Origin of the sequence: Vibrio kasasachensis (genome assembly GCF_050337565.1) — a bacterium.
In the GTDB taxonomy this organism is placed as follows: Bacteria; Pseudomonadota; Gammaproteobacteria; order Enterobacterales; family Vibrionaceae; genus Vibrio; species Vibrio kasasachensis.
In genome coordinates, this window is record NZ_JAKJTB010000010.1 from 230,686 (window position 1) to 432,069 (window position 201,384).

Annotated in this window: 170 protein-coding genes, 10 tRNA genes, 1 rRNA gene and 1 riboswitch (1 of these 182 only partly in view); of the genes, 90 read left to right on the forward strand and 91 right to left on the reverse strand. The window is 43.8% G+C overall.

Going from position 1 to position 201,384, the window contains the following annotated elements; all coding sequences use genetic code 11:
• Positions 1 to 270 carry the start of a 23S rRNA (uridine(2552)-2'-O)-methyltransferase RlmE gene (gene rlmE / locus L4C38_RS05940; RefSeq protein ID WP_428796616.1) on the reverse strand. The gene continues 360 nt to the left of window position 1, outside the view, so 270 of the gene's 630 nt are visible here — the first part of the coding sequence; it begins with the start codon at positions 268 to 270; the stop codon falls past the left edge of the window.
• 139 nt (positions 271 to 409) lie between these two features.
• Between rlmE and yhbY the strand changes: the two genes are divergently transcribed.
• On the forward strand, positions 410 to 706 hold the full coding sequence (gene yhbY / locus L4C38_RS05945; protein WP_428796617.1) for a ribosome assembly RNA-binding protein YhbY: 297 nt from the start codon (positions 410 to 412) through the stop codon (positions 704 to 706).
• 65 nt (positions 707 to 771) lie between these two features.
• Here yhbY and greA read toward each other — a convergent pair whose 3' ends face one another.
• Positions 772 to 1,245 (reverse strand): transcription elongation factor GreA, encoded by a 474-nt coding sequence (gene greA / locus L4C38_RS05950; RefSeq protein ID WP_428796785.1) that lies wholly within the window; start codon positions 1,243 to 1,245, stop codon positions 772 to 774.
• Between the two features lie 526 nt (positions 1,246 to 1,771).
• Between greA and L4C38_RS05955 the strand changes: the two genes are divergently transcribed.
• Positions 1,772 to 2,839 (forward strand): porin, encoded by a 1,068-nt coding sequence (locus L4C38_RS05955; RefSeq protein WP_428796618.1) that lies wholly within the window; start codon positions 1,772 to 1,774, stop codon positions 2,837 to 2,839.
• Positions 2,840 to 2,940: 101 nt separating this feature from the next.
• On the forward strand, positions 2,941 to 4,368 hold the full coding sequence (gene dacB / locus L4C38_RS05960) for a serine-type D-Ala-D-Ala carboxypeptidase (protein ID WP_428796619.1): 1,428 nt from the start codon (positions 2,941 to 2,943) through the stop codon (positions 4,366 to 4,368).
• Here the strand turns inward: dacB and L4C38_RS05965 are convergent.
• Positions 4,347 to 5,192, reverse strand: a complete 846-nt coding sequence (locus tag L4C38_RS05965; protein WP_428796620.1) for a magnesium transporter — start codon at positions 5,190 to 5,192, stop codon at positions 4,347 to 4,349. The genes dacB and L4C38_RS05965 overlap by 22 nt on opposite strands.
• Before the next feature lie 407 nt (positions 5,193 to 5,599).
• The gene (tyrS, locus tag L4C38_RS05970; RefSeq protein WP_428796621.1) at positions 5,600 to 6,787 is read right to left on the reverse strand and encodes a tyrosine--tRNA ligase; all 1,188 of its coding nucleotides are present in this window, start codon (positions 6,785 to 6,787) and stop codon (positions 5,600 to 5,602) included.
• A gap of 128 nt (positions 6,788 to 6,915) precedes the next feature.
• Between tyrS and shyC the strand changes: the two genes are divergently transcribed.
• Positions 6,916 to 8,202, forward strand: a complete 1,287-nt coding sequence (shyC, locus tag L4C38_RS05975; protein WP_428796622.1) for a peptidoglycan DD-endopeptidase ShyC — start codon at positions 6,916 to 6,918, stop codon at positions 8,200 to 8,202.
• Positions 8,203 to 8,253: 51 nt separating this feature from the next.
• Here shyC and L4C38_RS05980 read toward each other — a convergent pair whose 3' ends face one another.
• The 3 genes from L4C38_RS05980 to erpA form a co-directional block, all read right to left on the reverse strand.
• Positions 8,254 to 11,373, reverse strand: a complete 3,120-nt coding sequence (locus L4C38_RS05980; protein ID WP_428796623.1) for an efflux RND transporter permease subunit — start codon at positions 11,371 to 11,373, stop codon at positions 8,254 to 8,256.
• An 11-nt stretch (positions 11,374 to 11,384) separates the two neighbouring features.
• Positions 11,385 to 12,473 carry an efflux RND transporter periplasmic adaptor subunit gene (locus L4C38_RS05985; RefSeq protein ID WP_428796624.1) on the reverse strand — a complete coding sequence of 363 codons (1,089 nt, stop codon included), beginning with the start codon at positions 12,471 to 12,473 and terminating at the stop codon, positions 11,385 to 11,387.
• 268 nt (positions 12,474 to 12,741) lie between these two features.
• A complete protein-coding gene (gene erpA, locus L4C38_RS05990; RefSeq protein WP_428796625.1) occupies positions 12,742 to 13,083 on the reverse strand; it encodes an iron-sulfur cluster insertion protein ErpA in 342 nt (113 codons plus the stop codon).
• 285 nt (positions 13,084 to 13,368) lie between these two features.
• Here erpA and hemL point away from each other — a divergent pair, with 285 nt between their 5' ends.
• From hemL to L4C38_RS06060, 14 genes are all read left to right on the forward strand, one after another.
• Positions 13,369 to 14,661, forward strand: coding sequence for a glutamate-1-semialdehyde 2,1-aminomutase (gene hemL, locus L4C38_RS05995; protein WP_428796626.1), 1,293 nt, complete (start codon positions 13,369 to 13,371; stop codon positions 14,659 to 14,661).
• Positions 14,662 to 15,007: 346 nt separating this feature from the next.
• Positions 15,008 to 16,093, forward strand: coding sequence for an AI-2E family transporter (locus L4C38_RS06000; RefSeq protein ID WP_428796627.1), 1,086 nt, complete (start codon positions 15,008 to 15,010; stop codon positions 16,091 to 16,093).
• A 58-nt stretch (positions 16,094 to 16,151) separates the two neighbouring features.
• A complete protein-coding gene (rsmC, locus tag L4C38_RS06005) occupies positions 16,152 to 17,174 on the forward strand; it encodes a 16S rRNA (guanine(1207)-N(2))-methyltransferase RsmC (protein WP_428796628.1) in 1,023 nt (340 codons plus the stop codon).
• A 196-nt stretch (positions 17,175 to 17,370) separates the two neighbouring features.
• The gene (locus L4C38_RS06010) at positions 17,371 to 20,754 is read left to right on the forward strand and encodes a hybrid sensor histidine kinase/response regulator (RefSeq protein ID WP_428796629.1); all 3,384 of its coding nucleotides are present in this window, start codon (positions 17,371 to 17,373) and stop codon (positions 20,752 to 20,754) included.
• Positions 20,755 to 21,392: 638 nt separating this feature from the next.
• On the forward strand, positions 21,393 to 23,075 hold the full coding sequence (locus L4C38_RS06015; RefSeq protein WP_428796630.1) for an ABC transporter substrate-binding protein: 1,683 nt from the start codon (positions 21,393 to 21,395) through the stop codon (positions 23,073 to 23,075).
• 171 nt (positions 23,076 to 23,246) lie between these two features.
• Positions 23,247 to 24,233: an ABC transporter permease gene (locus L4C38_RS06020; RefSeq protein ID WP_428796631.1), complete on the forward strand. Its 987-nt coding sequence runs from the start codon at positions 23,247 to 23,249 to the stop codon at positions 24,231 to 24,233.
• A gap of 2 nt (positions 24,234 to 24,235) precedes the next feature.
• Positions 24,236 to 25,261: an ABC transporter permease gene (locus L4C38_RS06025; protein ID WP_428796632.1), complete on the forward strand. Its 1,026-nt coding sequence runs from the start codon at positions 24,236 to 24,238 to the stop codon at positions 25,259 to 25,261.
• A 2-nt stretch (positions 25,262 to 25,263) separates the two neighbouring features.
• On the forward strand, positions 25,264 to 26,247 hold the full coding sequence (locus L4C38_RS06030; RefSeq protein ID WP_428796633.1) for an ABC transporter ATP-binding protein: 984 nt from the start codon (positions 25,264 to 25,266) through the stop codon (positions 26,245 to 26,247).
• A gap of 39 nt (positions 26,248 to 26,286) precedes the next feature.
• Positions 26,287 to 27,282: an ABC transporter ATP-binding protein gene (locus L4C38_RS06035; RefSeq protein WP_428796634.1), complete on the forward strand. Its 996-nt coding sequence runs from the start codon at positions 26,287 to 26,289 to the stop codon at positions 27,280 to 27,282.
• Between the two features lie 77 nt (positions 27,283 to 27,359).
• Positions 27,360 to 29,078 carry a glycoside hydrolase family 9 protein gene (locus tag L4C38_RS06040; RefSeq protein ID WP_428796635.1) on the forward strand — a complete coding sequence of 573 codons (1,719 nt, stop codon included), beginning with the start codon at positions 27,360 to 27,362 and terminating at the stop codon, positions 29,076 to 29,078.
• Positions 29,079 to 29,082: 4 nt separating this feature from the next.
• The gene (locus tag L4C38_RS06045) at positions 29,083 to 29,958 is read left to right on the forward strand and encodes a glucosamine kinase nucleotide-binding domain-containing protein (protein ID WP_428796636.1); all 876 of its coding nucleotides are present in this window, start codon (positions 29,083 to 29,085) and stop codon (positions 29,956 to 29,958) included.
• Positions 29,959 to 29,970: 12 nt separating this feature from the next.
• On the forward strand, positions 29,971 to 31,890 hold the full coding sequence (locus L4C38_RS06050; RefSeq protein WP_428796637.1) for a beta-N-acetylhexosaminidase: 1,920 nt from the start codon (positions 29,971 to 29,973) through the stop codon (positions 31,888 to 31,890).
• 85 nt (positions 31,891 to 31,975) lie between these two features.
• Complete coding sequence (locus tag L4C38_RS06055; RefSeq protein ID WP_428796638.1) at positions 31,976 to 34,384, forward strand: glycoside hydrolase family 94 protein; 2,409 nt, start codon at positions 31,976 to 31,978, stop codon at positions 34,382 to 34,384.
• Between the two features lie 48 nt (positions 34,385 to 34,432).
• Positions 34,433 to 35,845 (forward strand): phosphoglucomutase/phosphomannomutase family protein, encoded by a 1,413-nt coding sequence (locus L4C38_RS06060; protein WP_428796639.1) that lies wholly within the window; start codon positions 34,433 to 34,435, stop codon positions 35,843 to 35,845.
• Positions 35,846 to 35,948: 103 nt separating this feature from the next.
• On the opposite strand, the gene L4C38_RS06065 is transcribed toward L4C38_RS06060, so the two are convergent.
• The 6 genes from L4C38_RS06065 to L4C38_RS06090 form a co-directional block, all read right to left on the reverse strand.
• A complete protein-coding gene (locus L4C38_RS06065) occupies positions 35,949 to 36,980 on the reverse strand; it encodes an ABC transporter ATP-binding protein (RefSeq protein WP_428796640.1) in 1,032 nt (343 codons plus the stop codon).
• Positions 36,980 to 38,605, reverse strand: a complete 1,626-nt coding sequence (locus L4C38_RS06070; protein WP_428796641.1) for an ABC transporter permease — start codon at positions 38,603 to 38,605, stop codon at positions 36,980 to 36,982. Before L4C38_RS06070 ends, L4C38_RS06065 begins: the two co-directional genes overlap by 1 nt.
• A 99-nt stretch (positions 38,606 to 38,704) precedes the next feature.
• The gene (locus tag L4C38_RS06075) at positions 38,705 to 39,718 is read right to left on the reverse strand and encodes a Fe(3+) ABC transporter substrate-binding protein (protein WP_428796642.1); all 1,014 of its coding nucleotides are present in this window, start codon (positions 39,716 to 39,718) and stop codon (positions 38,705 to 38,707) included.
• Positions 39,719 to 39,857: 139 nt separating this feature from the next.
• Positions 39,858 to 41,087 carry an ammonium transporter gene (locus tag L4C38_RS06080; protein ID WP_428796643.1) on the reverse strand — a complete coding sequence of 410 codons (1,230 nt, stop codon included), beginning with the start codon at positions 41,085 to 41,087 and terminating at the stop codon, positions 39,858 to 39,860.
• A 23-nt stretch (positions 41,088 to 41,110) separates the two neighbouring features.
• Entirely contained in the window at positions 41,111 to 41,449 is a 339-nt protein-coding gene (locus L4C38_RS06085) for a P-II family nitrogen regulator (protein ID WP_428796644.1), read from the reverse strand.
• A 185-nt stretch (positions 41,450 to 41,634) separates the two neighbouring features.
• Positions 41,635 to 42,006, reverse strand: a complete 372-nt coding sequence (locus L4C38_RS06090) for a YacL family protein (RefSeq protein WP_428796645.1) — start codon at positions 42,004 to 42,006, stop codon at positions 41,635 to 41,637.
• Between the two features lie 614 nt (positions 42,007 to 42,620).
• Between L4C38_RS06090 and L4C38_RS06095 the strand changes: the two genes are divergently transcribed.
• Positions 42,621 to 43,754: a glycerate kinase gene (locus L4C38_RS06095; protein WP_428796646.1), complete on the forward strand. Its 1,134-nt coding sequence runs from the start codon at positions 42,621 to 42,623 to the stop codon at positions 43,752 to 43,754.
• A gap of 126 nt (positions 43,755 to 43,880) precedes the next feature.
• Here L4C38_RS06095 and acnB read toward each other — a convergent pair whose 3' ends face one another.
• From acnB to hrpB, 4 genes are all read right to left on the reverse strand, one after another.
• Complete coding sequence (acnB, locus tag L4C38_RS06100) at positions 43,881 to 46,469, reverse strand: bifunctional aconitate hydratase 2/2-methylisocitrate dehydratase (protein ID WP_428796647.1); 2,589 nt, start codon at positions 46,467 to 46,469, stop codon at positions 43,881 to 43,883.
• Positions 46,470 to 46,757: 288 nt separating this feature from the next.
• Positions 46,758 to 49,052, reverse strand: a complete 2,295-nt coding sequence (locus L4C38_RS06105) for a patatin-like phospholipase family protein (protein ID WP_428796648.1) — start codon at positions 49,050 to 49,052, stop codon at positions 46,758 to 46,760.
• Positions 49,053 to 49,094: 42 nt separating this feature from the next.
• Positions 49,095 to 51,455, reverse strand: a complete 2,361-nt coding sequence (gene mrcB / locus L4C38_RS06110; protein WP_428796649.1) for a penicillin-binding protein 1B — start codon at positions 51,453 to 51,455, stop codon at positions 49,095 to 49,097.
• Positions 51,456 to 51,457: 2 nt separating this feature from the next.
• Complete coding sequence (gene hrpB / locus L4C38_RS06115) at positions 51,458 to 53,950, reverse strand: ATP-dependent helicase HrpB (RefSeq protein WP_428796650.1); 2,493 nt, start codon at positions 53,948 to 53,950, stop codon at positions 51,458 to 51,460.
• 27 nt (positions 53,951 to 53,977) lie between these two features.
• Here hrpB and sfsA point away from each other — a divergent pair, with 27 nt between their 5' ends.
• From sfsA to panC, 7 genes are all read left to right on the forward strand, one after another.
• Positions 53,978 to 54,697, forward strand: a complete 720-nt coding sequence (gene sfsA / locus L4C38_RS06120) for a DNA/RNA nuclease SfsA (protein ID WP_428796651.1) — start codon at positions 53,978 to 53,980, stop codon at positions 54,695 to 54,697.
• Between the two features lie 132 nt (positions 54,698 to 54,829).
• A complete protein-coding gene (gene dksA, locus L4C38_RS06125) occupies positions 54,830 to 55,276 on the forward strand; it encodes an RNA polymerase-binding protein DksA (RefSeq protein WP_428796652.1) in 447 nt (148 codons plus the stop codon).
• Between the two features lie 84 nt (positions 55,277 to 55,360).
• The gene (gluQRS, locus tag L4C38_RS06130) at positions 55,361 to 56,251 is read left to right on the forward strand and encodes a tRNA glutamyl-Q(34) synthetase GluQRS (RefSeq protein WP_428796653.1); all 891 of its coding nucleotides are present in this window, start codon (positions 55,361 to 55,363) and stop codon (positions 56,249 to 56,251) included.
• Between the two features lie 87 nt (positions 56,252 to 56,338).
• A complete protein-coding gene (gene pcnB, locus L4C38_RS06135; RefSeq protein ID WP_428796654.1) occupies positions 56,339 to 57,715 on the forward strand; it encodes a polynucleotide adenylyltransferase PcnB in 1,377 nt (458 codons plus the stop codon).
• Positions 57,712 to 58,197, forward strand: a complete 486-nt coding sequence (gene folK, locus L4C38_RS06140; RefSeq protein ID WP_428796655.1) for a 2-amino-4-hydroxy-6-hydroxymethyldihydropteridine diphosphokinase — start codon at positions 57,712 to 57,714, stop codon at positions 58,195 to 58,197. Before pcnB ends, folK begins: the two co-directional genes overlap by 4 nt.
• Before the next feature lie 23 nt (positions 58,198 to 58,220).
• Positions 58,221 to 59,015 carry a 3-methyl-2-oxobutanoate hydroxymethyltransferase gene (gene panB, locus L4C38_RS06145; protein WP_428796656.1) on the forward strand — a complete coding sequence of 265 codons (795 nt, stop codon included), beginning with the start codon at positions 58,221 to 58,223 and terminating at the stop codon, positions 59,013 to 59,015.
• A gap of 11 nt (positions 59,016 to 59,026) precedes the next feature.
• Positions 59,027 to 59,902: a pantoate--beta-alanine ligase gene (panC, locus tag L4C38_RS06150; protein ID WP_428796657.1), complete on the forward strand. Its 876-nt coding sequence runs from the start codon at positions 59,027 to 59,029 to the stop codon at positions 59,900 to 59,902.
• Positions 59,903 to 59,996: 94 nt separating this feature from the next.
• Here panC and L4C38_RS06155 read toward each other — a convergent pair whose 3' ends face one another.
• The 3 genes from L4C38_RS06155 to L4C38_RS06165 form a co-directional block, all read right to left on the reverse strand.
• Positions 59,997 to 60,767 (reverse strand): ABC transporter permease, encoded by a 771-nt coding sequence (locus tag L4C38_RS06155; RefSeq protein ID WP_428796658.1) that lies wholly within the window; start codon positions 60,765 to 60,767, stop codon positions 59,997 to 59,999.
• Positions 60,767 to 61,693 carry an ABC transporter ATP-binding protein gene (locus tag L4C38_RS06160; protein ID WP_428796659.1) on the reverse strand — a complete coding sequence of 309 codons (927 nt, stop codon included), beginning with the start codon at positions 61,691 to 61,693 and terminating at the stop codon, positions 60,767 to 60,769. Before L4C38_RS06160 ends, L4C38_RS06155 begins: the two co-directional genes overlap by 1 nt.
• A gap of 208 nt (positions 61,694 to 61,901) precedes the next feature.
• Complete coding sequence (locus L4C38_RS06165) at positions 61,902 to 63,575, reverse strand: SulP family inorganic anion transporter (RefSeq protein ID WP_428796786.1); 1,674 nt, start codon at positions 63,573 to 63,575, stop codon at positions 61,902 to 61,904.
• A gap of 243 nt (positions 63,576 to 63,818) precedes the next feature.
• On the opposite strand from L4C38_RS06165, the gene can reads away from it, so the two are divergent.
• Positions 63,819 to 64,487 carry a carbonate dehydratase gene (gene can, locus L4C38_RS06170; RefSeq protein WP_428796660.1) on the forward strand — a complete coding sequence of 223 codons (669 nt, stop codon included), beginning with the start codon at positions 63,819 to 63,821 and terminating at the stop codon, positions 64,485 to 64,487.
• A 63-nt stretch (positions 64,488 to 64,550) separates the two neighbouring features.
• Here can and hpt read toward each other — a convergent pair whose 3' ends face one another.
• Positions 64,551 to 65,081, reverse strand: coding sequence for a hypoxanthine phosphoribosyltransferase (gene hpt, locus L4C38_RS06175; protein WP_428796661.1), 531 nt, complete (start codon positions 65,079 to 65,081; stop codon positions 64,551 to 64,553).
• A 399-nt stretch (positions 65,082 to 65,480) separates the two neighbouring features.
• Between hpt and L4C38_RS06180 the strand changes: the two genes are divergently transcribed.
• Entirely contained in the window at positions 65,481 to 66,098 is a 618-nt protein-coding gene (locus L4C38_RS06180) for a LuxR/HapR/OpaR family quorum-sensing transcriptional regulator (RefSeq protein ID WP_428796662.1), read from the forward strand.
• 110 nt (positions 66,099 to 66,208) lie between these two features.
• Here the strand turns inward: L4C38_RS06180 and lpdA are convergent, their stop codons facing one another.
• The 7 genes from lpdA to xerD form a co-directional block, all read right to left on the reverse strand.
• On the reverse strand, positions 66,209 to 67,639 hold the full coding sequence (gene lpdA / locus L4C38_RS06185; RefSeq protein WP_428796663.1) for a dihydrolipoyl dehydrogenase: 1,431 nt from the start codon (positions 67,637 to 67,639) through the stop codon (positions 66,209 to 66,211).
• Between the two features lie 264 nt (positions 67,640 to 67,903).
• Positions 67,904 to 69,790 (reverse strand): pyruvate dehydrogenase complex dihydrolipoyllysine-residue acetyltransferase, encoded by a 1,887-nt coding sequence (gene aceF / locus L4C38_RS06190; protein ID WP_428796664.1) that lies wholly within the window; start codon positions 69,788 to 69,790, stop codon positions 67,904 to 67,906.
• Between the two features lie 29 nt (positions 69,791 to 69,819).
• Positions 69,820 to 72,483, reverse strand: coding sequence for a pyruvate dehydrogenase (acetyl-transferring), homodimeric type (gene aceE, locus L4C38_RS06195; protein WP_428796665.1), 2,664 nt, complete (start codon positions 72,481 to 72,483; stop codon positions 69,820 to 69,822).
• A gap of 31 nt (positions 72,484 to 72,514) precedes the next feature.
• Positions 72,515 to 73,279, reverse strand: a complete 765-nt coding sequence (gene pdhR / locus L4C38_RS06200; protein WP_428796666.1) for a pyruvate dehydrogenase complex transcriptional repressor PdhR — start codon at positions 73,277 to 73,279, stop codon at positions 72,515 to 72,517.
• A gap of 396 nt (positions 73,280 to 73,675) precedes the next feature.
• Entirely contained in the window at positions 73,676 to 75,415 is a 1,740-nt protein-coding gene (gene recJ / locus L4C38_RS06205; RefSeq protein ID WP_428796667.1) for a single-stranded-DNA-specific exonuclease RecJ, read from the reverse strand.
• 41 nt (positions 75,416 to 75,456) lie between these two features.
• Positions 75,457 to 76,203, reverse strand: a complete 747-nt coding sequence (dsbC, locus tag L4C38_RS06210; protein WP_428796668.1) for a bifunctional protein-disulfide isomerase/oxidoreductase DsbC — start codon at positions 76,201 to 76,203, stop codon at positions 75,457 to 75,459.
• A 34-nt stretch (positions 76,204 to 76,237) separates the two neighbouring features.
• Positions 76,238 to 77,134: a site-specific tyrosine recombinase XerD gene (xerD, locus tag L4C38_RS06215; RefSeq protein ID WP_428796787.1), complete on the reverse strand. Its 897-nt coding sequence runs from the start codon at positions 77,132 to 77,134 to the stop codon at positions 76,238 to 76,240.
• Between the two features lie 167 nt (positions 77,135 to 77,301).
• Between xerD and fldB the strand changes: the two genes are divergently transcribed.
• Positions 77,302 to 77,823 carry a flavodoxin FldB gene (gene fldB, locus L4C38_RS06220; RefSeq protein ID WP_428796788.1) on the forward strand — a complete coding sequence of 174 codons (522 nt, stop codon included), beginning with the start codon at positions 77,302 to 77,304 and terminating at the stop codon, positions 77,821 to 77,823.
• Positions 77,824 to 77,879: 56 nt separating this feature from the next.
• Here fldB and ampD read toward each other — a convergent pair whose 3' ends face one another.
• Complete coding sequence (ampD, locus tag L4C38_RS06225) at positions 77,880 to 78,422, reverse strand: 1,6-anhydro-N-acetylmuramyl-L-alanine amidase AmpD (RefSeq protein ID WP_428796669.1); 543 nt, start codon at positions 78,420 to 78,422, stop codon at positions 77,880 to 77,882.
• Between the two features lie 133 nt (positions 78,423 to 78,555).
• Here ampD and nadC point away from each other — a divergent pair, with 133 nt between their 5' ends.
• Positions 78,556 to 79,443, forward strand: coding sequence for a carboxylating nicotinate-nucleotide diphosphorylase (nadC, locus tag L4C38_RS06230; protein ID WP_428796670.1), 888 nt, complete (start codon positions 78,556 to 78,558; stop codon positions 79,441 to 79,443).
• A 146-nt stretch (positions 79,444 to 79,589) separates the two neighbouring features.
• The gene (locus L4C38_RS06235) at positions 79,590 to 79,712 is read left to right on the forward strand and encodes a hypothetical protein (protein WP_428796671.1); all 123 of its coding nucleotides are present in this window, start codon (positions 79,590 to 79,592) and stop codon (positions 79,710 to 79,712) included.
• Positions 79,713 to 79,770: 58 nt separating this feature from the next.
• Here the strand turns inward: L4C38_RS06235 and lptG are convergent, their stop codons facing one another.
• Complete coding sequence (gene lptG / locus L4C38_RS06240; RefSeq protein WP_428796672.1) at positions 79,771 to 80,841, reverse strand: LPS export ABC transporter permease LptG; 1,071 nt, start codon at positions 80,839 to 80,841, stop codon at positions 79,771 to 79,773.
• Between the two features lie 3 nt (positions 80,842 to 80,844).
• On the reverse strand, positions 80,845 to 81,948 hold the full coding sequence (gene lptF / locus L4C38_RS06245) for an LPS export ABC transporter permease LptF (RefSeq protein ID WP_428796673.1): 1,104 nt from the start codon (positions 81,946 to 81,948) through the stop codon (positions 80,845 to 80,847).
• 194 nt (positions 81,949 to 82,142) lie between these two features.
• Between lptF and pepA the strand changes: the two genes are divergently transcribed.
• The 3 genes from pepA (at position 82,143) to L4C38_RS06260 (ending at position 87,394) form a co-directional block, all read left to right on the forward strand.
• Positions 82,143 to 83,651 (forward strand): leucyl aminopeptidase, encoded by a 1,509-nt coding sequence (gene pepA / locus L4C38_RS06250; RefSeq protein ID WP_428796674.1) that lies wholly within the window; start codon positions 82,143 to 82,145, stop codon positions 83,649 to 83,651.
• Between the two features lie 219 nt (positions 83,652 to 83,870).
• The gene (locus L4C38_RS06255) at positions 83,871 to 84,320 is read left to right on the forward strand and encodes a DNA polymerase III subunit chi (RefSeq protein WP_428796675.1); all 450 of its coding nucleotides are present in this window, start codon (positions 83,871 to 83,873) and stop codon (positions 84,318 to 84,320) included.
• Positions 84,321 to 84,538: 218 nt separating this feature from the next.
• Positions 84,539 to 87,394, forward strand: coding sequence for a valine--tRNA ligase (locus tag L4C38_RS06260; RefSeq protein WP_428796676.1), 2,856 nt, complete (start codon positions 84,539 to 84,541; stop codon positions 87,392 to 87,394).
• A gap of 72 nt (positions 87,395 to 87,466) precedes the next feature.
• Here the strand turns inward: L4C38_RS06260 and L4C38_RS06265 are convergent, their stop codons facing one another.
• From L4C38_RS06265 to rapA, 5 genes are all read right to left on the reverse strand, one after another.
• Positions 87,467 to 88,459, reverse strand: coding sequence for a M48 family metallopeptidase (locus L4C38_RS06265; protein WP_428796677.1), 993 nt, complete (start codon positions 88,457 to 88,459; stop codon positions 87,467 to 87,469).
• On the reverse strand, positions 88,459 to 89,634 hold the full coding sequence (locus L4C38_RS06270) for a YjgN family protein (protein WP_428796678.1): 1,176 nt from the start codon (positions 89,632 to 89,634) through the stop codon (positions 88,459 to 88,461). The genes L4C38_RS06265 and L4C38_RS06270 overlap by 1 nt, the downstream gene beginning before the upstream one ends.
• 167 nt (positions 89,635 to 89,801) lie before the next feature.
• Positions 89,802 to 90,764, reverse strand: a complete 963-nt coding sequence (locus L4C38_RS06275; RefSeq protein ID WP_428796679.1) for a D-2-hydroxyacid dehydrogenase — start codon at positions 90,762 to 90,764, stop codon at positions 89,802 to 89,804.
• A 66-nt stretch (positions 90,765 to 90,830) separates the two neighbouring features.
• Positions 90,831 to 91,568, reverse strand: coding sequence for a bifunctional tRNA pseudouridine(32) synthase/23S rRNA pseudouridine(746) synthase RluA (rluA, locus tag L4C38_RS06280; RefSeq protein ID WP_428796680.1), 738 nt, complete (start codon positions 91,566 to 91,568; stop codon positions 90,831 to 90,833).
• Between the two features lie 60 nt (positions 91,569 to 91,628).
• Positions 91,629 to 94,538, reverse strand: a complete 2,910-nt coding sequence (gene rapA, locus L4C38_RS06285) for an RNA polymerase-associated protein RapA (RefSeq protein WP_428796681.1) — start codon at positions 94,536 to 94,538, stop codon at positions 91,629 to 91,631.
• A gap of 610 nt (positions 94,539 to 95,148) precedes the next feature.
• Here rapA and L4C38_RS06290 point away from each other — a divergent pair.
• The 5 genes from L4C38_RS06290 (at position 95,149) to L4C38_RS06310 (ending at position 99,841) form a co-directional block, all read left to right on the forward strand.
• Positions 95,149 to 96,525: a PhoH family protein gene (locus tag L4C38_RS06290; protein ID WP_428796682.1), complete on the forward strand. Its 1,377-nt coding sequence runs from the start codon at positions 95,149 to 95,151 to the stop codon at positions 96,523 to 96,525.
• A 127-nt stretch (positions 96,526 to 96,652) separates the two neighbouring features.
• Positions 96,653 to 97,657, forward strand: coding sequence for an ornithine carbamoyltransferase (gene argF, locus L4C38_RS06295; protein ID WP_428796683.1), 1,005 nt, complete (start codon positions 96,653 to 96,655; stop codon positions 97,655 to 97,657).
• A gap of 259 nt (positions 97,658 to 97,916) precedes the next feature.
• Positions 97,917 to 98,846 carry an aspartate carbamoyltransferase gene (gene pyrB, locus L4C38_RS06300; protein WP_428796684.1) on the forward strand — a complete coding sequence of 310 codons (930 nt, stop codon included), beginning with the start codon at positions 97,917 to 97,919 and terminating at the stop codon, positions 98,844 to 98,846.
• A 16-nt stretch (positions 98,847 to 98,862) separates the two neighbouring features.
• Positions 98,863 to 99,324, forward strand: coding sequence for an aspartate carbamoyltransferase regulatory subunit (gene pyrI / locus L4C38_RS06305; protein ID WP_428796685.1), 462 nt, complete (start codon positions 98,863 to 98,865; stop codon positions 99,322 to 99,324).
• Positions 99,325 to 99,451: 127 nt separating this feature from the next.
• Positions 99,452 to 99,841, forward strand: coding sequence for a RidA family protein (locus L4C38_RS06310; RefSeq protein ID WP_428796686.1), 390 nt, complete (start codon positions 99,452 to 99,454; stop codon positions 99,839 to 99,841).
• A gap of 75 nt (positions 99,842 to 99,916) precedes the next feature.
• On the opposite strand, the gene djlA is transcribed toward L4C38_RS06310, so the two are convergent.
• Complete coding sequence (gene djlA, locus L4C38_RS06315) at positions 99,917 to 100,759, reverse strand: co-chaperone DjlA (RefSeq protein WP_428796687.1); 843 nt, start codon at positions 100,757 to 100,759, stop codon at positions 99,917 to 99,919.
• Positions 100,760 to 100,907: 148 nt separating this feature from the next.
• Here djlA and lptD point away from each other — a divergent pair, with 148 nt between their 5' ends.
• Genes lptD through apaH form a run of 6 tightly spaced genes read left to right on the forward strand, consistent with a single transcriptional unit; the run spans position 100,908 to position 107,658 of the window.
• Entirely contained in the window at positions 100,908 to 103,283 is a 2,376-nt protein-coding gene (gene lptD, locus L4C38_RS06320) for an LPS assembly protein LptD (protein WP_428796688.1), read from the forward strand.
• Between the two features lie 47 nt (positions 103,284 to 103,330).
• On the forward strand, positions 103,331 to 104,626 hold the full coding sequence (gene surA / locus L4C38_RS06325) for a peptidylprolyl isomerase SurA (RefSeq protein WP_428796689.1): 1,296 nt from the start codon (positions 103,331 to 103,333) through the stop codon (positions 104,624 to 104,626).
• Positions 104,616 to 105,605: a 4-hydroxythreonine-4-phosphate dehydrogenase PdxA gene (gene pdxA, locus L4C38_RS06330; protein ID WP_428796690.1), complete on the forward strand. Its 990-nt coding sequence runs from the start codon at positions 104,616 to 104,618 to the stop codon at positions 105,603 to 105,605. Before surA ends, pdxA begins: the two co-directional genes overlap by 11 nt.
• The gene (gene rsmA / locus L4C38_RS06335) at positions 105,602 to 106,408 is read left to right on the forward strand and encodes a 16S rRNA (adenine(1518)-N(6)/adenine(1519)-N(6))-dimethyltransferase RsmA (RefSeq protein WP_428796691.1); all 807 of its coding nucleotides are present in this window, start codon (positions 105,602 to 105,604) and stop codon (positions 106,406 to 106,408) included. Before pdxA ends, rsmA begins: the two co-directional genes overlap by 4 nt.
• A gap of 56 nt (positions 106,409 to 106,464) precedes the next feature.
• Positions 106,465 to 106,845, forward strand: coding sequence for a Co2+/Mg2+ efflux protein ApaG (gene apaG / locus L4C38_RS06340; RefSeq protein WP_428796692.1), 381 nt, complete (start codon positions 106,465 to 106,467; stop codon positions 106,843 to 106,845).
• Between the two features lie 9 nt (positions 106,846 to 106,854).
• Positions 106,855 to 107,658: a bis(5'-nucleosyl)-tetraphosphatase (symmetrical) ApaH gene (apaH, locus tag L4C38_RS06345; RefSeq protein ID WP_428796693.1), complete on the forward strand. Its 804-nt coding sequence runs from the start codon at positions 106,855 to 106,857 to the stop codon at positions 107,656 to 107,658.
• Between the two features lie 34 nt (positions 107,659 to 107,692).
• Here apaH and folA read toward each other — a convergent pair whose 3' ends face one another.
• From folA to rplU, 6 genes are all read right to left on the reverse strand, one after another.
• Positions 107,693 to 108,178, reverse strand: coding sequence for a type 3 dihydrofolate reductase (gene folA / locus L4C38_RS06350; protein WP_428796694.1), 486 nt, complete (start codon positions 108,176 to 108,178; stop codon positions 107,693 to 107,695).
• Between the two features lie 33 nt (positions 108,179 to 108,211).
• Entirely contained in the window at positions 108,212 to 108,685 is a 474-nt protein-coding gene (locus L4C38_RS06355; protein WP_428796695.1) for a threonine/serine exporter family protein, read from the reverse strand.
• Positions 108,682 to 109,449 (reverse strand): threonine/serine exporter family protein, encoded by a 768-nt coding sequence (locus L4C38_RS06360; protein WP_428796696.1) that lies wholly within the window; start codon positions 109,447 to 109,449, stop codon positions 108,682 to 108,684. Before L4C38_RS06360 ends, L4C38_RS06355 begins: the two co-directional genes overlap by 4 nt.
• A gap of 151 nt (positions 109,450 to 109,600) precedes the next feature.
• Positions 109,601 to 110,776, reverse strand: coding sequence for an Obg family GTPase CgtA (cgtA, locus tag L4C38_RS06365; RefSeq protein ID WP_428796697.1), 1,176 nt, complete (start codon positions 110,774 to 110,776; stop codon positions 109,601 to 109,603).
• A gap of 275 nt (positions 110,777 to 111,051) precedes the next feature.
• Complete coding sequence (gene rpmA, locus L4C38_RS06370) at positions 111,052 to 111,312, reverse strand: 50S ribosomal protein L27 (protein WP_005593148.1); 261 nt, start codon at positions 111,310 to 111,312, stop codon at positions 111,052 to 111,054.
• Between the two features lie 21 nt (positions 111,313 to 111,333).
• Positions 111,334 to 111,645 carry a 50S ribosomal protein L21 gene (rplU, locus tag L4C38_RS06375; RefSeq protein ID WP_428796698.1) on the reverse strand — a complete coding sequence of 104 codons (312 nt, stop codon included), beginning with the start codon at positions 111,643 to 111,645 and terminating at the stop codon, positions 111,334 to 111,336.
• A gap of 267 nt (positions 111,646 to 111,912) precedes the next feature.
• Here rplU and ispB point away from each other — a divergent pair, with 267 nt between their 5' ends.
• Positions 111,913 to 112,884, forward strand: a complete 972-nt coding sequence (gene ispB / locus L4C38_RS06380; RefSeq protein ID WP_428796699.1) for an octaprenyl diphosphate synthase — start codon at positions 111,913 to 111,915, stop codon at positions 112,882 to 112,884.
• 53 nt (positions 112,885 to 112,937) lie between these two features.
• On the opposite strand, the gene L4C38_RS06385 is transcribed toward ispB, so the two are convergent.
• Both L4C38_RS06385 and mdh read right to left on the reverse strand, forming a co-directional pair.
• Complete coding sequence (locus L4C38_RS06385) at positions 112,938 to 113,129, reverse strand: hypothetical protein (protein WP_428796700.1); 192 nt, start codon at positions 113,127 to 113,129, stop codon at positions 112,938 to 112,940.
• A 114-nt stretch (positions 113,130 to 113,243) separates the two neighbouring features.
• On the reverse strand, positions 113,244 to 114,179 hold the full coding sequence (mdh, locus tag L4C38_RS06390; protein ID WP_428796701.1) for a malate dehydrogenase: 936 nt from the start codon (positions 114,177 to 114,179) through the stop codon (positions 113,244 to 113,246).
• A 329-nt stretch (positions 114,180 to 114,508) separates the two neighbouring features.
• On the opposite strand from mdh, the gene argR reads away from it, so the two are divergent.
• The 5 genes from argR to L4C38_RS06415 all read left to right on the forward strand — a co-directional run bounded on the left by argR (position 114,509) and on the right by L4C38_RS06415 (position 120,071).
• Positions 114,509 to 114,979, forward strand: a complete 471-nt coding sequence (gene argR, locus L4C38_RS06395; RefSeq protein ID WP_428796702.1) for a transcriptional regulator ArgR — start codon at positions 114,509 to 114,511, stop codon at positions 114,977 to 114,979.
• A 334-nt stretch (positions 114,980 to 115,313) separates the two neighbouring features.
• On the forward strand, positions 115,314 to 116,282 hold the full coding sequence (locus L4C38_RS06400) for a TAXI family TRAP transporter solute-binding subunit (protein ID WP_428796703.1): 969 nt from the start codon (positions 115,314 to 115,316) through the stop codon (positions 116,280 to 116,282).
• A 200-nt stretch (positions 116,283 to 116,482) separates the two neighbouring features.
• Positions 116,483 to 119,062, forward strand: a complete 2,580-nt coding sequence (locus tag L4C38_RS06405; protein WP_428796704.1) for a TRAP transporter permease — start codon at positions 116,483 to 116,485, stop codon at positions 119,060 to 119,062.
• A 43-nt stretch (positions 119,063 to 119,105) separates the two neighbouring features.
• Positions 119,106 to 119,543 (forward strand): universal stress protein, encoded by a 438-nt coding sequence (locus L4C38_RS06410; RefSeq protein WP_428796705.1) that lies wholly within the window; start codon positions 119,106 to 119,108, stop codon positions 119,541 to 119,543.
• A gap of 144 nt (positions 119,544 to 119,687) precedes the next feature.
• Positions 119,688 to 120,071 (forward strand): DUF2061 domain-containing protein, encoded by a 384-nt coding sequence (locus L4C38_RS06415; protein ID WP_428796706.1) that lies wholly within the window; start codon positions 119,688 to 119,690, stop codon positions 120,069 to 120,071.
• Here L4C38_RS06415 and L4C38_RS06420 read toward each other — a convergent pair.
• Both L4C38_RS06420 and rraB read right to left on the reverse strand, forming a co-directional pair.
• On the reverse strand, positions 120,068 to 120,865 hold the full coding sequence (locus L4C38_RS06420) for a glycosyl hydrolase 2 galactose-binding domain-containing protein (protein WP_428796707.1): 798 nt from the start codon (positions 120,863 to 120,865) through the stop codon (positions 120,068 to 120,070). The genes L4C38_RS06415 and L4C38_RS06420 overlap by 4 nt on opposite strands.
• Positions 120,866 to 120,967: 102 nt before the next feature.
• On the reverse strand, positions 120,968 to 121,387 hold the full coding sequence (rraB, locus tag L4C38_RS06425; RefSeq protein WP_428796708.1) for a ribonuclease E inhibitor RraB: 420 nt from the start codon (positions 121,385 to 121,387) through the stop codon (positions 120,968 to 120,970).
• A 683-nt stretch (positions 121,388 to 122,070) separates the two neighbouring features.
• Here rraB and arcA point away from each other — a divergent pair.
• Positions 122,071 to 123,291, forward strand: coding sequence for an arginine deiminase (gene arcA, locus L4C38_RS06430; protein WP_428796709.1), 1,221 nt, complete (start codon positions 122,071 to 122,073; stop codon positions 123,289 to 123,291).
• Between the two features lie 199 nt (positions 123,292 to 123,490).
• On the opposite strand, the gene tldD is transcribed toward arcA, so the two are convergent.
• The 26 genes from tldD to L4C38_RS06560 all read right to left on the reverse strand — a co-directional run bounded on the left by tldD (position 123,491) and on the right by L4C38_RS06560 (position 153,473).
• A complete protein-coding gene (gene tldD, locus L4C38_RS06435) occupies positions 123,491 to 124,936 on the reverse strand; it encodes a metalloprotease TldD (RefSeq protein WP_428796710.1) in 1,446 nt (481 codons plus the stop codon).
• 9 nt (positions 124,937 to 124,945) lie between these two features.
• Positions 124,946 to 125,764 (reverse strand): carbon-nitrogen hydrolase family protein, encoded by an 819-nt coding sequence (locus L4C38_RS06440; protein WP_428796711.1) that lies wholly within the window; start codon positions 125,762 to 125,764, stop codon positions 124,946 to 124,948.
• A 12-nt stretch (positions 125,765 to 125,776) separates the two neighbouring features.
• Positions 125,777 to 129,649, reverse strand: a complete 3,873-nt coding sequence (locus tag L4C38_RS06445) for a YhdP family protein (RefSeq protein WP_428796712.1) — start codon at positions 129,647 to 129,649, stop codon at positions 125,777 to 125,779.
• Between the two features lie 10 nt (positions 129,650 to 129,659).
• Positions 129,660 to 131,129: a ribonuclease G gene (gene rng, locus L4C38_RS06450; RefSeq protein WP_428796713.1), complete on the reverse strand. Its 1,470-nt coding sequence runs from the start codon at positions 131,127 to 131,129 to the stop codon at positions 129,660 to 129,662.
• Between the two features lie 20 nt (positions 131,130 to 131,149).
• Entirely contained in the window at positions 131,150 to 131,710 is a 561-nt protein-coding gene (locus tag L4C38_RS06455; RefSeq protein ID WP_428796714.1) for a Maf family protein, read from the reverse strand.
• A gap of 2 nt (positions 131,711 to 131,712) precedes the next feature.
• Positions 131,713 to 132,201 carry a rod shape-determining protein MreD gene (gene mreD / locus L4C38_RS06460; protein ID WP_428796715.1) on the reverse strand — a complete coding sequence of 163 codons (489 nt, stop codon included), beginning with the start codon at positions 132,199 to 132,201 and terminating at the stop codon, positions 131,713 to 131,715.
• A complete protein-coding gene (gene mreC / locus L4C38_RS06465) occupies positions 132,191 to 133,078 on the reverse strand; it encodes a rod shape-determining protein MreC (protein WP_428796716.1) in 888 nt (295 codons plus the stop codon). The genes mreD and mreC overlap by 11 nt, the downstream gene beginning before the upstream one ends.
• A 59-nt stretch (positions 133,079 to 133,137) precedes the next feature.
• Entirely contained in the window at positions 133,138 to 134,181 is a 1,044-nt protein-coding gene (locus tag L4C38_RS06470) for a rod shape-determining protein (RefSeq protein WP_428796717.1), read from the reverse strand.
• A 152-nt stretch (positions 134,182 to 134,333) separates the two neighbouring features.
• A complete protein-coding gene (locus L4C38_RS06475) occupies positions 134,334 to 137,819 on the reverse strand; it encodes a DUF6701 domain-containing protein (RefSeq protein ID WP_428796718.1) in 3,486 nt (1,161 codons plus the stop codon).
• Positions 137,816 to 138,259 (reverse strand): MSHA biogenesis protein MshP, encoded by a 444-nt coding sequence (locus tag L4C38_RS06480; protein ID WP_428796719.1) that lies wholly within the window; start codon positions 138,257 to 138,259, stop codon positions 137,816 to 137,818. Before L4C38_RS06480 ends, L4C38_RS06475 begins: the two co-directional genes overlap by 4 nt.
• Entirely contained in the window at positions 138,249 to 139,001 is a 753-nt protein-coding gene (locus L4C38_RS06485; protein WP_428796720.1) for a PilW family protein, read from the reverse strand. The genes L4C38_RS06480 and L4C38_RS06485 overlap by 11 nt, the downstream gene beginning before the upstream one ends.
• On the reverse strand, positions 139,001 to 139,540 hold the full coding sequence (locus L4C38_RS06490; protein ID WP_428796721.1) for a prepilin-type N-terminal cleavage/methylation domain-containing protein: 540 nt from the start codon (positions 139,538 to 139,540) through the stop codon (positions 139,001 to 139,003). The genes L4C38_RS06485 and L4C38_RS06490 overlap by 1 nt, the downstream gene beginning before the upstream one ends.
• Positions 139,540 to 140,019 carry a prepilin-type N-terminal cleavage/methylation domain-containing protein gene (locus L4C38_RS06495; RefSeq protein WP_428796789.1) on the reverse strand — a complete coding sequence of 160 codons (480 nt, stop codon included), beginning with the start codon at positions 140,017 to 140,019 and terminating at the stop codon, positions 139,540 to 139,542. The genes L4C38_RS06490 and L4C38_RS06495 overlap by 1 nt, the downstream gene beginning before the upstream one ends.
• A gap of 120 nt (positions 140,020 to 140,139) precedes the next feature.
• Positions 140,140 to 140,595: a type II secretion system protein gene (locus L4C38_RS06500; RefSeq protein WP_428796722.1), complete on the reverse strand. Its 456-nt coding sequence runs from the start codon at positions 140,593 to 140,595 to the stop codon at positions 140,140 to 140,142.
• A gap of 36 nt (positions 140,596 to 140,631) precedes the next feature.
• Complete coding sequence (locus L4C38_RS06505) at positions 140,632 to 141,207, reverse strand: prepilin-type N-terminal cleavage/methylation domain-containing protein (RefSeq protein WP_428796723.1); 576 nt, start codon at positions 141,205 to 141,207, stop codon at positions 140,632 to 140,634.
• A gap of 75 nt (positions 141,208 to 141,282) precedes the next feature.
• Positions 141,283 to 141,747: an MSHA biogenesis protein MshF gene (locus L4C38_RS06510; RefSeq protein WP_428796724.1), complete on the reverse strand. Its 465-nt coding sequence runs from the start codon at positions 141,745 to 141,747 to the stop codon at positions 141,283 to 141,285.
• A 1-nt stretch (position 141,748) separates the two neighbouring features.
• Positions 141,749 to 142,969 (reverse strand): type II secretion system F family protein, encoded by a 1,221-nt coding sequence (locus L4C38_RS06515; RefSeq protein WP_428796725.1) that lies wholly within the window; start codon positions 142,967 to 142,969, stop codon positions 141,749 to 141,751.
• A gap of 8 nt (positions 142,970 to 142,977) precedes the next feature.
• Positions 142,978 to 144,702 (reverse strand): MSHA fimbrial ATPase MshE, encoded by a 1,725-nt coding sequence (gene mshE / locus L4C38_RS06520; RefSeq protein ID WP_428796726.1) that lies wholly within the window; start codon positions 144,700 to 144,702, stop codon positions 142,978 to 142,980.
• Complete coding sequence (locus L4C38_RS06525; protein WP_428796727.1) at positions 144,692 to 145,840, reverse strand: tetratricopeptide repeat protein; 1,149 nt, start codon at positions 145,838 to 145,840, stop codon at positions 144,692 to 144,694. Before L4C38_RS06525 ends, mshE begins: the two co-directional genes overlap by 11 nt.
• Positions 145,827 to 146,684, reverse strand: coding sequence for an ExeA family protein (locus L4C38_RS06530; protein ID WP_428796728.1), 858 nt, complete (start codon positions 146,682 to 146,684; stop codon positions 145,827 to 145,829). The genes L4C38_RS06525 and L4C38_RS06530 overlap by 14 nt, the downstream gene beginning before the upstream one ends.
• Before the next feature lie 5 nt (positions 146,685 to 146,689).
• Entirely contained in the window at positions 146,690 to 148,321 is a 1,632-nt protein-coding gene (gene mshL, locus L4C38_RS06535; protein ID WP_428796729.1) for a pilus (MSHA type) biogenesis protein MshL, read from the reverse strand.
• Positions 148,322 to 148,336: 15 nt separating this feature from the next.
• Entirely contained in the window at positions 148,337 to 148,660 is a 324-nt protein-coding gene (locus tag L4C38_RS06540) for an MSHA biogenesis protein MshK (RefSeq protein WP_428796730.1), read from the reverse strand.
• Positions 148,653 to 149,303, reverse strand: a complete 651-nt coding sequence (locus tag L4C38_RS06545) for an MSHA biogenesis protein MshJ (protein WP_428796731.1) — start codon at positions 149,301 to 149,303, stop codon at positions 148,653 to 148,655. The genes L4C38_RS06540 and L4C38_RS06545 overlap by 8 nt, the downstream gene beginning before the upstream one ends.
• A complete protein-coding gene (locus L4C38_RS06550; protein ID WP_428796732.1) occupies positions 149,303 to 150,745 on the reverse strand; it encodes an MSHA biogenesis protein MshI in 1,443 nt (480 codons plus the stop codon). Before L4C38_RS06550 ends, L4C38_RS06545 begins: the two co-directional genes overlap by 1 nt.
• Before the next feature lie 6 nt (positions 150,746 to 150,751).
• A complete protein-coding gene (gene csrD, locus L4C38_RS06555; protein ID WP_428796733.1) occupies positions 150,752 to 152,755 on the reverse strand; it encodes an RNase E specificity factor CsrD in 2,004 nt (667 codons plus the stop codon).
• Positions 152,756 to 152,921: 166 nt separating this feature from the next.
• On the reverse strand, positions 152,922 to 153,473 hold the full coding sequence (locus L4C38_RS06560) for a single-stranded DNA-binding protein (RefSeq protein WP_428796734.1): 552 nt from the start codon (positions 153,471 to 153,473) through the stop codon (positions 152,922 to 152,924).
• 298 nt (positions 153,474 to 153,771) lie between these two features.
• Between L4C38_RS06560 and L4C38_RS06565 the strand changes: the two genes are divergently transcribed.
• The 4 genes from L4C38_RS06565 to L4C38_RS06580 all read left to right on the forward strand — a co-directional run bounded on the left by L4C38_RS06565 (position 153,772) and on the right by L4C38_RS06580 (position 160,199).
• A complete protein-coding gene (locus tag L4C38_RS06565) occupies positions 153,772 to 154,419 on the forward strand; it encodes a LuxR C-terminal-related transcriptional regulator (protein ID WP_428796735.1) in 648 nt (215 codons plus the stop codon).
• Between the two features lie 116 nt (positions 154,420 to 154,535).
• The gene (galU, locus tag L4C38_RS06570) at positions 154,536 to 155,408 is read left to right on the forward strand and encodes a UTP--glucose-1-phosphate uridylyltransferase GalU (protein WP_428796736.1); all 873 of its coding nucleotides are present in this window, start codon (positions 154,536 to 154,538) and stop codon (positions 155,406 to 155,408) included.
• A gap of 125 nt (positions 155,409 to 155,533) precedes the next feature.
• The gene (gene uvrA, locus L4C38_RS06575) at positions 155,534 to 158,356 is read left to right on the forward strand and encodes an excinuclease ABC subunit UvrA (protein ID WP_428796737.1); all 2,823 of its coding nucleotides are present in this window, start codon (positions 155,534 to 155,536) and stop codon (positions 158,354 to 158,356) included.
• A 70-nt stretch (positions 158,357 to 158,426) separates the two neighbouring features.
• Positions 158,427 to 160,199, forward strand: coding sequence for a PglL family O-oligosaccharyltransferase (locus tag L4C38_RS06580; RefSeq protein ID WP_428796738.1), 1,773 nt, complete (start codon positions 158,427 to 158,429; stop codon positions 160,197 to 160,199).
• A 28-nt stretch (positions 160,200 to 160,227) separates the two neighbouring features.
• On the opposite strand, the gene L4C38_RS06585 is transcribed toward L4C38_RS06580, so the two are convergent.
• On the reverse strand, positions 160,228 to 161,349 hold the full coding sequence (locus tag L4C38_RS06585) for a pyridoxal-phosphate-dependent aminotransferase family protein (RefSeq protein ID WP_428796739.1): 1,122 nt from the start codon (positions 161,347 to 161,349) through the stop codon (positions 160,228 to 160,230).
• Positions 161,350 to 161,519: 170 nt separating this feature from the next.
• Positions 161,520 to 161,698, forward strand: a riboswitch (Lysine riboswitch).
• Between the two features lie 165 nt (positions 161,699 to 161,863).
• On the opposite strand from L4C38_RS06585, the gene lysC reads away from it, so the two are divergent.
• Positions 161,864 to 163,216 (forward strand): lysine-sensitive aspartokinase 3, encoded by a 1,353-nt coding sequence (gene lysC / locus L4C38_RS06590; RefSeq protein ID WP_428796740.1) that lies wholly within the window; start codon positions 161,864 to 161,866, stop codon positions 163,214 to 163,216.
• Positions 163,217 to 163,291: 75 nt separating this feature from the next.
• Here lysC and L4C38_RS06595 read toward each other — a convergent pair whose 3' ends face one another.
• The gene (locus L4C38_RS06595; protein ID WP_428796741.1) at positions 163,292 to 164,398 is read right to left on the reverse strand and encodes a PilT/PilU family type 4a pilus ATPase; all 1,107 of its coding nucleotides are present in this window, start codon (positions 164,396 to 164,398) and stop codon (positions 163,292 to 163,294) included.
• A gap of 10 nt (positions 164,399 to 164,408) precedes the next feature.
• The gene (locus L4C38_RS06600; RefSeq protein WP_428796742.1) at positions 164,409 to 165,440 is read right to left on the reverse strand and encodes a type IV pilus twitching motility protein PilT; all 1,032 of its coding nucleotides are present in this window, start codon (positions 165,438 to 165,440) and stop codon (positions 164,409 to 164,411) included.
• A 24-nt stretch (positions 165,441 to 165,464) separates the two neighbouring features.
• Here L4C38_RS06600 and L4C38_RS06605 point away from each other — a divergent pair, with 24 nt between their 5' ends.
• Genes L4C38_RS06605 through hemW form a run of 7 tightly spaced genes read left to right on the forward strand, consistent with a single transcriptional unit; the run spans position 165,465 to position 170,181 of the window.
• Positions 165,465 to 166,175 carry a YggS family pyridoxal phosphate-dependent enzyme gene (locus tag L4C38_RS06605; protein ID WP_428796743.1) on the forward strand — a complete coding sequence of 237 codons (711 nt, stop codon included), beginning with the start codon at positions 165,465 to 165,467 and terminating at the stop codon, positions 166,173 to 166,175.
• Positions 166,176 to 166,200: 25 nt separating this feature from the next.
• The gene (gene proC, locus L4C38_RS06610) at positions 166,201 to 167,019 is read left to right on the forward strand and encodes a pyrroline-5-carboxylate reductase (RefSeq protein ID WP_428796744.1); all 819 of its coding nucleotides are present in this window, start codon (positions 166,201 to 166,203) and stop codon (positions 167,017 to 167,019) included.
• Positions 167,020 to 167,063: 44 nt separating this feature from the next.
• On the forward strand, positions 167,064 to 167,621 hold the full coding sequence (locus L4C38_RS06615) for a YggT family protein (protein WP_428796745.1): 558 nt from the start codon (positions 167,064 to 167,066) through the stop codon (positions 167,619 to 167,621).
• Complete coding sequence (gene yggU / locus L4C38_RS06620) at positions 167,621 to 167,911, forward strand: DUF167 family protein YggU (protein ID WP_428796746.1); 291 nt, start codon at positions 167,621 to 167,623, stop codon at positions 167,909 to 167,911. Before L4C38_RS06615 ends, yggU begins: the two co-directional genes overlap by 1 nt.
• 51 nt (positions 167,912 to 167,962) lie before the next feature.
• Entirely contained in the window at positions 167,963 to 168,394 is a 432-nt protein-coding gene (locus L4C38_RS06625) for a DUF4426 domain-containing protein (protein ID WP_428796747.1), read from the forward strand.
• Between the two features lie 11 nt (positions 168,395 to 168,405).
• The gene (locus tag L4C38_RS06630) at positions 168,406 to 169,002 is read left to right on the forward strand and encodes an XTP/dITP diphosphatase (protein ID WP_428796748.1); all 597 of its coding nucleotides are present in this window, start codon (positions 168,406 to 168,408) and stop codon (positions 169,000 to 169,002) included.
• A 3-nt stretch (positions 169,003 to 169,005) separates the two neighbouring features.
• Positions 169,006 to 170,181, forward strand: a complete 1,176-nt coding sequence (gene hemW, locus L4C38_RS06635) for a radical SAM family heme chaperone HemW (protein WP_428796749.1) — start codon at positions 169,006 to 169,008, stop codon at positions 170,179 to 170,181.
• Positions 170,182 to 170,254: 73 nt separating this feature from the next.
• Here the strand turns inward: hemW and glsB are convergent, their stop codons facing one another.
• On the reverse strand, positions 170,255 to 171,175 hold the full coding sequence (gene glsB / locus L4C38_RS06640) for a glutaminase B (RefSeq protein ID WP_428796750.1): 921 nt from the start codon (positions 171,173 to 171,175) through the stop codon (positions 170,255 to 170,257).
• Positions 171,176 to 171,312: 137 nt separating this feature from the next.
• A complete protein-coding gene (gene trmB, locus L4C38_RS06645) occupies positions 171,313 to 172,032 on the reverse strand; it encodes a tRNA (guanosine(46)-N7)-methyltransferase TrmB (protein ID WP_428796751.1) in 720 nt (239 codons plus the stop codon).
• A gap of 173 nt (positions 172,033 to 172,205) precedes the next feature.
• On the opposite strand from trmB, the gene mutY reads away from it, so the two are divergent.
• From mutY to L4C38_RS06710, 13 genes are all read left to right on the forward strand, one after another.
• Positions 172,206 to 173,258, forward strand: a complete 1,053-nt coding sequence (gene mutY, locus L4C38_RS06650; protein WP_428796752.1) for an A/G-specific adenine glycosylase — start codon at positions 172,206 to 172,208, stop codon at positions 173,256 to 173,258.
• A 16-nt stretch (positions 173,259 to 173,274) separates the two neighbouring features.
• Entirely contained in the window at positions 173,275 to 173,547 is a 273-nt protein-coding gene (locus tag L4C38_RS06655) for an oxidative damage protection protein (protein ID WP_428796753.1), read from the forward strand.
• Between the two features lie 71 nt (positions 173,548 to 173,618).
• Positions 173,619 to 174,755, forward strand: a complete 1,137-nt coding sequence (gene mltC / locus L4C38_RS06660) for a membrane-bound lytic murein transglycosylase MltC (protein WP_428796754.1) — start codon at positions 173,619 to 173,621, stop codon at positions 174,753 to 174,755.
• 102 nt (positions 174,756 to 174,857) lie between these two features.
• Positions 174,858 to 174,933: transfer RNA gene (locus L4C38_RS06665), tRNA-Phe, on the forward strand.
• A gap of 54 nt (positions 174,934 to 174,987) precedes the next feature.
• Positions 174,988 to 175,063: transfer RNA gene (locus L4C38_RS06670), tRNA-Thr, on the forward strand.
• 7 nt (positions 175,064 to 175,070) lie between these two features.
• Positions 175,071 to 175,146, forward strand: a tRNA-Phe gene (locus tag L4C38_RS06675).
• A 39-nt stretch (positions 175,147 to 175,185) separates the two neighbouring features.
• Positions 175,186 to 175,261: transfer RNA gene (locus L4C38_RS06680), tRNA-Asn, on the forward strand.
• Between the two features lie 374 nt (positions 175,262 to 175,635).
• Entirely contained in the window at positions 175,636 to 177,261 is a 1,626-nt protein-coding gene (locus L4C38_RS06685) for a methyl-accepting chemotaxis protein (protein WP_428796755.1), read from the forward strand.
• A gap of 221 nt (positions 177,262 to 177,482) precedes the next feature.
• Positions 177,483 to 177,558 (forward strand) — tRNA-Phe (locus L4C38_RS06690).
• A 52-nt stretch (positions 177,559 to 177,610) separates the two neighbouring features.
• Positions 177,611 to 177,686 (forward strand) — tRNA-Thr (locus L4C38_RS06695).
• Between the two features lie 14 nt (positions 177,687 to 177,700).
• A tRNA-Asn gene (locus L4C38_RS06700) sits at positions 177,701 to 177,776 on the forward strand.
• 36 nt (positions 177,777 to 177,812) lie between these two features.
• A tRNA-Thr gene (locus tag L4C38_RS06705) sits at positions 177,813 to 177,888 on the forward strand.
• Between the two features lie 12 nt (positions 177,889 to 177,900).
• Positions 177,901 to 177,976, forward strand: a tRNA-Asn gene (locus tag L4C38_RS06710).
• A 68-nt stretch (positions 177,977 to 178,044) separates the two neighbouring features.
• Here L4C38_RS06710 and L4C38_RS06715 read toward each other — a convergent pair.
• The 9 genes from L4C38_RS06715 to mlaF all read right to left on the reverse strand — a co-directional run bounded on the left by L4C38_RS06715 (position 178,045) and on the right by mlaF (position 184,756).
• Positions 178,045 to 179,097, reverse strand: coding sequence for a serine hydrolase domain-containing protein (locus L4C38_RS06715; RefSeq protein ID WP_428796756.1), 1,053 nt, complete (start codon positions 179,095 to 179,097; stop codon positions 178,045 to 178,047).
• Positions 179,098 to 179,343: 246 nt separating this feature from the next.
• A complete protein-coding gene (locus L4C38_RS06720) occupies positions 179,344 to 180,072 on the reverse strand; it encodes a 1-acylglycerol-3-phosphate O-acyltransferase (protein ID WP_428796757.1) in 729 nt (242 codons plus the stop codon).
• Positions 180,073 to 180,191: 119 nt separating this feature from the next.
• Positions 180,192 to 181,457 (reverse strand): UDP-N-acetylglucosamine 1-carboxyvinyltransferase, encoded by a 1,266-nt coding sequence (gene murA / locus L4C38_RS06725; protein ID WP_428796758.1) that lies wholly within the window; start codon positions 181,455 to 181,457, stop codon positions 180,192 to 180,194.
• A 9-nt stretch (positions 181,458 to 181,466) separates the two neighbouring features.
• Entirely contained in the window at positions 181,467 to 181,721 is a 255-nt protein-coding gene (ibaG, locus tag L4C38_RS06730; RefSeq protein ID WP_428796759.1) for a BolA family iron metabolism protein IbaG, read from the reverse strand.
• A 9-nt stretch (positions 181,722 to 181,730) separates the two neighbouring features.
• The gene (locus L4C38_RS06735; RefSeq protein ID WP_428796790.1) at positions 181,731 to 182,042 is read right to left on the reverse strand and encodes an STAS domain-containing protein; all 312 of its coding nucleotides are present in this window, start codon (positions 182,040 to 182,042) and stop codon (positions 181,731 to 181,733) included.
• A gap of 2 nt (positions 182,043 to 182,044) precedes the next feature.
• A complete protein-coding gene (locus L4C38_RS06740) occupies positions 182,045 to 182,680 on the reverse strand; it encodes an ABC transporter substrate-binding protein (protein WP_428796760.1) in 636 nt (211 codons plus the stop codon).
• A 2-nt stretch (positions 182,681 to 182,682) separates the two neighbouring features.
• Positions 182,683 to 183,168, reverse strand: a complete 486-nt coding sequence (mlaD, locus tag L4C38_RS06745) for an outer membrane lipid asymmetry maintenance protein MlaD (RefSeq protein ID WP_428796761.1) — start codon at positions 183,166 to 183,168, stop codon at positions 182,683 to 182,685.
• Between the two features lie 2 nt (positions 183,169 to 183,170).
• The gene (gene mlaE, locus L4C38_RS06750) at positions 183,171 to 183,962 is read right to left on the reverse strand and encodes a lipid asymmetry maintenance ABC transporter permease subunit MlaE (protein ID WP_428796762.1); all 792 of its coding nucleotides are present in this window, start codon (positions 183,960 to 183,962) and stop codon (positions 183,171 to 183,173) included.
• The gene (gene mlaF, locus L4C38_RS06755) at positions 183,959 to 184,756 is read right to left on the reverse strand and encodes a phospholipid ABC transporter ATP-binding protein MlaF (protein WP_428796763.1); all 798 of its coding nucleotides are present in this window, start codon (positions 184,754 to 184,756) and stop codon (positions 183,959 to 183,961) included. The genes mlaE and mlaF overlap by 4 nt, the downstream gene beginning before the upstream one ends.
• A 235-nt stretch (positions 184,757 to 184,991) precedes the next feature.
• Here mlaF and L4C38_RS06760 point away from each other — a divergent pair, with 235 nt between their 5' ends.
• From L4C38_RS06760 to mgtE, 12 genes are all read left to right on the forward strand, one after another.
• Complete coding sequence (locus L4C38_RS06760; protein ID WP_428796764.1) at positions 184,992 to 185,957, forward strand: calcium/sodium antiporter; 966 nt, start codon at positions 184,992 to 184,994, stop codon at positions 185,955 to 185,957.
• A 19-nt stretch (positions 185,958 to 185,976) separates the two neighbouring features.
• A complete protein-coding gene (locus L4C38_RS06765; protein WP_428796765.1) occupies positions 185,977 to 186,942 on the forward strand; it encodes a KpsF/GutQ family sugar-phosphate isomerase in 966 nt (321 codons plus the stop codon).
• The gene (gene kdsC / locus L4C38_RS06770; protein ID WP_428796766.1) at positions 186,942 to 187,499 is read left to right on the forward strand and encodes a 3-deoxy-manno-octulosonate-8-phosphatase KdsC; all 558 of its coding nucleotides are present in this window, start codon (positions 186,942 to 186,944) and stop codon (positions 187,497 to 187,499) included. The genes L4C38_RS06765 and kdsC overlap by 1 nt, the downstream gene beginning before the upstream one ends.
• A complete protein-coding gene (gene lptC, locus L4C38_RS06775) occupies positions 187,496 to 188,059 on the forward strand; it encodes an LPS export ABC transporter periplasmic protein LptC (RefSeq protein ID WP_428796767.1) in 564 nt (187 codons plus the stop codon). The genes kdsC and lptC overlap by 4 nt, the downstream gene beginning before the upstream one ends.
• Positions 188,040 to 188,537 (forward strand): lipopolysaccharide transport periplasmic protein LptA, encoded by a 498-nt coding sequence (gene lptA / locus L4C38_RS06780; RefSeq protein ID WP_428796768.1) that lies wholly within the window; start codon positions 188,040 to 188,042, stop codon positions 188,535 to 188,537. The genes lptC and lptA overlap by 20 nt, the downstream gene beginning before the upstream one ends.
• A gap of 2 nt (positions 188,538 to 188,539) precedes the next feature.
• Entirely contained in the window at positions 188,540 to 189,265 is a 726-nt protein-coding gene (gene lptB, locus L4C38_RS06785; protein WP_428796769.1) for an LPS export ABC transporter ATP-binding protein, read from the forward strand.
• 43 nt (positions 189,266 to 189,308) lie between these two features.
• Complete coding sequence (locus tag L4C38_RS06790) at positions 189,309 to 190,769, forward strand: RNA polymerase factor sigma-54 (protein WP_428796770.1); 1,461 nt, start codon at positions 189,309 to 189,311, stop codon at positions 190,767 to 190,769.
• A 23-nt stretch (positions 190,770 to 190,792) separates the two neighbouring features.
• Entirely contained in the window at positions 190,793 to 191,080 is a 288-nt protein-coding gene (hpf, locus tag L4C38_RS06795; RefSeq protein WP_428796771.1) for a ribosome hibernation promoting factor, read from the forward strand.
• 2 nt (positions 191,081 to 191,082) lie between these two features.
• On the forward strand, positions 191,083 to 191,529 hold the full coding sequence (ptsN, locus tag L4C38_RS06800; RefSeq protein ID WP_428796772.1) for a PTS IIA-like nitrogen regulatory protein PtsN: 447 nt from the start codon (positions 191,083 to 191,085) through the stop codon (positions 191,527 to 191,529).
• Between the two features lie 8 nt (positions 191,530 to 191,537).
• Complete coding sequence (gene rapZ / locus L4C38_RS06805) at positions 191,538 to 192,401, forward strand: RNase adapter RapZ (protein ID WP_428796773.1); 864 nt, start codon at positions 191,538 to 191,540, stop codon at positions 192,399 to 192,401.
• 3 nt (positions 192,402 to 192,404) lie between these two features.
• Positions 192,405 to 192,683 carry an HPr family phosphocarrier protein gene (locus L4C38_RS06810; protein WP_428796774.1) on the forward strand — a complete coding sequence of 93 codons (279 nt, stop codon included), beginning with the start codon at positions 192,405 to 192,407 and terminating at the stop codon, positions 192,681 to 192,683.
• 207 nt (positions 192,684 to 192,890) lie between these two features.
• Positions 192,891 to 194,246, forward strand: a complete 1,356-nt coding sequence (mgtE, locus tag L4C38_RS06815; RefSeq protein ID WP_428796775.1) for a magnesium transporter — start codon at positions 192,891 to 192,893, stop codon at positions 194,244 to 194,246.
• A gap of 73 nt (positions 194,247 to 194,319) precedes the next feature.
• Here the strand turns inward: mgtE and metH are convergent, their stop codons facing one another.
• Complete coding sequence (gene metH, locus L4C38_RS06820; protein WP_428796776.1) at positions 194,320 to 198,000, reverse strand: methionine synthase; 3,681 nt, start codon at positions 197,998 to 198,000, stop codon at positions 194,320 to 194,322.
• Positions 198,001 to 198,171: 171 nt separating this feature from the next.
• Between metH and L4C38_RS06825 the strand changes: the two genes are divergently transcribed.
• Positions 198,172 to 199,455 (forward strand): cation:proton antiporter, encoded by a 1,284-nt coding sequence (locus L4C38_RS06825; RefSeq protein WP_428796777.1) that lies wholly within the window; start codon positions 198,172 to 198,174, stop codon positions 199,453 to 199,455.
• A gap of 87 nt (positions 199,456 to 199,542) precedes the next feature.
• On the opposite strand, the gene L4C38_RS06830 is transcribed toward L4C38_RS06825, so the two are convergent.
• The 3 genes from L4C38_RS06830 to rrf form a co-directional block, all read right to left on the reverse strand.
• On the reverse strand, positions 199,543 to 200,241 hold the full coding sequence (locus L4C38_RS06830) for a DedA family protein (RefSeq protein WP_428796778.1): 699 nt from the start codon (positions 200,239 to 200,241) through the stop codon (positions 199,543 to 199,545).
• Between the two features lie 675 nt (positions 200,242 to 200,916).
• Positions 200,917 to 200,993: transfer RNA gene (locus L4C38_RS06835), tRNA-Asp, on the reverse strand.
• Positions 200,994 to 201,087: 94 nt separating this feature from the next.
• A 5S ribosomal RNA gene (rrf, locus tag L4C38_RS06840) occupies positions 201,088 to 201,203 on the reverse strand.
• Positions 201,204 to 201,384 lie beyond the last annotated feature (181 nt).

Genomic DNA, 201,384 nt, shown 5'->3' on the forward strand with positions numbered 1-201,384 from the left:
TATTGGATCCATAGGAAGCAAGTCACATGCAATAATTTGACCTTCCTCCCCTACAATCTTAGCAGCATATTGAGACCAACCACCTGGAGCGGCACCTAAATCGACGACCGTCATCCCAAGTTTAAACAATTTATCTTTTGTATGGATCTCTTCGATTTTGAAGTAAGCACGTGAACGGTAGCCCTTTTTACGCGCTTCATTCGCATACTTATCGTCAAAGTGTTCCTTCAACCAACGACCCGAACTGGCCGAATGTTTTTGTTTACTCATTTTAATCTCAACAAGGCACAAATTAGGAGCTATTGTTGCAATAGACCAAGCCTATTACTCAATAAATTATAGTCTTCCGCAATAGATGGCGTTAAAATAGCTTTTTTCAACCCTTATTCTATAGAAAATTGGCCGCGTAATGAACCTAAGCACCAAACAAAAGCAGCACCTAAAAGGCCTAGCACACAGCTTAAAACCTGTTGTACAACTAGGCTCAAATGGACTAACGGAAGCTGTTCTGGCGGAAATTGAAATCGCACTGAAACACCACGAACTGATCAAAGTTAAGATTGCCTCTGAAGATCGAGAAACGAAAGTCCTTATCGCAGACGCTATTATTCGTGAGACTGGTGCTGAGAAAGTACAAGTGATCGGTAAGACACTTATCCTTTTCCGCCAAACTGAAGAGCGAAAAATCGAACTACCACGCAAATAGTAGTTTGTTTTTATCGCAATAAAAAAGGTCGCCTAGGCGACCTTTTTGCATTCTACAATGGGCATTTATAAATACGCGACTCGATCGATTTCGAAATCGCGCTCACCACCAGGTGTCGAGATGACAACTTCATCTCCTTCCATTTTACCAATCAAACCACGAGCAATTGGTGAACTTACAGAAATACGACCACTCTTAATGTCAGCCTCATCCTCACCAACGATTTGATAGGTCTTTTCTTCTTCAGTGTCACAATCAATTAGAGTGACTGTTGTACCGAAGATAACTTTGCCTATGTTTTCAATCTGGGTTACATCGATAACCTGTGCAACAGACAATTTATATTCGATATCGCGAATTTGAGCTTCACAGATGCCCTGCTCTTCACGAGCGGCATGATATTCTGCATTCTCTTTCAAATCGCCCAATTCGCGAGCTTCCGCGATTGCTGCAGAAATTTTCGGACGAAGCTTTAATAGTCTGTCGAGTTCTAGGCGAAGCTGCTGTTCGCCATTTGCCGTCATTGGAACCTTTTCCATCATATACCTCTATGCCAAAGGATGCTTTGGACAAAATAAAACTACCCAGCTCCAAGGAACTAGGTAGTGGATACACTCATCAATTTATTCTAGTGTAAACAAACTTGCCGGCTAAATCATCTTAATTCCATTTGCGTCTGTGCTGTTCTTACTTCCCGTCACATTTCTCCCTTCGAACAATGCAATAACTTGCCTTTCCCCAGCTCAAAAAGACTAAAAAAAGACAAAAAAAACCACAATGCCCCAATGCTAGGGTGTATATAAAAAACCACTTAAAAACAATGGATTATATAAAACCTAAAACAAATAAAACACTGTTCAAAATCCAAATTTATATCGTTTTACTAACCCCAATGGGAACTTTGACGGTAAAACTTGACTCACGAAATGCCTCGCTTTCAACGTATTGATTTATAGAAGACCAAACGTATGCGTGGCACAAAGTAAAGAAATTGAAGCTTAAACGGACAATGCGACTTCATTTCTCAATTACATGATTTATGGACAATAAATTAGGACTTATAAGATGAACAAAACTCTGATTGCCCTAGCAGTATCTACAGCTGCTCTTGCTACCGGTGCAAACGCTGCCGAACTCTACAACCAAGATGGTAACTCTATCGAAATGGGCGGTCGTGCAGAAGCGCGTCTTTCTCTTAAAGATGGTAAAGCTGAAGATAAAACACGTGTACGTCTAAACTTCCTAGGTAAAGCACAAATCACTGACAGCCTTTACGGTGTTGGTTTCTACGAAGGTGAGTTCAACACCGCTGATGAAGGCGGTCCAACAGACAGCAACAGCGACGACCTAACTAACCGTTACGCGTATGCTGGTATTGGCGGTACATTTGGTGAAATCACTTACGGTAAAAACGATGGTGCACTAGGCGTTATCACCGATTTTACTGATATCATGGCATACCACGGTAACTCTGCTGCATACAAAATTGCTGTCGCGGATCGTACTGACAACATGATTTCTTACAAAGGTCAATTTGCCGACTTAGGTGTAAAAGCGAGCTACCGTTTCTCAGACATCGATGAAGACGCAACTAACGCGAGTGGCAACATTGAAGACAACGATGCAGATGGTTACTCTCTATCAGCTATCTACGCACTCGGTGACAGTGGTGTAAAACTAGGTGCTGGTTACGCTGATGGCAACCAATACCTTGAAGGTAGCACCGCTAATGTTTACGACCAGCTAACTGATCGCAGCCAATACATGCTTGCTGCGTCATACTCAATCAACGATCTATACTTCGCAGGTACTTTTGTTGACGGTCAAGACAAAGACAAAGATTCTGGTGAAAAAATTGACCTAACTGGTTACGAATTCGCAGCAGCGTACACAATGAACCAAGCTGTGTTCTCAACCACTTACAACTACCTTGAAGAGAAAGAAAAATCTACTGGCGACAAATATGACGCAGTAGACAACATCGCAATCGATGCGACTTACTACTTCAAACCAAACTTCCGCGGTTACGTATCATACAACTTCAACCTGCTATCAGCAGGTGACAACAACGGTGACGTAACAAAAGCAGATGCAGAAGACGAACTAGCACTAGGTCTACGTTACGACTTCTAATTGCTGACTATAAGTCACAAACATTAAACGCCTGCTCGCTTGCAGGCGTTTTTTTTATATACTCAAAGCATAATTCGTCAAATTGGCTAATCAGATACACTATGTTTCCACCTCTTCACCTGCTTTTCGCCTGTGTCACAGGTCTTCTTTCATTCAATAGCTTCGCTTACGCGCCACTCGATCATTTACCGCAAGGTAGCCGAGTATCAATTACGATTGAACCGTTAAACAGTGAAACACCGTATTTAACCACCTCAAATCGAGCACAATTTTTTCCACCAGCCAGCACACTTAAAATAGTGACAGCACTGGCGAGTAAACTCGCCTTGGGTGACGATTTTCAATTCAAGACGCAACTTCAAACTAATTCACATGATTTAGTGATTAAATTTAGCGGTGATCCTACTCTCAGCAGAGATAATCTAAAACAACTACTGCAACAGGCAAAACAACAAGGTATTCGTCATATTAAAGGCGACATTTGGTTGGATAATAGTGCTTTTACTGGCTATGAAAGAGCCATCGGCTGGCCATGGGACATTATTGGGGTATGTTATAGCGCGCCTTCATCTGCAATTACTCTAGACGAAAACTGTGTCCAAGCTTCAATCTATAGCAACGACAACGGCACAACCCGTGTTTATGCACCTGAGCATTTTCCAATTTATGTTAGTAGCACAGCGAAAACCGTTTCCAAACAGCAACAAAAAGCCACTCGCTGTGATCTAGAATTGCAGGTATCACCAGATAACCACTACCAACTGCAAGGTTGCTTAGTAGAGCGCAGCAAACCTTTACCTCTCAAGTTCGCCGTACAAGATCCCTCTTTATACACGCAACGTACGATGCATGGTTTACTTGCGCAGCTAGATATAAAACTCAATGGCAACATTCGCGTTGGTTCGCCAACACAAAATAACTTCCAGCCTGTCGCAACTCATTATTCCGCCAAATTGCCAGATCTACTGAGAACAATGTTGAGAAAATCTGACAACCTCATTGCAGATAACCTAACCAAAGCACTAGGTGCACAACACTTCTCTTTACCAGGAAGTTACAGTAACGGCACGCAAGCGATTAAAGAGGTGATTTTGCAACACACAAACATCGACCTAGCGCGAAACAAGATCACTGATGGTTCCGGTTTGTCACGCAATAACCGCTTTACCAGTGAGGATATGGCTGCGGTATTACGCTATATCTGGCAACACGACAAGCAACTCGATTTAATCGCACTGATGCCGACATCAGGTGAGAATGGCACATTAAAATATCGCTCTAGTATGCGCAATGCCCCCATCAAAGGGCAGTTGATCGCTAAAAGTGGTTCGGTTTATGGCAGCTACAATATGGCGGGGTTCGGTTTAGATAAAACAGGCAAGCTCTCGACGCTGTTTGTGCAATTTGTTGCCGATTACCTACCCACTAAAAAAGGCGATGATAAACCTACCATCGCCCCTATCAGTCAATTTGAAAAACTGTTTTATCAAGATGTGGTCAAGTTCAGTCAGCTTAAACCTAAAAAGTAGTTCACCACACTGAAGTAAACCCACATACCGGAGATATCAACTATCGATGCAAGTACTGGACTCACTAAAACCGCAGGGTCCAGCTTGCAGACTCTCGCAAGGATCGGTAATACGCCCCCCAGCGTGGTCGATAGAGTCACTTGAACAAACAGAGCAATGGCAATTGCCAACGCAATCCGATTAAGATCAAATCCCCCCGCACTGCTTGAATCACTAAAAAGCAGCACCCTTGCCACCATCACGAGTGCAATTGCCAACCCTAAACAAATTGCTACTCTACTCTCTTTCCAAGCGACTGATAACCATTGGCGTTTCCGCAACTCTCCCGTCGCAAGCGCTCGTATCACCAAAGTTGCCGCCTGCGTGCCGGTATTTCCCCCTGCAGCCGCGATTACTGGCATGTACACGGCCAACAAAACTAATTGACTCAACATATCTTCATACTGCGCGATGATCAGCCCTGAAACGATTCCCATCAATGCCAGCCCAATAATCCAACCGATCCGTTGCCTTACATGGTCCAACACGGAAGTCGCCATATAACTCTGGCTGGGCATCACTTCAGAATAAATTAAACCTAATTGATGCGCATAATGACGCGCGAGTTTATCTTTACCTTGTATTTCAAGTTGTGAGATCAGCTGTTGTACGTAGCCAAGTGAGCAATGTTGTAAAATCGCCACCGCTTCTTCTATCGGCATAACCGTTAAAAGGTGGACTTGCTGATTTGGCTCGTATTTTAAAAAGGCATTCCGTGCCGCGCCGATTTCTTCCACTGAGAAATTTGGCGAATTTTCCATATAGATGCCATTCATTACCGTCATGGCGAATCTCCCGATTAGCTTAAGGTAACGACCATCAAATATAGCGTTAAATAGGTTCTCGCTATCACGCGCTATTGCTTAGTTCAAGGCACGCAAAGAGCCCCGCTTACAAAAGTGCAAACGCTATATTGGAATCTAGAGAGAGTGGAGAAAAACAAAAGAGGGATCAATAAGAAGCTCTACCCGAAGGGCAGAGACGAAGAAATGCCAATACCAAGCGGGTTTATTTTTCTCCCTTCATACTAGGAGGATGGTCGGTATTGTTCATAAAAATCTCCAATGCACCGCGTTTTTCGCAGCGCGCGAATAATAACAAAACTTTTCTGTAAATACAGGCAAATTTAAACTAAAAGGTATAAAAAAAGCGCCTATAAAAGGCGCTCAATATTTAGCTGAGTAACGATTGGCTATTTAATCGTGATACGAGCAAATTTACGTTTACCCACTTGGAATACATAGGTTCCTGAGGCTAAAGTCAATTTAGCATCGGCTACCTTCTCACCATCCATCTTAGCCGCGCCTTGTTTAACCATACGCATTGCGTCAGATGTTGATGCACATAAACCAGCTTCTTTTAGAAGATTCGCTATTGGCGTTGCAGCGTCAAATTCAAACTCAGGCATTTCGTCAGGGATTTGATTCTTCGCGAAACGGTTGATGAACTCTTGCTCAGCCGCATCAGCGTCCGCTTCCGTATGGAAACGAGCAATGATCTCTTTCGCTAGCAAAATCTTAATATCGCGTGGATTTTTACCTTCAGCAACACCCGCTTTGAATTGCTCAATTTCGCCTAATGGACGGAAAGATAGCAATTCATAGTAGCTCCACATTAGATCGTCTGAAATCGACATGATCTTACCAAACATTTCGCTTGGTGCTTCGCTAATACCGATGTAGTTATTTGCCGACTTAGACATTTTCTTCTCGCCATCTAAGCCAACCAGAAGAGGCATCATCAGTACTGCTTGAGGTTTTTGACCGCTTGATTTTTGCAGTTCACGTCCCATCAGAAGATTGAACTTCTGGTCAGTACCGCCAAGCTCTACGTCGGTCTCCATTGCTACTGAGTCATAACCTTGAAGTAACGGGTACATAAACTCATGGATTGCAATTGGTTGACCGCCAGCGTAACGTTTTTTAAAGTCATCACGCTCAAGCATACGAGCAACGGTCAAATTAGATGCCAAGCGAATCATACCCTCAGCGCCTAATTCAGATAGCCACTCAGAGTTAAATGAAATAGTCGTTTTAGCAGGGTCTAGGATCTTAAACACTTGCTCTTTATATGTCTCTGCATTTTGCAGAACTTGCTCACGACTTAGTGGTGGACGAGTGGTATTTTTACCAGACGGGTCACCAACCATGGCAGTAAAGTCACCAATCAGGAAAGTAACTTCGTGTCCAAGCTCTTGGAACGTACGCAGTTTGTTAAAAATCACTGTATGACCCAGATGAATATCTGGCGCTGTTGGATCAGCACCAAGTTTGATGCGTAGAGGGCGACCCTCCTTCAGCTTTGCAATCAGTTCATCTTCAGGGATCAGTTCTTCGACACCGCGCTTAATCTCGGCCAGTGCAGCTTCAATACTCGCCATTCTTGTTCACTCCCACAGATTTGGCAAAAATTTGATAATTTTACATCTTACTTGAATAGCGATGCTTTTTGAAACCAGTTAAACTAGTCAGCTAGCTTTTTTTGTCGAATTTTTAATACGGACATACGATGTTGTCTTTTTTTGCTCGCTTACCAAGGGTTCATCGAGCTTTAATTATCCTATTTGTAGTTTTGATTGGCGTTGCATTAGCTCTACCAGAGCCACAGTCTTTGCGCGAAGAAAAAGGTTTTTTTGAATTGGGTAAAGCCTACCCTGTTGAAATCAATCCAACCAACCTTGTAATCAAAGCAAGTACCACATCCCTTTCGCAACTACGCTGGGAAAAATTTACTGTTGGCTCGGGTGAAAGCGCGGCGATTGTCTTTCAGCGTGCCGCTCTCTCTTCACGTTTGCTTTATAACCTCACCACCGCCAGTAAAGAGATCAAACAGCAATTAACTAAACTTCGTCCAGGCGACGTACTTAAATTTGGTTTTAACGCTGACGACGAACTGATTCAAATAAAACGACCAATCAATGCTTATGAAGTGTATGTGATAACCAAAACAGCTAACAGCTATAAAGGTGAGGTCGAAAGTAAAGAGGTTAACTACCAATATAACTATGCAGAAGCCTCTATTACTTCCAATTTCTGGAATGCCGCTATTAGTGCGGGGTTAACAGCAAACCAAATAATGGAACTAGCCGGTATCTTCGGCTGGGATATCGACTTTGCGCTTGATATTCGCTCTGGCGATAGCTTTAAAATTCTCTATCAAGAGAAAATAGTGGAAGGCGAAGTGGTTGATCGCGGTCAGATCATTGCCGCTATATTTACTAACCAAAACGATACCTTCAAAGCTATCTTGGATGATAAAACTGGCAACTACTTCGATGAGAATGGTCGAGCTATGAAGAAAGCATTCTTACGGTCACCACTCGATTTCCGCCGGGTTACCTCAAATTTCAACCCGAACCGCCGCCACCCAGTAACGGGAAAAGTGCGTTCTCACCGAGGAACAGACTACGCTGCACCAGTAGGAACTCCTATTTGGGCTGCTGGTGATGGTATTGTGCAAAAGTCGAGCTACAACCAATTCAATGGCAATTATGTGTTTATTAAACACAGCAATACTTACATAACCAAATATCTGCATTTAACTCGTCGAATGGTCAAGACTGGTCAACGAGTTAAGCAAGGACAAACTATTGGTACCTTAGGTGGTACGGGACGAGTTACTGGTCCTCATTTGCATTATGAATTCTTAGTTAATGGCGTGCATAAAAACGCAAGAACAGTGAAGCTGCCACAGTCAAAATCCCTCACAGGAAAAACAAGGCAAACCTTTATGGCAAATGCAGATATCAGATTGAAAAAGCTCGAACGCTATCGTGAACTACTTGCCTACAATTAAATTAAAACAAACACTTAAAAAAAAGCGCTGATAAATCAGCGCTTTTTTATATCAACCCCCTGAAAGTTCAGGCTCTGCTACCTCTTCTTCAGGGATTTTATTACGCCCAAGCATTAACAAACAGGGCGTCAGCACCAACGTCAGTACGGTCGCAAATGCCAAGCCACCCGATATTGCCGTTGCCAATTGTGACCACCACTGAGTACTTGGCGCACCAAATTCAATCTTCTGATTAATCAGATCGACGTTCATTTCAAGTACCATTGGTAGTAACCCTAAAATAGTGGTTACCGTGGTCAATAATACAGGTCTCAAACGCTGCACACCGGTTCGCAAAATTGCTTCTCTTTTTTCCAAACCACGACGGCGTAATTGATTATAGGTATCAATCAATACGATATTGTTGTTAACCACAATCCCCGCCAAAGCAATCACACCGATCCCTGACATAACCACGCCAAATGGGCGTTGGAAGATCAAGAGACCTGCAAATACCCCGACGGTTGAGAACAATACCGCACTCAAAATCAAGAACGCTTGATAAAAACTGTTGAACTGCGTGATCAGAATAAGCGCCATCACCACCAGAGCAACTAAGAAAGCATTCTGCAAAAATGCAGACGAATTTTGTTGCTCTTCATTTTGCCCACGCAGCTTAAATTCCACTCCGCTCGCGAAATCAATGTCACTTAATGCCTGCTCAATCTTTGGTAACTCCAACGCTAAGTTATAGCCCTCTTTCATATCGGCCTTAATGCTGATAATCCGGTGACCATCGACACGGTGAATGGTGTCTTGTTTATGATCTGGCACGATGCTAGCGAAGTTAGTTATGGGAATCATACCCAATGCGGTTTTCACTCTCAGCTCATCAAACTTACCAATATCGCGCTTATTTTCTGGGTAGCGAACAATAATATCGACTTCCTCTGTCGAGTCGTCAGGCAAATAGTCACCAATAGTCAAGCCATTAGTAACAAACTGCACGGTATTGCCAACCAAAGTAGCATCAGCAGCAAAACGAGAGGCATCATCACGACGAATATCTATTTGCCAATCAATTCCTTCCTTGCTGGAGTTATCGCTGATATTAGTCAATGCGGCATTATTGTCTGCCCACTCACGAACTTGCTTAGCAGCAGCATCAAGGTCATTAAGATTAAGTGATGACATTTCAATGACCAAATCGCTTTCCACCGGAGGTCCTGCATCGGGGAATTTGTATTCTATTTCAACCCCAGCGTATTGATCGGTTTGCTGTTTGAGATCTTCAATAATCGCTTTAACCTTACGACGATATTGCCAATCTACTGGTGTAATTTGAATTTGCCCGATTTCATCATCACCACCAGTTCGAGTATAAACACTTTCGAATTCGTCATGCCCAAGCATCACCTGCTCAATATCCCGCATAATGTTGTCTTTCTCATTAATCGAAAGGTCACCATAAGAGCGCACTTTTACGGTAAAGAAAGGGGGATCAACTTCGGGGAAAAATTCAGCGCCAAGGCCGGCTTTGTTATATGCGGCACCAACACCAAATGCTAATACAATGGCTAACAATAAGATCTTAATTGGGTGTCTGAGTGAAACACTAAGAGTATGAAAATAAAACTTAGTGATACCTGTTGCCTGAGAAAAGTCACCATCATGTAGGGCAATCATACGATTTCGGCTCTCAGAGGTAACATTTTGAGGTTTACCAAATAAGCCACCTAACACAGGTACAAACAGCATTGCCATAACCAGCGACGCCGCTAAAGTGGCAATCAAGGTCAATGGCAAAAATTTCATGAATTCGCCGGTAATATCAGGCCAAAATAATAGTGGCGCAAATGCGGCTAGAGTTGTTGCTGTTGAAGCGGTAATCGGCCATGCCATTCGCTTGGCTGCATCTCTGTATGCTTGCTTTCTTGGCGTACCTTCTTGCATACGCCGATCGGCGAACTCAGTCACGACAATAGCGCCATCAACCAACATTCCCACCGCCATAATAAAGGAGAACAACACGATAATATTAATCGTGATGCCGAATACAGACAGTGCTAGTAGCCCAGCCAAGAATGAGCCGGGAATAGAAATACCCACCAACATCGCCGTTCGCATTCCCAATATGGCAATGATGACAATCACCACCAATATGATCGCAGACAATATGTTGTTTTGCAGATCATTGAGCATCATTTTAACGTCGTCGGATTGATCCCAAGTGTATTTCACCAACAGGTTATTTGGCCATTCTGGACTTTTTTGTGCTTCATTAAGTACTGTTTTAACTAGCTCAACGGTTTCAATGATGTTTTCGCCAGCCCGTTTACTAACATCTAGTACTACAGCTGATTCACCATCAAGACGAGCGTAACTCTCCGGATCGCGGAATGCGCGACGCACGGTGGCAACATCAGCAAACGTGATCACTTGCTTACCATCGACTTTGATCGGCAGTTCAAGTACATCTTTAATCGAATCAAATACCGAAGGAACTTTGACAGAAAAACGACCATAGCCAGTATCAACAAAACCGGCAGCGACCACTCGGTTATTTAGGGCTACCAAATTGTAGATATCAGCTTGATCAAGACCATAGCTTTCCATTAGCAACGGATCGACGATAATTTCAACAATGTCTTCACGGTCACCGGCAATCTTCACTTCTAACACTTGGCGGTAACTTTCTAGCTTGTCTTGTAAACGACGGGCAATTTGTACAATAGTGCGTTCCGGCACGGTACCATAGAGGACCAGTGACAATACTGGTTCTTCTGATGCCAACGTCACTTCATTGACAGTAGGCTCATCACTGTCTTCCGGCAGCTTAGGTTTGGCTAGATCTACCGCTTCGCGGACATCAGCCATCGCTTTATCGAGATCCATGCCAACCGAAAATTCCAACATTACCGAGGCATGCCCCTCTGAGGCAGTAGACGTCATTTCCTTAACGCCTTCAATTGAACGTAACTCTTGCTCTATTGGGCGCACCAACAAACGCTCTGCATCCACAGGCGAAATACCTTGGTGTCCAACAGAGACATAAATGATAGGAATGGTGATATCGGGGCTAGATTCTTTAGGAATAGTAATATAGGTAATCACGCCGGCGATTATAATAAACACCAGTAATACCAGCATGGTACGTGTGCGAGACAAAGCTGCATCAATTAAGGTAAACATGTCAGCTCCTACTACTTAGACTGCTCAACAGCGATCACTCGATCACCGTCACGAACAAAACCTTGACCGGTAGTAATGATACTCACTTGCTCGCCAAGCCCCGTAAGCCAAACACCATCTTGCTCTGCTTTGACCAGTTGAATCGGTACAAATTTAACTATGTCATCATTAATAAGGGTTTTGACCCCCAAATTACCAACTTCATCCAGAGCTAACATAGCAGGAGTAATTTTTATCGCTAACTGATCTTTAAGGTTAAGTTCAACTTCGGTGCTCACCCCCGCAGGGATTCGTTGCTGTGGGTTATCGACTTCAATTTCAATCGGGAAGGTATTGGTAGAAGAGGAAGAGACTCGAGAAATATAACGAACGCTTCCTTCTGTTACTTGACCATTAATAAAGCGAACAATTGCTGATTGGTTAAGTTTTAAGTCTTGAATATGACGCTCGCTAACATCCGCCTCAATGACCACTTTTCCCAGGTCAATCAAGGTTGAAACTGGGTCTCCAACTCCGACAAAATCACCTTTTTCAACAAACAGATAATCAACAACACCATCAAACGGGGCTGTGACGTTGGTATTGCGCAGTGCTAGTCTCGCATTACTCACCATCGCTTTAGCTTCCACTAAAGTCGCCTGTGCGTTGGCAAAAGCGACTTCACCTTGTAGGCCCTTACGCTTTAATGATTGAGCCGCTTTAAACTCTTTTTCTCTCACAGCCAACATTGCTTGCGCTCGCTGTAGTTGAATATCAAAATCACCTTTATCTATTCGTGCAATCACCTGATTACGCTCAACCATGTCGCCTTTTTTAACCTGTAATGACACAATTTTACCCGCAATTTCAGCACCAAGCTTTGCCTCACGGTCTGGCGCAGTTCTTCCATATAGGTCGATAGTCTTATGAGTCGATTGGGCAACAAACGTTTTAAAGGCGACTTTAGCAAGTGGTATATCGACATCTTTATTAGTAGAAGGCGCAACCTCCTCTGAGTTTGATGAGCCCATCGTCAACCAAACACCTAATAGCAACACCAAAATTAACGAAATAAAATAAGGTTTTACTGATAAAAAACGAAATATAGACAACTTAGCCATAACAATCCTTAAACTTCATAAGCAAACATCCAGTACGCTTGAGATTCCTTTCTACTGTTTTTTTTTATGGTTTTTTGTTCAAAAAGAACAAAGTTAATCTGCAAGTCGCAGGTAGCATAACAACGCTGAGCAAGATAACAAGGTTACAAAAAGAACCATTATTATTAACAGACATAAACATGACACTGGTCATTAATTAAACTACCTTTGGGTCGTAACACAAAAAAAGCTGCCCAAGGCAGCTTTTTCTAGTCGATTTCATTCAGTCTTAAACGCTAAATGATGCACCACAACCACACGTCGTCGTTGCGTTAGGGTTGCTAACGAAAAATCGAGAGCCTTCCAAACCTTCTGTATAATCAACTTGACCACCAATCAAGTATTGAAGGCTCATAGGGTCAACCACTAAAGTAACACCACTATTGATAATAGTCGTGTCACCGTCATTAACGCTTTCATCAAACGTAAAGCCGTATTGGAAACCACTACAGCCACCACCCGTGATGTACACTCTCAACTTCAAATTTGGATTTTCTTCTTCCGCAATCAAAGTCTTTACTCGCATTGCTGCCGAATCAGAAAAAGTTAGGGGGATATTGGCTTCGCTCACAATGACCTCTCTCACTTGTCTCTGCCGCTTATTATCACCAAATTTGGTCATATTTTCGCAGCAGTTATGTTTTATTGATTTGATGATTATCTAATACCTGAGTGCAGCGTTCAAGTATTCACCACTCAATGAGTGATTTCATATTATTACTCTTCGTTTTCAAAGCCACAATTCATAACAATTGGTCTTAATTTCCTCAGAATGTGTTGGAAAACATTTTTCATGCCTTCTTTGGCAGGTACAATGCCCAGCTAATTGGTCCGAGCAATCAAAGAGGATATATCAATGACCAAATCAGCAGACCTGTATGAAAAAGCGCAAAAAACTATTCCTGGGGGCGTCAACTCTCCCGTTCGCGCTTTTAACGGTGTTGGTGGCGCTCCAATTTTTGTTGAGCGCGCAGATGGCCCTCTTATTTTTGATGCCGATGGCAAAGCTTACATCGACTACGTGGGGTCTTGGGGACCGATGATCCTAGGGCACAACCATGCACTCATCCGTCAAGCTGTAATAGATGCGGCACAACGTGGTCTAAGCTTTGGCGCGCCAACTGAATTAGAAATCAACATGGCAGAGCTTGTAAGTGAACTGGTTCCTTCAATGGAACAAGTTCGCATGGTGAGCTCTGGCACTGAAGCAACCATGAGTGCTATTCGCTTAGCGCGCGGCTTCACTGGTCGTGACAAAATTATGAAATTCGAGGGATGCTACCATGGTCATGCAGACAGTTTGCTAGTTAAAGCTGGCTCTGGCGCGTTGACATTAGGACAACCTAGCTCTCCAGGCGTACCCGCAGACTTTGCCAAATATACCCTAACAGCAACTTTTAACGATCTCGACTCAGTTCGTGAATTGTTTGCTGCCAACAAAGGCGAAATCGCATGTATTATCGTTGAGCCTGTAGCAGGCAACATGAACTGTATCCCGCCAGTTGAAGGCTTCCATGAAGGTCTACGTGAAATCTGCGATCAAGAAGGCGCACTGCTCATTTTTGATGAAGTAATGACTGGTTTTCGCGTGGCATTAGGTGGCGCTCAAGCTCACTACAACATTAAACCGGATCTAACCACACTAGGTAAAGTGATTGGCGGTGGCATGCCTGTAGGGGCATTTGGTGGTCGTAAAGACGTAATGCAATACATCGCACCTACCGGTCCGGTTTACCAAGCGGGAACACTTTCTGGCAACCCAGTTGCAATGGCGGCAGGTAACGCATGTTTGAATGCTCTTCGTGCAGAAGGCAATGAAGAGCGTTTAGCGTTTATTACTAAGCAGCTAGCGAAAGGCTTTAAACAGTTAGCCGACAAGCACGGTATTCCACTGGCTGTAAACTACGTTGGTGGCATGTTTGGTTTCTTCTTTACTGAACAAGAAACGGTGACTTGTTACGATGACGTCACTAAGTGCGATGTTGAACGCTTTAAGCGCTTCTTCCACTTGATGCTAAAGAACGGTGTTTACCTTGCTCCATCGGCATTTGAAGCTAGCTTTACTTCTCTTGCCCACGGCAGCAAAGAAATAGAAGCGACACTAAATGCCGCTGATCGCTGTTTTGAGATTTTAGCTAAAGAAGCTTAATCACACGAAATATAAACATGAAAAGGCTGCTGAGGCAGCCTTTTTTATTGCCAGTTAATTACCACTAATAGCCCGATACCAACCAATAGCAGCACAAACCATGGAATACGTGTTTGTGCTGCTATTGGTTGGTTTTTCACTGCATTTATCATCACTGCAACACCCCATGATATTAACTCTCCCTTAATAAGACTCTCGTATACAACGACTCGGAAATAGATAGCTATTACACATCATCGTTTACCTGAAACTGAAATGAGTGACAAAACTCTGAATTCAACATCTTGAAGTCACTTGGGTATCAAGCCATTATACTCTATATCTTGGTTACCTACTGGACGACATTGTGTCAGATAAAATCAAAATCACCTCAGGACATTGGGTCTTGATCGCTGCACTACTTGCGGCTGGCTTTGCCTGTTTTTTATTAGTTGAACCTTACGTTAACTCGATTGTAATGGCGTTTATACTGTCATTGCTTATGTTCCCTATCCACGAATGGATTGAGAGCAAACTACCCGATCACAAAAACATCGTTTCGCTGCTTTCTTGCGTCGTGCTCACTTTCATTATTGTGATCCCTTTGCTGTTTGTTTTCGCCGCTATCGTTCAGCAAGGCACCTTGTTTTCACAAAATGTCTATGCGTGGGTAACACATGGCGGTATTCAAGAGGCGTTTGCTCACCCTTGGGTGGTTAAAGGTCTCTCGGTCGTCAATACCTACCTACCTTTTGAAGAGATAAAACCACAAGAAATCGCACAGCGAGTGGCTCAATTTGCCACCACTTTTGGTAGCAACATTGTCGGATTTAGCGCCAAAATTCTAGGTGATGCCACCAGCTTTTTGATGTCGTTCTTCTTGATGTTATTTGTATTGTTCTTCTTATTACGCGACCACGATAAAATTATCTCTGCAATGCGTCATATCTTACCGCTATCACGAAGCCAAGAAGACAAACTACTAAATGAAGTTGAGAAAGTTGCAAAATCAGCTGTCATGGGATCTTTCCTCACAGCCATTGCTCAAGGTCTTGCTGGTGGTTTTGGTATGTGGCTAGCCGGATTCCCGGGACTATTTTGGGGAACCATGATGGGCTTTGCTTCATTCATTCCTGTGGTAGGTACCGCGATGATTTGGGTCCCTGCTACTATCTACTTATTTATTGTCGGGGACACCAATTGGGCAATATTCCTATTAATTTGGAGTATCGCCATTGTCGGCTCAATCGATAATCTACTGCGACCACTGCTAATGCAAGGCAGCGCGGGCATGAATACCTTGATGATTTTCTTTTCATTATTAGGTGGTTTACATCTATTTGGCTTAATTGGTTTGATTTACGGTCCAATCATTTTTGCCGTCACCATGGTGCTATTTTATATCTATGAAGAAGAGTTCTCCGACTTCTTAGATCAACAAGATAAGAATTAGCGCGCGCGGGAGGATTATGAGAGAATCCTCCCTCTTTTTTATTCACTCGAGCAACACCATGTCTGCCTATATTACACCGAGTCAGATTGCACAGAGACAGCTTGCTTACTTCGAAGGTAAGCATGTACTTGTCGCTGGCGAAGCCGAAGATCTCTTTCCAGTTGAGCTTTCCAATCATTGCGCATCTGTAACCGTTTTTACCACTAACTATGGTTACTATCGCCAATTGGACGCTTGTAAAAGCATCACATCCGTATTTGGTGCGGAATTTGATCAAGCAACTGAAGCCGATCTTGTACTTTTATACTGGCCGAAAGCAAAAGCGGAAGCAGAGTATTTACTAGCAATGCTGATGGCAAAGTTAGGTAAGGGTGCGGAAATTGTGGTCGTTGGTGAAAACCGCTCTGGTGTGAAAAGTATTGAAAAGATGTTCCAGCCTTACGGTCTGATCAAAAAATATGATTCAGCTCGTCGCTGCTCATTTTATTGGGGTCAATGCACGCAAGACGTCAAACCTTTCAACATGCAAGATTGGTTTAAAACTTATAGCGTAAACTACCAAGAGCACAGTTTAATAATCAAAAGCTTACCCGGTGTATTTAGCCACGGTGAATTTGATATCGGTAGTGCTCTCCTACTGGATAGCTTACCTTACTTAAAAGGCAAAGTACTCGACTTCGGCTGTGGCGCTGGTGTTATTGGTAGTGTGATGGGCATTCTCTACCCAAGTATTGAACTAGAGATGTGTGACATCAGTGCACTAGCCATCGAATCATCAAAAGCAACCTTAGTGGCAAACAACCTGCACGGTCGTGTGTTTGCTTCTGATGTTTACTCTGATTGCGCGGCTGATTACCAGTTTATTATTAGTAACCCCCCCTTTCATTCGGGCTTAGATACCAGCTACAGTGCCACTGAAATGTTGCTTAGCGATGCACCAAAGCAACTAAATAAATCAGGAGAGCTACTGATTGTTGCTAATAGTTTTCTTAAATACCCACCAATAATAGAGCAAGCATTTGGAAATTGTGACACGCTAAACAAGACAAATAAATTCACAATTTACTACGCTCAAAAATAACCTAAATACCCAGAAAATAAAATTTTCTGGGTATTTAGGTTCTATCGTGCAAATTTCTGCGCGGCTTACCACGCTTTAAGTCCCACTTACTTGTCAAAGTAAAAAAACTCGTTAATTTTGTCATTCTAGGAATATCTACAATTTTAACGCCGAGCATTTATCTGCTGCGGTTTTCACGGAAAGTCATACTCTTATTATGTTTAAGTTGTATCGAAAGCAGAGATTTAAACGTCTTCAAAACACGTTAATGGCAGCGTTTCTAGCGTTAAGTATTACCCCATTAACGCTGACCGCGCTATTCTTCTTACACTCCCATAGTCAAGATCTGCAAGAACAAAGCACATCTTATCTAATATCTGTGCGAGACAGTAAGCACCGACAAATCATGGACTATCTAAATGCCCGTGAATCTGAAGTAATGGGATTTGTACGTTCAGAACTAGCGTATGCCAGTGGCGGTCGATTCTATGGGCTTGTGAGTGCATTCCAAAATCTTGGGGTCGATAGTGATCAGGCAAGGGAGTTCGCACAGAAACGCTATATCCAAGGTTCAGGCGATCAGATAAAAACGTCAATTTTGCCTGAGTCACCAGTATTTAATGGTACCGAACGTTATCGCTTGCTTCATACTCGTTACCATCGCTCATTTTTAGAGCTTCTCAAACGTTCGGATTTTGACGACATATTACTGGTCGATATAAACGGCAATGTGACTTACTCAATTTTTAAGCATGACTATTTTGGTACTAACTTAATTGATGGCAAATACCGACAAAACAATCTTGGACATGCTTTTCAGCAACTTCGCGATGAAGTAGCCAAAACTCACAAATCAAATCAGGACTACACACCTGTGGTTTTTTCTGATTTCTCAGCTCACCAAGATAAAAACTATGCTTGGATCGGAGCGCCTATTACTCAACAGGGCTATTTACACAGCTATGCTATGTTTAGATTGCCTAATAACAGTTTAACTAAACTCATTGCTGACAAAAGCAACGTTTGGTCGATAAAAACCTTATTAGTAGGTGAAGACCAAACACTACGTACCTTATCCTATGAGCAAGAGGACGTTGATAACAGTCAATCGATCATTGATCTGGCATTCAGCCAACCTCCCGCTGTCGGCACGTTCATCAACTCATTGGGTGAAGAGATTATCGCGGCACACAGCCATATACAAACCAAGGGGTTAGATTGGGCTTTGGTCGTCGAGGTGTCTGAAAAAGAGGCATTCGCACGCATTAGACAATTAGAAACACTGTTTGTTTTTGCTATGCTTTTCGCCATCATATTAGTTGTGATCGCTTCTCACTATCTGTCTAATTTTATTACTTCTCCGCTGCTCAAACTGACATGGTCAGCAGAAAAAGCCTCTGCCGGCGACCTAAGCGCAGAGATCAATACCACTCGAAAAGATGAAATTGGTCGGCTTGCTATTGCCTTCGAGCGAATGCAGCGTTCAATTCGTGAAAAAATGCAGCTGATCAAAGAGCAAAACGACGAACTTGAAAATAACATAAAACTCATCCAGAAAAAGAACGAGGAATTGCTGCTTGCCAATAAGCTTAAAGACGAATTTCTCGCCACCACATCGCATGAACTTCGCACACCGCTGCACGGCATGGTTGGAATTGCGGAAACACTGGTTTCCGGCGCAAATGGTCCTATTCGCTCTGAGCACAAATATCAATTGGACATCATTATCAGCAGCGGTCGGCGCTTAGCTACACTGGTTGATGACCTACTTGATTACCACAAAATGCGTTATGGCAATATGGATATTGATACCTGTGCAGTCGATTTATCAGGTGCAACGCGTTTAGTACTCGAGCTCTCTTCTCATTTGCTCGGCAATAAGCAAGTTCGAATAATCAACCAAGTGCCCACAGAGCCTGTGTGGGTTGCAGCGGATCCTCAACGCCTTGAACAAGTACTGTATAATTTGGTCGGTAATGCAATAAAATACACACGCGAAGGTAAGATCGTTATCTCAGCGAACGTCGTTGATGCCAAGATGCGAGTTCAAGTAGTAGATACTGGGCAAGGTATCCCTGCCGATCATCTTGAGCATATTTTTGAGCCTCTTATTCAAGCCGGCAATGATACCAGCCGGTACCGCCAAGGGGCTGGTCTCGGTCTTTCGATTAGTCGACAACTGGTGGAACTGATGGGCGGTTCACTCTACGTCAGTAGCCAACCGATGGTAGGCACTACCTTTAGCTTTACATTGCCACTCGCGAATGAAGATCAAGTAGCTCAAGCCAGTCACAGTGACAGCATTCATTTTAGAGCGCCAGAAAACTACGAAATAGAAGAAGCTGAAGTGACCAGTTTATCGGAAAATCCCGATGGTGAGCTTCTGTTAGTCGTCGATGATGAACCCGTCAATTTAAGGGTTCTTGATAGCTTCTTAAAGCTTTCGGGCTATCGTGTTCGTACCGCTAAAGATGGCTACGAAGCGCTGCAATTTATCGAACAAGAGAAACCTGAACTGGTACTTCTTGATGTAATGATGCCCGGATTAAGCGGCTATCAAGTCTGTGAGACCATCCGTGAGAACTATGACAACATTGAGCTACCAGTGATTATGCTAACCGCGCTAAATCAAGCGGATGATCGCATTCGAGGCTTTAATTCAGGGGCGAATGATTATCTATCTAAACCATTTAATAAGCAGGAACTTGCTGCGAGAATTTTAGTCCACCTTTCCGCCAGCCAAGCTGAGAATCGCCGACTGGAAAACCAAGTACTACAAGATGAATTGCGCCAACGTGCAGCAGTCGAAGCTAGCCTCATAGAGACTCAAGGACGCTTACTCGAACAATTAGAGTCTGCACCAGAGGCTATCGTATGTACTCGAGAAGACAGTCGAATACGCTTCGCCAATGAGGCTGCAGCTCGGTTATTTAAGCGCTCGGTAGAGCAGTTAAAACGCTCTTCTGCAGATGAAATCCTAGCTCCGCGCTTTATTGACATTGGGCAAGAGCACTACTGCGGTAAAGTGGACATCTACATAGAAGATACTCGTCAACATATTGATGCTGATATTCTCCGTCTACCTGACGCATCAGGCTTAAAGTCGATGTATATCTTTGATAATGGTGGTGGCGTAAACGCTTTGAGGATGGGCAATCTAGAAACCGCAATTGAAGCCTTATCAAGCTACGCCTTCGATGGTGATAGAGCCAAACTGCAACAACTTAAAGAACTGGGTGGCGAGTTCACTCGACTTGTTGACCGAGTCACTGGTGAGCAAAAATCAAAGCAAGATTTAATGCGCGAAGTCCTAGTGGATGCCATGACAACTGCGATCGACTATTGGGAAAGCTCAACGGGGCATAGCAAATTTGCTTTTGCTGAACAAAGCGGCTTGTGGCGTGTATACCTCGATCGTAGTACCTTGCAGACGCGAACGCTGGACAAATACCTACGGATAGAAACACTACCAAAGACCCCTCGCTGGCGAACAGTGCTCAACTCACTCGAATACATCTTAGCCAATTGCTCAGTAATGAACAAAGAACGCGGCACTATCGAGGAGCTACGCGACAAATTACAGCATCTACTGACGACTTAGAAATCGATGCCGATTAAAGCTCACCTTTATCGGTGAGCTTTTTTTTGTCACAAACAATCTCTAACAACAGTTTTTACACGCTAAAAAACAACTCTATATCTACCGTCAAAATCCGCACAAATAATTCAAAATTGAGCGTTAAAAGTGTAAGTCAACGTAGGTAAAAGCAACTATACACAGTATTTGAGATACCAATCACAACAATTCGGCAGTTTTAAATTAGCGAGTGAAATTAACCTTTGAGAAAGGGGGTGATAGAGATCTCAAAGAATACCCATCCTCACAACAATCAATTAAACAAAAGGATTAAAGGTAAGTAACAACTAACATACTGGAAATCTCAAAAAAAAAATTGCGAGTGAACTCATGGTTAAAAAAACATCGACATTTACTCGTATTTACCAGCATTAACGTTATTGACGTAACTATGAGTGTTTTTAACGTTTTTAACGGGAATCTAAATTGCTAAACAATCAAATTCGGTGTTTTCTTAACCCTGCCTAAGGTCTACAGGCCACTCAGGATGATTGACACCCTCCGACGTCGACCATCTAAAAGAGGTGGACCTTAGTGAGTGTTCATCAATTGATAACATTCCTATCCATTAGTGAAATGAAAGCAAATAGTAAGGAACAGCTATGCTTGCCAACATAAAAAAAACTGCACTAGCAACAGCGATTATCGCAACTGCAACTACTGGTTTTGCATCAGTAGCTACAGCAGCTGAGCGCAGCGAATTAACTGTACACCCTAAAGAATATACAACCTTTGTTCGTAACTTTAACCCATACCTTGGGGCAACAAACATTCATACCACTCGTGACTTCATGTACGAGCCGCTAGTGGTATTTAACGAGATGCACGGTAACACACCAGTATTTCGTCTAGCAGAGAACTATACCATTGCTGATGACTTATTAAGTGTAGTCTTTGACATCCGTAAAGGCGTGAAATGGTCTGACGGTGAAACATTCAACGCTGATGACGTTATTTACTCTTTCAATCTAGTTAAGGAAAAACCTGAACTAGACCAAGCAGGTACTAACTCTTGGGTAGCAAGTGTTGAGAAACTGAACGATTACCAAGTTAAGTTCAACATCTCAGAAGCAAACTCAAATGCTGCTTATGAGATTGTTAAACTACCAATCGTAGCTGAACATATTTGGAGTAAAGTTAAAGATCCTTCAACTTTCATGAATGAAAAACCTGTAGGCACAGGACCATTTACTGAAATCGCGACTTTCACACCACAGCTTTACATTCAGTGTGAAAACCCTAACTACTGGGATGCAGATAACCTAGATGTAGACTGTCTACGTGTTCCTCAAATTGCGAACAATGATCAGTTCTTAGGTAAAGTAATTAACAGCGAAATGGACTGGACTTCTTCATTCATTCCAGACATCGACCGCACCTACGCTGCAGCAAGTCCTAAACACCATTACTGGTATCCGCCAGCAGGCACTAGTGCATTCTTAGTTAACTACAAGCATCCTGATGCTGTTAAAAAAGAAGCACTAACTAACATTGACTTCCGTCGCGCATTCTCTATGGCGATTGACCGTCAAACTGTTATCGACATTGCTTTCTACGGTGGCGGTACAGTGAATGATTTCGCATCAGGTCTAGGTTACGCATTTAAAACTTGGTCTGACGAAGAAACTCATAATAAGTACAAAGGTTTTAACACCTACAATGTTGACGGTGCTAAAGAGCTTCTAGCGAAAGCAGGCTTTAAAGATGTAAACAAAGATGGTTTCGTTGACACTCCATCAGGTGAATCTTTTGAGTTGATGATTCAATCTCCAAACGGTTGGACTGACTTCAACAACACGGTTCAACTTGCCGTTGAGCAGCTAGCTGAAGTTGGCATCAAAGCAAAAGCTCGTACACCAGATTTCTCTGTGTACAACCAAGCAATGCTTGAAGCAACCTATGATGTAGCATTCACTAACTACTTCCACGGTGCAGATCCACACTTGTACTGGAATAGCGGTTTCAACTCGACGCTACAATCTGGCGATGGTATGCCTCGTTTCGCAATGCACCACTACCAAAACGCAGAGCTAGATAAGCTGCTAAACAGCTTCTACAAAACAGCTGATAAAAATGAGCAGCTAGCTATCGCACACGGTATCCAAAAAATCATTGCAGCTGACCAAGTCACTATCCCTGTAATGTCTGGTGCATACATGTTCCAGTACAATACAACTCGATTCACTGGTTGGTGGAATGAAGAAAATCCTCAAGGTCGTCCAAATATTTGGGACGGTATCCCTGAGCGTCTACTACACGTTCTGGATTTAAAACCAGTTAAGTAATAGACAAGCAATAAAGCGGCGTACATTCCGTGCGCCGCACATCCCCCCTCCTGTTAGTCATTTAAGGTATGACGCTTAGCGTCAGGGGATTTTTACGCTCAAATTTGTAGTTTCGCTATGAGCGACCTGACACCAGGAACAGGGAAAATCTGGGTGAGTAAGGTGTAAGTTATGGGTTATTTTTTAAGACGTTTGTCATTTTATTTTGTCGCTCTTTTGGTTGCGGCTACTTTGAACTTTATTATTCCACGAGCAATGCCTGGTGACCCAGTTACCATGATGTTTGCTAACGCTTCCGTTCAGGTAACACCGGAACGTATTGAAGCAATGAAACAACTTCTCGGGTTTGTCGACGGTCCTATTTGGATGCAGTACTTTGCCTACATGAAGAATATTCTTAGCTGGGAGTTGGGTACTTCAATTCAATTTTACCCACTGTCTGTAAATGAACTACTAGGTGGCGCTTTTGGTTGGTCATTGTTCCTTGCAGGTACTGCAGTAATTCTTTCTTTCTCTCTCGGTTCAATTTTAGGTATTTATGCAGCGTGGAAACGCGGTAGCAAATACGATGCATTTATCACTCCTGGTATGTTGGTTATCCAAGCAGTACCACAAGTTGTTATTGCAATGATTGCACTATTTACCTTTGCAATTGGTCTTAAATGGTTCCCTACCGGGTATGCCTACACTGCCGGAACATTACCTGATTGGACTAGCTGGGCGTTCATTAAGGACGTTGCTTACCACGCAGTGCTTCCGCTTGTTTGTGCAACTATCGTCCAAATTGGTGGCTTCTTAGTTAACATGCGTAACAACATGATTAACTTGCTAGCAGAAGACTACATTACGATGGCAAAAGGCAAGGGACTGAACGAAAAGCGTATTGTTTTCAACTACGCTGCACGTAACGCAATGCTACCTAGTGTAACCGCTCTATCAATGGCTCTCGGTATGGCTATCGGTGGTCAGCTCATTATCGAAATCATCTTCAACTACCCTGGTCTCGGTTCAGTATTATTCAACGCCATCAAAGCGCGTGATTACCAAGTTCTTCAAGGTCAACTATTGATTATGACTCTGTTCATGCTGTTCTTTAACTTACTGGCTGACATGCTTTACGTTGTTCTTGATCCTCGCCTACGTAAGGGAGGCAATTAATTATGAAAGGTTTCCTAAAACTCGTTGTCGGTAATCCGATGGCTCTTGTTGGTAGCATCATACTATCCGCCTTTGTCTTTATTGCTATATTTGCTCCATTATTGGCAAAGCACGCTCCTGACAAACGTTCAGGTAATCCACACGAATACCCGTCAATTGTGGTGAAAGCGGCACAAGCAAATCCTGATGGCTGGGTTGCCATCAACTTAGCTGATGATCGCCGCACAATGGCCATGTCTAAGAAAGCCGATCACGTTATGGGGACAAGCCGTATGGGGCGTGATGTTTGGTCACAGTTCGTACATGGCGCTCGCGTATCACTAGCGGTAGGTTTTGGCGCAGGTATCACGGTTTGTTTCCTTGCGACCGTAATCGGCATATCAGCAGGGTATTTTGGGGGGCGTGTCGATGACATTCTCACCGCCGCGATGAATATTATGTTAGTTATACCGCAGTACCCCTTGTTGTTCGTACTCGCGGCATTTATCGGCGAAGCCGGTCCTCTCACCATTGCCTTAATCATTGGCTTCACCGCCTGGGCATGGGGTGCTCGTGTAATACGATCCCAAACCATGGCTTTGCGAGAAAAAGAGTTTGTTAAAGCCGCTGAAGTATTGGGAGAGTCTTCATGGCGCATTATCTTTGTCGAAATTCTGCCTAACCTAATGCCGATTGTTGGCGCAAGTTTCATCGGTTCAGTTATGTACGCCATCATGATGGAAGCCACTATCTCGTTCCTAGGTCTAGGAGATCCGAACACAGTAAGCTGGGGCATCATGCTCTATAACGTACAAACATCATCATCAATGCTGATTGGCGCATGGTGGGAATTACTGGCTCCTTGTATTGCCCTAATCCTATTGATGACAGGTCTTGCACTGCTTAACTTTGCGGTAGATGAAATTGCTAACCCGCAACTTCGCTCACACAAAGGCATGAAACGCTGGAAGAAACTTGCTGAGCAGGAAAAGAAAGAGCGTGAGCCTGAACTAGCACCACAAAATGCACTTTGGAGCGGAGATAAATAATCATGACAGCACCACTAATTTCTATCCGCAACCTTTGCGTTGACTACATTACAGCCTCGGGCGATGTCCGTGCTTGTAATAACGTCAGTTTCGATATAGCTCCTGGCGAGGTATTTGGTCTTGCTGGTGAGTCAGGCTGTGGTAAATCAACGGTAGCCTTCTCACTGATGCGTCTTCATAAGCCGCCTGCATTCATCTCTCATGGTGAGGTGATCTTCAACGGCGAAAATATCTTAGATTATACCGATGAACGTATGCAGTCGTTTCGCTGGAGCGAAATGTCGATGGTTTTCCAAAGCGCAATGAACGCCCTAAACCCTGTTATTCCAATGGAAGAGCAGTTCTGTGACGTCATTATGCGCCATACCAACATGACTCGTGAACAAGCGCGCAGGCGTGCTGAAGGTCTACTTGAAATCGTTGATATTCACCCTAGCCGATTGAGCGATTATCCACACCAATTTTCAGGAGGTATGCGTCAACGCCTAGTTATCGCAATTGCGTTAGCGCTCAACCCGAAAATGATCATTATGGATGAGCCAACCACTGCACTAGATGTTGTGGTTCAGCGCGAAATCCTACAGAAAATTTACGCACTTAAAGAAGAGTTTGGTTTCTCGATTCTATTCATTACTCACGACTTATCGTTGATGGTCGAGTTCTCAGACCGAATCGGCATTATGTACTCTGGTGAACTGATCGAAGTTGCTCCATCGAAGGAAATTTTAACCAGCCCATACCACCCTTACACCAAAGGGTTGGGTAGTTCATTCCCTCCACTCACAGGGCCAAAAACAAAGCTACAAGGTATTCCAGGTAACCCTTTAAACCTACTTGAAGTACCAGAAGGCTGTCGTTTTCAAGCTCGTTGTGACCGCGTACATGACAAATGTACTCAGGTCGCAACTAAGTTGAGGGAGATTGAACCGAATCGCTTATCTAACTGCCACCTTTACGGTGAGCCAATTGCCCAGACCAAAATCTAGCAATGTAAAAAGCAAAACAAAAAATTTCTGGAGACAATTATGAGCAAAGAGTACGGCGAACTACTGATAGAGGGAAAAAACCTAATTAAGGATTTCCCTATCAGCAGCAATGCCCTTAAACAACCCATGATGCGTGCGATCAACGACGTATCATTCAAAATGTACAAAGGTCGTGGCTTAGCGGTGGTTGGTGAATCCGGTTCGGGTAAATCAACAACGGCGAAAATGATCGCAAAAATGTACGCCCCGACTTCCGGTACTATCGAGTACAAAGGTCGCGACATTCTTGATATCTACTCCAAAGCTGATTTGATGAGTTATCGTGAAGGTGTGCAAATGGTATGGCAAGACCCATTCGGCTCGCTAAACCCGACACACAATATCTTCCACCATATTGCTCGTCCGCTACTGATCCATAAGAAAATCAAGCCCGGTAACAAAAAAGAGCTTGAAGAGCGTGTATACGATCTACTTGAGCAAGTCGGACTTATTCCACCAAAAGAGACGGCTGAGAAGTTTCCTCATCAGTTGTCTGGTGGTCAACGTCAGCGTATTAACTTAGCACGCAATATTGCAGTAGGCGCCGAAGTCGTACTGGCTGACGAACCAACCTCGATGCTTGATGTATCTATTCGTGCTGGCGTTCTTAACCTAATGGAAGAGATGAAGTTCGAAAAGCAAATGTCTTTGCTTTACATCACGCACGATATCGCGACGGCACGTTATATCGCAGAAGATATTTCAGTGATGTACGTGGGGCACATGGTCGAATGGGGGGATACAGAAGAGATCATCCACGATCCTCAGCACCCATACACACAGCTATTAGTTTCTGCTGTGCCCGACCCAAGCAAGTCTATTCACGAAAAGCTCAAAGGGAACAAAGGCGATATCCCTCTTTGGACGCCAGCCTCAGTTGGTTGTCCATTCGCGGGGCGTTGTACCCATGTGATGGATAAATGTCGCGAGCACCTTCCAAGCGTGACACAACTGTCAGATAACCATTTTGTTCGTTGTTATCTCTACGAGGACTAAGCCCCATAGAGCCAAGAGATATTTCTCTTGGCTCTGACTAATTTATTGATGCTATACAATCATTTGCGGAGACAACAATGCTGCTAGTTACTAACCACGTTGGTTATGAATCCCTTGGGCCTAAACAGGCTGTATTGATGACGAGAAAGCCTCGCCTGTCCACTACCACTGCCTTACTGGTGAGTGCTGACAGTCATCAAACTGTTGCGTCTATGGAAGTCGAAAAGGGCGGAAGCGTCGCACATTGGCACCAAGGGAGTTTTTTTCGCATTGATTTCTCTGAGTTTCAAAATCCGGGTAGCTACTATCTTCGCTTTGATAATATTCGCTCAGAAGTATTTGAAATAGGTCATGGTGTTTTATTCCACAACACATTTTCAGATGTTCTGCACTACTTTAAGTCGCAACGCTGCGGCGGTATTTTTGACAAGCAGGATCAACAAGCGCCTATTTTAGGCAGCAACAAGACTATTGATGCCCGTGGTGGGTGGTATGACGCTTCGGGTGACGTGAGTAAATATCTTAGTCACCTTTCTTATGCCAACTACTTTAACCCACAACAAACCCCAATGGTGGTTTGGAACATGCTCAAAGGGTTGGAGTTAGTCACTGGAAATGAGCAATTCGCCAAATTCTCTAGCGTTCGCTTAATCGAAGAAGCCCTTTTTGGTGCCGACTTCTTAATGCGTATGCAAAACCCTGATGGCTTCTTCTATATGACAGTGTTTGATAAGTGGTCAAAAGATATCAAACAACGTGAAATATGCGCTTACGCAACCCAGCAAGGTCACAAATCTGACGATTATCACGCAGGATTTAGACAAGGCGGCGGGGTCGCAATTGCAGCACTAGCTAAAGCCGCTACTGTCGGTGAAGACGGAGAGTTTAGCTCCATTGACTACTTACAAGCGGCAGAAAAAGGTTATTGGCACTTAAAAGAAATGAACACCCAATACATCAATGATGGCGAAGAAAACATTATTGATGAATATTGTGCATTACTCGCAACCGTCGAGCTCTACAAAGCAAGTAAGAAAGAAGAGTATCTCGCTGAAAGCCGTATATGGGCTAAGCGCTTATCCGCTCGTCAAGTTTCTGACAATACAATCAACCACTATTGGTCGGCAAACCAAGATGGCTCTCGCCCATATTTCCATGCAGCTGAAGCTGGCTTACCCGTTATCGCACTGTGTGAATATCTCGCAATAGAGCAAGACAGCGATGTCGTTGTGGCTGTCACTCAAATTGTTACACAGGCGGTTGATTTTGAATTAACGATTACTCGGCAGGTTGCCAATCCATTCGGCTACCCACGCCAATATGTTAAGCCAATCAATGGCGATAAACGCAGCGCTTTCTTTGTCGCTCACGAGAATGAAACCGGCTATTGGTGGCAGGGTGAAAATGCTCGCTTAGGCTCACTCGCGACCATGGCTTTATTGGCTCAACGCTATGTACTGGATGCTGATAAACAAAAACAACTAACGGAATTTGCGCAAAATGCCCTGAATTGGATCGTCGGACACAACCCATACGACATGTGCATGTTGGATGGTTTTGGTCACAACAATCCAGATTACCTGCCTCATTTAGGTTTCTTTAATGCCAAAGGTGGTGTTTGCAACGGCATTACAGGCGGTTTTGAGGACGAGGAGGACATCGCCTTTAATCCAGTCAAACAAAAAGATGATATGTTGCAAAACTGGCGATGGGGTGAGCAATGGATTCCTCACGGAGCGTGGTATTTGCTTGCCATCATCTGTCAATTTAATCATTTTGACAGCATAAGGGACTAAATATATGACTCTATACCATGTCGGTATTGATGGCGGTGGTACTTCTTGCCGCGCGCGTATCCGTGATGAACAACATAAATTGATTGGCGAAGCTAAAAGTGGCAGTGCCAATATTATGTTGGGTGCCGATATCGCGATGGCATCCATTATTGAAGCCGTAACCCAAGCGGCTCAGCAAGGTGGGTTAACTGAGCAAGACTTTGCAAAAATGCACCTTGGTCTCGCTCTTGCTGGCGCTGAACACCAAAACTCATGGCATGCCTTTATGGCACAACCCCACCCATTCGCATCACTGGCTCTCAATACCGATGCCTACGGTGCTTGTCTTGGCGCACACAATGGCGATGATGGTGCGATCATGATTGGAGGCACAGGTTCATGTGGAATCTTTCTGCAATCTGGTCAGCAGCATGTGGTCGGGGGGCGTGAGTTTCCAATTTCAGACCAAGGTGGCGGCGCAGTAATGGGTTTGCGCCTTATTCAACAGGTATTGCTTGCCTACGATGGCATCATCGAAAAAACACCGCTAGCTGAGCATGTATTAAATCATTTTGACAATGACGTAGACGCCATTGTGGAGTGGTCTAAAGGCGCTATTCCTAAAGACTATGGTCAATTTTCTCCAGCCATATTCGAACATGCCTTCCAAGGGGATGCTCTCGCGATTTCCATGCTCAAACAGACCGCTGCCGATATCGAAATGTTCCTCATCGCATTAAACAAAAACGGCGCTACGCGTATTTGTTTAATGGGCAGCATCGCAGAACGCATTCAAAATTGGCTCTCGCCACCCGTTCAACAATGGATTGTAAAACCTCAATTCGATGCAATTGAAGGCGCGATCATGATGGCCGGTAAACCAGAGCACAATCTGTATTAAGGATTTATAGATATGAGCTATCGCGTTGATCTCACCGTCTTATCAGAACAGAAGCAGTTCTGTCGATTTGGCATGACATTACACAACCTATCAGACCAAGACCTCATCGATTGGAAGCTGCAATTCATCATCGACCGCTACATTCTCCCTGACAGCTTTACCTATGGAGAATTAACGCAAATTGGTAGTTTTTGCACTGTTATACCTGAAGTATCGCTATTGAAGGCCAATGAGTATTACTACTGTGAGTTTACGATCAGTACTGCACCACTGCGCTATTATACCGATGGTTTTAAAGACGCACTTATCGTTGAATGTAATGGTGCAATAAAGCACTCCGTTGCGGTCACTCCTATCTCTTTGGCGTCACCGTACCGAGAACGTAGTGAATTACCTGATGTTGAGATCAATCGCTTAGCTCTCATTCCAAAACCAAATAAAATTGACTTTCAAGATGGTCACTATCTACTTTCACCTAATAGCCAAATCACCTTGCAATCTGTCCGTGCTGAAAAAGCGGCGACCTGGCTGCAAGTGGAATTACAATCGCTGTATGACTTCAAAACCAATCCTATTGGTCACAGTGACATACTGTTTCGTGATAACCCAACATTAGATGAAGGGGAATATATTCTAACGGTGAGTGCCCATGGCATTCGTCTTGAAGCAGGCTCGGCAACTGGATTTGTCCACGCCAGTGCAACGTTATTGCAGTTAGTTGAAGTGAGCGAACAGAAAAATACCCTGAGAGTACCTTCTATCCGTATTACTGATACACCACGCTTTCGCTATCGCGGCATGATGTTAGATTGCGCTCGCCATTTTCATCCCGTTGAGCGCGTAAAACGACTGATCAATCATTTGGCTCATTACAAGTTCAACCATTTTCATTGGCACCTGACAGACGATGAGGGGTGGCGCATTGAGATCAAAGCCTATCCTGAGCTAACCGACATTGGTGCTAAGCGCGGGCCAGGCACATTGTTGGAGCCACAATTTAGTTCTCTTAATGAAGTACATGAGGGCTACTACACTCAAGATGATATTCGCGAGGTGATTAGCTTTGCCGCCGAACGGGGTATTACTGTCATCCCCGAGATTGATATCCCGGGTCATTGCCGTGCCGCCTTAAAATCACTACCGCATTTACTACTCGATGAACAAGACGAGTCTCAGTATCGCAGTATCCAACACTATAATGACAACGTACTATCTCCAGCTCTTAAAGGTACTTACCAGTTTCTCGATACCGTATTGACTGAAGTTGCAGAGCTGTTTCCTTCCCCTTGGATTCATATTGGTGCCGATGAAGTGCCTGATGGCGTATGGGTTAACAGCCCAAGCTGTAAAGCCTTGATGCAACAACATGGTTATCACAGCAGCAAAGATCTACAAGGTCATCTGTTACGCCACGTAGAAAAACACTTACAAACACTTGGCAAACGTATGGTTGGCTGGGAAGAAGCCCAACATGGCAACAAAGTGAGTAAAGACACTATCATTTACTCATGGTTAAGTGAGGATGCTGCGCTTAACTGTGCTAGCCAAGGTTTCGATGTCATTTTGCAACCAGCGCAACACACCTATTTAGATATGACTCAGGACTACTCGCCAGATGAACCAGGGGTAGACTGGGCAAGCACTATCCCATTAGAAAATGCTTATCGCTACGAACCGCTTCAAGAGGTCCCCGATAGCGACCCAATCCGCAAGCGTATTTTGGGTATTCAATGCGCCTTATGGTGCGAAATTATCACTCATCAACAACGCATGGACTACATGGTTTTTCCTCGTTTAACTGCGATGGCGGAAGCCTGTTGGACCAATAAGCCCCAGCGTAATTGGACAGATTACTTATCACGATTGAAAGGTCATTTGCCGCTCTTAGACAGACAAGACGTCAAATATCGTCAACCGTGGAAACATAAATAACCAGCTAACAAGTAAAACTGTTAGTCGTTTTTTCTAGCTTAAATTTTTTCCACCTAAGAGTGGCTTGGTATAAAAGGATATTAAAATGAAATACGGCTATTTCGATAATGACAATCGCGAATATGTCATCACACGCCCAGATGTGCCTGCACCTTGGACGAACTATCTAGGCACAGAAAAATTCTGTACCGTGATTTCGCACAATGCTGGCGGCTACTCTTTCTACAACTCACCAGAGCATAATCGCGTAACGAAATTTCGTCCCAACGCGACGTTCGATCGCCCGGGGCACTATGTGTACTTGCGCGATGATGAAACGGGTGACTACTGGTCAATCTCATGGCAACCAGTAGCAAAAAGCTTAGATGAAGCTAGCTACGAGGTTCGCCACGGTCTGTCTTACTCTAAATTTAAGTGTGATTACAACGGTATTGAAGCAACCAAAACACTGTTTGTACCGAAAGGTGAAGATGCCGAAGTTTGGGATGTTGTGATCAAAAACACATCTGATAAACCACGTACCATTAGTGCATTCTCATTTGTTGAGTTCTCATTTAGTCATATTCAATCTGATAACCAAAACCATCAGATGTCTCTGTACTCAGCTGGAACCTCATACAAAGATGGCGTGATTGAGTACGACTTATACTACAACACTGACGATTTCGAAGGTTTCTACTACCTTGCATCAACGTTTGAACCTGATTCATACGACGGTCAACGAGATAGCTTCTTAGGTTTGTACCGAGATGAAGCTAATCCACTCGCAGTGGAACAAGGGCAATGTTTTAACAGCGCACAAACTTGTTACAACCACTGTGGCTCACTGCACAAGCAGTTCACCATCCAACCTGGCGAGGAAGTTCGATTCGCTTACATTCTAGGTATTGGTAAAGGTAATGGTGAACGTCTACGTGAAAAGTACCAAGATCTTGCTCAAGTTGACGCGGCATTTGCTGGTATCAAATCTCACTGGGATGAGCGTTGTGCTAAGTTCCAAGTAAAATCACCAAACGAAGGTTTGGATACAATGATCAACACTTGGACACTATACCAAGCAGAGACATGTGTGGTTTGGTCTCGCTTCGCATCGTTTATCGAAGTTGGTGGCCGTACAGGCTTGGGTTACCGCGATACAGCGCAAGACGCACTTTCTGTACCACATTCCAACGCGAAAATGACTCGTAAGCGTATTGTTGACCTACTTCGTGGACAAGTAAAAGCGGGTTACGGTCTGCACTTGTTCGATCCAGATTGGTTCGATCCAGAGAAAGCGGATGTTGTACCATCGAAGTCTCCAACCGTCGTTCCAACCCCATCGGATGAAGATAAAATCCACGGGATCGAAGATACCTGTTCTGATGACCACTTATGGTTAGTACCAACCATCTGCAAATATGTAATGGAAACGGGTGAGCACAACTTCTTTGATGAAGTGATTCCTTACGCTGATGGCGGCAACGCTACCGTTTACGAGCACATGAAGGTCGCGTTGAATTTCTCTGCAGAATACGTTGGTCAAACCGGGATCTGTAAAGGTCTGCGCGCAGACTGGAACGACTGTTTAAACCTTGGTGGTGGTGAGTCTTCAATGGTGTCCTTCTTACACTTCTGGGCATTGCAAGAATTTATCGACCTTGCCAAACATCTTGGTAAACACGCTGACGTTGAAAAATACACCGAAATGGCAGCCAATGTACGCGAAGCATGTGAAACACACCTTTGGGATGATGAAGGTGGCTGGTATATCCGTGGTCTAACTAAGAATGGCGACAAAATCGGTACGGCGCAGCAAGCAGAAGGCCGCGTTCACCTTGAGTCAAATACACTGGCTGTTTTATCTGGAGCGGTATCTCAAGAGCGCGGCGAGCGCGCCATGGATTCTGTTGATGAAAACCTCTTCTCTGAATATGGTCTACACCTAAACTCACCATCATTTGCGACACCCAATGATGACATCGGCTTTGTTACTCGAGTTTACCAAGGCGTAAAAGAAAATGGGGCTATCTTCTCGCATCCAAACCCATGGGCATGGGTAGCTGAAGCGAAACTTGGCCGTGGTGATCGTGCAATGAAGTTCTACGATGCACTGAATCCATACAACCAAAATGACATGATCGAAAAACGCGTTGCTGAACCTTATTCATACGTTCAGTTTATTATGGGGCGTGACCATCAAGATCACGGTCGAGCAAACCACCCTTGGCTAACAGGTACGTCTGGTTGGGCATATTTTGCCGTAACCAACTTCATCTTAGGGGTGCGAACTGGCTTTGATGGTCTAACGATTGATCCTTGTATTCCAACGAACTGGCCTGGATTTGAAGTCACTCGCCAATGGCTAGGGGCAACTTACAACATTAGCGTAGTCAACCCTGATTCAGTCAGTAAAGGCGTGAAATCTATTACGCTAAACGGTGAACGAATTAATGGTAGCGCTGTTCCTGTGCAAGCAGAAGGCAGTGTAAACGAAGTTATCGTTACGCTAGGCTAACCCGATGGGCAACCGACCGAGGTTGCCCTATTTTCTAAGGAATACCCCATGATCCAATTTGGTACAGGCGGCTGGCGCGCTTTTATTGGTGAAGAGTTTACCAAGGACAATGTTCGCCTAGTTGCCCAAGCTTTAGCCAACATAATCAACACTGAAAAAGTAGCCGACCGAGGCTTTGTCATAGGCTATGATCGCCGATTTCTATCCGATAAAGCTGGTTGCTGGTTTGCTGAAGTTTTAGCTGCAAATGGTGTAAAAGTCAGCTTTATTGATAAATTCGTTCCAACGCCTATCGTTATGTTTCAAGCGAAAGAAATGAATTGTGCTTACTCAGCATGCATCACCGCGTCGCATAACCCAGCAGACTACAACGGCATCAAAGTCTTTATTGAAGGTGGTCGTGATGCTGATGAAATCATCACGCAAAAAATCGAACAACAAATCGCAACGTTAACTATCGAACAGATAAAAAGCGTCGACTTTGAACAAGCGGTTGACGATAAGCTCATTGAAGTCATCAATCCAATGAACGATTTTGTTGATTCAATCATTAACTTTATTGATATCGAATCAATTAAAAAAGCCAACCTGCGCGTTTTGATTGACCCAATGTTTGGTGTGGCAAAAAACGCACTACAGACAGTGCTAATTAATGGTCGCTGTGAAGTTGATGTTATTCATGATGAAAAAAATCCCGATTTTGGTGGCTTGATGCCATCGCCAAATGCAGCAACTCTTTACCGCTTGATGCACCTTGTCGCCCACGAAGGGTATGACATTGGTATTGGTACTGATGGTGATGCGGATCGACTCGGTATTATTGATGAAAAAGGTCACTTCATTCACCCTAATGAGGTTTTGATCCTTCTTTACTACTACCTACTTGAATACAAAGGTTGGAAAGGTTCGGTTGTACGCAATATTGCTACGACGCATCTGCTCGATAAAATCGCCGCGGATCATGGTGAAAAAAGCTTTGAGGTTCCGGTAGGCTTTAAGCATATAAGCTCCCAAATGGAAGCGGATGACTCGCTGATTGGTGGTGAAAGTTCTGGTGGTCTAACGATTCGTGGTCATATCAAAGGAAAAGATGGCGTATTCGCCTCTAGTCTATTGGTTGAAATGATCTCGGTTACGGGTAGAAAACTCTCTGAACTGCTCGATGAAATCTACGCGAAGTACGGTTATGCCTATACAGCGGAAGGAGATTGCACATTCAAACCGGCAGCTAAGCAAGCGTTATACAATAAAGTTTATGTAGAAAAACAACTGCCTGAATTTGAATACGCGATCGAGAAGGTCAGCTATGAAGACGGTGCCAAAGTTTACTTTAAAAACGGTGGTTGGGTGATAGCACGATTCTCCGGTACAGAACCTCTGTTGCGTATTTTTGCTGAAATGGCAGATAAAGAAACCGCTGAGCACGTGGTAAAGCAGATGAAAGACTTCTTGCAGCTATAGTTTACCAAGCTCCTCGTTCACTTTATAGGTGAAGAGATCTTGCCCGGCAATTTGCCGGGCTTTTTTCATTTATTTGATTTGCAAAGGTCCGTTTAGATCACGGCTAGAAAGCGAGTATACCTTGCGTTTCAACCCTAACAGAAACCATCTGTCCGATCTCTAGAGGCTCTGAGGAGCTAGCAAACAACTTGTTGCCATGAGCGTTAATGACATAGCGACAATGATCACCCATAAATTGCTGCTCAGTCACCACCACACCGCTCTCTTCAGCGGTACTTATCTGAACGTGTTGTGGGCGAAGCAGTAACTCGCAATGCGCGTCAATCTCTATAGATTTCTGTGCGACTGCCTCAACTATTCCAAGAGCAGTCTCGAAGTCGGTTTCAGAGACACGTTTAGCACTCATATAACTACCGCCGCCTAAAAAATCTGCGACAAATTTACTTGAAGGCTGATAGTACAACTCACTTGCTGACCCGTATTGCTCAATCACACCGTGATTCATTACGGCCATTTTATCAGAGAAGGCAAACGCTTCTTCTCGGCTATGTGTAACAAAGATCGCCGTGACGCCTTGCTGTTTGAATAGTTTGCGTATCTCGCCAATCAACTCATGACGTACTTGGGTATCAATATTTGAAAACGGCTCATCCAGCAATAGTAAATCTGGTTTGTATGCCAATGATCGAGCAATAGCGACACGCTGCTGTTGTCCACCCGAGAGTTGATGTGGGTAGCGCTCACCGTATTGCTCTAGATGAACCAACTCAAGCATTTCACGTACTTTTGTTTTTTGTTCAGCAGCATTCAAATCCCTCAAACCAAACGCAACATTTTGTTCCACCGTTAAGTGGGGAAACAATGCGTAATCTTGAAAAATCATGCCTATATTACGGTGCTCTGGTGGCATCCAATTCTCACCATCATCAATCGTCATGCAATTGAGCGTCATAGACCCAGAGCTTAAAGGTAGCAACCCCGCAATAGCCTTTAGCAACGTAGTTTTTCCACAACCACTCGCACCCAAGAGGCAAACAATCTCTCCTTGCTCAACTTGCAAAGATAGCTCTTTTAAGATGGTGGTTTGTTCATCATATTTACAGGTAAGATTATTTATAGAAAGTGCACAGCTCATCAATGTACCTGCTCTAAAGAACGGTTAACTAAGACTAACGGAATCAACCCAACAAGCACTAACAGAACCGCAGGCATTGCCGCCAATTCAAGATGCTCATCGGAAGCAAAATTAAAGACGTAAGTTGCCAGTGTCTCAAAGTTAAATGGACGCAGCAGCAACGAGGCATTGAGTTCCTTCATTGATTCAATAAAAACCAGCAACCCCGCGATCAGCGCACCACGTCGAATCAGCGGTAAATGTACTCTTCGAAGCATTTGATTTGAATTGCACCCCATGGTGCGAGATGCCATATCCAATGAAGGCGATACCTTACTTAAACCACTTTCAATACTGCCAATCGCAACCGCCGAAAAACGTACAACCAAGGCAAAGATAATCGCAAACATTGAACCTGAAAAAATCAATCCTGGTCGCCCCCACTCCATCGCTTTAGCGATGTCATTAACCAGATGGTCCATGAAGAGTACCGGCACCATAACACCTATCGCCAGCACCGTTCCCGGCACGGCATAACCGAGCGAAGATAAGCGCATAAAGGCAACCGCTGTGCGTTTCGATGATAAACGTTGATAGAAATTTACGACTAAAGCGATAGCAACTGCAATCACTGCTGCTGATAACGATACGTACAAACTATTTAGCGCGTATTGTTGGAATTCTGCGGTCCAGCTTTGAGCAAAATACTTGTAAGCGTAAATGACCAATTGCCCTAGAGGGAAAATAAACGCGATCGAAACCAGCCCCCAGCACCAAATCAGTGCGATCCACTTTTTCCAACCATGTAATTCATAGCGGAAATCTTCTCGGCTACTAAACTGATTCTGGAACAGCTTCTGCTTACGACGGCTATAACGCTCACTCGAAAGTAATAAAATGACAAATATCAGCATGATACTCGAGATCTTAGCCGCAGCAGTTAAGCTCGAATAGCCAAGCCAAGTATCGTATACCGCTGTGGTTAAAGTATTGACGGCAAAGTAGCTGACCGTACCAAAATCACCAATGGTCTCCATTGCGACTAAAGAGAGCCCAACCGCAATAGCAGGGCGTACCAATGGCAACGAAATACGATAGAAACTTTCCCAAGGTGAACACTTCAACAATCGTGCGGATTGCAATAAAGAAACGTTTTGTTCCATAAACGCTGCGCGGCAAAGTAGATAGACGTATGGATACAGCACCAAGGCTAGAACCACTATTGCCCCACCAAGTGTACGGATATCAGGAAACCAATAATCTCCCGCTTGCCAGCCCATCAAATCACGCAAAGCAATTTGTATTGGTCCAGCAAAATCAAACCAATCGGTAAATATATAGCCGACGATATAACCAGGCATCGCTAACGGTAGTACTAAAGCCCACTGGAGTATTCTTTCACTCGGCAGTCGACACATTGCCATCAACCAAGCGGAGGGGATACCAAATAGAAGAGACAACAACATAACGCCTACTGCCAATGCCACCGTATTAAAGGTGTAAGTGGGCATTACTGTTGATAGTAAATGAGAAAACAGCTCATTGGTTTCACCAACAGCTGTAAAGAAGATAGCAAAAATAGGCAAAACCAGCAGCAGGGCCAACATCCCGCTACTGGTTTTCCATAAGTGATTTTTTTCTTTCATCGCCTAATCATTTCAGGCGGAATGAGATGTCAGTACTTCCATGACTCCATCTCAAATCCCTTAAATTAAAATAGGGTACTCTTATACCCTTATCAGCGATTAAAGGTCAAATTTCACTTCATCTAACAGTTTGATTGCCGCTTCATGATGATCAGCAATTTCTTCTAGCGAAATTGGGTCTGCCTTGAACTCACCCCAAGAGGCGACAAGTTCCGATGGCTTCACATCAACTTTTACTGGGTATTCATAGTTCACTTCCGCGTACATGCTTTGTGCTTTGTCGCCCGCAAGGAACTCCATTAGCTTCACTGCATTCTCTTTGTTTGGCGAGTGCTTAGCCAGTGCCATACCAGAGATGTTTACGTGTGTACCAGTTGTGTTCTGATTAGGGAAATTAATATAAACCGCATCAGCCCAAGCTTTTTGCTCTTTATCGTTAACCATTTTACCTAGGTAGTAACTGTTACCCAGAGCAACGTCACATAGACCTTCTTTAATAGCTTTTACTTGAGCACGGTCGTTACCTTGAGGCTTACGCGCAAGGTTTTCTTTCACGCCTTCCAACCACTCTTTGGTTGCTGCTTCACCATTTTCTGCAATCATTGCTGATACTAAAGAAACGTTGTATGGGTGCTTACCGCTACGCGTACAAATTTTTCCCTTGAACTCAGGATTAACAAGATCTGCATAGGTGAAGTCATCACCTAGCTTACCAACACGGTCACGTGAAGAATATACACTACGAGTACGTGTAGTTAGTGCAAACCACTCGTTGTCTGAATCTTGATATTGCGCTGGAATATTTTTTTCTAGAATTTCGCTGTTAACCGATTGAACAAGACCTTTCTCTGTAAGGTTAGACAGTCGGCTGATATCGACAGTTAAAATAACGTCTGCTGGGCTGTACTCTCCCTCTTGCGCTAATTTCTCTGCTAAACCTTTTTTAGCAAACTTAACGTTTACATTAATGCCGGTTTCTTTTGTGAACTCGTTGAACATTGGTTCAACTAGGAAAGGTTGACGGTAAGAGTATACGTTCACTTCATCAGCAGCCATTGCTGTTGGGGCTATAGTTGCACAAGCGAGTGCAGAAAGAGTTAACAGCTTTTTCATTATCGAAATCCTTCACTTAATTTTAATGATAATGTTTATCAGTTGCGTTATTATATTCATCTTCTTTTAGAATACAATTGCTAAAAGCAAAAAACCTGCTAACTAAAGCAGGTTTTTTCGTTAATGATTTTGTAACCTTTTATTTCACCGAAACAAATTCCGGATAAGCACCAATACCACAGTCATGCATATCCATTCCTTCCATCTCTTCATCTTCCGTCACTCTAATGCCCATGGTGGCTTTAATGATTCCCCATACCACAAGACTTGCACCAAATACCCAAGCAAAGATGACAAATGCACCTAGTAGCTGTGCACCAAATGTTGCATCAACGTTACTAAGAGGTACTACCATCAGCCCAAACAACCCACATACACCATGTACTGAAATCGCACCGACTGGATCATCAATTTTCAGCTTGTCTAACGCTACGATACTAAATACCACCAACGCCCCAGATACTGCACCAATAGCTAACGAATACATTGGTAATGGCGATAGCGGATCGGCCGTAATAGCCACCAAACCAGCTAATGCTCCATTGAGGATCATTGTTAGATCAGCTTTGCCCCACATAGTTTTGCACACTAAAAGTGCTGCTATCGCACCCGCCGCCGCAGCAGCGTTGGTGTTTAGAAAGATTTGACCGACCGCCGTTGCGTTCTCGAAATCAGAAATCATTAATTGAGAACCACCGTTAAAACCAAACCAACCAAACCAAAGGATAAATGTACCGAGTGTTGCCAAAGGCATGTTTGATCCTGGTATTGGGTAGATTTCACCATTTTTGCCGTATTTACCTTTGCGCGCTCCCAACAGCAATACCCCAGCAAGAGCAGCTGAAGCACCAGCCATGTGTACGATACCTGAACCAGCAAAATCACTGAAACCGGCTTCTGATAGGAAACCACCACCCCAAGTCCAATAACCTTCCATTGGGTATATGAATGCAGTTAGCACGACTGAAAAAATAAGGAACGACCAAAGCTTCATCCGTTCAGCTACCGCACCAGAAACCACTGACATAGCTGTCGCCACAAACACTACTTGGAAAAAGAAATCTGATTCGAGCGAATGATCTGCCCCTTCACCTTGCGTACCAATCAAAGCGCCAAATGACGGTAGCCAGCCACCTTCGCCATTATTGACATACATAATATTGTAACCAACGACCAAATACGTAGTGCAGGCAATCGCGTACAAGCATACGTTCTTAGTGAGTATTTCTGTGGTGTTTTTTGAACGAACTAAACCCGCCTCTAGCATGGCAAATCCTGCCGCCATCCACATTACGAGCGCACCAGAAATTAGAAAGAAAAAGGTGTCGAGTGCGTAGCGTAATTCACTTACTGTCAGTGATAATTCCATGAGTATTCTCCAATCCTTGAGTGTTACAGTGCTTCTGCGTCCATTTCACCAGTACGAATACGAACGGCTTGGCTGAGGTCATAAACAAAAATTTTACCGTCACCAATCTTGCCGGTATGAGCCGCATTGGTAACAGCTTCAATCACTCGGTCAACATTTTCTGCCTGAGTGGCGATTTCTAGTTTTACTTTAGGCAGGAAGTCCACTTGATATTCCGCGCCGCGATAGAGCTCGGTATGCCCTTTTTGTCGACCAAAACCTTTTACTTCTGAAACGGTCATCCCTTCGATACCAACATCGGCGAGGGCTTCCCTCACATCGTCCAACTTAAACGGTTTGATTATTGCGTTGATTAGTTTCATGCATCCTCTCTCAGATCGGTTGTCCTTTTATTTTTACAATCCAAGTGGCGTGCCAATTTTTTAACCAACTGTTTTTTAAGGAAATGATACGTAATTAATACTATAGGCATAAAAAAAGCGCACCACGTTGGTGCGCTTTTTCACGAATATAAAGCATTCATTGATGAGATCACTCATCGTGGGCATTATCGAGTGGTTAGGAAGCTTTTCCACTGTTCTATCGCGATTGAAAAGTCCTCAATGCCACAGCTGGCGGTACTTTCACAATCGTAAAAGTCAAATTCGCTGCCTTCGTCCATCTCTTCACCATGCCCTAAGACATTTTCCTGAACAATCACTTCATCGCCCTGAATCGATAAGCTAATTTCAGAACCAATCAGGCAGTGCTCTTGCTGTGGATTGGCGAATGCCTGATCGATCAACTGCTCTACTTGCTCGATCTTTTGCCAATCTTTACCAATCTCATCTTGCAGCCAGCGCCCTACTATTTCATGCCCCATACTGCATTTTACATAGTACTCACCAATTAGAGTATTTCTAATAAATTCAAATTCCATCGTATTGCTCTTTACTAAGGTTACGCGTTAAGTCGCCTAACCAAGATCATTCACTTTGATGCGCATTTGGTTCAGCGTATCCCAACCATATCACGATCAGCATGCAGCCAATAATCGTCAAAATGTCTCCGATCCAATCACGGTAGCTTTGTGGGTTCATTCAATCAGAACGGCTTCATTGTCCCAAATTACGTTAACTTTGTTGGATCATTGGCCGAGAATGTCACACAGCCACTAATGACTAATAGCATGCCCACGCACAATATACGGAATAAACCGCTCACCAAAATCCACCATAAAAATTGTTGGCGGAGTTTACCGAGCCTCAGCTCAAACGCAAGCACTCTCTCAAAAAGGAAATGCGTTTCCTTTACGATCTTAGCGATACAAACCTGGTTGATACACCAAAATTGTTGCTACTATATGCCAGTGGTATCGCGCACCTTTTGCTACTAACAGCATTTATGCAATTGAACGAATTCATTGTGTAGATATTGACTCTGCAACAGTCAGCATCTTGAACGCATCCCTTACAAGTCGGCGGTTAGTTTAATGATCACATTCCTCTCGATCATGATGCTTGGTGTATTTGTTTAAAGCGTTTAGGTATTACTATGAAAATTGTTATTGCTCCTGATTCTTACAAAGAAAGTCTAAGCGCGATGGACGTCGCTATTGCCATTGAGCAAGGATTTAAACAAATCTTACCTGACGCTGAATACATTAAATTGCCAATGGCTGACGGCGGTGAAGGTACGGTTCAATCTCTCGTGGATGCGACAGATGGTGACATTATCGAGCACACAGTTACAGGTCCACTCGGTGAAAAGGTCACCGGTTTCTATGGTTTACTTGGTGGTGGTAAAACGGCGATCATTGAAATGGCAGCAGCGTCAGGTTTGCATTTAGTGGAACCTGCAAAACGTAATCCTTTGATCACAACCACACTTGGCACAGGCGAACTGATCAATGCAGTACTTGATAAAGGTGTTGAACACATCATTGTTGGGATCGGAGGCAGCGCAACTAATGATGGCGGTCTCGGTATGGCTCAAGCTCTGGGTATTCGTCTATTAGATAAAGCAGGTGAACCACTAGATTTCGGCGGCGGTGAACTTGCCAAGCTACACACGATTGATATGAGCAGTCTTGACCCTCGCCTTGCACAAGTACGTTTAGAAGTCGCTTGTGATGTTGATAACCCGCTTTGTGGTCCAAAAGGCGCTTCGCAAGTGTTTGCGCCACAAAAAGGCGCAACGCCAGAGATGGTAGAGCAACTCGATAGCAATTTGGCGCATTATGCTGCGATTATCTATGCACAACTAGGCCAAGATGTTCTGGATCGCGCTGGCGCTGGCGCGGCTGGTGGTTTAGGTGCAGCGCTGATCGGTCTACTCAATGCAGAGCTTCGCCCGGGGATCGACATCGTAATGGACGCAGTAAATCTGACTGATGTCGTTGCGGATGCTGATTTGGTCATTACTGGTGAAGGTCGTATTGATAGCCAAACCATTCATGGTAAAACGCCAATCGGTGTTGCACGAGCGGCGAAAAAACACTTTGTACCCGTTATCGCTATTTCTGGTTGCCTGAGTCAAGATTGTGCTGTGGTACATGAACACGGTATCGATGCTGTATTTGCCGTAGTAAACCGCGCCGTCGACTTACCAACGGCAATGACGGAAGCTGCCGAGAACATCGAGCTAACCGCACGTAACGTGGCTGCGATGTTCACACTAAAAATCTAGTCTATCCAATATCCTCACAACTCAATGTTGTAGCGAGGTGGTAAGAAAAACAAGCTTAGGTCTCAAGTTAGATGGACGAAAAAAACCGCAGGATATACCTGCGGTTTTCACATCTATTTCTAACGTTTATGCCGGCTCTTGAAAGATCACGTCATCCGCTTTGTTGGTGTATTCTTCCATCTTATGGAAGTTCAAATAACGGTATGTATCCGCAGCTGTTGCATCAATTTGCTTGGCATACTCTAAATATTCTTCCTTATTTGGAATCCTACCCAGAATTGCGCCTACCGCAGCAAGCTCAGCGGAAGCAAGATAAACGTTCGCGCCGTTACCTAAACGGTTGGGGAAGTTACGCGTAGACGTGGACATTACTGTTGCTTTGTCTGCTACACGAGCTTGGTTACCCATACACAGTGAACACCCTGGCGTTTCAATACGAACCCCAGCGCGACCAAAGATACCGTAATAGCCTTCTTCTGTTAGTTGATCTCGATCCATCTTGGTTGGTGGTGCAACCCATAAACGAGTATCGAGTTGACCATTGAACTTCTCAAGCAATTTACCTGCCGCGCGGAAGTGACCGATATTGGTCATACAAGAACCAATAAACACCTCATCAATCTGAGTGCCTTGAACTTCAGAAAGTAAGCGAGCATCATCAGGATCGTTAGGCGCACATAGAATTGGCTCATGGATGTCAGCAAGATCTATTTCAATTACGTGTGAGTATTCCGCATCCGCATCCGCTTCCATTAGCTCAGGATTTGCTACCCACTCTTCCATCGCAATAATACGACGCTCGATAGTACGACGGTCTCCGTAACCTTCAGAAATCATCCACTTAAGCATGATGATGTTCGAATTCAAGTATTCTTCAATCGACTCTTGAGACAGCTTAACGGTACAACCCGCCGCAGAACGCTCGGCAGACGCATCAGACAATTCAAATGCTTGCTCTACGCTTAAGTGCTCAACACCTTCAATTTCAAGTACTCGACCCGAAAATTCATTGATCTTACCTGCTTTTTCAACCGTCAATAAACCTTGTTTAATTCCGTAGTAAGGAATGGCATGGACAAGATCGCGCAGAGTAATCCCCGGCTGCATTTCGCCTTTGAAACGCACCAAGATAGACTCTGGCATATCCAAAGGCATAACACCGGTTGCCGCAGCAAATGCAACTAAACCAGAACCCGCTGGGAATGAAATACCAAGTGGGAAACGAGTATGCGAATCACCACCAGTACCGACAGTATCTGGCAGCAACATACGGTTTAGCCAAGAGTGGATAACACCATCACCCGGACGAAGAGAAACGCCCGCTCGGTTCATAATGAAATCAGGCAATGTGTGGTGCGTATTTACATCAATTGGTTTTGGATACGCAGATGTATGACAAAAAGACTGCATCACAAGGTCAGCAGAGAAGCCTAGACAAGCTAAATCTTTCAGCTCGTCACGCGTCATAGGGCCAGTGGTATCTTGCGAGCCTACTGTGGTCATTTTTGGCTCACAGTATTGTCCGGCACGAACACCTTCTACGCCACACGCCTTACCTACCATTTTTTGCGCTAAAGTATAGCCTTTGTCAGATGCTAAAGGATCAACTGGTTTAGCAAATAGATCGGTCTCTTCTAGATCTAGAGATACACGAGCACGGCTTGTTAGACCACGTCCAATGATCAGTGGAATACGACCACCAGCTCGAACTTCATCTAGAAGCACTTTACCGAGTTCAAAATTTGAAATCACAGAACCGTTTTTATGAACAACACCTTCATATGGGTAGATATCGATAACATCACCCATATTCATTTCTTGTACATTTAGTTCAATCGGTAGAGCACCTGAGTCTTCCATTGTGTTGTAGAAGATTGGCGCAATCTTACCGCCTAAACAGATACCACCAGTGCGTTTATTCGGTACATTCGGGATATCATCTCCCATAAACCACAGCACTGAGTTTGTTGCTGATTTACGTGAAGAACCAGTACCAACAACATCACCAACGTAAGCCAGTGGGATGCCATCTTTTTGTAGCTCTTCGATTTGGTTGATTGGACCAATGCTACCCGGTTGATCTGGGTTAATACCTTCACGTTCCATTTTAAGCATTGCTTTCGCGTGAACTGGGATATCAGGACGTGACCAAGCATCAGGCGCTGGAGATAAATCGTCAGTGTTCGTTTCACCAGTTACTTTAAACACTTTAACGGTGATTTTTTCAGCCACTTTCTCTTTAGAGGTGAACCACTCTGCATCAGCCCATGATTGAAGCACTTGTTGAGCATGAGGATTACCCGCTTTTGCCTTCTCTTCAACATCGTAGAAAGCATCAAACATGAGTAGTGTATGAGACAGTGCTTTAACTGAGATAGGTGCGAGCAACTCATCGTCAAGGAATTCAACGAGAGGCGCGATGTTGTAACCGCCCTGCATTGTACCAAGCAACTGAGCTGCTTTCTCACGACTCACTAATGGAGAAGTGACTTCACCTTTAGCGACAGCGGTAAGGAAACCTGCTTTAACGTAAGCAGCTTCATCAACACCTGGAGGAATACGGTTTTCTAGTAGGTCAAGAATAAATGCTTCTTCACCTTGTTGTGGGGTCTTTAACAGCTCAACAAGTCCAGCAACTTGTTCTGCGTCTAAAGGCTTCGGGACAACTCCTTCAGCGGCACGCTCTGCGACGTGTTTACGGTAGGCTTCAAGCACGACTTTTTCCTCTCATTGCGGTTTCTCCCCGATTTATGTTTATTGTAAAACATGAGGAGTAAACATCCTTGGAAACTTGGCTCTCCATTGCCATATTGTCATTGTTTTTCGACTGATAAACAGCGCCAGAGAGGCCAAACTGTGGGCGGTATAGTACCAAATTTAACGATAAATTAAAAACTCGTCATTTTGACCAACATAGCAACTTAAGACTAAAGTTCTATGGTTAGCGTACTAATTTTGCCAAGTACAAACGATTATTTGGGTAAAAACCAAATTTATATTCACTTATTTGAACGACGTACCCACTATCAAATACACCGAATCAAAATTATTTTCAGTACGCCCATAAGCAAAGGTGATTGGTCCAATAGGCGAATCAATCCCAGCAAATACTGAGCCAGCGGTATAGAGCGGCGCATCTGAAAGCCCGATATCAGGATCAGACCATACGCCACCGTACTCTATGGAAGCACCTAAGTAGAATGGTGAAGTAAATAGACCAAAATCATTGTCAAACCAACGATAACGGTAGACCAAACTGCCAAACACTTTATTTTTACCGATCAGGCTATTTCGGGGGATACCAGATAGCTGCAAAAAACCACCGATCTCTTGTGGATCGATAGGTAGAGTTGAGTTTTGGCTTTCAACCAACCCAGCTTCAATATTTGCGACCAAAGTATGGCGAGAAAAACTGGTTGCTGCAGTAAAAATACCACCAAGCTCATAAGAAACATCGGTTTCACTGCCCGCAAAAATGGAGGACTCATCACCTTCAGTTTTGTCTCGCGACACTAAATAGTTGAGATCAAGATAAATGCCTCGAGTTGGCAGATTGTAATTGTCTAACGTATCAATACGGTAGTTAGCAAAAATACCGTGGCGTTTGAAAGATACATCACCCAAAGAAGGAAGGGTTGAAAATAACCCATCACCATTGGTGTAACGCAAACCAATTTTAAACTCGCGCCATAACGTTTCTTGGTAGCCTAATGTCCATTCCGCGACCCACTCATTATAACTAACAGGGAGAAAGTCCTTAGTTGCCTCAAGACTGGTATCTTCAAAACCAGACAGTGGTGCATTTCGTTTTTGTTTACTGTATTCAAGACCAACGGTAGTAAACAGCTTTTGGTTAAATAAGAACGGGCTGTAAAACTCTGCTTCAACTAATTTATCGGTACCCACTTCAAGGTTAGTACGCAGCTCACCGCCATTTTGATTAATGTCTGTAAAGTTGGTTGAGACACCAATGGAGTATTGGCTATCCGTATTAAAATCATCTTCTAAAAAGAAACGAAAGTTCATGTAGTTTGGTCCCCATGACTTTTCATTCACATCGACGACAAGTACATCTTCTCCATCTTGTTCAGCATAGCGATAATTGATGAGTTCAAAACGATCTAATGCGTAAAGATCTTGTATGCTCTGCTCAAGCTCTTTAGTGGTCAAAGCTCGTCCAGGTTCTAAATTCAGACGATTCTCTAATAAGGCATCACTGTAGTGAGTCATATTATTGATCACTACATCATTGATAACCGTCTCATCACCATACTTTAGCTGCTTACGCGCGGCTTGTTTCGTATCAACATAGCGTTGATAGTCGGCACTGCTTAATGCCAGTGACTGGAGGCGAGATTGCTGATCCATGGCGATACGCAAACCTTCACGATACGCCTCAGGCATTCGATCAAATTCTGTGGTTTCCATATCACCAACTTGTGGTCGCAACAGGAGATCTTTCTCAGTCAAAGTATCAGCTTGTAGATTGGTGCTGCGACGAACTAAGTAGTTAGATAACTGATCAGCTATCGTTAGCAGATCGGTGAATTCTTCTTCTTGCTTGTAATCAGTACTGATATCAACTGCAATAACCACATCAGCGCCAAGTGTACGCGCGACATCAACAGGCATATTATTAGTGACACCGCCATCAACCAATAATCGCTCACCAATACGATAAGGAGGGAGAACTCCCGGCACAGACATGCTTGCCATCATGGCATCAACCAGATAACCATGGTCGATGACAACAGGCTCTAGTTCAATAATATCCGTTGCAACAGAACGATAAGGAATAGCTAAATCATTAAATGAAGCAAAAGCCGGAAGGTTGCCAGTGGTTTCACGCAAAATACGCAGCATACCTTGTCCTTGTACTACCCCTCGCGTGCCCTTAATGCCGCCCCAATCAATACCAATGTCGGTGGTTAATTGATAACGATCTTCATACTCTTTGTCACGCACTCGACGCTGGCTACGATCCACACGATCTCGATAGCCGTTATTCCAATCGACACTGATAATAAACGCTTCAATTTCATCGGCACTCATGCCCGTCGCATACAAACCACCGACATAGGCGCCCATGCTGGTTCCGGTAATGAAATCTACCGGAATATGCATTTTCTCCAAGGCTTTCAGCACACCAATATGAGCTGCGCCTTTCGCACCACCACCAGCGAGTACCAGAGCGACTTTAGGTCGTTCAATTTCGGACGGCTGCTGTGCAGCTACTACGCCAGTTGCAACAAACGAAACTATCGTCAATAACAGGCCAAGCTTTTTCAACGGTGACATTTCCTTGTTCATTCGCCCGTCATCTTAGGGCTTATTGGTAACCTACCAGGTAAAAATTTTCTTCAGCCAATCAGCGGGTTGGTTACTACACTCTTTCTGCAACTTACCATGTTCATCCCAAACTGGCAGCTTAAAATTATTATCGCAATCAAGTGCTAAGCCACCATCAGACATTTTAGAAAATCCGATCGTAGAGATACCTTTTGGCCAAGGTAAAAGCAGCTTGCTTGGAATACGATGCTGCAAGTACTCTGCATAAACGCGTAACGCTCCACTTGAACCAGTTAATTTAGTGGTTTTATTGTCATCTCGTCCTAGCCAAATCGTGGTAACTTCTCTGCCATCAATACCAACAAACCAACTGTCTTTGGTGTCATTACTGGTGCCCGTTTTACCGGCCAACGCCGCAGAGGCGAACTGATTGTTTAGATATCGTCCGGTACCTTCAGCCACGCCACGCTTCATCGCATAAGTAGTTAACCAAGCGGCCCGTTGGTCAACTGTTTGCTTGGCAACTGGCAACGATTGGTAAAGTACGTTGCCTTCCATATCCACAACAGATCGCAATGAAGAAAGCTTCGCTTGTTTACCCGAGTTGGTCAAAGTCTGATACATCTGAGCCACTTGAAAGGGCGTCAAGCTGAATGAGCCAAGGAACATCGACGGTACTGGGCGGATCTCTTGCTTATCAACACCCAACTTCTCAAACGTATCCATCACATTAGGAATACCAAGCTGCATGCCAAGCTGAACGGTAGGCACGTTGAGAGATTTAGCCAATGCGATATAAAGAGGTACATCTCCACGATACTTTCGGTCATAGTTACGTGGCGACCAAACATTACCTTTCGAACCTTTCAGGCTAATAGGCTTATCGTGTAGCGTCGTAGCTAGATTGTAACGCTCTGGTTGTTGCAGTGCGGTTAGATACACGGCCGGTTTGGCTAATGAACCTATCTGACGACTGGCATTGAGCGCTCGGTTAAAGCCATCATAGCCAGTGCGTTTACCACCGACCATGGCGCGGATTTCGCCACTATGACGATCAACAGCGATAGCCGCACCTTCCAACTCTTTACCTGCAACCTTAGCCAACTGTGGGATCTTCTTCTCTATCGCTTTTTCCAATTGATGCTGAGAAACTGGATCGAGTGAAGTAAAGACTTTAAGCCCTTTATCCACTTCAAATGCACTGCCCACTTTTTCTTTCAGCTCAATATTAAGCTGCTGAAAGTATGCAGGCTGACGGCTCGCAATGCGCGGATTATCTTGGATATCTAAAGGACGGCTCGCAGCATGATCAAATTCGCTCGAGGTTAAATAACCTTGTTGCATCATCAAGCGTAGCACTAAGTCGCGACGTTTTTTCGCACGTTCAGGATAGCGGACTGGATTGTAGTAAGACGGACCTTTCACCATCCCCACTAGCAATGCCAATTGATCAATTCGCAGCTCTTGAATTGGCTGACCAAAGTAAAGACGCGCAGCTAAGCCAAACCCGTGCACGGCTTCACCGCCACTTTGCCCGAGGTACACTTCGTTGAGGTACGCTTCTAAGATACGATCTTTGTCATAACGGTAATCTAAGATAATCGCGATATAAGCTTCTCGAATTTTCCGCCATAAGGTGCGATCACTGGTCAAAAACAAGTTTTTAGCTAATTGCTGAGTTAAGGTGCTCCCCCCTTGCACTGTGCGACCCGCTTTGATGTTCACAACCATGGCACGAGCAATCGCGAGCGGCGAGACACCATCATGTTTATAAAAGTCGCGATCTTCGGTAACCAGTAGAGCATCAACCATCAACTCTGGGAACTGTTCACGACGCAAGAACAAGCGTTGCTCATCACGATTTTTCTCCAGCATACCGAGCATCTTAGGCTCTATTCTCAAGTATCCAAGATCGCCAGTTCTTTCCAAAGATTGGATTCGATTTAAGCCGGAACGATCAAAATGCAGCATCACATGACGATCAGGTTCAGGTCCATCAGTGAACTCAAAAGGACGCCGAATTAGTTCAATTCTAGTCGAGGAAGATGAGTATTCCCCCGGATATTTTGGCTGGTTAACTTTACGATAATTAAGTACATCCAGCTCATTCCGCACCTCTTTAATGTTAATTTCATCACCGGGTGCAAGGTTTAAAATTCGCGCATAGACCACCGTAGGCAACTCGAATAACTGCCCTTCAAATTTCTGTTCTACTAGGCTGTTGAGATAGATGCCAATAAATGACATGACCGAAAACCCGATCAATGCAAGCTTCCAACTAATTCCCCATAGCGTTTTCAACCAAGACTTGCTGCCTTTAACCGGCGGCTTTTTTCTTGGGTTTGATTTACTGCGCTTAGCCGTTTTTTTGGCTGCGGGTTTACGTGGTGTTTTACTGGTTTTATTCGTCATGGCTATTGATTGAGCTGCCTCTTGGTTTTGGTGGTAGCAGTATGATTAGCCGGATCGTCCGGCCAAACGTGCTTAGGATAACGACCTTTCATTTCTTTTTTAACTTCTTGGTACGATCCTGACCAAAAACTTGCAAGATTACTGGTACGTTGCAGTGGGCGATGAGCAGGTGAAAGCAACTCTAACACTACGGTTTTTTGTCCTAGTGCAACAGTCGGTGAACTGTGTTCACCAAACACTTCTTGCATGCGAACAGACAACACTGGCTCATGCCCAACTTGATACACAATTTTCTTCTGTGTTCCTGTTGGTAATTGGAAATGCGTTGGCAACCACAGATCAATCTCTTGATTGAGTGGCCAGCCTAAATACGCCAATAACGCTTCACGAACATTAACCTGCTTAAGTGATTTGGCGGTGGTTATGCCAACCAAATAAGGCCCCAGCCATTGTTCCAAATTCTCCAATAATGCAGCTTCATCAAACTGTGGCCATGTCTGCTCAGGCATCCATTGACAACCACAGCGAATACGGTCCAATAGCTCTTTGGTTGCATTACTCCAATTTAGGCACGCTAATCCTTGTCGGCGCACGTAGTTTAACAGTGCTTCGGTTATCTTTTCTGCTGGCGGTTGTGCAAGAGCACGGGTCTCTACCACCAAACGCCCCCAATATACGCGTTCTTCAGCAACTAATCGCCCACGCTTATCATCCCAATCCGCGATTTCTGAGTGAATAAATTTATCACTCAATTGATGTCTCAGTTGATTGATGTCCACTTCCGCCGCGAGATGAATGAAAGCCGAATCGCCATGGCTGCGTATCAAATCAATCGCGACAACGTAATCGCAATCAGCCAATGGTTCATTAGCTCTCATTTTTGCGCCATGACTATTAGCAAGTAAAAAGCTTTCCCCCTGAGAACGACGTTGAGCAACCCGATCAGGAAACGCCAGAGCTAGCAATATAGCGACTAAACGTTCATCAACATCAGACAATACAAATTTACTCTTTAGCTTGCTCGCTAAACTTTGTGCTCTTTGTTGTACTAGCTTCTGCTTGCTGTGTTTATTGGCTATAAAACGCTGCACGCTGTGAGAAAAGTCCAACACATTGCGCTCTGGCTCTTCAATCAGTGCAGCAATAACAATCGCGGTATTGACCCAATCCTTATTATTGCTCGCTTGTACTAGCATCGAACTGATGCGTGGCTCCAACCCCAACTGCTGCGCTCTCTGTCCCATTGCGGTTAACTGAAACATCTCGTCCATTAATCCTAAAGAGAGCAACAACGCCCGAGCCTGAGCCAAAGAACTCCTTGCTGGTACATCTAACCATTTTAAATCGTTTGCATCACTGCACCCCCATTGTGCAAGTTCCATTGCCAATGGAGCTAAATCAGAATGCAATATTTCTGCGCTTGGTACGTAAGGCTGCTGGTTTAACTGGCTTTCACTATACAGACGCACACAGATACCAGGCTCTACCCGCCCCGCTCGTCCGGCTCTTTGCTCTGCCGATGATTGTGCAATACGCACTTGTTCCAATTTAGTAATACCTGTTTTTAGATCAAACTTCGCCACACGCTCTAAACCAGAATCCACCACTAATCGAATCCCCTCAATCGTCAAAGAAGTTTCAGCAATATTGGTGGCGAGTACAATTTTGCGCTTGTTCTTCGCAGCCGGTTGGATGGCAGCTTGTTGCTGATTAAAGTTCAACTGCCCATATAAAGGACAAACCTCAATGTCAGCCGCAAGATCGGTTAAACGTTCTTGAACTTGATGGATACTGGCAACTCCGGGTAAAAAAGCCAACAACGACCCCGATTCACTCTGCATCAAATTCTGAATTTGTTTTGCCATCGCATCAACAAAACGTTCGTTCGCTTTTAAGGCTTGATAACGAAATGCCACCGGAAAACTACGCCCATGGGATTCAATATAATGTGCATCGGGCATTAATCGTGCGAGCGCTTGCTGCTCCAGCGTGGCGGACATCACCACTAGCTTTAAATCCTCTCGCAACGCTTCTTGAATCTCTAAACAAAGCGCTAATCCCATATCGGCATGAATGCTGCGCTCATGAAATTCATCAAAAATGATCAAATCAACACCATTAAGCTCTGGATCGCTCTGGAGCATTCGCGTCATGATACCTTCAGTAACGATCTCTAATTGCGTCACTGAGCTGACTTGACTCTCACCTCTAATCCGATAGCCAACCCGCTCCCCCACAGACTCGCCCAATTGCTCAGCCAAATAGCGAGCTATATTGCGCGCCGCCAATCGACGCGGCTCTAGCATCACTATTTTCCCTTTAACCACACCTTGCTTAATTAATTGCAGAGGGAAATAGGTTGACTTACCGGCTCCGGGCGCGGCTTTAAGTATTAATTGACAATAGTCGCGCACGCCTGAGATGAGCTCAGACATCACGCCTTCAATGGGCAATTGTGACAATGGGAAAGCCTTATGATGTAATGTTGGCAACATTGTACATAAAACCAGTCCTAGTCCTAAATGAAGTTTGAACCTAGCCTACAATCAGCTACTTTAATTAAACGCTATAAACGATTTTTAGCCGACATTACGTTTGAAGATGGAAGCGAGCGTACTATTCATTGTGCCAACACTGGCGCAATGACTGGTTGTGCTGACTCCGGTAATCGAGTGTGGTTTTCAACGTCTGACAATCCCAAGCGTAAATATCCAAATAGCTGGGAGTTAAGCGAAACCAAAGCCGGGCACCGGATATGTATCAACACCGCCCGAGCTAACCAGTTAGCGGTAGAAGGCATTGAACAAGGTGTTATTCGTGAGCTTCAAGGCTATAACCAATTACGCACTGAAGTAAAATACGGTAGTGAAAATAGTCGGATAGATATCTTGCTTGAAGATCAGACTCGCTCAACCTGTTATGTCGAGGTCAAAAGTGTAACGCTGTTGGATCAACAACATAATGGGCAGGGTTATTTTCCAGATGCAGTCACGACAAGAGGTCAAAAGCATCTACGCGAACTAACCGAGATGGTAAAAAATGGTAGTCGATCAATACTTTTATTTATTGTTTTGCATTCAGGTATTGAAAAAGTATCGCCGGCACACCATATAGACGCCAACTATTCACAATTACTGAAAATAGCGACTGAACAAGGGGTGGAAATTTTGTGCTACAAAGCGAAAATTTCCGAAAGTGGGATTGAGCTCGTAAAGGCTGTCGATTTCAGTTATCGCAGCTAAAAAATGATGCAGTCTTCACATAGGCGTTAACTTTACTCAACAGTATTTGCCTCCCAAAGTTCTTTTTGCTATAGATACCCGCCTTAAATTAGCTGCTCAAGCAGTTGACTAGGTGTTAGTAGGAGATGCGGCATGCCAGAATTGAAAAAAAAAGCGATAGGCATCCTAGCCATTGCTGGTGTTGAACCATATCAAGAAAAGCCAGGTGAAGAATATATGTCACCTGAGCAAATGGCTCACTTTAGAAAGATTTTACAAGCTTGGCGCAACCAGCTCAGAGAAGAAGTTGAGCGTACTGTGCACCATATGCAAGATGAAGCGGCAAACTTTCCAGATCCAGTGGACCGTGCTTCTCAGGAAGAAGAATTCAGCCTAGAACTACGCAACCGAGATCGTGAACGTCGCTTGATCAAGAAGATTGAAAAAACGTTAAGCAAGTTAGAAGACGAAGATTTCGGCTTTTGTGAATCTTGTGGTGTTGAAATCGGTATCCGACGTCTAGAAGCTCGTCCTACAGCTGATCTTTGTATCGACTGTAAAACTCTTGCCGAGATGAAAGAGAGACAGATGCAAGGTTAATTCATTGCAGATGACTATTTAAAAGGGAGCCTTAAAGCTCCCTTTTTGGTTTTTCACTAGTTTCAACCGCAATTTGGTGCATCTATGACATACATTGGTCGCTTTGCTCCGTCACCTTCTGGACCACTCCATTTCGGCTCTTTAGTTGCAGCCTTGGGCAGTTATTTTCAAGCCAAAGCCAACCAAGGAACATGGCTTGTTCGTATTGAAGACCTTGACCCACCAAGGGAAATGCTTGGTGCATCCGAACTGATTCTACACACTTTAGAGGCTTTTCAATTAAAGTGGGATGGCGAAGTTATTTATCAAAGCCAGCGCCATCACTTATATCAGCAGCAGATCGATGCTTGGATTGCTTCGGGTCAGGCCTATTTCTGCCAATGCACCCGCAAAGAAATTAAGCAAAGTGGCGGTCACTACCTTGGTACATGCCGCGATAAAAAACTAACTAATGATAATTCGATGGCAACGCGCTTACGTATGACAGAATCAATCTATGAATTTGTCGACCAAAAGCATGGCTTATTGAACATTCCCAAAACACTGGCAGATGAAGATTTTATTATCAAACGTCGTGATGGCTTATTTGCTTATAACCTTGCCGTCGTATTGGACGATATTGCTCAAGGTGTCACGGAAGTAGTTCGTGGGGCCGATTTAATTGAACCAACAGGTCGCCAAATAAGCTTATATAAAATGTTAGGAAAACAACCTATTAGCTATTTGCACCTACCACTAGTACTGGGTGATAATGGTCAAAAGTTGTCAAAGCAAAATCATGCCCCTGCGATTGATAATCTCAACCCCAAACCAGCTTTATTAGCAGCCATGCAGTTTTTAGGTTTTGAGTTGGATCACGATGTTGCTAGCGCCTCCCTTGCCGAAATCATCGCTTGGGGAGTAAAAAATTGGCATATTTGTCAGCTACCAAATACTACCGAGATCACACCAAGATTCTCAAATCGTCCTTGGTAAGCTATCATTAGCCGAAAATTCGCCCTATGGCCTCAGAATTCAGATGGAAGCAGAGCCGGTTTAAAGACCGTGTTTTGCCAAAAGCACATGAATAGAAACGATTATGCACCAAGCGAGACAATCAGCTTTCCTGAACTCGCTCTAAATATACTAACTCGTCAAGAGCACAATATTTCGCGCAAGCAAATCAGTGATAATGCACTGAAGGTGCTTTATCGACTTAATGGCGCTGGCTTTGAAGCTTATCTTGTAGGAGGCGGTGTTCGCGATCTATTGCTTAGCCAAATCCCAAAAGATTTTGACATTGCGACTAACGCAACCCCTGAGCAAATTCGCCAATTATTCAAAAACTGCCGCCTTATCGGTCGCCGTTTTCGTTTGGCCCATATTATGTTTGGGCGAGATGTTATTGAAGTTGCGACCTTCCGTGGTCATCATCAAGAACCAAGCAAAAATGTAGCGATGCAATCGAAAGAAGGCATGTTGCTGCGTGATAATGTTTACGGCTCTATTGACGAAGATGCTGAGCGCCGAGACTTCACGATTAACGCGATGTATTACAACATCGCCAACTATGCGATCCACGATTACGCTGGCGGCATTGAAGATCTCGAAGATAAGCTAATTCGATTGATTGGCGACCCTGATACTCGCTACCGCGAAGATCCTGTTCGCATGCTGCGAGCGATCCGCTTTGCCGTCAAACTCGACTTCGATATCGAAGAAGACACAGCAGCGCCGATCGAAGAACTCTCGCACCTACTTAAAGAGATCCCTGCGGCTCGACTTTACGAAGAGTCGCTGAAAATGCTGCAGACAGGTCATGGTCTGGAAACCTATCATCTCATGCGTGAATACAATCTGTTCCAGCAATTATTCCCTGCTGTATCAGAATTTTTCACCGAAGGTTACGCATCAAAAGCCGAGCAAATGCTGGACTTAGTCCTCGATTCTACAGACATCCGAGTAGAAGAAGGCAAGCGCATCAACCCTGCATTCATGTTTGCGGCGATGTTGTGGTACCCACTACTCGCCAAAGCGGACGAGTTGATGGAATCTCGTAACCTATGTGATTACGACGCCGTAATGGAAGCAAGCAACTACATTCTTGATGAACAAGTGCGTAGCATTGCTATCCCTCGTCGCCACACGGCAACAATTCGTGAAATTTGGCAGCTACAGATGCGTTTACCGCGTCGCAGTGGTAAACGTGCATTTCGCCTTATGGAACTCAATAAGTTCCGCGCGGGTTTCGACTTCCTTGAAATGCGTGGCGAAATTGAAGGGGGTGAAACTCAGCTGTTGGCTAAATGGTGGAATACCTTCCAAAATGCAGGTCGCAATATGCGCCAAGCGATGGTTGCCGATCTTGATGATAGCTCGTCAGACAAGCCGAATACGCGCCGTCGTAAAAACAACAATAGAAATAAACGAAACTTCCGTAAGAGTAAAAGTGAATCATGATCACCGTTTACATCGCGGTTGGTAGCAATTTAGCAGACCCAGTCACGCAAGCTAATGCGGCCATTGATGCTTTGAAATTGCTACCAAAATCTAAATTTATAAAGGCTTCAAAGCTGTACAGTAGTACACCTATGGGGCCTCAAAATCAGCCCGACTACATCAATGCAGTCGTGGCGATTGAAACTGAATTAACGCCCCTAGAATTGCTCGATTGCACACAAACTATCGAGCTTGAGCAGGGTCGTGTGCGTAAAGAAGAGCGCTGGGGCCCAAGAACCTTAGATCTAGATATCCTACTTTACGGCAATAAACAGATCGATTCTGAACGATTGGTTGTTCCACATTATGGGATGCGCGAAAGAGAATTCGTCCTCTACCCGCTTACGGAAATCGCACCAGATTTAATCCTCCCTGATGGAACTGCGTTATTACAGTTACTTGAAAAAGTCGACCGTAATGGGCTAAGCGTTTGGCAATCATAGCCAGATCCTCGTAAGGAAATAAAATGAAAAAAATCACTATCAACGACCTAATGAAATGGAAACAAGAAGGTCGTAAATTTGCTTCTTCTACTGCATATGATGCAAGTTTTGCTCAACTATTTGAACAGCAAGAAATGCCGGTTCTTTTAGTGGGTGACTCCTTAGGCATGGTATTGCAAGGCGAATCAAGCACATTACCAGTAACGGTTGACGACATTGCTTACCATACGCGCTGTGTACGCGTTGGTAGCCCAAATTGCTTATTGATGGCTGATATGCCATTTATGAGCTACGCCACCCCTGAGCAAGCTTGTGAGAGCGCAGGCAAGCTAATGCGTGCTGGTGCCAACATGGTTAAGATTGAAGGTGGCGACTGGTTAGTTGATACCGTAAGAATGCTGACAGAACGAGCTGTACCTGTGTGTGCTCATCTAGGTTTAACACCACAATCAGTCAACATTTTTGGTGGTTTTAAGGTACAGGGTCGCGAACAGGACAAAGCAGATCGCATGGTACGTGATGCATTAGCTCTACAAGAAGCTGGCGCGCAAATCGTACTGCTCGAGTGTGTACCACAAGAGCTTGCCGCTCGCATTACTGAGGTACTCGATGTCCCTGTCATTGGTATTGGCACTGGTAATGTGACCGATGGGCAGATTCTAGTTATGCACGATATGTTCGGAGTTGCAGCAAACTACATGCCTAAGTTTTCTAAAAACTTCCTTGCTGAGACTGGTGACATGCGCACAGCAGTAACTAAATACATTCAAGACGTGGAAACTGGCGCTTTCCCTGGCGAAGCTCATACGATTGCCTAAAGGAGCACATCATGCATACATTTGCTGAGGTTTCGGCTCTTCGCGAGCAGATCAAACAGTATAAGCGTGAAGGTCGCAAAATCGCTTTTGTACCGACGATGGGTAATTTACACGAAGGTCATCTCACTCTAGTACGTAAAGCACGCGAACAAGCGGATGTTGTTGTGGTGAGCATCTTTGTTAACCCAATGCAGTTTGAGCGCGTTGACGATCTTAATAGCTACCCTCGTACACTTGATGACGACTTAAGCAAGCTCAACGGTGAAGGGGTTGAACTAGTATTCACACCAACACCTGAGACTATCTACCCAGAAGGATTAGATAAGCAAACATGTGTTGAAGTTCCGGGGTTATCCAGCATGCTTGAAGGTGCTTCACGTCCTGGTCATTTCCGTGGTGTGTCGACTATCGTCACTAAGCTGTTCAATATTGTTCAACCTGACGTTGCCTGCTTTGGCGAGAAAGATTTTCAACAGCTCGCTATCATTCGAAAAATGGTAGATGACTTAGCTATGGACATCGAGATCGTCGGTGTCGCTACCGTTCGTGAAATGGACAGCTTGGCCATGAGTTCTCGTAACGGTCTACTCACTATTGATGAACGTCAGCGAGCCCCAGTTTTGGCTCGTACTATGCGTTGGATTAGCAGTGCTATACGTGGTGGTCGTGATGATTACGCATCAATCATTGAAGATGCGAGTGATCAGTTACGCGCAGCTGGTTTACAGCCAGATGAAATCTTTATTCGCGATGCTCGAACACTACTGCCTGTTAGCACTGAAACTATCCAAGCGGTGATTTTGATGTCAGCCTTCTTAGGCAAAGCACGCCTTATAGACAACCAAACTGTTGATATGAATGCGGACGGCGAAGATAGCTCAGATTAGAGCTGGTTGTTGTTATGTTGTACTAAGCAATATAGCAAAATAGCGATGTAGTAAAATAGAAAAAAGGGTTGGCACAGTGCCAACCCTTTTCGTTTTATGAACGTAAACCAATGCCTTTGGTCACCAGATAATGGGCAACGCTATACAGCGCAATCACAAACACCGTCAATACCGCAAACGAGGTACCAATTCCCACGTCTGACACTCCCAAGAAACCATAGCGGAATGCGTTAACCATATAGACAATCGGGTTGATTTTCGATACACCTTGCCAAAACTCAGGCAGCAAGCTGATTGAATAAAATACCCCACCAAGGTAGGTCAATGGCGTAAGTATGAAGGTTGGGATAATCGAAATATCATCGAAAGTTCTCGCATAGACAGCATTGATTAACCCTCCGAGCGAGAAAACCACAGAAGTCATAAATACCGTGGCGATGATAATGCCCCAATGCTCAACTTGAAGATCAACAAATAGCAACGAAACGAACGTCACAATGGTACCGACCAAAAGACCACGTACCACCCCGCCCATCACAAAACCTAAGATGATGACGTAGTTTGGTACGGGCGCAACCAGCAATTCTTCAATATTACGCTGGAACTTGGCGCTAAAAAACGACGATGCAACATTGGAATATGAATTGGTGATCACCGACATCATAATCAAACCCGGCACTATGTATTCCATGTAACTAAATCCGCCCATCTCACCGATTCGAGAACCAATTAAGTTACCGAAAATGATGAAGTAGAGTGTCATAGTGATCGCTGGTGGCACTAAAGTTTGTACCCAAATACGGGTAAATCGATTAATTTCTTTGGTTAACAAGCTAACGAAAGCCGTCCAATACAGTTGATACATTAGCCCTCACCCCGCGTCTGCTGTTGAACAATACTGACAAAAAGCTCTTCTAAACGGTTGGCTTTATTGCGCATCGACATGACTTGAATGCCTTTTTCCGTCAACTGGTTAAATACATGATTCAACCCTTGTGTTTTCTCAACTTCAATTTCTAGTGAGCCATTGATTAATTGCTGAGAAACGACACCATCTAATTGAGGTAGATCGCCTTCTCCAACAATATCTAGAATAAAGGTTTCGACATGCAGTTTGGAAAGCAGTGCTTTCATTGATGTATTTTCAATTAACTCACCACGGTTAATGATGCCGATATTGCGACACAGCATTTCCGCTTCTTCCAAGTAGTGCGTCGTCAGAATAATGGTAATACCTTGATCTTGGTTTATCTCTTTTAGAAATTCCCACATCGAGCGACGTAACTCAATATCAACACCAGCCGTTGGCTCATCCAAGATCAAGAGATGTGGTTCATGCATTAAAGCACGAGCGATCATCAAGCGGCGCTTCATACCCCCAGAGAGATTACGCGCTTGCTCTTTACGCTTTTCCCATAAGTCGAGTTTGGTTAAATATTTCTGTGCACGCTCTTTTGCGAGTGATTTAGAGACACCATAGTAACCCGCTTGCTGTTTCACGATTTGCTCAACCGTTTCAAATTGGTTGAAGTTAAATTCTTGTGGTACTAAGCCGATGTTCTGTTTAGCAAGCTCTAAGTCAGTATCAATATCAAAACCAAAGACTTTCACTTGCCCCGAAGTTTTATTTACCAATGAAGAAATTACACCAATCGTGGTCGACTTCCCGGCACCATTAGGACCAAGTAGGGCATAAAAATCCCCTTTTTTAACATTGAGGGTTATTCCTTTTAGGGCCTCAAAGCCACCTGCATAGGTCTTACGCAGTTGGTTAATTTCTAATGCGTACATAAATACTCGTTATCTTTTCGTCACCATTTTAAATATAAATAGTAACTGACATGCTCAATTTTCACTTAGTTTATCGTCGAGTGACGATGATTACAATTAAACCTTTCGATTTTTTTCGAAATATAATTTTTACTCGAGCTTATCCTACAGACATAAAAAAGCGCCGCTGATTAATAACCAGCGACGCGACATTCAAGGTATCAGTCGGTTAGATTGAATAGGCTTGATGCTCTTCGTTATCAACATGCTTAATGGCAGCACGCAAAGCCTCATAGCGAAACGCATAAGTATTCTCTATCGGTACAAGATCCAATATATGAAACTTCTCAAGCTGCTGCCAAATCTGCTTGTTTGGACACAATAAGTACACTGCACAGTTGGCATCTAGCGCATCATTAATTGCATTTTCCAGCGCGAGACCAACCGTTACGTCGATCATAGGCACATCAGTTAAATCAAGAATCATCGCCTCGTAGTCAGCAATGCTTGAGTGCTGACGTGAGATCGCCTTCGATACACTAAAGATCATTGGTCCGGATAAATAGAAAAACAGCACTTTACCGTTTGCTTTATCAAGCAATGCTCGTTCACTATCGGTGAGAGGCACATCATCTTCATCCGCATCACTGATCGCCTTCACTTGGCGAGCCTGCTCTCGGCTTAAGCGCTCAATGATAATGATATTAGAAATAAATACGCCAAGACCAACCGCAGCAATTAAGTCGACAAAGACCGTCAGCATCATTACACCGTACATAATGGCCATGCCTTGCACGCTCACTTTGTGCGCCCGTTGAATAAAACTCCAATCGAGAATGTTGAACCCCACGTAAACCGCTATGCCAGCCAATACAGCCATTGGAATCGGCTCAGTCAAGCCACCCGCGACCAATACCACCAGCGCGAGCATTAATGCTCGAATGACACCAGATAACGGCGAGCGAGCACCAACCTGAATATTGGTGACAGTTCCCATCGTTGCGCCTGCTCCTGGCAATGCGCCAAAGAGACCGGAGATCATATTCGCTAGACCTTGTCCGCGTAACTCTTTATCCGAGTCATGTTCCTTTCGCGTCAACGAGTCTCCTATGACGGCGGTCAGCAAAGTATCAATACAACCTAAAGTACCGAGTACTAATGCATCTATTACCATGGTGGTAAACATTTCGGAGTTGATATGCGGTATCACCAACGAAGGCAAACCCGCCGGAATTTCACCAATACGACGAATAGAGTCACTATCAAATATGATCACCGATAGCAGTGTAACAGCAACCAATGCTACTAATTGAGCAGGGACATACTTGCGATATTGCTCAGGGAAGAAGAATAAAATTCCTAATGTCATAGCGCCAAGAAACAACTCACTAAATTTAATATTAGCGATTAAATCAGGAAGTGCCGATAAGGTACCTGAAACACCACCAGATGGCGCTGCATGCCCCAATAACGGCGATATTTGTAAGATGATAAGGATGACGCCAATCCCCGACATAAAGCCGGATATAACGCTATAAGGCATTAAAGTTATGTACTTACCTAGCTTTAAGGTGCCAAGTAAAATCTGAAAAGCACCTGCCATCATAACCACGGTAAAGGTCATCGCCATGCCAGTTTCTGGGTATTTTGCCATCATGCTGGTCAGTACGGCCGTCATGATCACCGTCATCGGACCCGTCGGCTCTGAAATAAGCGTTGAGGAACCACCAAACAAAGCGGCAAATAAACCCACCATGATCGCGCCCCAAAGACCAGCTTCAGCACCAGCCCCTGAGGCTACGCCAAATGCCAGTGCAAGCGGCAACGATATTATTGCAGTGGTAACACCACCAAAAAGATCCCCTTTAATATCGATGGTTTTAAAGCGCTCTCCGAACAACATCTTGATCCCTGTATTATGCAAAACGGTTTTGTTCACTGTAACAAATGTGTTGCACCAGTTAGAAGTGTTAACGAGCACTGATTCCTGCTTTGAAACATATTCACCACCTATTTAACCGCTAAGTTGACGTATTTCGGTGCATCAACTCGTCAGATGAGTGTATCAGAGCGTATTTTTTGGAGGATTGCATTTGTAACATTGTGTATATTGTCATCAGATACATTAGGGATATAAGTACCAAACATGCCAGAAATTAAACAGTTATTTAAAAATAACTCAAAATGGTCAGAGTCAATTCGCTCTGAAACACCTGAGTACTTTAACAACCTAGAGGAAGGACAAAACCCAGGGTTCCTTTGGATCGGCTGCTCAGATAGCCGAGTTCCAGCCGAGAGATTGACTGGTTTACACTCTGGTGAACTATTCGTTCATCGCAACGTCGCCAATCAAGTTATTCATACCGACCTCAACTGTTTATCTGTCGTTCAGTACGCTGTTGATGTACTTAAAATCAAACACATAATTGTATGCGGACATTACGGCTGTGGTGGCGTTAACGCGGCTATTGATAACCCTCAACTTGGACTTATCAATAACTGGTTACTACACATTCGTGATCTTTACTTTAAGCATCGTACCTATCTCGATAGCATGCCTATTGAAGACCGTGCTGACAAACTGGGTGAAATTAACGTCGCGGAGCAAGTCTACAACCTAGGCAACTCAACTATCATGCAGAATGCATGGGAGCGTGGACAAGAGGTGGAGATACATGGCGTTGTCTATGGCATTGCCGATGGGAAATTGGAATACCTTGGCGTTCGCTCATGCTCAAGAGATTCTGTTGATGCTTCTTATAAAAAGGCAATGGAAACGATTTTAAATCCAGAACAAAAACTACTTTGTCGATAGTTTCTTCATTGCAAAAATAAAAAACGCCCGCAGAAGTGGGCGTTTTTTATTTTGAACGAAATATTAATCGAGTGGGACAACTCGGCCAATATAAGGTAGGTGACGATATTTTTGTGCGTAATCGATACCCACACCAACAACAAACTCGTCAGGAATCTCAAAACCAATCCACTTCACTGGAACATCAATCTCACGACGACTAGGCTTATCCAACAATGTACAAATTTCGATCGATTTAGGTTCGCGTAGCGACAATATTTCTTTCACTTTAGCCAGTGTATTACCCGTATCAATAATATCCTCAACCAGTAAAACATCTTTGCCTTTTATGTCGTCATCTAAATCTTTCAAAATGCGCACATCACGTGAGCTTTTCATGGTATTACCATAACTAGACGCTGTCATGAAGTCGACTTGATGAACCAATTCAATGCTACGCGCTAGATCTGCCATAAATACAAATGAGCCACGTAATAGCCCTACCAACACGACATCTTCACTACCTTGATAGTGCTCAGTGATCTGCTTGCCTAGTTCACGTACACGTTTCTGAACTTCCTGCTCAGAAATCATTACTTCTACTGTATGTTTCATACCATTCTCGTTTGTCGTTTCAGCATCTAAGTAATAGTAGTTCAGGCGCTGACAAATAATTTTTTTTGAGGGCGTAGTCTAACATCGCTGCTAGTAGAGAAAAAACCTTAACCAATGAGATTTCATTTCTCCCCCTTAAACAACATGACCTCTCGCACGTTACTAACAAAAGTGATTATTAAACATACCGAATTTATTGACCTCATCCATATGCACCATTACACTCATAAACGCAATATCTAATGTATAAAATAATTATTAGGGCAAAGCCCAATCTACCTCGAAATTGCTCCCACTATTGTCTTGGTATGTTTTTCTTTTTGAGCCGTTTAGGAAAACAAACGCCAAGTAATATCGAGCGCATGGAAGGTAACAACTCAATTGGCAAGGAATTAATTAATGGACTCTATAGCAAAAAGACCGAGAACTCGTCTTTCACCCAAAAAACGAAAACAGCAGTTAATGGACATCTCTCTAGAGGTGTTTGCACGTCGTGGTATTGGTCGTGGTGGTCACGCCGATATTGCTGAAATTGCACAAGTTTCAGTTGCCACTGTATTCAACTACTTCCCGACTCGCGAAGATCTCGTCGACGACGTACTTAACTACGTTGTTCGTCAATTCTCTAATTTCCTGTCAGACAACATTGATCTTGATCTGCATGCGAAAGAGAATTTAGCAAACATTACCAGTGCAATGTTGGGATTAATTGCTGAAGATAGCCATTGGCTGAAAGTATGGTTCGAGTGGAGCGCATCGACGCGTGATGAAGTGTGGCCGCTATTTGTTAGCACTAACCGCACTAACCAACTTCTCGTTAAGAATATGTTTATTAAAGCGATGGAACGCGGCGAAGTATGCAATGATCACGACCCTGCCGATCTTGCGACTCTTTTCCACGGTATCTGCTACTCACTGTTCGTACAAGCAAACCGTACCCGAGAGCATAGTGATTTAGTTAAATTAGCAGACAGTTACTTGAACATGCTATGCATCTATAAAAACGAAGAACACTAATTATTTAATGAGTCCAATTTGGATTCTGCCGATAGTCAATGTCGGCGTGTAGATACGAAAAAAAACCGCTGACACGCAGCGGTTTTTCTATTTCTATCGATTAAGAAAAATTATTTTTTCTTCTTAACCGCTTTTTTGTTTGGCAGGTCAGTGATTGAACCTTCAAACACTTCCGCAGCTAAACCAACAGATTCATGTAGTGTTGGGTGAGCGTGGATAGTCAATGCGATATCTTCTGCATCACAACCCATCTCGATTGCTAATCCGATCTCACCAAGTAGTTCACCACCGTTAGTACCAACGATAGCACCACCAATAACGCGGTGAGTTTCTTTATCAAAGATTAGCTTAGTCATACCGTCTGCACAGTCTGATGCGATTGCACGACCAGATGCTGCCCATGGGAACGTTGCCACTTCGTATTTAATGCCTTCTGCTTTCGCTTCTTTCTCTGTCTTACCAACCCAAGCAACTTCTGGCTCAGTGTAAGCAATTGAAGGAATAACTTTAGGGTCAAAGTAGTGTTTCTTACCAGAGATTACTTCAGCAGCTACGTGACCTTCATGCACACCTTTATGCGCAAGCATTGGTTGACCAACGATATCACCGATAGCAAAGATGTGAGGTACATTGGTACGCATTTGCTTATCAACATTGATAAAGCCACGTTCATCAATTTCGATGCCCGCTTTCGCGCCATCGATAAGCAAACCGTTTGGCACACGACCAATTGCAACAAGAACGGCATCGTAACGCTCAGCTTCTGCTGGCGCTTTTTTGCCTTCCATTGAAACGTAGATACCATCTTCTTTCGCTTCAACTGCTGTTACTTTGGTTTCTAGCATCAAGTTGAATTTCTTCTCGATACGCTTAGTAAACACCTTAACGATGTCTTTATCAGCTGCCGGAATCACTTGGTCAAACATTTCAACTACGTCGACTTTAGAACCTAGTGAGTGGTAAACCGTACCCATCTCAAGACCGATGATACCACCGCCCATGATCAGTAGTTTTTCAGGTACTTCTTTCAACTCAAGTGCATCCGTTGAATCCCAAATACGTGGGTCTTCATGAGGAATAAATGGCAGCTTGATTGGGCGAGAACCCGCAGCAACGATTGCGTTATCAAAGTTAATCACAGTCGGCTCGCCTTCACCCTCTACAAGGATAGAGTTAGAGCTAGTGAACTTACCGTAACCATTAACTACAGTTACATCACGCATCTTAGCCATACCGCTAAGACCGCCAGTCAATTGAGTGACTACTTTTTCTTTCCACAAACGAATCTTGTTGATGTCAGTTTGCGGTTCACCAAATACGATACCGTGCTCAGAAAGCGCTTTTGCTTCTTCGATAACTTTTGATACGTGTAATAGCGCTTTTGATGGGATACAACCTACGTTAAGACATACACCACCAAGAGTGCTGTAACGTTCAACTAATACTGTTTCAAGACCTAGGTCTGCACAACGGAATGCAGCAGAGTAACCAGCAGGACCAGAACCAAGTACAACAACTTGGGCTTTAATTTCTTTGCTCATTTTGACCTCTTGTAGTCATATTCCCTAACAGGCTGTATGGATATTGATGTTATTTTGTTCAAATTTTATCTAATTTAAACTGCTTTCAGATCGTTAATAGTTTACAGAGATGTTAACGATGTGAAAAGTAAATCAATTTAGCCTGTGAGCTAGACAGCAATTCGACCTTGCATACGCTTACAATAAGCAGGTAAATGGTCCAATTGTTGGGTAATAATGTTAAATGAGGCGGCATATTGCCGCCTCTCATTCGTCTTGCTTAAATTAAAGAACTAGACGACGGATGTCTGATAGACATGCATTTAGGTAACTGATGAAACGCGCACCTTCAGCACCATCGATCACACGGTGATCGTATGATAATGATAGTGGGAGCTGTAGGCGAGGTTCAAATTCTTTACCGTTCCATACAGGTTTCATTTCAGACTTAGATACACCAAGGATACCCACTTCTGGTGCATTTACGATTGGCGTAAATGCAGTACCACCGATACCACCTAGACTTGAGATAGTGAAACAGCCGCCTTGCATATCAGCAGCGGTCAGTTTACCTGAACGTGCTTTCTTGGACACAACCATTAGCTCTTCTGAAAGCTCGTAGATGCCTTTCTTGTTCACGTCTTTGAATACAGGAACAACAAGACCGTTTGGCGTATCTACTGCAATACCTACGTTCACGTACTTCTTAAGAATGATGCCTTCGCCATCTTCAGAAAGTGATGAGTTGAATGTAGGGAATGCTTCTAGCGCTTTCGCGACGGCTTTCATAATGAACACAAGTGGTGTGATCTTCATGCCGGTATCATTCTTCGCTTCGATGGCATTCTGCTCTTTACGGAATGCTTCTAGCGCAGTGATATCTGCATTGTCCCACTGTGTCACATGCGGAATCATTACCCAGTTACGATGCAGGTTAGCACCAGAAATTTTCTTGATCTTAGAAAGTTTCTGTACTTCTGTTTCACCGAACTTACTGAAGTCCACTTTTGGCCAAGGAAGAAGACCAAGTGCGCTACCGTCGCCGCCTTTACCTGATGCAACACCAGATTCAAGACGCTTAAGTGCATCTTTAACGTAAGACTGAACATCTTCTTTTAGGATACGGCTCTTACGACCAGTACCTTTAACCTTAGATAGGTTAACGCCAAATTCGCGAGCAAGACGACGAACAACTGGAGATGCGTGCGCGTAGTCACCATTCTCTTGGAAGTCACCTGCAGGAGCAGCTGCTTCCACTTTTGGTGCTGCCGCTACTGGAGCAGCAGCTTGCGCTGGTGCCGATTGAGCAACAGGAGCCGCTGCAACTGGTGCTGCGCCTGCGACTTCAAATACCATGATTAATGAGCCAGTGGTTACTTTATCGCCTGCTGCAATCTTGATTTCTTTGATCGTACCAGCGAATGGTGCTGGTACTTCCATTGAAGCCTTGTCGCCTTCGACAGTGATTAGAGATTGCTCTTCTTCTACTGTATCGCCAACCGCAACCATAATTTCAGTAACTTCAACTTCGTCACCACCGATATCCGGTACGTGAACGTCTTTTGCTGCGGAGGCTGCAGGAGCCGCCGCTACTGGTGCTTCCGCTGGAGCTACAGGAGCTGAACCCGCTGCCGCGCCAACTTCAAAGATCATCACGAGAGAGCCAGTTGATACTGAGTCACCGACTGCGATTTTAATCTCTTTTAGCGTACCAGCAAATGGTGCTGGAACTTCCATAGAAGCTTTGTCGCCTTCAACAGTAAGAAGAGACTGCTCTTCTTCAATTGAGTCGCCAACCGCTACCATGATTTCTGTTACTTCAACTTCATCACCACCGATATCCGGTACGTGTACTTCTTTCAATTCTACTGCCGCTGCTGCCGCTGGAGCTGCTACTGGAGCTGCTTCTACCGCTGGAGCAGGTGCAGCTTGAGCTGCACCTTCGGCTTCGAAAATCATGATTAGAGAACCAGTAGAAACCGAGTCGCCAACAGCGATTTTGATTTCTTTAACGATACCAGCTTGAGAAGCTGGAACTTCCATAGAAGCTTTATCGCCTTCAACTGTGATTAGAGACTGCTCTTCTTCAACCTTGTCGCCAACGCTTACAAGAATCTCAGTAACTTCAACCTCATCCGCACCGATGTCTGGTACATTAATTTCGATTGCCATTGCTTATCTACCTTTTAATTAAGCGTTGTTTATGCGTATTGTGGGTTAGTTTTTTCAGTGTCGATGTTGAATTTCTTGATTGCTTCAACAACCACAGATTTATCCATATCGCCACGTTTAACAAGCTCAGTAAGAGCTGCAACTACCACATAACCTGCGTTCACTTCAAAGTGACGACGTAGGTTTTCACGGCTGTCTGAACGACCGAAGCCATCAGTACCCAACACTTTATAAGACTCAGCTGGAACGTATCCACGTACTTGCTCAGCGTAGTTCTTCATGTAATCCGTCACTGCGATTGCAGGTTCGTTACCAAGAACAGTCGTGATGTACGGTACTTTCGCTTCCGCTTCAGGGTGTAGCATGTTGTCACGCTCTGCCGCTTGGCCATCACGAGTTAGCTCGTTAAATGACGTTACAGAGAATACGTCAGACGCTACGCCGTAATCTTCACTTAGGATCTGTGCTGCTTTACGTGCTTCATTCATGATAGTACCAGAGCTCATTAACTGAACTTTGCCCTTATCACCAGCGTAAGTCTCAAGCTTGTAGATACCCTTACGAATGCCTTCTTCAGCGCCTTCTGGCATTGCTGGCATTGCGTAGTTTTCGTTCATTACCGTTAGGTAGTAGTAAACGTTCTCTTGATTTTCACCGTACATGCGACGGATACCGTCTTGCATGATTACCGCTAGCTCGTAAGCAAACGTTGGGTCGTAAGAGATACAATTAGGTACTGTATTCGCCATGATGTGCGAGTGACCGTCTTCGTGTTGTAGACCTTCACCGTTTAGCGTTGTACGACCAGCCGTTGCACCCAATAGGAAGCCACGAGCTTGTTGGTCACCTGCTAGCCATGCCATATCACCAATACGTTGGAAACCGAACATTGAGTAGTAAATGTAGAATGGGATCATTGGCAGATCGTTGGTGCTGTATGAAGTTGCCGCAGCAACCCAAGACGCCATTGAACCTAGCTCGTTGATACCTTCTTGTAGAACCTGACCAGAAGTCGCTTCTTTGTAGTAAGACACTACGCCGCGGTCTTCAGGTGTGTATTCTTGACCGTGTGGGTTATAAATACCAACCTGACGGAATAGACCTTCCATACCGAATGTACGCGCTTCATCGCAGATAATTGGTACGATGTTCTTACCAATACTCTTATCTTTTAGAAGAATATTTAACGTACGTACATAAGCCATTGTGGTCGAGATTTCACGCTTTTGCTCACCAAGCAGCGGCGCAAATTCTTCTAGCTCAGGCACTTTGAATTCTTGAGTGAACTTAGGCAGACGCTTTGGCGTGTAACCATGTAGCGCGTTACGACGAGCGTGTAAGTAATTATACTCAGCAGAACCTTCTTCTAGTTTAAGATAAGGCAGTTCTTTGATTTTTTCATCAGAAAGAATGTCTTGTAGACCCAAACGATCACGCAGGTGTTGAACATGCGTCATGTCCATTTTCTTAACACCGTGCGCAATGTTTTTACCTTCAGCAGCATCACCCATGCCGTAACCTTTAACGGTCTTAGCTAGGATTACTGTTGGCTTACCATTGGTTTCTTTTGCATTGTTAAATGCAGCAAACAGTTTAGATGAGTCATGACCACCACGCTTAAGAGCGAAGATTTCATCATCAGTCATATCAGCAACAAGTGCCGCTGTTTCTGGGTACTTACCAAAGAAGTGCTCACGTACGTATGCGCCATCTTTAGATTTAAATGTTTGGTAGTCACCATCGATTGTTTCATTCATTAGTTGAAGAAGCTTACCAGTGGTGTCTTTTGCTAGTAGTGAATCCCAGTTGCTACCCCAGATAACTTTAACAACGTTCCAACCAGCGCCTTTAAATAGCCCTTCTAGTTCTTGAATGATGCTACCGTTACCCATAACAGGACCATCTAGGCGCTGTAGGTTACAGTTGATTAGGAAACATAGGTTGTCTAGCTTCTCACGCGCAGCAAAAGAAATAGCACCACGTGATTCTGGCTCATCCATCTCACCATCACCCAGGAAGGCGTAAACACGTTGAGCTGACGTTTCTTTTAGACCACGACCATCAAGATACTTCAGGAAGCGTGCTTGATAAATAGCAGAAATTGGACCAAGACCCATAGATACTGTAGGGAACTGCCAGAACTCAGGCATCAGTTTAGGGTGTGGGTATGAAGGAATACCTTTACCATCTACTTCTTGACGGAAGTTATCTAGCTGTTCTTCAGTTAGACGACCTTCAACGAATGCACGCGAGTAGATACCCGGAGAGATATGACCTTGGTAGTAAACAAGATCGCCGCCGTCCGTCTCATTTGGAGCACGGAAGAAGTGGTTGAAACAAACCTCGTAGAATGCCGCTGCAGACTGGTAAGAAGCCATATGACCACCTAGGTCTAGGTCTTTCTTAGACGCGCGCAGTACAATCATGATTGCGTTCCAGCGAATGATTGAGCGAATACGACGCTCAAGCGTTACATCACCAGGGTAAGCTGGCTCTTGTGCTGCTGGAATGGAGTTGATGTAGTTAGTATTGATACCTGTCGGCATATCAACGCCATCTAGACGTGCTTTATCTAGAACTTGCTCTAGTAGGTATTGAGCGCGCTCTACACCTTCTTCACGTACAACTGATTCAAGTGCTTTAAGCCAATCTTGAGTTTCCAGTGCATCTACGTCATGCTTCATATCAGACATGGCGATCTATCCTTCTATTGGTTGGATCTACTTATTCGTTACTCTGCTGAATTCGTCTTAAAGAACGCTCTCTTCGAGACTCCTCTTTGGTCAAATCCAACAATGTTTCTTCGATATAAGCCAAATGTGAATGTGACATTTCACGTGCCTTCTCAGGCTGCCCAGAAACAATCGCGTCCACGATATTAGCTCTATGTTTACTTACTTTTTCCACCACTTCTTGTCGGCGGTGCAGCAATTTCAAATTCTGTAATATATTTTGCTCTAACAAAGGGGCAAGGCTTCGAACGATGTGCAATAAAACAACGTTGTGTGCGGCCTCAGTCAATGCGATTAAAAACTGCATAACCGCCACAGCTTCTGCTTCCACATTCAGCCTTTCTTGTTCTGCACTAATCATCTCAAGTGCCGATTGAATTCGAGCAAAATCTTCATCAGTACCACGCAAGGCTGCAAAGTAAGCTGAAATACCTTCCATCGCATGACGCGATTCCAGCAAATCAAGCTGCGTTTCAGAGTGGCTAGACAATAAATTTAGCAGAGGATCAGAAAAACTCTTCCAGATTGTCTCGCTAACAAAAGTACCACCACCTTGACGACGAGTGAGAAGACGTTTTGCTTCCAAACGCTGAATGGCTTCACGAATCGAAGGTCGAGAAACATCGAACTGTTTTGCCAGTTCTCGCTCAGGTAGCAACTGCTGCCCCGGAGACAATGTTCCTTCTACAATCAACCTTTCAAGCTCTTGTTCAATGACATCAGAGAGCTTTGGCTGACGAATCCTTTGATAAGTCATACTTATATTGCTATCTCTTTGCAGTTAATTGGTAATACCAATTTTTGATGGGGTAGAAATTAACATAATTAGAACGTTAGTTCCAGCCAAAAATTGACCTAAATCATAAAACAGGCTGAGGCAATACAAATATTTAACATTAGTTAATAAATGTAGCAATGTAATTGGTAAGACCAATTACAAAATATAAACAGAAGGGAATAAAACGTGCTAGCGATCACGTTAAATCTGGTAAATTTTATAGAAAAATGAATAAATGTTGGGAAATATATAGTTATTTTGGAAAGAAAAGTAATGCTGGCGTAGCTATAAAATGCCATTTTCAAGTTGGGTTAATATGTTTTATTTATAAAATTCAACACCCTAGATAAATTTAGAGTGTTGAGTCTGAGAAAATTACTTGGCTTCAATGCAATCAATCAACAACTGCAAAGATTGATTACCGCGAAATTCGTTAATATCAAGTTTATAGGCTAGGTGAACCGTTTTAACTGAAGCATCAGGCCAGCGGCGGAGATCGACATTAAAAGCGATAGCGTCGATCATTATGTTAGTAGGATGACCTTTAAAAAGAGGTTCCAGCATTAACTTAAGGTGTTTTTCTCCAACCAACTTTTGATGCAACACTTTAAACTCACCATCAAAAACGGGTTCTGGAAATGCTTGCCCCCAAGGTCCTCCCGAGCGCAGCATTTGCGCCACATGCATAGAAAACTCTTCCGGCTTTAATTCGCCATCGGAGAATACCACGCCTTTCAACGCAGCTTCATCCAACTCGGTTTTCACAACATCATCGAACAACTGAGCGAAGCGGGCAAAATTCTTTTCTTCGATGGAAAGACCTGCAGCCATCGCATGCCCACCGAACTTTATAATTAACCCTGGGTTTTGCGTATCGATTCGATCGAGCGCATCACGCATATGCAAGCCGACAACGGAGCGACAAGACCCTTTAATAACCCCATCACCACCATCTGCAAACGCTATCACTGGGCGATGGAATTTATCTTTAATTCGCGATGCCAAAATACCGATTACGCCCTGATGCCAATCACGCTGAAACAACACCAAGCCAAATGGAAGATCGGAATCTTCACCAAATTGGAGGCGCTCACAAAAAGCCATCGCTTCTTGTTTCATTCCTTCTTCGATATCTTTCCGAGTCTCGTTTAGCCCATCAAGCTCACTCGCCATACGACGGGCAGCATGAATGTTGTTACTCAGCAGTAGCTCAACACCAAAGGACATGTCATCTAATCGTCCAGCAGCGTTAATACGCGGACCTAAAGCAAAACCGAAATCAGAAGCAATTAAGCGACTGGCGTCTTTTTTTGCCACTTCAATCAATGCCTGTATACCCGGACGAGCATGACCCGCGCGTATACGTTGCAGTCCTTGATGCACTAAAATTCGGTTGTTTTCATCTAGTGGTACAACGTCTGCCACTGTACCTAAAGCAACCAGATCGATCAGCTCCATCAACTTAGGTTCAGCAACACCTTGCTGCTTAAACCAACCGAGGTTCCGCATATGAACGCAAAGCGCCATCATAAGATAAAAAGCAACCCCAACCCCAGCCAATGCTTTGGATGGGAAAGCGCATTCTTGCAAGTTTGGGTTAACCATCGCATCGGCTGCAGGTAACGTTGAGCCTGGCAAGTGATGATCGGTAACCACAACCTTTAGCCCTTTTTCCTTGGCGTAGCGAACTCCCTCAATCGAGGATACGCCATTGTCCACTGTCATGATCATTTGCGCACCAAGCTCAATAGCTTGATCAACCACTTCAGGGCTCAGACCGTAACCATCTTCAAAACGATTTGGGACTAGGTAATCAACGTTTTGACTACCTAACATTCGCAGCGCAAGCACGGAAAGCGCCGAACTGGTTGCACCATCAGCATCAAAATCCCCCACAACAATGATACGTTGATTGGTTTTTATTGCTTCAAAAATGAGTTCTACTGCTAGTTGAATACCGTGCAGCTTTTGGTAGGAATGTAACCCACGGGCGCTGGTTTCCAATTGATCAACAGAGGTTATACCCCGAGAGAGGTACACTCGCTTTAACAGCGGCGAAATGCTATCTGGTAGCAGTGACAAATCAGGTTCTGGACGGCGTTGAATTTCTATCATGACAATATAAAAGTAGGCTCAATTGAGCCTACTTCCTTAAGTTATTTTTGTTCTAAACGTTGCACTAGCTTTTCTGGCGGTAAGTAACCGCCCACCATCTCACCATTTGGCAAGAAAATAGCAGGTGTACCACTAATGCCTAACTCGCGACCTAGCATGTATTGCTGTTTAATGACGTCTTGGCATTGAGCAAAGTTGTCACCTTTGGCTGGAAACTTACGATTTACTTTGCCTTCATGCATTGCAGATTGCTGATCATCAGCACACCAGATTGACGCCATTTGGTCGGCAACACTGCCAACCGGTCCTTGACGAGGGAATGCCATGTAACGAACGGAAATGCCTAAATCATTATAGCCTTGCATTTCATTGTGTAATTTCACACAGTAGCCGCATGTAATATCAGTAAAAATAGTCACTACGTACTTTTCTTTGTACGCTTTGAATTCAATGACGGAGTCTTTCATCGCTTCAATTTTGGCGGCATTGATAGGCGCTTGACGCTGAGCGATCACATCTTGGTATTCACCATTGGCATCTAACTTATAAAGTGAGCCCGCTAGAAAGTACTCACCATCAGGCGAGGCAAACAGCACACCACTGTTAGTTTTTACTTCAACTAACCCTTTAATATCCGCTGGCACAACATCAATAACTTGCAAGCCCAACTTAGCAAATCGCTCAGCCAGTTCCGCTTTATTAAATTCACTATCGATATTCGCGCTAGCGAAAGAAGAGACTGCTAAAAGTGGCAGCACAAGTAATGTCATTCGGCGTAATACGCTCATTCTTATCACCTTAAATAGTTTCTAGAGCAAGAGCTTACGCTCTTGGGTGGTGCTCGCTATGAAGCTGTTTCAGTCGCTCAGTCGCGACGTGAGTATAAATTTGTGTTGTCGACAAGTCACTATGTCCAAGCAACATCTGTACAACACGAAGATCGGCACCATAGTTTAGCAAATGCGTTGCAAAAGCATGACGCAATACATGTGGCGATAATAACTCAGTATCAATACCGGCAATCACCGCATAGCGCTTTATGCGATGCCAAAAAGTTTGTCGTGTCATTTGTCTTGCACGTTTACTTGGAAAAACAACGTCAGACGTTTGCTCTCCAAGTAACTCAGACCGTCCTTGCTTAAGAAAAGTTTCAAGCCATTCTATTGCATTTTCGCCCATAGGCACCAAACGCTCTTTGCCACCTTTACCAGTGACTCGAACAACACCTTGACGAAGACTAACGTTTTCCATCGTCAAACTGACTAATTCGGTGACACGTAAGCCAGTGGCATACAGTAGTTCAAGCATAGCTTTATCACGAAGTTCAATAGCGTCATTAGGATCAGGCGCGTTAAGCAGTGCGTCTACTTGGGCTTCACTCAGATCTTTTGGTAATCGTTTAGGCAACTTAGGGCTAACCAACAATGCGCTCGGATCGTCGCCGCGTACTTTTTCTCGATGCAAGTACTGAAAAAGACGTCGAATAGCGGAGAGCATTCGTGCTCTTGATGTCTGTTTGTAATCTTGATCGGCTAACCAAGTTTGATATTCATGCAAACCGGACAAGCTAATAAAATCGAGACGGTAATTGTGCGCTTGCATCCACGTCAGCAGCTTTAACAAATCGGCACGATATGATGATAGCGTATTTTCCGACAAGCCTCTTTCCATCCACATCGCATCGAGAAATTGTTCAACAATACCATGATCTGGAGACATTACTTCTGACACTGTATTTCTCTAATTCTTATCAATAACGGGCTTCAATGTAAGTGGGATAAGCCGATAAAGCCATAAAAAATCGAACGGATAATTGATATTCGCTGCAAAGCTTGCCATTTTATGGTTAAAATTCGCCAACCGCTCAATAACAAAGATACACAATGATGAAAATCGGTCTATTTTATGGTTCAACCACTTGCTACACCGAAATGGCAGCAGAAAAGATGCGCGCCATCATTGGTGAAGAGTTGGTAGATATTCACAACGTCAAAGACACATCTCTAACCAAAATGACGGAATATGATTTACTTATCCTCGGCATTTCAACATGGGACTTTGGCGAAATACAAGAGGACTGGCAAGCCATTTGGGACACTATCAACGGTGTGTCACTGCAAGGTAAAACTGTCGCACTGTTTGGTTTAGGCGATCAAGAAGGCTATGGCGAATGGTATTTAGATGCCATGGGGTTATTGCATGATGAAGTTAAACAAGCAGGTGCAACCATAGTTGGCTACTGGCCAAACGACGACCAATATGAGTTTGAAGCATCCAAAGCCCTGACCGAAGATAGCAGCATGTTTGTTGGTTTAGCACTCGATGAAGATTCACAATATGAACTGAGCGATCAACGTATCGCGACTTGGCTAGAGCAAGTTCTTATTCAATACCACGAATCTCTATAATGCAGGAATCTAAGGGGGGAAGTTTCGATATCTCCCTATTTGATCCGACAACATTTCTAAGCGATCAGGTTTCTGTATTTCCGCCAATCAAACACCAAGCCCGGATCCGTTTTTCGTAGCGGTGCGATGTATTGATGCCCAGTAATACGTGGTTGAGTTATTTGCGGATATTGCACCATCAAAACATGAGTCAGTATCGCTAATGATTGATATTGCGCTTCGGTGTACGCCACATAATCACTGCCTTCCATTTCTATACCAATTGAATAATCATTGCAGCGCTCACGACCTGCAAAGCTCGAAGCTCCGGCATGCCAAGCTCTATCAAGAAAAGAGACAAACTGCACCACTTCGCCATCTCGCCGAATAAGGCAATGAGCTGACACGCCCATTTTGTGTATCACGTTAAAAAACGTATGATCATCTGGATTCAGCTTGCCAAGGAAAAACTGCTCAATATAAGGACCACCAAACTTACCTGGTGGCAAACTGATGTTATGGATCACTAACAGAGAAATATCTTGCTTATCATTGCGTTGGTCAAAAAATGGCGAAGGTACATGGCGAGCCGATTGGTACCAACCTTTAAAATCAATCATTTGTTAATTCTCATTTTCCATAACAAGCGTGCATTTTTAATCATTTGCTATCGAAATGCGAGATTAATGGCTGAATTTCACTCGCAGTCAGCGTATCATTCCCACCTCTGTTCAACTGCGTATTAGATTTGCGATGAAAAACACACACAATAGCCATCAACGTCTTGAGTTTTTAAAGCAGCAATTGCCTCTAGAAATTACTCGTTCAGTTAGCGAAACATTAAAAGAAGATTTGGGTGGTACGCTCAACCCTGCTAACGATATTACCGCAAGCCTAATCCCTGTAGATGCTCAAAACGTAGCAACGATCATTACCCGTGAACACGGTGTATTTTGTGGTCAAGCATGGGCGGATGAAGTGTTCAAGCAGTTGGGCGATGAAGTAACGATTGAATGGCATGTACAAGACGGTGATACCGTTGAACCAAACCAAGTACTTTGCACTCTTTCTGGTCCTGCACGCATTCTGCTGACTGGTGAGCGCAATGCGATGAATTTCATTCAAACGCTATCTGGCTGTGCAACTATTGTCGCGAAATACGCGGAAAAAATCACTGGCACTGATTGTCGCCTACTCGATACACGCAAGACCATTCCTGGCTTACGTAGTGCACTAAAATATGCTGTGGCTTGCGGTGGTGGCTTTAACCATCGTATCGGGGTGTTTGATGCTTACCTGATCAAAGAAAATCACATCATCGCATGTGGTGGCATAACTCAAGCAATAAAAACAGCGCAACAGCTAAACCCAGGTAAACCTGTCGAAGTTGAAACCGAAAGCTTAGAAGAGCTAAAAGAAGCAATTGAAGCAGGCGCAGACATCATCATGCTAGATAATTTCACCACCGATATGATGCGTGAAGCCGTCGAGATTAACGCAGGTCGTGCTGCACTAGAAAACTCTGGCAATGTGACACTAGAAACCATTCGTGAATACGCTGAAACGGGTGTTGATTACATCTCTGTTGGCGCGCTGACTAAACACCTAAAAGCACTAGACCTATCGATGCGTTTTAAGTGATGACTCTTTAATCACGACACATAATTGATTCTCAGAATTGAAAAGGCTGCTTACCAAGCGGCCTTTTTATTGTGCCACGCAAAAACATCGCTTAAATTAACTCTTAATTGAAAAAAAATTCTCAGCTTTCACTGAAGGAATCGAGCATGAAAAAAACACTATTGATCATTTGCACCCTACTTGCTCTTTCAAGTTGTGCAACCTTCGAGGAAGGGGTGACTTCCGTTGCTGACGATATCAATCGTAAAGTCCATGGTGATTTTGACTAAGTATTTTTCTGCGCCGAAATACATAAAAAAGCCCTCTTCAAAGAGGGCTTTCGTCTATCTAGAGCTTACGCCTTAACAGCATAATTGCTATGGTTAAGAAGGCAATGCTTGGCATTATGGCACCAATCGCAGGCGGTATGTTATAAACCAAGCTAAGTGGTCCAAAAAATTCGCTGGAGATATAAAAGGTAAAACCAGCCACCACTCCTGACAAAATTCTCGCCCCCATGGTTACACTACGCAGCGGACCAAAGATAAATGACAACGCCATTAGCATCATTACCGCAATAGAGAATGGCTGAGTCATCTTACGCCAGAAAGCTAGCTCATACCGAGATGCGTCTTGCTCAGAAGCTTTCAGATAACCGACATAATCATATAAACCACCAAGAGATAACTCCTCCGGTTTTACGGTAACTACAGCTAACTTGTCAGGCTCGAGAGACGTCACCCAGCGATATTCAGGCAGATTAATTTTTGAAAGTTGCACTTCGTTATCCATTGCTGAAACTTGCACATCTTTCATTAACCATTCATTTTCGCTCAGATACTCCACTTCTTCTGCGAAGTAGATATTCTTAAGTTGCTTGTTATCGTCGAAACGCCACATGTTAAGACCATACAACTTGTCATCCTCTATCTTACCGATAAAGATAAAGTCGTTGGCATCTCTCGCCCAAACCCCTGTCCGAACAGAAAGAATTGCACCATTACTGGTGGAGAACGCTCGTAAATCACGCGCCATTTTTTGCGCTTGAGGGGCTCCCCATTGACCAAGTAGTGTCACGATGATCATTAACGGAACAGCAGTTTTAAGTACCGACAAACCGATGTCTAATTTAGAGAAACCCGCAGCTTGCATCACTACCAACTCAGAGCTGGAAGCCAGCATACCTAAACCAATCAAAGCACCAAGTAGCGCGGCCATTGGAAAAAACATCTCAACATCACGTGGAATACTAAGGCCGACATAAAACAAAGCTTGCAATAAATCATAGCTGCCTTGGCCCACTTTACGTAGCTGTTCGACATACTTGATGATGGCAGAAAGCCCTACAAAGGTAATCAATACCAATGAGGTTGTGGCTATTATGGTTCTACCAATATAAAGGTCTAAAATCTTAAACACGACTTAGGCCACCTTCTTTTTTTGTCTCAGTTTATCTTTAAAACGTCGCACTGGGATACTGTCCATTAAGTTGATCCCTACCGCCGTAACAAGCAGTGCAAAGTTAATCGGCCACATGCCAATATAGGCAGGGATGCTGCCATCTTCTAATGCAGATTTGGTTGCACTAATCGATAAGAAGTACGCTAGATAAATCAAAATTGCAGGACCCATTTTAGCAAAGCGACCTTGGCGAGGATTAACGGCTGACAACGGCACAACTAGCATGGTCAGTAACGGAATACACACCACCAACGAAATACGCCATTGCAGCTCAGCTTGCGCTTTCGGATCGGGGTTATTCATTAAGTCCAAGGTTGGGATAGCCTCCCAATCACGTCCTTTACGTTTCACTTCGCTTTGTCCAATCACACCTTGGTATTGTTCAAACTGCGTCACCATATAATCAATGCGCGTTGGTACACCTTCATAGCGAGTACCATCATACATACGGATCACTTGCCGACCATCACTGAGCTCTTTTACTTCACCCGATTGTGAAAAAGAAACACTTGGAAGAATCGAATCTCTCGGACGCATTTGAGCAATAAACACATGTTTAAGCTGATCATCTTCAATATCGTCAATAAACACCACCGATGAACCATCAGGTGTGCCTTGGAAATGTCCTTTCTTCAACAGATCAACGCTGTTCTCTGCTTGGACGGTTTCCTCTAGCTGAATGAGCTTTTCTTGGCTATATGGTGACAAGACAAACGCATTCAATCCCGCCGCAATACCCGTAATTACAGCTAAATAAAGCGCAGCACGGATCAGAAACTTGTTACCAATCCCCGTCGCGTTCATTACGGTAATTTCACTTTCCGCATACAGACGCCCAAAAGTGAGCAAAATCCCTAAGAACAGACTCAAAGGCAACATTAATAGACCCATCGTTGGCATACTTAAACCAACATAATGCATCACTAACCCTGCGGGTATTTCGCCATCTGACGCCTCAGCCAATACACGAATCAATTTCTGGCTGAGAAACACTAGAAATAGGATAAAAAATATCGCAAATTGGCTTTTGAGTGTCTCGCGGATCAAATATCTAACAATAATCACGCTGAAATTACCTATACAAAACTTGTTTTTTTGGTTGAATCACTATAATTTCCCGTTGAACCCTTTATTTTTTTAAAAATTCTAACTGACTGTTAGCTTGCTTAATTTAAAGGTAGTTCCGATTATGGAATCAACAAGTAAGCAGGCATTATCTAACATTTAGTTCTATTTGTCTTCAGGATGTAGGAGTACGCATGGAGTTCAGTGTAAAAAGTGGTAGCCCTGAGAAACAACGCAGCGCTTGTATCGTCGTGGGTGTATTTGAACCACGTCGCCTTTCTCCAGTTGCCGAACAGCTAGATAAGATTAGTGATGGCTATATCAGTTCACTACTTCGTCGTGGTGATCTAGAAGGAAAACCGGGGCAGATGCTTCTTTTGCATCAAGTACCGGGCGTACTCTCTGAGCGCGTTCTACTGGTTGGTTGTGGTAAAGAACGTGAGCTAGGCGAACGTCAATACAAAGAAATAATTCAGAAAACAATCAACACTCTTAACGAAACCGGTTCTATGGAAGCAGTATGTTTCCTAACTGAACTGCATGTTAAAGGTCGTGATACTTACTGGAAAGTTCGTCAAGCCGTTGAAGCGACCAAAGACGGTCTTTACACATTTGACCAATTTAAAACAGTTAAGCCAGAAACTCGCCGTCCGCTGCGTAAGCTTGTATTCAACGTACCAACTCGTCGTGAACTAAACCTAGGTGAGCGCGCTATTGCTCACGGTCTTGCTATTGCATCTGGTGTAAAAGCATCAAAAGATCTTGGCAATATGCCACCAAACGTTGCGAACCCTGCTTACTTAGCATCTCAAGCTCGCCGTCTAGCTGACGATTACGAGACTATCACCTCTAAGATCATTGGTGAACAAGAGATGGAAAAACTGGGTATGACGTCATACCTTGCTGTCGGTCGTGGCTCAAAGAATGAATCGATGATGTCGATCATCGAATACAAAGGCAACCCAGTTGCTGATGCAAAACCCATTGTTCTTGTTGGTAAAGGTCTAACTTTCGATTCAGGCGGCATTTCGATCAAGCCAAGTGAAGCGATGGATGAAATGAAGTACGACATGTGTGGTGCAGCATCTGTCTTCGGTACTATGAAAGCGTTGGCAAAGTTGAACCTGCCTATCAACGTAATCGGTATCTTGGCTGGCTGTGAAAACATGCCAGGTAGCAGCGCTTACCGACCGGGTGACATTCTAACGACAATGTCAGGTCAGACGGTTGAAGTACTCAATACCGACGCTGAAGGCCGCCTAGTGCTGTGTGATGCACTGACTTATGTCGAACGTTTTGAACCAGATTGTGTTGTCGACGTAGCAACCCTTACCGGCGCTTGTGTGATGGCATTAGGTCATCACATCAGTGGCATCTTATCCAACCACAATCCTCTATCTCATGAGCTAGTCAATGCTTCTGAGCAAGCAAGTGACCGTGCATGGCGTCTACCTATGGCAGATGAATACCATGAGCAACTTAAGAGCCCGTTTGCTGATATGGCAAACTTGGGTGGTCGCGCCGCGGGTACAATCACTGCCGGTTGTTTCCTATCGAAGTTCGCCAAGAAGTACAACTGGGCACACATCGATATCGCAGGTACAGCGTGGAAATCAGGGGCAACAAAAGGCTCCACTGGTCGTCCGGTCTCAATGCTCGTCCAATTCTTATTGAACCGCAGCGGCCAAGAGACAGAAGAATAATTTCTGCATAAAATCTAAAAGGGCCGCAAGGCCCTTTTTTAATATATCTATACCCAAGTAACTTGAAGATACAGGTAGGCGGCAAGTAAGAAAGTCCTCTGAGCATAGGTGAACTGTGTGATTGGGGCGCACGAACACAGCCAACACCGCTGCAACTTCAAGTATGACGGGTATAAACTGCCTCGGTCGCTTAATATATCAACGGCAAATGAGAGTGTAATGCAAACAGCAACCTTCTACATAGTCAAAGAAGACAGTCATCAAGCAACGTTGGCGGGCTTTGAAGAATACATTGTCTTCCTGACTCAGCATTTTGCCCGTCAAGGCGCTAAAGTTTATTTAAATTGCCATGACAAGCTTCATGCAGAGAAGATCGCTGAGCACTTTTGGCAAGTGAATGCCAACCAGTTCATTGCGCACAACCTCGTTGGTGAAGGTCCCAAATACGCCACCAATATTGAAATCGGTCATCAAGGGGTTAAACCCTCGTGGAATCGACAGCTAGTAATTAATTTGGCGGATAATGAGACAACCTTTGCGAACAAGTTTGCTCAAGTGGTAGACTTCGTTCCTTGCGAAGAAAAAGCTAAACAACTCGCAAGAGAAAGGTATAAAAGCTACCGTCAAGCCGGTTACCAGCTGCAAACGATCGAAATCGAACACAACTAGCCGTCAATCCTTATAGTTAAGCTCTCCCTATAGAGAGTTCACTTATAAAGATTGGCATAGATTAACTTTAAACCAGAATCAGTCCTCTAAATAGTAGGGCTAAAGCAAGGCAACAAATGAGTCAATCTCAATGAGCATACTCCAGTATGTGATTAGGATTTACGAATGCAGTTAACGCCGCTATCAGCCCAAATATAACGAGGAAAGAAAAGAGCGCTATGGAAAAGACATACAACCCAACTTCAATCGAACAAGCTTTATATCAAGCTTGGGAAGAGAAAGGCTACTTTAAGCCACACGGTGACACTTCAAAAGAAGCTTACAGCATCATGATCCCGCCACCAAACGTCACTGGTAGCCTGCATATGGGTCACGCGTTCCAAGACACAATCATGGATACGCTGATCCGTGCTGAACGAATGAAAGGGAAAAATACCCTTTGGCAAGTCGGTACTGATCACGCTGGTATCGCAACTCAGATGGTTGTTGAGCGCAAAATAGCTGCTGAAGAAGGCAAAACGAAACACGATTACGGTCGTGAAGCTTTCATTGACAAAATTTGGGAATGGAAAGGCGAATCTGGTAATACTATTACTAAACAACTTCGTCGCCTTGGTGCATCTGTTGACTGGGAGCGTGAGCGCTTCACTATGGATGACGGCCTATCTCATGCCGTCCAAGAAGTATTCGTGCGCCTCTACGAAGAAGATCTTATCTACCGCGGTAAGCGTCTAGTTAACTGGGATCCTAAGCTACACACCGCTATCTCTGATCTTGAAGTAGAGAACAAAGATACTAAAGGTCACATGTGGCACTTCCGCTACCCACTAGCTGACGGCGTTAAAACGGCTGATGGTAAAGATTACATCGTAGTCGCAACCACTCGTCCTGAAACCATGCTCGGTGATACTGGTGTTGCGGTTAACCCAGAAGACCCACGCTACAAAAACTTAATCGGTAAAGAAATCATCCTACCTATCGTTGAGCGTCGAATCCCTATTGTGGGCGATGAGCACGCGGATATGGATAAAGGTACTGGTTGTGTGAAAATTACACCAGCACACGACTTCAATGACTACGACGTTGGTAAGCGCCATCAACTACCGATGATCAACATTCTAACTTTTGACGCGAACATTCGTGAGACATCAGAAGTATTCAACACCAATGGCGAACCATGCGAAGCGTACTCTACTGCATTACCAGTGAAGTACCATGCGATGGAACGTTTTGCGGCGCGTAAAGCGGTCGTTGCTGAGTTCGACGAACTTGGTTTGCTAGAAGAAGTGAAAGATCATGACCTCGTTGTACCATACGGTGACCGTGGTGGTGTGGTTATTGAACCACTGCTAACTGACCAATGGTATGTGCGTACCGCACCTCTAGCAAAACCTGCGGTTGAAGCAGTTGAAAACGGCGATATTCAATTCGTACCTAAGCAATACGAAAACATGTACTTCTCTTGGATGCGTGACGTTCAAGATTGGTGTATTTCTCGTCAACTATGGTGGGGCCACCGTATCCCAGCTTGGTACGACAACGATGGCAAAGTTTATGTAGGTCGTACTGAAGAAGAAGTACGTGCAAACAACAACCTTTCACCAGTTGTGGTTCTTCGCCAAGATGATGACGTATTGGACACTTGGTTCTCATCTGCTCTTTGGACGTTCGGTACGCAAGGCTGGCCTGAAAATACAGAAGCACTGAAGCAATTCCATCCATCGGATGTATTGGTGTCTGGTTTTGACATCATCTTCTTCTGGGTTGCGCGTATGATCATGATGACGCTGCATTTCTGTAAAGATGAAAACGGTAAGCCACAAGTACCATTCAAAACAGTTTACATGACGGGTCTGATCCGTGATGAGAACGGCGACAAAATGTCTAAGTCGAAAGGTAACGTACTTGACCCTATCGATATGATCGATGGTATCGACCTTGAATCTCTAGTTGAAAAACGTTGTGGCAACATGATGCAGCCTCAACTAGCTGCGAAAATCGAGAAAAACACACGTAAGACATTTGAAAATGGTATCGAACCTTATGGTACTGATGCGCTACGTTTCACTCTAGCTGCGATGGCTTCGACTGGTCGTGATATCAACTGGGATATGAAGCGTCTAGAAGGTTACCGCAACTTCTGTAACAAACTATGGAACGCTAGCCGTTACGTAATGATGAATGCAGAAGAGCAAGATTGTGGCTTCAACGGTGGTGAGATTGAATACTCACTAGCCGATAAGTGGATCGAGTCTCAGTTTGAACTAGCCGCGCAAGCATTCAATAACCATATCGACAACTTCCGTCTAGATATGGCAGCAAACACGCTGTATGAATTCATCTGGAACCAATTCTGTGACTGGTACCTAGAGCTAACTAAACCGATTCTTTGGAAAGGTACTGAAGCTCAGCAACGTGGTACTCGTCGTACACTAATCACGGTTCTAGAGAAGACTCTGCGTCTTGCTCACCCTGTTATTCCTTACATCACTGAAACAATCTGGCAAAGCATCAAGCCACTTGTAGACGGTGTGGAAGGCGACACAATCATGCTACAGGCTCTGCCTCAATATGATGAAGCGAACTTCAACCAAGAAGCACTAGATGACATTGAGTGGGTAAAAGCCTTTATCACGAGTATTCGTAACCTACGTGCAGAATACGACATCAACCCAGGTAAACCTCTAGAAGTGATGTTGAAAGCTGACGAGAACGATGCTGCGCGCCTTGAAGCAAACAAACAAGTGCTGATGTCTCTTGCTAAACTTGAGTCGGTACGTGTACTTGCTTCTGGTGAAGAAACGCCTGCATGCGCAACGGCATTAGTGGCTAAATCTGAGCTGATGATCCCAATGGCGGGTCTCATCGACAAAGACGCTGAGCTTGCTCGTCTTGATGGTGAAATCAAGAAAACTCATGGTGAAATCAAACGTCTTGAAGGTAAATTAGGTAACCAAGGTTTCGTTGCTAAAGCACCAGAAGCAGTCGTTGCTGTAGAGCGTCAAAAGCTAGAAGGTTATAAAGAAACACTAACGAAACTAGAAGAGCAAAAAGCGACTATCGCTGCACTTTAATCTTTTCAGTCTCGTAAAAAAAGGGTTGCTCATGATGGGCAACCCTTTTTTACTGAACAAATACAACTGAATTTACTCTCTCGCCGCCTCGATGCGCTGCTTAAAATCCGGATGCGAACTAAGCCATACTGGCATATCAATTCTCTCTTGCTCACTAAACCGCTCAAACATTTCTGCCATCGGTTCACTGCTACCATGGATAATCCGCATACCCTGCTTAGCATATTCATCGGCCTCAACTTCAGCTTCTCGAGTGTGACCATTCGACAGGAAAAAAACGCCGATACCAGCGAGGTTATCAATCACGCCGGAACTTTCGCCTGTCAACAGTGAAACACCCACCGATAAGACACTTGAATGCACCAGTTTCTTCAGCATATGGCGATTATGTACATGTCCAAGCTCATGTAAAATGATGCTATCTAATTGTTGATCCGACTCTGCCAGTTCAATCATTTCATCAAGTATGACAATTTTTCCACCAGGTAAAGCAAAGGCATTCGCTCCCATATCTGAAGAGCGAAACACCACATCGATCTGGTAAGGCAATGGTTCTAATTTGGTCGTATATTGTGTGACTCGATTTTGAATCCGCTCCTGCTCAGAGTGTGGCAGTGAACTTGGTTCCCAATGCTGATCAAAGCTTTGCAGAATCTTGTCACCTAGTGCAATAGCAGCGTAGTCCGGTACTGACTCCGCAATCTTATAGCTCGCCCATGGCAATACATAAACATAACTACCAAGGACAAACCCAACACAAAATATCGCGCCCAACACCCAAGCCACAACGTTCGATTCCGCTTTATCGATCAAACTCAAACGCCTATTGTCCCTCAACCAGCTACTCATTTGTGGCGATCGTTCAACCACAAACACCCAGCCATTGGGAAATCGAAATCGAATAGGCAACTGACCTACCGGAACACTAATACTCACCTTCTGTAACTCACAGCTAATTATATCCCCCTCCATTCTCAGGCTGAGGAAATCAACTTGAGTTGCATCAAGCTCAGCCTCATAACGCACAGAACTACGCGGTGGAAACGCTATGCCTTTAAAACGCATTAATTAATACCGATCCCAAGATCAAAGGCTTGGGCAACTTCATCGGATACAGCTGACTTCACATCAGATGCTTGATCGCTTGCTACCAGCAAACTCATATTACCGATAACCATAGTATTATTGGCAAGGTAGCGAGTTGTACGAACCATTACCCATGGGCGAGCTATGCCCAATGTCACCACTTGAAGTAAGAAGTTAGAGATCACTAACCAAAGATAGCTACGAACGGTAAGTGTTGAAGAAAATCGATACTCTTCACCTTGCATGCCTTCGTGTTTCGTTTCTAGTTGAGAGAATATATAGTTACGAATACAAGTAGTTGTATACGCTGTCACTGTAATCATCAGCACAATCATAGTGCTATAAGCCAATACAATAATTAGCGTGGGATCAACATTACGAAGAGAGGAAAGATCACCGTTTTGCACTTGTGCCCAATCAAGAGTCCCTAAAACGCTAAAACCAGAAATCATAATAAATATCAACGCAAACATCGCCCCGATAAGCATCGCCTTTAGGTAAGTTTTAATAAAGAAACCCACTTTCAGATCGGCATTGAATTTCCAATCACCATATTGGTAACCGTTGGCAAAAAAACGATGAGCTCCCGTAATAAACCAAGCATATACAACCGGGAGTAGCACAACAGAACACACCGCCATAATCATCGCGCCGACGACGGCGAAATCAGCGACGGCTGCAATAACTGCAATATAAATCGTGATGACTAAAAAAGTACCCACACCTCTACCAAGTAGAGTTATATACGCTTTTTTTAATGGCGCCGTGAAAGAAAAATGAACATTACGGAAGCTGGTCATTGCCGCATCAAATCGAGCATTACTCCACAGTAACCAAGGTAACGCGGCATAAAAAACGAATAATAGTGCAAGACTAGCAACTGGGAAGAAAGCGTTGGCTGTAGCCCAAGTTATCACAATAGCTAGGGCAACAAGGCGCCCTTTAAGCAGTTGAATAGGCTGCGCATGATATTCAAAATTGTCGCCATCGATATGGGTATTGCCATAAAAGTAGCGCTTCGTTCTGACTTTTGCCCACGCCGAGTAAATGCCTAAGGTAATGATAGTGAGTAGAATGTTGACTATCCAAATACCAAAAAACTCGCCTCCTTTTCCATTAAAGGACACTGGGTTGCTTGACTGCTGTTGATCCATGTCTAAAATTCCTGATATTAACTTGATAAACGATTAGCTCGGTAATTTCTTATATTCCATAAGCTTAGTCCATCAGTCTGACTTAAAATACCTTCATGCGTTGATCATGGTCGCATTAAAAAGTCAGCTATTAATCAGAATTTTCACCATAACATGCTGCAAATTAATTACAGTACTCTGTTTTTTCGAGATCCTTGTTTAAAAGCCGTAATATTATCCATCAGGATATTCGCAAGCTTCTGGATCGATGAGTCACTACCCCATGCAACATGAGGAGTCAGCAATAAGTTTGGTAGGTCACAGTTAGCGATTAGAGGATTATTCTCATCAGCGGGCTCTTGGCTAAACACGTCCACTCCTGCACCACCAATCGACTTCTCCTGTAGCACTTTAACCAATGCAGACTCATCCACCAAACCACCACGCCCGGTATTAATCAAAATCGCATCAGGTTTCATTTGCGCTAGCTCTTTTGTACCGATCAGATTGCGCGTTTGTTGATTAAGCGGACAATGTAAACTCAGCACATCAGATAGCATCAATACTTGCTCAAAAGAAAGATAGCCTTCGCGGCATTTCGCGGCACCTTTTCGCTCCGAAAAGATCACGTTCATCCCTAATGACTTCGCCAGCAATGCCGTAGCCTGCCCTAACTCTCCACTACCAATAACACCAAAAGTCGCGCCAGCAATATCACCAATAGAATGAGTAAAGAAACAGAATTGCTGTTTACGTTGCCATTCACCTGCTGCAATATCTTGGTGATAGCCCATAAGGTTGCGTCTTAAAGCAAACATCATCGCGATGACATGCTCCGGCACTGACTGGGTGGCATAGCCACGAACATTGGCGACAGCAATATCTACTTGCTGGCAGTAATCAATATCAATATTGTTGAAACCTGTTGCACAGACGGCAATCAGTTCAAGATTTGGTAGATGAACCAATGTGCGGCGATCTAACACCACTTTGTTGGTAATGACAATTTGTGCTTGGCTTAACCTTTCAACAATCTGATCAGGTTCAGTAGTGTCATATTCGATCCATTGATGATCAAAAGGTAAGTGGGGAAATTCAATATGAGGGGGAATCGTTGAACGATCGAGAAAGACAACAATAGGCAGCGACATAGGTTTCTCCTTATTTCGCTGCCTAATGCTCTGCCTACTTTAAGTAGTTTGAGTATTCTATTAACGCTAAGGTCTTGGCAGCGTTTTGTAATCAGGTAATTTTTGCACAGGATCGAAACAATTAAAGATCATCTCTTCTGCTTCAGGATAAAAGTCACAAGGAACAAAGAGACTACGTAACCAATCAGTTTTAGGGTGGTAAAAGCTCAATTCTGCAGCGTGCAACGCCAAGCGTTCCGAACATTCAAATGCTGCGCCTTGTGAATAAAACTCATCACCCACAATTGGGTGACCCAACGCTTGCATATGCACACGCAGTTGGTGTGAGCGTCCGGTTATCGGCAACAAGCGTACAATGGTGGTTTTCTCTTCATGTTTTACCACTTGAAACAAGGTCTTTGAAGGCTTTCCTGTTTGATGGCATACCATCTGTCTTGGTCGATTAGGCCAATCACCAATGAGTGGTAAATCGACCACACCTTCGTTGGACTCAACATGACCCCATACTCGAGCATAGTAAACCTTGTGGGTAAGGCGGTACTGAAATTGCTTTTTCAAGGCACTTTCCGCTTGTTTATTCTTAGCTAGAACCATTAAACCAGAGGTATCCATATCTAAGCGATGAACAATTTGAGCGTCTGGATACGTCTCTTGGATACGAAGCCACATACTGTCACTGTGTTCGGGTAAACGCCCTGGAACAGAAAGCAACCCAGACGGTTTATTTACCGCTAGAATTTGGTCATCTTCAAAAATGATATCAACCCAAGGATCAATAGGGGGATTGTACTGCAACATTGCCATGTTACTTTGCTCCAAAAAACGAGCAATAAGCAAAAGCCTACCGCTCGTTAAATGTGGGGATTATTGATGTGAGACAACGATCATGCGAAGCGAGTCTAATTGGAATTGTGCCTTGCTTATGTACCCAGTTAGTTCTGTAATTTGAGCATCAATCGCTTCAACTTCTTCATCACGAATATTCGGATTCACTGCCTTTAATGCTTGTAAACGTTCAAGTTCCGTGTTCAAACTTACTTGCATTTCTTGCTGTGCTTGAAGACGAATCGCTTCAATTTTGTTCAAGATGAGTTTGTCGCCTACAGTAATAAGTTGGTGAACTTGTGCTTGCACTGAGCTCACCAATCGAGCCGCAATATGGCGACCAACAGGGCTTAATTGGCGATTGAAACTTTCAAATTCCACCTGTTCAGAAAGATCATTCCCTTTGCCATCAAGTATCATACGAATTGGCGTTTGTGGCAGGAATCGGCTAATGCCACTGCGTTTAGGCGCTTGTGCATCAACCGTATAAATCAGTTCAAGCAATAAAGTACCTACTGGTAAGGCTTTGTTTTTTAGTAATGAAACAGCTGCAGCACCCACACCTTCACTCATAAGCAGGTCAATACCACCTTGAATCATCGGGTGTTCCCAACTAATGAAGTGCATATCTTCACGCGACAAAGCAGTGTCACGATCAAAGGTAATGGTTGCACCTTCATACGGTAAGCCTGGGTAGCTCGGCACCATCATGTGCTCTGACGGTGTGACGACAAGCGCATTTTCACCTTTATCATCTTGGTTCAAACCAATCGTATCAAACAGACTAAGGGCAAATGTCACTAGGTTAGTATCACCATCCGTCGTTGAGATTTTTTCTACGATTGCTTGCGCTTTTTCACCACCATTAGAGTGTATTTCAAGTAGACGATCGCGACCTTGTTCAAGCTGTGACTTAAGATCTTTATTTAACTTCGCTGACTCTTCAATGACTTCATCTAAGCCTTCGTTAGTGCCCGACGCCAAAATTTCAATCAAACGGTCAGAAAAGAGGTCGTAAACCGCTCGACCCGTTGGGCAAGTTTCTGCAAACGCATTCAAACCTTCATCAAACCAACGTGCCAAAATCGCTTGCGCTGTACCTTCAAGATAAGGAACGTGAATATCGATATCACGATTTTGCCCAATGCGATCCAAACGACCAATACGCTGTTCAAGCAAATCAGGGTTGAATGGTAAATCAAACATCACCAACTGGTTCGCGAATTGGAAGTTACGACCTTCAGAACCAATCTCACTACAGATCAGAACTTGAGCACCACCTTCTTCTTGGGCGAAATAAGCCGCCGCTTTGTCACGCTCAATGATCGACATACCTTCGTGGAACACGGTTGCACGAATGCCTTCACGCTCACGCAACGCTTGCTCTAATTGTAGAGCTGTACTCGCACGGGAAGCGATAACCAGGATTTTCTCACTGCGTTTGTCTTTAATCTTTTCTAGAAGCCAATTCACACGTGAATCAAACTGCCACCAGCTTGAATCTTCCCCTTCAAATTCTTGAAAAATTTCTTCTGGGTACAAGTTCTTAAGAGCACGAGCTTCAGGGCTAATCTTGCCGCCGATCAGGCCGGATACACGCATTGAGGTGGTATATTGCTGAGGAATAGCCATTGGCAAAAGATTGACATTGCGAACAGGGAAGCCTTTGATAGCAGCGCGCGTATTACGGAACAGCACTCGTCCTGTACCATGGCGATCCATCAAGTTATCGATCAACTCTTGGCGTGCTGTCGCCTTTTCAGCTTCATCACTATCGCTTTCAATAATGCGGAATAACGGTTCAACATCCTGCTCAAACAACAATTCAGTAATCTGGTTTTTTGCTTCATCTGGCAGTACTAAACCAGAGAATAGCATGCTCACTGAATCCGCAACGGGTGCGTATTGAGCTTCTTCTTTTACAAACGCTTCATAATCATAAAAGCGATCAGAGTCGAGTAAGCGAAGACGAGCAAAGTGTCCTTCACGTCCTAGCTGTTCCGGTGTTGCAGTTAGTAGCAACACGCCCGGAGTTTGCTCCGCTAATCCTTCAATTACTTGGTATTCACGACTTGGCTTATCTTGGCTCCACTCTAGGTGGTGCGCCTCATCGACAACCAAAAGATCCCATTCACCTTCTAGAGCTTGCTCGTAGCGTTTACGGCTCTTGCGCAGGAAGTCGAGCGAACAAAGTACATATTGCTGTGTATCAAATGGGTTGTCTGATTCTGAAAATGCTTCAACACAACGCTCTTCATCAAAAATTGAGAAGTGCAGGTTAAAACGGCGCATCATCTCCACTAGCCATTGATGCTGTAGTGTTTCTGGTACCACAATCAGAATACGCTCGGCACGCCCCGCCAACACTTGTTGGTGTATAATCATACCCGCTTCAATCGTTTTACCTAAGCCAACCTCATCAGCCAATAATACGCGAGGTGCATGGCGGCGACCTACTTCATGAGCAATGTATAGCTGATGCGGGATGAGACTCGCTCGCATACCACAAAGACCACGCATTGGGCTCTTATGTTGCTCATATTGATTTTTCAGCGCTCGGTAACGTAAAACAAAGTTGTCCATGCGATCAATTTGACCTGCAAACAATTTGTCTTGAGGTTTGTTAAAACGAATTTGGTTGCTAAGCATGATTTCACGCAGCACAACGTCTTGCTCACCATCGTCTTCACGAGTACCTAAGTATGATAGTAGCCCTTGTTCTTCAACTACTTGCTCAACTTTTAATGACCAACCTTGCTGGCTTTCAATTACATCACCAACATTAAATGTCACTCGAGTTACGGGCGCATCGGTACGGGCATAAACACGGTTTTCTTCTGATGCAGCAAACATCACTGTTACTGTACGAGCATCCAATGCTACTACGGTTCCTAAACCAAGATCACTTTCCGTATCACTGATCCAACGCTGACCCAAAGCAAATGTCATGAATAGACTACCTCATTTAATAAATTTACTACTTATCTTAGCTGTTCTCGCGCCATTTCAAAGGCAGCTGACGGGGAATTTTCTGGTCAGCGTTGGCGCGGAAAAAGGTCGGTCATCTTACTCGAAGCTGTGACATTGGTCACGTGCCTAGCGCGCATTTCCCAACAAATTTTCCCCATCTAATCGAATGACATCAAAGTGAAAGAAAAGCATGTCACAACAGAAGATGACGATTGCATATACCTTAGTCACTTAATGGCACTACGAGCAACAAGCACAAAGAACGCTTAAACTCGGTAATGTGGCAGATAATCTTAACAGCACCACTGCAACTTTAAGAAAATCAGGTATATACTTTTATTTACGCATGAGTGTTTTTTCCTTTTCACGATTTGCGTCACTCATGCGTATAGCAAAGACGATCAATACGGGTTTGCTGGCTAGCTTTTCCCCTCAGTCATACAACAGAGCGGGGACAGTACGATAAATGAACAATTCATACAGCAACTACAGGCTATTTGAATTTTCGGCTAGATTATCACCAGCTAGCAAGCAGTAAAGTCAGCCTCACAACAGTGGGCACTGCGCCGCCTAGCGGCAGGAGACGCTTATGGGTGATACGGATAGAAAACTCTTCGTACTCGATACCAATATCCTTCTTCATGAACCTTTCGCTATTTATTCCTTCCAAGAACACGATGTCATCATCCCGATGACGGTTTTAGAAGAACTTGATCGTATCAAAGACAGTAAGCGCGATGTTGCACGAGACGCTAGAGTCGCCATTCGAGCATTGGAAGCGCTATTTAAAGATGCTACACCTGATGAAATATCCGAAGGTATCCCGATTAATCGAGATAAAGAGGCAACTGGGCATATCGCCATTTTAGCTGATTTTGAACTGCAAGAGACAATTAAAGCATTTGCGGATAAAGCAGGTGACAATCGCATTCTTAATGCCACACTCTATTTGCAAAATAAACGCGCCCCACGAGAAGTCATCTTAGTCACCAAAGACATAAATATGCGCTTGCGAGCAAAAGGGGCGGGGGTTCGTTTTGTTGAAGATTATCGAACCGACCAACTCATTGATGATGTCCAGTATCTCACTAAAGGTTTTCAACAAATTGAAGGTGACTTCTGGGCAAATGTAACTCAAGTAGAAAGCAAAGCTTTTGCTGGTAGCACCTTTCATACCATGGCAAAGGAGACCTTCGAACCAACCTACTTAAACCAATATGTGATAGATGAAGAAAGTGACTTTGTTGGTTGCATTACTGCAATAGATGACGATTCCATCACCTTAAAAGATCTTAGCCGAGATCGATTAATGCACCGACGTACATGGGATATCACACCAAAAAACATCTACCAAGCAATGGCGATGGACGCCCTGCTCGACCCAGATATTGATTTAGTCATTTTAACTGGTGCCGCGGGGAGTGGCAAAACTCTACTAGCCCTTGCAGCAGCACTTGAACAAAGTATCGAAAACAAGATGTTTGATAAAATTATTGTTACTCGGAACACACCTGATATTGGCGAATCGATCGGTTTTTTACCGGGTAGCGAAGAAGAAAAAATGCTGCCTTGGCTTGCAGCCGTTACCGATACACTCGAAGCTTTGCATAAAAATGATCATTGCACTGAAGGCTCGCTGAAATACATCTGCGATAAGGCTAACATTCAGTTTAAATCGATTAATTTCATGCGCGGTAGATCGATTCAAAATGCATTTGTACTGCTCGATGAATGCCAAAACCTTACCGCATCGCAGATTAAGACCATCATCACTCGCTGTGGTGAAGGAACTAAGATTGTCTGTTCTGGTAATTTAGCTCAGATAGATTCCTCCTACTTAACACCTGTCACTTCTGGTTTAACTTACATGGTCGAGCGATTTAAAAATTTCGAAGGCAGTGTCAACATACATCTTAATGGCGTAGTACGTAGTCGATTGGCGGAGTTTGCTGAAGAAAATTTGTAGCCACTCCATCTTTATACTCGGCGAATTACCCACAGTAATTCGCCGCCCTTTAAAATAACTATTCACTTTTAGTGCGTTTTTATGTTTTACTGGTAATGTCTTTTCATTCAAACTCAAGGATTAGAGTATGGCTTTCAACCTTCGTAACCGTAATTTCGTTAAGTTGCTCGACTTCACTGCAAAAGAGATTCAATTCTTACTCGATCTCTCTGCCGATTTAAAAATCGCCAAATACTCGGGTACGGAAAAGCCTACATTGCAAGGCAAAAACATTGCACTAATCTTTGAGAAAGCTTCAACTCGAACTCGTTGTGCTTTTGAAGTTGCCGCCTTTGATCAAGGCGCACAAGTTTCCTACATCGGTCCTTCTGGCTCACAAATTGGTCATAAAGAATCAATGAAAGATACTGCGCGCGTACTCGGCAGGATGTACGACGGCATTGAATACCGAGGCTTTGGGCAAGCGACTGTCGAAGCGCTAGCAGAGCATGCCGGTGTCCCCGTGTGGAATGGTTTAACCGATGAATTCCACCCAACACAGATTTTAGCGGATTTTTTAACCATGCTTGAACATGGTCAAGGGAAGCAACTTTCTGAAATTACCTTTGCTTACCTAGGCGATGCGCGCAATAACATGGGCAATTCACTAATGGTCGGCGCGGCTAAGATGGGCATGGATATTCGCCTTGTTGCGCCAAAACAATTTTGGCCAGAACAAGAACTGGTCGATACCTGTCAAGAAATAGCGCTGCAGACTGGTGCAAAAATCACCCTCACAGAAAATGTAAATGAAGGGGTGCAAGGATGTGATTACCTATACACCGACGTTTGGGTATCTATGGGTGAAGCTGCCGAAGCTTGGGATGAGCGCGTCGCATTAATGGCACCATACCAAATCAATATGGATGTGATAAAAAAAACGAGTAATCCACAGGTGAAATTTATGCATTGCTTGCCAGCATTTCATAACGACGATACAACCATTGGCAAAGACGTCGCACAAAAATATGGTATGAAAGGTTTAGAAGTAACCGAAGAGGTTTTTGAGTCACACCATTCGATTGTTTTTGATGAGGCCGAAAACCGCATGCACACCATTAAAGCAGTTATGGTTGCGACTTTAGGTAGTTAATACTCAACTATTTTTGAATGAAAAAGCGCGAAGTAATCGCTTGCGATCAACAGTCTTCTGCGTATAATTCACGACAATTTGTCTGGGGGTTGTGAGTTATGCCACGTAATTCGTGTTCTACAATACGCTTTACTCAAGGTAAGCTAAATTGCTTACTGGCAGGTTATTTTACAATTTCCACCGATTTTTAAAGCCTCCCTATTGGGGGGCTTTTTTATTGCCTGAATTTTATTCTTCTAGTCAGATAGGGATGACGATTATGACCAACACGCTTTACAACAAGCACATCATTTCGATTCCAGAGTTATCACGTACCGAACTCGAGTTAATAGTCCAAACCGCAGGTCAATTAAAAGCAAAGCCAAACCCAGAACTGATTAAAAATAAGGTGGTTGCCAGTTGCTTTTTTGAGCCGTCTACACGTACCAGACTCTCATTTGAAACCGCTATTCAGCGCATCGGTGGCAATGTGATTGGTTTTGATAATGCTGGCAATACTTCGTTAGCGAAAAAAGGCGAGACCCTCGCTGATTCCGTGCAAGTTATCTCAACTTACGTTGACGCTTTTGTTATGCGCCACCCACAAGAAGGGGCTGCTCGTCTGGCCTCTGAATTCTCAAATGGTGTACCGGTAATTAATGCTGGTGATGGTGCAAACCAGCACCCAACTCAGACGCTGCTTGATCTCTACACTATATCTGAAACGCAAGGTCGATTAGACAACCTAAACGTCGCTTTCGTTGGCGATTTAAAATATGGCCGCACAGTGCATTCATTAACGCAAGCACTGGCTAAATTCAACAACATACGCTTTTTCTTTGTGGCTCCAGAAGCACTCGCAATGCCTGATTATCTTTGCGAAGAACTAGACGAAGCTGGCATCCAATATAGCCTACATGTCGATATGGAAAGCGTGATACCTGAGCTAGACATTCTTTACATGACGCGCGTACAAAAAGAACGCTTTGATGAGTCAGAATACGCACACATCAAATCCGCTTATATTTTGACAGCCTCAATGCTAGAAGATGCGCGTGAAAACCTCAAAGTACTCCACCCACTTCCGCGCGTAGATGAGATAACCACTGACGTAGATAAAACACCACACGCTTGCTACTTCCAACAAGCAGAAAATGGTGTATATGCTCGCCAAGCTCTATTAGCTTTAGTACTTAACCAATCACTGTAATCGAGGGGATATCATCATGGCTAAAGAAACTCAATTGCAGGTAGAAGCAATTAAAAATGGCACCGTCATTGATCACATTCCTGCGCTAGTCGGCATTAAAGTTCTTAAATTATTTAGCATGGATAAAAGCAATCAACGTGTCACTGTTGGGCTAAATCTGCCATCGTCGGCGCTTGGTCATAAAGATCTACTGAAGATTGAAAATGTATTCATCAATGAAGATCAAGCAAGCAAATTAGCGCTTTATGCCCCACACGCTACAGTGAACCAAATTGAAAACTATCAGGTTGTTAGAAAGCTTGCTTTGGATCTTCCTGAGCAGGTTAATAATGTTTTTGAATGCCCTAACTCAAACTGCATCACTCATGGTGAACCGGTAGAGAGTAGCTTTAGAGTGTTTGAGAAAAACAGCGATGTTCGCTTGAAGTGCAAATATTGTGAAAAAGTATTTTCTCGAGAAATTGTGACCGAACGCTAAGCAAAGAAAACTAATTAGTCAAGCTAACCAAATATCTCACGCAAGTGAGGTATTTGGCTCTTTACCCGCTGCTTTATACAAGGCAAACTGACTGCTTTAATCCAATGAAAACAATGGGAAACGTCACATGACTAAAGTTCTTCACACAGAAGCTGCACCAGCAGCTATCGGTCCTTACGTTCAAGGAGTAGATCTCGGAAGCATGGTGTTAACTTCTGGCCAAATTCCGCTAAACCCAGTCACAGGTGAAATTCCTGTCGATATAGCAGCGCAAACTCGTCAATCATTAGAAAATGTCAAAGCCGTGGTAGAAGCGTCTGGTCTTGGTGTCGCTGATATCGTAAAAATGACGGTATTCGTAAAAGATCTCAATGATTTCGGCGCAGTAAACGAAGTCTACGGTGCATTCTTTGATGAGCACGATGTCGCAAACTACCCTGCTCGCTCATGTGTGGAAATCGCTCGTCTGCCAAAAGACGTCGGAATTGAAATTGAAGCTATTGCTGTACGCAAGTAAGCTATTGCTATTCAAATAAAAAGGCGAACTAATATTCGCCTTTTCACCATTAAAACTCGTACTTAGTAAACGATACTACTTAAAGCCTTTAACCTTCTTAATTAGATCGTACGCACTTTGAATCTCTTGCGATTTCTCTTTCGCTACATTCATCATCTCTGGCGGCAATCCTTTTGCCATTAGCTTGTCTGGGTGATGCTCATTCATTAACTTACGGTATGCTCGTTTCAGAACTTTAGAATCGGTATCTTCATCCACCCCCAGCACTTTATATGCATCGCTTAATTGATTTGCTGATGGCGCTTGTTGCCAATCGCCTGATTGTTGATGCCCACCACCAAATCCACCATGCTGAAAACGAAAAGCCGCTTCTTGCATACGCAATCGCTGTTCGAGTTGCTGCGCTGAAAAACCCAATCTCTCAGCTATGCGATGCAATACTTCTCGCTCACTTGGATGAAGACTCCCATCCGCAAAAGCTGCCGAAATCTGTAATTCCAAGAAGAACTGCAATAGATCAAAACGACCACCAGAAGAGATTTTGACTCGCGCGAGCACATCATCAAGCGGAAAGTCTGATGACTTGCCATCACGAAACGCCTCTTGAGCGGCAACGCGTAGTTCACCATGTAGGCTCATGCGATCCATCATGGTACTAGCTAGCTGAATCTCTTCTTTAGTTACTTGCCCTTTTGCTTTTGCCACATGCCCCATGACAGCAAAGGCAGCTTTAAAAAACTCTTCTTGTCGTTGCGCTTGGTTCGCTCCACCACCAAATGGTGAGGAACGGAAACCGGATTGATTTAAACGGCGCGCTTTGTCAAATTGGTGGCCAAGAAAAAGCCCAAATGCGGCGCCAAATACGCCACCAAATAGAAAGCCAAAAAAAGTGCCCAGAATTTTGCCGAAAATATGCATTATGTGCTCTCAATCTATGAATTTTTTCATCGTTACGCGGTCTGATAGTGCCGGATGGTGTAAATTCCTTTATGATAAAGACCGTTTTATTCTTTGTTCGGTTATCCATGCACCGAATGTATCAAGTTCAACAGGATAGTAAAACTCGATGTCACGTTTTCCACGTACGTTACTAGCCGCTTCAATCAGTGCATCACTATTTGCATCTCAGATTCAAGCCAATGAAGCCGTAGTTGACAATAGTGTGCAGGAACTGCCCGCTATAGATCAATGTTTGATCGATCAACCTGAAGCAGAAAATCCAAACCAGCTACCGATCAACGTCGAAGCTGATAGCCTCGAAGGCGTGAACGGTGATAAAGCCACTTATAGCGGTAATGTGGTTGTTGTTCAAGGCAAAAAGCGTATGCAGGCTGACAGCGTGACTCTCCACCAACAAGACAATGTAGTGGTTGCAGAGGGTAACGTGGTATTCAGTGACGGACAGGTAAAAACCCTATCCGATAAAGCAGTGAACAATCTCAATACAGACTATGTTGAACTGAAGAACACCAAATACCAATTTCTTTGTGAACCTGGGCGTGGCGAAGCTGTTTACGTATCAAAAACGGGGAAAGCCGTTTATGAAATTGAAGACGGCTCGATCACCTCTTGCCCAGAAGGTGATAATTCGTGGCGCATGTCCGCATCAAGTATTGAAATTGATCAAAACGAAGAAGAAGCCACATTTTTCAACCCTCGCTTTGAAGTTCAAAGCGTGCCGATTTTCTACCTACCTTACTTAACCGTGCCTATCGGTGATACCCGTAAAACGGGTTTCCTCTACCCAACGGCATCGTATGGTTCAAGCGACGGTATTGAGTTTGAAGTTCCAATCTACTGGAACCTCGCGCCAAATTACGATTTAGAAACCACGCTAAAATACATGGAAAAGCGAGGCACACAACTTAATAGTACCTTCCGCTACTTAACTGGCATTGGTGAAGGTCAGATTAAGTCTGAATACTTACCTGATGATAAAAAGTATCTGGAAAAAGATGATCGCTGGGCGATGCAATACACCCATGACGGCATTTATCAGCAGAATTGGAAATTCCATATCGATTACTCAAAAGTAAGCGATATTGATTATTTTACCGATTTGGACTCCAACATTGGTAAGCGTGAAGATGGTCAGTTGATTCAAGAAGGCGAATTCCAGTACCGTACCAATAACTGGGATGCAACTCTACTGGCTCGTGATTTCCAAGTACTAACTGAAGCAGGTGGCTTGCCATATCGGATTTTGCCGCAAGTATCCTTTAACTATTACTCACCTGAATTAATGCCATTTTTGGATTTTGATTTAGTTAGTCATGTATCTCGATTTGATACTGATGACAAAACCAAACCTTCTGCCACTCGTGTGCATATAGAACCGGGCATTACGATTCCGATTAGCACCACATGGGGTACATGGACTAACGAAGCCCGTATTTTAGGTACCTATTATCAACAAGATCTAAACAAAATAAATCTAAGCGACCCGCAATTTGATAGATATAACCTAAAAGAAAACGTCACTCGCGTAATACCAGAATTTCGTTCCCATGCCGGTATCGTTCTTGAGCGCAACACCTATGCTTTTGGCGGTTATACACAAACGCTAGAGCCACAAGTTCAATATCTGTACGTGCCAAAAGAAGATCAATCTGACATCTATCTTTATGATACAACGTTATTGCAAACAGACTATTATGGTCTGTTCCGCAGTCGTAAATACAGTGGTGTTGATAGAATTGCCGCGGCAAACCAATTTAGCTATGGTGCATCAACTCGTTTCTTTGATGATCTATACAAAGAACGTCTGAATATCTCTTTTGGTCAAATTTTCTACCTAGATAAATCAACCAAGAACTCAGACCCAATCGCCCAAGATCAAGAGTCAACCAGTTATTCGGCATGGGCAATTGAGATGGACTTCAACTTTTCTGACTACTTGCTCTATCACGGCGGCGTCCAATACGATGTTGACTCTAGTGAAATGCAGTTAAGTAACAGTACATTAGAGTACCGCTTTGACAAAGGTTACCTTCAAGGTAACTACCGTTACGTAACGAAGAAGTATATCGAGCAAACTGTTGACCTAGAAAGTATTGATGTGAACAACGGCATTGATGGCATCACTCGTGATGGTATATCCCAAGCTGGTATTTTAGCTGGCTACGCCTTTTCACCAAGCTGGAATGCTAGTGCTCAATATTTCTATGATTTAACCACCGACCAATCGATTGAGTGGCTAGCTCGTTTAAATTATATCGATGACTGTTGGTATATTGGCTTTACTTACAGCAATCAATTACGCGGTTGGGACCCTGATTTTGTCAGCTATCCAAGTGCCGAGCCTAATTACGAAAATAACTTCAGCATCAATTTTGGTATTGTAGGTTTTGGCACCAATATGGGTACAGGCTCGGGCTTGTCTGAAAATGACAACGGCAGCAATTCTCTGGGCTACGGACGCCCATTCTTCTTAAACAACTAATTTTTCAAGCCAGTCGATTTAGACTGGCAAACATCTAAGGGTTATTGATGAATACTTGGAAAACGACGCTGCTTACCCTTGTAGCGGCAGGTCACATCGGCGCAGCAAGTGCTAACGTAGTCGAAATGGACAAAGTGGCAATTATCGTGAATGACGGCGTAGTGCTACAAAGCGATATTAATACCGCGCTAAAAACTCTCACCATCAATGCAAAGAAAAATGGTCAATCACTACCTGATCAAGATGCATTGATTAAACAAGTAGAAGAAAAACTGATCCTTGAAACGATTCAGCAACAAGAAGCGGAACGCATTGGTGTTCGTATCGATGACAGCCGATTAAATAGCGCCATCGAAGACATTGCAAAAAAAAACCAGCAAACGGTTGATGAATTAATCACAGCAATTAGTGCAGAAGGCATTAGTTATTCAGAATTTCGCGAACAGGTTCGTAAAGAGATCTCTGCAAGTGAAGCGCGCAATACACTAGTCCGCCGCCGTGTAAATATTCTTCCAGCTGAAGTAGATAATCTGGCTGAAGTATTAGCAAATGAGACTAATGCGACGGTTCAGTACAAAATTGGTCATATCCAATTACGTGTTGCCGATGGCGAAGATAAAACTGAGACTCAAGCACTCGCGAACGAATTAGTGGACAAGCTAAATAATGGCGAAGATTTCGAGAAATTAGCTTACGCATATTCGAAAGGTCCTAAAGCACTTCAAGGTGGTGACTGGGGATGGATGCGCAAAGAAGAGATGCCAACCATTTTTGCTGACCAAATTAAACTGCAAAATAAAGGCAGCATTATCGGTCCTTTCATCAGCGGTGTCGGTTTCCACATTTTAAAAATTGAAGATGTGAAAGGTCTTGAGACGGTTGCGGTAACGGAAGTCAATGCGCGTCACATCCTAATTAAGCCAACTGTAATCTTGAGTGATGAAGGCGTACAGAAGCAACTCAATGAGATTGTTCGCCAAATCAATTCCGGGGAGGCTACTTTTGGTGAACTAGCACAACAATATAGCCAAGACCCTGGCTCGGCTGCGAAAAATGGTGAATTAGGCTATCAAACTTCTGATCTCTACGTGCCAGAGTTCAAACACCAAATTGATACTCTCGCGGTTAACCAAATCAGTGCTCCATTTAAAACCGTTCACGGCTGGCATATCGTTGAAGTCATCGATCGCCGTGAAGTAGACCGTACCGACTCAGCAATGAAAAACAAAGCTTACCGCATCTTATTTAACCGTAAATTCAACGAAGAAGTGAGCGCATGGCTACAAGAAATTCGTGCCGCTGCCTACGTTGAAGTTGTGGAGGATCTACAAAATGTCAATTAAGCGAATTGTGGTTACTGCGGGTGAGCCTTCTGGTATTGGTCCAGACCTAGTGTTAGCGCTTTCTAAAGAGAGCTGGGATCACCAAATTATTGTCTGTGCCGATAAAACAATGCTTACTGAGCGAGCAAAGCTGCTTGGTATTGACGTTATTTTGCATGACTATGATCCAGCAAAACCAGCAACGGAACAACAAGCCGGTTCACTGATCGTCGATCATGTTGCTACCGCTCAAGCCGTTCAAGCTGGCGAACTAAATGAAGCCAATAGCCACTACGTGTTGCAAACACTTGAGCGCGCAGCGAATGGCTGTATGAATGGTGAATTTGATGCCGTCGTCACTGGTCCCGTCCATAAAGGTGTGATCAATCGTGCTGGCGTTGCGTTTAGCGGGCATACAGAATTCTTTGCCGAAAAATCGAATACTCCGTTAGTGGTCATGATGCTGGCAACTGAAGGGCTACGCGTTGCTCTTGTCACCACACATATACCTCTAGCTTGCATATCTAAAGCGGTGACGGCCGAGCGCCTCGAAAAAATCATCGATATTTTACATACCGATTTAGTAGAAAAATTTGCTATTCATCAACCAAACATCTATGTTTGCGGGCTTAACCCTCACGCTGGGGAAGATGGCTGTTTAGGCAGAGAAGAAATAGAGACGATTACGCCAACTTTGGAGCGTATCAAGCAGGAGAAAGGCATTAACCTGATTGGTCCTCTTCCAGCTGACACCATCTTTAACGAAAAGTACTTACAAGATGCTGATGCTGTATTGGGCATGTATCACGACCAAGTACTTCCCGTGCTAAAATACAAAGGGTTTGGTCGTTCAGTGAATATCACTCTTGGACTGCCATTCATTCGGACATCGGTGGACCACGGCACAGCGCTTGATCTCGCTGGTACTGGTCTAGCGGATACAGGGAGCTTCCGAACAGCATTGTCGCACGCAATAGATTTAGTAGAGAAGAAACAATGAGAAATGATGTCCACCTAGGACACAAAGCGCGTAAACGTTTTGGTCAAAACTTCCTAAACGATCCTTATATCATTGATGGTATTGTTTCCGCTATCAATCCACTTCCAGGGCAAAACCTGGTTGAGATAGGTCCTGGTCTTGGTGCTATCACCGAGCCAGTTGGTCGTGAAGTCGATAAGTTGACCGTAATTGAGCTTGACCGAGATCTTGCTGAGCGTCTGCGTAACCATCCAGAACTTGCAGATAAATTGACGATCCACGAAGGCGATGCAATGCGCTTCGACTTTACTCAACTGGTTAAGCCAAACAACAAGCTACGTATCTTCGGCAACCTACCATACAACATCTCGACCCCATTGATGTTCCACTTATTTGAATTTCATGCAGATATTCAAGATATGCACTTTATGTTGCAAAAAGAGGTGGTAAACCGTTTAGCGGCTGGACCTGGTAGCAAAACGTACGGAAGATTGACCGTAATGGCTCAATACTATTGCAAAATAGTGCCAGTATTAGAAGTGCCACCAACGGCATTCGTTCCGCCACCAAAGGTGGATTCAGCCGTCGTTCGCTTAATGCCATATGAAACACTGCCACACCCAGCAACCGATATAAAATGGTTAGAACGAGTGTGCCGAGAAGGCTTTAATCAACGTCGCAAGACCGTCCGTAACTGTTACAAGACATTACTTAGCACAGAAACACTAGAAGAGTTAGGTGTTAACCCTTCTATGCGTCCAGAAAACCTAACGTTGGAACAATTCGTTGCCATGGCCAACTGGTTGGCTGCGAACCACGAATAATACAAGATTCCAAGGGCGCTACGGCGCCCTTTTGTTTAACTGTACGAGGAGCTTATATGGATATTTCTCAACCTTGTATAAAAATTCAAGTTCATAGCCGCTATATTGCTGAACAATCGGATCCTGAATCCAATCGCTATATCTTTGCTTACCTAATTACCATTAAAAATCTCAGCACCGAAACCGTACAATTGTTCAGTCGACACTGGTTAATTACCGATGCTAACGGTAAAAAACTCGCTATAGAAGGCGAAGGCGTCGTTGGTCAACAGCCTTTCATCGCAGGACACGACGAATACACCTATACCAGTGGCACGGCCATCGAAACACCAGTTGGCGTGATGCAAGGGCATTACATTATGCTAGATGCCAAAGGTAAAGAATTTACGGCCGAGATAGAACCATTTAGACTAGCAATCCCCAATATCTTAAACTAGGAAAACCCTGTGGCAACATACATTGTTGGTGATATTCAAGGTTGTTTTGATGAACTAAAGCAACTCATTGACACCGTTCAATTCGATCCAACCGTTGATCAGCTTTGGATTGCGGGCGACTTAGTAGCAAGAGGTCCTAAGTCATTAGAAACCTTAAGATTCATCAAGAATCTTGGTGACAGTGCTCGGGTTGTGCTTGGCAATCACGATCTCCACCTCTTAGCGGTATCGCTCGGTATCCATCGTATCAAAGACAAAGATAAAACTGCGCCCATTTTTACCGCTGCAGACAAAGATGAGTTATTGAACTGGCTTCGTCACCAACCACTATTAGCCGAACATGATGAGTTTGTTATGAGCCATGCGGGGATCTCTCCACAATGGGACTTAACAACTGCGCGCTCGACCGCTCGCGAAGTTGAACAGATCTTACAAAGCGATAATTGGGCTTGGTTGATTGAAAATATGTACGCCAATCAACCTGATCTTTGGAGTGACGATTTACAGGGGATAGAGCGTTATCGTTATATCATCAATGCCTATACTCGCATGCGTTACTGCTTTGCCAATAGCCGATTAGATATGGCATGCAAACTACCACCAAATGAAGTCAATGAAGGTGATCTCATGCCTTGGTTCGAGCTTCCCAACCGGATCAAATTGGATAAAAAAATTCTCTTTGGTCACTGGGCTGCCCTTGAAGGACATAACGGTGAGCATGAAATAGGTTTAGATACTGGCTGTGTATGGGGAGGCGTGCTAACGATGCTACGTTGGGAGGATCAGCAATTCTTTGTTCAACCAGCGCTGTAGAAGATATGGCTGGAGAAAGCTCCAGCCAATTATACTAGACGCTCTTATCTAAAATCACAAAACGCATATTGTAGGCGTTCTTTTCATCTGCAGCGTAGTTTTCCGAATAGCTCTCGGCAAAAGCATCACTCCACGCAGGAAATTGTGTATCACCATCAATCTGCGCATCAATATGAGTAATATAAAGTTTATTCGCTAATGGCAAACATGCTGAATAAATCGCGCCACCGCCGATAATCATCACTTCTTCTACATCGCCCACCGCTTGCAAGGCATGTTCAATCGAAGTCACGGTAATAACGCCCTCGATAGATAATTGATTGTCGCGACTAATTATTATGTTCAGACGACCAGGTAAAGGACGACCAATTGACTCGTAAGTCTTACGCCCCATGACAACTGGTTTTCCCAGCGTACAACGCTTAAACCACGCAAAATCAGCAGGTAAATGCCATGGCATTTGATTGTCTTTACCAATAACACGCTCGTCTGCCATCGCGGCAATCATGCTAATAATCATCAAGCTATTCCTATTTTGACTAAACGAATCCGACTATACAATCGGTCGACGACGATAGAATAACAAGCCAGGCATCGCTAAGCCAACCGCTAATCCGGCGATAATAAACATCGCCTTTAAAAAGTTAGTTGCCAGCATTTCTAACAACTGCGGCTCAAAACCTCGATGATTAAGTTCAACAAGCGCAATCATTGCTTTAAATGCATACACTCCCGGAACCATCGGAATTAAAGAAGCAACGGTAAACACTTTCGGATGGGCGAATAACTTGTGCGACCAATGCACACCAATCATGCCAACGAATGTCGCAGCAAAGAAAGTTGCCCACTCAATAGGAATACCAAAGTGCATCATCAGATAACGAGAGCCATGCCCTATTGCACCGCCAAGAGCACAATACTTTAAAGCCTTAACTGGCACATTAAAGACTAAAGCAAAGCCAATCGCCGGAATTGATGCAAAAAACATATCATTAAGAAGTCCGACAAACAAAGCACTCATCGTCATAGTAACCATCCCCAAACATCAAATATGCTCATCGCTGCGATAATGCCTAAGCAAGTCGCCAGTGTTAATAAACTTGCCATGACAAAGCGGGCAATACCAATATCAATATAGCCTTTTAGCATATCCGCAACGCAGTTAATTAATGGAACACCTGGAACCAACATCAGCACAGAAGATGCCATAACTATAGTGGGTGTATTACCGATATTGTAGATGTAAGCCTGAACAGAAATAGCGGTGGTAACAAAAGCCGTTACGGTAAAATTAAGGAGTGGATTAAAGTGTCGGTGACCAATTTCTTGGCGTACGAACATACCGACGGCTGAGGCAATAAATGTCATACCAAATACCAACCAATCACCGCCAGCAAGACGGGCAAATGCCGCACAAGATAAGCCGATCATTACCACAACTAACCATCGATTGTAGCGCTCAGGGCTAATTTGATTAAGCTTATGTTGAGCGAGATAATCATCGATGATGCCACGTTCAAGCATGATACAGATACGCTGAACTTGGGTTACCACCCGCATATTGATACCACGATCAGCACAACGCCTAGCAGTAGTAATGCAATGACCACGATTCACAGTGGTAACAACAAGTGAGCTAGCAGAGAGTGATACTTCGACTTCATCCATACCACAAGCGAGACCAATTCGCTCCATTATACTGCCTACTAAGGCACTCTCGGCACCGTGAGCCAGTAGCATTTGCCCTGCTTGTGCAATTAAGCGAGACACAGCCCTTTGCTTTGTATCCATACTGATTTAACGACTCCCTAAATCAACTCTCTTCATAAAAAGGCTGACATTGTGACCAAGTTTCCAGCAAATAACTTTGATTTAAAACGTAATTTGATTTCAGATGTAAAAAAGCCGCAAATTAATTGCGGCTTTCATTTACATTTAAAAATTAGTCGCGAACATAGACAACGTGACCGTCATCTTCTTCATCATCCCAATCTTCATCATCTTCATCGTCATCTTCAGTGATAACATTATTACCAGACATCGCGTCTTTATGGTAATCGTCCCACATGAAGTCAACTTTCTCTTCTTCAGTGATCTCTTCTTCACTGCGAGGAAGCGTATCCATAAAGTCTGCTAGTTTGTAACAAAGCTCTTTTGTACCAAGCTTATTCAAAGCAGAAACTTTAAAGACTTCTTCTTCCCAACCTAGTGCATCGATAACACCTTGAATCACCTCATCGGCTTCTTTTTCAGGCATTAGATCAACTTTGTTGAAGACTAACCAGCGAGGCTTATCAGCTAGTTTCTCGCTGTACTGCTCTAATTCATCAATGATCGTCAATGCATTTTGGATCGGATCTGATTGATCAATCGGCATGATGTCGATCATATGTAGCAATACACGACAACGCTCTAGGTGTTTAAGGAAGCGGATACCGAGACCTGCGCCATCAGCAGCACCTTCAATCAAACCAGGAATATCAGCAACGACAAAGCTCTTTTCAGCGACAACACTGACCACACCTAAGCTTGGGATTAGCGTAGTAAATGGGTAATCTGCCACTTTTGGTTTTGCAGCTGAAACTGCGCGAATGAAGGTTGATTTACCCGCATTAGGCAGACCAAGCATACCAACATCAGCTAGCAACAATAGCTCAAGGCGCATTTCACGCATCTCACCTTTAGTACCTAGCGTCTTTTGACGTGGGGCACGGTTTACAGAAGACTTAAAACGCTGGTTACCTAAACCATGCCAGCCGCCTTTAGCGACCATTAGCTTCTTACCGTGCTCAGCTACCTCAGCAACAACTTCATTAGTGTGGATGTCAACAGCACGCGTACCAACAGGAACACGCAGGACCATATCTTTACCGCGTTTACCGGTACAGTTACCACCACGACCATTTTCACCACGTTCCGCTTCATAGAAGCGCTGGAAGCGATAATCGATTAGCGTGTTTAGGTTCTCATCAGCTTGAATATAAATATCGCCACCGTCGCCACCATCACCACCGTCAGGACCACCTTTGGTAATGAATTTCTCACGCCAAAAACTTACTACACCACTACCGCCATCGCCGGCTTGAACTTTAACTACCGCTTCATCAACGAATTTCATCTGTTACTCCGCATTTTGTGCGTGCAATATCATCTACAAGGCTAATTTTAGCTCATTGACAATAATATAAACTCTAGCAGATCCCATATACAGATCGATCACCTGAGATCTTGGGTCGCTCTACTTTGGACCAAATAACGAGAGGTTTTTCTCATCAGCAGACTAACCAACTAAAAGCCTCTGGTTATTTGCCCTTGCTAAAAATAAAAAACCCCGCCGAATCGGCAGGGCTTTTAAATTCAGCTAGAAACCAAATTCTAAGCTAGAAGTGTGAATTACTCAGCAGCTTCGATGCTTACAAATTTACGGTTTTTAGGACCTTTCACTTCAAATTTCACTTTACCTTCAGTAAGAGCGAAAAGAGTGTGGTCTTTACCAAGGCCTACGTTGTTACCAGCGTGGAATTTAGTACCACGTTGACGAACGATGATGTTACCTGCAAGAACAGACTCGCCACCGAAACGTTTAACACCTAGGCGTTTGCTTTCTGAATCGCGGCCGTTACGAGTAGAACCACCAGCTTTTTTGTGTGCCATTGTTAAGCTCTCCTAATTCGATTAAGCGTTGATTGCAGTGATTTTCACTTCAGTGAACCACTGACGGTGACCTTGCTGCTTACGAGAGTGCTTACGACGACGGAACTTAACGATTTTAATTTTATCGCCACGACCGTGTTGTACAACTTCAGCTACAACTTTGCCACCCTCAACAAGAGGAGCACCAACGTGAATGTTTTCACCGTTAGCAACAAGTAGAACTTTATCAAATTCAACAGTTGCACCAGTTTCAACGTCTAATTTTTCTAAGCGAAGAGTTTGACCTTCGCTTACACGGTGTTGTTTACCACCAGATTGGAAAACAGCGTACATATTTTACTCCGCTTTTTCCGCACAGCCTTCTCATTTACTTTGAGCAATTGGGTGTGCGCTAATAATCATCAATAGGGCGCAGATTCTACAGAAGAGCTTTGCCTATGACAAGCCATATTTTTAAAAAATTGGCGAAAAGCTAGTCGCCAATTAAAAGTGCCGAAATCATGCCCTTAAAGCATGTATTTATCAACGTTTTTTAGTGTATTATTCATCTATTAAGTAGATAAAGACACCAGACAGGTTCTAACCTCAGCCGGAATTACAATGGATTTTAAAGCTATCCAAACGCTTACTGCCGAAGACATGGCAAAAGTGAACAAAACTATTCAAGCCCAGCTTAACTCTGATGTATCTCTAATCAATCAACTTGGTTTCTATATTGTTGGTAGCGGGGGCAAACGCCTACGTCCACTTTTAGCGATATTGTCAGCTCGTGCGCTTGGCTATCAAGGAAGTGCACACACAACAGCGGCAGCCTTTATTGAGTTCATTCATACCGCAACGTTACTACATGATGATGTTGTGGATGAGTCAGACATGCGTCGTGGTAAAGCAACCGCTAATGCGGCGTTTGGTAATGCAGCCAGCGTGCTGGTTGGAGACTTCATCTACACTCGTTCATTCCAAATGATGACCGAGCTAGGTTCAATGAAAATCCTTCAGCTCATGAGTAATGCAGTAAACGTCATCGCCGAAGGGGAAGTTCTGCAGTTAATGAACTGTAACAACCCTGACACGACTGAAGAAAGCTACATGCAAGTCATCTATTCAAAAACAGCGCGTCTATTTGAAGCAGCAACGCAAATTGGCGCCATTATGACTGACTCTTCTGCCGACATTGAACTGGCAATGCAAAACTACGGTAAATACTTAGGGACGGCATTTCAGTTAATCGATGATGTGATGGACTACACTGCGGATGGCGAAGAGATGGGTAAAAATGTTGGTGATGACCTCGCTGAAGGAAAACCAACACTTCCTCTAATCCACGCCATGCAAAACGGCAACGAAGATCAAGCGAAGATGATCCGTGAAGCGATCGAAAAATCTAATGGCATGGATCGTTTAAATGATATTTTATTGGCAATGGATCAAACAGGATCGTTAGAGTACACCCGTAATAAAGCTATCGAAGAAGCAGATAAAGCGATTGCTGAATTATCAGTACTTGCTGAATCAGACTACAAGCAAGCACTCATCACACTTGCTCATCTATCTGTACATCGCAGTAAATAACGACCTCATTTAGCGTGCTATAGACATAAAGGCAAGCCATCAGGCTTGCCTTTTTAATAATACTGATCGCAACCAAAATGCAGTTGCGGCTGATCGATTAATTCTTCAATTCCTACATAAAATTGGTAATGGCTTTGTTGGTTTTCAATTAACAATGAATGCATTATTTCATCGACTACCAGCACTTTCCCAACACCTTGAGCACTTTCGACCAGCATACCTTGCTTAATATCTGTGAGTTCCATGTCTAGCCTCCTCCTCTACCAACATTAATTTTAGGACGATACATTGAAAGGATCAAAAAAGCCGACACTAGGCCGGCTTTCTATACACATTCGAATATTACTATAGGATATAGGCTACTTAACGAAATCGACACCAATTTGAATATCATCGCTTAACGTTTCTAGCATGCCATCTAATGCCGCTTTTTCATAAGTGCTTAGCGTGCCGTAATCAAGTATTTCTTCGACACCATTTTTACCTAACTTAATCGGCTGTGCAAAGAATGACGTATGCTCTCCAGCACCTTCAACATAAGCACACTCAACAACGTTTTCTTCACCTTGCAATGCTTTCACTAGCGCAAGACCAAAACGGCATGCCGCCTGCCCCATCGATAACGTTGCAGAACCACCACCCGCTTTAGCTTCTACAACTTCGGTTCCTGCGTTTTGGATACGTTTAGTTAGTGCGTCTATTTCTTCATTACTAAATTCAACACCTTCCACTTGAGAAAGGAGTGGTAAAATCGTTACACCAGAGTGACCACCAATCACGGGAACACGAACATCACCTGGATCTTTGTCCTTTAGATCGGCAACAAACGTCTCTGAACGAATAACATCAAGAGTGGTTACACCAAATAGTTTGCGCTTGTCGTAAACACCTGCTTTTTTCAGTACTTCTGCTGCAATTGGCACGGTAGTATTGACAGGGTTAGTGATGATACCAATACATGCTGTTGGACAGACCACCGCAATTTTTTCCGCTAGTGCCTTAACAATACCAGCATTCACGTTGAAAAGATCAGCACGATCCATACCTGGCTTACGAGCAACCCCAGCAGAAATCAAAACAACATCAGCACCTTCTAGCGCCGGTGTTGGATCTTCTCCCGCATAACCTTTAATAGATACTGGTGTTGGAATATGGCTAAGATCAGCGGCAACACCTGGCGTAACAGGAGCGATATCATAAAGTGCTAAATCTGAGCCTGCAGGAAGGCGATTCTTAAGCAATAGGGCTAGGGCTTGTCCGATGCCTCCAGCGGCACCAATTACGGCTACTTTCATCGTAGTTCTCCTTGAGAGGTAGTCTCTTCTATTATTTGGTAGGGTAATTTGTAAACGACTTCGCTAAACAAGCTATAGTATTTAACTTCCAATTACAATTATTTAACCTCATCTTTGCGAGGCTACGCAACTCGCTTTTTACGTGCTACAAGAGTGCGGAGAATAACACGATAACTCTCCGTTCTACTCCGTTTTAAGTAAGGTTAGTGTCAACAAACACTGCCAATTCTTCAGTCAAACTCTCAAGTTATTTTTTGGCGCTAACTGGCACAAAATGCATGGCTATGCGAGACTATGCACTTATCTAAGTTGCGAGTTGAAAGAGAGCTATGCGTCATACAGAAAAACAAGATAACCTCGTGCGTGCTTTTAAAGCCTTATTAAAAGAAGAACGTTTTGGTTCGCAAGGCGACATTGTTGAATCACTAAGAAATGAAGGGTTCGAGAATATTAACCAATCCAAAGTCTCTCGAATGTTGACTAAGTTTGGAGCGGTAAGAACTCGCAATGCAAAAATGGAAATGGTCTACTGCTTACCTGCAGAACTTGGGGTCCCTACCGTCTCTAGTTCACTGCGTGAACTAGTACTAGATGTTGATTACAATGGCGCATTGGTTGTGATCCACACAGGTCCCGGCGCTGCACAGTTAATTGCCCGCCTACTTGATTCACTCGGAAAATCTGAAGGTATTCTTGGTGTTGTCGCAGGTGATGATACAATTTTCATTACTCCTACCCTTTCCATTACAACAGAACAGCTATTCAATTCTGTTTGTGAATTGTTCGAATACGCCGGCTAGAATTCCTAAGCAAAACAGCACATATCACCAATCACACCTACTTTTAGGTGTGATTTGTTTCACAACTTAACCAAAACTCCTACCTAGATCTCATCTACGATAACTACTTGAGGAAAAAGACATTTCCTCATTCAATTGGAATAAAACACTATCTTAATAACTAGTTGCTTTTGCTAAAAACTTTAACAACTGTGTAATTATCTTTGGGTTTTTTGGTATTATTCAGCAACTTTTTCATCAAATGGATTGAAAAAGATGCCGTTTCCAATATAGGAAACTCTTTTAGCGGCTAAACTTGCTGAAGGACTAATAATGAATAAAGGAAGGAACATTCATGGCATTTAACAAACTTATTCAAGCTGGCGCTATTGCTGCAGCAATTATGGGTGCGGGTGCGGTAAACGCACAAGAATTCATTACAATTGGTACTGGTTCAGTTACTGGTGTGTATTACCCTACTGGTGGTGCAATTTGTAAGCTTGTTAACAAAGGACGTAAAACACATAACATTCGCTGTTCTGTAGAATCCACTGGCGGTTCAATTTACAACGTCAACACAATGCGTGCTGGTGAATTGGACTTCGGCATCGTGCAGTCAGATTGGCAGTACCATGGTTACAACGGTACAAGCAAATTTGCAGAACAAGGCCCATACGAACCATTACGAGCTGTTTTCTCTCTACACACAGAACCATTCAATATCATCGCACGTACTGACTCTGGCATTGAAAATGTAGCCGATCTTGCAGGTAAGCGTGTAAATATTGGTAACCCAGGTTCTGGTGACCGTGCAACTATGGGTGTTGTTATGGACGCGATGGGTTGGACGAACGACAGCTTCAAACTCGCTTCGGAACTAAAAGGTTCAGAACGCTCACAAGCTTTGTGTGACAACAAGATTGACGCGTTTGTTTACGTCGTTGGTCACCCGAACGGCTCTATTAAAGAAGCAACCACTTCTTGTGATGCTAAACTGATCCCTGCAACAGGCGAAGCGATCGATAAAATTGTTTCAAACAACCCTTACTATGCATTCAGCACAGTACCAGCTGGTATGTACCGTGGCACTGACAAAGACGTAAATAGCTTTGGTGTTGCTGCAACAATGGTAACGACTACAAACGTTTCTGATGAGATTGCTTACAATGTAGCTAAAGCGGTATTTGAAAACTTCGATACTTTCAAACGTTTACACCCAGCATTTGCAAACCTTAAAAAAGAAGACATGGTTCAAGCCGGTCTTTCTATTCCTTTGCATCCAGGTGCAGTGAAATACTACAAAGAAGTCGGTCTTCTTAAGTAACCGATAATAGCAAGGAGATGCACTCTCCTTGCTAACTCTCTCTATCTAAAATTTAAACTCTTATTTGGGTTTCAAAAATGAACCCCCTCTCTTTTTTATACCTATTTATTCCGGCGCTTATGTAGCTCACTCACTACACTGATATAAGCGCAAGGTTCTATACAGATAATGACGAATCCAAAATAACAAGGATAACCTCCATGACGCAGACTGCTACACCATCGGACGATGTGCAGGAAATGGTAGCTCAAGCCGATACAGGGGCACGCTCACCGAAAGGGATTTCGGGACGTATTCTATGGTTTGTTCCGCTATGTTGGTCTCTATTCCAACTTTGGTATGCCTCTCCATTACCGTTCATTTTTAATTTCGGCATACTTAACGATACAGAAGCTCGCTCCATTCATTTAATGTTCGCGATCTTTTTAGCATTCACCGCTTACCCAGCACTAAAAACATCACCCCGCGATCGAATTCCATTGCTGGATTGGGCGCTCGCGCTCGCAGGTAGTTTTTCTGCTGCTTATATCTATATTTTCTATACCGATCTCGCCGATCGCTCTGGTGCACCAACTCAACCAGATATTGTCATTGCGGTAATCGGTATGTTGCTTCTACTCGAAGCAACTCGTCGTGCTCTGGGTCCTCCTTTGATGATCGTCGCGGCAGTCTTTTTGCTCTATACCTTTGCTGGTCCCCACATGCCAGATGTCATTGCTCACAAAGGGGCGAGTTTAAATAAAGCGATGTCACACCTGTGGTTAACCACTGAAGGGGTATTTGGTGTCGCTCTTGGCGTTTCGACTTCGTTCGTATTCCTGTTTGTACTCTTTGGTGCCATGCTAGAACGCGCGGGGGCCGGTGCATATTTCATCAAAGTGGCGTTCTCGATGCTCGGGCATATGAAAGGTGGTCCTGCAAAAGCTGCCGTCGTCGCTTCAGGTTTATCAGGTTTAGTTTCAGGTTCATCAATCGCAAACGTTGTAACGACAGGTACGTTCACTATTCCATTGATGAAACGCGTCGGCTTCCCCGGCACCAAAGCGGGGGCAGTAGAAGTAGCCGCATCGACCAATGGTCAATTAACACCGCCTATTATGGGTGCTGCCGCCTTTTTAATGGTGGAGTATGTGGGTATTTCTTATGTAGAAGTGATCAAAGCAGCCTTACTACCAGCGCTGATCTCTTATATCGCACTAATTTATATTGTTCACTTAGAAGCATGTAAAGCAGGGATGACAGGGCTTCCTCGTCGCCATAATCCTACGATGCTACAAAACCTACTGTCATTTACCGGTACGATTTTAGGCTTAGTCGTAATTAGCGCCTTTGTTTACTACGGTATCGGTTGGACCAAAGATGTCTTTGGAGCCGCCGCGACTCCTATTGTCGCTGTTGCTGTTTTAATCGCATATATTGCATTACTTCGTGTTTCAGCCAAATACGCTAACGCAGGTAATATTGAGATTGACGCCCAGTTAACAGAAGTGCCAGATCCCGGTCCAACAGTGAAATCCGGTCTACATTTTCTACTACCGATCGTAGTTTTAGTTTGGTGCTTGATGGTAGAACGTTTCTCGCCGGGCTTATCTGCATTTTGGGCAACCGTGTTTATGATCTTTATTTTGATCACTCAACGACCACTATTGGCATTGATGTCAAAGTCAGACGATGTTGCCGAGCAAACCAAACGAGGTTTTGTTGACCTAGCAGAAAGCCTAGTAACTGGTGCTCGTAATATGATCGGTATTGGCGTGGCGACGGCAGCGGCAGGTACCGTCGTCGGTGTCGTAACACTGACTGGTATCGGCTTGGTTATGACGGAATTTGTTGAGTTTATTTCCGGCGGTAACATTATGTTGATGTTGCTGTTTACTGCCTTAATTAGTTTGATCCTTGGCATGGGCTTACCAACCACAGCAAACTACATCGTCGTTTCTACCTTGATGGCGCCTGTCATCGTTACACTCGGCGCACAACATGGCTTGATCATTCCATTGATCGCCGTGCATTTGTTTGTATTCTACTTTGGTATTTTGGCTGATGATACGCCGCCAGTTGGTTTAGCCGCCTTCGCCGCGGCGGCAATCGCAAAATCTGACCCTATACGCACTGGTATTCAAGGGTTTACCTACGATATACGAACCGCCATATTGCCGTTTATGTTCATCTTCAATACTCAGCTACTGCTGATGGGCATCGACTCATGGTGGCATTTAATGCTAACCGTCATATCATCAATCATTGCCATGCTGCTCTTCTCCGCCGCCACACAAGGTTGGTGGTTTACACGTAATAAATGGTGGGAGACGGTTTTGCTTTTAGTGCTCACCTTCTCATTTTTCCGCCCGGGTTTTTGGTGGGATATGATCTACCCAGCAAAAGTGTTGTCACCCGGTACTGATATCGCACAAATAGCTGAGACACTCCATGTTGGTCAATCATTAGAACTAAGAGTTGCAGGTGAAAACTTAGAAGGAAACATGGTTGAGAAAACAGTTCGATTACCATTTGAAGATGGCGCAAAAACGGCCGAAGAACGGATAAGTTCAATGGGGCTAATGCTTATTGAAAATGAAGGTCGAATGATCGTCGATATGGTGGAATTTGGTAGCCCGGCAGAAGCCTCTGGTGTCGACTTCGATTGGCAAATTAAATGGGTAGTGCAAGAGGCTGAAAGACCGATGAAAGAGTGGGTATTCATACCATGTCTATTGTTCGTCATTGTGCTTGCTACAAACCAAAAACGTCGTGCTCGTAGGGAATCGCTGAGCGCTTAACCCGCAAGGTCTCATGGAGTGAGATCTATTAGAGAAATAAGTGATGTATAAACAGATTCTTGTACCCGTAGATTTAAATGAAAACGGTTTCTCTGATCGTGCAGTTGAGCTTGCCGTTTGGCATGCAAAACAATCTAACGCTGAGATTCATTTACTCAATGTATTGCCTGGTATGCATATGTCGATGGTTGCGAGTTATTTTCCCAAAGATGCCGCGCAACAGATGAGGTGCGAGGTGGAAAAACAACTCAAGCAATTTGCACAGCAGCATATTGATGATGGTGTGGCTCATAAGGTTCATATTGCGGAAGGTAAAGCTTACAAAGCCATTTTGAAGTACGCGGAAAAACTCGCGGTCGATTTAATAATCATGCCAAGTCACAAGCGCTCAAAACTTGATAAAGCATTACTTGGATCCGTCACCAGCAAAGTAGTTCAAGCGTCGCCAATTAGTGTATTAGTTGTCAAACCACAAGGCTAACCTCTTCAGCTTTGAAAAATAAAGGCGCTCAAATGAGCGCCTTTTTAATAGTTTATACCTATCAAAAAAATACATTAACCCAGTTTTATTTATTAATCTGCTTGTCGGATAATCTATCTATCGTCATTCAAAAGCCTATTAATTATGAAAAAGACCCTTACCTTTGCCAGCCTTCACTTTACCATTGCCTTCACCGTTGCTTATGTATTAACGGGTGACCTGCTCATCGGTAGTATGATTGCAATGCTTGAGCCTGCGGTTAATACGGTCGCGTTCTATTTTCATGAATTGATATGGAGTAAAACGCTGGCGCTCAAAACATTGGCTAAAAATACTAAAGTCAAAACCATCAGCTTCGCAGTTGTCCATTTTAGCGTAGCGTTTAGTGTCGTTTTCTTCATTACAGGTGATGTATTTGTTGGCGGTATCATGGCAACTATCGAACCTGTCATTAATACCTCCGCTTATTATCTGCATGAAAAACGATGGCTACATAAGCAAGAGCAAAACTGGGCATGTACACATTAAATTGGATAGTGCTGGGCACAAAAATCTTCACTTAGCCCTACATTAAAGCATTGCGTTTGTTCATCTAAACTCACTTCAAGTTGATAAAGATCTGCAGAATTTGGCATATTCGCATCAAAATAGATCGGGGCTTCAATTTGAAATAGAGCACTCGCTTGATTATTTCGAACATCTATTGGAAGGCAATAAGTCATACCATTAAATTTGACCGATGCAGATATTAACCCAGCGGCATACGTGGTGTAATGCAGATCCACCTTAAACTCACAGCCACCACCATGATGCCAAATTTGTTCGGTTGCCACATACTCTAAACGCACGTGACGAATAAACTGCAAATACGGCGCCTGCCAAATAGCCAAGCGCGGATCATGATTATTAAGCTCATTAGCACCAAGGCAGCACACTTGATCTTCATCCTCAATAAGCCAATCATCATCAAATTGAAGAAAAAGAATTTCAAAACGATTACGACCTAACTGTAAGTATGATTTTATATCCTTTTTATATACGGCTTGGGTACCGTCGCAATCAAATACCGCCACACCATTAACTCGAACTTCAGCATGATGCTCAATACCACCGATAACCAAATCAATAGCTGCAAAAGTGAGCATAGCTTCATCGACGTCAATATCGTGCATCAAATGCCACTCTTGTTCGGCAATCACCAACTCAGACAAATCGCTGGGCAGTATTTGGCTTAGAGAGGCAGGAAAGCTAAGATCCCCTTGGGGGATAGATAAATCGGTCAACGGCGATAGCTGCCAAAGTCCTGCGAGAGAGAGTTTCATGTAATATAAACTTGCGCTAGATCAAAGTTAGCTCGATTATAGATAATATAGATACAAAAATACCAGCACTTAGGCTGGTATTTAGTAACTATTTAAAGACGATTAGAAATCTTCATCTTCATCATCTTCTTCAGGGTAAAGCGCATCTTCGCCTTCATAGTATGTGCCCCACCCGTCATAGATAATGTCATATTTTTCAGCAAGTGAAATCAGTTTTTCAACTTGCAGATCAATCGCTTCTGCGTTCAGTGCTGATTGCATCGTTGCATCACAACAAAGCAGTTTATTGCCGTCTTCATCTTCCGTTTCTTCAGCTTCTAAAACCTCAAAACCCATTTTAAACGCTTCTACTACCGCTTTTTCTAATGTGTCAAAGTCTTCGGCAAAAAGATGATGCTCGATCTCGTATAACGAATCTGGATCACTGCCATCTTCTAGCAATGCTTGGATAATATCGCGAGTCTCTTCTTTTTGAATCTCAATTAATTTTTCTACTGACAGATATTCATCTTCGTGAGACATAGTTGTGCTCCAGAGTGTAATAACAATATTGACGATTTCTCGCGACGAAATATCGCATGGTTCGGAAAAAAATACCACCTAGAATCTATGCTTGGCACGATCTTTATTTTGCTGCATCGCTGAATAAAGAGGGCATGCTCACAAAGGCAAATAAGTTCGAAAATAATGTCTATTCACTACTTCAGAATAATGTATGGTTTTATTCGGTCAAGCCATTCATCGTTAAACGCGTGATTATTTTCCCCCGACGCATAAACTAGCAATAAGCAATGAATAGAAAAATGAGTAGATGACACCATTCCCCCCAGCTACCCGAATAGCTAAGCCCGCTACACAGCGTAAAACTCAATTAATCTGACTAGAAAATTCGAATAAAAACGCATCATTTTTGTTTTTATTTCACATCATTTTTTTGTATCAATTTACCCTAAAAACAATAATTTTCAGATTTAAAATCTGAGAATTACATAATATGCAAATTTTACCGTTACAAAACAAACTTGCATCCTTGCGTTAACATTGTCATAAATGTATACCCAAGAAACTTGAAGGTGCAGGTAGGCGGCAAGTAAGAAAGTCCCCTGAGCATAGGTGAACTATGTGATTGGGGCGCACGAACACAGCCAACACCGCTGCAACTTCAAGTATGACGGGGATAGTGAGACTTAAAGTAAGGATACAGAATGAGTAAGTTGCATGTAGGCTCAGAAGTAGGTCAATTGAAACGAGTGCTTTTACACAGACCTGAGCGTGCTCTAACCCACCTCACCCCGTCGAATTGTCATGAACTACTTTTTGATGATGTACTCGCCGTGGAAGCCGCTGGGGAAGAACACGATGTGTTTGCCAACACATTGAGAGATCACGGTGTTGACGTGTTGCTACTGCACGATCTTCTCGTCGAAACCTTAGACATCCCTGACGCAAGAGAATGGCTGCTTAATAGGCAAATCTCTGATTTCCGCTATGGTCCAATGTTTGCACGTGATTTTCGAGATTACTTATCAAAGATGGATAACGAGCATTTAGCGTGTGTACTACTAGGCGGCTTAGCTTATTCAGAACTACCTTTTAAATCGGCATCCATTTTACCTAAGTTACACCGACCATTAGATTTCGCAATCGAACCTTTACCCAATCATCTCTTTACCCGTGATACCTCTTGTTGGGTTTATGGCGGCGTATCTTTGAATCCTATGATGATGCCAGCACGCCAGCGTGAGACGAATCATCTACGAGCCATCTACCATTGGCACCCGATCTTTGCAGGGCAAGAGTTTATTAAGTATTTCGGTAATGAAGATCTTCACTATGACAATGCAAACATTGAAGGTGGCGATGTTTTGGTGATAGGTAATGGCGCGGTGGTGATAGCTATGTCAGAGCGAACCACCTCCCAAGGGATTGAGAACTTGGCTGCACAATTATTTAAACATCAGCAAGCGTCACAAGTGATTGTTACTGAACTTCCCAAAAATAGAGCTTGTATGCATTTGGATACGGTGATGACCCATATTGATGTCGATACATTTTCACTCTATCCAGAGATTGTAAGAAAAGACATGAACACATGGTGCTTGAGTCCGAAACAAGATGGACAACTTAAGATAGAACAGACCAATAATCTCATCGGGTCTATTGAGAAAGCGCTCGGTTTTGATGCTTTGAGGATAATTACCACTGGTGGTAACAGTTACGAAGCGGAACGTGAACAATGGAATGATGCCAACAATGTACTAACGGTTAAACCGGGGGTTGTGATTGGTTATGAACGTAATGTTTATACCAATGAAAAATATGACAAAGCGGGAATAACTGTTCTATCTGTACCGGGAAATGAACTTGGACGAGGCCGTGGTGGAGCGCGCTGCATGAGCTGCCCAATTGAACGAGAAGGGATTTAGCGTCTTAAGTTATCGCCTATACCCAAGAAACTTAAAGGTGCAGGTAGGCGGTAAGTAAGAAAGTCCCCTGAGCATAGGTGAACTATGTGATTGGGGCGCACGAACACAGCCAACACCGCTGCAACTTCAAGTATGACGGGTATATAAACAATAAAGCAGCGCTATACGCTGCTCTATTGTTTTGTCGAAATAGAGTTGGTTACTCAGTACCACCAACGGTAAGCGAATCTATCTTCAATGTTGGTTGACCTACACCAACAGGGACACTTTGCCCGGCTTTACCACACACACCAACACCACGATCAAGACTCAGATCATTACCCACCATGGAGACTTGTTGCATCGCCTCAATTCCAGAACCGATCAGCGTTGCGCCTTTTACTGGGCGAGTAATTTTACCATCTTCGATCAAGTAGGCTTCTGAGGTAGAGAATACAAATTTACCCGAAGTAATATCCACTTGTCCGCCACCAAAATTAGGCGCGTACAAACCTTTCTTAACCGTTGAGATAATCTCTTCCGGTGAATGCTCACCAGCTAACATGTAAGTATTGGTCATGCGTGGCATTGGCAGATGGGCATAAGACTCACGGCGACCGTTACCGGTTGGAGCAACCCCCATCAAACGCGCATTGAGCTTGTCTTGCATGTAGCCTTTAAGCACGCCATTCTCGATTAAGGTATTGTATTGACCAGCAACGCCTTCATCATCCACATTCAATGAGCCACGTAGATCGGTCAATGTACCGTCATCAACAATAGTACAATGTTTAGAGGTCACCTGCTCACCAACACGACCACTAAATACTGACGATTCTTTGCGGTTAAAATCGCCTTCTAAACCATGACCTACCGCTTCATGTAAAAGTACGCCCGGCCAACCTGAACCAAGTACCACTGGCATTGTGCCTGCAGGGGCGGCATCGGCTTCTAAATTAACTAAAGCCATGCGAATCGCCTCATCCGCATATTGGTACGCAACCTGCTGTCCTTGTTGAGAAGTTAAGAAGTAATCGTAAGTAAAGCGACCACCACCACCAGCACTGCCGCGCTCTCTGCGCTCACCGCGCTGCGCTAATACTGTAATAGACAAACGAACCAAAGGACGTACATCGCCCGCATAGGTGCCATCCGTTGCAGCAACCAGCATCTGCTCATGCACACCACTTAAGCTAACCGAAACTTCTTGAATTAACGGTTCTTTGGTACGGATGTAAGCATCTAATTCTTTAAGCAGTACTGTTTTTTGTTGCTTTTCCCAACATTGCAGCGGGTTAGCTGCTTGATAGTACGCTTGATTATCAAAACGTTTGAAGGCCTGCACTTTGCCATTTTTACCTTGTTGAGCAATACCACGCGCTGCAATTGCGCTTTGCTTTAAACCTTCAAGTTGAATTTGGTCTGAATAGGCGAAGCCTGTTTTCTCACCCGTTACCGCGCGAACACCAAGACCACAGTCGATGTTAAATGAGCCATCTTTAATAATGCTATCTTCTAAAACCAGAGACTCGTGCCAGCTGGATTGGAAATAGATATCAGCGTAGTCAATCTGACGAGTCGCGATACTTTCTAAAGTACTCGCGATATCCTGCTCTGTTAGACCAGCAGGTTTAAGTAGGGCTTCTTCTACGTGATTAATTGTCATATTTCGCTCTTAAATTTTAATTCGACTATCAAAGCGGTTATGGGTCATAACCGGCATTGTCGCTCTGATCTCTGTCACGGCTTGTAAGTCTAACTCAACTAATAAGTTACTAGGCGCGTCATCTAAACGAGCAATAACGTCACCCCATGGCGATATCACCATGGAATGCCCCCATGTTTGTCGTCCACCTAAATGAACACCCGTTTGGTTAACGGCGACAATCCAAGATTGCGTTTCTATTGCGCGGGCAGTAAGTAATGGCTGCCAATGAGCTTGCCCCGTCACCGCAGTAAAAGCGGCGGGTACAACCATTACATTCGCACCTTGTTTAGCCAACTCACTGTACAGTTGAGGAAAGCGCACATCATAACAAATCGTCAGCCCTAAATGTGCAAACGGTGTTTCTAACGACACAATTTCATTGCCCGGTAGAAACGTTTCCGATTCACGGTAACGTTGGTGGCTATCTGCGACATCAACATCAAACATGTGCAACTTATCATAATTCGCCATCAACTCCCCAGCATTGTTGTATACCAGCAAAGTCGTTGTAACATCTGATTGGCGTTGAATCGGGAAGCTGCCAATAACAAGCCATACTTGATATCGCTTAGCCATGTTTGACAATTTTGCTTGAATCTCACCACTATCGAGCGGCTCAGCATGACGGTAATAATCATGGCGTGAACCAAAAACAACAGCATTTTCTGGAGTAATCACCCAAATAGCCCCTTGCTCAGCAAGTACGGCGACTTGTTGCTCGATATAAGCTAGATTTTCCTCCGGATTGGCTCCAGAGGTCATTTGTATCAAGCCAACTCTATCCATGAGTAACCCTCCTCAATTGACTGCATCCAATAACTTCTTCGGTAATTTGAATTCACCTTTACTTCGCGAAACTTCTTTTACTATTGGGGCATCAAGTGGTCCTTTCACCTCGTAATCAACTTGAGTAAATACTTCTACAACAGGTGAAATTACCGTAGTGATCGCCAATACATACAGTGCAGTTTGTGGTGTTACCGCAAAAGCACTTAATACGGGAATACCTGATGTTATATCGGGTACGAAATTCACTTCTGCATCAACCATACGGCTATTTAAATTGGCAAGCCCTTTAATATTCATCTCGCCTGCCACCGCATCCATTCGAATGTCATTGGTCAAAAAGATGCCATTTTTTATCTCACCGCTACCGGTAATCGAGTTAAACGCCATTCCTTTATCGAACACATCACTAAAGTCGAGCTGCATCTTTCGAATAATTGAATCAAGGCTAAACAAGCCGAGCAACCTAGCTGCCCCACTCACATCAGATATCAAACCTTTACCAAGTTTCGTTTTCACATCACCCGACAAGCTACTTACCCGCATTGACCAAGGTGCGCCATTCCATTTAAGTGTGGCACGAATATCAAATGGTGCTTTTTGAATGCCCGATGAAATACCGAAACGTTCCATGACTTCACTATTATTATCACCCGACACCGCAAGCTGCATATTAGTTTGGCTCTGATCATTATCCAGCAACCAACTGCCCGTGACATTGACTTGGCTACTACCACTCTTTAGTGAAAGCTTGCGCCACTCCAAAGTATTGCCTTGCCTATGCAAATCTAGATGCGCTTGACCAAGTTTATAGCCTTGTACCCATAAATCATCGATCGCTAATGTTATGTTGGGTAATTTTTTATGCAACTGACGATCAAATTTTGTCACCAAAGGCAAATTAACATCTTCAGCTTCAAACAAACTACGTCGTTTATTGGTTTTATCTTCTAACCCTGGAATGAAAAGGTGCAAATGATCCAGCTTGACGGATAGATCATATGGGGCGATATAACTCGCCTCTCCTTGAGCCTCTTGGCTAGATAGCTGCATATGCCAGCCAACGTTTTTACGCTTAGCATCAAAATCAACTTCATTCCATTCGATGCCTGCCAGTTGTAACTCATCAACATTCAGATCGATACGTTCCGGCACAGGCACCTTTGGCGTATTCAACCTTGCTAGCATCGACGGTTTGTCTGGTTCTGGCACTGTTAGAGCTTCTAGCCAAGCATCTAAATCAAAATGCGAGGTTCTGACTTGCAAGTGATGCCCCACTATTGGGCTGATCTTAAAACTGCCTTTGCCCAAAATAAGGTTAGTTGCAGTGAGCACTGGCGTATCAGGGCGAATATCTATTTCAGTTTGATATTTAAAATCTGCTAGTTGCAGACGAGCAGCGATGGTTTCTTGATTGCCCGACGCTTGCAGTTTAGCTTTGCCTTTTTCACCCATCTTACGTTTCAGGGGATATGGGTAAGCGCTAGCTAGCATTTGCATGTCTGCACTGGCATCAATTTGATAAGTGAACCCAACATCATTAAGTTGAATCTCAACATTGCTTTGCCATGGCACATGTCCAGACACTGGTTTCAACCACTGCGCTCCGACATAAGGGGCTAAAGGTTTGATCTCCCAATCACCAAGTACATCAATCCCGATGTTATAACCGGTATTTGAGCTTTCACCGTCAAAATCGATTGCAACTGGTTGATCAAGTAAACGAGCAGAAAGACCAGCGGCTTTGACTATATCATTATCAAATTCAATTCGACCGGAAACTTTATCGAGCTCCATTGGTGGTGCATCAATAGTAACGTGGTTATTCTTGAGCTCAGCATACCCCCAAGCTCGGGTATTAAAATCGTGGAACGGGATATGTAATTGGAATTTTGAGCTGACTAAGCCATCAACTTGAACCGCGGTGAGCGCAGCACCGACCGAATCAACTAAAGGCGACGCCATCATATAATCTCGAACCTTGTCGCCATCTCCTTCAACAGACGCTTCAATTTCAATATGACCATTTTCAGCTAATTCAGGAATACGCCCCGTAATCTGTTTGGCTCGTACACCTTTTAATTGCGCGCTACTGGCATCTAAGTGCATCTCATCGTTCTGGAACAGCAAATCGAGCTGTAAATTGGTGATCGCAGGCCAAGCGGTATCAAAACTAAAGGTTCCATCTTTTAGACCGACCCAAGCCTGGAACATACCATCGTTATTTTTGTACGGGAATTGTGCTAGCTCTCCATACCAAAGAAGTTTTGCCGTCTCTGCTTTGCCGCCTTGAATTGCCGCTGAGAGATAATCTGTTAGCTCTTGCCCCAACGCCAGCGCAGGCAAATAGCGCCAAGTTTCACCTGCATTGAACGCATCTGCCTCAGCATAAAATGACAAAAATGGGCTTTTATTTACCGGGAAGTCGAGCCTAAATGCACCTAACGCTTGCAAATCCGGCGTTGCAACCGTCACTTTATCAGCCCAAAGACGCCAGCCTTGCTCACCAAGGTTTTGCCATACGATATCAACTTCACCTTGCTTGATACGCAAAGGGGCTTGAAAGACATCCCCGTAAGGTAATACATCATCGATAATGCGAGCTTTCGCTAGCGCTTGCTGATAGTTACCACTTACTTGCGCTTCGAGATGGTTAATGCCCGGCAATAGCTGCCATTGCTGCATTTTCCCTTGCTCTAGCTTAGCGGAGTATTTTATCGACTCAATCCCATCTGCCATTTGCACACGAATATCTTCTAAACGACCGCCAAGATTGAACTCTTTCAGTAGCTCACTCAACGGGGCTGAATCCGGTGCTAATTTAACTAAAGGTGCGACAGCGGCTAAGTCTAGCTCTGAAGCATTAAGTTGCCATTTATCAGCCTGCCAATTGAAGGCAATATCTAGCTCTGGCCATGGTTGGTCATCTGTTCTTAGCTTAAGTGAGTGAGCATTTACTTGCCAACCTTCACCGCTAGGTTCAAGAACAAACACACCTGATTCAAACATTAGCTCGTGCTTACCATCTTCTTGCCAAAGCAGTTCTGAAGGCAACACTTCTAGGTAAGCATTAACGGGCTTACTGTGGTACAAGGTCAACCAGCTATTAAGGCTGACTTGCCCTTTTTCTATGCCGGTTTCGTGCTGTAGATATTCAGTCAACCAAGGTGTAATGAGGATGTTTTCTGCTGAGAGATAAAACTCGCCAGTCACATCGAGTAGAGAACCGTGATCCATAAAGCTCGCTTTCACATTTAATGAATTGAGCTTGGCTTCTGGAATAGTGATCTCACCTTCGGCTGAATGGTGGGCACCTTGGTTACTCCATTTGAGCTGAGCGATATCCAAACGGCGCTCTTCACCATTCACCGCCATAAACTGTACGCTGGAATTCTTTAGCGAAAAATGGTCGAGTTGGCGTAGCAACAGCTTATCAAGCTGTTGGACAACGCTCTTTTGCTCACCTTTGGGGCTTAGTTTAGGCGTGTCATTTGTCTTGACCCATTGAATCGAACGAATATCTAAGTTCAGCTCATGAACATTCAGATCCGCGATCACGGGTTCTAATTGAAATAGCGATTGGAATAGATCGAATTCGACCTCAACTGTTTGTGCAGAAAAGCCAATTCCACTTCCTTCTGGGGTTTTCGCCCGTACACCAACAAGTGAAATAGAGGGATGGGTATTACGCCAAAAGCCGCTAATTTTACCAATTTCAAATTCCAACCCAGTACCTTGGTTTACCCAAGTTTGGATCTCTTTTTGAAAATGATTCAGTTGCGGCAAAGTGATGCGTAGCGCCGTAACAGCAATGGCTAACGTAACCATTGCTATTAAAAACACCCACAGCAGACCTTTTGCTATACGGTTTAATGTCGCGCTCACATGTTTCCTATTACATCATAACAACATCAAAATGCTCTTGAACGTAGAGCGGTTCTGATTGAATTTTCACTTGCTTACCAATAAAGACTTCAAGCTCTGCCAGAGCATGAGATTCATCACCTTGCAAAGTTTCAGCCACTGAAGGAGAGGCATAAACGACAAAATTATCAGCATCGTATGCGCGATTAACACGTGTAATTTCACGCAATATTTCATAGCACACGGTTTCAATAGTCTTCACTCGCCCACGTCCTTCACAAGTAGGACAAGTAGAACAGAGCACATGTTCAATGCTTTCACGTGTGCGTTTACGCGTCATCTCTACCAAACCTAGGCTGGTAAAGCCATTGATGTTGGTTTTCACTCGATCTTGACTCAGGGCATTCTCTAGCGAAGTAACCACTCGCTTACGATGTTCTTCAGAAATCATGTCGATAAAATCGATAATGATGATACCGCCAAGATTGCGTAATCGCAGTTGACGAGCAATCGCTTGAGTCGCTTCGATATTGGTATTGAAGATAGTTTCTTCAAGGTTGCGACGACCAACAAATGCGCCGGTGTTAATATCAACCGTAGTCATCGCTTCTGTTTGGTCAATGATAAGATAACCACCTGATTTCAAATCAACTTTTCGATCTAACGAACGTTGTATCTCATTCTCAGTGTCATACATATCGAAGATAGGCTTGTCGCCTTCGTATAGCTCAAGTTTCTCGGTTAACTCAGGTACGTATTCAGAAGTGAATTCTTTTAGGTTTTCAAATTCTAATCGTGAGTCGACTAAAATCTTAGTTAGCTCAGTGCCAACAAAGTCGCGCAAAATACGCTGCGATAGACCGAGTTCGCCATAAAGTGTGGCGCGAGTTTTGTATTTAGCTCGACGCTCGTTAACTTTAGACCACAGACGTTTTAAAAATGCCGCATCTTGTGATAATTCTTGTTCGTCAGCACCTTCCGCAGCAGTACGAATAATAAAACCGCCGTCATCATCACAGTAGTGACCAACCACTTTTTTTAGACGCTCACGCTCTTTTTCGCTTTCAATACGTTGCGATACGCCTACGTGGCTCGCGCCCGGCATAAACACCAGATAACGCGATGGCAGCGTAATATCAGTAGTAAGACGCGCGCCTTTCGTTCCAAGTGGGTCTTTCACCACCTGTACGACAATATCTTGCCCTTGGCGAACGAGTTCAGAAATATCACGCACTTGGAATTGCTTCTTTTCATTTTCCGCGACACATTCAGTGTGAGGAACGATGTCTGAAGCATGAAGAAATGCTGCTTTATCTAAACCAATATCAATGAATGCCGCTTGCATCCCCGGCAGAACACGACTGACTTTACCTTTATATATATTACCTACAATGCCTCGTTTTGCTTCTCGCTCAACATGGATTTCTTGTAGGACACCTTCTTCAATCATCGCCACGCGCGTTTCGCTCGGGGTGACATTGATCAACAACTCTGCACTCATGAGCGCACCTCAAATTTGAATTATAAAAATTTGTGCAAGAGCTGGTCAGTTTCAAATAGCGGCAAACCAACGACGGCATGATAACTGCCCTCGATGCGGGTGACAAAGCGCCCTCCAATACCTTGGATTGCATAACTGCCAGCTTTATCGCATGGTTCGCCTGATTGCCAATATTGTTTGATTTCTTGCTCTGACAATGGCTTAAACCATACGTCGGTAGTTACAACTACCGTCTCTTGTTTTTGTTTACTTGCTATCGTGACTGCTGTCATCACTTGATGCGCTCGTCCGGATAGCTGCATAAGCATCTGTCTAGCATGCTCATAGTTGTTCGGTTTCTCTAGCACTGTTTGCTCAAGCACCACTATGGTATCAGAGCCAATAACAATCGAATTTGGTTCTAGTTCTACACCCGCCAACGCTTTATCTGCAGACAAACGTGATACATATTCAAGTGCATTTTCATCACTTTTACGCAGCTCTTCTACGTCTGTGCAAATCACGGAAAACGGATACCCTAGCTGCTCGAGTAGTTCTTTACGGCGAGGTGACCCTGATGCCAATAGTATAGAAGGCTGCATGTTTACCTCACGTGCCAACGACGTCTAACACGACGCATTAATAAGAACATCCAAGGCCATAGAATACAGTTAATTAGCCCAGTCCAAAGTGACATCGGGTTGAAGGTTATATCTTGGATTAAATATTCACCAAAGAAAATCATTACTTCCAGCGCAATTGATAGCAAACCAATCACCATGGCTTGCTGCCAAAGCGCCATATTGCGTAAAACTAAAAAGTTCAAGGCTACAATATAGATCAATATCGACATCATCATGCCACGGATACCAAGCGTAGAACCTAGTAAAAGGTCCCACAACAACCCTAATATTAAGGCAGTACCGACATTTACGCGATGTGGAAGTGCAAGTACCCAATAACAAGTAACAAGTAACAACCATGACGGGCGCAGTACATCCAAGACTCCAGGCCATGGAATAGTTTGAAGAGTTAAGGCAATGATAAATGAAGCCAAAATGACCATTTTGCCTTGCATTACGCTACTCGCCATCACTAATTACCTCTGCCATATTACTCGGTTCTGCTTGTTGAACTTTTTCTTGGCGTGAATCACTTGGCCAAATCAATAGCAAGTAACGAAGACGTTCAAAATCAACCACTGGATCAGCTTCAATCAAGGCAAACTCTCTATGGCTATCACGCTCAACTTTATCGATATAAGCCACCGGATACCCTTCAGGGTAGACTCCACCTAAACCCGAGGTCACTAATAAGTCACCATCCTGAATATCGGTGCTGATTGGAATATGATCGAGATGGATTTTATCCACTTTACTGTTACCTGAAGCAATCACGCGGATGTCGTTACGGATCACCTGTACAGGGATAGCACTGTTGGAGTCAGTTAAAAGTAATACTCGGCTATTGTGCGCCGATACAAACGTCACCTGACCGACAATGCCTTTCTCGTTAGCGACAGGTTGACCAACATAAACGCCATCTATCTGACCTTTATCTATCACCACTTGGTGACGGTAAGGTGAAGTATCAACCGCCATAACTTCCGCCACCACTTTACGCTCATCACGGACGAACGAAGAGCCTAGCAGTTTTCGCAGGCGTTGATTTTCTTCTCGATACTGGGCAAGAAGAAGTAAATCATTTTTTAGACGCAGCACTTCTCGCTTGAGTGTACGGTTGCTTTCTATCGCACCTTGACTGGTATTGAATCGCTCATACACCCCATCGAACATCTCTCGAGGTACATCAGCCAAATATTGGATCGGAGCGACAATGCTATTCAACAAATAGCGCACTTGAGCAAAAGCACCTAAACGACTATCAGCCAGCATGAGGCTGGCTGATAAAATCACGGCGAAAAATAGGCGTAATTGAAGTGAAGGTCCTCGGCCAAAAATAGGCTTCATTAATTATGAGTTCCTTTGTTCTTTCTTGTTTGCCTAGCCCACTGACTAGGCATCAGCGATTATTCTTCGCTAAATAGATCGCCACCATGCATGTCGATCATTTCTAGAGCTTTACCACCACCACGCGCAACACACGTTAGAGGATCTTCAGCGATCACCACTGGAATACCAGTTTCTTCGGTAAGTAGGCGATCAACGTCTTTTAGTAATGCGCCACCACCGGTTAATACCATACCGTTTTCAGAAATGTCTGAAGCAAGCTCTGGCGGACACTGTTCTAGTGCAACCATAACAGCCGAAACGATACCGGTTAATGGCTCTTGAAGTGCTTCAAGGATCTCATTTGAATTCAAACTAAAGCTACGTGGCACACCTTCAGCAAGGTTACGGCCGCGAACTTCAATCTCTTGAACTTCATCACCAGGATAAGCTGAACCGATTTCGTGTTTAATCTTCTCTGCGGTCGCTTCACCAATCAAGCTACCGTAGTTGCGGCGCACGTAATTAATGATAGCTTCATCAAAGCGGTCACCACCAATACGAACTGATGATGAATACACCACGCCGTTTAGCGAGATAACAGCAACTTCAGTGGTACCACCACCGATATCAACCACCATCGAACCTGTTGGCTCAGACACGCGCAGACCAGCACCAATCGCTGCCGCCATTGGCTCATCAATTAGGTAAACTTCACGAGCACCAGCACCTAGTGCTGACTCACGAATTGCACGACGCTCAACTTGAGTAGAACCACATGGCACACACACAAGTACACGTGGGCTTGGTTTTAGTACGCTGTTGTCATGCACTTGCTTGATAAAGTGCTGCAGCATTTTTTCTGTCACGTAGAAATCGGCAATTACGCCATCTTTCATCGGGCGAATTGCTGAGATATTACCCGGCGTACGACCCAGCATTTGTTTTGCTGCGTGACCGACAGCCGCAACGCTTTTCCCTGCGCGATTGCGGTCTTGTCTAATGGCGACTACTGAAGGTTCATCAAGGACAATGCCTTGACCTTTGACATAAATAAGGGTGTTGGCTGTACCTAAATCGATTGATAGGTCATTCGAAAAGATGCCACGAAGTTTTTTGAACATATTCTTCGTTCGTCCTGCAAGAATTAGAAGATAAAAAATTGCTCTAAATGTACCAATGCCTTGCCATCACAGCAAGGCATTGTCTAAGAAAGATGGAGTGAAACACGCAATTTCTGACAGTTTCCTTACGTAGCACAACTTTTTAACAATGATTATTGTCCAGTGAGTCCTGATTCACTGCGGAAAATGATCTTGTCGTTACCACGGTAGATGCCAAAAGTGACGACGGTTGAGGGATCCTCATCGCCTTTGCCGCGCCAGTTATATTGCAACCACGGCTGTGCCAACCCATTGCTTCCGCACTCATCTGCATCAGATAATTGTGGCGAAGTGTGTCCGCTATCGCTGGTATCATCCAGTCGTAACCAAAATCTGACTTGCTCTCGTAGTGAATCATCACTTGTATCTGCATGCGCTACTAGCTTACCTGAAGTACCTGTATTCACAGACTCCCATGGCATTGCATTCGAACCTGATAAAGCTGAGTCTGATGCCCCGCCCTTTGTCCATAGTGTCTCTTTACATTGGTAGCTACTGGCCGTTGCAAACTGTGAACGATCATCTTCAGCGTTAATAATAAAACGGGAACCGTTCCAGTATTCTACTTTCAATGGCACTTTGATATTCACCCCCGATGTACCGCCAAGGTTACTCAACACCATGCGCCCATAGCGAAGTTTCGGTTGATTGGTAAACTTTTGACTATCAACTAAGCCATCGTTATCAAATGAAGTTGGATCTTCTCCTGACACCTTTAAGCCATAATCAGTAGTTGAAGGACCAGTATTAAATGGACCATTTTCTTTGGTGGTAATTACTGAACCTGTATTAGCTGTTTCTTTGCGCAGGACCACCGCATCTAAATCCTCAAGCTCCCAATAGGAATATCCGCTTGAGCTGTCAGAATCGGCTCGCCATACTCCAGCCGCTATATCTAGCTTAAGCTCATTACTCACATCGCTATCTTGTTTGAGACTAAAGTTAGCCTGAAGACCCGAGGTAAAATGGTGATAATTTTTGACTGGATCTGAGCCGCCATACGCAAAGGCAGCGACCTTCACTTCAGCATTATCAAATGGTTGGCTTAAGTAGGTAATATCACCCTGATTTGTCGGGGCTTGCCATTCAGATTTATTGATAGCAAAGTGATTTGGATAAAAACGCCCAACCTCTGTACGACCAGAATCAATCGTCATCCCCATATATTCTTTAGAAGCAGCGACTGTTAGCTCAAGTTGACCGACTTCACTCCATTTAATTGCGTCAAAATCATAATAACTGCCATATGTGGATTTTTCCGTATATTCGATATCGACAGTTCCTTTCAGTTCACCCGATTCCGTTGCTGGGGGCATTACGTCATTCGTGAGAACAATATCAATCGCTCCTCCCCCCCCTAGAAAGAAGTTGTTCGTTACATTTTCGGTATTACAATAGCTTGGTTGGGTTGTCACTGGATATGAGAAATTACCTAACCACCTGATTGGTAAAACTTTGGCCGAGAATGCTCTTCCTGAAGCAATAAAAGCTGGTGATGATGCATCCGTAATATTGCCGTTCACCAATAGAGTTTCATTCGTGTTTTCACAAATAGCAAATGTCCATGGACGAGCTTTGAACTTCAGTTCACCGATGATTTCTTTGCTTTCACCTTTAGGGCAATCAACGACCTCAACCCCATCGGTATAAAAATCTTCGCACTTGATGGTATCAAAAAGGCGACCTACATATTGCCCTGCCTCATCGAATTGAATAGTTGCATCGGCGAGACCTTGCTTAATATCAGCATCAAAGCTTAGTTCATCCGCATTATCCCCCCACTGACCTGGTACGAAGCTAGTATTCTGTAGATCATTCTGGGTAAAGGTTTTGTTGTAATTGCCTGTAACGGTATTTCCATTGCTATCGCAAGCGAGTACTTTGATACCAACCTGATCAGCCTTACCGGCTATGAGCTCTTTCTCCTGACCATCATTAATATCAAAAACAGCGGGAGCGAAAACGACATGGCTGTTATCTGAAATAGAGTTGTCACCGACAACATGTGCTACAACTTCTATCTCGCCATAGTTATTGCCTGCTTTAGAATCAATACTGAATTCAAAACGACTCTTGTCTGCATCAAATCGAACTAAAGAAAAAGTCAAAGCATTAGAAGTAGAGCTATACAACGACACCATGCTGTCACCTATGTCACTGACAGGCTGGCCATCTTTATCAAACACTTCAACATAGATACGTTTACTATCGGCACACTGAAGGTAGATGTTGCTTGGCACGATATTGATAGTGCTGATGTCTGAACTTGGAGGAGCAAAACAATTGAGATTGTTGGTTGCTTTAATTCTGTTGTTCCCACCACTGATTGCGATCGAGTGCGATGTCACACCACCATTTAAAGTATTATTCCACCCCGTAAAACCAAAGCCGTTGTCTTTAATTTCCGCTTCTTTATCAATAAACACATAAGCATTAATAACAACGTTGCTTACATCAGACTCTAAGTAAAAATGTGCATCTTCTCCATGCCCAATAAATAGCAAATTTTCACTTTTAGAACCCGAGTTAGTATTAATTTCAATATCTGATTTCTCGAAAAGTATTTCTTTGTAATTGACTTCTGTTGGTCCATTAACTTCTAGACTCGCGCCTTCCGCTTCAAACTTTAACTCTTTAAAAAAGTATTGACCGCCTTGTAAAACCAGCGTTGCTCCTTCCGCCACTTTGACATCTTTATAAACGCCAGGCGTAAGGTAGCAGTCGACGGTATTGTCTAACTTACAATCTATATCTGATTTATTTCCTGTATTTGGAAATGATCCGAGCGCAGCGGGAAAGCCATCGATATCTGGTTTTCGATCTGAAATCTGACAATCTGCAACTGTGCCATCAGAGAATACACAATCTTTCTTTCCTGTACTTGCAGATAAGAAAAATTGTGTTTCGTGATCACCAAGATGAACATAATTACTTGCGCCAACCTGTAAAGCTCCATGAGGCTTATCATTGGCAAGTAAAAAGTTAGTCTGCACCGTATTCGGTACATAAGGACAAATGTTAACAACAAAAGCGGGTGGATCAACAGGCTCGATTTCATCATCACAACGAAGATTATGTAGTTCATCTTTGTCATCGTCGTCTTCAATTAGAGCTTGTGCATGTTTGGTTCCAATATTGATAACTTGAGAAGATGTTGCCTGCTCTAACCATGAGCCATTGGTCTTAATATAGTAAGTAAACACACCCCTATATTCTTGACCTTTCTTACTGTTGTAAGAAAAATCGATTCGGATTTCAGCAGAATCTCCGTCATCGATATTTGGAGCATAAAAGATAGCATCTTTCTCGTCGTCATCATTAGACCAAAGCTTGATAGGGAAGGTACTGCTTCTCGTCGTGATATAAAGAACTTCTTCTTCGAAATCATCATCATCCGCATCATCATCGTCAGCGCGATTAATATCGGTATCCACCTCGTCATCATCGTAACTGGAGAATGTTCGTACGTGTCCATAATCGATAAGAACAGAGAAATCTTTATTCAGTTTGATGTTACAGGTTTGAATTTCATCATCATCGGCCCAACTAGAGAAACTGATAAGAGACAGAACTAACATCCACATCATTTGTTTCATCATAATGACTCCCTTACCCAGATTTCTTCGGTTCGTTCGACTTCACTCTTTTCCGAGCCACAACGCACCCGCGCAAGCAACTTGTAGTAATTAATTCCATCCAACATGCCAACTGGCTGGCAAGACGAATCTCTAAGCTGGCAGTTCATTTTGGTATCCTTAAAAGCTCTCGTCCCATCAACAAAGTTCGGAAAAGGCATTGACGATTGGCATTGGGCTGCAATATTCGAATCTTCTGAATCAAGTGGGTAAAACACTGTTAGCACTGATTCATTCACTGACTGCGCCAGTAACCACGCCTGTGTACCGAGCACTTCTTTTACGTGCGCGTCGGTATTTGACCACTGAATACGAGTCAAAGTCGTCGCTAAAAAACCCATCACGACCAGTACAAATATTACCACCGCGTATAGGCTGCCTTTCTGATTTTTACTACGGAACATTGAGCACCTGCACATCTTGTTGAAAACGCGTAGCTTCACCGTTTTGTGTAAAATCCAAATAAATATTTACTACACCATTGTGCTGCACACTGGCTGGGGTATAAGAAATAGCGCCCGAGACGGATACTTCAGCTGAATCTGTCAAAGGAAAAGCCGTGCCACTTAGCCCCACAGCACGCGTGATCCGGTTGCCATTAATACAATAGGAAACCCTTCGATTGTTGGCGGTAATATAGTGTCGATTGACCACCGACCCACCAATTAACTCATCCGCTTTACCGGGGATTGCGAAGGTCGCGCCTGAAATGGATGGATCCGATATTTTAACCACGCTTGATAAACCAAAGCTGTTATCTAACGCATCTAACGTTTCGCTTGGTGAGAGAATCTGTGTTGGGTTAATGACCAGTTGTTTGTCATTCAGAGTGCTGACACTGGCAGAAGCATTTCCGACAATAAAATTAATATCGCTGCCAGATACTGCATAAAACCCAGAGTCAATAATGGGGAAAAATATCAAACAGTCGCCATTAATAATAAATATATTGGGTACAGCATGGCGGGCTTCTCGGGTCATTTTCTCTAAAGCGAACTTGGCTTGAGTTTGTAATCTTTGCCTATCAACACTTTGCGCGTAACCTTTCGTGCCTAACTCAACAAACCCAGCAATACCTAACACTAAAATAGAGCTCACTAGCATAGTGACGATCATTTCAACTAAGGTGAAACCACGGGTGTTCACTAGTAGTTCCCCCTATAAGCTACGTACTCAATTGGCGTCTGATCACTAGCGTGTACTGTTAGCGTTATCTTCTTAACCATTTGCGCAGAGGTGCTGGTGGAATAAGCGACCGCGATATCAAGCCGAAAATTGTGGTAGCCACTATTTTCACCGGCTGAGATCAAGTCATATAAGTCATTGCAGCTAGAAGCTCCATTAGGGGTCCAACAACCTATAAAATCATCAACATCATTAAATTGTTGTGGCGTTTCACTGCCATCAGGTCCCAACCCACTTGCAGGCATACAGGCTGTTGCCCCTGAATCAACAGACGAACAACGCATCGCCCCACCGACTGAATCGCTTTTTTCATCAAAGCCACGTGCGAGAATACTTGTCATCACGCTCTGCCCAAGCGCAGCCGCTCGTGATTGGTAATGTGGGTCAGCAGAACTGGCAACTTGTGGCATCAAAAAGCGAGTTATCGTCACCATGGCAAATGCCATAACTACCATGACCACAATGCTTTCGATTAGAGTGAAACCTTGTAATTTTTTCATCACAAGCACCCCGATTTGGAGATCAAACCGTTTGCACAAAGGTGAACTAGCGCTTGGCTATTTGAGCCGTGGATTGTGATTTCAACACCATTCGCGGCAGCGCCTTGTGGGCTACCAAGCAAATCAAACATCACAATGCTTAAATTTGGCGAGGTAGAAAAACTCACCTTATCATCGGCAACCCAATCACTACGACCATCAGGGTTTGCACAGCCTTCAACTGAACCAATACAATTGGCAGAAATGGATAAAACAAAACCATCGTTATTACCAACAACATCAAATTCGACGATATTAGATTGCATACGATTAAGCTGCACTTGGCGTGCAACAGAGATAACAGAGTCTTGAATGGCGAGCGCGGAAAAACTACCCACGCCGATATAACGGCTAGCAGCATAGAGAGAGAGTATGGTCAGTATAATGATCACAACGATCAATTCGACCAAGGTGAAGCCCAGTCGCTTGCGAATAATCAACCACTCCTCGTCAGCCACAAATGAACTTTTGTATTATACCGAAAAATGTTACGCAATCGTTGAGTTATTAGGAGTTTTGAGACGGGGGGTAAAAAAGGCCAGCTTTGCTGGCCTTTTTCATTATGAATTACACTTAACAACTGCTGCCGTTGCAATCGCGCTAGATGTAGCTTGAGTATACTTGACGTAGCACTTAGTATTATTAGTTGCACCTTGCTCTTTAAACGTATACCAAATTTGACCTGCAGGAATCGTTGCTGACACAACTGACCAATCAGAACTTAAACCAACTACAGCTTCACCGATACCGGCCGAAGATGCTGTAGGATAGCCAAAGATAGTTTGAATACCATCAACATCAGTATTTGCGTTTTTCGATTCTTTACCATCGATAGCAGCTTTACCATATACAAGACCAGCAGCGCCATCAATTGCGCCTTTAAGGCCTTGAAGCGAAGCTTCACGCGCATCATCTTGTAGGTTTAGGAAACGTGGCGCTGCAGTCACTGCAAGAATACCTAGAATAACAATTACCACCACTAGTTCAATCAGGGTGAAACCGCCTTGTCTTTTCATAGTAAGATCTCTCTGTTTTAAATTATTTTCGCAGTGTTACTGCAAGGTTACGGTCACACGACCTGTTTTGACTTCGTACTCAAACTGATGCTCGGTACCACCTTCTTGCTGAATATAAATACAAGAATCTGTGTCCGTCTTCGCTTGAGCGGAATATTTCACATCGCGGTCATCTTCCGCGCTGGTTACAGTATCAACTTTTGGAGGATTCTGAAGCAAGTTTTCCATCAAGTTAATGCAGGCTGAATCTGTTAGTTGTGTCGGATATTTGGCATTTCCATCCATCAAATCCATTGGGTAGCCGTCGCGATAACCTGTGCTACTGCCATCTGAGCCTTCAGAACGCGTTAACCAAAAATCTACGCCATCATAATTAACGTAGTTTTGCTTTTCTGCACCTTCCGATTTAGATGGACGAGCCTCTGCTTCCCATTGTGCTCGAGCAGAAAGCACTCCCGTGGCAAAGCCTCCAGCGACGCCTTCAATGCTGGCTTTTTTTGCTTCATCTGTCACATCTAGAAAGCGGGGTAAAGCTGCGACCGCCAATAAGCCGACGACTACGATTACGACCACAAGCTCAACTAATGAGAAACCAGTTTGTTTTCTATTCATAATCTTATCAACTCACCCTTTTGTGTTAGTTATTATACGCCCTCTGAACAATATTACTACAAGGCAGCGTCAAAATTAGCGTCCTGCCGGAAAGCTGACGCCTACACTAAATTTATTATCAATAAGACTGATCATTATGGCGCTCTCTTGGGTATATATATACTCACATTGAAAGTTCGACTGCATTGAATTATCGTTTATTTTGATTGGTAAAGAGTCTAAAACACGCTCTTCCTCATAAAATAGCTCTAACCAATAGTTACAATCGACTTTATTGGCTAAATTGATTGGTTTTGCCCAGCCTGAATGAGAGTAACGAATCAACTTTTGAGCGAGAGTTAATCTTTGCGGTTGCCCTGAAAGAATCCACTGCTGTTTATAATAATTGGCTCGTTCAACAATTCTCTTGCTCGCAACTGCAAGCGCAGTCTCGTTTGCTTCTTGTTCAACTTTCTGCCAAGACACCACAAAAGCAAACAACAGCGTGATCAGTAACACTAACCAAACTGCAAATCTCGAGCGTTCTATTTGTTTCGACATATTACCCTTTGATCGCGTCGAGCATGCCCCACATGGGCAAGAAAATACCCAGTGCCAATATCAAAACCATTCCGGCAACAACGACCAACAGAAAGGGTTCAATACGAGCCGTTAAGGTTTTTAAATCGTAATCGACTTCTCGATCGTAAAAATCGGCAACTTCAACCAACAACTCATCAATTCGCCCCGTTTCTTCCCCCACCGCGATCATCTGTATAACCAAAGGCGTAAATATGCCCGTTGCAATAGCGGTATTAGAAATTGAGCTACCGGCTTCAATAGAGGCTTTCATTTCCAACAAGCGGTTTTCTAAAAAGCGGTTATCCAAAGCCTCAGCCGAAAGTGCTAGTGATTGATTGAGTGGCACACCCGCTTTTAACATCAACGAGAAGGTACGAGAAAAGCGCGCGAGCTGAGCTCGATTAACAACACTACCGATAATCGGCATTCTCAAGCGGAATTTGTCCCACTTCTCACGTCCATTTTCGGTTTGTACCCAAGCTCTAAAAGCAAACAAACAACCAAAAATAGCAGCGAGCATAAGCCCCCAGAAATTAACAAAAAAGTCGGATGTAGCGATCAAAATTCGAGTTGGTAAAGGTAAGTCGACACCAAAACGAGCAAACATAGTAGTAAACTGCGGGATCACTTTTACGTTCAAAACAAACATTGCCAACAGAATAAAAGTGATCACAAAAGTTGGATATCGCATTGCGGTCTTGATTCGCTTACGAGTTTCGACCTCTTGTTCGTAGTAGTTAGCAAGTTGCAGCAAAGCATCATCCAATCGACCAGTATTTTCACCAACACTCAGCATAGAGACAAAAAGCGGGCTAAATACCTTTGGGTGCAACTGCATAGCAGCGGATAAGCTACGTCCATTAGTCAGCTCATTAGTGACCTCTTCCAGAGCTTCCTTCAATTGTTTATTAGCGCAGTTTTGCGTTAGACCGCGCATAGACCTAAGTAATGGCACACCCGCTTTAGTCAAGCTATACATCTGCCGACAAAAGATCACCAGTACTTCCAAAGGAATTGCCGGCGTAAATAAGCTCGACAGATCAAAATTTAAACCACCGCCCTTTTTACCAGCTCGTAGCTCAGTAGGGATGACGCCTTTGGCGATCAAGACTTCCGTGGCAAGCTCCATCGTTGCAGCTTCAACCTGCCCCGAGACTTTGCTACCGTCTAAATTTCGACCTTGATAGTGGAATACTGACATTCGGCTCCCTACAAGTAGATCGCTTGAACGCTACCTGAAGTATCACCTTCACCTAGGTTCATCACTTCATCAAAGCTAACTGTGCCCTGCAACGCCAACTCCATTGCCGATGCAAGTAACGGTTTATAGCGGCTTGAGTTTCTCGCAACTCGAGCAAAGCCTACAGCATCATTGGCGCGTAGCGCATCCATCATGTCATGCTCTAACTCGAGCATTTCAAACACACCGATACGACCACGGTAGCCGGTTAGGTTACAGTTTTGACAACCTCTTCCTCTAACAAAATTCGCTTCGACTTGATTTGGGAACCGCTGCAGCAACCATTGTCGGTGGCTATCTTCCAAATGATGTTCTGTTTTACAATCTGGGCAAACTTTTCGCACTAATCTCTGTGCTACTACAGCTCGAACCGCACTGGCAACTAGGTAGCCCGGCGCGCCCATATCCATCATGCGTAAAGCACTGTCTACCGCATCATTGGTATGTAGTGTACTCAACACTAAGTGTCCGGTGAGTGCTGCACGTAGCCCGATCTCAACCGTCTCTTGATCACGCATCTCACCAACCAAAATAATATCGGGATCTTGGCGTAAGAAAGTTCTTAAAATCTTTGAAAAATCGAGATTTATTTTAGGGTTAACTTGGACTTGGTTCACTCTTGGAAGGCGGTATTCGACTGGATCTTCCGCGGTTATGATCTTTTTACCGGGCTCATTAAGTTCACTCAATGCACCATACAAAGTGGTGGTTTTACCCGAGCCTGTAGGACCAGTCACAAGGATCATACCGTGTGGGCGACGAAGTTGACTGCGTAAACGAGTTAAGAGTTCCGGCGGCAAACCTGACTCTTCAAGACCTCTTAGCCCTGATGATTGATTGAGCAGACGCATGACCACCGATTCGCCATATTGAACCGGCATAGTCGACATACGAATATCGACCGACTGTCCTTTCGCTTTAATATTAAAACGACCATCTTGTGGCAAACGTTTCTCAGAAATATCGAGATTCGCCATTAACTTTAAACGTAAAACAAGTGCAGAGGCGATATTGACTTCATTCAGCAAGGTTTCATGTAATACACCATCTATACGTTGACGCAAGCGCAGTACATTATCATCCGGTTCAATATGAATATCTGAAGCTCCAACCTGAATAGCATCCTCAAACATTGAGTTGATCAGCTTTACAACGGTAACTTCATCGCTATCGGAATCTTCAATATTAAAATCGAACGCTTCTGTAACTTGGTGTTCAGCCTGCAATTGCTCAGCAAATGAGGCGATCTCTTTAGTGCGTCGATAATAACGATCAAAGCCATCAACCAACTGCTTCTCAGGGGCAATGACAAACTCAATCGCATATTGTGGCAATTGAGAAAGCAACGACTCTTGTGCGAACAAGTCAGCAGGATCACTCATAGCAATACGAAGTGAATCGTGGTTGCGACCTATCACCAGCGCACGCAAACGCCGTGCATGTACTTCTGGTAATAATTGAACGGCTTCAACATCAATATTTAAGCGGCTCAAATCGATCAAAGGTACATCTAGTTGCTGAGATAAAAACGTCAGCATCTGCTTTTCACTTAAAAAGCCGAGATCAATTAGAGTCGCACCTAGCTTTCGCCCAGTCGCTTTCTGCGCCGCCAGTGCTTGTTCCACTTGCTGTTCAGTAATGATGCCTTCTTCAACCAGCAAATCACCAAGGCGTTTTCTCAATCTAATTTGCATTAGGTTGCTCCTCAATTCGGCTTAACAAAGCCAAACGATCACGAATAAATTGCTGGGATTGACTCGATAACCCAACTTTGTTTAGCGCTTGTTGGTAGGCTTCGTTTGCTTGAGGCAACTCAAACGCACGCTCCAATTGAATGCCTAGACCTAACCACCAGCGCCCATTCTCAGGGGCTACTTGAACCAATTGTTGGTAACTATCGAGTGCAATTTCATCTTGTCCGCTTTTTTGAGCCAGCGCCGCTCTTAGCGATAAGTATTCGCTGGTTGGATTAACTGGTAAATAGACTAAAGGCGCTAGTGCAGCGGCGCTTTGCTTCTCTTTGATCAAAAGCTTAGCTAACGAGATACGCAAGCTCATATCATCTTGATCAAAAGAGATCCCTTTTTGCAATAGGTCGACCGCTTTACGCACCTCACCTTTTCCATAAAACAAAGCGACGAGTGTTTGGCGAATTTTGCTGTCACGAGGTGTGTAACGAAGTGCATCACTATAATGATTAATCGCGCTGGATAGATCATTAGCATCCAAAGCTTTTTTTGCGCGAGATTGCGCTTTCTCTGCTAACTGGGTGGGAGTGAGCTCGACTTGCTCAACAATAACTTCTCCAACCGTAGCTTCTAGCGGTGATTTCGGTAGGGAGGTTTCAACTGTTTTTACGCTTGCCACAGTTTCCACTTTCGCAAGTAGTACGCGGTCAACCGGAAGATCTTGCTCTTCTACTTGTTGCAAGGGGGGTGAAATCGTCTGTGTTTGTACTACCTTTACACTCGAAGCCGGCGTATTAACAACCTCGGTATTCACTAACAATGGTTCAACGACTGGGGTAACGAGGCGTACTGGTGCATCGTAAATCGCATTGCTTGCTTGGACCAGTTTTGCCGTAGGTGAAGGCGCGGGAACGTTAATCAACACGGGGTCACTTAGTATCATTTCATTCGATGGCGAAATCACAGGCATCGGCTGCTGAGAAACCGCCCAGCCACCTACAGCCAAACTCAGGCTGAAACCACCCAAGATCCATGGAACTACCTTAGTGCGCTTTACCACTTGTATCTGCGCTTTTTCGAGACCCGTTTTAGCAACAGTTTGTGACTTCGATAGCTCAGACAGCGCGTTATTAATCGCACTCATTTTTTTGACTCCAACCCCATAACATCGGGCGTTTAAATTTCGGCTTGCGAGCATCAAACGTATCGTGAATTGCCGCATATAAATGAGCATTCCCAACACAGGGCAATCTTTGACTGCTCGCGAATACTAAACTTTTATGACAAATTTGATTAATCAGCCTTGGAATACCTTGGCTAGATCTCCACACCGCTGTTTTTTGCGCTAGCGTGAACATTTCATGTTTAGAACCGGCTTTAACGATACGATTACCAATATAAGCAACGGTTTCATCCAGCGAAAGTGACCTCAATTTAGCACTGAACGTTATGCGCTGGCGGAATTGACGTAGATGATATTGTTCTAATCGCACATCTAATTCAGGCTGCCCAAATAGAACAATCTGCATCAATTTTTGCTGTTCCGTTTCCAAATTGCCAAACAAGCGCAAGACTTCCAATGCCTCATCACTTAGAGCTTGAGCTTCATCAACCAATACAACAACTTGCTTTCCTAGCTTGGTCAATTCAATCAAACAACTTTGTATGTCATCGACAATCTTAATTGAGCCAGCAACATCAACAGCCAGTTCCGTTGCCACCGCTTGCCTCAATTCATCAGCCGTTAGCGCTGGGTTTGGTAAATAAACCAATTGAATATGTGGTTCAAAATGATTGACCAACATCCGGCAAACCATGGTTTTTCCAGTACCAACTTCACCCGTTACTTTGATGACACCTTCTCCCATTGATAGGGCGGAATTCACCATTTGAATCGCTTCATAGTGTGGTTCTAAGCCCAAAAACAATTCGGTATTGGGCGTGAGGTGAAACGGCAGTTGTGCAAAACCAAAGTGCTCTAAATACATATCAATTACTGCTGCTGTTCAGGGAACCACTCTTGAAGTAAATCACGTGAACGTTCTAACTCTTTCTGCCATGTATTGACACCGACAACTGTTGGTTTGAGTAGAATAACCAACTCAGTTTTTTGCTGTAACTTGGAAGTATTTCTAAATAAGTGCCCAAGCCCAGGTACATCTCCTAAAAATGGGACTTTAGATACCTGATCAATCGTATTCGACTTCATCAAACCACCAATTACAACCACATCGCCATCTTGTGCGCGAATGACAGAGTCAGACTCACGAATTGAGCTGCGAGCTAGTGGAAGAGTAATACTATTGCCACCAAAGCCGATCTCTTTCACTTGTTCATCCACTTCGATTACAGCGGGATGTACGTGCAGCAAAACATTTCCTTGGTCGTCAATTTGCGGCGTCACATCAAGCGAAATACCTGAGAAAAATGGCGTCAGTTCAATTTCTGGTGATGGTTCTGAATTATCGCCCGATCCCACCACACTCGAAAGATCTGTTACGTAGTACTCATCGGTACCAACCTTAATGACCGCTTTCTGGTTATTTGATGCTGTCACTCGAGGGCTAGAAAGTACATTCAAGTCACCTTGGGTCGCCATAAAGCTGATGACTGCGTCAAAACTACCACTCGAAATAACCAAGTTTGTTTGACCGCCCAACAAATTACCGATCGTATCTAACCCTGGTAATGTTGGCACGCTGCCATTAGAACCAAGATCGGTAGAGCCTTGACCAATAGTGTAATTGGTTCCATTTGAACTGAATGCCTTGCTCCAATTAATCCCTTGTTGGTAACCATCACTTAACGTCACTTCTAAAATTTTTGCTTCGAGAATAACTTGGCGATGCATACGTTGTTGTGACACCCCCAAAAATTCACGAACTTGACGGATCTCATCAGGGTAAGCTCGAACAGTAATCACACTGGCTTGCGGTGTGACTACGACAGATTGCCCCTTACCGCTACCGATCAGTTGAGCGACTGCGCTCTCTAGCTGCGGCCAAAAGTCACTTTCACTAGTGGTTTCAATCTCAGTGCCACCGCTTGAAGATGAAGAAGAAGAGGTTGATGACGAGGAGTCAGAATCACTCGATGAATTAGTATCGGTGTTGGTAATAGTACCTGTAGTAATTGACGTTAATGAACGTCCAGTACGCTTTAGTTGCAAGTAATCAACAGGGATGGTCACTGTACGCAAACCAGCAGGATAAACTTGAATGACTTTACCGACGACTTGCACATCATAGCCATACATATCACTAACAACAGACAACACTTCATCTAGCGTAACGTCTGAAAGGTTTACCGTAATTTTACCACTCACATCAGGGTGAATAGCCGCACTAAATTCAGTGCCTTTAACCAAACTTATAAAGAATGCACGCGCATCCACAGCACTGGCTTTAATTCGAAAACGCTTCACCGTTTCGCCTTGCTCTACTGCTATACCATCTAGATCAGGCATCAAATCCGCCTCTACTGATGCGGGAAGTTCTTGAAGCGCGCGACTATTTGATTCATTGATGGCTTCATTGAGCGCACTTTTCGCCTCTACAGGATCTCGATGTCCCATAGAGCAACCAGCTAACGAAGCAAGAGAGATTGCTAAAACAAGTTTACGCATACTATTCCAATAACCTTATTGTTTTACTTCTAGGGGGAACAGTTCCAGTTTCCACTGTTTACTGCCACGGGTCACTGTGACGTAGTCAGCCATTATTTGCTTAACTTTAAACCCATCAATTTTTTCACCTTTAGCCATCGTCTGACCATCTAGGATCGCATAACACTCTTTGTCACCGCCGCAGACAATACTCTGCAAACTAGGCATTCGGTAATGCACCTTTTTCTTTGCCTGTTCCGTTTTCGGTGCCTGTTGCCAACTCAATGGCGTGGTTGGATCTTGTGAAGCAAATGCAAACGAAGACATAGCGAGTAAAAATAAAATGCTCTTTTTAGCCACCAATAAACTCCTGTCTTGTACCAAGCGTATAAACTTCCAAAATCAAACTGGCTTTTGGATAAGCATCTACCTGATAGTAAAAGCTGCGCCAATAGTAGTTCATTGGTAACGATTCTAACGTCTCTAGATAAGTAAGAATCGCAAAGTAGTTACCAGTCAGCTCCAATCGAACTGGATGTAGATAATATCCCGCATAATTTTTCGAATCGTTGCCACTAATAATTGGCTCTGCCTTTAGAGATTCCATCGACACCAAATGAAGACCTTGGCTACCAGCTAGTACATCCTCTAGTAACTTCGCCATTTGACTTGGTGAAATCAAGTTTTCAATCACTTTCGCTAACTTTTCAGAAAGCACTTGGCTTTCCTTTAATAGTCTTTTGTACTCGATATTGATGGATTGATCAGGATCTTTTTTAAGTTTTGCGGTAATAGCTAAAATTTCACCTTCTAAACGAAGATTATTCTGCGTAATCGTTTCAAGCTGCTGATTAAAAGACTTATTTTCTTCCATAACGGGTTCTAACAACAGAGTAGACATACCCAAAATAATGCCCACTAAACTACAGATGGTAATAAGCCACTTTTCACGCGAACTTAAATTAGAGAACCTCTCCTCCATTTTTTGCCACTGTGCTTTCATTACTCAGCTTCCTCTTCTTTAGTACGCAGCTCAAAAGTAAGGACATTTTGCTCATTGCGAGTAATTTTTAGTTTTTCAAATGAACGGCCAACAAGGTTTATCTCATTCTTGAATTGGTTAACCCAATTAGGGATTGATTTAGGATCACGTGCCATACCTTTAATGTCTAGGTTATCAGCATCCATTTGAATCGAGCTAAGAGAAATATCATTACGCCCCAACTGAGCTAGAGATTGCATAACACCTGAATAACCAGCTTGTTGTCCATCATCATATCTAGACACAGCTGCTAAAGAATCTTGCTTAGATTGAATTTCTTCTTTCAAACGTTCTACAGCGTGTACCTTTTCCGGTGACGGACGATGTTTCGCCAAGCGTTGATTGAGACTCGCTAGCTGTTGGTTAAACTCTCTTTCTTGAGACTTTACTATCTTAATTTGTTGTTCTAATTGCGCATTTTGCCATGCGAAATAACCATACAAAGAAGTGAAAGCCGTAATCAAAACTAGGCTTGCCAATGTGACATTATTTAGGGTAAATCGCTCAACTTTAGGCTTAAGGTGATGCGGATATAAATTAATCCCCGAGTGAACCTCATCCGCGGCAAACCGAGCCAACAGAGATCCTGAATCAACTCTTGATGTAGAGAGCGGAGAAACCTTGACGCTCAAGCGTTCATCAAGTTCCTTCGCCAATTCGTCATTATCTTCTTCATCGCAACATACTTTCATATGATGCAATGTGGAGCCACGTAATTGCGATGATAGGTAGTCAATCGAGCGTTGCAACTCCAAGGCGATACCATCTAATTGCAAACCACTACTTGCAACACCAATTAAAGGCGCGGCAACTCCACGAATAGTTCGTTGAAAAACACAGCGGTTCTCTACAAATGCACTGACTTTATAACTACTGCCCTGACTACGTTGAAGTAGAACAAAGCGCTCGCTATCTAATGAAGAGCGAGCCCAGATATCATCTTCTACCAACACCCGTCCAAGAGTAACCTTGGCTACGGTCAGCTTATTTGCCAATCCAACAACTAAAGATTTAGGCACTACATAAACTTGAAGCTTATTACTGGTCGGTAAAGGCGTTGCATCAGCAACAATATCGGTCACTTTTTCGCTGATCAGATCTTTTAGCAAAAAAGGCAGAGTAAGACTGAGTTCCTCTTGGGGAACATTCGGTTTTTCAATTTGATAGTTTTGATACAGGTTGGAGTTAAGTACCACGTCAACCGTGATATCGGTAAGATTGGCTTGTTGTAAAGCTAATACCAACGTTTTTTGCCAGTCTCCAGATTCAATTGAGACTTGCTTTGGTAAATTGGCTCCATTCCAATCAGAGAAGTGGAGTGCGCTTGGCTGAACAACAACACGCAAACCGCTCGCTGAGTGTTTAACAGAGCCAAACTTTCCTAATAGAGATTGAATGTTCATTTACTACTAACTTCTTCGCCAACGGTTACGTCGCCCAATTTGAATATTCGATTTGGACTTACCCAATTGTTCGGCTTGCTGCTCAGGTATGATTTGTTGCTCTGGTTCGAAATAACGACCTTGCACACCTTGAACACCAAGATCTAATAACGTTTTGTACTCTTGTTCTTGGTCAACACCTACCGCAATAACTTGCGTTTTGAGACCTTCGCATGCTCCTAATAAGCTACGGACAAACAACTGATTTTCGTGTCTTTGGTCGATTTGCTTAATTAAACTTCTGTGCAGTTTTAAATAGTCAATCGACAACTCTTTTAAATAGTGCGTACTGACGATTGAACGCCCAGCTTGCCCTACCACAACCTTGCAACCTAAGCCATTTAACATTTTGATCACTGGTCTCATATAATCAAGATGCTTAACTAAACGAGCTTCGGAAAATTCAAACAACAAGCGTTGCCGAGATTCAGCTGAAAGTTGAAGTAGCTCATCCCTAAACCAACGAAAGTACTTTCTTCCGGAAAATGGAATCACATGAAGGTTAATAGAGTAACATAAACTATTTTTTGACGCTTTCAAAAACCTGACGACAGCCAAAAAAACAGAACGATCTAAAACACTTTCGTATCCAACTGACTCAATTGCAGTATTAAAACGTGATGCTTTAATCAAACCTTTCTGTGGATCATTGATCCGTACAAATAATTCATAGTGCACCAAATTAGGCTGTCGCTCTTCAAGTGTGTAACAAGGCTGAGAAAATATATACACACCATCAGGTGTTAATACTTGATCAAACAAAGTTCGCCAGCGAACGCTACCACGCTCTTCTTCTTGAATTGATAATTTATTAAATCGGCTCCAGGTATTTACTTGCTGCAAACGAGCACTTTTTAACGCCGTTTCAGCCTCATCCATGATCTTGCCTTGCCGTTCTCCCTCATGGAACATACTGACACCAATATGGCACCAATTTTCCTTATCTAATGGATCTAACGGCGAAAGTTTATCAAAGTGCTTTAAACAATTTATCGCAATACTCGATACTTCTTTGTTACCCAAGTGCGGAGCAAATATTGCAAAATCAGCCTCATAATATCGAGATAGAATCACATCTGGGTAACGCAAAACTACTTTATTAATTGCTTCCCCCATATCAATGATGAACTGATTGGATATTTGCTTATCAACTTCTTCTGTTACCTGCTCCCAATCATCAATTCGAATTAATAGTACGCCACCATGAGAACCGCTCTCAGATAGGGCCGATTCAAGTTTACTATCGAACAAAATTCGATTCGCCGTTCCAGTCAATTGATCTAGAAAAGTCTGGGAGCGAATAAAGGTATCAAAGCGGCTACGCTCTTGGCGGGCATCTTGAAGCTCTTCAATTAGGCGATCCAGTGCTTCGCTTGCGGTATAAGGCCACTCATTAAGATCCCCTTTCGCATACTCCTCAACTCGACCCGCCAAAATCATTCGCCCACGTTCTTCCAATAATTCAGAACCTAATAGCTGAATCTTCAGCCATTTAAGACCATGTACTAGACAGAATACGATCAAAACAACGGCCAATGTTATTGACCATAGTGCTTGTAACGAGTAGCCGTAGCCTACATACGGGGGGATAGCCGTAAAGCGAATCTTGAATCCGTTATTTCGCTCTAAAGGATATTCGGCTTTATGCATTAACGAGGGATCTATTTTTGACGATGTATCACGGTAGCGATATATCACTCCAACTTGAGAAGAAAGTTCCATTTCGATGATACTAGAAGCCTGCAACATTTTCGGCATCCAGCGCTGCATTGAATATGCAGCGTCAGGATCTTCCATCTCTTTATCAACGACTTCAACAATACCTTTCAGCGATTGATCAAGGTATTCCTGACCTAAACTTCGGAACGACAATGTACCGCCCAAAAATAGGATAAACATCGCGCTAATCACTATCACGGTAACAAAGCTGACTAAGCGTGTGCTCAATTTTAAGGTAGGTGTGTACCTCATAAATTTGAGTTCCTTCTCTTTGAATATGGCAATGTCGTATGGGTAATAAAATGATTTGCTAAGACTATTTATCTAACAAGACCCAACCTCTCTCCATAGAGATGCTCGCCTAAGCCACTATATAAAAAAGCCGCGATAATCGCGGCTTTTTTTCACTTTCGATGGATTAAAACGGGATGTCGTCGTCAAAATCCATTGGTGGCTCATTATATTGAGGCTGTTGTTGCGGTGCGTGTTGTACTTGCTGAGGAGCTTGCTGCTGTTGCTGTTGTTGCATTGCAGGTTGTTGCGGCTGTCCCCAACCTTGCTGCTGTTGCTGTTTAGGTTGCTGCTGACCACCCATTGGCGCGCCTTGACCGCCACCTTGGCGACCACCTAACATCTGCATCACACCATTGAAACCTTGTACCACAATTTCAGTTGTGTATTGGTCTTGGCCTTGCTGGTTTTGCCATTTACGTGTCTGTAGTTGCCCTTCAATATATACCTGAGAGCCCTTACGTAAATACTCGCCAGCCACTTCAGCGAGTTTACCGAACAGAGACACTCGGTGCCATTCTGTTTTCTCGCGTTGTTCGCCAGTTGCTTTATCACGCCATGATTCTGAAGTTGCAATGGTAATATTTGCAACAGCACCACCGCTAGGCATGTAACGTACTTCTGGGTCTTGCCCTAAGTTACCCACTAAAATAACTTTATTTACTCCACGGCTAGCCATGTTTCGCTCCGTCCAAATTCATGTTCAATTTTGATAGCGCATAAGGATAACACCCCACCTGCAAATCAAACAACTGTTCCTGCCGATCTCTCCAATAAGTTTGTTGCTGCCGGTCTCAGATTCTAATACTTCCACATCTTTCTCTGCCCGCAGTTTCAATGAGATAAATAAAATTCACTATCAAATATGAAACATGCGTGGATTCACACTGACGATGAATCGCTCTTTGAGGTCAAATAAGACAGGATAGCCATAGAATAATTTATAAAGTGCAAATAACGAACAATGAGAATAACTTATGGCCAAGAACATCTACGCGAGAACCTTATATTTTCTTTGTGAAGATAAAGAAGCCCACTATCCTATTGTAGACCTTATTGAAGAAACTCTCTGCTTGCCTATTCCACGCATGGAACCACAAGACTTTATGATGGCAATGCAACAACATAAGCACAAGATATTGCTCATTGACCACAATAATTACCAACAACTCAACAGCGCTATACGTGACCTGCCCTTATCCAACAAAATTTTTGAAACGGTAATTTTCAATGTGGAAAAACGTTTGACTACCGATGAGCTGTTGAGCTTCGGCAATCTAAAAGCACTGTTTTATAGAAATAATGATATTGCGGAGGTCGCTTTTGGTTGTGGTGAAGTGATTAACAGTCAAAATTGGTTACCACGCAAAGTTTCGGCACAACTGCTTCATTACTATCGCCATGTGATAGACAGTCAAACCTCTCCTGCGACAGTCGACCTCACCACGAGAGAGATTCAGATTTTACATAGCTTAAAAACAGGAGCTTCCAATAACCAAATTGCGGAAGATCTCTTTATTAGCGAATTTACCGTTAAGTCACACCTTTATCAGGTATTCAAAAAGCTTTCGGTGAAAAACAGAGTACAAGCCATCTCATGGGCCAAACAGCATTTAGTGTCTTAATTTTAATTCACTAAGCAAGAAATCAACTTTTGCACTAGTTGGTTAATTATCTATTCATAAAACCATGTTATCTTGTCGGCAATTTCAAATACGTCAGAAAGATAAAGGGTTTTATCATGATCAAAAAATGTCTATTCCCAGCAGCTGGTTACGGAACACGCTTCCTACCTGCAACAAAATCGATGCCGAAAGAAATGATGCCTGTAGTCAACAAGCCTTTGATTGAATACGGTATTGAAGAAGCAATTCAAGCGGGTATGGACGGAATGTGTATCGTTACGGGTCGTGGTAAGCATTCAATCATGGATCACTTTGACAAGAACTACGAGCTAGAGCACCAAATCAGTGGCACTAACAAAGAAGAACTACTAGTAGATATTCGCGACATTATTGACGCAGCAAACTTCACTTATATCCGCCAACGTGAAATGAAAGGCTTAGGTCACGCTATATTAACGGGTCGCGAACTGATCGGTGATGAACCATTTGCCGTAGTACTCGCGGATGACCTTTGTGTAAATGAGCAAGCTGGTGTACTTGAACAGATGGTCGCTCTATTTAAACAATTCCGTTGTTCAATTGTCGCAGTACAAGAAGTCCCTGAAAATGAAACACACAAGTATGGTGTTATTTCAGGTGAAATGATCAAAGACGACATTTACCGTGTCGATGATATGGTCGAAAAACCAGAAGCAGGAACAGCACCAAGCAATCTAGCTATTATCGGTCGCTATATTCTGACTCCAGATATTTTTGACATAATTGAACAAACTGAACCAGGCAAAGGCGGTGAAATTCAAATCACAGACGCACTACTCAAACAGGCGAAAGCTGGTTGTGTGCTTGCCTACAAATTCAAAGGTCAACGTTTCGATTGCGGCAGCGTAGAAGGTTATATTGAAGCAACCAACTACTGCTTTGAAAATCTCTACTTAAAAGACAGTAAGAAAACGGAACTCGGTAAACAAACGACCGCTAAACAGGCGTAGAACCCACAAAAGACCAGTAAAGGTGATCTTAAAAACCACCTTTACTGTATTTATACCCAGTATTTTATTTGAACATTTCTCGCACTGTGTAATACTAGAAGCTCTTCCCATACAGAGCGATAACAATGGACAAGATAGAAATACGCGGTGCCCGCACTCACAACCTCAAGAATATTAATCTCACCATTCCCCGAGATAAACTAATTGTCATCACGGGATTATCGGGCTCCGGAAAATCGTCTCTCGCTTTTGACACTCTGTATGCCGAAGGGCAACGTCGTTATGTAGAATCACTATCGGCTTACGCTCGCCAATTCCTTTCTTTGATGGAAAAGCCTGATGTTGACCATATTGACGGTCTCTCCCCTGCCATTTCTATCGAACAAAAGTCCACTTCACACAACCCTCGTTCAACTGTGGGTACCATCACCGAAGTGTATGACTATTTACGTCTGTTCTATGCGCGTGTTGGTGAACCTCGTTGCCCAGAGCACAAAGCCCCCCTATCAGCACAAACCGTATCACAAATGGTTGATAAAGTTTTGGAACTGCCAGAAGGGTCAAAAATGATGCTGCTTGCGCCGATAGTCAAAGAGCGCAAAGGTGAGCACGTTAAAACGCTAGAAAACTTAGCCGCTCAAGGGTTTATTCGCGCGCGTATTGATGGAGAAACCTGTGACCTCTCCGATCCTCCACCGCTTGAGTTGCACAAAAAGCACACCATTGACGTTGTTGTCGACCGTTTTAAAGTTCGCGCTGACTTACAACAGCGTTTAGCTGAATCATTCGAAACCACTTTAGAGCTCTCTGGTGGTGTTGCGGTGATAGCGCCAATGGATGGCGATGGTGAAGAAGTGGTGTTTTCTGCCAACTTTGCTTGTCCACATTGTGGATACAGCATGCAAGAACTTGAGCCTCGCTTGTTCTCTTTCAATAATCCAGCGGGTGCCTGCGGAACTTGTGATGGCTTGGGTGTACAGCAATATTTTGATCCTGAGCGTGTCATTCAAGATGAATCACTAAGCCTTGCACAAGGGGCTATTCGCGGTTGGGATCAGAAGAACTACTACTATTTCCAAATGTTGTCTTCGTTGGCAAAGCATTATGATTTCGACCTGCAGCAACCTTTCAACAAACTACCAAAAAAAATCCAAGACGTGATCTTAAAGGGTTCTGGACGAACAGAAGTTGAGTTCAATTACATCAACGATCGCGGTGATATTCGCGTCAAGCGTCACCCATTTGAAGGCATTCTAAATACCTTAGAACGTCGCTACCATGACACAGAATCAAACTCTGTTCGTGAGGATTTAGCCAAATATATCTCAACTAAATGCTGCGAAAGCTGTGACGGTAGTCGCTTACGCCTTGAAGCTCGCAATGTCTTTATTGGTGACACAACGCTACCTGAAATTGTTGAACTGAGTATTGCTGATGCTTTAAGTTTCTTCTCAACACTTTCGCTTGAGGGACAACGAGCAAAAATTGCTGAAAAGATCATGAAAGAGATCAACGATCGCCTTGAATTCTTGGTCAACGTTGGTTTGAACTATCTCAATCTTTCTCGCAGTGCCGAAACATTATCGGGTGGGGAAGCACAACGGATTCGTCTCGCCAGCCAAATAGGTGCAGGTCTTATGGGCGTCATGTATGTACTTGATGAACCTTCGATCGGCCTGCATCAACGTGATAATGAACGTCTACTTAAAACACTCATTCATTTACGGGACTTAGGTAATACTGTGCTGGTGGTAGAACATGATGAAGATGCCATTCGCTGCGCTGATCATGTGATCGATATTGGTCCGGGCGCTGGCGTTCACGGTGGTCAAGTTGTCGCTCAAGGCACAATGGCTGAGATTATCGACACGCCAGAGTCTTTAACTGGACAATACCTTTCCGGTATAAAAAAAATTGCCATACCCGAACAACGCACGCCATTTAACAAAAAGAAAGTTTTTGAGCTCATTGGTGCCACTGGCAACAATCTCAAATCGGTAGATTTGACTATCCCTGTCGGGTTGTTTTGCTGCATTACCGGGGTATCAGGTTCGGGCAAATCAACCTTAATTAACGATACATTCTTTAAGATTGCTCATACCCAACTAAATGGGGCAACCACCGCTGTACCAGCACCTTATAAAAAAATCAAAGGGTTAGAGCATTTCGACAAGGTTATCGATATTGACCAGAGCCCTATCGGTCGAACGCCACGCTCAAATCCTGCGACCTACACTGGAATATTCACCCCAATTAGAGAGCTCTTTTCTGGCACACAAGAATCTCGTTCACGCGGTTATAAACCCGGTCGCTTTAGTTTTAATGTGCGTGGTGGTCGCTGCGAAGCCTGTCAAGGTGATGGTGTCATTAAAGTAGAAATGCATTTTCTACCTGATGTCTACGTGCCATGTGATCTCTGCCATGGTAAGCGCTACAACCGCGAAACACTCGAAGTTCGCTACAAAGGCAAAACCATCGATGAAGTACTAGAAATGACGGTTGAAGATGCTCGCCAATTTTTCGAACCGGTACCTGTTATCGCGAGAAAGTTACAGACTTTAATGGATGTGGGGCTTTCTTATATTCGTCTTGGTCAAGCTGCAACCACCTTATCTGGAGGTGAAGCACAGCGAGTTAAACTGGCTCGCGAGCTCTCGAAGCGTGATACAGGCAAAACCCTGTATATTCTAGACGAGCCAACTACCGGACTACACTTCCATGATATTCAGCAATTGCTCACCGTGCTGCATCGCTTACGCGATCATGGCAATACCGTGGTTGTTATCGAGCACAACCTTGATGTAATAAAAACAGCAGACTGGATCGTCGATCTAGGTCCGGAGGGAGGAGACGGTGGCGGTGAAATTATTGCCCAAGGCACACCTGAAGATGTGGCACTTGTCGAAGGTTCACATACCGCACACTTCCTTAAACCTATGTTAAAATAGAAAAAGGTCAACAGAGCCTAGGAACCAGCGTATCATACGCTGGTTTTGTTTTTGTAGAAGTGACACCAATATGGCAACCATACATGTAACCGGAACACAACTTGAGCCACAAATACCAAGGCTTCCTTTAGTTCGTCCATTTCTAGTATCACTTGGTGTGATCTACCTGCTAGCCATGCATGTCTTTATGGCAAATCCTGGCGGTTCCGGCTTAGCATTGTCATTTAATGCCACCACATGGTTGGCTTTTGGCATCTGTATCGCCATCGGTCTGTATCAAATCGGTACCGAAGGCAAACTTCGCTACAATAAACTAACCATAGTGCTATTTGTATCTTGTCTAATCATGACAGCGCCGATACTTTATCCCAACTCTTCGTTACTACTATCATTCAACCGCCTCGCTGGATTGTGGATGGGCTTTTTATTGCTCGTCGTGCTACAACAATTTCGTTTTAGCAATCGTCAAAGGCAGCGCCTATTGTGGTTTATTGTTATCGCGGTGGCGATACAAGCAACGTTTGGCTGGATTCAGTACTTAATACTAGAGCCAGGAAATATCTTTGGTTACAACACAATAAGTAACCGACCTTACGGAATTTTTCAGCAACCCAATGTTATGGCTAGCTTTCTCGCTACTGGTCTCGCGGTTTCTGGGTACTTACTTTCTCGCCAGCCAATTAAGTATCAACGTAAATTGAGTGATGTAAGCCTTCTTTATGTAATGCCTTTGCTCACCATTCCATTGATCATAATTTTGGCGTCTCGTACGGGCTGGTTAAGCGCGGCAATCTCCGTTGCTTTGGTACTACCGTATCTCTATCGTTTTGCCAGCCATAAACGCATAGCCGGTTGGAGCCTCTCAGCACTGATTGGCGTCATGCTGGGTTTAGTTTTACCTCTTCTGACTGCATCTTCAGGTGGCTCAGATGTCATCACACAAAAAGTAAACCTAGAAAGCCCGCGTAGTTATATCTACCCACAAGCACTCGATATGTTCATCGAGAAGCCCTTCACTGGTTATGGTTACGGCAGTTTTGAGCCTTCTTATATTCTGTATACGGCACGACAACACCAACTTAATCCGGACTATAATGTCGGCTTACCAAGTCTCGACCATCCACATAATGAACTGCTTTATTGGGGAGTTGAAGGTGGGTTATTACCGATACTCGGCATTGTTTTCGCGGCGCTATTCGTGCTACTTAGAATGTACCAAGCAAAGAAAGGCACTCGGCTAGCGATGTTTGGGCTGTTTGTCCCAATAGTGCTGCATAGCCAACTAGAGTATCCTTTCTATCACTCATTTGTGCATTGGGTTACTTTTATAATCCTGTTGTATTGGGTTGATCAGCGATCGAATAGCTATCGCATCGCGCCATTTAGCCGGATATCTCAAATTCTGCTGAGAGTGATGAGCCTCGTTGTCCCAATCATCATTACGGTTTATATGCTGAGCTCTTTGCATACCAACTACGTACTGACAAAATTTGAACGCTCTAACCCAAAAGATCCTGAAATATTGGAGCAGGTGACAAATCCTGTCGTTTGGAAAGATCGTTACGATTGGGATGTATACAGCACCTATCTAAATATCGGCTTAATAACGCAAAACCCTGATTACATAAAACCTTATATAGATTGGTCATTAGCGATCATCAAGGACAAGCCACGACCAGCTTTCTATAACAACTTGATTATGGCGTACCAAGGATTGGGCGATACACTTAAAGCAGAGCAAATTCGCAGTGAAGCTAAATATCTTTTCCCAACTCGCGATTTTGAGAAAGTGCAATATATTGCGCCAGATATTGATGCGCTGAAGCCACCCGTAGAGCAATAAGAGCAGCGGCTTTACGCCGCTATTCATCCTACAAAGTTAACGATTCTTCCAAGGCGCGTAAGCACAAAGCGACATTTTCATCTTTGGCAGCGTATCCCATCAAGCCTATGCGCCAAGCTTTACCCGCTAAGACACCAAGCCCTGCACCTATTTCCAAGTTATAGGTTTCTAGTAAGTGGCTACGCACTTTCACTTCATCAATGCCTTCTGGCACGTATACAGCGTTTAATTGTGGCAAACGATACGCTTCATCAACCACAAATTTAAAGCCCAACTTTTCCAATCCTACTTTTAACTTTCCATGCATCGTTTGATGACGCTGCCATGCATTTTCAAGCCCTTCTTGCTTGAGCATTAACAAAGACTCATGCAACGCATATAGGCTGTTTACGGGGGCTGTATGGTGGTAGCTGCGCTTACCTTCCCCACTCCAATACCCAAGCACTAAGCTTTGATCTAAGAACCAGCTTTGTACTGGGGTTGCGCGATTTTTAATTTTCTCTATCGCGTTAGAAGAAAATGTCAGCGGAGAAAGACCCGGAACACAAGAGAGACATTTCTGGCTGCCAGAATAAACCGCATCCAATTGCCACTCATCCACTTTCAACGGCGAACCGCCCAGAGATGTCACCGCATCAACAATAGTTAACGCATTGTGTTTTTTCGCTAACCGACTAATTGCTTGAGCATCCGAGATTGCACCAGTTGATGTTTCTGCATGAACAAACGCAACGATTTTGACCTCTGGATGAGCGACCAAAGCTTGCTCTACTTTAGAGATTGAAACTGGGTTACCCCACTCATCGTCAATGACGATCGCTTCACCACCAGCGCGAATTACGTTTTCTCGCATGCGTTCGCCAAACACACCATTGCGACATACGATCACTTTATCACCCGCTTCAATCAGGTTAACAAAACACGCTTCCATGCCTGCGCTGCCCGGTGCAGATACAGCAATAGTGAACTCGTTTTCAGTTTGGAAAGCATATTTTAGTAATTGTTTGAGCTCATCCATCATGCCAACAAAAAGTGGGTCTAGATGACCAACCGTCGGGCGACTTAGGGCCTGAAGTACTTGTGGCGATATATCCGATGGACCAGGTCCCATAAGAATTCGACGAGGTGGAATAAAGCTTTGAATTGTCATAATCGCTCCTTGCAGCATGCTTTTAATCTTCTCATATCTAAACCACCTTAAAACAATATCCGAAGCGGAACAATTGGTCGTAAGTCTAGTAATTATGAATTTGTTAAACATTGTCAGTTTCTAAGTAAAAGTTTCGGTTGACTTTGATCACATAAAGCCGTTCAATAATTAGACACAGAAGAGGAGCATTGCCTAGGTAGATGCATCGTGGAGCCGCAACTCCAATACGATTCATTGAGGGAGAGCAATGCCGAGACGCCACCCAATTGCAGGTTTAGTGACGTCGATTGACTTGGGTTGACTCTCATCAATTGTCATCAGCACTGTCTGATGAAGCGCTTCTGAGGTGATTGTTATTGCCTAATAACTTACCTCTTTAAATCGCTCAAAACTCTCTTCTCGTTTGATCGTATCCAAACAACTGCGACTTCAAGTCGGACAGGATACTCAAACAAAAAAACAAAGGACGTTGGATAACCAACAACAATATTTAGGAAGTCGTGGGAGAATCGCTGTGAGCTCATTTAATGTCGCCAAATTTGGCGGTACCAGTGTTGCAAATTTTGAAGCTATGAGTCGCTGTGCGATCATTATCGAAAACAACCTCAATACAAAGCTTGTCGTGAGCAGTGCCTGCTCAGGTGTAACCAATCTGCTAGTTGAACTCGCTAACGGCGTGGTTAATGAGCAACAACGAATCAAAATTATCGAAAAATTGGCTGATATTCATCAAGCCGTTTTGACCAGACTGGAAGACTCTACTAATACAGAAGCCGAAGTTAGCAAAATCCTTGATACTGTCTCTCACCTTGCAGAAGATGCATCCATTCAAGCGAGCAAAAAACTAACCGATCAGCTTGTCTCTTGTGGCGAATTGATGTCTACGCACTTATTGACTCAGGTGATGCGTGAGCAAGGCATCAATGCTATTCGTTTTGATATCCGCCAAGTATTGCGTACCAATGATGATTTTGGTAAAGCAGAGCCAAACGTGGCTCAAACAGCGCAGCTAGCAAAAGAGAAACTCGTTCCGCTCTGCCAAGAGTTCGTGGTGGTCACTCAAGGCTTTATTGGTTCAGACGAACAAGGTAATACCACGACGCTGGGTCGCGGTGGTAGCGATTACAGCGCCGCCCTTATCGCTGAAGCGGTTAAAGCAAAAGGATTAGAAATTTGGACCGATGTTCCAGGGATCTATACTACCGACCCGAGAATTGCAGAGAAAGCAACGCCTATCCCAGAGATTAGTTTTAGTGAAGCCTCTGAAATGGCAAATTTTGGTGCAAAAATCTTACATCCTTCCACATTAGTACCAGCATTGCGCCATGATATACCCGTTTTTGTTGGCTCATCAAAAGAGCCAGAAAAAGGCGGCACTTGGATTCGTCATCAAGTACAAAGCTCACCACTATTTCGTGCCCTTGCTCTGCGCGATAACCAAACAATGGTGACATTGCGCAGTGCGAAGATGTTCCATGCCTATGGTTTCTTGGCTAAAGTATTTGAGATTTTAGCCAAACATAAAGTCTCGGTAGATCTCATTACCACCTCAGAGATAAGCGTTTCTCTTACCCTCGACCAAACCGATACTTCTGGTGGTGCACCACAATTACCTGCGGTTGCACGTAAAGAGCTAGAAGAGCTATGTACGGTAGAGATAGAGCAAAACCTCAGCCTTGTCGCACTAATCGGTAATAACATGGGTGAAAGCCGTGGTTATGCCAAACAAGTATTTGGAACATTGGAAGACTTAAACTTACGCATGATTTGCTTCGGCGCGAGCCCACACAACTTATGTTTTCTAGTTCATGAATCCGTTTCTCGCCATGCCATTCAAAAGCTTCACCAAGAGCTATTCGAAGCTTAAACTTTTCATTACTGAATAAAAAACCGAGCGCGAAACTCGGTTTTTTATTGGCTATGTTTCGGAGTATCTCTGCACTCAATCCATATCAATTTTAATATTGTCTAGCGTGCTACTCGATGCCCCATCGCCACTGTGCACCTTAAGCATGATACGCAAGTCATTGGCGGAATCAGCACTGTGCAATGCATCTTCTTCATTAATTTTATCCTCGATAACCAACTGATAAAGCGCCTGATCAAATGTCTGCATACCAATCTGTTGTGATTTTGCCATGGTCGATTTAAGTTCATGCAAGTCACCGCGACGAATCAGATCCGCAACACGCGGACTATTGAGTAAGACCTCAAACACGCCATGTCGACCTTGCCCATTCTTATCACGTAATAGTTGCTGCCCCACAACCCCTTTCAAGTTCATCGAAAGATCAAATAAGAACTGGTCTTTTTTCTCTTTCGGTACTAAATGAAGAATACGCTCTAAAGCTTGGTTAGCATTATTTGCATGTAACGTTGCCATACATAAGTGCCCCGTCTCAGCAAACGCCATCGCATACTCCATTGTTTCTCGGCTGCGAATCTCACCAATCAAAATCATATCTGGTGCTTGCCGCAAAGAATTCTTCAGCGCCACTTCATAGCTTTCGGTATCAAGCCCCACCTCTCGCTGCGTCACAATACAACCTTTATGTGGATGCACAAACTCAATTGGGTCTTCTACTGTGAGTATATGCCCTGTTCTATTGGCATTACGATAACCTGTCATTGCAGCCATGGTGGTTGATTTACCTGAACCTGTCGCACCGACCACTAGCACTAAACCACGTTTGGCAATTGATAAATCTTGTAGTACATGCGGCAAATTGAGCGATTCAAAGCTTGGTATTTGCGTCTCTATACGGCGAATAACGGCACCCGGCAGTTCTCGCTGAAAGAATGCCGAAACACGAAAACGTCCATATTCACGCACCACAGCGAAATTAGCTTCACGTGTGGACTTAAAGTCCACTTGGCGCGGCTCATCCATGATTGCGTTCAATAACTCGAATACATTTTGCTCCGTCAATACATCTCCATGAGCACGCAATTCTCCATCGACACGATAAAGCACTGGCGCACCAACAGTGACGTATAAGTCCGAGGCTTTTTGTTCACTCATCCCTTGTAGAAATGCATCGATTACCATCAATAATCCCTTAATAAGTTAGCGAGCCAATCTTTTGTTCCACTTCTTCCGGCTCAACGAGACCGCGCGCGATCAACTGTTTCGCGTTTTGCTCGATAGTTTGCATACCGTGTGCAGCACCCGTCTGAATAACCGAGTACATCTGAGCCACTTTGTCTTCACGGATTAAGTTACGTATTGCCGGTGTCGCCATCATTATTTCATGACAAGCAACTCGACCACCACCAATCCGTTTCAATAGCTTTTGTGCAATAACCGCACGCAATGATTCAGATAACATTGAGCGAACCATACCTTTATCGCTGCCAGGAAAAACATCGATAATACGGTCAATGGTTTTGGCAGCAGAGCTGGTATGTAAAGTACCGAACACTAAGTGACCTGTCTCAGCCGCGGTTAGCGCTAAGCTAATTGTTTCTTGATCTCGCAATTCACCAACTAAGATGACATCCGGATCTTCACGTAAAGCACTGCGCAGCGCCGCTTTGAAGCTATGGGTATCACGATGAACTTCACGTTGGTTTACCAAGCATCTTTGATTGTCGTGAACAAACTCAATTGGGTCTTCAATGGTCAAAATATGCTTGTTGTGATGACGATTAATGTAATCAACCATTGCAGCTAACGTTGTCGATTTCCCCGAGCCAGTTGGGCCTGTCACTAATACCAAGCCTTTCTCGATATTAGCGATTTGTTCAAATATCTCTGGGGCTTCTAAATCTTCCAAAGTCGGTATACTCGTTGGAATAGTACGGAAAACGGCTGCGCACCCACGAGCTTGATTAAAGGCGTTAACACGGAAACGACCAATACCAGATAATTCAAACGAAAAGTCGACTTCGAGACGTTCCTCATATTCACTGCGCTGAGCATCGTTCATAATCTCGAATACCAAACGGTGCACATCTGCATGGCTAAAAGCAGGCATACTTAGCTTTCTGACTTCGCCATCTATGCGCACCATTGGAGAAACACCTGCAGAAAGATGTAGATCTGACGCATTATGTTTTACACTAAAGTCCAGTAACTCAGTGATATCCATTTAAATTCCTTAGTAAAGTTAGCTATGAACAGTATTCAACAAAACATTGAACAAATCACCTCACAGATCTTAAGTGCGCAACAAAAATGTGGGCGCACTCAAGAGTCGGTGCAACTTCTCGCCGTAAGCAAAACCAAACCAAACCAAGCAGTCCTAGAGGCAGCTCAGGCTGGCCAAGGTGCTTTTGGTGAAAACTATGTGCAAGAAGGCGTAGACAAAGTAGCATATTTTTCCGAGCACCATCCGGATCTGCCTATCGTGTGGCACTTTATTGGCCCGATTCAGTCTAATAAAACTCGTCCGGTCGCAGAAAGCTTTGATTGGGTTCACACCATTGACCGCGCAAAGATTGCTCAGCGGCTTAATGACCAACGCCCAATCAATATGAAGCCAATTCAAGTGCTCATCCAAGTGAACACCAGTGGCGAAAGCAGTAAGTCTGGTATTGATGAAGAGCAGGTATTTGAACTCGCAGAGTTGATTTCATCACTACCAAACCTCACGTTAAGAGGGTTGATGTCAATTCCAGCTAATGTACCCGATCATGCATCTCAACTGCATGCGTTTACTCAGTTGGCAGATTTAAAACAGCGCCTTAGTGAGCGTTTACCCGAACTCAACTTAGATACTCTTTCCATGGGTATGAGTGGTGATATGAGTGCCGCCATCGAAGCAGGTAGCACTATGGTTCGTATCGGAACCGCGATATTTGGTGCTCGCGACTACAGCAAGTAATAACGCAAACAATTAGGGATCCATCATGGAACACAAGAAAATCACCTTTATCGGCGCAGGAAATATGGCGCGCTCAATTATTACTGGCTTATTGGCTAGTGGATACCCAGCGAGCTTAATTACCGCTACCGGTCCTAACCAGGACAAACGTGATTTTCTGGCTGACCAATATGGTATAAATACCAATGGTGATAATGCTCAAGCTGCGCGCGATGCTGACGTTGTGGTCCTTGCCGTTAAGCCACAAATGATGTCATTGGTCGCGCAAGGGATGTTAGACATCGACTACCAAGATAAACTGGTGATCTCGATTGCTGCAGGTATTAGTGCAAGCCGCCTAAATGAAATGTTTGCGGCCAAATTAAACCTCGTGCGCGTGATGCCAAATACACCATCGCTGGTAGGTCAAGGTATGAGCGGGCTTTACGCTCCGGAAAATGTCGTTGAACAAGACAAGCTCTTCGCTGCGGACTTAATGAGCGCAGTCGGTAAGGTTTGCTGGGTTGAGCAAGAATCTGATATCAACACCGTCATTGCTGCGGCTGGTAGTGCTCCCGCGTACTTCTTCTTATTTATGGAAGCAATGCAAGCCGAGGCAATTCAGCAAGGTTTTGACGCTGATACCGCTCGTTTATTGGTACAACAAGCAGCGCTGGGCGCGGCGGAAATGGTTGTGGCTAACCCCGAGGTTGAATTGTCAACTTTGCGTGAGCAAGTCACCTCCAAAGGCGGTACCACTGCTGAAGCAATTCGTACTTTCAATGAGCATCAGTTATCCGATATTATCGCCAAAGCAATGCAAGCGGCAGTGCTGCGCGCACAAGAAATGGAAAAATTATTTTAATAATTAGAACCGTTTGTCGACTGTTTTTAATACAAGGTTAAGCTATGAATTCAATGAGTTTTCTAATATCCACCCTGTTTGATTTATATATCATGGTGGTACTGCTACGCATTTGGCTTCAAGCCTCACGTGCAGATTTCTACAATCCGTTCTCACAATTTATTATCAAAGCGACTCAGCCTGTTATAGGGCCGCTACGTCGTGTTATTCCGTCAATCGGCAATATTGATATGGCGACACTGCTGTTTGCTTTCGTACTGTGTGTCTTAAAATTCGTAAGCCTGATGCTGATTGCCTCAGGTGGAGCCGTCGTATTTAGTGCTGACTTCCTGCTACTAGGTCTATTAACTCTAGTGAAAGCAGCAGGCGGTTTACTATTTTGGGTATTACTAATTCGAGCGATTCTAAGTTGGGTAAGCCAAGGCCGTAGCCCAATTGAGTATGTATTTAATCAACTCACAGAGCCAATGTTAACGCCAATCCGCCGTGTAATCCCAGCAATGGGCGGTTTTGATTTAAGCGTCCTAGTACTGTTTATTGGTCTTCAATTTGCTAACTTCCTGATGGGCGATCTAATCGGTCCGATGTGGTTCAGTCTATAATGTCAGAAGCGGTATGGCGTGAAGGCGACGATATTATTCTTCGCCTTTATATCCAACCCAAAGCAAGCCGAGATAAAATCGTCGGTTTGCATGGTGAAGAAATCAAAATAGCGATTACTGCACCACCTGTTGATGGCAAAGCCAATGCTCATTTAAGTAAGTATTTGGCGAAACAATTTAAAGTAGCGAAAGGGTTAGTCAATATTGAAAAAGGCGAGCTCGGGCGGCACAAGCAAGTTCGCATCATCTCGCCTAACCAAGTTCCTACTGAAATCGAAGCCATCCTATGATGGCTTTTAATTTATCTCATGGATGCACAGTTTTAGAGCAAGGAAAAAATTATGAAGACTTGGTTTGTTGCACTGGTTATAAGTTGTTTGGCACTGCCTACTTTTGCTGGGCAGTTTAAAACCATCAAAGATGTCGAAGTACACTATTCGGCATTTAACTCTACCTTTCTCACCCCACAAGTCGCTAGTAGCTACAAATTAAAACGTAGTGGCTATTCGGCAATTCTTAACATTAGTTTGTTAGATCGTTCTCAAGCAGGTAAGCCCGCTATCTCGGGAAAAGTCACCGGTTCAACAAAAAACCTTATTGGGCAGATACGTGATCTTACTTTCAGAGAAGTCAAAGAAGGCGACGCGATTTACTACTTAGCTGAGTTTACGATCAGCAACGAAGAAAATATTCACTTCAATATCGATATCGATGCTGGCAATCAAGGCAAAGGCACTTTAAAGTTCACCCAAAAATTTTATGTTGAACAGTAACAGGACGAATCATGAGCAAGATTGTATTGGCGACCGGCAACCAAGGTAAGGTCCGTGAAATGGCAGATCTTCTGGCTGATTTTGGCTTTGAAGTATGCGCACAAAGTGAGTTTAATATTGCTGAAGCTGATGAAACAGGCACCACATTCATTGAAAATGCCATTATCAAAGCTCGCCATGCAGCAAAAGAAACCGGTTTTGCTGCTATTGCTGATGATTCAGGTCTTGAAGTCGATTACCTAAAAGGTGCTCCTGGCATCTATTCCGCTCGCTACGCAGGTCAAGGTGCTAGTGATAGGGAAAACCTCAACAAACTGCTTAAAGCGATGGAAAACGTGCCTGAAGAGCAACGTAGCGCGCGTTTTCACTGCGTGTTAGTACTAATGCGTCATGCTGAAGACCCAACGCCTATCGTATGCCATGGTAAATGGGAAGGTCGTATTCTAACTAAACCTCAAGGCGAGAATGGCTTTGGTTACGATCCTATCTTCTACGTTCCTGAAGATAATTGCTCTTCCGCAGAGCTTGAGCCTACTCGTAAGAAACAGCTTTCTCATCGTGGAAAAGCACTTCAAAAGTTGTTCGCGACTCTTGCGGAGCAACGTTAAATAATGCAACTCGTACCACCAGCGTTAAGCCTTTATGTACACATCCCGTGGTGTGTACAAAAATGCCCTTATTGCGATTTTAACTCCCATGCGCTCAAAACGGAGATCCCAGAGGATCACTACATTGATGCACTACTGGAAGATTTGGACCGTGATATTGAAAAGTACCAACTCAATCAAGCCCCCCGCCCACTGCACTCAATCTTTATTGGTGGTGGCACACCAAGCTTGATCTCAGCCGAAGGTATCAAACGTCTACTTAATGGCATTGAGCAGCGTATTCCCTTTAAGACCGAAATTGAAATCACCATGGAAGCAAATCCTGGCACGGTAGAGGCTGAGCGATTTATTGGCTATCAAGCCGCAGGTGTAACCCGTATTTCAATTGGTGTACAAAGCTTTGCTGAAGATAAGCTTACTAGCCTTGGTAGAATTCATGGTCAGCAAGAAGCGATCAACGCTGCTAACCTTGCCCACGATATCGGGCTAAAGAGTTTTAATCTTGATCTTATGCATGGGCTGCCAGATCAAACCATAACGCAAGCACTTGCCGATTTAGAACAAGCTATTGAGCTCAATCCACCGCACTTATCTTGGTATCAACTCACTATTGAACCAAACACCATGTTTTACTATAAAACGCCAACGTTACCTGATGATGACGACTTATGGGATATCTTTGAACATGGCCATCAGAAACTGACACAAGCAGGTTACGTGCAATATGAAATCTCTGGGTATAGCAAACCGGAGTATCAATGCCAACACAACCTCAACTACTGGCGATTTGGGGACTACTTAGGCATTGGCTGCGGCTCGCATGGCAAGCTAAGTTTTAGCGACGGGCGCATCATTCGCACAACCAAAACCAAGCATCCTCGCGGTTATCTCGCTGCGTTTCAGAATATGGTTAAGCCATATTTAGTTGATGAGTTTGAAGTAGCCGCAGAAGATCGACCATTCGAATTCTTTATGAATCGTTTCCGCTTAATTGAAACGTGTCCAAAGCAAGATTTCATCGATACAACAGGGCTAGCTCTGAGTGACATTCAAGTAACTATCGACTGGGCTCTTAAGCAGCAATACCTTGTTGAAACAGACACTCACTGGCAAATTACCGAAAAAGGGAAGTTGTTTTTGAATGATCTGCTTGAAGCATTTATGGCTGACGAAGAGTAGTACCTATCTAGCCCTAACAACGCTTTAAATGTAAAAAAAGCTTGGATAACCAAGCTTTTTTTACATTTAACATTCAGAAGATGGAACGACCAATACGCTCTGAAAGTAGCTCTAAAGCTTTGGTTCCCGCCAGTGAGTTACCCGATGCATCTAACTCTGGTGACCATACTGCAATACTCATCTCACCCGGTACAATAGCAATAATGCCACCACCTACGCCTGATTTCCCTGGCATACCAACACGATAAGCAAACTCACCTGCACCATCATACAAACCACACGTCGCCAGTAATGCATTCAATTGTTTGGTCTGCATTGGCGTAATTATTGGCTTATTCGTCTGAACCGATACACCTTTATTGGCTAAATAACTGAACATTTTCGCTAAATCAACACAGTTCATTTTCAGTGCGCAGGCATGAAAATAGTTATTCAACACTGGCAATACATCATTTTCAAAGTTACCAAATGCACGCATTAAGTAAGCAATCGCAGCATTGCGATCACCGTGCATCATTTCCGATGCCGCCACAACTTTGTCATAGACAATTTGATTTTCACCCGAAAGCTGGCGTACAAATTCAAGCATACGCTGACGCGGCGCCGAAAGTCGACTATGTAATAGATCAGCGACCACAATCGCACCAGCATTAATAAATGGATTACGCGGGATTCCCTGCTCCATTTCCAGCTGAATCATAGAGTTAAAAGCTTGACCAGATGGCTCTTTCCCCACACGCTCCCAGATCTCTTCCGGATTATACAAAGACATTGCAAGCGTTAAGCTGACAGCTTTAGAGATCGATTGAATCGAGAACCCCTCGTCAGCGTCACCCGCTTTGATCACTTCCCCTTGATTGGTAAATACCGCTATCCCCAGCTTTGTATTGGGCACTTTTGCCAGAGCGGGAATGTAATCGGCGACTTTACCTTGTCCAATAAGAGGACGAACTTCTTCTAAGATGTCCGCCAAAATCTCACGTGTCGGTTTCATCTATGACCTGCTTATGATTGTTGTAGAAACCCTATTCATTGGGCAACTAAGGTCAAAAAAGCCAACATAATTATGTTGGCTTCCTTAAATTTCAGTGTATACCCAGACTGCTAGGGATACTCTTGATTAAGTCACAATTACGCAGTGCGTTTGTACTTAATGTCCCATACGCCATGACCTAAACGGTGACCTCGAGCTTCAAATTTGGTTAATGGGCGTTCGTCTGGGCGCTCAATGTAATCGCCTTCAGTGGCAATATTGGCAAAACCAGGCGCTTGATTCATCACTTCGATCATATGTTCAGCGTAGTTTTCCCAATCCGTTGCCATATGGAAAATACCATCTTCCAGCATCAGCTTCTGGCGCACCATCTCAGCAAATTCTAACCTAACGATACGACGCTTATGGTGACGCTTTTTGTGCCATGGGTCAGGGAAGAACAATTGCAATGTACTCAAACTGCTGTCTGGGATCATATGCTCAAATACTTCTACCGCATCGTGGCACATTACACGTAAATTGGTGACACCCGCTTCGCGAGCATCAGCTAAACATGCGCCGACACCTGGGCTATGAACTTCAATACCGATGAAATTTTTCTCTGGCGCATTTTTCGCCATTTCAACTAGTGATGCACCCATGCCGAAACCAATTTCTAGTACCACTGGATTATCGTTACCAAACACTTCTTTCCAATCAAGAAGTTGTGCTTGGTAGTCGATACCCATTGTTGGCCAGCACTCTTTCATCGCGCTTTCTTGACCTTTGGTAAGACGCCCTTCACGACGTACAAAACTACGTATTCTACGGATCAACTTACCGTCTTCATTGTATTCGTTAGTGGTCACTTCACTCATGATTTCGCCTGTTTAAAATTTGGTCTCGACTTAAAGGGATTGTGATTATCCAAAGAATTGTCACTGGTGCAAGTCTTTCTGACTAAAACCCTACACTTTATTGGTTGTACTTACCCCACGATCTGTGGTGCAATTTTAAACCAATAAACTTACAAATAATATCAGAGCATGTCGTGACACCTTTTGCTAATGCCATTATTACTTGGTACGACGCCTATGGAAGGAAAAACCTACCTTGGCAACAGAATAAAACTGCATACAGTGTCTGGCTATCAGAAATAATGTTGCAACAAACCCAAGTTGCGACCGTTATTCCTTATTATCAACGCTTTCTCGAACGATTTCCCAGCGTAATCGACTTAGCAAATGCCGATCAAGATGAAGTTTTACACCTTTGGACAGGGCTTGGCTACTATGCGCGAGCTCGGAATTTGCATAAAGCAGCTCAAATGGTCGCCAATGAATATCACGGTGAATTTCCAACCGATATAGCCCAATTAAATGCACTGCCTGGTATTGGTCGTTCAACCGCAGCTGCGATCCTCTCTTCAGTTTACAAACAACCGCACGCAATTTTGGATGGCAACGTCAAACGCACTCTAGCGCGATATTTCGCCATTGAGGGCTGGACAGGGCAAAAGAAAGTAGAGAATCAACTCTGGATGCGTGCAGAGCAGCACACACCTGCACAAGATACCGATAAGTACAATCAAGCAATGATGGACATGGGCGCCATGGTTTGTACACGCAGCAAACCGAAATGTAGCTTATGCCCGATAGAATCACTGTGCGTAGCAAAAGAACAAGGCAAACAGCTCGATTACCCCAGTAAAAAGCCTAAAAAAGAAAAACCAGTTAAAGAAACTTGGTTTGTTATGTTGCACCATGATGGCAAAGTTTGGCTCGAGCAACGTCCTCCCGCGGGGATCTGGGGGGGGCTCTATTGCTTCCCTGAAAATGGCAATGCCGATATCCAAACTCAACTTGAACATCGTCAGGTTGTTCAAGATGATGTTCAACATCAACAACAGTTAATCGCGTTTCGCCATACCTTTAGCCACTATCATCTCGATATTACACCGATTTTGCTGGATCTATCAAAACAGCCTGACGTGATAATGGAAGCAGGCAACGGTCTTTGGTATAACTTATCTCAACCAGAAGAAGTTGGCTTGGCTGCACCAGTAAAACAGTTATTGGAAAGCTTGCCATTTGAACTTCGTTAGTCAAAAGGAATCTGTTATGAGCCGCACTGTATTTTGTGCTCGATTAAAGCAAGACGCCGAAGGTCTTGATTTTCAATTTTACCCAGGCGAACTAGGTAAAAGAATTTTCGACAACATCTCAAAACAGGCATGGGCAGAGTGGCAACACAAACAAACCATGTTAATCAATGAGAAGAAATTGAATATGATGGATCCAGAGCATCGCAAGCTACTGGAAACTGAGATGGTAAACTTCTTATTCGAAGGCAAAGATGTTCATATCGAAGGCTATACACCGCCAAGTGAATAACTAAAGCCCAGAGAGATTTGAGATGGCATCGCAGTTCACTGTGATGTCATTTTTTTATGTTTAGGATTGTGATGAAAAAACTCGCGTACTTTTTAATTGCTATGATGTTGGTCGGCTGCAGCCGAGAATTTGTTGAAAGCATCTATGATATCAACTACGAACCTACCAACCGATTTGCTAAGAATTTAGCTCTACTTCCAGGTCAATTTGAAAAAGATACCATAGCGCTCGATGCCTTAATAAATGGTTTTTCTGGCAATATCGAAAAACGTTGGGGTAGCAAAGAGATTAAAGTTGCTGGTAAAAGTAACTATGTGAAATATATCGACAATTACCTAAGTCGCTCTGAAGTCGACTTCCAAAAAGGGACGATTATTGTCGAAACCGTTTCTCCAACGGATCCGAAGCAACACTTAAAAAATGCCATTATCACGACATTACTCACTCCAGATGATCCTGCGAGCGTTGATCTATTTTCATCAAAAGATATCAAACTCGAAGGTCGCCCATTTTTGTATCAACAGGTGGTCGATCAAGATAACAAACCGATTCAATGGTCTTGGCGTGCCAACCAATTTGCTGACTATTTAATTGCCAATAAACTAAAAGTCAAAAACGTCGACTTCAAAAAAGCATATTACGTTGAGATTCCTCTTGTGGAAAATCAAGTAGAGATCCGCGGTTATAAATACGCCGATATTGTGCGACGAGCATCGCGTAAGTACGATATTCCTGAAGATCTTATTTATGCCATCATCAAAACAGAGAGCAGCTTTAACCCTTATGCAGTTAGTTGGGCAAACGCTTATGGTTTGATGCAAGTTGTGCCTAAAACAGCGGGTAAAGATGTTTTTAAGCTGGTAAAAAAACGCTCTGGCGAACCTAGCCCAGAATATTTATTCAACCCTGAAAACAACATCGATACCGGGACTGCTTACTTTTACATCCTAAAAAATCGATATTTGAAAAATGTCGATCATCCGTTAACGCTGGAATACACCATGATCTCAGCATACAACGGCGGAACTGGCGGAGTTTTGAACACTTTCAACCGCAATGATCGAAAAAGAGCGATGCGAGACATCAACTCTTTACAACCAAACCAAGTTTTTTGGGCTTTGACCAACAAACATCCCAAAGCTGAGGCGCGTCGTTACTTAGAAAAAGTTACAAATTACAAAAGGGAATTTAACGCGGGCAAAACTTAATGGTAATTTTTGAACAAAAACCAAGCAAACAACCGTTATTTTGAAAATATTTTCAAAAACACGTTGACGGATGAGCTGAAAATCCGTTTAATACGCTCCGTTGCCCGGATAGCTCAGTCGGTAGAGCAGAGGATTGAAAATCCTCGTGTCGGTGGTTCGATTCCGCCTCCGGGCACCATAATTTGATTATTGGTGTCTTAGACGTCAATAAGTTAGCAAAGAATATTAGTGTGCCGACTTAGCTCAGTAGGTAGAGCAACTGACTTGTAATCAGTAGGTCACCAGTTCGACTCCGGTAGTCGGCACCATTCTTTTGCCTCGATAGCTCAGTCGGTAGAGCAGAGGATTGAAAATCCTCGTGTCGGTGGTTCGATTCCGCCTCGAGGCACCATTATTTGGTGTCATTGTTTACACGATACACATGAATAATTCCTCCTTAGCTCAGTTGGTAGAGCGACGGACTGTTAATCCGCAGGTCGCTGGTTCGAGCCCAGCAGGAGGAGCCACATTTAAAGCCAAGTCTTTCGACTTGGCTTTTTTTGTATCTGTTTATCCAACTTATCTCATCCCCCTACGTGTTTATTTCCAATTTTCATTGCCCACACCGCTATTGGAAAAATTCAACACCCTTTCAAATACTTATCTCAAATTCAATACATTAAAATTGATAAATATTCGAGCAATCTCACCCTTTCAATTTGAAGCGACATTTATTTCGCGATGAGAATTTAATCAGCATCATATTTTCATTCGAAGCCCCGATAACTAGCTAAAGCCTGATGTAATATTTTTGTCACAAAAATATTGCGGACTCTTTTCTTGTGCTTTTTTGACACTAGCGAAGGGACGTATCGAACAGCATTAAAGCCAGTGGGGATACATGAAACTCAAAACACAAGCCTATATTCTATCGGCGATCATTTTGACTGCTCTGTTAGCACTAACTGCGACCGGTCTATGGACGCTGCGGGTTGCTAGTGATCTAGACAATAAAGCGCGCGTAACAGAATTATTCAAAAGCGCATACAGCATTTTGACCGAAGTAGAAAAAATGGCGGTAGAAGGTGCGTTAGGCGAAGATGAAGCCAAAGCACTGGCAACTCGCCTTCTGCGAAATAATATTTATAAAGACGGCGAATACGTCTATGTCGCAGACGAGAACATGGCTTTCATAGCGACACCACTCGACCCACAGTTACATGGTACAAGTTTCCACGATTTTAAGGACGCCGATGGCAACAGTGTTGCCGACGTATTGCTAGACGCTATCAGTAAAACACCAATAGGGATCGCTGAATATCATTGGAGCTCAGCAGATCCAGATGGTTCAGTTGATCAAATAGTGTCTATTGCACAAAAAACACCACACTGGAATTGGGTGGTCGGCACAGGGATTGGTTTTGATGAAGTGAATGCTCGTTTTTGGTCTACCGCTCAATGGCAGTTGCTGCTCTGCCTTATTATTGCCGCGAGTATTTTTACCGTATTATTAGTTTCTATTCGCAAAATGCTCACCTTACTAGGTGGAGAGCCTCAAGAGGTACGCAAAGCAGTTCAAGCCATAGCTCAAGGCAACATCAAAGCCTCATTTGACGCACAAGCGCCTAGAGGCAGTATCTATGAAGCAGTACAAGAGATGAGTTTATCTCTTGCTCAATTAGTGAGGAATTTAGATACATCGATGGTGGCACTGCGCTGTGAACTTGCCAATGTGGAAGATCGTTCTGCAACAATCTCTGAACTGACTAATTCTCAACAACAATCCACTGCAATGATTGCTACAGCAATGACGGAAATGGCATCTTCGGCAAACAACATAGCGGATTCTGCCAGCGATACGGCAAGCAATACTGATGAAGCTGACAAGCAAAGCCAACAAACGCAGCAATTGATCCATAACACTGTCGGTAATATTCAAGGGCTAGCGTCTCAACTAGGGACAGCAAGCCAAGCCGTTGCGGATCTTGATAATGATGTAAACAATATTGTCAAAGTCCTCGACGTGATTGGTGATATTGCAGAGCAGACCAATCTGCTTGCACTGAATGCAGCGATCGAAGCAGCACGTGCGGGTGAACAAGGGCGTGGATTTGCAGTCGTCGCCGATGAAGTACGCAACTTAGCAGGTCGCACTCAATCGAGCACAAAAGAGATCCAACAGATGATTTCTAACTTGCAAGAAGGTTCTCGCAATGCCATTCAAACCATGGATATATGTGCCGACACAAGTACAAGTACGGTGGAGGAGTCTCAACACGCATCACAAGCGCTACAGCAAATTGTTAATGCATTAGAGTCCATCTCCCAAATGAGCCATCAAATTGCGACAGCGGCAGCGGAACAGACTGATGTAAGTGATGATATTTCGATGCGAATTAACATGATTGAAGAAAGCGGATGCCAATTAAGCAATGTCGTAACCGAAAGTCACAGCAGCACTCAAAGCCTGACTCAACTAGCAAATGAGCTCGAAAACTGGATGAGCAAGTTTACCGTTAAGCAGTAATGACTCACTAAACCGACAAAAGCACGCGTATTAGCGTGCTTTTTTTGTCACTAAACTCAACTAATGCTGTTCTTTTACCGCAATAATTTGTGGTTGTGTGAGGCGGTACAAGCTGTAAAAGAACAAAAACAGCCCATTAAGTACATAAAAGCAACAAACGATATTTTTTTTGCATTTTAATATTGACCTGAAAAGCGAAAAGCCGTTTAATACACCTCGTCGCCCGGATAGCTCAGTCGGTAGAGCAGAGGATTGAAAATCCTCGTGTCGGTGGTTCGATTCCGCCTCCGGGCACCACAATTTCTAAGTTGTTGGTGCTTAGCACGAACGACAAAAAAGAATATAATGTGCCGACTTAGCTCAGTAGGTAGAGCAACTGACTTGTAATCAGTAGGTCACCAGTTCGACTCCGGTAGTCGGCACCATTTATTCAAATAGTTCCTCCTTAGCTCAGTTGGTAGAGCGACGGACTGTTAATCCGCAGGTCGCTGGTTCGAGCCCAGCAGGAGGAGCCACATTCAATTAATGAGACTTAGTCTTGTTGATGAAAAGCCGACTTAGCTCAGTAGGTAGAGCAACTGACTTGTAATCAGTAGGTCACCAGTTCGATTCCGGTAGTCGGCACCATATATAAATAGTTCCTCCTTAGCTCAGTTGGTAGAGCGACGGACTGTTAATCCGCAGGTCGCTGGTTCGAGCCCAGCAGGAGGAGCCAATTTCAAAAGCCAAGTCTCACGACTTGGCTTTTTTCATTTCTAGCATTATAAATAGACTCTTATCCACTCAAAGCAAGCTTGCTAGCAGCCTAATCGTCTCCAGCGTTGGACTGGATGGCATATCATAGTTTCCACCAGTCGCGACAATCACAGCCTGCTCATTAGGCAGCATTACTATGTATTGCTCCCCTATTCCCACTGCGGCAACCGCTCCTCCTATTTTCGATAACTGCCAAAAATGTAAGCGATAACCCATGTTGTAACCGTAGAAACTGCTCGTTCTCAGCATATCAAACCAATGAGGTGCAACTATTGACTTGTCATTGAACGTCCCTCTATTCAACCACATTGAGCCAAACTTCCCCATATCGAGTGGTGTTAACATCAACCCCCAATCGGCACCAGGTTCATTGCTGCCATGCTGAGTTAACCAACGATAGTTTTCGATTCCCAATGGGGCAAACAACTTGTCACGCATTACTTGAGTAAATGGTTGCTCATAAAGACGTTCGATAATTTTCGATAACCCAACCGTTGATAATCCGCTATAAGCGAAACGACTGCCTGGCTCAAACGCTAGAGCATCACCTAAGAACATGCCTTGTAAATCCTTTGCCATATAGTGACGATGGAAAACGTTTCCAGCCCCTTGGCTATAAGATGTCCCTAGCTCATCTAATGCATACCCAGTAGACATGTTCATGACGTCTCGAATGCTAATTGCCATTTTCATATCTCGATCGGCTTGTTGATACTCGGGAAACAAACTAAACACGGGGACATCAAGATTAGCTAATTTACCTTCATCGATAGCAATAAATATCAATGTAGCGACAAAAGACTTGGTTACCGAATGAAGATTATGCAGCTCATTGGCACCTACAGGCACTCTCGGCGTCTTTTGCTTTCCAACGGTACCTGCGCCCTGTCTATGCAGTTCGAAGAGCTTCTCACCGTTCTTCCAAGCTATCAGTGAGTGGATATTATTTGCTTTACCACTTTCAATTCGCTGCTCAACTGGAGAAAACTTTGCTTGGCTTTGAACGAGCTCGATCTCCGATTGACCACACCCCGCTACTACCAGCAATAACAAAGCAAGCCCAACACCACGATACTTCATATCTACATCCTTTTTGGTACCCAATAGGTACTATACCCAAGAAACTGAAAGTGCAGGTAGGCGGCAAGTAAGAAAGCCCCCTGAGCATAGCTGAACTATGTGACTGGGGCGCACGAACACAGCTAACACCGCTGCAACTTCAAGTATGACGGGTATAAAACAAAAAGGAACGAGCATTACAGTGTGCTGCTACAGGCATAAAAAAAGCGTGCGACCAAGCGCACGCTTTTTTCTTCAAGAAACAACTTAGCCAGCTTGGTTGCGTCGTTTTACTTCGTTATCAAGTTCTGCCAATTTACTTTCCATTTGCCCACGGCAAATATTGGCTAACTCTCGTACTTGTTCTTTTCTGTAACCTTCAGCACTAACAGGTGGCAGCATTTCAACAATCACATGGCCGTTATTCCAACGGTTGAACTTAATATCACTTGTTGAGCTACATACAATAGGAATAACCCCCGCTTGTGCGCCAATAGCTGCATGGAAAGCACCTGTTTTGAAAGGCAACAAGCCACGACCACGTGAACGAGTCCCCTCAGGGAACATCCAGACGGAGACGTCACTGCTCTTCATGCTATCCACTACCTGATCGATAGTACCTACCGCTTTGCTACGATTAGCACGGTCTATCAGAATATTTCCTGTTAACCAATAAAGTTGACCAAACAGTGGTATCCAAACGAGGCTCTTTTTACCCACGGTAACAACTCTTGGTGTAACCGCTGAAGAAACAGTAAACAAATCCCAATTATTCTGGTGGTTAGCAACGTAAATGTGCTGACCTCGAGTGTAAGCATCCTCCGGGATTCGCAATTCTAGTTTGATGCCAAATACTCGTGACATTTTGCCGAACAGGCGTCCAAAGGTGAATACGTGTTTTGGGTTACGCGGGCTTAGCAAGCAGTAACCACAACCAAATACAAACATGATTATCGCAAATATAGCGACAGCAAAAACACGTAACAGTGCAATCATTAATGCTCTCCATAAACGAATGGGAAAGGATAGTGGCCCTAATTTAACGGATCTTGTGGCCATAAAAAAGCCGAAACCTAAGTTTCGGCTTACATTTGTTAGCTAAAAGCTATTTACTCTTAATTTGAATCACGAAAGCGCTCAATATTGGCACCCAATGCTGATAGCTTATCTTCAATTTTATCGTAGCCACGATCGATATGATAAATACGATCAACAATGGTTTCGCCTTGAGCAATACAGCCAGCAATCACCAAGCTCGCTGATGCACGTAAATCCGTCGCCATCACTTGCGCGGCACTTAAAGACTCTACGTCTCCACAGATAACAGTGTTACCCTCTATTTCTGCTTTAGCCCCCATACGCTTCAACTCAGGTACATGCATGAAACGGTTTTCAAAGATGGTTTCGGTGATCACACCACCACCTTTCGCCATCATGTTCAGCAGAGTAAATTGTGCTTGCATATCAGTAGGGAAACCTGGGTGCGGCGCGGTACGAATAGTCACGGCCTTCAACTCGCGGTCTGTCATATCAACCGATATCCAGTCTTCGCCAGTCTCAACTTTCGCACCCGCTTCTTCAAGCTTCGCCAACACAGCTTCTAATAAGTGGGCATGTGTATTACGACATACTACTTTACCGCCAGAAACAGCTGCTGCAACTAAGAAGGTACCAGTTTCAATACGGTCTGCAACCACAGCATGCTTACCACCACCTAAGCGCTCAACACCTTCAATAGTGATAGTATCAGTGCCAGCACCAGTGACTTTTGCACCTAGCGTATTTAGAAAATCGGCAGTATCAACAATTTCAGGTTCACGCGCTGCATTATCTAAAACCGTTTTACCTTCCGCTAATGTTGCGGCACACATAATAGTGATCGTTGCACCAACGCTCACTTTATCCATCACAATATGCGCGCCTTTCAGGCGACCATCAACAGACGCTTTGACATAACCATCTTCAAGAGTGATTGTTGCGCCAAGTTGCTCTAAGCCATGGATGTGCAAATCCACAGGGCGTGCACCAATGGCACAACCACCCGGTAGTGATACTTGACCTTGACCAAAACGAGCAACAAGAGGACCGAGAGCCCAAATTGAAGCTCGCATCGTTTTTACTAAGTCATAAGGAGCACAATATTCATTAATGCTACTTGGATCGACATGAACTGAACCATTTCGTTCTACTTTGGCACCAAGTCGCTTTAGTAGCTCCATGGAAGTATCGATATCACGCAGATGAGGTACGTTAGTTACCTCAACAGGTTCTTCCGCCAAAATAGAAGCAAAAAGGATTGGAAGGGCGGCGTTCTTAGCACCTGAAATAGTGACTTCGCCCACTAATGGCTGCTTAGAACCAGTTACTCGAAATTTTTCCATTACTAAACCTTACAGCGACATCAATTTCTTATCACGAGCCCATTCTTCCGGCGTGTATGCCTTGATAGAAAGAGCATGGATGTCATTTTTTTGGATATACTCCATAAGCGGCGCATAAATTGTTTGTTGTTTCTTAACGCGGTTCATTCCTTCGAAACAAGCATCAACAGCGATCACTTCGTAATGGCTACCCTCGCCCTTTACGTGTAGCTCTTCTAGATTTAGTGCTTCGTTTAATATCTGTTGTACTTTTGCGCTATCCACAAATTACCTCTAATTAGTCTTAATGTGCTCAGCAATGTATTTGTCTACATTGCTCAATGCCAGCAAAGTGCTGAGTTGCGTTGGCACGAAGCTGAGCATTATATGACAGTTTCGCTTTTTTGCATGCTCTAAAAGATGAATCAACATCACCATACCAGCAGAGTCAAACCGCTCAACATTCGCTAAACTCACTTCTAGTGACGCTTGTTGAGGTTGCCATGCTTTAAGTTGATTCCACAACTCAGGTACAGAATCGCGATTAAGCACACCGTTAAGAGCACTATGATTCTCATCGACCTGCAACCATTGATTGTGAACAATCATTACTTAGCCTCGAAACGGATTGGTTGTGCCGCTAATCTTTCAAGATCAGCCGCAACAGCTAGGATCCCATCTTGACGCAATTTACCGTTCCATTCTGACTGCTTGCTTGAAAGTAAGCTGATACCTTCAGCGATCATATCAAATACTTGCCACTCGCCAGTTTTCTTATCTTGGCGTAACTTAAACTCTAGTTTAATGTTTGGACGCGGCGTATCAACGATGTCCACTTTAACACTAGTAATTGTTTTACTTGAATCCAGTTTTTTCTTTGGTTCAAATTCAATTTCCTGATCTGTGTACTGAGTCAACACTTGGGCATATGAAGCGATCAAGTAACCACGAAAAGCCACAATAAACTCATTCACATCGGCTCGTTTAGCACCTTTTAAACTGGGGCCTAGAAGTTTGAGTGCTGCGTATTTATGATTCACATAAGGCATCAACTCTTCCTCCACAATCACTTTGAGATGATTGGGATCTTTTTTGATAATACTTTGTTCTGCTTTCAAACGCGCAAATGCTATTTCTGATACTTGCGTCATCATAGCGTATGGCTGGGTCTTATCAATGTCAGCAGCTGTCGCCGCGAAAGGCAGCAACAGCACACAAATCAAAGTCACAAATTTTTTCAACATTTTTACTCTCCAGATTCAGAGCCGCCGCCGACGCTATAAAGAACTTGTCCGATCAAATCCTCTAGCACTAACGCTGACTTAGTATCTTCAATATAGTCACCATCCACCAGCATTTGCTCATCGTCAAATACAAAACCGGGAGTTAAACCAATATACTGTTCACCAATTAATCCAGAGGTTAGTATTTTTACACTTGATGTTTCTGGGAATTGGTTGAACTGGCTATTAACTGCCATTTTCACAACAGGCAACAAAGATTCTTGATTAAGGTTAATCGCAGTAACTCGACCAACAACAACCCCACCGACTTTCACCGGCGAACGTACTTTTAAGCTACCAATATTGTCAAACTCAGCACTTAAAGTATAAGTATCGTTTGAACCGATGCCTTTTACGTCAGCGACTTGAAAAATCATAATCAATACTGCGCAAATTCCCGCTAAAACGAAGCTACCTACCCATAATTCTGTTTTACGTGTCTGTTGCATTTTTAATTCCCGAACATCAATGCGGTCAGTACGAAGTCTAGTCCAAGTACTGCCAAAGAAGAGTGTACTACCGTACGAGTCGTCGCACGGCTGATGCCTTCCGAAGTAGGAATCGCATCGTATCCATTAAAGAGCGCAATCCAAGTCACTGTAATGGCAAACACTAAGCTTTTAATAAAGCTATTGCCAATATCCTGACCAAGATCGACTGAAGCCTGCATAGTTGACCAAAAACTACCATGGTCAATCCCTTTCCAATCAACCCCAACGAGTTGTCCGCCCCATATACCGACAGCCATGAATATCATCGTCAATAAAGGCATTGAGATTACACCAGCCCAAAAACGAGGTGCTATAACACGCTTGAGTGGGTCTACTGCCATCATCTCTAAAGATGAAAGCTGCTCTGTTGCTTTCATCAATCCAATTTCAGCGGTTAGTGCGGAACCTGCTCGTCCTGCAAACAATAATGCCGTGACAACCGGTCCGAGCTCTCGCAGTAACGATAGTGCCACCATTTGACCAAGTGCACCTTCAGCTCCGAAATCGACCAAAATCACATAACCTTGGAGGCTCAGAACCATGCCAATGAACAGACCAGATAAAAAGATAATCAGCATGGACTGCACACCCACACTGTAAAGTTGTTTAATTAATAACGGGGCATTTTTGATCGGTTGCGGTCGACTTGCCAGCGCACTAAACAGCATTAGACTGGCTCGACCAAAGACTTCAACTACCGCCATAGAGCGACGACCAGTTGCAGCCACAAATTCAATTAGGTTGGATTTCATTCAAATAGATCCTCTGCAATTGATTTAGCAGGGTAACTAAATGGCACTGGTCCATCAGCATAACCTAACAAGAATTGCTGTACTTGCGGGTCTGGATTTGCGTGCAGTTCATCTGGTGTACCACTAGCAATGACTTTGCCATTAGCAAGGATATAAACCCAATCAGCAATGCTCATCACTTCCGGTACATCATGAGAAACGACAATTGATGTCACGCCTAAGGCTTGGTTCAGATTTCGAATCAATTCAACCAAGACGCCCATAGTAATTGGATCTTGTCCGACAAACGGCTCATCGTACATGATGAGTTCTGGGTCTAGAGCTATTGCACGCGCTAATGCTGCTCGGCGAGCCATACCACCAGATAACTCGTTTGGCATCAATTGTGCCGCGCCACGTAGACCAACAGCTTCCAACTTAAGTAATACCAAAGTGTGGATGATTTCTTCGTCGAGTTGTGTATGTTCGCGCAATGGAAACGCTACGTTATCGAACACAGTAAGATCGGTAAAAAGAGCGCCAGATTGAAATAGCATGCTCATTTTTTTTCTTACTTGATACAGCTTGCGGCGGCTTAATGCAGGGATGTTATGGTCATCGAACAGCACTTCGCCACTGTCAGGAGCAATTTGCCCACCAATCAGTCGCAGTAGCGTTGTCTTTCCTATCCCTGATGGCCCCATAATAGCGGTCACTTTACCTTTGGGAACATGCAGGTTTACACGGTCAAAAATCACCCGTTCTCCACGAGAGAACGTTAAATTGTTAACTGTAACCAAATCACTTGATGACATGAGATACTCGTTGTCAGAATCCTTCTATAACGGGCAATCATAAGCCAAATCACCCTCGAATTAAAAGCACTGTTCAATTAATTGTGAAGCACTTAGATCAAGCGCTACCGTGTAAGGCACCGCTATAATTACATAATGTGCAACAAATATTTCAATGTTCAGCTTCCCTTTTATACCTCAACACGTCAAAATTGGCGGTTAAATTGTTCAGTTTATAGATAAGTTGGGAAATATCATGTTCGAAGCTGTAGCGTTCCTTATAGTCGGTCTTATATTCTTGGTATGGAGTGCCGACCGATTAGTGTTTGGTTCCGCCGCACTTGCTCGAAACTTCGGTATTTCTCCACTTGTCATCGGTATGACTATTCTGGCCATGGGCTCTTCTGCCCCAGAAATGATGGTATCCGCAACAGCCGCGCTTGACGGTAAAACCGATACAGCTGTGGGTAATGTATTGGGTTCAAATATTGCCAACATTGCTTTAATTCTAGGTATTACTGCATTAATAAAACCACTTTCGATTAGCTCTGCAGTACTACGTCGCGAATTACCTTTGATGATTGCCGTCACTGTCATTGCTGGTGCGATATTGTGGGATAACCACCTTGGCTTTAAAGAAGGTGTGTTACTTTTTGTACTGTTTACTGGCTTTATTCTCGCAATGCTGCGTATCAGCCAGAAAGAGAAACAAAATGGCGATATTCTTTTGGATGAACAAGAAGCTGAGGTGCCGCAAGGGGTCAGCAATCTGAAAGCTGGTATTTGGGTCGTCATTGGCTTGTTAGTCTTACCCCTTTCCGCCAGTGTTCTAGTTGATAGCTCGGTTGTTATAGCCAAATACTTTGGCATGAGCGATTTGGTTATCGGTCTTACCATCATCGCGGTCGGTACAAGCCTACCGGAACTTGCCGCTTCTGTTGCAGGCGTGATGAAAGGTGAAGATGATATGGCTGTAGGCAATATCATCGGCTCTAACGTCTTTAATATCCTTGCTGTAATGGGGATCCCAGGTATTCTTAACCCATCAATACTCAGTGAATTTGCGATGGGGCGGGATTTTTGGGTAATGCTTGGCGTGTCGCTACTTCTGGTAGCCATGGCGCTAGGTAAGTCTCGCAGCATAAATCGTTTTGAAGGGGCTTTCCTCTTCGTCGTTTTCATAGCTTACCAAAGCTACTTGATTATCAATATGACCGCTTAATTAAATGCAGGAATTTCATATGTTTGACTACCGCGCTGCTGCGTTAGACGTGCTCAATACTGAAGTAGAAGCACTAAAACAACTCGACCAATATTTCGATGATAGTTTTGCCAAGGCATGCGAAACCATCCTAAATAATAACAATGGTAAAGTGGTTGTCATGGGCATGGGTAAATCTGGTCATATCGGCAATAAGATAGCCGCATCATTTGCTAGTACCGGTACCCCTGCATTCTTTGTCCATCCGAGTGAGGCTGCGCATGGTGATCTTGGAATGGTCAAACCGGGTGATATCGTATTAGCGATATCGAACTCGGGGGAAGCCAATGAAATCCTTGCTCTCTTCCCTGTATTAAAACGACTAAGAATCACCATCATTAGTATGACAGGCAAGCCAGCTTCAACCATGGCAAAATTAGCCGATATTCATCTACAGATCACAGTACCGAAAGAAGCCTGCCCACTCGGTTTAGCCCCAACATCAAGCACCACAGCAACGCTTGTTATGGGCGACGCACTTGCGGTTTCACTACTGCAAGCACGTGGGTTTACTGCTGAAGATTTTGCCCTATCGCACCCAGGTGGCGCATTAGGGCGCAAGTTATTGCTAAAATTATCAGATATCATGCATACCGGCGATGCACTACCGTTGGTATCGCCTGATACTCTTATCCGTGATGCTCTGCTGGAAATAAGCCAAAAAGGTTTAGGCATGACGGCGGTTGTAGATAGCAACCATCAGCTGCAAGGCATCTTCACCGATGGCGACTTACGTCGTATTTTAGATAAGCGTGTAGATATTCATACTACAGTTATCGGTGAGGTGATGACAAAAAATCCCTCTGTTGCATGCCCTAATATGCTTGCCGCAGAAGGCGTAAACTTAATGCAAGAGAAAAGCATCAATGGACTACTGCTTTGCCAAGAAAATCAGGTAGTCGGTGCGTTGAATATGCACGACTTACTCAAAGCTGGAGTAATGTAATGACGGCAAAAGTTGCCACCCTTTACGGTCAGGTAGACTTTGAAACAATTAAAATCGCCAAACAGATCAAGCTATTGATCTGCGATGTTGATGGTGTGTTTTCTGATGGTCTAATCTATATGGGCAACAATGGTGAAGAACTAAAAACGTTCCACACCCGTGATGGGTATGGCGTAAAGTCACTCATGAATGCGGGAATTGAAATCGCCATTATTACTGGTCGCCGTTCACAAATTGTTGAGAACCGCATGAAGGCACTAGGTGTCACTCTGATTTACCAAGGTCAAGATGACAAGGTAAAAGCGTATCAAGACATTTGTCAAAAACTCAATATAGCACCGGAGCACACTGGATATATCGGTGATGATTTAATTGATTGGCCGGTAATGGAAAAAGTAGCGCTGAGAGTTTGTGTCGCTGATGGACACCCGCTACTTGCACAGCGAGCAAATTATATCACTACCATTCGCGGTGGACATGGCGCTGTGCGTGAGGTTTGTGATTTAATTCTACAAGCTCGAGACGAACTAGATGTGCATAAAGGTTTAAGTATATGAGCCTCTCTCGTATCGGATATTTGGTTTTGACTGTCATCATCGCCGCTTCCGGTTATTACTTGATGCGCGAACAAACCAGCTACGATATACAAGTAGAGCCAAACATTGAACTGCCTGTTTTTACCGGTACGGTTCTTAAAAACACCTCGTATAATGAACAAGGGGTGCGCAGCTATGTCATTACATCTGAACGGTTGGACAACTACGCCAGCAACGGCGAAACACTCTTTGATAAACCAGTTCTGAAAGTTTACCAACAAGGTGATATACAAGAATGGGAAATCACCGCTGACCGTGGTGTGCTCACTAAAGACCACATTTTGGTACTGCAAGTTAACGTACTGGGTAAAAATTTACTACCTGACTCTGGGTTTGATACTTTATCAACTGACACTCTAAGCATTCAGTTAGATAATCGCGATTTTTGGGCAGATAACCAAGTCACCTTGGTTGGTCCTAAGTTTGAAACCGTCGGTCAAGCGATGAAAGGAAATCTCGCTGAAAATACCGCGACATTATACAAACATGTACAAGGCAGATATGAAACTCTCACACCTTAGTTTAATTACCTGTTTGTTTGCTTCAACACAAGCATTGGCGTTGTCTACGGACCGTGACCAACCTGTGTATATTGATTCAGACAGTCAGCAGCTTGATATGCAGAGCAATAAAGTCACTTTCCTTGGGGATGTGAAACTCAAGCAAGGCAGTATTAATATCAATGCTGACAAAATTGTGGTCACTCGCGACAAAGATGATGGCTCAATTCAAAAAATTGATGGCTTCGGTAGTCTTGCGACATTCTCTCAGTTAACTGATGATGGCAAAACGTTGCATGGCGAAGCTAAAGAACTTTATTACAACGTCGGCGATGATCAGCTAACGATGATTGACCAAGCAATGCTGGCGCAAGATGATAGCGAAATTCGTGGTAATCACATCCGTTATCAAATTTCATCACAGAAACTGATTGCTGATGGCACGCAAAAAGGCGATCGAGTTTCTACCGTGCTCCAGCCACAATCAGTACAAGAATAATTATGGCTATTTTAAAAGCTGAACATTTAGCAAAGAGCTACAAAAACAGAAAAGTTGTCTCTGACGTAAGCTTAGCTGTCGAATCGGGACAAATAGTCGGGCTATTAGGACCTAACGGCGCAGGTAAAACAACGTCGTTTTATATGATCGTAGGTTTAGTTGCTCGCGATGAAGGTACCATTAGCATTGACGAGCAAGATATCAGTATCTTACCAATGCATAGCCGCTCTCGAATGGGTATTGGCTATTTGCCTCAAGAAGCCTCTATCTTCCGTAAATTGTCAGTTCAAGACAACATCATGGCGGTACTTGAGACGCGCGAAGAGCTCTCTCGTGAAGAACGCCAAGATAAATTGGAAGATTTATTAGAGGAATTCCACATTCAGCACATACGTGAAAGCGCAGGTATGGCACTATCAGGCGGTGAGCGTCGACGTGTCGAGATTGCACGCGCTCTAGCTGCAAACCCTCAGTTTATTTTACTAGATGAACCATTTGCTGGTGTTGATCCTATTTCGGTAATCGATATTAAAAAAATCATCGAACATCTACGTGATCGTGGCTTAGGCGTATTGATAACCGACCATAACGTTCGAGAGACGCTGGATGTATGTGAAAAAGCTTACATCGTGAGCCAAGGACATTTGATTGCAGAAGGAACGCCAGAAGACGTACTTAACAACGAACAAGTTAAGCAAGTTTATCTTGGTGAACAATTCCGACTATGATTAATAAAAAGTCTGTAGAACTTTATAAGGCACCTATTACTGCATGAAACCCTCATTACAGCTCAAGCTAGGACAACAGTTGGCGATGACGCCACAATTACAGCAAGCAATTCGCTTGTTGCAACTGTCTACATTAGATCTTCAACAAGAAATCCAAGACGCTCTGGATTCCAACCCACTATTAGAGGTTGAGGAAGGCAATGATGAACAGTCCACCAGCGATGAGAAAACCGCGAATGAGGAAAAAGACTCTAGCTTGGAAGTCTCAGAAGTAGAGCTTCCAGATAGCTCAGAGTTAATTGAAAAATCAGAGATCAGCTCTGAGTTAGAAATTGATACCACTTGGGATGACGTCTACAGCGCAAACTCTGGTAGTACAGGTATTGCTCTAGATGATGATTTTCCGGTCTACCAAGGTGAAACCACCGAATCTCTCAACGATTACTTACTTTGGCAACTTGGTCTCACACCATTTAGTGAAACGGACCGTACTATCGCTCTCGCAATTATCGATGCGACTGATGACTACGGTTATTTAACCATTTCACCACAAGATATCTTAGACAGTTTTGATAATGAAGACATTGAACTGGATGAGATTCAAGCGGTACGCAAGCGTATTCAACAGTTTGACCCACTTGGTGTTGCTTCAGTAAACCTACAAGATTGCTTATTACTTCAACTTGCCACTTACCCAGAAGACACACCATGGCTCAATGAAGCCAAATTGGTATTAACTGATCATATCGACCAACTGGGCAATCGTGACTACAAACTGATCATAAAAGAAACTAAGCTCAAGGAAGCCGATCTTCGTGAAGTAATAAAACTGATCCAGCAGCTTGACCCACGCCCTGGTAGCCGTATTTCTACTGAACATGCGGAATACGTAGTTCCAGATGTGTCTGTATTCAAAGACCATGGTAAGTGGATTGTAACGATCAACCCTGACTCGATACCACGATTGAAAGTCAATCAACAGTACGCCGCGATGGGTAAAGGAAATAGCGCAGACAGTCAGTACATTCGCACCAATTTGCAAGAGGCAAAGTGGCTAATTAAAAGCTTAGAGAGCAGAAACGAGACTCTGCTCAAAGTTGCCAAGTGTATTGTTGAACATCAGAGAGATTTCTTCGAGTATGGCGAAGAAGCAATGAAACCAATGGTTCTCAATGATGTAGCTCTTGATGTGGATATGCATGAATCGACCATTTCACGCGTCACCACACAGAAATATATGCACACTCCGCGTGGAATTTTTGAATTGAAGTACTTCTTCTCTAGCCATGTCAGTACTGACAATGGTGGAGAATGTTCATCGACTGCGATTCGAGCATTTATCAAGAAGCTTGTAGCGGCAGAAAATGCCGCGAAACCGTTAAGCGACAGCAAGATTGCAGCTCTACTCGCTGACCAAGGGATTCAGGTGGCTAGACGGACAATAGCCAAATACCGAGAATCACTGGGCATTGCCCCTTCAAGTCAGCGTAAACGCCTACTATAGGCAGCAACCGAGAAGGAAAGTCTATGCAAATCAATATTAATGGCCATCACGTTGATCTTACAGATTCAATGCAAGATTACGTAAATGAAAAGTTTCAAAAACTTGAGCGTTTCTTTGAACATATCAACAGTATTCATGTTGTGCTCAAAGTTGAAAAGCTTCGTCATATTGCAGAAGCAACCCTTCACATAAATCAAGGCGAAATACACGCATCAGCAGACGATGAAAGTATGTATGCCGCTATCGACTCTCTAACCGACAAACTGGTTAGGCAGCTAAACAAGCACAAAGAAAAACTGAACAGTCATTAACTATGCAACTTAGCGAAATCCTAACATTGGACTGCACCAAAAGTGCGGTCCAATGTACTAGTAAGAAACGAGCTCTAGAAATGATCAGTGAAATCGTTGCGGAGCAAACTGGACAAAACTCTACCGAACTATTCGAATGTATGCTTAGCCGAGAAAAAATGGGCAGTACAGGTATTGGAAATGGCATCGCCATTCCTCATGCCCGTATGCACTCAAGCGACAAAGCAGTTGCCGTACTATTACAGTGCGAAAGCCCCATTGAATTTGACGCTATCGATAACCGTCCAGTTGATTTACTGTTTGCTCTATTAGTGCCTGATGCACAATGTAAAGAGCATCTTAAAACACTCTCATGTATGGCTGAACGTCTTAATGACAAGCAGATCCTAAAGCAATTGCGTAAAGCGCAATCTGATCAAGAGCTGTTCGATATCATGATCAACAGGTAGTCACATATATGCGATTAATCGTAGTAAGTGGTCAGTCTGGGGCTGGGAAAAGTGTCGCATTGCGGGTGCTTGAAGATTTGGGCTACTACTGTGTAGACAATCTTCCTGTCAATTTATTGGACGTTTTTGTTCAATCAATTCAAGGTAGCAAACAGAATGTTGCAGTAAGCATTGATATTCGCAATTTACCCGAGGAACCAACTCTGGTAAACAATGTACTATCTAAGCTCAAGCAAGAAACTGATGTTAGTGTGCTCTTTTTAGACGCCAACAAAGACACGCTACTTAAGCGCTACAGTGAAACACGCCGTATTCACCCATTATCACTGAGCCAAGAAAATACATCCCTCGAACAAGCGATTGAAAGAGAAAAAGGCATTCTTTCTCCACTTAAAGAGAATGCTGATCTAATCATCGACAGCAGTAATCAATCATTACACGAATTGAGTGAAACCGTCCGCCGTCGAGTTGAAGGTCGTGAACGTAAAGATCTTGTTATGGTATTTCAGTCGTTTGGCTTCAAATATGGTCTACCAAGTGACGCTGACTACGTATTCGATGTGCGCTTTTTACCAAACCCACATTGGGAACCAGACTTGCGACCATTAACTGGGTTAGACGCACCTATTCGCGCTTTTTTAGAAAGCCATCAAGAAGTGGTGGAACTAAAACTGCAGGTGCAAAAATTTATTGAGCATTGGTTACCGCTATTAGAAAAAAACAATCGCAGCTATCTAACCGTTGCAATTGGTTGTACTGGTGGAAAACACCGCTCTGTTTACCTAACCCAACAAATTGGACAATACTTTGCCGACTTAGGTCATCAAGTTCAGATCCGCCACACCTCATTAGAAAAAAACTTAAAGGATTAATACATGCAGCAAGAGAGCAAAACTGTCCTAATTCAAAACCGCTTGGGGCTACATGCTCGTGCTGCCGTCAAATTGGTGGAGCTTGCTCAATCATTTGATGCCATACTCACCATTCAAAGCCACGAAGGGAAAACCGCCACAGCAGATAGTGTTATGGGGCTATTAATGCTCGAATCTGCTCAAGGCGAACACGTGACAATATTATCTGAGGGCAACGATGCCACCAGCGCTTTGGATGCAGTATGTCAACTTATCGAACACAAATTCGATGAGGACGAGTAACATTGATTTTTTCTGTCGCAAATTGGTCGGCATCCCTTTCATGACACTTTGAGCATCACCACTAAAGACTATTTTTCAACTTGGATAATGCTGTGAAAAATCATTTCACAGCAAGAATTGTTTTTCTTAACACTATCTTATTAAACAAGTTGTAAAATTAAGTTACTATTCAAAATATTGTCAGCCTATAGAAGTCAGGGGGAATAAATGGCCGAGCAAATAGAATTCGATCAAGCTCACCAAGCCCTCCAAGAAATTACCGAAGCCTTAGAAAATGGTCGCTTTGTCCATGTCCGCCGCCAACTGCAAGACATGGAACCCGAAGATATAGCTCATCTATTAGAAGCATCACCGCGTAAAAGCCGTGAAGTTCTTTGGCAACTGACCGACCCTGAAGATTACGGTGAAATCCTCGATGAACTGAGTGAAGATGTAAAAGATGATCTGGTGTCAAGAATGGCACCGGAAATGCTCGCAGAAGCAACAGAAGGCATGGACATCGATGATGTCGCCTACGTACTGCGAAGCCTACCAGATGACGTTTCCCGAGAAGTCCTGTCACAGATGGACGCGGAAGAACGTAAACGTGTTGAAACCGCACTTGCCTACCCGGAAGACAGTGCTGGTAGCTTGATGAATACCGACGTTATCACCATTCGAGGTGATGTCGATATTGACGTCGTTCTACGTTACTTGCGTATGCGAGGCGAACTACCAGAAGCAACCGATGCCCTTTACGTCATTGATGAAGAAAATCGCTTAATCGGCGAACTATCATTGACCACTGTGCTAACGACACAACCTGACGTTAGAGTTGCAGAAGTAATGGAAGACGCCGACGATGCTATCGAAGTCACCATGAGTGACTCTGATGTCGCGAGTCTATTTGAGCGCCGAAACTGGGTATCAGCTCCAGTCATTGATGAAAACCAACTGCTCGTTGGTCGTATCACCATCGATGATGTGGTTGATGTCATCCGCGAAGATGCCGAACACTCCATGATGAGTATGGCTGGTCTGGATGACGATGAAGATACCTTCGCACCTGTCGTAAAATCAGCGCGTAAGCGCAGCATTTGGCTTGGTGCTAACGTACTTGCGGCACTCGCTGCTGCGTCAGTATCAAACATGTTCGAAGCCACTTTGGATCAAATGGCCGCTATTGCGGTATTGATGACAATCGTCCCTTCAATGGGCGGGGTTGCTGGTAACCAAACCGTAGCTTTGGTGATCCGAGGTTTAGCATTAGGTCATATCGGTGACGCCAACAAGCGTGAACTATTAATGAAGGAAGCCGCTATCGGTTTTTTGAATGGCGTGCTGTGGGCACTCATTATCGGTGGTATCGTGGTGGCTTGGAAAGGCAACTGGATGCTTGGTGGCATTATTTCAGCCGCAATGATGACTAACCTATTAGTCGCGGGTGTGGCCGGCGTTACCATTCCAATAATACTCAAAAAAATGAATATCGACCCAGCTCTTGCTGGCGGTATGGCACTAACCACAATCACTGACGTAGTTGGTTTATCAGTCTTCTTAGGCTTAGCTACGATATTGATTTAGCATAAATGGCTTCCTGCCAAGAATACTTATATTTAAAAGGCGCTGTGAAAACAGCGCCTTTTACTTTATGCAGTTAACCATTCAAGTTTGGACCGAGCCATTTTTCAGCTTCTAACCGATCCCACCCCTTACGATCAGCATAGCTTTGAGCTTGATCCTCTTGGATCTGAGCAATAGCAAAATAACGAGAATCTGGATGTGAGAAATACCAACCTGAAACTGATGCACCCGGCCACATTGCATAACTGCTTGTTAAAGACATGCCAATGGCTTGTTCAACATTGAGTAATTCCCATATTGCCCCCTTCTCAGTGTGCTCAGGGCATGCAGGGTATCCTGGTGCCGGACGAATCCCTTGATACTTCTCTCGGATCAAATCGCTATTAGTGAGCTTTTCTTCCGGAGAGAATCCCCAAATCTCTTTTCTGATGCGTTCATGTAAGTATTCAGCAAATGCTTCAGCCAAACGATCGGCAACCGCTTGGATCATGATGGCATTATAGTCATCACCTTTAGCTTTAAACTCGTCCGCCAACTCTCGTTCACCGACACCGCCAGTGACGGCAAAAGCTCCTATCCAATCTTTTTTACCCGAGATTTTCGGGGCAATATAATCCGATAAGCAATAGTTGTAACCTTTAGGTTTCTCCGTTTGCTGACGAAGATTATGCAGAACTTTAGCAACCTCACTACGCGATTCATCGGTATACACTTCAATATCATCATCAATACTAGCCGCCGGAAATAAACCACAGATACCACGAGACTTGAGTAATCCTTCGCGCTCAATTTTATCAAGCCAATCACAAGCGTCTTTATACAAACGCTGCGCTTCTTCACCCACTTCTTCATGCTCAAAAATAGTCGGGTATTTTCCGACCAAAGACCAAGTCATAAAGAATGGCGTCCAATCGATATAATTACGTAGAGTTGCCATATCAAAATCGTCAAACACATGAATACCTGGCTTCGCTGGTGCAGGAGGCGTGTAATTGTCCCAATCAATTTCAACTTTATTTGCTCGTGCGACTTCTAAAGTCACCGGCTTGGTACGTGGCTTCTTGCGATTATGCTGATCTCTCACTCGAACATAATCGGCATCCAGTTTCTCGATGAATGGCGGACGTAGTTCACTAGAAAGTAGTGAAGTGCAAACACCTACTGCGCGAGAAGCATTGTTGACATAGACCACTGGATTTTTGTAATTCTGTTCAATTTTAACCGCAGTATGGGCTTTAGATGTTGTTGCGCCACCAATCAAAAGAGGCAAGTCAAAACCTTGTCGCTCCATTTCTTTCGCAACATGAACCATTTCATCTAATGATGGCGTGATCAGCCCTGACAGCCCAATAATGTCTACGTTTTCTTCTTTGGCTACCTTGAGAATTTTTTCACAAGAGACCATAACCCCAAGATCGATTATTTCGTAGTTATTACACTGGAGAACGACACCCACGATATTCTTACCTATGTCGTGAACATCTCCTTTTACTGTCGCTAATAGGATTTTGCCATTGCTCGAGCCAGCATCTTTGGTTGCATTAATAAACGGCTCTAAGTGCGCCACCGCTTGTTTCATTACTCGTGCAGATTTCACCACTTGGGGGAGGAACATTTTTCCTTCACCAAATAAATCGCCCACAACGTTCATTCCGTCCATTAATGGACCTTCAATAACTTCAATAGGACGAGCGGAGTTAACACGAGCCTCTTCGGTATCTTCAACAATGAAATCCGTTATGCCTTTGACTAATGAGTGTTCAAGTCGTTTTTCTACGGACCACGTGCGCCACTCCAAAGCTGATTTATCTTCAACTTTTCCTACCGCTCGCTCTAAATATTCCGTCGCCATATCCAACAGGCGCTCTGTCGAATCATCACGACGGTTAAGAACTACATCTTCAACTGCATCTCTTAGATCTTCTGGTAGGTTATCGTAAATTTCTAACTGACCAGCATTAACGATCCCCATATCCATACCGTTTTTAAAACAGTGGTAAAGGAAGACCGCGTGAATCGCTTCACGAACATAATTATTTCCGCGGAAAGAAAACGAAACATTCGATACCCCGCCAGAGATCATGGCGTGAGGTAGCGTTCGCTTTATATCCCCAACGGCTTCAATAAAATCAACCGCATAATTATTGTGTTCATCAATCCCAGTTGCGACTGCAAAAATATTTGGGTCAAAAATAATGTCTTCTGCTGGGAAACCAACTTCATCAACCAAAATATTATAGGCGTTGGTACATATTTCAATTTTCCGCTCTCGCGTGTCAGCTTGCCCTACTTCATCAAAAGCCATCACGATAACAGCCGCGCCATAGCGACGAATTAACTTGGCTTGCTGTACAAATTTTTCTTTGCCTTCCTTCAACGATATTGAGTTAACAATTCCCTTGCCTTGAATACATTTAAGACCCGCTTCAATAACTTCCCATTTAGAAGAGTCAACCATCACCGGTACTTTAGATATTTCAGGCTCTGACGCACATAAATTTAAGAATCGAACCATGCAAGCTTCAGCATCGAGCATGCCTTCATCCATATTGATATCGATAATCTGAGCGCCACTCTCTACCTGTTGCTGGGCAACACTTAATGCTTCATCGTACAGTTCTTCTTTAATTAATCGTTTGAAACGAGCAGATCCCGTTACGTTGGTTCGCTCACCAACATTAACGAAGAGAGATTCTTTTGCTATCGTTAGCGGCTCTAATCCGGATAAACGACAAGCAACAGGAATCTTTGGCAATGGGCGAGGTTTAACTCCTTCGACTACTTGCGCCATTTGACGGATGTGTTCTGGTGTTGTACCACAACATCCACCAATCAAATTGAGAAAGCCACTTTCCGCCCATTCTTTTACATGTTCTGCCATATCTTCAGGAGAAAGATCATACTCTCCAAAGGCATTAGGTAAGCCTGCATTAGGATGTGCTGACACATTGCATTCTGAAATACGAGAAAGCTCATTAACGTATTCACGCAGTTCGTCAGGACCAAGGGCGCAGTTTAAGCCAAACGAAATAGGTTTAACGTGGCGAAGAGAGTTATAAAATGCTTCCGTTGTTTGCCCAGAAAGCGTTCGTCCAGATGCGTCAGTTATCGTGCCGGAGATCATCACTGGTAATTCGAGATCGAGCTCTTCAAATACACTATCAACAGCAAAGGCACACGCCTTGGCATTGAGAGTATCAAAAATTGTCTCAATTAGGATAAGGTCTGATCCACCTTTAATCAGTGCTCGAGTTGACTCAGAATAAGCTTTAACTAGCTCATCAAATGATACGTTTCGATAACCAGGATCGTTTACATCAGGAGAGATAGAGCAAGTACGGTTTGTTGGACCAAGTACCCCTGCGACATAACGAGGTTTCTCCGGATTTTTAGCTGTCCATTCATCCGCAGCTTCGCGGGCTAATTTAGCCGCCACAAAGTTAATCTCATCACTTAGACTTTCCATGTCATAGTCAGCCATGGCGATAGTGGTAGAGTTAAACGTATTGGTTTCGAGGATATCGGCACCGGCTTCTAAATAAGCAATATGAATATCTTTAATCAACTTTGGCTGGGTTAGAACTAACAGATCGTTGTTCCCTTTAAGATCACAATGCCAGCTAGCGAATCGCTCACCACGATAATCTTGTTCTTCGAGTTTGTAGTCTTGAATCATGGTGCCCATGCCACCATCGATCAGCATAATACGTTGCTTAAGCTGTGCTACTATCTGTTGTCTTAACATGCTTCCCACAATACAGCCTCATTCCTTTAGTTGTTCCTTCCATCCTATCACAGAAACAAAAGGAGTCTAGACGTCCAAAACCACCAAGATCATGACGTAAGTCCACAGAAATAGTGTTTGCCATTTTTTGTGCTTAAGCACAGACTATTTAGTAATACTTTGTTACACAAGAGTCGCATCATGTCCGTCTACTACACTCTTTGTTTTTTATCCGCCGCAGCAATGCTCATTGCTTTTGTAAACAGCAAGATAGGAAAAATGCAAACGACCATCGCAATTACCGGCGGGTCAATGATGCTGTCGCTTCTTATCTTGATTGCGGGTCAAAATGATTGGTTCGAGTTAACGGCGATCGCTTCGGATACAATTGCCAGCATTAACTTCGAAGATTTTCTGTTGAAAGGAATACTTGGATTTTTGCTTTTCGCAGGCGGATTGGGCATTAAACTTCCCAACTTGAAAGATCAAAGGTGGGAAATAACCGTCTTGGCACTAGGGGCAACACTATTCTCGACCTTTTTTATCGGTTTTGTCCTTTATGGATTTTGCCAACTAGTCGATATCCACTTTGAATTAGTTTACTGCCTACTTTTTGGCGCTTTAATCTCTCCGACAGACCCCATCGCCGTCCTAGCCATTGTGAAAAAACTTAACGCGCCCAAGCGCATCTCAACACAAATTGAAGGTGAATCGCTATTTAATGACGGATTTGGCTTAGTTATTTTCGTCACCATCTACACCATTGCATTTGGTACAGAAGCTCCAACAGTCAGCAGCGTCACTTTGTTATTTATACAAGAAGCGATTGGCGGTATCGCCTATGGCTTAGTGCTAGGTTTAGTGTTCCATTATCTTATCAGCGCTACTGATGACCACTCAATGGAACTTCTGTTAACTATTGGCATTCCTACCGCTGGCTATGCTTTTGCAGACTATCTTCATGTCTCCGGACCATTAGCTATGGTTGTTTCAGGCATAATGATCGGTAATTGGACTCGCTACATTGGTTTCTCTAAAGAAAGTGAGGACCATTTAGATAATTTCTGGGAGTTAGTCGATGAATTTTTGAATGGCTTATTATTCTTGTTGATCGGCATGTCGATGTTGTTATTTAAATTCCATCAAGAAGATTTTATTTTAATGGCTTTTGCGATTCCATTAGTGCTTACCGCTCGCTATCTCAGTGTCTTCTGCTCTTATATTGGATTCAAACGTTACCGTAGCTATAACCCTTGGTCAATAAGAATTCTTACATGGGGTGGTCTACGCGGTGGATTGGCTTTAGCAATGGCACTATCGATTCCTGCGGGGATTTGGGTTATTCCGGATAAACTGATCGACGTGAAAGAGATCATCCTTGTGATGACCTATTCAGTTGTTGTGTTCTCCATCCTTATCCAAGGCTCAACTATCACTCCAATTATAGAAAAAGCGAAGCGCGCAGAGATAGATCGGAATCAATAATAGAAAGGCAGCCGAACGGCTGCCTTTTCGATCTGAAGAGTTCAATTAGCTTTTGAATCATGGTAATCAAAAAACTCTATCAAGCGATCAATGATCAATTTTATCTGCCATTGCTTTTAATTTCTTTGCCTGCTGCTCTTGCCATGCTTTACGTACTTGAACCGAACCAAAACCTAAAAGAGCCGTAGCAAGAGTAATGATAGGAGCCGCCATTAAACCCATAGTAACCACTTTACTAATATGCTCAGGTAACATCGGAAGCAACATACCTAAAGAGCAAAGTAAAAGAGTCCATAAAAAAGCGCTCAACCACGCGAAGTAATGAAACTTGTTCACTGTTTTCTCTCGCATACCCATCATCAGCGGAAGTAGAGAACGAACAACGGGTACAAACCTCGCAGCAAAAAGAGCAACAAGACCATGCTTACCCAAAAGCACGTCAACTTGCTGCAATCTCTTCTGTGGTACAGCTTTAACCCAGCCTTGGACCTTCGGCAAACGGTTTAACCAACGTCCTTGCACGTAAGCGGCCCAACTACCCACCGCCGCACAGGTTGTAATAAGAACGAGAACAAGAATTGGATCAAGTACACCAACAGCCGCTAACGTGCCAGATAGAACCACAACACTATCACACGGGAATGGAGCAGCCGGAATAAAGCCACTTTCAAGAAATATCAATGCACCGACAACAGCGTAAACCATCGCTGCACTACCCGGTGTCATTAAAGTCGTAAAGTCTTGATGCCACAGCGCCATCAAAACATCAAAAATTGAATCCAACATCTTATTACCTCATAAACCAATTAAAATCATACACTAGCCAAAACGCTGGTATGGCGGCTATGAATGAATCGATAGATCAAATTGGACTCATAATGTCTCTTAATTCGAGAATCGGTATCACCCTCTGACTCGCGATAATATAACGACGATCGTCGATTAGAATTCGCATAAATTGAGTCATTAACTGGAAGGAAAGGCATCGACGGATTTTGTCGCTCAGCAGGTTTATATAAGTAGCGACTGCTTCTCGTATGCAAGGGATTGTCATAGCGCTCAGCTTCAACACTAAAAGTTAATTTATCAATCGGGTCTTGCGAACCACTTTGGGTACTGAGATCACGGGACAATAGTCCGTCATCCATTGCATTTGAAAACAATAGAGTAAGGCAAACTGCTGATAGTATTCCTATAAATCGCAACACGACTTCCTACACATTCGTTCAGCCGTAATTGGCGAGAACAATAATCTTATGTGGGTTTTAACGTTGCTGGACAATAAGTTCAATAGCGATCATCTATCGTAATAATCAACGAACAATATTTAGACAAAAATGCGTGGACATAGCATGTCAGAATAAGCTGATAAGGTGCAATTCTATAAAGCAGCCTTCAGTACAGTACAAATTCTAGGCATACGAAAAAGCCCTGCTATTGCTAGCAGGGCTTTACGATTAATGGCGGAGTGGACGGGACTCGAACCCGCGACCCCCGGCGTGACAGGCCGGTATTCTAACCAACTGAACTACCACTCCGCAGCGGTATCTTTTACTAAATAAAGTCTTATGGTTAGATTGCTTTATCTAGTTTTGCCTTTAGATTTTTTAAAATCTAAAAACAAGTAATCAAGCCTGGCGATGTCCTACTCTCACATGGGGAGACCCCACACTACCATCGGCGCTATTGCGTTTCACTTCTGAGTTCGGCATGGAGTCAGGTGGGTCCGCAACGCTATGGTCGCCAAGCAAATTCTTTAATTCGGAAAGCTGGTTTCTCTAAAATAGAGAGTAAAGTTCTAATACACATTCAATCGTTCTTGCATTGAGTCCACAAAACCCCTTGGGTGTTGTATGGTTAAGCCTCACGGGCAATTAGTACAGGTTAGCTCAATGCCTCGCAGCACTTACACACCCTGCCTATCAACGT

Bases quoted from the DNA above. Each gene is read 5' to 3' on its own strand.
- yhbY (WP_428796617.1), top strand. From the start codon at position 410: ATGAACCTAAGCACCAAACAAAAGCAGCACCTAAAAGGCCTAGCACAC.
- greA (WP_428796785.1), bottom strand. From the start codon at position 1,245: ATGGAAAAGGTTCCAATGACGGCAAATGGCGAACAGCAGCTTCGCCTA.
- L4C38_RS05955 (WP_428796618.1), top strand. From the start codon at position 1,772: ATGAACAAAACTCTGATTGCCCTAGCAGTATCTACAGCTGCTCTTGCT.
- dacB (WP_428796619.1), top strand. From the start codon at position 2,941: ATGTTTCCACCTCTTCACCTGCTTTTCGCCTGTGTCACAGGTCTTCTT.
- L4C38_RS05965 (WP_428796620.1), bottom strand. From the start codon at position 5,192: ATGACGGTAATGAATGGCATCTATATGGAAAATTCGCCAAATTTCTCA.
- tyrS (WP_428796621.1), bottom strand. From the start codon at position 6,787: ATGGCGAGTATTGAAGCTGCACTGGCCGAGATTAAGCGCGGTGTCGAA.
- shyC (WP_428796622.1), top strand. From the start codon at position 6,916: ATGTTGTCTTTTTTTGCTCGCTTACCAAGGGTTCATCGAGCTTTAATT.
- L4C38_RS05980 (WP_428796623.1), bottom strand. From the start codon at position 11,373: ATGTTTACCTTAATTGATGCAGCTTTGTCTCGCACACGTACCATGCTG.
- L4C38_RS05985 (WP_428796624.1), bottom strand. From the start codon at position 12,473: ATGGCTAAGTTGTCTATATTTCGTTTTTTATCAGTAAAACCTTATTTT.
- hemL (WP_428796626.1), top strand. From the start codon at position 13,369: ATGACCAAATCAGCAGACCTGTATGAAAAAGCGCAAAAAACTATTCCT.
- rsmC (WP_428796628.1), top strand. From the start codon at position 16,152: ATGTCTGCCTATATTACACCGAGTCAGATTGCACAGAGACAGCTTGCT.
- L4C38_RS06010 (WP_428796629.1), top strand. From the start codon at position 17,371: ATGTTTAAGTTGTATCGAAAGCAGAGATTTAAACGTCTTCAAAACACG.
- L4C38_RS06015 (WP_428796630.1), top strand. From the start codon at position 21,393: ATGCTTGCCAACATAAAAAAAACTGCACTAGCAACAGCGATTATCGCA.
- L4C38_RS06020 (WP_428796631.1), top strand. From the start codon at position 23,247: ATGGGTTATTTTTTAAGACGTTTGTCATTTTATTTTGTCGCTCTTTTG.
- L4C38_RS06025 (WP_428796632.1), top strand. From the start codon at position 24,236: ATGAAAGGTTTCCTAAAACTCGTTGTCGGTAATCCGATGGCTCTTGTT.
- L4C38_RS06030 (WP_428796633.1), top strand. From the start codon at position 25,264: ATGACAGCACCACTAATTTCTATCCGCAACCTTTGCGTTGACTACATT.
- L4C38_RS06035 (WP_428796634.1), top strand. From the start codon at position 26,287: ATGAGCAAAGAGTACGGCGAACTACTGATAGAGGGAAAAAACCTAATT.
- L4C38_RS06040 (WP_428796635.1), top strand. From the start codon at position 27,360: ATGCTGCTAGTTACTAACCACGTTGGTTATGAATCCCTTGGGCCTAAA.
- L4C38_RS06045 (WP_428796636.1), top strand. From the start codon at position 29,083: ATGACTCTATACCATGTCGGTATTGATGGCGGTGGTACTTCTTGCCGC.
- L4C38_RS06050 (WP_428796637.1), top strand. From the start codon at position 29,971: ATGAGCTATCGCGTTGATCTCACCGTCTTATCAGAACAGAAGCAGTTC.
- L4C38_RS06055 (WP_428796638.1), top strand. From the start codon at position 31,976: ATGAAATACGGCTATTTCGATAATGACAATCGCGAATATGTCATCACA.
- L4C38_RS06060 (WP_428796639.1), top strand. From the start codon at position 34,433: ATGATCCAATTTGGTACAGGCGGCTGGCGCGCTTTTATTGGTGAAGAG.
- L4C38_RS06065 (WP_428796640.1), bottom strand. From the start codon at position 36,980: ATGAGCTGTGCACTTTCTATAAATAATCTTACCTGTAAATATGATGAA.
- L4C38_RS06070 (WP_428796641.1), bottom strand. From the start codon at position 38,605: ATGAAAGAAAAAAATCACTTATGGAAAACCAGTAGCGGGATGTTGGCC.
- L4C38_RS06075 (WP_428796642.1), bottom strand. From the start codon at position 39,718: ATGAAAAAGCTGTTAACTCTTTCTGCACTCGCTTGTGCAACTATAGCC.
- L4C38_RS06080 (WP_428796643.1), bottom strand. From the start codon at position 41,087: ATGGAATTATCACTGACAGTAAGTGAATTACGCTACGCACTCGACACC.
- L4C38_RS06085 (WP_428796644.1), bottom strand. From the start codon at position 41,449: ATGAAACTAATCAACGCAATAATCAAACCGTTTAAGTTGGACGATGTG.
- L4C38_RS06090 (WP_428796645.1), bottom strand. From the start codon at position 42,006: ATGGAATTTGAATTTATTAGAAATACTCTAATTGGTGAGTACTATGTA.
- L4C38_RS06095 (WP_428796646.1), top strand. From the start codon at position 42,621: ATGAAAATTGTTATTGCTCCTGATTCTTACAAAGAAAGTCTAAGCGCG.
- L4C38_RS06105 (WP_428796648.1), bottom strand. From the start codon at position 49,052: ATGTCACCGTTGAAAAAGCTTGGCCTGTTATTGACGATAGTTTCGTTT.
- mrcB (WP_428796649.1), bottom strand. From the start codon at position 51,455: ATGACGAATAAAACCAGTAAAACACCACGTAAACCCGCAGCCAAAAAA.
- hrpB (WP_428796650.1), bottom strand. From the start codon at position 53,950: ATGTTGCCAACATTACATCATAAGGCTTTCCCATTGTCACAATTGCCC.
- sfsA (WP_428796651.1), top strand. From the start codon at position 53,978: ATGAAGTTTGAACCTAGCCTACAATCAGCTACTTTAATTAAACGCTAT.
- dksA (WP_428796652.1), top strand. From the start codon at position 54,830: ATGCCAGAATTGAAAAAAAAAGCGATAGGCATCCTAGCCATTGCTGGT.
- gluQRS (WP_428796653.1), top strand. From the start codon at position 55,361: ATGACATACATTGGTCGCTTTGCTCCGTCACCTTCTGGACCACTCCAT.
- pcnB (WP_428796654.1), top strand. From the start codon at position 56,339: ATGAATAGAAACGATTATGCACCAAGCGAGACAATCAGCTTTCCTGAA.
- folK (WP_428796655.1), top strand. From the start codon at position 57,712: ATGATCACCGTTTACATCGCGGTTGGTAGCAATTTAGCAGACCCAGTC.
- panB (WP_428796656.1), top strand. From the start codon at position 58,221: ATGAAAAAAATCACTATCAACGACCTAATGAAATGGAAACAAGAAGGT.
- panC (WP_428796657.1), top strand. From the start codon at position 59,027: ATGCATACATTTGCTGAGGTTTCGGCTCTTCGCGAGCAGATCAAACAG.
- L4C38_RS06155 (WP_428796658.1), bottom strand. From the start codon at position 60,767: ATGTATCAACTGTATTGGACGGCTTTCGTTAGCTTGTTAACCAAAGAA.
- L4C38_RS06160 (WP_428796659.1), bottom strand. From the start codon at position 61,693: ATGTACGCATTAGAAATTAACCAACTGCGTAAGACCTATGCAGGTGGC.
- L4C38_RS06165 (WP_428796786.1), bottom strand. From the start codon at position 63,575: ATGTTGTTCGGAGAGCGCTTTAAAACCATCGATATTAAAGGGGATCTT.
- can (WP_428796660.1), top strand. From the start codon at position 63,819: ATGCCAGAAATTAAACAGTTATTTAAAAATAACTCAAAATGGTCAGAG.
- hpt (WP_428796661.1), bottom strand. From the start codon at position 65,081: ATGAAACATACAGTAGAAGTAATGATTTCTGAGCAGGAAGTTCAGAAA.
- L4C38_RS06180 (WP_428796662.1), top strand. From the start codon at position 65,481: ATGGACTCTATAGCAAAAAGACCGAGAACTCGTCTTTCACCCAAAAAA.
- lpdA (WP_428796663.1), bottom strand. From the start codon at position 67,639: ATGAGCAAAGAAATTAAAGCCCAAGTTGTTGTACTTGGTTCTGGTCCT.
- aceF (WP_428796664.1), bottom strand. From the start codon at position 69,790: ATGGCAATCGAAATTAATGTACCAGACATCGGTGCGGATGAGGTTGAA.
- aceE (WP_428796665.1), bottom strand. From the start codon at position 72,483: ATGTCTGATATGAAGCATGACGTAGATGCACTGGAAACTCAAGATTGG.
- pdhR (WP_428796666.1), bottom strand. From the start codon at position 73,279: ATGACTTATCAAAGGATTCGTCAGCCAAAGCTCTCTGATGTCATTGAA.
- recJ (WP_428796667.1), bottom strand. From the start codon at position 75,415: ATGATAGAAATTCAACGCCGTCCAGAACCTGATTTGTCACTGCTACCA.
- dsbC (WP_428796668.1), bottom strand. From the start codon at position 76,203: ATGAGCGTATTACGCCGAATGACATTACTTGTGCTGCCACTTTTAGCA.
- xerD (WP_428796787.1), bottom strand. From the start codon at position 77,134: ATGTCTCCAGATCATGGTATTGTTGAACAATTTCTCGATGCGATGTGG.
- fldB (WP_428796788.1), top strand. From the start codon at position 77,302: ATGAAAATCGGTCTATTTTATGGTTCAACCACTTGCTACACCGAAATG.
- ampD (WP_428796669.1), bottom strand. From the start codon at position 78,422: ATGATTGATTTTAAAGGTTGGTACCAATCGGCTCGCCATGTACCTTCG.
- nadC (WP_428796670.1), top strand. From the start codon at position 78,556: ATGAAAAACACACACAATAGCCATCAACGTCTTGAGTTTTTAAAGCAG.
- L4C38_RS06235 (WP_428796671.1), top strand. From the start codon at position 79,590: ATGAAAAAAACACTATTGATCATTTGCACCCTACTTGCTCTTTCAAGT.
- pepA (WP_428796674.1), top strand. From the start codon at position 82,143: ATGGAGTTCAGTGTAAAAAGTGGTAGCCCTGAGAAACAACGCAGCGCT.
- L4C38_RS06255 (WP_428796675.1), top strand. From the start codon at position 83,871: ATGCAAACAGCAACCTTCTACATAGTCAAAGAAGACAGTCATCAAGCA.
- L4C38_RS06260 (WP_428796676.1), top strand. From the start codon at position 84,539: ATGGAAAAGACATACAACCCAACTTCAATCGAACAAGCTTTATATCAA.
- L4C38_RS06265 (WP_428796677.1), bottom strand. From the start codon at position 88,459: ATGCGTTTTAAAGGCATAGCGTTTCCACCGCGTAGTTCTGTGCGTTAT.
- L4C38_RS06270 (WP_428796678.1), bottom strand. From the start codon at position 89,634: ATGGATCAACAGCAGTCAAGCAACCCAGTGTCCTTTAATGGAAAAGGA.
- L4C38_RS06275 (WP_428796679.1), bottom strand. From the start codon at position 90,764: ATGTCGCTGCCTATTGTTGTCTTTCTCGATCGTTCAACGATTCCCCCT.
- rluA (WP_428796680.1), bottom strand. From the start codon at position 91,568: ATGGCAATGTTGCAGTACAATCCCCCTATTGATCCTTGGGTTGATATC.
- rapA (WP_428796681.1), bottom strand. From the start codon at position 94,538: ATGACATTTGCTTTGGGTCAGCGTTGGATCAGTGATACGGAAAGTGAT.
- L4C38_RS06290 (WP_428796682.1), top strand. From the start codon at position 95,149: ATGGGTGATACGGATAGAAAACTCTTCGTACTCGATACCAATATCCTT.
- argF (WP_428796683.1), top strand. From the start codon at position 96,653: ATGGCTTTCAACCTTCGTAACCGTAATTTCGTTAAGTTGCTCGACTTC.
- pyrB (WP_428796684.1), top strand. From the start codon at position 97,917: ATGACCAACACGCTTTACAACAAGCACATCATTTCGATTCCAGAGTTA.
- pyrI (WP_428796685.1), top strand. From the start codon at position 98,863: ATGGCTAAAGAAACTCAATTGCAGGTAGAAGCAATTAAAAATGGCACC.
- L4C38_RS06310 (WP_428796686.1), top strand. From the start codon at position 99,452: ATGACTAAAGTTCTTCACACAGAAGCTGCACCAGCAGCTATCGGTCCT.
- djlA (WP_428796687.1), bottom strand. From the start codon at position 100,759: ATGCATATTTTCGGCAAAATTCTGGGCACTTTTTTTGGCTTTCTATTT.
- lptD (WP_428796688.1), top strand. From the start codon at position 100,908: ATGTCACGTTTTCCACGTACGTTACTAGCCGCTTCAATCAGTGCATCA.
- surA (WP_428796689.1), top strand. From the start codon at position 103,331: ATGAATACTTGGAAAACGACGCTGCTTACCCTTGTAGCGGCAGGTCAC.
- pdxA (WP_428796690.1), top strand. From the start codon at position 104,616: ATGTCAATTAAGCGAATTGTGGTTACTGCGGGTGAGCCTTCTGGTATT.
- rsmA (WP_428796691.1), top strand. From the start codon at position 105,602: ATGAGAAATGATGTCCACCTAGGACACAAAGCGCGTAAACGTTTTGGT.
- apaG (WP_428796692.1), top strand. From the start codon at position 106,465: ATGGATATTTCTCAACCTTGTATAAAAATTCAAGTTCATAGCCGCTAT.
- folA (WP_428796694.1), bottom strand. From the start codon at position 108,178: ATGATTATTAGCATGATTGCCGCGATGGCAGACGAGCGTGTTATTGGT.
- L4C38_RS06355 (WP_428796695.1), bottom strand. From the start codon at position 108,685: ATGACGATGAGTGCTTTGTTTGTCGGACTTCTTAATGATATGTTTTTT.
- L4C38_RS06360 (WP_428796696.1), bottom strand. From the start codon at position 109,449: ATGGATACAAAGCAAAGGGCTGTGTCTCGCTTAATTGCACAAGCAGGG.
- cgtA (WP_428796697.1), bottom strand. From the start codon at position 110,776: ATGAAATTCGTTGATGAAGCGGTAGTTAAAGTTCAAGCCGGCGATGGC.
- rpmA (WP_005593148.1), bottom strand. From the start codon at position 111,312: ATGGCACACAAAAAAGCTGGTGGTTCTACTCGTAACGGCCGCGATTCA.
- rplU (WP_428796698.1), bottom strand. From the start codon at position 111,645: ATGTACGCTGTTTTCCAATCTGGTGGTAAACAACACCGTGTAAGCGAA.
- ispB (WP_428796699.1), top strand. From the start codon at position 111,913: ATGGATTTTAAAGCTATCCAAACGCTTACTGCCGAAGACATGGCAAAA.
- L4C38_RS06385 (WP_428796700.1), bottom strand. From the start codon at position 113,129: ATGGAACTCACAGATATTAAGCAAGGTATGCTGGTCGAAAGTGCTCAA.
- mdh (WP_428796701.1), bottom strand. From the start codon at position 114,179: ATGAAAGTAGCCGTAATTGGTGCCGCTGGAGGCATCGGACAAGCCCTA.
- argR (WP_428796702.1), top strand. From the start codon at position 114,509: ATGCGTCATACAGAAAAACAAGATAACCTCGTGCGTGCTTTTAAAGCC.
- L4C38_RS06400 (WP_428796703.1), top strand. From the start codon at position 115,314: ATGGCATTTAACAAACTTATTCAAGCTGGCGCTATTGCTGCAGCAATT.
- L4C38_RS06405 (WP_428796704.1), top strand. From the start codon at position 116,483: ATGACGCAGACTGCTACACCATCGGACGATGTGCAGGAAATGGTAGCT.
- L4C38_RS06410 (WP_428796705.1), top strand. From the start codon at position 119,106: ATGTATAAACAGATTCTTGTACCCGTAGATTTAAATGAAAACGGTTTC.
- L4C38_RS06415 (WP_428796706.1), top strand. From the start codon at position 119,688: ATGAAAAAGACCCTTACCTTTGCCAGCCTTCACTTTACCATTGCCTTC.
- L4C38_RS06420 (WP_428796707.1), bottom strand. From the start codon at position 120,865: ATGAAACTCTCTCTCGCAGGACTTTGGCAGCTATCGCCGTTGACCGAT.
- rraB (WP_428796708.1), bottom strand. From the start codon at position 121,387: ATGTCTCACGAAGATGAATATCTGTCAGTAGAAAAATTAATTGAGATT.
- arcA (WP_428796709.1), top strand. From the start codon at position 122,071: ATGAGTAAGTTGCATGTAGGCTCAGAAGTAGGTCAATTGAAACGAGTG.
- tldD (WP_428796710.1), bottom strand. From the start codon at position 124,936: ATGACAATTAATCACGTAGAAGAAGCCCTACTTAAACCTGCTGGTCTA.
- L4C38_RS06440 (WP_428796711.1), bottom strand. From the start codon at position 125,764: ATGGATAGAGTTGGCTTGATACAAATGACCTCTGGAGCCAATCCGGAG.
- rng (WP_428796713.1), bottom strand. From the start codon at position 131,129: ATGAGTGCAGAGTTGTTGATCAATGTCACCCCGAGCGAAACGCGCGTG.
- L4C38_RS06455 (WP_428796714.1), bottom strand. From the start codon at position 131,710: ATGCAGCCTTCTATACTATTGGCATCAGGGTCACCTCGCCGTAAAGAA.
- mreD (WP_428796715.1), bottom strand. From the start codon at position 132,201: ATGGCGAGTAGCGTAATGCAAGGCAAAATGGTCATTTTGGCTTCATTT.
- mreC (WP_428796716.1), bottom strand. From the start codon at position 133,078: ATGAAGCCTATTTTTGGCCGAGGACCTTCACTTCAATTACGCCTATTT.
- L4C38_RS06470 (WP_428796717.1), bottom strand. From the start codon at position 134,181: ATGTTCAAAAAACTTCGTGGCATCTTTTCGAATGACCTATCAATCGAT.
- L4C38_RS06475 (WP_428796718.1), bottom strand. From the start codon at position 137,819: ATGATGAAACAAATGATGTGGATGTTAGTTCTGTCTCTTATCAGTTTC.
- L4C38_RS06480 (WP_428796719.1), bottom strand. From the start codon at position 138,259: ATGTTCCGTAGTAAAAATCAGAAAGGCAGCCTATACGCGGTGGTAATA.
- L4C38_RS06490 (WP_428796721.1), bottom strand. From the start codon at position 139,540: ATGAAAAAATTACAAGGTTTCACTCTAATCGAAAGCATTGTGGTCATG.
- L4C38_RS06500 (WP_428796722.1), bottom strand. From the start codon at position 140,595: ATGAAAAGACAAGGCGGTTTCACCCTGATTGAACTAGTGGTGGTAATT.
- L4C38_RS06505 (WP_428796723.1), bottom strand. From the start codon at position 141,207: ATGAATAGAAAACAAACTGGTTTCTCATTAGTTGAGCTTGTGGTCGTA.
- L4C38_RS06510 (WP_428796724.1), bottom strand. From the start codon at position 141,747: ATGTCGAAACAAATAGAACGCTCGAGATTTGCAGTTTGGTTAGTGTTA.
- L4C38_RS06515 (WP_428796725.1), bottom strand. From the start codon at position 142,969: ATGTCAGTATTCCACTATCAAGGTCGAAATTTAGACGGTAGCAAAGTC.
- mshE (WP_428796726.1), bottom strand. From the start codon at position 144,702: ATGCAAATTAGATTGAGAAAACGCCTTGGTGATTTGCTGGTTGAAGAA.
- L4C38_RS06525 (WP_428796727.1), bottom strand. From the start codon at position 145,840: ATGAGTGCGATTAATAACGCGCTGTCTGAGCTATCGAAGTCACAAACT.
- L4C38_RS06530 (WP_428796728.1), bottom strand. From the start codon at position 146,684: ATGTATTTAGAGCACTTTGGTTTTGCACAACTGCCGTTTCACCTCACG.
- mshL (WP_428796729.1), bottom strand. From the start codon at position 148,321: ATGCGTAAACTTGTTTTAGCAATCTCTCTTGCTTCGTTAGCTGGTTGC.
- L4C38_RS06545 (WP_428796731.1), bottom strand. From the start codon at position 149,303: ATGAAAGCACAGTGGCAAAAAATGGAGGAGAGGTTCTCTAATTTAAGT.
- L4C38_RS06550 (WP_428796732.1), bottom strand. From the start codon at position 150,745: ATGAACATTCAATCTCTATTAGGAAAGTTTGGCTCTGTTAAACACTCA.
- csrD (WP_428796733.1), bottom strand. From the start codon at position 152,755: ATGAGGTACACACCTACCTTAAAATTGAGCACACGCTTAGTCAGCTTT.
- L4C38_RS06560 (WP_428796734.1), bottom strand. From the start codon at position 153,473: ATGGCTAGCCGTGGAGTAAATAAAGTTATTTTAGTGGGTAACTTAGGG.
- L4C38_RS06565 (WP_428796735.1), top strand. From the start codon at position 153,772: ATGGCCAAGAACATCTACGCGAGAACCTTATATTTTCTTTGTGAAGAT.
- galU (WP_428796736.1), top strand. From the start codon at position 154,536: ATGATCAAAAAATGTCTATTCCCAGCAGCTGGTTACGGAACACGCTTC.
- uvrA (WP_428796737.1), top strand. From the start codon at position 155,534: ATGGACAAGATAGAAATACGCGGTGCCCGCACTCACAACCTCAAGAAT.
- L4C38_RS06580 (WP_428796738.1), top strand. From the start codon at position 158,427: ATGGCAACCATACATGTAACCGGAACACAACTTGAGCCACAAATACCA.
- L4C38_RS06585 (WP_428796739.1), bottom strand. From the start codon at position 161,349: ATGACAATTCAAAGCTTTATTCCACCTCGTCGAATTCTTATGGGACCT.
- L4C38_RS06595 (WP_428796741.1), bottom strand. From the start codon at position 164,398: ATGGTAATCGATGCATTTCTACAAGGGATGAGTGAACAAAAAGCCTCG.
- L4C38_RS06600 (WP_428796742.1), bottom strand. From the start codon at position 165,440: ATGGATATCACTGAGTTACTGGACTTTAGTGTAAAACATAATGCGTCA.
- L4C38_RS06605 (WP_428796743.1), top strand. From the start codon at position 165,465: ATGAACAGTATTCAACAAAACATTGAACAAATCACCTCACAGATCTTA.
- proC (WP_428796744.1), top strand. From the start codon at position 166,201: ATGGAACACAAGAAAATCACCTTTATCGGCGCAGGAAATATGGCGCGC.
- L4C38_RS06615 (WP_428796745.1), top strand. From the start codon at position 167,064: ATGAATTCAATGAGTTTTCTAATATCCACCCTGTTTGATTTATATATC.
- yggU (WP_428796746.1), top strand. From the start codon at position 167,621: ATGTCAGAAGCGGTATGGCGTGAAGGCGACGATATTATTCTTCGCCTT.
- L4C38_RS06625 (WP_428796747.1), top strand. From the start codon at position 167,963: ATGAAGACTTGGTTTGTTGCACTGGTTATAAGTTGTTTGGCACTGCCT.
- L4C38_RS06630 (WP_428796748.1), top strand. From the start codon at position 168,406: ATGAGCAAGATTGTATTGGCGACCGGCAACCAAGGTAAGGTCCGTGAA.
- hemW (WP_428796749.1), top strand. From the start codon at position 169,006: ATGCAACTCGTACCACCAGCGTTAAGCCTTTATGTACACATCCCGTGG.
- glsB (WP_428796750.1), bottom strand. From the start codon at position 171,175: ATGAAACCGACACGTGAGATTTTGGCGGACATCTTAGAAGAAGTTCGT.
- trmB (WP_428796751.1), bottom strand. From the start codon at position 172,032: ATGAGTGAAGTGACCACTAACGAATACAATGAAGACGGTAAGTTGATC.
- L4C38_RS06655 (WP_428796753.1), top strand. From the start codon at position 173,275: ATGAGCCGCACTGTATTTTGTGCTCGATTAAAGCAAGACGCCGAAGGT.
- mltC (WP_428796754.1), top strand. From the start codon at position 173,619: ATGAAAAAACTCGCGTACTTTTTAATTGCTATGATGTTGGTCGGCTGC.
- L4C38_RS06685 (WP_428796755.1), top strand. From the start codon at position 175,636: ATGAAACTCAAAACACAAGCCTATATTCTATCGGCGATCATTTTGACT.
- L4C38_RS06715 (WP_428796756.1), bottom strand. From the start codon at position 179,097: ATGAAGTATCGTGGTGTTGGGCTTGCTTTGTTATTGCTGGTAGTAGCG.
- L4C38_RS06720 (WP_428796757.1), bottom strand. From the start codon at position 180,072: ATGATTGCACTGTTACGTGTTTTTGCTGTCGCTATATTTGCGATAATC.
- murA (WP_428796758.1), bottom strand. From the start codon at position 181,457: ATGGAAAAATTTCGAGTAACTGGTTCTAAGCAGCCATTAGTGGGCGAA.
- L4C38_RS06740 (WP_428796760.1), bottom strand. From the start codon at position 182,680: ATGTTGAAAAAATTTGTGACTTTGATTTGTGTGCTGTTGCTGCCTTTC.
- mlaD (WP_428796761.1), bottom strand. From the start codon at position 183,168: ATGCAACAGACACGTAAAACAGAATTATGGGTAGGTAGCTTCGTTTTA.
- mlaE (WP_428796762.1), bottom strand. From the start codon at position 183,962: ATGAAATCCAACCTAATTGAATTTGTGGCTGCAACTGGTCGTCGCTCT.
- mlaF (WP_428796763.1), bottom strand. From the start codon at position 184,756: ATGTCATCAAGTGATTTGGTTACAGTTAACAATTTAACGTTCTCTCGT.
- L4C38_RS06760 (WP_428796764.1), top strand. From the start codon at position 184,992: ATGTTCGAAGCTGTAGCGTTCCTTATAGTCGGTCTTATATTCTTGGTA.
- L4C38_RS06765 (WP_428796765.1), top strand. From the start codon at position 185,977: ATGTTTGACTACCGCGCTGCTGCGTTAGACGTGCTCAATACTGAAGTA.
- kdsC (WP_428796766.1), top strand. From the start codon at position 186,942: ATGACGGCAAAAGTTGCCACCCTTTACGGTCAGGTAGACTTTGAAACA.
- lptC (WP_428796767.1), top strand. From the start codon at position 187,496: ATGAGCCTCTCTCGTATCGGATATTTGGTTTTGACTGTCATCATCGCC.
- lptA (WP_428796768.1), top strand. From the start codon at position 188,040: ATGAAACTCTCACACCTTAGTTTAATTACCTGTTTGTTTGCTTCAACA.
- lptB (WP_428796769.1), top strand. From the start codon at position 188,540: ATGGCTATTTTAAAAGCTGAACATTTAGCAAAGAGCTACAAAAACAGA.
- L4C38_RS06790 (WP_428796770.1), top strand. From the start codon at position 189,309: ATGAAACCCTCATTACAGCTCAAGCTAGGACAACAGTTGGCGATGACG.
- hpf (WP_428796771.1), top strand. From the start codon at position 190,793: ATGCAAATCAATATTAATGGCCATCACGTTGATCTTACAGATTCAATG.
- ptsN (WP_428796772.1), top strand. From the start codon at position 191,083: ATGCAACTTAGCGAAATCCTAACATTGGACTGCACCAAAAGTGCGGTC.
- rapZ (WP_428796773.1), top strand. From the start codon at position 191,538: ATGCGATTAATCGTAGTAAGTGGTCAGTCTGGGGCTGGGAAAAGTGTC.
- L4C38_RS06810 (WP_428796774.1), top strand. From the start codon at position 192,405: ATGCAGCAAGAGAGCAAAACTGTCCTAATTCAAAACCGCTTGGGGCTA.
- mgtE (WP_428796775.1), top strand. From the start codon at position 192,891: ATGGCCGAGCAAATAGAATTCGATCAAGCTCACCAAGCCCTCCAAGAA.
- L4C38_RS06825 (WP_428796777.1), top strand. From the start codon at position 198,172: ATGTCCGTCTACTACACTCTTTGTTTTTTATCCGCCGCAGCAATGCTC.
- L4C38_RS06830 (WP_428796778.1), bottom strand. From the start codon at position 200,241: ATGTTGGATTCAATTTTTGATGTTTTGATGGCGCTGTGGCATCAAGAC.